Origin of the sequence: Salmonella sp. JXY0409-18 (assembly GCF_020268625.1) — a bacterium.
Lineage (GTDB): Bacteria > Pseudomonadota > Gammaproteobacteria > Enterobacterales > Enterobacteriaceae > Salmonella > Salmonella enterica.
Genome location: NZ_CP084216.1, coordinates 2,070,278 through 2,300,963, shown reverse-complemented (window position 1 = coordinate 2,300,963; position 230,686 = coordinate 2,070,278). Strand labels below are relative to the sequence as shown.

Genomic DNA, 230,686 nt, shown 5'->3' with positions numbered 1-230,686 from the left:
TAATTAAAATTGTTTTAGAGGGATTTTTACCAAATAATAGAGTAATTATTTCCGGACTTTTAAAAGAAAGACTTAACGCGAATGATGTTTTCTATTTGGTTGATAACCCTGGAATTTCCATTAAAATAGAGCAAAAGTTTAGCGAAGAGAGCCAGTACCGAGCCGTCGTGGAAAATCATGAGGCCTTAATTTGCTATTTAGCCAGTCATGGTGAGCGTCTTGATGAGTATGTGGACTCCAGCTTGTTTTATAAATATCCAGATGCTTACCGTTCCGTTTTTTCTAAAAAGTATGGCTCTTTGGAAATACCTTCTGCCGGCATTCATTTTACCTGGGATCTTATCCAAAGAATCAAAGATAAAGGTGGGTTAATATCTTTTATTACTTTACATGTTGCATCAACAGAAATGTTGTCCAACAGAAAAATACAAACAAAATGTGTAGAGGAAGTGACTATCAACGAAGAATATTACGAGGTTTCGCAAGCAACAGCGGATATCATTAATACTGCGAAGCAAAATGGCGGACGTATTTTTGCCGTAGGAACTACCGTTACACGATGCCTGGAATCCGCGTATTCGAGGGAGCACAATTGCCTCAAAGCAAGTTCTGGCTGGACTGCACTTTATATACATCCAGGCTATCAACTGAAAGTGGTTGACTGCCTGCTAACGAACTTACATCAGCCAAAAACGACGCATATGGTGTTAACCGGTCAGTTTGCTGGGGTTGATCTACTCATGAAGGCCTATGCCTCAGAAGATATCCAGTCATGTCAGTTCGATATGTTTGGTGATTGCATGTTAATCATACAGGATGAAGGGCAGGGATGAATAAAATAAAACCGGTACACATAATGCTACCGGTTTTACCGAGAATAAGCATCAGGGGATTCGGGCAATAACCTTTATTTCGAAATCAAAGCCGGCCAGCCAGGTAACGCCAACAGCGGTCCAGTTAGGATAAGGGGGATGGGCAAATATCTCCTGTTTCACCGCCATAACGTCGTTAAGTTGTTGCTCTGGATCGGTATGGAATGTGGTGACATCCACTATGTCATCGAATGTGCATCCTGCTGCAGTCAGTGTTGCTTTCAGGTTTTCAAAAGCAAGCCTCACTTGTTTTTGAAAATCAGGCTCCGGCGTGCCGTCTGTGTGACTGCCTACCATACACAACGTAGGCCATAGTTTCATATACGTGACATATGTCAAGGTGCCGTCACATAAAAGAACTGAGCCTGTTTGTCGTATCGCTTGACGGGGAAAGAGGGCATTTCCTGAGTGATTAGCTTCTGTGTTGTGTCACTTTGTAGACGGCATCATTTTCACGCTTTCCAACACCAATGACAGTTACCGTGATAATTTCATCTTCGACGCTGTACACCAGTCTGTATCCTGCACCACGCAGCTTAATTTTGTACTGATCCTTTCTTCCATGTAATTGAGAAGCCGGAACCCGAGGGTTTTCAAGCCGTTCCCTTAGCTTTTTTTTAAACTGTTCCTGTATGGTATGACCCAGTTTTTTCCACTCTTTTAGTGCTGATTCGTTAAATGCCAGCTTATAAGTCATCAATGTTGACCTCAATGACGCGTTCATTCGCACGCTCATCGATAATACGACCGAGTTCTTCATCCTCAAGAATATCCATAAGATGAGCATAAAGTGCCGGAGGCACACAGTAGAAAGCCGGTTCATTACGGTTAAGAATGGCAACTGGAGCGCCATCTCCGGCATTGAAAGTTCCCATTGGATCACGTTTCAGTTCTGTAATGCTTGCTGCAGTAGTCGTTAAAATTTGAAATGCCATAATTTACCTCCTGGTTGATGACTAAATATAGCACCTTTAATAGTACTAATAAAAGCATCCTTCACGAAGGGGATTCAGCTCCAGCCCGGTCAGTGATGCGGGCAGCTGACGGTTTTTTCAAGGCTAAGTTCAGATGTCCAGAACCTAACTGCTTGTATCGATTACCAGGAACGTTAACAGCGTGCGCACCAGCTTGCCATTGTCTAATTCAAGCACACGACAAACAAATGTGTTATAACAATCCTATAAAGTGGTTGCATTGCCAATGCATAAAGTTAATTTAATCAGGAAATTAGAGTATGGATACAGTTGAAGAGCTTAATAGCACTTATTTTTATGCCGGACGTTCAAATCTGACTGCTAGTCAGTTGCTGTTTATGATTTTCTGCGAAAACACTGCCAATCAGTTGGGTGTTCAGGATTTTGGGGCGATAGTGTCTATTGTGGCTGGATTGAATGTTTTGCCTACGCGGACAAAACCGCGTGGTGCTATTGAGGGTACATCGTTAGCTTCCCGTGGTTCTCGTAAAGTATTTGGTATTGCTAAATTTCCTTGGGGAATACAGTTGCCATCTGTGATAGGTGGATACCCGCCATCAACGTTAAAAATAAAAATGGTTGCGAAAATTAGCGCGTTTACCGGTCGTGCTATACCTGTTGTCGGATGGATTATTCTGGCCTCTGACGTGTCGCAGATTGCATATCGTACAGTCAGGGATTACAACCGTATTGCCAGAGGAAGCGATAAAATATGGTAAGTGATACTCTCGAACAGCGGATTTATGAACTGGTAAGAAGCCATGATGGAATTTACCCTTTTAAGAAAAAAGAACTGACACCGTCAACAGATGTGGATTCAGATTTACGGTTGGAAGATGATGAAGCACTGGCATTGATGGATGATTTTTTTACGACATTTAATGTAGATAGAGGGAATTTCTCGATCACAACATACTATCCGCCAGAACCACCGCTAAAGCATTTGCTTAATCCGTTTCGCAAAAACGATATTCCTCAGGTGCCGGAGTTCACGATAGGTATGCTCATTGAGTCTGCCAGGGCTGGTCGCTGGTTGTATGACTGATTCACGCTGGGGGGCTGCTTTTAGCCCTCTGCTATTCTTGTTATTGCAAGCTTAAAATGTCACCTGTTTTAGCCAGTTTAAAATGTCACTTTCTAAGCACTCACCCCCTTGTACCCACACTCATTTGGCGCGATTATCAGTATTATCTTGCCTGGAGGGCTCTATGCTTCAATCTCAACCAACACCAAAAGTATTCATATCATATTCTCATGATTCAACTGCTCATAAGGCCTGGGTTCTTACTCTCGCAACCAGATTAGAGGGAAATGGTGTTGCAGTTACTCTTGACCAATGGGACTTGAAAATCGGAGGTGATTTACCACATTTTATGGAATCAGGGCTTAGTGACTCGGACCGTGTAATTGTTGTTTGCACTGATGAATATGTCAGAAAAGCAAATGCAATGCAAAGTGGTGGAGTGGGCTATGAAAAAATGATTATTACTTCGCAAATTATGAGAGACTTAGGAAGCAATAGAGTCATACCTATAGTTATTAATAACGAGCAATCAAATGTGCCGACATTTGTAGCAACGCGTTTATGGTTAGATTTTTCATCAGAAAATTACGAACAAAGCTATAGACAACTTATCGCAGATTTGTGGGGAGAAAGTGTTCAACCACGGCCACCACGTGGTGAAAACCCTTTTAATCGGCAACCTGTGGCAGTTGAACCTATAGTGTTTGATATTCCAGAGAGCTTTGTTAGTCCTGCCTTAACGAATACTGTTACATTCAACCCTACGCTGAACAACGGAAAATTCTGGGTTGGTGCTGGAGATATGGCTTTCGAGCTATCTTGGTCCAGATGCAGCAAAGGAAGTATATGGATATACAATAGACAAGAAAGCATTCATTCTTTGCGTATTCCAACTGGAATTACTGAAATTGAACAAATTAATAATGCCGAATGTAACTCGTTTTACAATGAAGATAGTTCCACTTCGTTGAAGGAAGGGGAATTGGCTGTATTGCAAAATAAAAATGGATATTATTTAGCAGTAAAAATAGAACGAGTTCTCTATCGTGGTAGACATGCTGATGATAGAGATGAATTAATTTTTAGCTACGTAATTGCACCTGCCAAAAGTATATCGTTTAGTAGGCACGTATAAACTTCATTCATCGACGATAACCCCTAACTTCAGAGGAGTGCGGGGTTATGTCTTTGGAGTGGGGAGGGGGCTAACGTTTAAGGCTGGATCTGAACTCTTCAGGGTTAGCCAGCGGCTCTCAATTGCTCCTGAACCCTGGCCTGTGCGCGTCGTTTAGGCATCTTTTTGCTCCGATCACGCTTACCATCGCGTTCGAGTTCATCCATTTTTCTTTGCGCCAGCTTCAGAACAGCCCCAAGGCGTTTGTTATCAACGATTTGCCCTTGGTCGACACATTCCAGTTTGTCGAACACCTGATATTTGAGTGAACGTTGACCCTGAAAATACCATGCTTGTCACTGTAGAACGCCAGGGGTTTGCCGTGTTGCTCAAGATTTTCTGCGGCCAGTGTTGGTCCAAAGTCGCTGTAATGATCGTGAAGTAATGAAAGAACACGCAGCTTCAGTGACTCAGGAAGCCTGTGATTACCGGGGCGTCCACGCCGAAGGTTTGTCAGGCCAGCAGCACCAGACTCGCGAAAACGATTCATTGAACGCTGTGTCTGACGTTCCGACAGAGCAAGCTGCTGAACTGCATCACGCCGGCGCATGCGCTTTTCAACAACTGACTGAATGACGTTGATCCGACGAAGTTCTTTATCTGACATAGTCACAAGCATCCTGATGTCTCCATGGCCTGAGGATTGGACCCTTTATGCCAGAAAAAGTGACATCCTATGGGTTAAAAGTGACATCAGAATATTGCAGTTACAATTATGGTGCGCATAATGTATTGGATTGTGAAATGGCGTGGAACACGCTATTTCCCCTCAAGACTCATAACCAGATGGCTGCACCAATAAGCGACAAGCTGGAAGCTTGAGCGATAAAGAGCGGAGCGACTGGCGACAGAATTGCTTTGCAATTATGGTGACAGATGCGACAGCATCATGTGTCAATATGCGAAGCAAACAGACTTATCCCACAAGTTGTATTTTGAATCTTTATTATTAATCGTTTGTGATTCAATCAAGGACACTGCATAGCGGCATAGCCGCAGATTAACAATGCCCTTTGTTTAATCACATCACTTCATAGCAGTCAATGAACGGGTTTCTTTCTATCCATTGACGTTGCAACCACTGGACATACTGGATGAAGACATGAACGTCACCATCAATAATGGAACAATGACGCATTATCTTCTTTGTTAATGGGAAGAAGATTGTTGTTCCATAGGGTGTATCAGTGATAATAGTGTGAGTGTTTCCATTCATCACAATCTCATAATCAATTATCAAAGCCTCTTTGGCTTCATCAACAATGGATTCTCGATTCTTGTTTATGGAGTAATAGTCTGACTTGGCTATCTTCATTGCCTGATTTCTCAAACCAGCTTCTTTTGCATTATCACTGGTTGGAATGAAACACATTGTATCTGGTGAGTAATAACGACGATGGGAATAATCTTTATCAAACTCATACTTCACTGGATTATCTTTCCAGTTGCTATATCCGGGAATTGCTGGAAGGTCTGAATAGAAGTTCTGGAAGCAATGCCAGCGTTCACACACAACCACACCTTTGTATCCCTTGTGAACCTGCTTTCCATTTCTGGTGTAGTAGCAACGAGCAATCATATTTTGCCAGAGCACATACTCCTTTGTTCTCTGTCCATATGTCTCGGGAGTGTAGGGGACATAGGTACGATACTGTCCAATTCCGATATAGCCAACACCATGAATAACAGGACGCATTAACGCTTCTCGTCGTTCTTCTTCATTGCCGAAGTCATATGAACGGTCGGCAACTTTTCCAGATTTGATTGCTGAACAATAGGCTTTGGTTGTGTGTCCAGTTTCTTCAAACTGAATGACATAATAACCACGACGATTATGATTGAGCAACTTGCCAAGAATGCGATATCGACCGTAACGATTAGAGGTAAAGATATTGCCTGAATAATAATGAGGATGATTGTAATCTGTGGTGTAATTGTATTTCATCGGATACTCCATAGAATGAATGAGAATCAACAGAAGGAAGAATGAAGTTGGAATGGGTCCTACTTTCATCAACACCTTCAATTCAGGCATTCACTGCATGGAGCTAAAAAAAAATTCATAAATAAAAACGTGGCAATAATGATTAAAAAATAATCATCCATTATTAAGCGCGCTCTATGCCATTCTGAGAGGTTTTAATAATGGGCAATTGAATGACAGGGCTTAACGTCTCACGACGTGCTGTAGCCCTATATAGCGCATTATTTTTAACGCTTCACGCCCTCTAAACGGTCAGCCTCTGCATGACGGCCACAAGCCCGTAGAGATATAATCTGTAGCTTTAATGGGTCATTGAATACATCTTTATCAATAGCTGAATTTGCAGCAGTATGACGAACGCCTGTTACTACATCTGTTGAACGTGCAGAACGAGCTAATGCAGGAGCAACACGATTCCCATGACGGTCAATGTGATACGCACCATTAGCTTTGTTTGCTTCATGCTGCGCTCTGGATAATGGCCATTGTCAGCCTCCTTATATTCTGCTTCGCAGACATGGGATAGTTGTTTTGTTTTCAGGTTGGCTTTACGACTCACGACAGCCTGAGTTTTGGTCTTATTAACCATCTTTCTGAGTTTGCTTTTCATCGTGCAACCAATACTCCATTACTTGTATATTGCATATATGGGATATCACTCTGCGGAGTTGGTATCTGCTCTGGAAGTTTATTTGTAGCCATTGGCTGAACACATTTGCCTGTAGGCAATGGAACCGCGCAAGAGGTAGTTTTCGCATTAAACGTTGGTTTTGTCTGAGACATTGTATTTTTCCTTATGCGCACAAATTTGAATGAAAAACTTGTGCTGGAAGTGGTTGGGTGAAAGAGATGGATTTGTTTTCCTGCAAAGATAAAGAAAGCAATTGCCTTGCTCGTTTCATCCGTTTAGTTCCAACTTTGGATTGTAGTTTGTTGCCCTTTGATTCACGAATCCAGACAGGATGAACGCCTGCTTTTATCCATAGATAACGTGGTGCTGTGATATGCCAGCCACAATGGTTGTCCCCACTAAAGCTTTTGCTGATAACCAGACGGTCTTCATCTTTTAAAAGGCGGGCAATAATTTCATCATTCAGCGCTTTTGCTGAAAAGTAGTGAGGTGAGTTCATTGCATATAACCTCTGGACATATCCTGGTATTGTTCCAGTTGCATTTCTTTCCACGATTTGATTCGATGGTTACAACGAAACTTCCCATTCCCATCAACGATGGCGTAGTGAACTGAACGGTCTGACATTAAGCGTCTGCGTTGCATTTCATTAAGACGAAGAGAAATCTCTTTCGCATTCATCCAGAAAGAATAGTCATTAGTGATTACTTCAATCTGAAGCTTTCCATCTTTCTCCCGATGACATGGCATATATCCATTCTTACTCATAAATCCACCATCACTTGTCAGGTAGAATAATGAAACAAGAGTGCTATTGATTAGGTCATCAGGATATGAAGCCTGAGAAGTTGAACAGCTTGCATGAGAAGTAGGTGAAGAAATAGAATTCATTTATTTCAGTCCTTGTTTAAAAATAGTATTTTTGGTATTACCAAAGAAATGTGACATTATTAGTGGTTAGACCAGATAAGGAAGCCTCTCAATGTCACGGAGAGAGGTTCTGGAATGAGCTAAGGGATTATGAGGGTAGGGAAGAGAAAGCCCTGAGAACGCTGTAGAGTCGTGCCAGATGGGGCATTAGTTGGATGTGAAAGGGATTGTATTCTGTATTATCCACCGAACCCGACTTTGACTAAATACTGCGCGCACTATCTAACTAGTACAATGAGATCAATAAATGATCGCAATTAGGTATTTGTGCGCATTTATATAATTGTTCATAATGTGAGCTAAATTAGCACTTCCGGCTACTGACAGGATTTTTAGCCATTTGTATAATGCCTTTAGCCCTCTGCAAGAGAGCCATGCGGCTTGAGCTGATAACTAAAGATTAAGAGAATAGGAATAAAGAAAAGAAATCACTTCCAACTAATCTTCCAGAACTGCTCTAAAGTTAAGTATTTGCACTATCCCATTCTTACTTCCATTTCTTTTATATATTCCATAATTAATTCTAAGGAAAACAAATGAAACTTTCTAAATGGAAGTTAATGGCTTTGATTATTCCTGCTGCATGGACTTCAATTTCTTACGCTTATGACTGGAATGATGATGTCACCCAAAGAGTTCAGACTCTTATAGGAAATGCCGCTGATAAGTATGTGCAGGGTGATTACGATAGCTACAATTCAGATACTGAAACGGCTATTAATTTGCTATTAACAATAGAGCCTCAACCTCAGTCGCCAGAGCAGATAGATGCAAGAAAGATACAGGCAGCACAACTTGTTGATGAAACGGTAAAGAAAGAAATCATTTCTTTAGAGCAATCTCTTGAGGCAAATCAAGCTAAAGCTGACGCTGAATACCAGAAGATGCAAAGCATGAGCAAGGAAGAAAAAGAACAGGCCGCAGCGAAAGCAGCAGCAGAGAAAGCTTTAGCAGCGAAAGCAAAGGCAGCGCGAGAAAAAGCCGAGGCCACCTCAGATGTAGATGAAATGCTTGGTGAGCTTGGCTCAGGTAAGAGTGCACCTAAAACACACACCAGTACCAGTTCTGGCGGCGCCTCTATGGCAGAAATATCCGCATATACCGCCCAGGTGTCAGGTATGATTCGCAGTAAACTTCCGGCATGGGATACCTATAAAGGTAAGCGGTGTTCTGTAGTTATTCACATGAAACCCGATGGAAAATTAACAGGGACTGATTCATACAATGGCGATAATGATTTCTGTAATTACCTTAAGGAAGGTCTAAATTCAATAGACGAATTTCCAAAAGTGCCTAACCAATCCGTGTACAGTATTATTAAAGACGCGTCTATTAATTTTAAACCTTAACTCAAAAGTGAAAGTTGTTGAGTGTGTGTACAATGGAAGCTGGGAACACTCTCCGCTTTTTGGCAGTCATGAATCCACGATACACACACGCACTACTTTCGATACATTTCACAATACAGGCGCATAACAATTCCTCATAACAAAGAAATGTCATGATAATTGCTTTAGAGCCATGAAAGAGTAGGGTAGCTAGTCCTGAATCTTCCATCCCATTTGCTTTAAGCGAAGCAAGCCAACAGCTTGTATCCAGTGCACCGGAAAGCCGTTAACACTCATAGTCCATCAGCTTGCTTAAGGCTGAAAGATTCTGAATCAATGGGTACAGTTAAAACAACAGCTTCGTAGAAGCAATTACTAATGACATTTCACTATCCGTCTAAGTTGTCTTCTTAGTATTGCTACGCTACTGGTATGGGAGTCAGCCTAGAATGGAGTAGCCGTTGTCATTACAACAACACGGACAGATTTAGCGTCTGGTCTAAGACGTTTGCTACCGATGAAATAATCCATCGCTCTTCGGAGCATCCACTATGGGAGGTCGGACAGCAACAGCCAAAATTGTATAACAATTGTCAGTGTCTAGAATCTTCAAATTGTAAACAAGATTGGCGTGCGTACTGGAATCTCACCAGTGCTACGAAGTTTAACGTTGGGCAGTACAACGAATCTCTGCGCATATCGGCATAGCCGAATATCAGTCTTTAAATGTGAATCCATCACTTTCCCCAAGGTGACGAACTCGACTGACGCATCAGAAGAATTCCAAAATCAACTAATGCCGAAGTGGGCACATAGCCGAAACAAAGAAGAAGCGTTCCAGTTTGCAGTAACCAGAATCACATCCAGCTAATGTCGAGACTTGCACAAGCTAAAAGACGAAACAGGTTTTGATGATGTCGGTCAGGTGAATGAAGAAATCACAACGAGCACAATATCTCGAACGCAGTGAGAGCTTAGCCATAGGAAGTCCTCAATCTGAACCAGAGGGCGCAAGACAATCCAACTGTTATGCGAACTAAACTCTGCACCAATCTGGCTACAATCCTCGTTACCCGACATTAGTGCGCATAATGTATATTATGTTAAATGCACCAGAACATTTAAAAGACATGTTAAGGCGGCTGGATTCGTGCATGTCAAAAAACTTCTGGCCCATAAGTTTGATCCCTTCCCTGCCGTGACGCTGAGCGAATTCTGTTGATTTGCACCCGCTATCCTGCACACGATTTCACGCAGCACACGCCGCTCAGGCATAAAAAAACCGGCTATTGTGTTCGGTTCGTCATTGTCAGTGTGTCAGTCCAGGATGAAATCGTCGCGCAGCGCATCAGCGAGCGCCCACGGCATTTCAGACGTAAAACTCTTTTCATCAAGGCCTGTTTCACGCGCTGCAGATAACACGGCATCGCCGTAGGACTCAACAGCCATTTCCGACAGTTCCCGTTTTAATGACGGGCTTTTTTCCATGCGCTGACATGGGCTAAAAAATCAATGGGAACCTCATTTCATGAGGTTTGATTATTCACTGTCTGCCAATGTCTTGCATTCACACTCGCCACCTACACCGGCGGCGGTCAAACATAATCGGTTCGTATATTAACGTCGCGCCTGGCATGACCTGCACATGCGTAACCGTATCGCCTGGCCTGTTTGTTTTTGTATACGACGCCGCCGAACATCCAAAAAGGTTGCGAAGAATTGGTAGCGATTTTACAAATGACATGTCTTACCTCAACCACCCGGTAAAAGTCATATATCGATAGCAGTATGTTACTCCAGATGAAACAATCAGCTCAGAAAGGGATATGTTCCAGCAGACAGGAATGTTATAAGGAGCTTCCCCCTTCGACACAAATAATGGTTGAGGACTGAGAACAGATGCAGCTGAATATGCTGGAAGCCATGAATATTTATGTCAATGTGGTAGAGCAAGGGAGCTTTATCCGCGCGGCGGAGGTGCTTGAGCTGCACCGCCCTGCTGTTACCCGCGCCGTTCAGAATCTGGAACATGATCTGGGCGTTAAGCTCCTGCATCGCACAACACGACAGGTCAGTATGACGGATGAAGGGGAAGAGTTTTACCAGCGTTGCCTGTTGCTCTTAAGCGAGCTGGACGACGTCCGGCGATTATTTTCCAGCACGCAACCGCCGAAAGGCCGCCTGCGCCTTGACGTCCCTATTACGCTCGCCCGGGCAGTCATCATTCCGGCTCTTGGAGATTTTCAGAACCGATACCCGGATATTGAGATTGTACTTGGCACGTCCGATCGCAAGATTGATTTGATTGCCGAGCGTGTGGACTGCGTCATCCGACTTGGTGAGCTTAATGACTCCAGTTTTGTTGCCAGACGTCTGGGAACGGCAGCCATGGTGACTTGTGCTGCGCCATCTTATCTTGCGAAGCATGGCACGCCGCACTCTATCGATGAGCTGATGAAGTCCCACCGGGCTGTAAATTTTTTCAGTAATCACAGCCTGCAGATAATGGAGTGGAAATTCACGGTTGATGGCAGTATTGCGTCAATAAAAGTTCCCTCCAGCATCCTGGTAGACAATTCAGAAGCGTTTCTTTCATGTGGGCTGGCGGGGTTGGGGATTCTACACGGATTGCGTCCGTCGCTTGCACCCTTTATTGCCAGTGGAGAGCTGACAGAGATCCTCACTGATTTCCCGCCCCCGCCAAAACCGGTTTCACTGCTTTACCCGGATCGTCGGTATCTGGCACCTAAAGTTCGTGTATTCATCGACTGGCTGTGCGAGGTTTTTGGTCCGGATGCACATCTCTGATAACGCTCTTTCGTGCATATCCGACCTGGCTATTGTTACTTTATCAGTAATTCTGTTTTAAAGATTGGATGGTTTTTCGTAACAATAAAGAGGCTTAAGATCTTCTTCAGATTAATTAACTACCACAGTCGCCTAAAAGGCTGGCTGAAAATTTGTTCGAAGGAGATTACGTCATGAAGTACAACCGTATCTGCCAGATTCTGGGTATCGAAAAACCTGTTATACAAGGCCCATTGTCCTGGCTTACCGATGCAAGACTGGTTGCAGCCGTAAGCAACGCCGGTGGTTTGGGTGTGCTTGGCCCAAATGCGGGCTTAACAGCGGAAACTGCTGTATCAACGCCTGAAGAAACAGCAGAAAAAATGCGTGAAGAAATTCGTAAAACCAAAAAACTTACCGAAAAACCATTCGGGGTGAACCTTATTCCAACCCCTGAAAACGACATCTGGACTCCGCCTATCCTACAGGTAATAAAGGAAGAGGGAGTAAAAGCTGTTGTTTATACCGGTTACGGAGAAGGAGCTATTATCACTTCGCTGTTTAATGAACTAAAAGCGTCGGGTATTGCAATTATTTACCGCGATATTAATCCGACACCTGAAAATACACGTTTAGCGGAAAAAGTCGGCGCCGACATTATTGTTGCAACAGGTTTTGATGAAGGTGGCACATTGCCGGGCACCGCGCTTGGCACCTTTTCGATCGTGCCGCTGATTGCGGACTCGGTGAGGAGTGTTCCCGTCATGGCTGCAGGCGGGATTACCGATAGCCGTACCGCCCGTGCTGCCCATGCGCTGGGAGCAGAGGGTGTCTTTGCTGGTTCGGTGTTTATTGGGACAGAAGAAAGCCGTGTGCCGCAGTCAGTAAAGGATAAAATCATTAATGCTAACGGCCTGGATTTGCTGCTTTTCCGTACCCTGCCAGATTACTACCGCTCACTTCCTGGCAAGCTGGCTGACAAGCTCGTGTCGATGGATAAAGCTGGTGCAAGCAATGAAGAACTGGCCCAGACGATGGGAGGTTTACGAGGGTTGCGTATCGGCATGCTGGAAGGTAATACAGATGAAGGATACATTGCGCTGGGCACGGGCATTGGAAATATCCGCAGCATCAAGAGCGTAGCTGAGGTCGTGAACGAGCTGGCCATTTGTTAAGGGCAGTACTGACTGCAAAAATAATCGAACTTTGCGAAACGGCCTGGCGCGCAGCGGCCCTCTGACACAAGATGTGGTAGTGTTTTCAGACATTGAAACGCCATAGGCTGTATTCCTCCCCTACCCTGTGACTACCGGCTCACCACCGGACAAGCCGCTGTGCTTATCAGCAAAGCCGAATTTCTTCCGGCATGACACTGAGGGGAGTACGGCCCAGTGACACGGTCAGGCGGGTATAGTATTCGGTAATTCCCGTTGCTGCTGAAAGTAATGTCAGTTGCGGCATGGCAAGAGAAGCTATACCTAACGTGGCTGTTCCTGCAAAAATTAATCCGGATGAGATCTTTTTTTCTTTGAGTTCTTAATGGCTAATTCAGGCTGCGCCGCAGTGATTGCACTGATTTCCACGTAACATGATAATCAATGGCTTTGATACCCTTTAAACGAACAAATATGAGCTTAACATGGCGACAATAAAGGATGTTGCATCCATGGCCGGTGTATCAACCGCGACTGTATCACGCGTCATTAACCAGACCGCGTGGGTTGAACCCGTCACGCGCGAACGTGTAGAGAAAGCCATGCGCGATCTCAATTATCGCCGGAATGCCGCCGCTATCGCGCTGGCGAAACGCAGCGGCGATATGCTCGGATTGTTAACCGGCAATCTGGCCGATCCTTTTTTTGCCCGCCTTGCTCGCGGCGTAGAAGATGTTTCTCGTAAGCAGCAGTATCGCTTGATGGTATGTAGCGGCGGCCACGACGAAGAAATGGAAAAAGCGGGACTGGATTTTCTGGTTAATCAAGGCTGTGAGGCTATTGTTGTACACGCCAGCCGATTACCGGATAAAGAGCTGCTGCGCTACGCAGCCCACTTTCCAGCGCTGGTTGTTGTTAATCGTTATATCGCCGGTATGGCCAACCGGTGTATCTGGCTGGAAAATCGCAGCGCCGCCAGGGAAGCGACCCGATATCTCCTGGCGAACGGGCATCGGCGCATTGCCTGTGTGACATCTGACTTGCCAATTATCGATCGTCAGGAACGCCTTGATGGTTACCGTCAGGCGCTGGAAGAATATGGTATTTCTCCAGACCCTCGCTGGGTGATTAGCGTTCCGTTTAACGAAGAAGGCGGCGAGCGGGCCGCGCATCAACTTATCAATAGCGGGCTTCCCCTTACGGCTGCGGTCACGTTTAACGATGTGATGGCCGCTGGCATTATGCGTATTCTTCATCAACGCGGCGTTCAGCTTCCGCAACAGCTCTCTATTGTCGGCTTTGATGATGTGGTGCTGGCCCGGTATCTTTATCCGGCGTTAACAACAATGCATTATCCGGTCGAACAAATGGCGCGTTGTGCCGCGCAACTGGCGATACAGTTATACCGGGGCATTACGCCGCCGCCCAGCAGCAATCATTTCAATGCCGAACTGGTGATCCGCGATTCTGTCGCGCCCTATTTTTCACGATGAATGCGTCGTCAACAGTAAAAACTGTGATGACTATCAAATTAACCCTTCTCATGTAATCGGTTACATGGACGAAAGTAATGGATCACAGTAGTGAGAAGCGTATCCCCCTACCCTTGAGCTACCTTACTGACCGGAGCTCCATTATGAGTGCATCACAAAACAAGAAGAAAACGCTGTCATTGGGTTTAGCGCTAATCCCAGTCATCTCCATGTTGTTATTGTTGATTATCGGTTACGGCATCATGGGGCTACGTATCGAACCGCTCCTTCTGTGCTCTGCGGCGGTAGCGGCAGGCATTGCATGGTGGCAAGGATACTGTTGGGAAGACATCATCAACTCAGTGGTGGATAAGCTGGCTAAAGCAATGCCGGTTATCATGATCCTGATCTGCGTGGGCGGTTTGATTGGCACCTGGATGTTTAGTGGCACCATTCCCTACATGGTGTACTGGGGGCTAAAACTCATAAGCCCGGAATATATTTTGATTGCAGCCTTCTTTTTAACCAGCGTGGTCTCCGTCTGTACCGGTACATCGTGGGGATCCGCCGGGACGGTTGGCGTTGCGTTAATGGGGGTTGCCGCCGGGCTGGACGTGTCTCTTGCAGCAGCAGCTGGCGCCGTCGTTTCTGGCGCTTATTTCGGCGACAAAATCTCACCGTTGTCCGACTCGACTAACTTTGCCGCGATTGTCGCAGACACTACTCTGTTTGAGCATATTCAGCATTTACTTTGGACGACCCTGCCAAGTTTCCTGCTTGCCGCCGTGGTTTATCTTATCGCCGGACACAGTAATATGCTGGGCGAGGTGGCCACGCCGCAGCGCGTTACGGACATCATCCACTCGCTGGAGTCGCTATACCATTTTAATATTGTTCTTATTTTGCCGCCGGTGATCGTACTGTGGGGCGCAATTCGCAAGAAGCCTGTCATCCCATTAATGTTAAGCGCCTGCGTACTTGCCTTATTCCTCGGCGTCATCATGCAGGGACTGAGCATCAAACAGGGACTGGACGCTTTCATTGATGGATTTGATATCGCCATGTTCCCACAAGGCGCTGAAGGTGTCGTGGCCGATGTTCCGCGCCTGCTAAACCGGGGCGGAATGTTCTCGATGATGGGAACAATACTGTTAGTTTTCTGCGCTTTTTCATTTGCCGGAGCGCTAACGTTAACCGGCGCGTTAACGATCATCATTAACCGGCTGCTGACTATTATTCATAGCGTTGGTCAGCTCATTGCCGCCACTATCGGCACCACAATTTTGGTCACAGGAGCGACCAGCGACGGTAAACTGGCATTGTTAGTTCCCGCCGAACTGTTTAAAGATGCCTATCGTCGTATGGGGCTGGATACTAAAAACCTTTCACGGACGATAGAAGATGCCGGTACCGTTATCGAACCTCTCCTGCCGTGGACCTCGGCTGGTGTCTACATGGCGACCACGCTGGGCGTTAGCACGCTTGATCTTCTGCCCTGGGCTATCCAGTGCTATGCGGCGATCTTCTTCGCATTAATTTATGGTTTTAGCGGAATTGGTATTGCCAGAACTGCCTCCGCTTCAGAAAAGTCGCCGCAAGCGTCAGTGACGAAATAATAAGGAAACAAGATGGATTTTAACCAGATTATCAATCGCAACAATACTGGTTCGGTAAAGTGGGATTTTATTGAGCGTCACTTTGGCGACGGCGCTGGAAAACTGCTGCCGATGTGGGTTTCTGATTTCGATTTTGCCTGCCCGCCTGAGGTTCAGGCGGCATTGCATCAGCGAATCGAGCACGGCGTATTTGGCTATAGCGAACGCGATGAGGCCTATTTTAACGCCCTGCTTCACTGGTTTTCATCACGCCACCAGCTCACGTTAAAACAAGAATGGGTATGCAGCGTGGAAGGCGTCGTACCAGGGTTGGCGCTCTTAGTGCAAATGTTGACGCATCCAGGCGACGGCGTAGTGGTACAGGGGCCATACTATGGCTCCTTCGCCAAAATAATCACGCTTAATGGTAGAAAACTGCTGGAGAATCCCCTTAGCGAGTCGCCGGACGATGGCTACCAGATGGATTTTTGCCAACTGGAAAGGCTGTTTCGCCATGAGCGCCCTCCGCTGATGATTTTGTGTAATCCACATAATCCAACCGGGCGTTGCTGGTCGGCCAACGAGCTGGAGCAACTGCTTTTATTATGTGAAGCTTATGATGTCACTCTCATCTCGGATGAAATATGGGCCGATCTATTGCTGCCCGGCGAAACCTTTACCTCGGTACTGCATTTAGGGGAGCGCTGGCATAAACGGGTCATCTCCGCCACTGCGGCCAGCAAAACATTTGGCTTATCGTCGTTGCGAATTTCTAATTTTCTCATTCCCGATCCTACGCTTCGCCAGCGTTTTCTGTCTCGTCTGGACGCTCATGGGCTGGACGTCTTTAACGCCCTCTCCGTTCAGGCGGCGACTACCGCATGGAATGAAAGCAGACAGTGGCTGGATTCGCTACTGGATTACCTGGCGGAAAACCGCCGCTGGTTTGTTGAACAAGCGACAGAGCACCTTCCCTGGGCAAGAATTGTCCCGGCGCAGGGAACCTATTTATTATGGATGGATTGTAAAAAGCTGGGACTGGATGACGAACAGCTAAAATGGGTAATGGCGGATGTCGCGGGTATTGCTCCTTCAATGGGCAGCGGCTTTGGCCCGGCGGGCAGCGGATTTATCCGTTTAAATCTGGGATGTCCACGTACCTACCTTGAAATGGCAATAGACGGCCTGAAGCGAATATCGGTGAAGACAATTAAAGGAATACCAACAGGCGGATGAATTTTTCGGGCGATAAACTGACAACGGTGTTATTTCTGCGGCATGATATCGCCTGAGCGCCAGTAAAAAAACCGGCCATCAAGGCCGGTTGGGTCCGGAGCGCGGTTTCACTATCAGGGGCGACTGAATAACACGATGCTGCGCCCGGCCAGATCGAAATCCATTTCTTCGGTAATCCGCATTCCCTGCTGCGCGTTATCGGCAGTCGTCAGTTCAAGTACCCAGCCGCCTTCTCCCCACATCGGAATACGGAACGGTACGCTGCCTTCAAACGGATTGAAAAGCAGTAAGGCGTCGTGCCAGATCCCCGCTTCCGGCTGAAGATCGGGTCGACTAATACATACGCCTATCGTCGATCCCTCATCCCATTGTTCGGATTGCTGCGCCCCTCCGCCGGCGTTAAACCAGCGGATCTCCAGACCGTCACGCCAGCTCTCCCGGCGCAGCAACGGTTGCGTGGCGCGCAGTTGAATCAGATGACGGGTAAACTCCCGTAGCGCATTGGCGGTTTCCGGCAAATTATCCCAGTGGACCCACGATATTTCACTGTCCTGACAGTAGCCATTGTTATTGCCCATCTGACTGCGGCCAAACTCATCGCCCGCTAATAACATCGGCGTGCCGTGCGAGAAAAGCAAGGTGGTCAGGAAATTACGTTTCTGTTGCTCGCGTATCGCATTGATGCCCTCGTCGTCGGTTGGCCCTTCTGCGCCATAGTTACAGGAGCGGTTATCATTATGCCCGTCATTATTATCTTCGCCATTGGCTTCATTATGTTTGTCGTTATAAGACACCAGATCGTTCAGCGTGAAGCCGTCATGGGCAGTAATAAAGTTAACGCTTGACCAGGGGCGACGGCCGCGCAAATCATAGAGATCGCCGGAACCCAGCAGGCGTGCAGCGAAATCATTTGTGACGTTGTCACCTTTCCAGTATTCGCGCACCGTATCGCGGTATTTATCATTCCATTCGCCCCACCCTGGTGGAAAACCGCCAACCTGATAGCCGCCCGGTCCGATATCCCAGGGTTCGCCAATCAGTTTCAGTTTTGCCAGTACCGGGTCTTGCGTTACCGCATCAAAAAAGCCGCCTCTCTGATCAAAGCCTTCCGGCTCACGACCAAGAATGGTGCCCAAATCAAAACGAAAGCCGTCGACATGCATTGACTCCGCCCAATAGCGAAGCGAATCCATCACCATTTGCAGTACCCGTGGATGAGAGGTATTGACGGTATTACCTGTCCCTGTATCGTTAATGTAATAGCGATGCTGATCGGGCATGGTGCGATAGTAAGAGAAGTTATCGATACCTTTAAATGACAGCGTGGGACCAAGCTCATTCCCTTCTGCCGTATGGTTATAGACCACATCCAGTATCACTTCGATGCCGGCATCATGGAAAGCGCGCACCATATCGCGGAATCCCTGAATACCTTTTGGACCATAGTAGCGCGTCGCCGGCGCAAAAAAGCCCAGCGAGTTGTATCCCCAGAAATTTTTCAGTCCTTTATCGAGCAGATGCTGATCGTCCGGGAACCAGTGAACGGGTAAAAGCTCGACGGAGGTAATCCCCAGACTTTTAATGTAATCCACGCTGGCTTTATGCCCCATGCCCTCAAACGTACCGCGTATAGGCTCAGGGATCGCGGAATTAAGCTGGGTAAAGCCTTTTACATGCGTTTCATAAATAATGGCGTTCGACCACGGTATGGAAGGCCGTTGTCTATCCTCCCAATTCGCCTCAGCCGGATCAATCACCCGGCATTTAGGCGTAAATGGCGCGCTATCCTGGTCATCAAAGGTCAAATCTTTATCGTCATGAAGTAATTGATACGCGAAATGCGCATCGTTCCACTGAATATCGCCCACCAGCTCACGGGCATAAGGGTCAATAAGCAGCTTATTGGGGTTAAAACGATGACCATTTTCCGGGTCATAAGGACCGTAAACACGGTACCCATACAGCGCGCCGGGCTGCAACTTCGGGACATAGCCGTGCCATATTTCGTCGGTATACTCCGGTAACTCCAGACGAGCGATTTCATGCTCCCCGCTCGGATCGTAAAGACAAAGCTCGACGCGTTCCGCATGGGCGGAAAAAATAGCGAAATTCACGCCTTCGCCGTCATAATTCGCGCCAAGCGTATGGCTGTATCCTGATCTGATTTCAAAAGCCCTGTTTGTTGTCATTCTCTTTCTCCACCCACGGTAAACGTTGTCCTGTCACGGCACATCAACACATAAACTCAGTCGCTCATTAAAACCAGTACGCCGCCCTGATGTGAGGCCAACGACAGGCGTTCACCAGGCATTAACCTCTCCCGGGTAAGCACATTGCGATAACGATGCTGATTAAGCTGTCCGGGTATAATAATGTCGGTTCCTGCCCAGAAACCGCTATGCGATTGTGACAATAAGCCGTCACATTCGGCGAACACCAGTCGGGGCGCAACAACAATCAGCGCATCATCATGATTGGCTCTGGCGTAAGCGATGACTTTGTCGGCACGCTGACCAACAGCCCGCAGCGGTATATAGTCGCCAAAACGGAAGAGATCATGATTCTGCTGACGCAGACGCAGTAAGGCGGCGGTGGCATACTGATTCACCTGCCCGTTCAGCCAACTCTCTTCGCACGAGAAAACTCCCGGCGTTAGCTGGTCTAACTGCTGCGCCAGCGTGGCGAAATCCGGTTCGCGGCGGTTGTCGGGATCGACAAGGCTAAAATTCAACGCCTCGCTTCCCTGATAGATATCAGGTACTCCCGGCGCGGTTAATTTGATAACGGTCTGCGTCAGGCTGTTAACCAGCCCTGCGCGGATGAAGGGTTGCAAGGAACGATAAAAATCCTGCAAAAATGTCTGATTATCCGGCGCCAGTAAATAACGGGCGTAATCAAGCATTGCCGTTTCGTAAGCCTCATTACTGTCCACCCAATCGGTACGTAGCTTCGCTTCGCGTAGCGCTTTCTCCACAAAGGCTTCAAAGCGTATTTTCAGCGCGTTTAAACCTTTTTCGTCCTGTGGTTGTAGCATCGGGGGCCAGACGCCGGTCAGCGCCTGATATAACATCCACGTATCCGCCGATTTTGGCGCAGTGCCATCATTCAAAAATTTGACATGGGTCTGGTTCATCTGCCGCCAGCGGGCAAGGCATTCGCTCCACTGTTCCGGCGCTTCGGTAAGCGTATACAGCCGTGCTCGCGCATCCTCGCCTCGCTTGGTATCGTGGGTCGACGTACCGGATAACGCATCAGGCTGTCGCGCCTGTCGAGTTTTCATCTCATGGTGAAAGCGCTCAATGGAGAAGTGATGCGTGAAGGGCTCGGCGCCGACTTCATTTAACGCCAGTCCCATGTTTTGACGAAAGAAAAGCGTATCCTCTACCGATTTCGCCATCAGCGGACCGGTGAGTTGCTGGAACCGAACGCGAAACTGTGTCGCCTCCTCCTGGCTGGAGGCGGGAACATCGCCGGTAAGAAGGCGGCTCAGAAATGTAAGCGCTTCTGGCTGCGGAGGGTTTTCAAGCGTCTTTACCCGTTCCACAATACGATGTAACAGGCAAATATCGGTCGGCGGTAGCCCTTCTGCCGTGCCGTAAGTGCGATATACGGGAAAGGCAATTAATAACTCGCGTAACGCCTGCCGAACGACGCTCTCTTCCTGTGCGATCTGTAGCTCGCTGGCAATCGACAGCGCAAGCGCGAGCAGCCGGGTAAATTCCCCCTCGAAATTGCGATCGACCATCAGCAATTTAGCCGCCCGTAATTCCGCCCGCATATCCACTGGCGCGCCTTTAACGGTCTCGTAAGCCTGGCGCAGATTGTCTATCTGCTCATCGTCAACCAGCACCTCCGCCAGCGAGGCGATGAATTCATAGCCTGTGGTGCCGGAAACCGGCCAGTCATCAGGAAGTTGCTCGCCTTTAGCGAGAATTTTTTCCACGGTGATATAGCACGCCGGCCCCACTTCCTGACGTAAACGCGCAAGATAGGCTTTCGGATCGGCAAGGCCGTCGATATGATCGATACGTAAACCGTCAACCGCCCCCGTTCTGACCAGCTCCAGAATCAGCCGATGTGTATCGTCGAAGACGGTTTTATCTTCCACCCGCATTCCTACCAGCCCTGTGACCTCAAAGAAACGCCGATATGAAAGTGAGCGAGCGGCATCGCGCCAGGACATTAATTTCCACGGCTGGCGCTCATGCAAATCAGCAATAGCGGCTTTATCGGTAAGCGCCAGTATTTCGGCCTCGCGCCCCTGCCACGTCGCCGGCGCAAGCGGATAATAGTTATCATAATAGGCGAACGTGGGTTTACCCGTAGCGGGATCGGGCTTGATCGCAATTTCTCCGTTTTCCAGCACGGCGTCAAACGTGTCGCCTAAAAAAGGCAGCGTCAGTCGGCGCGACCAGTCAATATCGAAATGGCGCGCGTAACGGCTCTCCTTGCCATATTCAAGCACGTCGCGCCACCAGGCGTTTTCCAGCGAGCTGGCCATGTGATTAGGCACAATATCGATGATCAATCCCAGCCCTTGCGCTTTAAGTTCGGCCACCAGTCTTTCAAATCCTTCGCGCCCGCCAATAGAAGGCTCAATCTCATTCGCATCGGTGACATCATAACCATGCGTTGACGCTTTGGTGGCGGTAAAGATGGGTGAGGCATAAAGATGGCTGATACCCAGATTTTTAAGGTAAGGCACCAGCGCCGCAGCGCGATCGAAGGTCATGCCATTACGAAACTGAAGACGATACGTTGCAGTTGGGATCATGATGCAGACTCTCCCTGAGCTAAGCGGACAATAAGAGAATGTTGGGAAAGCGACCCGGTGGATTCATTCGGCCAGGCGAAGAGAGTCTTACCCGGTAAATCGGGCAGTAATACCGTCGTGGCGCTAATATTCAGCGCCAGTGACAGTGTTCCTCCCGGAAAACGCCAGCTAACGGCAATAAACCCGGGCGCGGTTTGCAATACCGTTCCTGAGCTCTCACGGGCAGCAGACAACAGCGGTACGATATGCTTCTGGCGCAAAAGCAGTAGTTCGCGGGTAAACGCCAGCCACGCTTTACCCTCTTCACTGTGCTGTTGCTTCCAGTTAAGTTTTGAGCGTTGAAAGGTCTCTGGCGCATTCGGGTCCGGAACATTTTCCCCTGCATGATCGGCAAACTCTTTTGCGCGACCTTCACGAACGGCGCGGGCTAAATCCCCATGGAAATCGGTAAAAAAAAGAAAAGGACGGCTTTCGCCATACTCTTCGCCCATAAAAAGCAGCGGAATATGCGGTGAAAGCAGCAACGTGGCGAGCAATACTTTTGTTCGTTCAGCACCCGCCAGGGTTATCAGTCTGTCGCCCTGGGCGCGGTTACCGACCTGATCGTGATTCTGAATAAAATCCACAAAAGCGACCGGGGGTTGTCCGGTACTTTTTACGCCGCGAGGTTCGCCGGTTTGTGGTGAAATTTCTCCCTGATAAGCGAATCCTTCGGCCAGCGCTCTTGCGAGGTGTTTTTCCGGGGCATCAGCAAAATCGTTGTAGTAGGCCTGGGTCTCTCCGGTCGCAAAAACGTGGACGGCATTATGAAAATCGTCATTCCATTCGGCGGTAAACAGCGGCGCATTGCCACCCTGATCACGGGGATGCAGAGAAATAATATTGCGGCTATCTTCGGTGGTCAGATGAATGGGTCTGTCGGTAATGTCTTCCCGAATACGTTGTGCGATTTCAACCAGCACATGCCTGGCGCTACTGTCCTCAATCTGATCGATAGCGTCAAAGCGTAAGCCGTCGAGATGGTATTCTGTCAGCCAGTATAACGGCGCCTCGATGATATAGCGCCGCACGGCGTCGACATCATAGGCGATACCATTTCCCCACGGCGTCATGCGCTCTTTGTGGAAAAACGCCGGCGCCAATAGCGGTAAATAATTTCCCTCCGGGCCGAAATGGTTCAGCACAATATCCAGGACGACGGAAAGACCATACCCATGCGCGGCGTCAATAAACGCTTTGAAATCATCCGGCGTCCCATAGGCTGAATGCGGCGCGTAAAGCAGTACGCCGTCATAGCCCCAGCCGCGTTCGCCGCCAAATTGCGCAACGGGCATCACTTCAATAACGGTAACGCCGAGTTCAGCGAGATAAGGCAGCTTCGCTATTGCGGCGCGGAAGGTGCCTTCCGGAGTGAACGTGCCTGTATGCATCTCGTACACCACGGCCTGCTCCCAACGGCTACCTTTCCACCCGGTGTTGCGCCACGCGTAGCTGCCTGGATCAACCACATATGACGGACCGTTGACGTCAGTTTTTTGGGCGCGGGAAGCCGGATCGGGGACCACCATGCCATCGCTGAGTACAAAATTATATTCCGTACCTGGCGTCACCCCGGAGACGTCCAGCGTAAACCAGCCGTCACCGCTCGCCTGCATTTCCTGGTCTTTACCCGCAAGCCTGAGCATAACCTTTTGCTGACCGGTGGCCCAAAGACGAAAGCGGACAACATCAGCGGCGATATATTCAGCCCCCCAGCTTTTGCAAAAAATTTTTGAACTCATTTATCGCTCCGTTTAACCCATAACCTCTACAGCATCCGAAGAACAAGCATAGACTATGGGGCTAATCTTTACGTGACACTGTCACTTAACAGGCGTTCTTTTTCGTATCTGCGTGTAAAAGCGTGGAATTATTGTCGGGATTGCTCAGATGTACCGAAGTGCGCGGTATCGCCTCGCCCGTGTTCGCCAGCGCCCTGAACACGCTGTAGCTGGATAACCTCTCCCTGCTCCCAGGCGTTAGCCCCCTTGATAACGGGATGTTCAGGCAGAGCCTGCCGCTCGCGTTTAATGGCCTGGGTATCAATTCCCAGACGGCGATCCCGATCGGCCAGCAGCGCGGGGTCAAGCTGCCCGTCGCCAGTAAAGCCCATCATCAGCGCAGGGATACCCATTGGCAGGGTTTTATCCCGGTCGGTATGCCAGGTGTGCCAGGTCTTGCCATAGGTATTAACAATCTTACTCATCAACGCCTTATCAGCGACCTGCGGTAAGCCAGGCGCCACCAGGCTACCGGATTTCACCTCGTACTGGTGGCTGTGCCACAGTTTTTTCTCCTCGGGAGGAAGCGTTTTAAATAAACGTTCGCTGATAATGTACTCCACCCCCATCAGGCGCGCGTTTTTCGTATTGCCGTCGTAAATCACCGCCTGCATGACATCTTCGTTCAGGACGGTAACGTAATGGTGCGCTTCCATCTGTCCGTTTTTATCACCGCTATAAAAATGGAACCCGTCAAGGTAGGTACTGATGGCATCGACAGGTGGTCTGGATTGAATAGCCGCCGCGCCTGTTTCCAGGGTACGTAATTTGGCAGATGTTTTTTCCCCGGGAATAGGCGTTTGCGGCGGCGTATTATTGGCGCCACATCCGGCCAGAAAAGGAATGATAAAGAGTGCCAGCGGTAAAATTTTCATTAGGTCTCCATATAGTGAAAGGGCTCTAATGAAAATAGTGCAATACCACGTGATTGGTAGAAGAAATGGAAGATGTTATTTGTGACGGTGTCACAAATAGTAAAACCCGACACACAGGCCGGGTTTTGATATCAGTTTACTCTTATTTTGAGAGTTCTTTCTTGATTTCGTCTTTTATTTTGCTTAATTCACTCTGCGGGTTTTTCTTACAAAGCTCAACGGCTAGCGGCACTGCTGTCGTCTCAGTTTCCTGGAAATCAACGTAGTCCCCGCCTTTAAAATCTTCATCTTCATTCAGCACCCAGAAAGCGACTGGCGCCATCGTCTGCGGATTGAGGTCAACAAACTCCTGGCAGCTCATACCTTTAGGCGTAACGTTTGTTTTAGTAGTATCTGTTGCCGCATTCACGCTAACACTGGTTACCAGCGCTGCCACGATAATACCTGCTGTAGCAAGGGAGAATTTATTCATTGTTGTTGCTCCAATAATTATATAAATAACCTCTACATCTGCGCGTTAACCCGTTAATGTAGAACGCAGAAAATAATACCCCTCCTCTCTCAGGAATAAAGATCACCCTCCGTGATATGGCTATTATTGATATTTACGTTGACTGATTTTGATGTTTGATGAATAAAGCAACATGGCGAGCAGATTTTAGGGCGAAAAAGTAGACCACGACAATAGCAAATGACGAGGTATGCGCTACGTTGAGCTGATGAAAGAGAACTTCGCTCTGACATGCTGTCGCAATCGCGCCAGCCAGACACAAACGGTGGGCAGAACAAACATCGTAAACAGATTGCCTGTCAGCATTCCGGAGGCAACCACCAGCCCTGGCCAAAACGGCTTGCGGCGTCTACGCCGCTGGCGAACCCTATCAGGGCTAAACCAACCACTATTGCCCCGGTAGTCATCAGCACCGGGCGCAATCGGATCTACAATACAATTTCATAGCATTTACAGATAGTCGGACAATTTCAGGTTTCCGTAATCATAAAAAACACCTTTCGTACACAAACTGTATACTTCCAGTAGATTTATTGTTATTTAGCACTATAACTGCAAACAGTTGAATCCAAAGGGTAATAATTCAGGCATTATTGGAAGGGTAATTTACATTATTAAGATAAATAAATGCTTATCGGTGAAGTGAGCGACGTTTAAGTTTTGTTGTAACCACGGCTTTATACTTTTTACGAGTGCTATTTTTTTTGGCTAATTAAAAGGTAAAGTTAATGAAACTATCCGTAACATTGGCGTTTTTCGGTTACATGATGGCATCCAGTTTAGCACAAGCTAGCGATATCAATATGTGGCGTGAACCCAAACCTGTTGTGAAAGAGGGTAAATATTACAGCTTAATCATGGATCGTGGCGAGTTGCAGAAAGCAGTAAAAAGCAACAATAACAACTATCTCTTTTCCGAAAAAGGTGCAGGAGTGAAACCGCTGGTATTGATCGGCTCTCCGGTAGAGATTAGCGAATTTATGTTGCAAAATAAAACTCGCAGTATTGAAAACCACATTAAAGGTCTACCTGACATTTATATTGGAGTGACAAAATATAAACCCAAACAACGTTTTACCGGTTTATTTCCGCTGCAGGATATATTGACTCAAACTGTTGATCAGGTATCGAAATTTGTGCCCGGTACCGATATCACCGATGCGGTGGGGATCCCCGCCGACCTAAAAGCATTACAGCAAGCTATTTTGGCTATGAAGCCAAAAGATAAAACCAGCAACAATATACTGTACGTCAAATTTAGCTACTTGCCGGAAGATGGGATGGTGAAAGTAGGAAGCAAAACAGTTTCTTTTGGTCGTATTCTGGAGAAAATGCAGCAGAGTAATCGTACCCTGCGTAGATAAGCAGGCAGTTGGCAGTATTTCCAGCTTCTGGAGTGTTAACTTAAGCTACAAAAGCTGCCTGGAGGTAATAGGTAGGAATAAGTTATAAAACAATAGCTTAATTGCAACTTATATATTTAAAGAGGCAAATGATTATGACTGGAATATTTGCAGAACAAACTGTAGAGGTAGTTAAAAGCGCGATCGAAACCGCAGATGGGGCATTAGATTTTTATAACAAATACCTCGACCAGGTCATCCCCTGGAAGACCTTTGATGAAACCATAAAAGAGTTAAGCCGTTTTAAACAGGAGTACTCGCAGGCAGCTTCTGTTTTAGTTGGTGATATTAAAGTTTTGCTTATGGACAGCCAGGACAAGTATTTTGAAGCGACACAAACTGTTTATGAATGGTGTGGTGTCGTGACGCAATTACTCTCAGCGTATATTTTACTATTTGATGAATATAATGAGAAAAAAGCATCAGCCCAGAAAGATATTCTCATCAGGATATTAGATGATGGCGTCAATAAACTGAATGAAGCGCAAAAATCTCTCCTGGCAAGTTCACAAAGTTTCAACAACGCTTCCGGAAAACTGCTGGCATTAGATAGCCAGTTAACCAATGATTTCTCGGAAAAAAGTAGTTATTTCCAGTCACAGGTGGATAGAATTCGTAAGGAAGCTTATGCCGGTGCTGCTGCAGGCATAGTCGCCGGTCCATTTGGATTAATTATTTCCTATTCTATTGCTGCGGGCGTGATTGAAGGGAAATTGATTCCAGAATTGAATAACAGGCTAAAAGCAGTGCAAAATTTCTTTACTAGCTTATCGGCTACAGTGAAACAAGCGAATAAAGATATCGATGCGGCAAAATTGAAATTAGCCACTGAAATAGCAGCAATTGGGGAGATAAAAACGGAAACCGAAACAACCAGATTCTACGTTGATTATGATGATTTAATGCTTTCTTTACTAAAAGGAGCTGCAAAGAAAATGATTAACACCTGTAATGAATACCAACAAAGACACGGTAAGAAGACGCTTCTCGAGGTTCCTGACGTCTGATACTTTTTCATTCGCTCCGTGTACTTTTAACGCCCGATAGCGTGAAGAAAATGAGAGAGGGAGAAAAAGCGATATTCAACAGCCCGATAAACAAGAGTCGTTACCGGGCTGGCGGAGTTATCAGGCGTTAAGCTGGTAGTCGAGGGTGATTTCCGCATTCAGAACCTGCGATACCGGGCACCCGGCTTTTGCTTTCTGGATGATTTGATCGAAAGTTGAAGCATCAATATCTGCTACCGCGACTTTGCTTTGTAGCGCAATTTTGGTAATGGCGAAGCCCGCCTCCACCTTATCAAGTGATACGTCAGCGGTGGTGTCAATGGATGTCGGCGTAAATCCAGCCTCTCCCAGCATGAGTGATAGTGCCATGGAGAAACAGGCCGCATGTGCGGCGCCAATTAACTCTTCCGGGTTGGTCCCCTGCGCGCCTTCGAACCGGGTATTGAATCCATACGGTTGTTGATTAAGCACGCCGCTTTCTGTTGATACGGTACCTTTACCCCGTTTGATGTCGCCTTCCCAGTGTGCCTGACCTTTCTTATGGATTGTCATTTTTGCTCTCCTGTTGGCTCAAAAAATAAAGTATAGACCATGCTGCTAATCTGCGTTGTCCATGCCGATGGATGTAGCATGTTGTCAATTACCCGCACTTCAGATATAGAAAATAGTTGTATGCTTTTTCAGTGATGGATATTAAATCAACAGGCCTCCCTTTCTTTAAAGAATATATCCCTCCTTTTATCCTTACGTTTTCTTCCGGAAGCGTATTCCACTATGTATATTTTTATTCAAATTAAGATTTGTCTTATCTCGTTGTAATAAAAGATAAAAATCGCAATAAGTAGCCTTTTAAATGTATATTAATTGACCACTATTTGTATGAGGATATGTAATTGGCAAACGTAATATATTTTCTTCTGGGGTAAACAATTAGAGTTCCGCCTTGCGTTAAAATAACTCCAGGACTAATCTTAACCACAGCCGCAAAAATATTTGCCATGCTGAATACGAATTAATTTTCTGCGAGCCGTACTAAATAAATACATGTTCACGGAGGCATTATATGTTTACTTATCACTCAGCAAATACCTCAGCAGCACAACCGGCCCTGGTCAACGCGATTGAACAAGGATTACGCGCGGAGTTAGGCGTTGTCACTGAAGATGATATTTTAATGGAGCTGACCAAATGGGTTGAGGCTTCCGACAATGACATCCTCAGTGACATCTACCAGCAGACCATCAACTATGTGGTAAGCGGGCAGCACCCTACTCTGTAAAACCTGCTATGCTGTATCGGCAACCTTAGGGGTTACGTTTCTTTCGCGTAAGCGAATTTGTCCTTAAAACTAGCAACAGGATTGAGGAGTTAACATGAAATCGAACCGTCAGGCTCGTCATATACTTGGACTGGATTACAGAATTTCCAACCAGCGTAAGGTTGTTACTGAAGGCGACACCAGCAGCGTGGTGAATAACCCAACCGGCAGAAAGCGCCGCGCCGATAGCCAAAAGTAATCGTACAGTCCTGAAATGACGTTAAACACCATTGCATCTGCAATGGTGTTTTTGTTTATAGGAATGACCTTAACGTCTCACAATGCTTTATACTCAGGGTCGGTTCCCTGGTGGAAGGCAATATATGATGATAAACGACGGTGCCAGGGACAGTTATTCGAAAAAGAGTGAGTAACATGGAAACTACAACCAAGAAAGCACGTTCCCTTTATATCCCTTACGCTGGCCCTGTATTGCTGGAATTCCCCCTGTTAAACAAAGGCAGCGCTTTTAGCGTAGAAGAGCGCCGCAACTTCAATTTGTCAGGGCTGCTGCCGGAGGTCGTCGAGTCGATTGAAGAACAGGCCGAACGCGCCTGGCTCCAGTATCAGGGGTTTAAAACAGAAATCGATAAGCATATTTACCTGCGTAACATCCAGGATACCAACGAAACGCTCTTTTATCGACTGGTGCAAAACCATCTTGAAGAGATGATGCCGGTTATCTATACCCCGACCGTGGGCGCGGCCTGTGAGCGCTTCTCTGAGATTTATCGCCGGGCGCGCGGCGTATTTATCTCTTATCCGAACCGTCACAATATGGACGACATTTTGCAGAATGTGCCTAACCACAACATTAAAGTTATTGTGGTGACGGATGGCGAGCGGATTCTGGGGCTCGGCGATCAGGGCATCGGCGGGATGGGGATCCCTATCGGTAAGCTGTCATTATACACCGCCTGCGGCGGCATTAGTCCGGCCTATACCCTTCCCGTTGTGCTGGATGTCGGCACCAACAATCAACAGTTACTCAACGATCCGCTTTACATGGGCTGGCGTCATCCGCGCATTACCGACGATGAGTATTATGCGTTTGTCGACGAGTTTATTCAGGCCGTTAAGCAGCGCTGGCCAGATATCCTGCTACAGTTCGAAGATTTCGCGCAGAAAAACGCAATGCCGCTGTTGACGCGCTATCGTGATGAGATTTGCTCCTTTAACGATGATATTCAGGGCACCGCAGCCGTGACCGTCGGTACGTTGATCGCCGCCAGCCGCGCTGCCGGCAGTCAGCTTAGCGAGCAGAAAATCGTTTTCCTCGGCGCGGGTTCCGCCGGATGTGGAATTGCTGAACAGATCATCGCGCAGACTCAGCGTGAAGGTTTAAGCGAAGATGCCGCTCGACAGAACGTTTTTATGGTCGATCGCTTCGGCCTGTTGACGGACCGGATGCCTAATTTATTGCCGTTCCAGGCAAAACTGGTGCAGAAATGCGACAATCTCCAGCACTGGGATACCGAAAATGACGTGCTGTCGCTGCTGGATGTGGTGCGTAACGTGAAGCCGGATATTCTGATCGGGGTTTCCGGCCAGACCGGGCTCTTTACTGAAGAGATCATCCGCGAGATGCATAAGCATTGCCCTCGCCCGATCGTCATGCCGCTCTCTAATCCCACCTCTCGCGTGGAGGCCACGCCACAGGACATTATCGCCTGGACGGAAGGCAACGCGCTGGTGGCGACCGGCAGTCCATTCTCGCCGGTCATCTGGAAAGATAAGGTTTATCCGATCGCACAATGTAATAACGCCTATATTTTCCCCGGCATCGGTCTGGGGGTTATCGCTTCCGGCGCATCGCGCATTACTGATGAAATGCTGATGTCAGCCAGTGAGACGCTGGCGAAACATTCTCCGCTGGTGAATAACGGCGAAGGATTAGTGTTGCCAGCGCTTAAAGACATCCAGGTCGTGTCGCGCGCTATCGCTTTTGCCGTAGGCAAAATGGCGCAGCAACAAGGCGTAGCGGTGAAAACCTCTGCGGAAGCGCTACAACAGGCGATTGACGATAACTTCTGGAAACCGGAATACCGCGACTACCGTCGGACTTCCATTTAATACGTACCCGGCGGTGAATGCCGCCGGATATCACTTTCTTCTTTAGTTTTGGTGAGTCTGTCGACACACCTGAATTCCTTTCCCTGCTTATTTGTCAAGCTACTAATATTAGCCACCTTTATGTATTGAACGGGGATTTATCAGGATAATCCTGGCTAAACTATTACATTGTATTTCTGCCGCCTTGCATAACTCATCAGAAATATTAATCCTAAAGAGGTAATAGCACCTTACCTGCTATTACCTGCTATGCAGTTCACTATTAATAAAAGGAGAAGGTTATGAAAGCTGCTGTTGTCACACAAGATCATCAGGTTGATGTTACTGAGAAAACGCTGCGTCCCCTTCGCCACGGTGAGGCTTTGCTAAAAATGGAGTGCTGCGGCGTATGCCATACCGATCTACACGTGAAAAACGGAGATTTCGGTGACAAAACCGGCGTCATTCTGGGACACGAAGGCATTGGCGTCGTGGCGGAAGTCGGTCCTGGTGTCACCTCGCTGAAACCCGGCGATCGCGCGAGTGTCGCGTGGTTTTATGAAGGATGCGGACACTGTGAGTATTGCAATACGGGCAATGAAACCTTATGCCGCAACGTGAAAAATGCCGGTTACACGGTAGATGGCGGCATGGCCGAAGAGTGTATTGTCGTCGCGGATTATGCGGTGAAAGTACCGGAAGGTCTGGACTCTGCGGCGGCAAGTAGTATTACCTGTGCGGGCGTTACCACCTATAAAGCGGTGAAGATTTCTCATATTAAACCTGGCCAGTGGATTGCCATCTACGGTCTGGGCGGTCTGGGTAATCTGGCCTTGCAGTACGCGAAAAACGTCTTCAATGCGAAAGTGATCGCCATTGATGTCAATGATGGACAACTGAAACTGGCCGAGGAAATGGGCGCAGATCTGACCATTAATTCACGCACGGAAGATGCGGCTAAAATTGTGCAGGAAAAAACCGGTGGCGCGCACGCAGCGGTGGTTACCGCGGTCGCTAAGGCGGCGTTTAATTCCGCAGTAGATGCCGTTCGCGCCGGAGGCCGCGTGGTGGCAGTCGGACTGCCGCCAGAAGCCATGAACCTTGATATCCCTCGCCTGGTGCTGGATGGCATTCAGGTTGTCGGTTCGTTGGTGGGGACACGCCAGGATCTGACCGAAGCTTTCCAGTTCGCGGCGGAAGGAAAAGTCGTACCAAAAGTCGCTCTACGTCCGCTTGAAGATATCAACGTTATTTTTAAAGAGATGGAACAGGGACAAATTCGTGGCCGTATGGTCATCGATTTCCGTCGTTAAACGATTTGCTGTGGTCGTCTGAGTATACAGACAGCAGATGAAAACAAGGCGCTACCAGGATAGCGCCTTGTTTATCAGATCGCGAAAGAATTACTGAATACCTTCTTCGCTCTCTTTTTTTGCTTCCGCCTTCTCGATTTCACGATACCAGCGTGGATGATGTTTCTTCGCCCAGCGACGGCTGACCTTCCCTTCGATCATGCCTTTAATCGAGCCTTTCACCCAAAATGCCATATACATATGGATGAGGATCGCGTGCATTAAAATAATGCCCGCCGCCGCATGAATTAACAGGCTATAACGCACCACCTGCATGGGGAAATACTGCGCGAAATACGGACGCCAGATAATCACGCCAGTCACCAGCAGCACAAAAATCATGCTCATAATGGACCAGAACATCATCTTCTGTCCGGCATTGTATTTGCCGACATCCGCCACCTTATGCTCATTGCCTTTCAATACTTCGACAATATTTTTCAGCCACGGAATATCTTTTTTATCCGGGATGTTGTGGTGGACGAAACGCACGAACATAAACATCAGCGCGATGAAAATGGCAATACCGAAGAACGGGTGCAAAATACGTCCCATCTGCGGCGTGCCGAAGGTTTGCGTCAGCCATTGTAGCGTCGGGAAGAAAAACGAAATCCCCGACAGCGCTACCAGGAAGAAGCAGATCACCACCGTCCAGTGACAGGCGCGGTCGACAAATTTCGTGCGCACAATCATTTTCGACTTACTCATGATGATCCTCCTCATCGTCGTCCGTTTCTTTATTCGGGCCAATACCGATGTAGTGGTAAATCAGACCGGCGAAAGTGGCGATAAAGCCCGCTGCGGCCAGCGGTTTTAGCGCCCCTTTCCACAGATTGATTGAGGTATCGATCTGCGGATCTTTCGGCAAGCCGTGGTACAACTCCGGCTGATTGGCATGGTGCAGCACATACATGACGTGCGTACCGCCGACGCCCTGCGGGTTGTAGATACCGGCATGTTCAAAGCCACGCGCTTTTAACTTCTCCACGCGTTGCTCACCCAGTTCCAGCATCTCTTTTTTGGTGCCGAAGTGAATAGCCCCGGTCGGACAAGTTTTGACGCAGGCCGGTTCCTGGCCCACGCTGACGCGATCGACGCAGAGCGTACATTTATAAACGCGGTTGTCCTCTTTGTTGAGGCGCGGAATATTAAACGGACACCCGGCGATACAGTAACCACAGCCGATACAGTGTTCAGATTGAAAATCAACAATCCCGTTCGCGTACTGGATGATAGCCCCGGCAGATGGACAGGCTTTAAGACAGCCTGGATCTTCACAGTGCATACAACCATCTTTACGAATCAGCCACTCCAGCTTGCCGTTCTGCTCGGTTTCGGTAAAGCGCATCACCGTCCAGGACTTGGCGCTGAGATCGGCAGGGTTATCGTACACCCCGACACAATGGCCAACGTTATCGCGAATATCGTTCCATTCAGAACAGGCTACCTGGCAGGCTTTACAGCCGACACAGGAGGAGACGTCGATCAGTTTCGCGACTTCGGCTTTGTAATCACGCGCCTGTGGAGGCGGCGTGATGGCGTTTGTTGCGGACCGTTTAATAATGTCCTGCGTTTCCATAGACATATGTTCGCCTCCCTTACGCCTTCTCGATGTTAACTAAAAACGCTTTGTATTCCGGCGTTTGCGAGTTGGCATCACCGACATTTGGCGTCAGAGTATTGGCGATATAGCCTTTGCGCGCGACACCCTCAAAGCCCCAGTGAATCGGGATCCCCACCGTTTCAACCTGCTGACCGTTGACATGCAGGGTGCGAAGACGACGAGTTACCACCGCGACCGCGCGAATAAACCCGCGTTTACTGCTCACCTTCACATAGTCGCCGTTAGCAATACCTTTCGCTGCCGCCAGCGTCTCACTGATCTCCACAAACTGTTCCGGCTGAGCGATAGCGTTAAGTAGCGCATGTTTGGTCCAGGTATGGAAATGCTCTGTGAGGCGGTAAGTCGTGCCCACGTACGGAAACTGCTCCTTCTTACCCATACGCAGCGCATCTTCTTCATACAGACGCGCCGCCGGGTTCGAGACCACATTCGGGTGCAGCGGGTTAGTGCCCAGCGGCGTTTCCATCGGCTCGTAGTGCTCAGGGAACGGTCCTTCCGCCATCTTATCAATAGCAAACAGACGTCCCAGCCCTTCCGGCTGCATGATAAACGGATTGGTCCCGCTCCCCGGCGCCGCGTTGTTAAAGTCCGGAATATCGTTCCCTGTCCACTTCGCGCCGTTCCACTGGATCAGCATCCGTTTTGGATCCCACGGTTTACCCTGCGGATCCGCCGAAGCGCGGTTATACAATACGCGACGGTTTAGCGGCCACGCCCACGCCCAACCCAGTGTATTGCCAAGCCCTGACGGGTCGGCGTTATCACGTCTGGACATCTGGTTGCCCTGCTCCGTCCAGCTACCGGTATAAATCCAGCAGGAGGAGGATGTCGTACCGTCATCGCGCAGTAATGCAAAACTGCTCAACAACTGGCCTTTCCTGGCAAGCAGTGTACCGTTGGCGTCATAGAGATCTTCCAGCGCATAGCCGTTGTTCTCTTTCGCCACTTCTTCCGAATGCGGTTCATCCGGCTGCTTGTAGTTCCAGCTCATCTTCAATAGTGGTTCGGCGCCTTTACCGCCTTCTGCGCGATACATTTCACGCAGACGATGGTAAATACCGGCCAGAATCTCGCCGTCGTTACGCGCTTCGCCCGGCGCGTCCTGACCCTTCCAGTGCCACTGTAGCCAGCGACCGGAGTTAGCGATAGAGCCATCCTCTTCCGCAAAACAGGTAGACGGCAGACGGAAGACTTCGGTCTGAATCGTTGTCGGATCGACATCGTTAGATTCGCCGTGGTTCTGCCAGAATGTTGACGTTTCAGTCACCAGCGGATCGATAACGACCAGATACTTCAATTTGCTTAAGCTTTGCACCACTTTGTTTTTGTCCGGGAAGGACGCCACCGGGTTAAAGCCCTGACAGAAATAGCCGGTGACTTTCCCGCTATCCATCATGTTGAAATATTTGATCACGTCATAGGACTGATCCCACTTAGGCAGCCAGGCAAAACCCCAGTCATTCTCTTTCTGCGCCGCATCGCCATAGAAAGATTTCATCAGGCTGACGAAGAACTTAGGATAATTACCCCAGTAGTTGACCTGATCGGCCAGCGTCGCTTTGGGGGTATTCGCGGCCAGATAAGTTTGCAGATCGGCCTGTTTTTCTGACGGTAGCGTCAGGTAACCCGGCAGGCTGGTGGAGAGCAGTCCTAAATCCGTTAAGCCCTGAATATTAGAGTGGCCGCGCAAGGCGTTCACACCGCCGCCAGCCATCCCCATATTGCCGAGCAGCAACTGGATCATCGCCATGGTACGGATGTTCTGCGCCCCGACGGTATGTTGCGTCCAGCCCAGCGCATACAGGAAGGTCGTAGTGCGATCCGGAGCGCTGGTAGAGGCCAACACCTCACACACCTTCAGGAAGTCCGCTTTCGGCGTACCGCAAATGTTTTCCACAACGTCCGGCGTATAGCGCGAAACGTGCTGCTTCAGCAGATTCCACACACAGCGTGGGTGCGTCAACGTTTCATCACGTTTGGCATAGCCGTTTTCATCGAACTGGTAGTTCCAGGAGGATTTATCGTACTGACGCTTTTGGGCGTCATAGCCGCTGAAAAGACCGTCATCAAAGGCAAAATCATCCCGCACCAGCAGGCTGGCGTTGGTGTAATGCTTAACGTACTCAGCGTTGATTTTGTTATTTTCGATCAGGTACAGCAACACGCCGGACAGAAAGGTAATGTCTGTACCGGAACGTATTGGCGCATAGATATCCGCCACCGACGCCGTACGCGTAAAGCGTGGATCAACGACAATCAGCGTCGCATCGTTATTGTTTTTCGCTTCCATCGCCCAGCGGAAACCCACCGGATGCGCTTCTGCGGCATTGCCGCCCATCACCATAACGACGTTGGCGTTTTTAATATCCACCCAGTGGTTGGTCATCGCACCGCGACCAAATGTTGGAGCAAGACTTGCTACCGTTGGTCCGTGTCAGACGCGCGCCTGGTTATCTACCGCCAGCATACCGAGAGAACGGGCAAACTTCTGCGTCAGCATACCCGTTTCATTGCTGGCCGCCGAGGCGCACAGCATCCCGGTAGAGAGCCAGCGGTTAACCGTGACGCCCTGCTCATTCTTTTCAATAAAGTTGGCGTCACGGTCGGCTTTCATTAATTTAGCAATACGAGTGAAAGCGTCATCCCAGCTAATGCGCTGCCACTTGTCGGAACCCGGCGCGCGGTATTCCGGATAGCGTAGGCGATCTTCACTGTGAACATAATCCAGCAAACCGGCCCCTTTCGGGCACAGCGCGCCACGGCTTACCGGATGATCCGGGTCGCCTTCAATATGGTAAATCGCTTCTTTCGCGTTTTTTGCCCCATCTCCCAGGCTATACATTAATAGCCCGCAACCTACGGAACAGTATGTGCAGGAGTTACGGATCTCTTTTGCGCGCAACAGCTTATAGTTTCGCGCCTGAGCCAGGGCCATTTTAGGTGTAAAACCCAGTGCGGCCACCGTTGTTCCCGCCATACCGCCCGCGCAGATTTTAAAAAATTGTCTGCGGCTGACGTCCATTGCTTTCCTCTTTTTTCCACGGATGCACGCCTCCTTCGAACTGCAGCAAAACCTCAGTCCTGGATGCGTGTATAACTTCGCGAGGAAACTAACAGCAAAATCGATAACTTTTTTGCGTCAAATCAATATTGAAACGGTTCCGCTATTAAATAGCCCTATTTTTAAACTGCAATAACTCCAGGGAGGTACTAAAAAATGACACTGCATGGCATCGCCCTCGGAAAAAGTGCTATAAGTGGCAGTTTACTTTGCGCGGTATTCAGGACAGTCACAAAGCATGACATCACAAAAAGCAACGCTAATAGGGCTTGTTGCCATCGTTCTGTGGAGCACGATGGTTGGGTTAATTCGCGGCGTCAGCGAAGGTCTCGGACCGGTAGGCGGCGCAGCCATGATCTATTCATTAAGCGGCCTGCTGCTGATTTTTACCGTCGGATTACCTGATATCCGTCGTTTCCCGGGGCGATACCTCATCGCAGGCAGCGTACTGTTTGTCAGTTATGAAATATGCCTGGCGCTTTCTCTCGGTTATGCCGCCACTCGCCATCAGGCTATCGAAGTCGGCATGGTTAACTATTTATGGCCCAGCCTGACTATTCTGTTTGCCATTCTTTTTAATGGGCAAAAAACTAACTGGCTTATTGTTCCTGGATTGCTTATTGCACTTACTGGCGTTTGCTGGGTTCTGGGGGGCGAGAATGGTCTTAATCCAGGAGAAATTATCAGCAATGTCGTCACCAGTCCGCTAAGCTATTTACTGGCATTTCTTGGGGCGTTTATATGGGCGACATACTGCACGGTCACCAATAAATATGCGCGTGGTTTTAACGGTATCACCGTCTTTGTGTTACTCACCGCCGTGGCGCTGTGGTTCCACTATTTTCTTACTCCGCAACCTGCCATGATATTTAGCCTACCGGTGATTGCTAAACTTTTTACCGCGGCATTAACGTTAGGGTTTGCCTACGCCGCATGGAATGTGGGCATACTTCATGGCAATGTGACTATCATGGCCGTAGGGTCCTATTTTACCCCCGTCATGTCCTCTGCTCTGGCCGCGCTGTTACTCAGCTCACCACTGTCATTCTCCTTCTGGCAAGGCGCAGTCATGGTTTGCGTAGGTTCGCTACTTTGTTGGCTGGCAACGCGGCGGCGCTAATAGCGACGGGCGGGCCGATGTTGATATTAAATCGACCCGCTGCACCTTGACACTCTTCATAACACAACTACGCTTTTATCTATCGCCTGTGTGTATTTGACGATTTTTCATTTTCACGTGCTCCCCCTGCGCCATACCAGGATGCGCTGGTAAAAAATACGGATTTTATAAAATCGTTAAATATGTTAATGTGATGATATAATTTTATTAACAAATATATAATTAACGCTAGCTGGCAACTGTATTAGTGCATATAATAATCAGCCGTTACTACCAAAAATAAAACCATAAACAGCCCAATAGTCCCCTCCGAAAATATATCTTATTAGACAGTCCCTATTTAAATTAATACTCTCAAATGTATTAAGGAGATCTCGATCACACAAATTAAAATAATTTGTAATCTTATGAAACTTATTATTGAACTTATGCCACTCCGTCATTTAAAAATAGTCTGCCATTGACAAACGCCTCGTTTAACAATGGTTGAGGAAACACGCTAAGAAAATTATAAGGATTATTAAAATGAAACTTAAGTTAGTGGCAGTGGCAGTGACTTCCCTGTTGGCAGCAGGCGTTGTAAATGCAGCCGAGGTATATAACAAAGACGGCAATAAACTGGATCTGTACGGTAAAGTTCACGCTCAGCATTATTTCTCTGATGATAACGGAAGTGATGGTGACAAAACTTACGCGCGTCTGGGCTTTAAAGGCGAAACGCAGATCAACGATCAGTTAACCGGTTTTGGCCAGTGGGAATATGAATTCAAAGGCAACCGTACTGAAAGCCAGGGCGCTGACAAAGACAAAACCCGTCTGGCGTTTGCTGGTCTGAAATTCGCTGACTACGGTTCTTTCGACTACGGTCGTAACTACGGCGTTGCTTACGACATCGGCGCATGGACCGACGTTCTGCCAGAGTTTGGTGGCGATACCTGGACTCAGACTGACGTCTTCATGACTGGCCGTACTACTGGTGTTGCCACCTACCGTAACACTGACTTCTTTGGCTTGGTTGAAGGTCTGAACTTTGCCGCGCAGTACCAGGGCAAAAATGACCGTGACGGCGCGTACGAGTCTAACGGCGACGGTTTCGGTCTGTCCGCAACGTATGAGTACGAAGGTTTTGGCGTAGGTGCGGCCTATGCGAAGTCTGACCGTACTAACAACCAGGTGAAAGCAGCGAGCAACCTGAATGCTGCGGGTAAAAACGCTGAAGTCTGGGCTGCTGGTCTGAAATATGATGCGAACAACATCTACCTGGCGACCACCTACTCCGAAACGCTGAACATGACCACCTTCGGTGAAGATGCAGCGGGTGATGCGTTTATCGCGAATAAAACCCAGAACTTCGAAGCGGTTGCTCAGTATCAGTTCGACTTCGGTCTGCGTCCGTCCATCGCTTACCTGAAATCCAAAGGTAAAAACCTGGGTACTTACGGCGACCAGGATCTGGTTGAGTACATCGATGTTGGCGCAACCTACTACTTCAACAAAAACATGTCCACCTTCGTTGATTACAAAATCAACCTGCTGGACGACAGCGACTTCACCAAAGCGGCTAAAGTGTCTACCGACAACATCGTTGCTGTTGGTCTGAACTACCAGTTCTAATTTTGTTGTAGTCTGAATACAAAGCCAGTCCTTTCAGGACTGGCTTTTTCTCTTGATGTAGACTCGGTCATAAGGAGTATGCCGTGCAGACGTTCACTGGTCGTTGTCTTTGCGGACAGAGCCATTTTACCGTTGACGTCGAAATGCTGGATGTCTATGCCTGCCATTGTACGCTGTGTCAAAAATGGTCGGGTGGAATAGCCATGTATCTGGAAGCCTGCGGGCAACCACAGCTAGCCCCCCTTTCCCCGGAACCGCCATACTTTTCATCCTCTTCGCGCGGCGAACGCTACTTCTGTTCCGGCTGCGGGTGTCCGCTGTGGTTTCGGCTTACCGATACCGATCGCTATTTTATTCCCTGGACCTTACTGGAACTGAACGAAGTTGATCGCCGTCGGCTGATTCTGGCTGCGGAAATTTATACCGAAACCCAGCCTGCCTTCTGGCGACTGACGGGGCAATACGCACGCCTCAGCGGTAAAGAGGTTGAGGAAATGGACTCCCCCTGCCAGCTAGCGCATTAAGCGCTTATCTCACCAGGCGTTATGTTATCGGCGTTGGGCTTTTGCCAGGCTGAACCACATCCCTACCGCCAGCAAAAGAAGCATACTTCCGGCGCTGCTTAACGCCACGCTATGCGACCAGATAAAGGCCTGTCTGGCGGCGTCCAGTATTGCCTGCCCCTGCGTGGGCGGTAGGCTATTCGCCAACTGCACGGCTTCTCCCATTGAAGATGACGCTCTGGCAATCTCTTGCGCCTCAAGCCCGGCAGGCAGACGGATAGACGCGGAGAAGCTACGGCTTAACAATAGACCGAAAATGGCAATGCCCAGTCCCGCGCCCAGTTCATAAGCCATCGTTTCTATCGCGCCGGCCGCCGCCGCTTTTTCTGCCGGCGCAGCGGCCATAATTGCCGACGTGGAAGCCAGCAATGCGCTGGCGGCGCTAAATCCCAGCAGCGCCATCAGCCCCCAGGCCTGCCATTGTTGGGTGCTGAAATCCGTCATCGCCAGGCCATAAAAACTCAGCGCGCTTAACGCCATGCCGCCCGTCGCGACCAGCCGTAGTCCCAGACGCGAGACCAGCACGCCCGCAATCGGCCCGCTGAATCCACTGGCGACCATCACCGGCAGCATAAATACCCCGGCCTCATAAGGCGATAGCCCGTGAACAAACTGCAGCTCTTGCGCCATCAGCAGCTCAAAACCCACCAGAGTGATCATCGCGGTCATCGCCATCACGACGCCGCTCAGGATAATGCGATGGGTAAATAGTCGCATATCAATCATCGGACGCGATGTCGCAAGCTGTGTGCGGATAAAGAGTCCCAGGAGCAGCGCGCCGGTAAGCAGGGTAAACGAGATGACCCACAGCGACAGATGCCCTTTCAGCGCGGTTTTAGCGCTATAGACCAACAGCAAAATGGCAATAATCAGCATCACCGCATGGCCAAGATTGAGCGGTTGATCGCGACGGCCCGCCTGGCGAGGAACATAGCGGGCGGTTAAGCCCATGACGACCAGCACAATCGGCACGTTGATCAGGAAAACCGATCCCCAGTAAAAATGCTCTAATAAGATGCCGCCGATGAGCGGCCCAAACGCCGCTCCGCCCGAACCTACCGCTGCCCAGACGCCCAGCGCCATGTTGCGATGCTTCTCTTCACAAAAGGTGGCGCGTATCCCGGCCAGCGTCGCCGGTACAATCATCGCCGCGCCAATAGCCAGTAATACCCTGGTGGCAATAAGCCAACTGGCGGTATGCGAAAACGCTGCCGCCAGTGACGCCAGGCCAAAGAGCGTCCCGCCCAGCATCAGCAGGCGTTTAAAACCGATACGATCGCCAAGCGCGCCCATCGGCAACACCATGCCAGCCATAACCAAAGAATAAATATCAATGATCCACAGCAGCTCGTTGCCGCTGGCCCCCAGTGTCATACTCAGTGTTGGGGCGGCGACATGCAAGACCGTGGCATCAATGGCGACAGGAATATAGACCAGCACAATAATGACTAACGTTAACCACTGACGAAACATAAATCTCCCTTCAAAAACTCAAATTTGGACACTTGTCCAGTTTCAGGATCCTACGGTAAGTTGAACGAATGTCCAGCTTTTTGTTACACTGCGCGCATTGGCTAATGTGGGGAAAATATGAGTTACCTTAACCGGGATGAACGCCGCGAAGTGATCCTGCAAGCGGCGATGCGCGTGGCGCTGGCAGAGGGGTTTGCCGCCATGACGGTGCGACGTATCGCATCAGAAGCCGATGTCGCCGCCGGACAGGTGCATCACCACTTTAGCTCAGCGGGCGAGCTCAAAGCGCTGGCCTTTGTCCATTTGATCCGTACCCTGCTTGATGCCGGGCAAGTTCCGCCGCCCGCCACCTGGCGTGCACGGCTTCACGCTATGTTGGGTAGCGAAGACGGCGGCTTCGAGCCTTACATAAAATTGTGGCGAGAGGCGCAAATTCTGGCTGACCGGGATCCGCACATCAGAGATGCTTATCTCCTCACGATGCAGATGTGGCATGAGGAAACGGTCACAATTATCGAGCAGGGCAAACAAGCTGGAGAATTTACGTTTACTGCTAACGCCACGGATATCGCCTGGCGGCTTATCGCACTGGTGTGCGGGCTGGACGGTATGTATGTGCTGGGTATTCCGGAAATGGCCGATCCCGCGTTTAAATACCATCTGGATCGGATGATTACGCTTGAACTCTTTGCGTAAAGTTACAAATAATTTAATAAAAATCACTTTTAGTTTACAAATAGTAACAATTAAGAAGCATCATATCTCCTCTTCGCGCCGCGCTGGCCTGGTTTTTTATCTATTCTTTCACTCAATATTCTAAAAAAACTTCAATAAGTTCTCAAAAGAGCGCGTGACGCCCTGTCTCTTTTTTATGTTTTTTTCAAATGATATGCGCATGTGAGGGGTAAAATGACACGACAAAACGAGAATTATAACCGTTATCTCTTGAGTGACTGGCGACCCGAAAATCCAGCCTTCTGGGAGAATAAAGGGAAAGGCATCGCCAGAAGAAACTTATGGATTTCAGTAAGTTGTTTGCTTCTGGCATTTTGCGTCTGGATGTTGTTTAGCGCTGTTGCCGTCAACCTCAATAAAATTGGATTTAATTTTACCACCGACCAACTCTTTTTATTAACCGCATTACCTTCTCTTTCCGGTGCAATATTACGCGTTCCCTACTCCTTTATGGTACCACTGTTTGGTGGCCGTAAATGGACCGTATTAAGTACCGTAATATTGATTATTCCCTGCGCCTGGCTGGGATTCGCCGTGCAAAATCCCGCCACCCCTTTCGGGGTATTTATGCTCATCGCTCTGTTGTGCGGTTTTGCGGGGGCAAACTTCGCGTCCAGTATGGGCAACATCAGTTTTTTCTTTCCAAAGGCCAGACAAGGTAGCGCGTTGGGTATTAACGGCGGACTGGGAAATCTTGGCGTCAGTGTGATGCAGTTGATTGCGCCGCTGGTTATTTTTCTGCCGATATTTACTTTTTTAGGCGTCCGGGGCGTGCCGCAACCTGATGGCTCCCTGCTCGCCCTCACTAACGCCGCCTGGATCTGGGTGCCGTTACTGGCTGTCGCGACGCTTGCCGCCTGGTTTGGTATGAACGATATCGGCAGTTCAAAAGCGTCTATCGCCTCGCAATTGCCGGTGCTAAAACGTCTGCACCTGTGGCTGCTTAGCCTGCTGTACCTGGCGACATTCGGGTCATTCATCGGCTTTTCCGCAGGTTTCGCCATGCTCGCCAAAACGCAATTTCCCGACGTAAACATTCTGCAACTGGCGTTCTTTGGCCCCTTTATCGGCGCGCTGGCGCGATCGGCAGGCGGCGTGATCTCCGATAAATTCGGCGGCGTTCGCGTAACGCTCATTAATTTTATCTTTATGGCGCTGTTTACCGCCCTGCTATTCCTCACGCTGCCAGGCTCCGGCGCAGGCAGCTTTAGCGCGTTCTATCTTGTTTTTATGGGCCTGTTTTTGACAGCGGGTCTCGGCAGCGGTTCTACCTTCCAGATGATTGCGGTGATCTTTCGTCAGATCACGCTCTACAACGTCAAACTGCGCGGCGGGAGCGATGAGCAGGCGCAGCGCGAAGCGGTGACGGATACCGCCGCCGCGCTCGGGTTTATCTCCGCTATTGGCGCTGTGGGCGGCTTCTTTATTCCAAAAGCGTTTGGCACCTCTTTGGCATTGACCGGCTCGCCGGTGGGCGCCATGAAAATCTTTTTGCTGTTTTACATCGCTTGCGTCCTGCTGACCTGGCTGGTCTACGGGCGTCGTAAGCCTAAACAACAATAACAACATACATACCTGTAGGACGGCCATCCGGCAATGGTTTAACGCCAAATCGACAGGATGGCGGAAAATTTATCGAAGCAGGAGAAATGTCATGAGTAAACTGTTGGATCGCTTTCGTTACTTTAAACAAAAAGGCGATACCTTTGCCGACGGCCATGGTCAGGTGATGTATACCAACCGCGACTGGGAAGACAGTTATCGCCAGCGCTGGCAGTTTGATAAGATCGTGCGTTCAACCCACGGCGTCAACTGCACGGGCTCCTGTAGCTGGAAAATTTATGTCAAAAACGGTCTGGTGACGTGGGAAACCCAGCAAACCGACTACCCGCGCACGCGTCCCGATTTACCGAACCATGAACCGCGCGGCTGCCCGCGCGGCGCCAGCTACTCCTGGTATCTCTATAGCGCCAATCGTCTGAAATACCCTCTGGTGCGTAAGCGGCTGATAGAACTGTGGCGCGAGGCTCTTTCCCGGCACAGCGATCCGGTGCTGGCATGGGAATCTATAATGAACGACCCGCAAAAATGCCAAAGTTACAAACAGGTGCGCGGACATGGCGGCTTTATTCGTTCGAACTGGAAAGAGCTGAATCAGCTCATTGCCGCCGCTAACGTCTGGACAATCAAAACCTATGGCCCGGATCGTGTGGCGGGGTTTTCACCTATTCCAGCAATGTCGATGGTTTCTTACGCCGCCGGAACACGTTATCTGTCATTGCTTGGCGGTACTTGTCTGAGCTTCTATGACTGGTATTGCGATCTTCCGCCCGCGTCTCCAATGACCTGGGGCGAGCAGACTGACGTGCCGGAGTCCGCCGACTGGTATAACTCAGCCTACATTATTGCCTGGGGCTCTAACGTGCCGCAGACGCGTACCCCGGACGCCCACTTCTTTACCGAAGTGCGCTACAAAGGCACCAAGACAATCGCCATCACCCCGGACTATTCCGAAGTCGCTAAACTGTGCGATCAGTGGCTGGCGCCAAAGCAAGGTACAGACAGTGCGCTGGCGATGGCCATGGGTCACGTCATTTTGAAAGAGTTTCATCTCGATAATCCCAGCGACTATTTCCTTAACTATTGCCGCCGTTATACCGACATGCCGATGCTGGTCCTGTTGGATGAGCACGCAGACGGCAGTTATGTACCGGGGCGTATGATGCGCGCGTCGGATCTGGTGGATGGACTGGGAGAAGCCAATAATCCGGAATGGAAAACCGTCGCGCTCAACAGTACGGGCGAACTGGTCGCGCCCAATGGTTCTATCGGTTTTCGCTGGGGAGAAAAGGGAAAATGGAACCTGGAAGCGGTGGCGGCGGGCGTCGAAACTGAACTGTCGCTCTCTTTACTCGGTCAGCATGATGATGTGGCGGGTGTCGCCTTCCCCTATTTTGGCGGTAACGAAAACCCACATTTTCGCAGCGTGCGGCAGGAACCGGTGCTGGTACGTAAGTTACCGGTGAAACGTCTGGCTCTGGCGGACGGTAGCGAGCGGATGGTCGTCAGCGTTTACGATCTGGTGCTGGCTAATTATGGGCTGGATCGTGGTCTGGATGACTGCCATAGCGCCAATAATTATAACGACGTAAAAGCCTACACGCCGGCCTGGGGCGAACAGATTACCGGCGTGCCGCGTCGACATATCGAAACTATTGCGCGTGAATTTGCCGAGACCGCCCATAAAACTCATGGTCGTTCGATGATCATCCTCGGCGCGGGAGTGAATCACTGGTATCACATGGATATGAATTACCGTGGGATGATTAACATGCTGGTGTTCTGTGGCTGTGTTGGACAAACCGGCGGCGGCTGGGCGCACTATGTCGGCCAGGAGAAGCTGCGGCCGCAAACCGGCTGGCTGCCGCTGGCCTTCGCGCTGGACTGGAATCGCCCGCCGCGTCAGATGAACAGTACCTCGTTTTTCTACAACCATGCCAGCCAGTGGCGCTATGAAAAACTGACTGCGCAAGAGTTGCTGTCGCCGTTGGCCGATCCGGCTAAATTTTCCGGACACCTGATCGATTTCAACGTGCGCGCGGAACGTATGGGCTGGCTACCCTCGGCGCCGCAGCTTAATCTTAACCCGCTCAGCGTGAAAGCGAGCGCCGATAAAGCCGGGCTGTCTGCGGCGGATTATACCGTGCAGGCGTTGAAATCAGGCGCTATCCGTTTTGCCTGCGAACAGCCTGACAGTGGTCATAATCACCCGCGAAATTTATTTGTCTGGCGCTCTAACCTGCTCGGCTCCTCCGGGAAAGGTCATGAGTACATGCTCAAATATCTGCTGGGCACCGACAGCGGTATCCAGGGCGAAGCGCTGGGTTCCTGCGAAGGAATTAAGCCTGAAGAGGTGGAATGGCAGTCCGCCGCGATTGAGGGCAAGCTCGATCTGTTAGTCACGCTTGATTTCCGTATGTCCAGTACCTGTCTGTTTTCCGATATCGTTTTGCCGACCGCCACCTGGTATGAAAAAGACGATATGAATACCTCGGATATGCATCCGTTTATCCACCCCCTTTCCGCCGCGGTCGATCCTGCCTGGGAATCCAAAAGCGACTGGGAAATCTACAAAGGTATCGCCAGCGTCTTTTCTGAGGTGTGTGTCGGACACCTCGGACAGGAAACCGATGTGGTGTTACACCCGCTCCAGCATGATTCCCCGGCGGAACTGGCGCAGCCATTTGATATTCTCGACTGGCGTAAAGGCGAGTGCGAACTTATTCCGGGAAAAACCGCCCCCAATATCGTCGTGGTTGAACGCGATTATCCGGCCACCTATGAACGTTTTACCTCGCTGGGTCCCCTGCTGGATAAATTAGGCAACGGCGGTAAGGGGATTGCCTGGAATACGCAAGATGAAGTCGATTTCCTCGGTAAGCTCAATTACACCAAACACGATGGTCCGGCGAAAGGACGTCCGCGGATCGACACCGCGCTGGATGCTTCGGAAGTGATTCTTGCCTTAGCGCCGGAAACTAACGGCCAGGTGGCGGTGAAAGCCTGGCAGGCGCTGGGCGAGATGACCGGGCGCGAGCACACCCATCTGGCCATCAATAAAGAAGATGAGAAAATTCGCTTTCGTGATATCCAGGCGCAACCACGCAAAATTATCTCCAGCCCGACCTGGTCAGGACTGGAAAGCGAGCATGTCTCTTATAACGCCGGATATACCAACGTACATGAACTGATCCCGTGGCGCACGTTGTCGGGGCGGCAACAACTCTATCAGGATCATGCGTGGATGCGCGCTTTTGGCGAAAGCCTGGTGGCATATCGTCCGCCGATTGATACCCGCAGCGTCAGCGAAATGCGAGAAATTCCGCCCAACGGTTTCCCGGAAAAAGCGCTTAACTTCCTGACACCGCACCAGAAATGGGGAATTCACTCCACCTACAGCGAAAACCTGCTGATGCTGACCTTGTCGCGCGGCGGGCCGATTGTCTGGATCAGCGAAGCCGATGCCCGTGAATTGGGTATTGAAGATAACGACTGGATTGAAGCCTTCAACGCTAATGGCGCTCTTACCGCTCGTGCGGTGGTCAGCCAGCGCGTTCCGCCGGGTATGACCATGATGTACCACGCCCAGGAGCGGATTATGAACATTCCGGGTTCGGAAGTGACCGGGATGCGCGGCGGGATCCATAACTCCGTGACCCGGGTCTGTCCAAAACCGACGCATATGATCGGCGGCTATGCGCAACTGGCTTACGGCTTCAACTATTACGGAACCGTGGGTTCGAATCGCGATGAATTCATCATGATCAGGAAGATGAAAAACATTAACTGGCTGGATGATGAGGGCCGGGATCAGGTACAGGAGGCGAAAAAATGAAAATACGCTCACAGGTTGGGATGGTACTGAATCTCGATAAATGTATTGGCTGTCACACCTGCTCCGTCACCTGTAAAAACGTCTGGACCGGACGTGAAGGGATGGAATACGCATGGTTCAATAACGTCGAAACTAAACCGGGTATCGGCTATCCCAAAAACTGGGAAGACCAGCAGGAGTGGCAAGGCGGTTGGGTTCGTGATGTTAATGGCAAGATAAGGCCCCGTCTGGGCGGCAAAATGGGGGTAATTAGCAAAATTTTCGCCAACCCGGTGATTCCGCAAATCGATGATTACTATGAACCCTTTACCTTCGATTATCAGCATTTACATAATGCGCCAGAGAGTAAGCATCAGCCCACTGCCCGCCCTCGTTCACTGATTGACGGAAAACGGATGGACAAGGTGATCTGGGGGCCAAACTGGGAAGAGCTGCTCGGCGGCGAGTTTGAAAAACGCGCCCGCGACCGTAACTTCGACAACATACAAAAGGAGATGTACGGTCAGTTCGAAAACACCTTCATGATGTACCTGCCGCGCCTGTGCGAACACTGCCTGAACCCCAGTTGTGTCGCCACCTGCCCAAGTGGCGCTATTTATAAGCGTGAAGAAGACGGCATCGTGCTAATCGACCAGGATAAATGCCGGGGCTGGCGTTTGTGTATCAGCGGCTGCCCGTACAAAAAAATCTACTTTAACTGGAAGAGCGGCAAGTCTGAGAAGTGCATATTTTGCTATCCGCGTATTGAATCCGGCCAGCCGACCGTTTGTTCGGAAACCTGCGTCGGGCGCATTCGTTATCTTGGCGTTCTGCTCTACGACGCCGACAGGATTGAAGAAGCGGCCAGTACCGAACACGAGACAGATTTGTATGAACGTCAGTGCGATGTGTTTCTCGATCCGCACGATCCGGCGGTCATCGAAGAGGCGCTTAAACAGGGCATCCCGCAAAACGTCATCGACGCCGCCCAACGGTCGCCGGTGTACAAAATGGCGATGGACTGGAAGCTTGCGCTTCCGCTGCACCCGGAATACCGTACCCTGCCGATGGTCTGGTACGTACCGCCGCTGTCGCCCATCCAGTCATACGCTGACGCGGGCGGGTTGCCACACAATGGCAATATTCTGCCGGCGGTGGAGACGCTGCGTATTCCGGTACAATACCTGGCCAATATGCTCAGCGCGGGCGATACCGGTCCGGTCATTCGGGCGCTAAAGCGGATGATGGCGATGCGCCACTACATGCGCTCGCAGACGGTTGAAGGCGTGACGGATACCCGCGCCATTGAGGAAGTCGGTCTGAGCGTACAACAGGTTGAAGAGATGTATCGCTACCTGGCGATTGCCAATTATGAAGATCGTTTTGTCATTCCCACCAGCCACCGGGAAATGGCGCGCGACGCCTTTCCGGAGCGCAACGGCTGCGGCTTTACTTTTGGCGACGGTTGTCACGGCTCGGATACCAAATTCAATCTGTTCAACAGTAGCCGTATTGATGCCATCAATATCACTGAAGTACGTGATAAAGCGGAGGGGGAATAATGCAAATCCTCAAAGCGATTGGCCTGTTGATGGAGTATCCGGACGACGAGTTGTGGGAATGTCGGGATGAAGCGCTTGCCCTTATCCAACACGATGCGCCAATGCTGACCGACTTCACTCGCGAGCTGCTTTATGCGCCGTTACTGGATAAACAAGCAGAATGGTGTGAAGTGTTTGACCGCGGGCGCGCCACTTCATTGCTGTTATTCGAGCATGTTCATGCGGAGTCCCGCGATCGCGGCCAGGCGATGGTCGATTTGTTAAGCCAGTATGAAACCGTGGGCCTGCAGCTCAACTGCCGCGAACTGCCGGATCACCTGCCGCTCTATCTGGAGTACTTAAGCGTGTTGCCGGAAGCGGAAGCGCGCGAGGGATTACAGAATATTGCCCCTATTCTGGCGCTGCTGGGCGGTCGTCTGAAACAGCGAGGAGCGCCGTGGTATCAACTGTTTGACGCCCTGCTGACGCTGGCGGGCAGTACGCTTACAAGTGACAGTGTCACCAAACAGATTGTTCAGGAATCGCGGGATGATACCCGTCAGGCACTGGATGCCGTCTGGGAAGAAGAACAGGTGAAGTTTATCGAAGATAACGCTACGACCTGTGACAGTTCACCGTTACACCATTATCAACGACGCTTTAGCCAGGACGCGCCGCCGCAGTACGTCGACGTCAGCGCGGGAGGCCCGAAATGATACAGTACCTGAACGTCTTTTTTTACGACATCTACCCCTATATTTGCGCCACGGTATTCTTCCTCGGCAGTTGGCTGCGCTATGACTACGGACAATATACTTGGCGCGCGTCGTCCAGCCAGATGCTGGATAAGCGCGGGATGGTGATATGGTCGAATTTGTTCCATATTGGCATTCTGGGGATCTTTTTTGGCCATCTGTTCGGGATGCTGACGCCACACTGGATGTATGCCTGGTTCCTGCCGATTGCGGTAAAACAGCAGATGGCGATGATCCTCGGCGGCGTGTGCGGCGTATTAACGTTGATCGGCGGCGCGGGATTACTGTGGCGTCGTCTGACCAATCAGCGTGTGCGGGCGACATCCACTACACCTGATATTATCATCATGAGCATTTTGCTGATTCAGTGCCTGCTTGGCCTGAGCACCATTCCGTTTTCGGCGCAATATCCGGATGGCAGCGAAATGATGAAGTTGGTGGGCTGGGCGCAAAGTATAGTCACCTTCCGCGGCGGGTCTTCGGAAATGCTGAGCGGTGTGGCGTTTGTTTTCCGCGTTCATCTGGTGCTGGGAATGACTATTTTCCTGCTCTTCCCGTTCACCCGTCTGGTTCATGTCTGGAGCGCGCCGTTTGAGTATTTCACCCGTCGCTACCAGATTGTTCGTACCCGCCGCTAATTCTCTTTGCCCGGGGCGTACGCTTACCGGGCAAAGAAAACACATGGGCGTCGTCATTCGGCAGCGCACAGGCTATGATGATTCTTCAGCCAAAGGAGAACATCAATGAAACCGCAGATTTACCATGTTGACGCCTTCACCAGCGAACCTTTTCGCGGCAACTCTGCTGGCGTTGTCTTACATGCGGATACGCTAAGCGACGCACAGATGCAGCTGATTGCCCGTGAACTTCGTCACTCGGAAACCGCCTTTTTGCTAAAAAGCGAAGAGAGTGATGTGCGCATACGCTACTTTACACCGACAGTAGAAGTCCCCATCTGTGGTCATGCCACCGTGGCCGCGCATTATGTTCGGGCAACGGTACTGGGGTTGGGAAACACCACCGTCTGGCAAACCTCGTTAGCGGGCCGTCATCGCGTTGAAATTCATGCCGAACACAACGACTATCGCATCACGCTGGAACAAGGTCAGCCCTCTTTTGAACCACCGCTAGTCGGAGAGATTCGGGCTGCCATCATCACCGCGTTGAACCTGACTGAAGATGATATCGTGCCGGGAGCGCCGATTCAGGTGGCTTCAACAGGACATGCAAAAGTGATGATCCTGCTCAAACCAGACGTTGATATTGATGCCCTTTCTCCGAATCTGGCAGCCCTGACGGCAATCAGCCAGCAAATTGGCTGTAACGGCTTTTTTCCTTTCCAGATTCGTCCGGGAAAAAACGAAACCGATGGGCGAATGTTTTCTCCGGCGATAGGGATTGTGGAAGATCCGGTAACGGGAAACGCCAATGGCCCGATGGGAGCATGGCTCGTCCATCATGGCCTGATGGCGCATGACGGTAAAACGCTGCAGATTCAAGGCCATCAGGGGCGCGCTTTAGGCAAAGAGGGTACTGTTGATGTTACCGTCACCATTCGCGATAACCAGCCGGACAACGTCACCATCTCCGGCCAGGCGGTCATTCTGTTTCATGCCGAATGGGCCATTACTTTTTAATCGTTGTCAGGCCCGCAAATCCTCGCGGCAAAAAACTATTTTCCCGCCTCCGGATGGGTATCAAATGCAGCCATTACCGCGGCCAGCTCCGCCTCGGTAAAACCGTGCTTTACATCATTTACGCCGAGACCAAACTGCTGCTGAAGTAACTGATACAACGACGGTACATCCGGTACATTGACCTGTTCAACGGCATGTCCCTGGTGGTAACGCGTGAAGTGGAAATTCGTTAATGTCAGCTTGCCGCCATCAGGCAAATGGCGGCACATCAACAAATGATGACGAAAATGGGATTGCGGCCAGTGAGCCGACCAGAAATTGCCCATCACATGATCGCTCTGCTGCTGCACCCCCAGATCAAAACAGTACATCGACTGCCAGTGCTCATGGTGGCGGAATTGTAAAATCCATGTGCTCCCCTCCTGCATCAGGCGATATTCACCATGCGGCGTCTGCTGGGCAATTTCGGCCTGCAGACGAAGCGGCGCGGTTAGCGTTTGGCCGCCAAACCCCACGTCAGCGATCCACTGCTCATCCTCAACATCAACCAGCAGTAAACGGTGCGTGCGCGGCGGTAAACTGGCGGGATGAGACAGAATGACCCGCCCCAATAAGCTTCGGACGTTAAAACCGATGTCGCGTAACGCACGTTCAAACAGGCCATTCAGTTCAAAACAGTATCCACCGCGTCGGGCATAAAGCAGTTTCTCCTCTAATGCCGTCTCATCGAGCTGTATTTCACGAGGCAGTAGCACATCCAGATTTTCAAAAGGAATCGCGCAGTTGTGCGCTAAGTGAAGCGTTCTGAGCGCTTCAACCGTAGGAACCCCCAACGGCTGACAATGTAATCGCGTAAAATAAGCATGTAAAAAAGAGGTCATCTGAGGCTTCCATTAACATTAATGCTTGCGTTCGGCACACAGGCTGAGGCGGATATCGCTGCGCAACAGGATACCCTATCCGTGGAATAGCGTTGGATACTTTTGAAAAAAATAAGACAGGCCGGCTACAGCGCCGGAGGTACGTGGGATTTTGGCCTACAAACGGAAATCGGTTCTGAGAATCTCTTTGCGACACGCCGCCAAAATAGCGGCGTGTTAAAATTTTTAACGCCAGCTCAGCGAGTCTGATTTCTAACAAAACTGGCTAAACATAAACGCTTTTTAATAATTGTCCAAATAGTTATGGTAACGATCTTTTATGTCGGCCGCCCGTTGCGCTTTCGCCTCCGGCATGTCGCTGGCCCGATCGGTATAATATTTTAAACTCGGAATGGCGCCTAATGCCTGAGGTAAGGCATTATATGCTGCTATTCGCTCTCTGACGGTTTTATATTTTTCATCAATATCATAATTATAGTACGCTGGCGCTTCTAAAAAGCCCTCTTCCAGTCTCATACAGATATCTTCAAAGGACCCCTTAACCTCAACGGTATGTTCGCCATCCGATATCCTGACGATTGGCTCACGTCCAGCCATCAGCGAGAGTTGTTCGAATGTTAACCTCCGACCATCAGAAAGGTCGACATCTATAGTATACAGCCCATCACACACAGCATCAGCAAGGTGATTATGGATATTCCCTGCATTGGCACAGAACTCCTCAACTTTAGGCGTAACATTGCAACAATGTTCAATTACTCTTGTAAATCCGTAGGCCAGTCCTGCGGTAAGCACCCACAAGATGCCTTTCATGATTTTTGTTGATAATTTATTTTCATAATCTCCTGCAGCAACATGAGGTAGCTTATTTCCTGATAAAGCTCTGGCATAGGTAGAAACTGATGTATATGGCATATCCTGCTCCTTCAAATTTTGCTCAATAGCTTTATATGTCCTACTCCTCTCTCATTATGACGATATGTCAATCAACAAAATTGCTCAAAGGCATATATTTTCAGGAGAAAATGAGAATAACAGGCGCAACGGCCTTATCTTATGCTGCTGCAATATCGTCAGGTAGTTTACCGTTCGAGGTTATATCTATGACCATAAATCCCACAAGTGATTAGCGCTGGTTAATTATTGCGCAACGCAAGCACTGCGGATTTGTGCTGGCGTCTTATCTGGCTGAATCGTGACCACACCGCACCACATCTGACCACACAAATAAACTCGACATTCTCATTTTGTTCTTTCCGTATGTTTTGCGTCATTTAACAATTGCAGGTAGGATGCTCCGCCGGCGGTTTTATCCCTGTCACAGAATCAGGGAAAAGCGGCATTCGCCATTGCAGGCAATCGATTGGTGAGCGCCCGTCGCGGCATAAGGAATTTTTCTGTCAGGACAGGCTATAACAGGTAACGTAATGAAAACACAGACTACGCACGCCGCAGAACAACATGCGGCGAAACGACGCTGGCTGAACGCCCATGAAGAGGGGTATCACAAAGCGATGGGGAATCGTCAGGTTCAGATGATTGCTATCGGCGGCGCGATTGGCACCGGTTTATTTTTAGGTGCAGGCGCCCGATTGCAAATGGCCGGACCGGCACTGGCGCTGGTCTATCTGATATGTGGCATTTTTTCTTTTTTCATTTTACGCGCGCTGGGCGAACTGGTATTGCATCGCCCTTCCAGCGGGAGTTTCGTCTCCTACGCCCGTGAATTTTTGGGTGAAAAAGCGGCCTACGTCGCAGGCTGGATGTACTTTATTAACTGGGCGATGACCGGGATCGTCGATATCACCGCAGTGGCGTTATACATGCACTACTGGGGCGCATTTGGCGACGTTCCGCAATGGGTGTTCGCGCTCGGCGCGTTAACCATTGTCGGTACCATGAACATGATCGGCGTAAAATGGTTTGCCGAAATGGAGTTCTGGTTCGCGCTGATAAAAGTACTCGCCATTGTTATCTTCCTGGTGGTAGGCACGATTTTTCTCGGTACCGGTCAACCGCTTGAGGGTAATGCCACCGGTTTTCACCTGATTACAGATAATGGCGGCTTTTTCCCGCACGGCCTGTTGCCCGCGCTGGTACTGATTCAGGGCGTAGTGTTCGCCTTTGCGTCGATTGAACTGGTCGGTACCGCCGCTGGGGAGTGCAAAGATCCACAGACGATGGTGCCAAAAGCCATCAATAGCGTGATCTGGCGTATTGGTCTTTTCTATGTAGGATCGGTCGTATTGCTGGTTTTGCTGCTGCCGTGGAACGCCTACCAGGCGGGGCAAAGTCCGTTTGTCACCTTCTTTTCTAAACTTGGCGTGCCTTATATCGGCAGTATTATGAATATCGTGGTGTTAACCGCCGCGCTTTCCAGCCTGAACTCCGGGCTTTACTGTACGGGGAGAATTTTACGTTCAATGTCGATGGGGGGTTCCGCGCCGAAATTCATGGCGAAAATGAGCCGTCAGCATGTGCCCTATGCGGGTATTCTGGCGACTCTGGTGGTTTACGTGGTCGGCGTATTCCTGAATTACCTGGTCCCCTCCCGCGTGTTTGAGATCGTTCTTAATTTTGCCTCGCTCGGCATTATCGCGTCGTGGGCGTTTATCATGGTGTGCCAGATGCGTTTACGCCAGGCGATAAAAGAAGGCAAAGCCGCAGACGTCAGTTTTAAACTGCCCGGCGCGCCTTTTACCTCCTGGCTAACACTGCTGTTTTTACTAAGCGTGCTGGTACTCATGGCGTTTGACTACCCGAATGGAACTTACACTATCGCCTCGTTGCCGCTGATCGCCATTCTGCTGGTCGCCGGCTGGTTTGGCGTGCGACGTCGTGTGGCGGAGATCCATCGCACTGCGCCAGTGACGGCGGATTCGACAGATAGTGTCGTATTGAAAGAAGAAGCAGCGACATAACATTACCCTTCCCCGGCAGCCCCAGGCCTGCCGGGTTTAATGCGCGTTACCGCCAACACCGCATCGCGCCCAATGCTTAGTCAGCCTTAATCAACTGCGCCACATCATTGCTGTTAATTTCCCGCTGGTTGCCTTCCTGATCGGTATAACTGGTCATCCCCGTCTCTTTATCTAACTGCGGCTTACCCTGAGTTACGATCGTTTGCCCATTCTTCGTCGTCATCACATAGTTGGTTGTGCAACCCGCAAGCATAAAAAACATCATGCCCAAACCAGAGCATATAAATAACCTTTTCATATTTTCCTCGTGAATATAATGAGTTAACTACAGCAAAAAGGCAGTGTAATTCTCACAGAATCATCAGGCTATCGGCGGGGTGTAACGAGGCGTATCGGTGCGTTTAAAGAGATGACTGGAGGGGTTTCCCCCTCCATACCCTATTTACAGAGCAATGCGAATAACATCATCCGGCTGCGTCGCTTCCTGTTCACGTGTCGATTTCTGCTTCACGCTGACGTAGAGCGTTTTACCGTCTGCCGATAGCGCCAGGCTATTCGGGTACGTTGGCGTATCGAACGTTTTAACAACGTTATAGGTCTTCGCATCGATCACGCTGACCTGCCCTGCCTGACGGTGCGTCACATACGCCTCGTTACGTGTCGGATTATACAGGACGGCCAAAGAGGCAGGCGCCCCGATTTTGGCAAGAATATTGCCATTACGGGTATCGACAACCAGAACCTCAGTCGCCTTCGAGTCGGTGATAAACGCACGATGACCTGCGGTATCGAGACTCAGGTTAATAAAGAAGTGTTCTTTACCGTCATCCAGCAACTTCTTACGACTGAGAATTTTATTGCTGGCGGTATCGATGGTGATAAATTCGCCATCCGCATTGGTGGTGTACAGGCGTTGCGCTTTACTGTCGAGCGCCAGACCCGTACTCATTTTGCCGGTATTTTCGATCGTCGTTTTCAGTTTGATGGTTTCGCCATCCACTACCCAAATAGCACTCTCTTTACCAACACCGCTAATGTAGATCGTGTTGGTCGCCGCATCGGCAACCAGCTCACGGGGCTGTAACGGACGAACCTCTTCAGTACGTTTGCGCGCATCAAGTACCAGACGACCTTTTACATCACCCGTTTTGGCATCAATCGCGGTAACAGCGCTGTTAATGGTATTGCCAAACCACAGCGTTTGGGTCGCGGCATTGATGGTGGCGCCGAACGGCTTGAGATCGTTATGAATCGCTTGCGTGATTTCCAGCGTCACCGGGTCGAGACGATAAACTACGCCGCCTTTATCCAGTTTACGGCTTTGCGATGTAGCCAGCCAGAGCGCGTTTTCTTGCTGACTCCAGGCCATCTCATAAGCGCCTTTGCCTACCGCTTTACGCAGCATGTCTTCCGCCGCCAGCGTGCTAAATGAGGATGCGACGAGGAGCGAACCTAACAATAAAGAACCACGCAGGCGCGGCGAAAAAAGATGACGTAAGTGCATGACGACTCCCTTTGATAAAAACGTGTATAGCTGCTTCACACTACTTCGCTGCGCGGGATCTTCGTTCCGCACTTATTATAAGTTGAGAATAATAATCATTATTTATCAGAAAGTGGAGCTTTTCCTCGCCTGCGAATGTCATGGCTCTTAAATACCGCACATTTTCTTAACTTAATGTGCGATTAAAATTTCAAAACTTTACATATTGACTACCCTTAATGTCACGTTTTCCATTGATACGCTTACATTTATCCGGCATTTTCATGAAAATTATTTCCGTTAGACAGCGACTTTATCCCGCCCTCTTATTGCCTCTGACCTTCTCCCCGGTCCTTCAGGCCGCCAGCGCGCCCAATGAACAAACCATGATAGTCACCGCAACGCCGCAAACCGTATCCGAACTGGATACACCTGCCGCCGTTAGCGTCATTGAGGGAGAAGACATGCGTCTGGCGACGCCGCGCGTCAATTTATCTGAGTCTTTAACCAGCGTCCCGGGATTGCAGGTGCAAAACCGGCAGAACTACGCGCAGGATCTGCAAATCTCTATCCGCGGATTTGGCTCGCGTTCCGCCTTTGGCGTGCGCGGCATTCGTCTGTATGTTGATGGCATTCCCGCCACCATGCCGGATGGGCAAGGCCAGATTTCGAATATTGATATTAACAGCATACAAGACGTTGAAGTGTTACGCGGCCCTTTCTCAGCGCTATACGGCAATGCTTCCGGCGGCGTGATAAATGTCACCACCGAAACCGGCAAACAGCCGCCTACCCTTGAGGCCAGCAGCTACTACGGCAGTTATGGAAGCTGGCGCTATGGGCTAAAAGCCACGGGCGCGATGGGTGACGGCACACAGCCAGGCGACGTGGATTACACGGTATCGACTACCCGTTTCACCACCCACGGCTACCGCGATCACAGCGGTGCGCGAAAAAATCTGGCTAATGCCAAACTGGGCGTTCGCCTTGACGATGTCAGTAAACTCTCGCTGATTTTTAATAGTGTGGACATTAAGGCGGACGATCCCGGCGGACTTACCGAATCTGAATGGAAAGCCGATCCGCAACAGGCGCCGCGCGCTGAACAGTACAATACGCGTAAAACCATCAAACAAACTCAGGCAGGATTGCGTTATGAACGTCAGCTCAGCGCGCAGGATGATATCAGCGTGATGGCCTACGCCGGAGAGCGGGAAACCACGCAATACCAGTCTATTCCCCTGGTGGCACAGCTAAAACCAGCTCAGGCTGGCGGCGTAATTACACTGCAACGCCACTATCAGGGCATTGATTCCCGCTGGACTCACCGGGGAGAATTAGGTGTGCCGGTCACCTTCACTGGCGGAGTAAACTATGAAAACATGAGCGAAAACCGCAAGGGTTACAATAACTTCCGTCTCAACAACGGCACCCCTGAGTTTGGGCATAAAGGCGATTTACGCCGGGATGAGCGTAACCTGATGTGGAATGTCGATCCTTATCTGCAAACCCAGTGGCAGCTTACGCAAAAACTCTCGCTGGATGCTGGCGTGCGCTACAGTTCCGTGTGGTTCGATTCTAACGATCACTATATCGCGCCCGGCAATGGCGATGACAGCGGCGACGCCAGCTATCACCACTGGCTACCCGCCGGATCGCTAAAATATGCGTTAACTGACGCCTGGAATCTCTATCTTGCTGCCGGTCGCGGATTTGAAACTCCCACAATCAATGAGCTTTCTTATCGCGCTGACGGCCAAAGTGGGTTCAACTTTGACCTCAAACCGTCGACCAATGATACGGTGGAAGTCGGCAGTAAAACGCGGATTGGCAATGGCTTGTTGACCGCCGCGTTATTTCAAACCGATACCGATGATGAAATTGTCGTCGCCAGCAGTATGGGAGGACGCACTACCTACAAAAACGCGGGCAAAACACGCCGCCAGGGCGCAGAACTCTCGTTGGACCAGCGCTTCGCCGGCGACTGGCGGGTGAAAGCATCATGGACCTGGCTGGATGCGACCTATCGCAGTAACGTTTGTCAGGGGCAAAACTGTGATGGAAACCGGATGCCCGGCATCGCCCGTAATATGGGATTCGCCTCATTAGGTTTTATCCCGGATGAGGGGTGGTACGCCGGAACAGACGTTCGCTATATGGGCGATATCATGGCCAATGATGAAAATACCGCCAAAGCGCCTTCGTATACCGTTGTTGGACTAAATACAGGGTATAAATTTAATTACAGTCAGCTTACCGTCGATATTTTTGGGCGGGTAGATAATCTATTTGATAAAGAATATATCGGTTCAGTGATCGTTAATGAATCTAATGGCCGATATTATGAGCCAGCGCCAGGGCGTAACTATGGCGTGGGGATTAATCTGGCATGGCAATTTGAATAAATATCCGGCAAATATCCGGCAATAGCGGGGAATCCCCGCTATTGATAAGTCATAGTTACATGAAGTACTGATTTTTAATCGTCGCTACGTTTTGTTGCAAAACGTTCTGTAGGCAGTGGCGACTGGCTTCTTTATCACCAGTCACTAACGCATTAAGCAATTTTCTGTACAGATTAACGCCGTTTTGATAATCATCAAGTTTAAAATTATCATATAAAAAATGCAGGCTTGGCCCCAGGCGTACCCATAATTGCTCGATCATGGCATACAGCGTTGGCATATCCGCGTAGTGGTAGATCTCAAAGCGGAATGCGCGGTTGGCCAAAAGAATTTTCTCCATAACGCCACTTTCCAGCGCCTGTTGAAATTCATCTAATAGCGCATTCAGCGTCTGCTCGCGATCCGGAGTAATCTTACCCGCAGCGGCGACCACCGCCATCTCCTCCAGGGCAGTACGAATCGTATTAATTTCCAGCAAACTTTCCAGCGAGATCTCCGGCACCATAAACGCCTGTGCTGGCGCCACCGCCAAAGCACTGGAAGAGACCAGCCTTAACAGAGCCTCACGCACCGGCGTAATACTGACGCCTAACTCTTGAGCGATATTTTTAGTGATAAGCCTTGCGCCTGGTTTTAATGCGCCAATAGACAATTGATGCTTTAACCGATTTTCAACCTGTGTGGTCAGGCTTATATGTTGTGTTTTTTCCGTACCCGGCATTTTCCTTCCTTCACCTCTTGGCAGAACAACATCGCAATCGAGTCCCGAAGAAGTTTCGGAACTTAATTGTAAAAAAGATAATCCAGGCCTGAACGGCCAAATAAATAAAAGTGATAATTTACTTGCGTGATATTCTCATCTTTTACAACAATACAGGTTTCTTTATGGCAACCGTTTTATCTCCGTCATTCCTTCATGTATCGAGATTTTTGACCGGTTCAGGCCGCTGAGGGAGATAAGCTGCCCCACCGCGATCTGAATGATGAATATAAGTAAAGCCGGAATTTTAAAATTTGCACATTTTTATGGCGACATAATGCCGCCATTTTTTCTTTACGCATCGTCCGCTAAACGTATCACGACTTTGCCAAAGTTCTTCCCCGCCAGCAGCCCCATAAACGCTTCTGGCGCATTTTCCAGCCCATCAGTAATCTGCTCCCGGTAATGTATTTTCCCTTCTTTTATCCAACGCCCCATTTCTTGCTGAAACTCATGTATCCGGTGACCATAGTCCTGGTTGATGATAAAACCTTGCAGGCGAATACGCTTTTTAAGTAATGTTGCCATCAGCAGAGGCAGTCTGTCTGGACCGTCCGGCAACGCTGTCGCATTGTAGCCGCTGACCAGACCGCAGAGCGGAATCCGCGCCGACGTATTCAGTAGCGGTAAGACGGCGTCAAAGACTTTACCACCGACATTCTCATAATAGATATCGATACCCTGCGGGCAGGCCTGCGCAAGCTGTTGTGGGAAATTATCAGCGTGATGATCGAGGCACAGATCAAATCCCAAAACGTCTGTCGCATGACGGCATTTTTCCGCGCCGCCAGCAATACCCACGACCCGGCAGCCCTTCAGCTTGCCAATTTGCCCAACCGTTGCGCCTACTGGGCCGGTGGCGGCGGCGACAACCAGCGTTTCGCCCTCTTTCGGCTGGCCGATATCCAGTAACCCCATATAGGCGGTAAACCCCGGCATTCCTAAAATACCCAGCGACCAGGAAGGATGTTGCGGATTATCACCCAGCTTTACCAACCCTTCGCCATCTGAAATGTCATAATCCTGCCAACCATTGTAACTCAACACCCATTCGTCTGGTCGGTAATCAGGATGGTTTGACGCGACAACGCGACTAACCGTACCGCCAACCATAACGCAGCCAGGTTCAACAGGCGGCGCATAAGAGGGTTCATCGCTCATGCGGCCACGCATATAAGGGTCGAGTGATAAAAAAACGGTACGCAATAGCACCTGCCCTTCACCGGGCGTCGCGACGTCATCTTCTTCGAGGCGGAAGTTATCCATCTGCGGCGCGCCGTGGGGACGCGAGGCCAAAACCCAACGACGATTTCGGTTGGTCTGTTGCTTCATTCTATTCTCCTCATGCCTGGCATAATCCATCAATAATAGTCGAACATTAGCTTTCTGAGGGAGTTAAACACTCTCAGATATCAGGCTGTGCGCTTTTATGAACGACTTTCCCCCCTCCTCGCTAAACATAAATTCTTGTGCTAATTCGTTGATTTATGCCGCCTTCAATAGTATTTCTAACACTATCGTAAACATTCCCTGGGGTTCCCTATGACGATTCGCTTTGCCGATAAAGCAGACTGCGCCGCGATTACCGAAATCTATAACCATGCGGTATTACATACTGCGGCCATCTGGAACGATCGGACGGTCGATACGGATAATCGCCTTGCCTGGTATGAGGCCCGTCAATTACTGGGCTATCCGGTGCTGGTAAGCGAAGAAAATGGCGTAGTGACTGGCTATGCATCATTTGGCGACTGGCGCAGTTTTGACGGTTTTCGCTATACCGTCGAGCACTCGGTTTATGTTCATCCGGCGCACCAGGGGAAAGGACTGGGGCGAAAACTGCTCAGCAGACTGATCGACGAAGCCCGACGCTGCGGCAAGCATGTGATGGTGGCCGGTATTGAGTCACAGAATGCCGCCTCAATACGCCTGCATCATTCGCTGGGATTTACCGTCACCGCGCAAATGCCGCAGGTCGGCGTAAAATTTGGCCGTTGGTTAGATCTTACGTTTATGCAGCTCCAGCTTGATGAACACGCCGCGCCGGACGCCTGCTGATGAACCAGTCGCTGACGCTTATCTTTTTGATCGCCGCCGGCGTCGGGCTGGTGGTACAAAACAGTATTATGGTGCGTATTACGCAGACATCATCGACGATTCTGATCGCTATGCTGTTGAACTCGCTGGTAGGGATCGTTTTATTTGTGACGATATTGTGGTTTAAGCAAGGCGCTGCGGGCTTCGGCGAGCTGGTCGCCAGCGTGCGCTGGTGGACATTGATCCCCGGTCTGCTGGGGTCATTTTTTGTATTTGCCAGCATTAGCGGGTATCAGAACGTTGGCGCCGCGACGACTATCGCGGTACTGGTCGCCAGCCAGTTAATCGGCGGACTGGCGCTGGATATCGCGCGTAGCCACGGCGTCACGTTACGCGCAATGGTCGGGCCGGCGTTCGGCGCGCTGTTGCTGGTCATTGGCGCATGGCTGATTGCGAAGCGCCAGTTTTAATGGGTTACAGGATCGTGCCGCCTTTGGTGAGCTGTTCGCGGCGCGCGTCCCGATCTTCTTGATATTGCCTGCCGTGATGCGCGATAGCCGTGCGCAAACGCTGCTGCTGCACATAACGATCTTCGCGACGTAATTCAGCGTCATCGCTCAAGGCAATCAGCAATTCATTCATATGGGCAATTACGCTCTCCGCGATAGCGGCATCCACGCGGGCGCTCACTTCCTCCAGGTGCGACATAAGCTCTCCTACTCTTTATTCTGTAACAGCATGATTCGCCTATTATACGCGTTATTGTCGCCCGATGCGGTAATTCGCCGCCGCCCTCCTGATTTAACTTACGTCAAGTGAAAACACGGGGCTTAATAGACCGAGAATTCGCGCCTTTTTGCCTTTCTTCCGCCGTTTGCTTGCGTATAGACCCCGTAAAGTAGACGCGTGAAGAAGTCTAAGGGATAACAACGTGGCAAAATCTCTCTTGCGCAGCGGCAATCTGGATGATTATCAGGCCGTGGGCGGCGGCGGTCAGGCCGTATTTGAATCAGCATTGCAAATTCGCGAAACGCTTCGTCTGCGTAAACAGCAGGCGATGGTTGACTGTCTGGCGATTCCGCAACTTAACGATAATGGCGATCGGGTTGACTGGTATTCGCCGATTGAAGGTCAGGCGATAGCGTGGAAAGCGGCTGACGAAGAGACACGTTCTCGGGCTTTACGTTATTTAGCCAGCACTTTTGAAAGCGCGGCTGCACTCAGTCGCAAAAGTCTGCAATCCGGTAAAACAGCGCTTCAGCTATTTGGATCGCTACTTGAGAAAGCGACGCAATTTCCCGGCGAAAATCATGTTTTCCTGGTTAACGGCAAACCGGTTATCACCTTCTGGGGATTCGTTAATCTCAACGAAAATACACGCGATGATGTGCTGGACTGCCTGCGGATAACCGAGGCAATCCCCGACATCCCTCTGGTCGAGCCGGAGCCGGAGCCCGAAGAAAAGCCGCTGGTAGAGGCGGCGTTTAGTCAGGCGGATGAACCCTTGTTAACGTCTGTCATTGAGCCGCCGAAAATGCCGGAGGAACCTGTTGCGCCGCCCGTTATCGTTAGCGAGCCGAAGCCGGCCACACCCATCCCGGTTGCTGAGGCGAAAAGAGCTCGCCGTCTACCGCTGTGGAGCTTACCTGTCGCTGCCGTGGTTATCGCCGCCGTCGCCACGCCTTTTTTCTGGCCATCTTCATCCGTTGACGGGGCCTCTCCTGTTCGCGCCGCGCCTGTCGCTACCGCGAAAACTGACGTTACCCCATTGCCTGAACTCACCGCGCATTTGCCGCTGCATCGCGCTGAGGTGACGCCCGCCCCCAAAGCGGCGCCGTTGCCGGAAGCGCCTGTTATTATTGCCGCTATCCCCAAAGACGCACTGGTGATGGACAGTACGCAGATGAAGCTTGGAACCACGCGCTTTTTAAACGGTAGCTGGCGGGTCAGCGTGGATGTCAAAGATCCGATTACCGGCAAGCCGCCCTCTCTGCGTTATCAGATCCAAAATAACAAAGGTATCGCGCGCGTAGTACATGGCGATAACGTGGTTTGTCGGGCGGAAATTTTCTCTGGTCTGCATCAAACGGGCGAGCTGATGATTAAAAGTCGCGGCAATGCGCGCTGCACCGACGGTTCACGTTATCCGATGCCGGAAATTACCTGTAAAGCAGGCGTCAATGACGTCGCAACCTGTACCGCCCGTTATGGCGACCACGCGGCAATTCCGTTGACGTTTAAAAAGATAGGTGCCTGATTTTATGTTGGTCAATCTGTGTGATTACAAACAGAGCGTCACGCTCATTGCAAACAGCGGCGTCCAGTTTCTTGATTTTGGCTTAACGCCGCAAGAGTCGGCCCACTACGGACGTTTTGTGCGCAAAACGGCAAACGGCCCGCTACTGCGCCTCGATTTTGATCTGACCAGCGGGCGCTACACGTTGCCAGGACGTGCTGGCGGCCAACCCGAAGTCGTGAAACCGGAAAGCACTCAGACGCTGCACTATTCTCTGGATGTACTCGACGGGATCTGGCTTCCCCTGCCGTTCCTGCGTTTTAATCCGCCGCGTACCTTTATTGACGGGCCGGATAACTGGGCGCGCATTCAGGTACGTAAACTCAGCGAGCCAGATAGCGCCGGAAACACACACCGCATCACCCTCGCCTTCGACAGTCAACTGGCCAAAAATATGCCTGCGGCGTTGGCGCCTTGCGAAAACGATCTGCTCAATGGCACACGTTTTGCGCTCGCCTGGCGCGATGAAGAAGTTGCCGATTTTCTTGACCAGACATGGATTGACGGCTGGCTGCGCGAGTCGTTTCTTCAGTATGCCTCACAGGTGGAAAACCGTTCGGAACAGGCCATACAACAAGCGCTGCGTAGCTTTGAGTATCAGGCGCACTGGTTGAATTTACTGACGCTGTTAGGCGAACAGCTTACGGTGCCGGAAGTAAAGTTTGTGACACATACGTTAAGCACGCCCGCAATCCCGGTCGATCTGATTCTGGATGTCGGCAATACGCATACCTGCGGCGTCTTGATCGAGGATCATGGCGATGCGAATGACGGGTTACGCCAGACGGCAGAGCTTCAGGTGCGTTCTTTAAGCGAGCCGCAGTATCTGAACGATCCTTTATTTACCAGCCGGGTGGAATTCTCGGAATCGCGCTTTGGCAAGCAACACTTTTCTGTCGAAAGCGGACGAGACGACGCCTTTGTCTGGCCTTCCATTGTGCGTGTGGGCGACGAGGCTCGCGCCCTTGCTATGCAGCGTGTGGGCACCGAAGGCAGCAGCGGCATCTCCAGCCCGCGCCGCTACCTGTGGGATGAAACCCCCGCCTTGCAGGACTGGCGTTTTAGTCAGATCCACGGTAAAACGCAGCGCGAACCGCTTGCCACCGCGTTTCCGCTGATGAATCTGATGAACGACGACGGACAGCCGTTATTCCGCCTGCCGCATGAAGAAAGGCTACCGGTTTTTTCGCCGCAATACAGCCGTAGCACCTTGATGACGCATATGTTGTGCGAAATTCTGGCTCAGGCGCTGGGGCAAATTAACAGCGTCGCCACCCGGCTGCGACTCGGCTTTCCCGCCTCGCCGCGCCAGCTACGCACCCTGATTTTAACGCTGCCTTCCGCTATGCCGAAACAGGAGCGAGAAATTTTCCGCCAGCGAATGTTTGAAGCGCTGGCGCTGGTCTGGAAAGCCATGGGCTGGCATCCGCAGGATGAGGATTTCACCACGCCTAAGCAGCGTGAAAAAAGCGTGGTGCCGGTACCAGAAATACAGATGGAATGGGACGAAGCAAGTTGTGGCCAACTGGTATGGCTTTATAACGAAGCCATTTCGCATTACGCCGGGCGTACCGAATCCTTTTTTAATGCACTCGCCAGACCGGATCGCCAGCCTGAACCCGGCGTCGTCCCCGGACGCGCGTTGCGCGTGGCATCGATTGATATCGGCGGTGGCACGACGGATATGGCGATTGTTCACTATCAGTTAGATGACGGCGTGGGGGCCAATGTAAAAATTACGCCTCATCTCCTGTTTCGCGAAGGTTTTAAAGTCGCCGGGGACGATCTGCTATTGGATATCATTCAGCGTTGCGTACTCCCTTCCCTGCAAACGGCGTTGCAACGAGCAGGCGTTACGGATGCCGCCGCCCTGCTGGCGACCTTATTTGGCGATTCGGGACGAATTGATACTCAGGCCATTTTGCGCCAGCAAACGGCGCTGCAATTATTTATGCCGCTGGGCCATGCGGTACTTTCCGCCTGGGAGCAAAGCGACATTAACGATCCGTTTGCCGGTTTACATGCGACATTTGGCGATCTGCTGATCCGCCGCCCAACGAGCAACGTGATGAACTATATCCAGCAGGCGATCGATCATGCCTTACCGTCTGGTTCGCCGACATTTGATATATTCAATGTGCCGTTGCAAATCCAGTTTAGCCAGCTTCAGGAGGCTCTGCTGGCCGGTCAGTTTACGCTGACAACGCCGCTTCATGCGGTCTGCGAAGCGATCTCCCACTATCACTGCGATATCTTGCTGGTGACGGGGAGACCGACCTGTTTACCCGGCGTACAGGCGCTCATCCGGCACTTACAACCGGTGCCGGTTAATCGCATTGTGTGGATGGATAAGTATCAGGTACATGAATGGTATCCCTTCAGTCAGCAAGGGCGTATCGGCAATCCAAAATCCACTGCCGCGGTAGGCGCGATGTTATGCAGCCTGGCGCTGGACTTACGTCTGCCGCGTTTCAATTTTAAAGCGGCTGATATCGGCGCGTATTCGACTGTGCGTTATCTCGGCGTACTGGATAATACCGTTAATACGCTTCGCGATGAAAATATCTGGTATCACGAGATCGATTTGGATAAACCCGGCGCAACGCTGGACGCTCGCCTGCATTTTCCGCTACGTGGCAACGTAACGTTGGGCTTTCGTCAACTGGCGAACAGTCGCTGGCCTGCGACCCCACTCTATTGCCTGAGCATTAATTCCGCCGAACTGGCGAAAACCATCGCAGGCGACGGCGTACTGAATGTGCGACTGAAATTACGCGGCAGTAGCAAAGATAGCGCCCCGGAATCGTTCATATTAAGTGATGCCTGGCTCCAGGACGGAACGCCGGTCGCCGCCGATGCGCTGACATTAAAATTGAATACGCTGGCTGACCGTCGCCACAGCGGCAGCCACTACTGGATAGATAGCGGGAGTGTATACCTGAAATGACAAAACCGTTAAACGCCACCCAGGCTGTTATCGAGTGGGTTAACAACACGCGCCGTTACGCAACGCGACTGGATGACGAAGCCGACGCTCTGCTGGCGCAACTTACGCTTGCCGCGGCGGATGAGTCAGCGCTCAACGCCGCCTGCGCATCACATGGCTGCGTTGGTCTGTACGGGTATGCGCAATCCGCAAAAGCGCATCTGTTAACGACGCTATGCGGTAACGAGAATGGCAAGCTGGAAATTATCACGCCGGACCGTGACTATGATTATTTCAGCCACATCAATCCGGGCCATGCGCCAGCGAATATGGCTATTCGCTTTACGCGCGACATTTTTTCAAACGAGAACAGCTGGCCGTTGCGCCTGCGCTTGATCAGTGAAGCCGAACTGGTGCAGATCTTTATTGCCTGGACCAGCTCGTCCCACATTTGTCGCCAGGTCGAAAAATCCATTATCACATCACGCCTGGAGAAATGGCAATCGCTTCGCCAACCGCAGCCCGTCCCCGGCGTTACCGCTGAAGAGGTCGCGACCATCGCGAGTTTCTGGCGCTCTTGTCTTCCGTCCGCCAGACAACATATTGATGATGCGACATGGCAACACTTTGCCTCGCTCTTGCCTGCGCTGGATCTCACGACACGGGCGCACGCCTGGGCATTACTGTGGGGAGAGCAACCGGAGATCACCCAGCAATGGCTGGCGCTGGCGCATATGTTGCAACAAACCAGCCATGCCGGGGAACTGGCGGCGCCGCTCAGCCTGCTGGTCGATCATTTTGGCTTACCGGCGGAAAACTTCCTGACGCAAATGGCGCTAACCGCCAGCGATACGCAAAGCGATGTGGTGGTGCATCCGGTTAAGGAAGGCCGACTGCTCAATGCGGTCAGCCTTTCGCTTGATTCTCTGGCGCTGCTTACCCGCGAACTGGTGCTAACCGTTGAAAACAGCGTACTGGATAATGTTGATTTACTGGATATTCCGGTCGCGCCAGACAGTCATCCTCATCCGTTATGGCGGGCGAAATTAGGCTGGATGCTGGCCCATTACCGTCAACAGGTACAGCCCGATGTTCTGGTAATTTGCAATGCTCTGGCATCTCGCTCGCAAACATCCGCCGCCGCCCGTCACTTACTGGAGTGGGTTAACGCCACGCAGCCGCAGCATGAATCAGCGTTACCCGGCGTCGTCTGGGCTATTACTCCACAGGATGCCCGTTTTGCCACCCAGCAAAATCTGGATGAAGCCGTCCAGCAGTTGATGGGTAAACCTGGCGTGCATTGGGGAACGCTGCAGGCGCTGGATAAACACAGTATGCAGCGTTTGGTGGAATGGTTATCGCAGGCGACATCGGCACCACAGCGACAGGCGCGCTTACAGGCGTTACGCGAACAACTGCGAGGCCGCGTGCGCGATCTGTTACCGATGTTTGATGACGCGCAGCTACCGGTTGAAACCGTGATCCGGCGTCTTCAGGCCCAGGCCGCCAGACATGGCGACCTGCTGGCCGGGCTGTTACCGCCGGTACAGAACTTCGAAGCGTTGCTGCGCACCCGACAGTCGCGAGAAGAACAGGTCAGCGGTTTATTTAATGACGCGATCGATCTCTTTGCCGACGAACCAACGCGCGCTTCAGCGTCAGAAGGTCATGAAACAGGCTACCAGGCGCACAAAATGTGGATCAATCATCTGCGCCAGTGGGCCCACTGCCGGGATAATGCGCAGCGTCTGGGTCTGGAACCGCAGATGCTCAACGCCGTGGCGGAGATTTTAATTACCGCCAGCTATCGCCTCGGTTTACCTCAGCAGTTACAGAAAACCATGCAGCGCGAGGAGGTGAGCGGCGCGCAGCTTCATGCCATCATTGGTAACTTCATCGCCTGGCTCGGCTACACAAATATCGAGGAGGCCCAACGCCCGGCCAGCCGCGTTCAGAAAGGCGCAGCCATTTTCGCCGCAACGTCGCGTTCGACAATGTTGCGTCTAACAAAGCTTGACGAACAGCCCGTTCACGCCGCCAGCCGCTATGTCTATGACTGGCTTGTTGCGCTGTATACCCTGGCCAATGAGAACGCAGGATATCGGCATCCGCAGGACGTTACCGACGTAGACAGAGAGCAATTAATTGCCCTGATAGCCTGACCTGGCGGAAAAACCATGCCCGGTAACCTGTATCGGGCTTGAGGTCAGAAAAGCGAAAACAGCAACGCGACGGGGAAACTTATCGGCCATGTCGCGCCAACCAAAAAGGCGCTCAGGAAACGAATTCGTTTTTTGTCATGAGTCAAAAACCAGGTGATCAGGAATGATATCACCGCCATGACGGCGTAAAAAATTAATATCTTTTGAAAGAGGGTCATATCAGGCATCCGCGCCAACCAGAGGAAAAAACGCGCGCAATATGCTCTTTTTATTTGACACACATCAAGGTTTGTCAGCCTTAACAGCAAAACGTTCTCAATGCACGGCTCCGCTCACAGAATATCCTGTTTACGTATTATTGCGGATCTCGCCAACCCGTACTATACCCATAGGGGTTATGATGAAAGGTGGCGAAAATGAATGTTTCCAGTAAAACCGTCGTGCTGATTAATGTCTTTGCTGCTGCAGGACTTTTGGGTCTGATCTCGTTGAGATTCGGCTGGTTTGCTTGAGGTGTTCAACCTTTGAGTACTTGCTGCGCATGTTGGCGGGGAGGTCCCCCTCTCCGCCAACACCCGCCTATTTTTTCATGATTTTTCTGAACAGTAAATGATCCTTAATGCTTAACCATGATGTGGCGGACAAGAGTGTAGTCTTCCAGACCATACAATGACATATCTTTGCCGTATCCCGACTGTTTTTGCCCTCCATGCGGCATCTCGCTAACCAACATGAAATGGGTATTAATCCAGGTACAGCCATACTGCAATCTGGCGCTAAGCCGGTGCGCCCGCCCGACGTCCTGAGTCCAGACGGAGGATGCCAGACCATAGCGAGAATCGTTGGCCCACCTCAGAACCTGATCTTCATCATCAAAGACGGTTATACTGACCACCGGGCCGAAGACCTCGCGTTGCACGATGGCATCTTCCTGTTTTGCGTCTGCCAGCAACGTCGGAGCGAAATAGTAACCTTTACCTTCCGTTTGACTTCCGCCAGTAATCACACGGATATGGCTGAGGGCCTTCGCCTCCTCTACAGCCGCTGTGACGCGCTTCAGGTGCGCCAGCGAACTTAACGGCCCCAGCTCTGTCGACTTATCCTCCGGCGCGCCCATTTTCAGGCTGCTCACCGCGTTCCCTAGCTTTTCGACCAGCGCATCATAGATACCGCGCTGCGCATATATACGGCACGCCGCAGTACAATCCTGTCCGGCATTATAGAAACCAAAAGTCCGGACGCCCTGCGCCACCGCATCCAGATCGGCGTCATCAAAAACAATCACCGGGGCTTTACCACCGAGTTCCATATGCGTACGTTTTATCGCTGGCGCAGTATGGCGCAGAATATGCTCCCCGGTCGCGATAGAACCGGTTAAAGAGACCATGCGTACTTTTTCATGGCCGGTCAATACATCGCCAACAGTCTGCCCTCGTCCGAACAGGACATTGAGCACCCCCGGCGGAAAGATATCCTTCGCCAGCGCGGCAAGTTTAAGCGCCGTCAGCGGCGTGATTTCAGAAGGCTTAATCACCACGCAGTTACCTGCCGCCAGCGCTGGCGCCAGCTTCCAGGCCGCCATCATGAGCGGATAATTCCACGGCGCGATAGAGGCAACCACGCCAATCGGATCCCGGCGGATCATCGACGTATGTCCTTCCAGATATTCGCCCGCCGCCAGCCCACTCAAACAACGGGCCGCGCCGGCAAAAAAGCGAAAAACATCCACGATTGCCGGAATTTCATCATTAATTACGCAGTGCAAAGGCTTACCGCAGTTTTGCGATTCAAGCCGGGCGAACTCAAGGGCGTTTTGCTCGATGCTGTCCGCCAGTTTTAACAGACATTCCGCCCGTGCTTTGGGTGTGGTCTGCCCCCATTCGGCAAACGCGCTATCGGCGGCCAGCACTGCGGCGTCAACCTGCGCGGGCGACGCTTCCGCAATCTCAAGTATGACCTCGCCTGTCGCCGGGTTATAAACAGACTGCCTTTCTCCCTCGCCGTCCACCAGCACGCCATTAATCAGTAATTGATATTGCATAGCATTTTCCCATATCGTCATTAATCGATTTCCGGCGAACGGGCCGCCGCTTTCCTAAAAATAGACGGCGCGCCAGATGCTCACCCGGCACACTCGGGAAATTTAGTCAGGTTGTGAGCTGACACGCATTCCACCTCACACAAGGCTTTTAGCGCGCAGCATCTCGCGAATCAGGCTGCCAAGCTGTTTTACGGCCTGTTCTTCCCGTTCTCCCCAATGCCATGCGGTGTTAAAACGAAAGAAACGCGTCCAGGCGCCGGACGTTGAAAACATTTTCCCCGGCGCGATACTGATAAGGTGTTCAAGCGCTTTGGCGCTAAGTTCACCGGCATCAAGCTGCTCAGGTAGCTCCAGCCAAAGAAAATAACCGCTATCGTTATGGTGAATTTTTACTTCCGCCGGGAGATGGCGCAAAAGGGTTTGCCAGGCTTGCTGTTTACGTTCGGCAAGCTGCCTTCGCAATCGGCGCAGATGCGCGTCATATCGACGTGTCGAGAGATAATCCACTAACGCCAATTGCATGGGGGAACTGGTGGATAATGTGCTCATTAACTGCAAACGCTGAATTTGTCTGGCATGGCTTCCTCCCGCAACCCAGCCAATGCGAAAACCGGGAACCAGACATTTGGAAAAAGACGAACAATGCAACACGGTATCGTCGCGATCCCATGCTTTGGCGGGCAGAGGTTTCTCGCGGCCAAAGTAGAGTTCGCTATAAACATCATCTTCAATTAGCATCACGTTATGGTGCGTGAGTAACGCAACCAGCCGCGCTTTTTTCTCAGCGCTCAGCGTGAACCCTAACGGATTCTGGCTGTTGGTCATTAACCAGCACGCTTTCACCGGATATTCCTGTAACGCTTGTTCCAGCGCCATAAGATCGATACCTTCTTTAACATCGGTGGGTATCGACAACGCTTTCAGGCGCAATCGCTCCAGGGCCTGTAGCGCACCGTAGAAACAGGGGTTCTCCACCACCACCCAGTCTCCCGGTGCCGTCACCGCCTGTAAACTAAGATTCAACGCTTCCAGCGCGCCGGCGGTAATGACAATCTCGTCAGGAGAAACGGTAATCCCCTGCTGCGCGTAACGGCGTGCTATTGCATAGCGCAATTCTGCATTACCTGGCGGCAAATTTTCGATGACGCTCATTGCCGTCGCGGTTTTACTGACCTGCGCCAGAGATCGGTTCAATTGCGGCAAGGGAAACAGACGCGGATCGGGAAACGCTGAAGCAAAAGGCACCACTGAGGTATCACGGCTGGCCTGCAGCATCTCAAAAATATAGGTATTGATATCTACGGCTTCATCCCGAATAACGTGCGCTGCCGTCGCGACTGACCGACAAACCGGATGCGGCGCGACATAATAACCGGATTGCGGACGGGCGATAATCCGTCCCTGACTTTCCAGCAACTGGTACGCATGACCGACAGTCATAAAACTCATGCCGCTACTGGCGACCTGCTCCCTCAGCGAGGGTAATCGATCGCCGGGCTGCCAAACGCCAGAGGCGATTTGTTCTCTAATTTGCTCCGCCAGACGTTGATATTTTTTCATTATTCGTTCTCATTGAGCGCTGCTTGCAGGTGGCAACCGCAGTGTATATCAGTTGTTAAAATTAACAACGATTTGCTAACTGTTATGGTGCTTTCCAACAGGCGTAATGATTAGATTTCGCAACAAAACGCCGTTTCAGGGTCTCTGCTTAACGGGAAAGTCAAACCAGGTGTTCGGGTATGGTTCATGAGTAAGGGAGAAGTGCCACCATTCAGTATCCAGTGGCGTAAAGCCCGCATCACGCATCAATGTTTGTAATAACAACCTATTTGCGCGTTGCTGAGCGGTAAGCATGGCATTATCGGGATGGGATAACGGACTAAAACAGTCAAAGCCGGTACCAAAATCCAGACTATTATCTGGCGAGCGTTGTGCCGCGGACGCAGTACAATTCACCAGTGGTCGTCCGGGATGGTATATCGGTATTTTACTGTCGAGTGGAACAATCGTTAGATCAAGCGTACTTCCCCGACTGTGGCCGGATCTGGCGGCAAGATAACCTTCCTCAAACAGACGCTTTTTCTCTACCAGCGGATAAAATTCGTTTTTCATTTGGTTTTGAGAAGGATCTTTGGCCCACGCGATAAAGTCATTCACTGCGCTTTGCGGACGATAGCAATCATATATTTTTAAGGTAAGTCCGAAGGGGCGTAAACGATCGGCGACCTGCTTCACTGCGTTCGCGGCTGGTCGTGTTAACAGGCAAACAGGCGCGTTATAGCCTTTAATGGGGCGACCAACAAAGTTATGGGAAGTGAAGTATCGCATGTCTACCTGTACGTCGGGGGCGACCGTAGTAATATCGACAAAGTCTTTTGGCTGGTGGAGATCAATATGGTTTTCAGCTGACATTGCCTGAACGGACAACAGGCTGAACAGGAGGAAAGAAGATACGCATTTTACCATATGTTACACCTCGCGAGAGTCACAGGGGTGATTATGTATTTGAGCAGGTAAAGATTAGCGGACAGCGCTTAAACAGATGGTTAAAATAAACATCATTCCCCCCTGTAATCTGTGCCTTATCACAAACGGAGAGGTTATATTTTGCTTATATGACCATTACGCCGCCTGTTCTATACCCAAAATAATTCGAGTTGCTTAAAGGCGGCAAGGGAATGAGTCCCAGGAGCACAGATAACGATGTGTTTTCACAAAGGCGAGTCTACCTGACCAGAAAGGTTATTTGATAATCAGTAGTACAGTTGTTGTCGCCTTCCATAACTAAATAACATTGTTTCGCCAAAGATAAGACCACTATATAGTCAGGAAGGCAATTAGTGAGGAACGCGTCGATTGTCGGCGATAATGCATCTGAAATTACGATTCACCGCAGTTGTTCAAACACATAGAATCCCCCTCGAACCGAGATAATTCGGTCTGCTGCTCATAGCCATTATTCAGTAAGAAAGCAGGTTGCAGCGGCGGATCACGGGCGTGAAGAAAAATCCTGAGCCCCAAACTTTTTGGACAAGCGCTGAACCTGCCGTATACTTTTACTTAACGTACACTCCGCCATAAAAATAAACCCTGCGATGATACCGTAATGCCACAGGCATAACTTAAGGATATGCCATAAATCAAGCGAAGCATGATTTAACTTCTCAGTGATTGCGATAGTCTGTACAAATATTATGGGATGAAATAATAAGACGCCTAACAAAAATATCCCTGCCACGATCATGGCAAGTAACTGAAAAAAAGCCCATCCGATAACGAAACGGTAAAGTAACAGCAATAATAGCCGTCCACATTTTCTTAGCCATTCTGACTGCAAAATGCCCCAGGATGCTGTCTTTTCGTGAATTTCACCATCTGATTTCTTCATTTTGAGCCTCCTCGCAGGTTTTTATAATTTTATCGCCCAACTGGAAATAAATCCGTCAGCTAATCGTTACAACAAATATAATTAAGACAGAAACTAAAGAGTAAGGCATTTATATCATAAGTGCTATCAGTATTGGCCTTCTGCCCTACCGCTAAATATCTCATTGTTGTTAGCCTAATAATACTTTCAGTTTAACTTCTTATAAGAAAATTTCTACACGGTTGAGCAACAATTTACTTTATCTAAAAATAATATAGCGTGTAATTAATCATTACTTATGGTACATGATGATGTGAAAATTAAGAAAACCGTTTTAGTTTCATTCGTTTTACCTGACATACTTCATGTCCAGGAGGCGTGGACATGACTAAAACTACGGGTCAATTTGAACGTTCAGGATAAAGCAAAAATCAGGTGTTTCACCGATAGGCAAACCGATGGGCAACATGGGATAATATTTTGAATACCACCTATTCCAGTAATGAAGTATTATATACTCACTTGTGGTCTAAATTATGCCAATTACTATCGGGAGAGGGTTTTTAAAGAGTGAGATGTTTTCTCAAAGTGCCATCTCTCAACGCTCCTTCTTTACGTTACTATGGGAAAAGATTAAAGATTTTTTCTGTAGCACGCGAAGATCCGCTGCCGATCAATATATAAAGGAATTATGTGATGTTGCCTCTCCGCCTGACGCACAACGTTTATTTGATTTATTTTGCAAGTTATATGAATTATCATCACCGTCATGCAAAGAAAAATTCCATTTTCAGCACTATAAAGATGGTGAGTATCAATATACAAATCTCTGCATTAAAGATGGCGAAGATATTCCGTTATGCATTGTGATACGTCAGGATCACTACTATTATGATATAATGAATAGAACAGTACTCTGTGTTGATACTCAGTCTGCCCACCTGAAAAGATATTCTGATATTAATATAAAAACTAGCACTTATGTTTGTGAAGAGCTATGTTGCTTGTTCCCTGAGCGGTTACTACTCTCGCTATCCGGTGGTATAACATTTTCCGTTGACCTAAAAAATATAAAAGAGACGCTTATCGCCATGGCAGAAAAGGGTAATTTATGTGACTGGAAGGAACAGGAAAGAAAAGCCGCCATTTCCTCCAGGATTAGTCTGGGCATCACCCAGGCAGATCTACCACCTATTGACGACGCTATCAAAAACAAAATAGCCGCAAAGGTTATTGAGGATACTAACTTAAAGAATGCAACATTTGAACCAAATTATGCACAAAGCTCAGTTACTCAACTAGTTTATTCATGTTTGTTTAAGAATGAGATATTAATGAATATGCTTGAGGAAAGTTCCTCTCATGGCCTGCTATGTTTAAACGACCTTGTTGAATATGTAGCGTTACAAGTTCATAACAGCCTTTTTTCTGAAGATTTATCTTCACTCGTTGAAACAACAAAAAATGAGGCTCATCACCAGAGTTGACCACACCATAAATAGTATGGCTTACAATCCCCTGGCAATACCAAAACCATCTAATACAATACCTTTAAAATATACTTCCAGGAAATAATGAATTTCGCATGGAACGAATTGGCTCGTTATTTTTATAATTGAGATACTGAGTATAAGTATATTTTCTCATACAACTTATCGCACTTATTGACAAACCGTTTTCGCTAATTTGAAGTGTTGAATAATAACTCAAAGAAATTATTGGCATCATAGCCTCACGACGTAACTGGAAGGTGGCATGATGCTTACAAAAACGTTATCAGTAGTTTTACTGACCTGTGCGCTGTTTTCAGGCCAGTTACTGGCGAAACAGCAAGACCACGCATTCGTATGGTTTGCGACGGGAGGGCACCAGCTTAGACACGAAGCCGACAGCGATGAATTACGGGCGGCAGCGGAAGAATCCGCGGAAGGCTTGCGCGAGCACCACAACTGGCAGAAATCGCGCAAACCAGAAAGCTATTTTCGTTAATTAAACGCCCCTGCGCTTCGGCAGCGTTTTCATCAGCGCTTCAGGGCTCACTGAAGCGACAACGCTGCCGGGCTGGGGCATTTTTAAGATGTGGTTTTTAATTTTGCCAATGACATGCATTTCGCAAGGGCGGCAGTCGAATTTTAGCGTCAGTACCTCATCGCCATGCACCAACTGCATCGGCGTGGCTTTCCAGCTCTTAATATTTCCTTTCGCCTGCTTTGGACAAAGGTTGAACGCAAAACGCAGGCAGTGTTTGGTGATCATGACCGGTACCTCGCCCTTCTCCTGATGCGCCTCATAGGCCGCATCAATCAATTGTACGCCGTAACGGTGATAAAATTCCCGCGCTTTGTGGTTGTAGACATTAGCGAGAAAGCTGAGATGCGTTTGCGGGTAGACCGGCGCAGGCTGCGCCACGGGTTTCCGACGACCTCGTTGATAATGGGCCAGCCGCGCCGCGTCAAGCATATCAATCGCCTCCCGACGGAACTGATTGAGCAGGCTATTTGGCACGAACAACGCCGCCGGTAATGTCACCTGCATATCACGCGCGTAGTAAGGCGTCTGTCCCAGCTTCGCCAGTCCGGCTTTTAGGTTATTCAACGCTTTTTCAGAGTTGTTGGCTTCCTCAAATACCCCGTCAAGCGTATGCGTGATGCAGACACCGTCTTCACTGGTCAGCGTCAGAATAAGCTGTTCCTGCCAGCCGCCCAGCATGATATCAACCGCCACACGGCGCTCACTGGAGGTTTTTGTCAGCGCTTGCTGCCAGTTATGCTCCAGATTACGATTCAACGGATGATGCGGACGGACTTTATGCAGGTCGGCAGGCATATCATTTGGCCAAACGCGGTAGCGGTTATGACCGGTTTTCTCCACCGTATTGGCGCGAAAACCTACCACTTCACGCTTAATCAACACGTTCAGACCATCGCCATTCGCCAACGGCTCCGTAGCTTCTACGTCGAGATAATCCTTCGCCACATTCAGCACCTCACCTACCGGCAAGCCAATAAATTTTGGTGAATCAAATGCGCCAATATCACCTTTACGCGCGTTAACAAAATAGTCGGTGCTGCCGCGATGGAAGGTTTTCTCCGTGGAGGGAACAAAAAAGTGTTCGGTCCGACCAACCGACGCACGCGCCAGATCGCCACGTTGCTCGATAATCGCGTCCAGCATCTGACGATAATGCGCGGTGATGTTTTTGACATAGCTCATGTCTTTATAGCGCCCTTCAATCTTGAAGGAACGTACGCCTGCATCGATCAACGCGCCGAGGTTAGCCGTTTGGTCGTTATCTTTCATCGATAGCAAATGTTTTTCGTAAGAGACCACCCGCCCCTGATCGTCTTTTAACGTATACGGTAAGCGACAGGCTTGCGAACAGTCGCCCCGATTGGCGCTGCGCCCGGTTTGCGCATGAGAGATATAACACTGCCCAGAATAAGCGACACACAGCGCGCCATGAATGAAGAACTCAATCGTGGCGTCAGTAGCCTGATGAATAGCCGCTATCTGACTCAAATTAAGCTCGCGCGCCAGTACAATCTGTGAAAAACCGACATCGGCAAGAAACTTCGCTTTTTCCACGCTGCGAATATCACACTGTGTACTGGCGTGAAGCTCAATCGGCGGGATATCCAGTTCCAGAATGCCCATATCCTGCACAATCAGCGCATCCACCCCGGTGTTGTACAAATCGGTGATTAACCGCTGCGCGGGCTCCAGCTCATCATCATGCAGGATAGTATTCAGCGTGACAAAAATCCTGGCGCCGTAACGGTGAGCAAACGGGACCAGATCGGCGATATCGCGCAGACTGTTACTGGCGTTATGACGTGCGCCAAAACCGGGTCCGCCGATGTAGACGGCATCTGCGCCATGCAAAATCGCTTCGCGAGCAATTGCGGCGTCACGGGCCGGACTTAACAATTCGAGATAGTGAGGTTGCTGGCGCATACAGTCTTTCTTATCCAATAGCAGCGAAATGGCGGCTATTGTAGTCAGAAGCGCAAACTAACGAAATAGTTTTCCCGCTTAATCACGCGGGTAATGGATCAGCGAGTGAAAATGAACCGTCTGGTCACTGCTGTTGCGATAGGTATGCGCCGTATCGCCGGCAAAACGCAAACCTTTACCGGCGTCTATGGTTTGCCATACCCCACCAGTACACATGTCCAGCCGACCCTGAATCACCACCACATGTTCGATAACGCCGGCTTTATGCGGCGCTGATTCGCTGACCGCGCCAGGCGCCAGCAATAGAGAAAAATAGTCAAAACAGAGTTCAGGGTCCCACGGAAACAGCGGTGTGATTACCATCGCTTGCTGCTGGGGATCGAAGGTTGGCGGAAATTCGGCCTGCGGAGGCGAAATAAACATTGAGAATGGAACGTTCAGGCCCGTCGCAATTTTCCACAGCGTTGCGACTGTCGGGCTGGATTCATTACGCTCTATCTGCCCTAACATGGCTTTTGAGACGCCGGAGATCTCCGCCAGACGCGATAAACTCCAGCCTCGCTGATGGCGTAACGTTCTTAACGTGGTCGCCAGATAGTGTGTCAGGTTATCCATTTTTCCCCCCAGTAAGACCATAGCGTATCACTTGTACGCTATAACGCACAATGCTACATTGACTGACCGTTATAACGCACAAGAGGCGATCATGCGTCTGTTATCACTGCCGTTACCTACTGTATTATCTGGTCTGGTCGCCGTTCTGGTCGGCTATGCAAGTTCCGCCGCCATTATCTGGCAGGCGGCGCTCGCCGCTGGCGCAACACCCGCAGAGATCGCCGGCTGGATGACCGCCCTCGGTATAGCCATGGGCATAAGCACACTAACGTTAACCTTGTGGTATCGTGCGCCGGTTTTAACCGCCTGGTCAACGCCTGGCGCCGCTCTGTTGGTAACAGGGCTTCAGGGATTATCGTTGCCAGACGCGGTGGGCATATTCATTGTCGCCAATGCCCTGATTGTGCTGTGCGGCGTCACGGGATTGTTTGCGCGTTTGATGCGGATAATCCCCCATTCTCTTGCCGCCGCAATGCTGGCGGGAATACTGCTACGCTTCGGCCTGCAGGCGTTCGGGACGCTCAACGGAGAGTTTGTCATGTGCGGCGGTATGCTATTGGCGTGGCTACTCTTTAAAGTATTCGCGCCCCGCTATGCCGTTATTGCTGCCATGGTGATGGGAATAACGGTGGCGCTCATCCAGGGTAAGGTGGCGATGAGCGGTATTCATTTCGCGCCGGTGTGGCCCACCTTCGTTCCCCCCCACTTTTCATTCGCGCAAAGCCTGAGCGTCGCGGTACCGCTCTTTCTGGTGACGATGGCATCGCAAAACGCCCCCGGCGTCGCCACAATGAAGGCGTCTGGCTATCAGCTTCCTGTCTCTCCGTTAATGATTTTTACCGGATTGCTGGCGCTGCTGCTTTCGCCATTTGGCGTTTATTCTATCTGCATTGCCGCCATTACAGCCGCCATTTGTCAAAGCCCGGACGCGCACCCCGATCCAACGCGTCGCTGGTTAGCGGCCGCCGCCGCAGGCGTTTTTTATTTACTTGCCGGGTGGTTTGGCGGTTCGATAACCGCGCTGATGGTCGCCCTGCCGGTTAGCTGGGTGCAAATGCTGGCTGGTCTGGCACTGTTAAGTACGATTAGCGGTAGCCTGTATCAGGCGCTTACTCACGAAAATGAGCGTGACGCGGCAGTTATCGCATTTCTCGTCACCGCCAGCGGGCTAACGCTGATGGGCATCGGATCGGCATTCTGGGGGTTGATCGCTGGCGGGATAGGCTACGCTGTATTAACGAGAACGCGCCGCCCATCGTTGTCTGGCTGATGGCGACCGCTAATCTGCCGGGGTTTGCGCCATCTTGCGATGGCGCCGCAGAACTATTTTTTGTTAACGTCAAACATAGAGGTATCCGTCGCCATATCATCCACGACCTGTTTCAACGTCTCAAACGCCATTGGCGTACTGGAATTACTCAGGTCTTGACCTTCACCCTGGCGCACTACCTTGACGACCGGCTTGTTGGTCGCGGCATCTATCAGCTCACCCTCAAAATAAAGGTGGGTATCCATGGTTCGGTGGCCCGTCGCCATTTGCGTGCCTGCCACAATCAGCGCTACAGGGATTACCTCATAGAATTGTAGCCCTTCTTTGCTGGTATCCACGCCCGTAATCGCCCCGCGGAAAATCAAACTGCGCGGCCCTGGCGTCGTGACCAGCGGTTTGCGCTGTTCAATTGCTGATTTTACTTTACTGTTCGTATAAGCCAGCAGTTTATCAAGAACTTGCTGCCCGACCTGGGTCGTTGGCTTGGGGACGGGATAGTACGTTATCGGATTGTAAACAATATTGTCATAGTTAGAGTCATTGAAATGTGGATCTACCCAGCGCAACACCGGTTTTCCCGTGGCGGAGGTAGTTTCCTGCAGGTCCGAATAATTTTTTAAGAATCCAGAATACTTATCCGGCTGTGTGACTTTGGACGCACAGCCGGATAACGCCAGCAAGCCAGTAAGCACTGCAACTTTAAATAAAGTATGAGTACGCATGAAACGATCCCTTTAGTCTTCGCAATGATGCAAAGGAAATAATAGCAAAACGAAATCATTCTGGATGCACTAAAAATGGTAACGACAGCACAATTTGAACGCGGCGCCCGACAAAAAAATGCCGAACGCAGCGAGACTTACAGAACTTGCATCGGTCAGGCCGGTTTTCTCGCCAGCATCGTAGCAAAGCGCAGTTTGATACGGTTGCCGTTTTCGTCCGTGCGGTGAAGCTCGCCGACATCTTCGTTGTATTTCAGCATGTCCCATCCTTCGTAATAGCGGCGTAATTCGCCTTCTTTAAAAGCGAACGGGAATCCCACCGTACAGGGAAAGTCCGGCGTATCCATTGCCGCAACAATCAAATTATACCCGCCGGGTTTTGTGCAGCGTTGCATATTGGCAATTAAACCGGGAATGGTTTGCGCCTCAAGAAACATCATAACCACCGTCGAGAGAATAAAATCGTACTCGCCGTCAAAGGTCAATGTATTCAGATCGACAATGTCGGTTTGCAGATTATCCAGCCCTTCTGCCGCTTTAATACGCTCAAGGTTAGCCATACTGGCCGGATTTTTATCCCATGCGGTAACGTCATAACCGTTCGCGGCCAGATACAGACTATTGCGGCCATTGCCGCATCCCAAATCCAGCGTTCGGCCCGGCGCGACAACCTTTGCCGCCGCCAGCACATCCGAATGCGTGCGGGTTAATCCATATTTCTCAGTAAAGTAATTTTCGTCACGAACGGTCATTTTTTTCCTCCGTTTTCAACAGTGCAGCGCGCTCAGTGCGAATAAGCAACGTCCCCTGCACCAGCAATAGAAATGTACGAACCAGCAATAAGGCGATAATAGCGTTAGTGAAAATAAACAGCGGGACGGCCAGAATATGGAAAAGCCCTGATTCACTACCGTGACCAAGATGTAACCCCGTGGTCGCCAGCGCGGAAACGCCGAACGAAAAACTCCAGAAAGAAGCATTAAACGGTTGTGATAAATACCAGGGCATTAATCGCAGCATAAATAAAAGCTGTAACAGACCGTAGCCGAATAGCATTTTCGCCAGCGTGTCGCCCTCCCCGCCATTGACGCTCAGCCAGGCGCTACAGGCGACCAGCGCGGGCGCCAGTTGGATACCCAACGACGTACGCAGCACCGCCGGTAATTCGCCGCAGCTACGCAGTCGCTGCAAAATAACCGGTTCCAGACTTAACCACGAAAAAACGCCTGCGCCTAAAAACACCAGTCCGGCATCATTGTAGCCGAGCGCTCCACAGGCCATGGCGCTGATAAAATTATTCGCTACCGTGGGCAGATAAAGCCCCGGGGTTGTCGCTTCTTCCGGATGCGCTCCGCGCCAAAGTCCCGCCGTCTGCCATGCGGCATACGCCAGTTGTATGACGACCCCCACGCTGAATAGCGCAACGGCCAACGGGCGATACCAGGGAACGAAACCGATCGCGACCAGCATCGTGGTGGCGGGAAACAGGCTGACAAAACTGCTCATTACCGGATGTCGCACTTCAGCCATCACGCTATGGGGAAAGCGCACAAGACGGCTAAGGAACGCCAGGGTCAAGAGTGCCCAAATAATCATCGCCAGGATCACCATGATGTCGCCGGGCCAGTGGCTTATTGCCCATATCTGGCTGGCATAACGCCAGGCGAATCCCATACCGATAGTGCCAAGGACGATGCCAAAATAGCCCGCAGGCAGATTGAGCACACGATCGCTCTGCTTGTGATTACGCATTTTGTTTAATTTATAAAGTATATTTTAAATGCATTTTATGGAATTTCTGGTTGTTTCGCCAGTACCTTTGCTACGGTTATCTTAATCGTTCACACGGAATTTCCCTATGACCAAATATCGACTGAGTGAAGAACCTCGTGCTTTTACTTATCAGGTAGACGGTGAGAAGAAAAGCGTCTTATTACGACAAGTTATTGCCGTAACGGATTTTAACGATGTTAAAGCCGGAACCTCCGGCGGCTGGGTTGATGCCGATAATGTGCTGTCACAACAGGGGGATTGCTGGATTTATGATGAAAACGCGATGGCCTTTGCGGGCACGGAAATTACGGGTAATGCGCGTATCACGCAGCCGTGCACGCTCTACAATAACGTGCGAATAGGCGATAACGTCTGGATTGATCGCGCTGATATCAGCGATGGCGCACGGATAGGTGACAACGTCACCATTCAGTCCTCTTCCGTGCGCGGAGAGTGTGCGATTTATGGCGATGCCCGCGTGTTAAACCAGTCAGAAATTCTCGCCGTTCAGGGACTAACGCATGAACATGCGCAGATTTTACAAATTTACGATCGCGCCACCCTGAGCCATTCGCGGATTGTCCATCAGGTACAGCTTTATGGCGACGCCACTATCACACACGCTTTTATTGAGCACCGGGCGGAGGTCTTTGATTTCGCGCTCATCGAAGGCAACAAAGACAATAATGTCTGGATCTGTGACTGCGCCAAAGTCTATGGCCATGCGCGGGTTATCGCCGGTACAGCGGAAGATGCTATCCCTACCCTTCGCTACAGCTCGCAGGTAGCGGAACATGCGTTAATCGAAGGCAACTGTGTGTTAAAACATCATGTGCTGGTAGGCGGACATGCAGAGGTACGCGGAGGCCCGATTTTACTGGACGACCGCGTGCTGATTGAAGGCCATGCCTGTATACAGGGCGAAATTCTGATTGAGCACCAGGTCGAGATTAGCGGACGGGCGGCGGTGATAGCGTTTGACGGCAATACTATTCACCTGCGCGGCCCAAAAGTGATCAATGGCGAGGATCGTATTACGCGTACCCCCTTAGTCGGTTCCCTTTAATCCGTATCAATAATGCGGGCATACATATTAACGTCGTGATAGACGCCGTTAAGATACTCTGCCTGTTTCATACAGCCTTCCAGCGTAAAATGGTTGCGCCGTGCGACCGCATTACTGGCCTGATTATCAACGCGGCATTTAATGACGAAGCGCCGAATATCGCCGCGCCGGGCATAATGTGTCATCAGCGCCTGTAATGATTGCGACATTATCCCTTGTCCCTGGAGGGACTCATCCAACCAGTAACCGATATAGGCGGCTTTGTTTATCGGTTCGATGGCATTAAATGAGAGTACGCCCGCCATCTCATTCTGGCAGAAAATCAGGTACATTTTGGCGTAACCACGCTGGTGCAACAGTATATTACCCTGCACATGCTTACGCGTTTCCTCCTGCGACGTGACATATTGCGGCCAGTCGAGCGACTGTTGTAGCCACGCTTTGTTTTTGAGTACCAGTTGGTGCAGCGCCGGAACATGACTTTCATCTGCCGCTTGCAGTTCCAGCGTCGTGCTAACAGGAATAATTTCCACCATCGCGTTGCCCTTCTTCGTTGTTGGTCGTGATCACATAAATAGCCTGGTTTACCGATAACCCGCAGGTGATATGAGCGTTTTTATTGTATCGCCATCACATTATTTTTTATTGGCCCTATTTAGCGTATTTCCGCGTGACACATTTCACACTTATCCAACCATTCTCCGCCTATAAAACGCTCAACGACTGATTGTTTTATCACCACGGAGACGCCAATGACCTTTTCTGTGCAGGAAACGCTTTTTTCTTTACTGCGGCTAAACGGGATTTCAGGACATGAAAGCAGTATTGCAAACGTTATGCAGCACGCGTTTGAACAGCAGGCCAAAGACGTCTGGCGGGATCGCCTGGGCAATGTCGTCGCCCGTTATGGCAGCGATAAATCCGACGCGCTTCGCCTGATGATTTTTGCGCATATGGATGAAGTGGGTTTTATGGTACGCAAGATCGAACCCTCCGGTTTTTTACGTTTTGAACGCGTGGGCGGCCCGGCGCAAATTACTATGCCCGGTTCGATTGTGACGCTTGCCGGACGTTCAGGCGATATCATGGGCTGTATCGGTATTAAAGCATATCACTTCGCGAAGGGTGACGAGCGCACCCAGCCTCCCGCTCTCGATAAACTCTGGATTGATATCGGCGCAAAAGATAAAGCGGATGCCGAACGAATGGGTATTCAGGTGGGGACGCCAGTAACCCTTTACAACCCGCCGCACTGTCTGGGCAACGACCTGGTATGCAGTAAGGCGCTGGATGACAGGCTGGGGTGTACGGCGCTACTGGGCGTCGCCGAGGCCCTCGCCTCCACACCGCTCGATATCGCGGTATTCCTGGTCGCGTCGGTGCAGGAAGAGTTCAATATTCGCGGCATTATTCCCGTTTTACGACGCGTGCGCCCCGACCTGGCGATTGGTATTGATATCACCCCATCCTGCGACACGCCTGACCTGCAGGATTACTCGGATGTGCGGGTCAACCACGGCGTCGGCATCACCTGTCTGAACTATCACGGACGCGGTACGTTGGCGGGACTGATTACGCCGCCGCGTTTGCTGCGGATGCTGGAGACCACCGCGCACGAAAATAATATTCCCGTACAGCGAGAAGTCGCGCCAGGCGTCATCACCGAAACCGGCTACATTCAGGTTGAACTGGACGGTATTCCCTGCGCCAGCCTTTCTATTCCTTGCCGCTATACCCACTCGCCAGCCGAAGTCGCCAGCCTGCGCGACCTGACTGATTGTATCCGTTTACTGACTGCGCTGGCCAATATGTCGCCAGAACAGTTTCCCATTGAGCCTGAAACAGGCGCTACACAAGAGGCACGACCATGATGAAAAAGATCCTTGTGGCATGTGGTACCGGCATGTCGACATCAACCATGATTGCACAAAAATTGCAGGACTTTCTTGCGGAGCAAGGCATTGCGGCAACCACGGCGCAATGTTGTCTGAATGAGATCCCGTTGAACTGTAACGGTATGGATCTCATCGTAACGTCCATGCGTACGCACAGTGACTATGGCATCCCGACGCTCAACGGCGCCGCCCTGCTGACAGGCATCAACGACGACGCATTAAAACAAGAAATCAAGGCGCTGTTAACACAATAAAGGGGGCATTATGTTTGATTACATCCTGTCTCTCGGCGGCACCGTCTTTGTGCCCATCATTATGATTATCATCGGCTTAATCTTTCGTATTCCCTGGCTGCAGGCGGTGAAAGCCGGGGTGACGGTCGGCATCGGTTTTGTCGGCATGGGGTTGGTGATCGTCATGGCGATCGACAGTCTCAGTCCGCCGATTAAAGTGATGATTGAGCGTTTTGGCCTGACGCTGCATGTGTTTGACGTCGGCGCCGGGCCCGCGTCCGGCGTCGGCTATGCGACGGCCATCGGCGCTATGATCATTCCCGTTATCTTTCTGCTCAACGTCGGTATGTTGGTGACTCGTCTGACCAAAACCATGAACGTTGATATTTATAACTACTGGCACTACGCCATTACCGGAACGGTCGTCCAGTTGATGACCGGCAGTCTGATTTATGGCGTACTGGGCGCGATTTGTCACGCCGCCTTGTCGTTGAAAATGGCCGACTGGACGGCGAAACGAGTACAGAACATTGTGGGTCTGGAAGGGATTTCTATTCCGCAAGGGTATGGCTCCAGTTCCGTGCCGTTGTTCGTATTGCTGGATGCGATATACGAAAAAATACCGTTTATGAAAGGACGCAATATTGACGCTCAGGAGATCCAAAAACGGTATGGGATGGTCGGCGACCCGGTGATCATTGGCGTTGTTCTCGGTCTGATCTTCGGACTTGCCGCAGGCGAAGGCTTTAAAGGGTGCGCAACCTTAATGATTACCGTGGCGGCGATTATGGTGCTGTTTCCGCGCATGATTCGCCTTATCGTTGAGGGGTTAATGCCCATTTCCGACGGCGCGCGTAAGTTCTTCCAGAAACACTTTAAAGGGCGCGAAGTCTTTATCGGTCTGGATACCGCAGTGACGTTAGGCCACCCGACCACCATCGCGGTTGGGCTGCTGTTAATTCCCATCATGTTAATTCTGGCGAGCATACTGCCGGGCAATAAAGTCCTGCCGCTGGCTGATTTACCGGTCGCGCCATTTTTTATCTGCATGGCCACGGTTATTCATCGCGGCGATCTGATTCGTACTCTGCTCAGCGGCATCATTGTCATGATTACCGTTTTGCTGATCGCCACCCAGTTCGCACCGTACTTTACCGATATGGCGCTCAAAGGCGGCTTTAGTTTCGCCACTGAAAACGCGCAAATTACCGCGCTGTCGGTGGGAAATATGTTTGGCTGGTCAATATCTGAATTGATGTCGCTGGGCATGATTGGCGTGGTTATTGTGGTCGGCATTGTCGCCAGCATCATACTTGTCTTACGTAAACGTGAACTACCGGAATAAGGAGCAACCCAGAATGAGTTGGCTAAAAGAGGTAATAGGAACAGAAAAAGCCGTTATCGCCATGTGCCATTTACGGGCGCTGCCGGGCGATCCCGGGTTCGATACCAGGAAAGGCATGAACTGGGTGATTGACCGCGCCCATGACGATTTAATGGCGCTACAAAATGGCGGCGTGGATGCAGTGATGTTCTCCAACGAATTTAGTCTGCCTTATTTAACGAAAGTCAGACCGGAAACGACCACCGCGATGGCAAGAATCATCGGTCAGTTAATGAGTGAAATCCGCGTACCGTTTGGGGTAAACGTGTTGTGGGACCCTGTGGCCTCGTTTGATTTGGCGATGGCGACCGACGCAAAATTTATTCGCGAAATTTTCACCGGCGCTTACGCCAGCGATTTTGGCGTCTGGGATACGAATGTCGGCGAAACCATTCGCCATCAGCATCGCATCGGCGCAGGCCACGTGAAAACGCTGTTTAACATCGTGCCGGAAGCGGCGGTGTATCTGGGAAACCGGGATGTCTGTTCAATTGCGAAATCGACCGTATTTAACAATAACCCCGATGCTCTGTGCGTCTCAGGGCTGACGGCGGGCGCTCGCACGGATAGCGCCATACTGAAGCGGGTAAAAGAGACCGTCCCCGACACGGTCGTGCTGGCGAATACCGGGGTGTGTCTGGAAAACGTCGAGGAGCAGCTCTGCATTGCCGACGGATGCGTAACGGCAACCACGTTTAAAAAAGACGGCGTCTTCGCCAACTTTGTCGACCAGGCGCGCGTGGCGAAGTTTATGGAGAAAGTACGCCATATCCGACAATAAAATGGGGATAAGCAAAATGCTTATCCCCTGCAGAGAGCGATAACTCTTCTGCCGATCTCCGTCGCCTTCGCCAAAAGACACGCCGGGGATCGGTTTCAGAGTAACCCGAACCGGCAAGGAGTCAACGATCGATGATTAATGATGTTAAGTGGGTTCAGGCGCAACGCCATGCCAGCGACTGGCGACACGCGCTGGATATCGCCGTTCGTCCGCTGATTACCTTCGGCGCGGCGGCCCCCTGCTACCTGGACGGTATTATTGAGAACACCCTTAAATGGGGGCCATATTATCTTATCGCGCCGGGGATTGCGCTGCCCCATGCCAGACCGGAGCAAGGCGCCAACCATAATCAAATCAGCGTCACTACGTTATCAACGCCGGTCGCTTTCGGCAATGCGGATTGCGATCCCATCTGGCTGTTGCTTTGCGCCAGCGCCACGGATGCCGAAGCACATATTCGCACCATTCAACGCATCAGCCAGTGGCTCGACTCGCCGGAAAGCGTCGCGATGCTGCAAGATGCGCCAAATGACGCCGCGCTTTTCGCGCAATTAACCGCATTGCGCTGATGGAGGTTTCGATGATCCTGCACCCTTCACTGGCCTCCGCCGATCCGCTGCGCTATGCCGAGGCGTTGACCGCTTTACACGATGCGCCTCTCGGCTCACTGCATCTGGATATCGAAGATACCAGTTTCATCAACAATATTACCTTCGGTATGAAAACCATTCAGGCAGTCGCACAACACACTCGCCATCCGCTCTCATTTCACCTGATGGTCTCATCACCGCAACGCTGGTTACCCTGGCTTGCAGCTATTCGCCCCGGCTGGATTTTCATTCATGCCGAAAGCGTGCAAAACCCCTCGGAGATTCTGGCGGATATTCGCGCTATCGGGGCGAAAGCAGGACTGGCGCTTAACCCGGCAACGCCGCTATTGCCTTATCGTTATCTGGCATTGCAACTGGATGCGCTGATGATCATGACCAGCGAACCCGACGGGCGCGGGCAGCAATTTATCGCCACGATGTGTGAAAAAGTGAGCCAAAGCAGAGAGCATTTCCCTGCTGCGGAATGCTGGGCGGACGGCGGTATTACACTTCGCGCCGCACGGCTGCTTGCCGCCGCAGGCGCACAGCATCTGGTGATTGGCCGGGCGTTATTCACGACGGCGAACTATGATGTGACGTTGTCACAATTCACCGCGCTATAAAGGAGTCATATGCTGATGAGCCAACAGCGCCCCGACCGTATCAAACAGATGTTGCATTACCTTTGGCAACACAGGCACCTCTCAACACAACAAGCTATTGAGCTTTTTGGCTATGCAGAGGCAACCGTGCGCCGGGATTTTCACTATATCGCCAGCCGTTATCCCGGAATGGTTCGCGGCCATGGTTGTATTGACTTCGACGACAGTACGGAAGATAAAGAATATGTTTTTGACGTTAAGCGAACGTTACAAAGCGAGGCGAAACGCGAAATCGCTGCCCTCGCCCGCACGTTCATCAAGGATGGAGACTGCTTTTTTCTCGACTCCGGCTCCACCTGTCTGGAACTGGCAAAATGTCTGGTTGACGCCAAAGTAAAAGTCATTTGCAATGACATCAAAATCGCTAATGAACTGGGTGGCTTCCCACACGTAGAGAGCTACATTATCGGCGGACTGATCCGCCCCGGCTACTTTTCGGTGGGCGAGAGTCTGGCGCTGGAGATGATTAACGCCTTTGCCGTTGAACGCGCCTTTATCTCCTGCGATGCGCTGTCGATTGAAACGGGCATCACCAACGCTACCATGTTTGAAGTGGGCGTTAAAACGCGCATTATTCAGCGCTCACGCGAGGTCATATTGATGGCCGATCACTCAAAGTTTGATACTGTAGAACCCCATGCGGTGGCGACGCTGTCCTGTATTACTACTATTCTTAGCGACAGTGCGCTCCCGTCTGCTATCGCCCGACGTTATCAGCAGGCGGGATGCCGTCTCATCATGTCAACCCCCTCATCAGGAGCGCGTTAATGGACATCAGGCACATGAACAAAACCCATCTGGAGCACTGGCGCGGATTGCGAAAACAGCTCTGGCCTGATCACCCGGACGACGCCCATCTGGCGGACGGCGAAGAAATTCTGCAAGCCGATCATCTGGCATCATTTATTGCGATGGCAGACGGGGTGGCGATTGGCTTTGCGGATGCCTCAATCCGCCACGATTATGTCAATGGTTGTGACAGTTCGCCCGTGGTTTTCCTTGAAGGTATTTTTGTTCTCCCCTCATTCCGTCAACGCGGCGTAGCGAAACAATTGATTGCAGCGGTGCAACGATGGGGGACGAATAAAGGGTGTCGGGAAATGGCCTCCGATACCTCGCCGGAAAATACAATTTCCCAGAAAGTTCACCAGGCGTTAGGATTTGAGGAAACAGAGCGCGTCATTTTCTACCGGAAGCGTTGTTGAGGGAAATCATACAGGAAAAGGTCGGGTATAGTACCCGACCTTTATATTACTGGGGCAGCTCTTTTTCAGTTAACAAGCGTGTCGTTTTCACTTGTTCAATATTCCTGGCGCCACCCAACATCATGTTAATTGTCAGCTCTTTGTTTAGCTGTTCAATCACTGATGCCACACCCTGAGCGCCGCCAAGATTAAGACCGTATAATACAGGCCGGCCAACCGCCACAATATCCGCCCCGCTGGCTAACGCTTTGAATACGTGCGAACCACGGCGTACTCCGCTGTCAAAAATAACAGGCACTTGCTTGTTGACAACTTTTGCAATCGCAGGAAGCATATCGAATGAGGACGGCCCGCTGTCTAATTGACGACCACCATGATTAGAAACCCATATTCCTGCGGCCCCGGCCTGGATAGCAATTTCAGCATCCTCCGGCGACTGAATGCCTTTTACGATAACCGGCAGACCGGAAATACGATGTACATAGGCAATATCCTCCGGCGTAAAGGCTTGTTTAGCCTGCGCGTAAATTTCACTTATCCCTGCCCCTTTGCCGGTTTTTGAACCATCGTCATTTTTTCTGGCGAACATTTCCAGGTTTGCAAAGCCCAACGGGAACTGGAAGTTATTTTTAATATCTTCTTCCCGATAGCCACCGACAGGCGAATCTACGGTCAGAATAATCGCTTTAGCGCCATGCTTTACCGCTTGTGCAAGAATAAATTCGTTAAATTGATTATTCTTACTCATATAAAGCTGGAAGAAGAACGGATTTTTCCCGGAAACGTTAGCCACCTCTTCGATGGTCTTGTTGCCATAAGTACTCAACGAGAAAATCGAACCGACCTGCGCCATGCCTTTCGCCGTCGCCAACTCTCCGGAGGCGTGGGCCAGGCCCTGCGCTGCCATCGGTGCCTGGATTATAGGCGTTTTAAGCGGAATACCCAGTAGCTGCGTTGATAAATCGATCTCTTTTAACTCAATGCCCTGTAATACGCGCGGCATAATATATTTTTTGTCAAAGCTTTCGGTGTTGCTGCGAAGGTTATTCTCATCTTCGGCTCCACCGCGAATATAACCAAATGCCCCTTTCTCCATTCTGGCTTGAACGCGCGCTTCCAGAGAGGCTACGTTCGTCATTTTTATTGCTTTTTCGTCCGTGCTGGCTTTGTACTCTTCAGCATAAGCCAGGCCTGACGTTGCCAACATCGCCAGCGAGGCCACTACCCGAATGAGGTGATTAGTTTTCATCATCATTCCCTTTATTGCTTAACCGCTTCTGCCTGGATTTTTATATCGACAACTTTCGTCATCCCCATATCGACCAGATAATCTACACCCCACTGGGTGCGATCTATTTGCGTGACAAAATCACCACCGCAAACCTGCGCCTTGAATATCGGGCTCATATAACAGCCAAACTTGGTGGAGGTTAAGGTGACGGGCTTAGTTACTCCCTTCATTGTTAGCAAACCGTCAATAGAAACCGGTTTATTATCTTCAAAATGCCATTTTGTCGATTTAAATACTATTTCTGGATATTTTTCCGCATCCAGAATATCGCTACTGCGAATATGGTTATCAAACGCATCCACCCCGGTATTTAAGGCGCTCACGGGAATCGTCACGCGCATCTCTGCGACTTGCTTTTCCGGCTGATATTTCAGTTCGCCGCTAATAGCATAAAACCCGCCATGATTGGTTGAGGTCTGGAAATGATCGATATTAAATACCGCATTGGTATGCGTATTATCAAATTTATATACATCTGCATGAGCAGCACTTAATAAACCCAGAGACAGGACAGCACCAAGAAAACTCTTTTTCATTATATTCACTTTATATCTTAAATAAGGTGAAGCTATCTTAATGTCCCCTGTCCGCAGGATCGAGAGGGATAAACAGGAAGGACTGTTGCAAAAATAGAACGATGGAAAGGCCGTGTCACAAAAACAGCGGCTCACGAATGAGTTTATGCCAGGGCAATTTCCGCAACCTGTACCGCCTTTGTGGCGGTACAGAAGGCAAACTGACTAACGCATGATACGATCGTCGACATAACGGCGCTTATCCGGCGCGGGCGGGAAATACTGATACAGCCAGGTTTCGCTGATAGCCTCCCCCTGGCAGCGCAGGAACATACGCATATCCACCGGTGCCGTAGAATCCGAGGTCGGATACCAGTCAAACTGGATACGATAACCGTCGAAAGGCTCTACGTAGAGGATCTCAATCTGCTTCGCCTCGCCACTGGAGAGCGTAATCACCGGCTCAATGCCTTTTGGCGCGGCCGCTTTCAGATCGCCGCCGACAAAATCAATAGCAAAACGGCGCGCCCATTTATCCGGGTAATGTTCGCCCGGCGCCCAACCTTCGGGAAATCCGCCCATCCCTGTACGGGTCGCCATGACCCGCGCAAGCGGCGATTGTACCGGCGGCTGCGCGCTCCAGTACAAACGATAATTGAACGCCAGCGCATCCCCGGCTTTGATCGCTTTTTCCGGCTGCCAGAAACAGACCACATTATCCAGAGTTTCACCAGTGGTTGGGATCTCCATCAGGCTAACCGCGCCTTTCCCCCACTTACTGCGCGGCTCCACCCACAGGCTCGGACGTTTATTGTACCAGCCCATCACATCCTGATAATGCGAGAAATCACGATCGAGTTGCAGCAGGCCGAACCCTTTTGGGTTATCGTCCATATATGCATTGAACTGCAATTTCTGCGGATTATTCAGCGGGCGGCAAATCCACTCGCCGTTACCCCGCCACATCGCCAGCCGATCGGAATCGTGAATTTGCGGATGAATGGTGTCGCATACCCGGCGTTCATTATTCCCACAGCTAAACATACTGGTCATCGGCGCAATGCCAAGTTGCTTAATATCTTTACGGGCGTAGAGATGGTTTTCTACATCCATGATCACCTGCGATTTTTCGCAATGAATCACAAATTTATACGCGCCCGTCACGCTGGCGCTGTCCAGCAGAGCGTAAACGGTAAATGTAGTATCGCCCGGCTTCGCGGTGTCAAACCAGAATGCGGTGAAGTCAGGGAACTCTTCCTGACCGTCAGTATAGGTATCTATCGCCAGCCCGCGAGCCGACAGGCCATACTGATAAGTATCATCTACCGCCCGGAAATAACTGGCGCCCAGGAAGGAGACGACATCGCGCCGCGCCAGTTCCGGCGCTTTAAAGACACGGAAACCGGCGAAACCGAGATCGCTCTGCCCTTCCAGTTGCGTCGTATCGACGCCGGCATCGTTGTATTTAAACAGTTCCGGGCGAAAATGAATCTCGCGAGCAAGATGCGTCGTCGTATCAACGGAAAACATGCGTACGCGACGACGAAAGCCCATCCCTACGTGGAAAAACTGAATATCGAGCTGCCGGTTGGCAACACCGTTCCAGAGTGAATGCGCCGCGTCATACTGAATGCTGTTATAGGCCTGCGGCGTCAGATTGGCGAGCGTATCCGGCAAGGGTCCCGGCGCGCCGCCCCAGGGCTTTTTCGCTAACGCCTGGGCCATTGATTGCAGACCAGCAAAATCAAAACGGACAATTTTACCATCCGCAATATCGGATTCCGCGGCAAACGCCGCCTGAGAAAAGAGTGAAGCAATACCGCTGGAACCGCACACGGCGGCCATTGCCATTGAACCTTTAATAAATCGTCTACGATTCATACCTGAAAATGAGTCCTTCTGGTCTTGTGAATGGTCCCGCGCTGGTTTTTTCAGCAGCAAGAATGTGCCCGTTTCTGACCGCTCACTCTAGACAAAATTCATTAATAATCCAATTGTTGGTCGCCTGGAAACTGTGCAAAAGCGTAAATATTTTATGTCGATAAGAACCGACCTAATCGGATGTAAACCTCACGCAGCATTCTTCAGGTTATGAAAAGTTTATTCCAGACTAACGTGATGTTTCATGACTCGTTTAAACAGCGCCAGACGCGCACGCATAAAGCGGTTTTCCACTTTAAAACCGGCAAGTTTGTTCAGCCCAATCCGCAACAGACGATCTCGCCCCCGAATGCTGGCGGGCCAGCGAACCGGGCCGTGCAGCACGTCGCGCGTGCGGCTGGCATGACGAGCGAAATTCACCCAGTAATCCGCCACCTGCGAGGCAAAGGCCAGGTCATTCTCATTCACATAATGGCATGTGGGCTCAGCCCGCGTTAACGTATCGAATACATACGGTATTTCATTGCCATGACAGGCACCATTCGCGTAGGTGTTATGCTCCGCTTCGGCGACATAATCAAACCAGTAACGCCAGCACGGTTCGCCGATCCGCTGCTGCGCTTGCATGACGACATAACCCAACGTGGTAAATACCATATCCCGACAGACCTGCCGCCCTAGTGCTTCGTCGCCTTTCACTCCAGGATAAAGCAGCCGGATTAACCCCAGGCCAACACGCCGCTCACGGCGCATTTTTTGAATTTGACCGGCAATATCGACGCCAAAAACTGCCAATACGCTGGCTTCATCGCTATTCGAGCCGATCATCACCGGTATGGGATGCTGTTTCGCCGCAAAGAAGGTTTCCAGCATCGGATGCGGCAGCACGACGTCGCCGGAAATCGGCGTCGGCGCAATTTTAAAAGGCTCGTCCAGCGGCCAAAACGTCTCTGCCGGTAAAGCGCGTAGCTGTTCGGCAGTGGCATTGGCTAAACCAAGATGTTCTGCCAGCGCAACGCCTTTTTTTAGCGCCACCTCGCGGGGCGTATCCGGCAGCGTATAACCACTCTGAATAATCGCTTTATGAAAAAGCCCCTTCGCCAACGGCGAAGCCATCAACGACAGCACGCTGCGGGCGCCGGCGGATTCGCCAAATAACGTCACATTCTGCGTATCGCCGCCAAATGCGGCAATATTGTCCTGCACCCAACGCAGCGCAGCGATTTGATCGAGTAAAGCGAAATTATGAATACACTCCGCCTCTCCGCCTTCCAGCGCCGGATGCGCGAAAAAGCCCAGATGGCCAAGCCGATAATTGACCGTCACCACGATCGCGCCGCGCTTCGCCAGCGCATGTCCGTCATAGGGCGGCAAACTCCCCGCGCCAATGGTGTAACCGCCGCCGTGTAGCCAGACCATGACCGGCAACGGTTCATGACGTACGGCGGGAGCCCAGACGTTCAGATAGAGACAGTCTTCGGAAAAATTTCCCGGATCGCCGCCGCCGAGTTCGCGACACCAGGTAATATCCTGCCAACTGGCGCAGGAGAAACAATCCGCCTGGCGCACATCCTGCCAGGCTGTAACAGGCTGCGGCGCACGCCAGCGTAGCTCCCCTGTTGGCGGCGCGGCATAAGGTATACCGCGCCAGATATGGATTTCTTCCTGTACGACGCCCACGATTTTACCGTGACGCGTCTCCACCAGTGGGATGGAGGGATTCAACATAACGCCTTCCTTTTACAGTATCCTCACAGCCTGTGAAGCTTACCGCTTTTAAAGCAGACCGCAACGGCGTTTACTGCGTTCTTCCGCTTCCTGATATAACGAAAATTCATCCCGTACTGCACATCCCAGCGCCTGTTCAAAGGCGTCGCGGCTGGCATTGCCGTGGCTTCTGGCCAGCGTTTCATTTCCCAAATTCGACTGAAAAATGCCGGCTGCGCTGACCGGAAGAAAATCTTCATAGGTAATCGGCTGCGCGATCACCCAACCGCGCTCAATAAGCGGCTGCGGATCGTCGCCAGGATGGATCGCCTGACGATGCGCCTCGCCGGAAGGCGTTAAGCGATAGCGGAACCAGGCAAGCCCCTGCTGGCGAAGCAGAAATTCGCTATCCGGAAAGGCGTTAAAGACCTCCCGCAAATGGAGTTGATGCGTGAAGTTATCCTTACCCGTTCCCGCCTTGTGCAACAGTTCGTCATATAATCGACGACCTTTTGGCGTCAGCGCGACGCCACGTTGCTCAATTTCGCCGAAGCGCGCCGTGTGCGTACCCTGCTTTTCATCAACGAAGAGCACCTGCTCTTCCAGGGCTTTGAAACTGGTTTGCCGCAACAGAATAGGCACTTCGCGGCGAGGCGGACCTTCGATAAGAATTTTAGGCGTAATGCCGCACTCCGGCATCATGGCCTGTACCCGGTCGATATCCAGAGTACGCGGCGTCAGATGGTTAATGTGACATCCCGGAAAACAGACCACGTCGGCAATTAAACGATGCTCACGATGCAGGCTGCGGTACGTTTCTTCATCAACGGTAGCCTGACGATGCCAGCGAAAAGTCTCCAGCGTTTCACGGACGAACTCTTCGGCCTGAGCAGCGCTAAAACCGCCCTGCTCGTCGTACTCATCCAGCAATTGTCGGCAGCGCGATGTAAAAATATCCCGCTGCGATAAGATTTCCGCCGCCCGCTGGCGTAATGCCGCGTTTTCAATGAGCTCCAGGCGTAATAGCGAAGTGAACATGCGAAAGGGATTACGCGAGAGCGAAGCCTCGTCAATGGGACGAAATGCCGTGGAGTGCACAGGCACGCCCGCCTGAGAGAGATCGTAATAACTTACTGGGTACATCCCCATGATGGCGAATATCCGACGCAAGGTAGAAAGTTCTTCTGCGGTGCCAACACGAATGGCGCCATGTCGTTCCACGTTCAATCGCGCCAGTTCATCGGCATTAGCCAACTGCTCATGCAGTTTGGGATTATTTTCCAGCACCGCCAGATTCACGTCAGCCACAAGTTCCAGTAACGTACCGTACTGCGGAACTTCCTGCTGGTACATTGCCGACATTGCCTGCGAAAAGTGTTCCCGAATCTCATCTGCCGTGATGGTGTTCGCCATAATGTCATGCCTCCAGTGAATGTTACCTGGAGTGTAGAAAACCTCATCCATTCCGGGGAGAAGAATTTATAAAGTGTGATCCGGTCTGAATTCATTATGCAGAACGGATTGACATGAGCTGGCGTATCCCCGACCAGATCGCGGCTTAACACGCTTAACGGCAGTTGAATCATCAGTAAAATAAAACAGTTGTAACTTGAAATGGTAAAATGTTAATAATATTTTGCTATCAGGTTATCAAAAACAAACAACTTTACTTGTCACCCGCACGGCTCTGTTTTTAACATCGCTTATGGAAAAAAATGGTCTGTTTAGTCAGCGCATTCGGTTGCGCCACCTTCATACATTTGTCGCCGTTGCGCAACAGGGAACGCTGGGGCGCGCGGCTGAAACCCTTAACCTGAGCCAGCCAGCGCTTTCTAAAACGCTGAACGAACTGGAACAACTCACCGGAACCCGTCTGTTCGAACGCGGGCGACTGGGCGCGCAATTAACGGTTCCTGGCGAACAATTTTTGACTCATGCGGTAAAAGTATTAGATGCATTGAATACCGCCGGGCAGGCGCTGAATCGCAAAGAGGACGCCAGCGCCGATGTGGTGCGTGTTGGCGCGCTCCCCACCGCTGCGCTGGGTATACTCCCGGCGGCTATTGGGCGGTTCCATCAACAGCAAAAATCGACCTCGTTACAGGTCGCGACCATGAACAATACGATGTTGCTTGCGGGTCTCAAGTCAGGCGAGATCGATCTGGGTATTGGCCGCATGTCAGACCCGGAATTAATGGGCGGTTTAAATTACGAACTGCTGTTTTTAGAATCGCTTAAATTAGTGGTACGCCCCGGTCATCCCCTGTTACAGGAGACGATCACGCTCAGTCGGGTTATGGAATGGCCGGTAGTCGTCTCGCCAAAAGGCACGGTACCGCGCCAGAATGCGGAAGCCCTGTTGCAAAGCCAGGGGTGTAAAATGCCTGCCGGATGTATCGAAACGCTATCCGCATCGTTATCACGACAACTTACCGTAGATTACGATTACGTCTGGTTCGTCCCCTCTGGCGCGGTTAAAGAAGATCTTCGCCAGGCAACGCTGGTCTCATTACCCGTGCCGACCCAGAGCGCAGGCGAACCGATAGGTATTCTTACGCGAGTTGATATCCCGCTCTCAACCGGGGCGCAAATGCTGATTGCGGCGATCCGTAAATCGATGCCGCTGTGATAGCGGCTGTCGGGCATTAAACGCGCCCGCGGCTAAAATAGCCCGCTGGCGCGACGCTCATTAAAGGAAGGATGATCGCATCGTCGCGCCAGTATCCTGTAAATGAAACGCATCAACGGCTTGCGTCAAGCGGGCGGCCTGTTCTTCAAGCGAAGCCGCCGCCGCGGACGCCTCTTCGACCAGCGACGCGTTTTGTTGCGTAACCTTGTCCATCTCAGAAATCGCCTGACTGACCTGAACAATACCGCGACTTTGCTCATCAGAGGCTGCCGCGATATCGAGCATAATATCGGTGACGCGTTTGACGGCATCCACAATCTCATTCATGGTGCTCCCCGCAGCGATAACCTCTTCAGATCCTTGTTCAATCAGGCTGACCGATGCGCCGATCAAGCCTTCAATCTCTTTTGCCGCCTGCGCGCTGCGACTGGCGAGGGTACGAACCTCACTGGCGACCACCGCAAAACCGCGTCCTTGTTCCCCGGCACGTGCCGCCTCGACCGCCGCGTTCAGCGCCAGTATGTTGGTCTGGAAAGCGATACTGTTAATGACGGCGGTAATTTCCGAGATTTTTTTCGAGCTGGTGGAAATATTCCCCATCGTTTGTACGACCCCGGAAACCATCTGGCCTCCGCGACTGGCTTTACCGGAAGCATCTTCCGCCAGTTTGCTGGCGTGATGAGCATTATCCGCATTCTGCTTAACGGTTGCCGTCAACTGTTCCATACTGGCCGCGGTTTGTTCAATGGCGGCAGCCTGCTGTTCAGTACGAGAAGATAAATCCGTATTACCGGCGGTAATTTCGCTGGTGCCTCGATAAATTTCCTCCGCCCCCTGACGCACCGCCCCTACCGTTTGTTGCAACGCATGCTGCATCTGCTGAAGATGATGACTCAGACGACCAATTTCACTGCGTCCTGTGGGCTCGTCAGCCATGGTCAGATCGCCCGCCGCAATGCGTTCGATACGTGACGCAGACTGCTGCAAGGGTTGTATCACCGTGCGACGCAGCACCATGAAGGTCATTAACGTCAATACCAGCGCCAACGTAAATGCGCCAATCATAAACATCATACCGAGCCGGGTACGTTGGTAAGCCTGCTCGCTAAGTAGTCTCGCCCGCTCGGTGCGCAGTTCAATCGCTTTCAACAGGACATGGTTATATGCGGCATCCAGTTGTTTTGCCTGCTCATTTTCATGATTAATGATCGCTTCGAACATGCCATTTTTGGCAAATTTCAGCATCGGTTGCAGGCCGTTGATATAGGCGGTGTAACGGGCGTTTAACTCGTTATCCAATGCATCATCGGCGGGTGTTTTCACCGTTCTGGACATATAAGCGTTAAAGCCGTCCTGAGACTGCTTGATCCGCGTTTCCGCAGCGGCAATATTGGCTTTCATTTCATCCATTTCAGCAATCCGGCTCGCCGCGCCAGCGTGGATCATATTGATACGTGCGGTACGTAAGTGGTTAGCGCTGTTGGATAATCCCATCCGTACCTGAATCTCGTCCGTGACATCACGCTGATCGCGATCGGCCTGTAACAGAAAATAGCCTGCCAGCCCGGCGCTCAAAGCAAAAAGAAGAAGGATGCCACCGAGAATGGAGGAAAACAGCGGAACCAGCCGAATATGATGCAGGAAGCCCAGTTTATGCGAGGCTTGCATCGAGAATGTGTTGCCCATGACCGTCGACTCTCTTGTAGGTTTTATGCGTAAAACACGCCCGTTAGATAGTCATCGGCACTTCATGACGTTTGCTTACCGCGAAAAGCATCGCCTTCGTCACATTTTCACAACATTCATTCCAGAAAATTCAGAAAAGCGCCAGCGGAAAATCCGCTGGCGGATGAATCAGTTATCGCTAAAGTGGATAACAGTACGGATGGATTTACCCTGATGCATCAGTTCAAAGGCATCGTTAATCTGCTCCAGCGGCAGGCGGTGAGTAATAAAAGGATCTAAACGGATTTTACCGTTCATCGCATCTTCGACCATCCCTGGCAGCTGCGTGCGCCCTTTCACGCCGCCAAAGGCGGAGCCACGCCAGACGCGACCGGTCACTAGCTGGAAGGGACGGGTTTTGATTTCCTGCCCTGCTCCCGCTACGCCAATAATAATGCTTTCGCCCCAGCCTTTATGACAACATTCCAGCGCCGCTCGCATCACGTTAACGTTGCCGATACATTCAAAACTGAAATCTACGCCGCCATCAGTAAGCTCAACAATAACGTCCTGGATCGGTTTGTCGTAATCATTCGGATTAATAAAGTCCGTAGCCCCCATTTCGCCCGCCAGCGTAAATTTTTCCGGATTCGTGTCGACAGCTAAAATACGCCCGGCTTTAGCCTGAACCGCGCCCTGAATAACCGCCAGCCCAATACCGCCTAAACCAAAAACGGCAACGGTGTCGCCCGCTTTCACTTTAGCGGTGTTATGGACGGCGCCAATACCCGTCGTCACGCCGCAGCCCAACAGACACACTTTATCCAGCGGCGCCTGCGGGTTCACTTTCGCCAGAGAAATTTCCGCGCAAACGGTATATTCGCTGAACGTGCTGGTTCCCATATAGTGATAAACGGGTTCGCCGTTATAAGAAAAGCGGGTAGTGCCATCCGGCATCAGCCCTTTTCCCTGAGTGGCGCGTACGGCCTGACAAAGGTTAGTTTTACCGGACTTACAGAACTTACACTCGCCGCATTCCGCCGTATACAGTGGAATAACATGGTCGCCGGGTTTCAGGCTGGTGACCCCCTCGCCGACCTCGACTACCACGCCGCCGCCTTCGTGACCCAGGACTGCCGGGAATACGCCTTCCGGATCATCGCCGGAAAGGGTAAAAGCATCGGTATGGCAAACGCCGGTATGGGTGATTTTGACCAGAACTTCGCCTTTTTTCGGCGGCGCAACGTCAATCTCGACAATTTTTAGCGGCTGACCGGGACCAAAAGCAACTGCTGCACGTGATTTCATATATCTCTTCCTGTTACGGTGAGGGAAATTGTTATTTTAGATAAGCGCGAAGAAGATGGCCGATTTCCGCCATCCGAACCGCGCGCTGATCTGGCGTAGTTTCCCCGCTGACCAGCTCATCTTTCAGATGGATTTCAACCATTTCACTCATCAGGCCATTAGACGCGCCGCGCACGGCGGCAATCTGTTGCAGAATAGCCAGACAAGGTTCGCCAGACTCAAGCGCTCGCTCCAGCGCTTCGACCTGCCCGCGAATGCGACGAACGCGGGTAAGGATACGTTTTTTATCTTCAGGTGAATGCGGCATTCGACCTCCATATACTATAGGGGGGTATACTATCAGAATTTAATGTTTATGTAATTGTAAAATTACACACAATATAAAAATCAATCGCTTATAGCTTTCCGGCATAGACAATCAAGAATCAGTTCACATTCAGCATATTCAGCTCACGGGAACTTTTTCAGGCTACAGACAATAAACGCCAAAGCTTCTTTTATATGCTGCAATGTTTTGCCCGACTGGAGTACAGAGGTAATGCCGGTGAATCCAGTCCCATTACCCAGAAGTAAATATTTGCTCAATAGTTTTTATTTACTCACCAGGTGGTAATGAATAAAGGTTATGATATGCAGATGTCAGTCTTGTAAGAACGTAACATCACAACTGCGATACACCGCCGACGGCTAGCGAAAATATCTCAACCCTGTGTCTTTCCAGACTTAGTTAATAGTGGACAAAAAATCAAATGAGCGTTATTTGAAAGATTTTTAATACCCAAAAGCGTCATCATTATTGTTAATTTGAAATCAATCTCAGGTAATAATCCATGCCTATTTCGATTTGTAAACATGGTGCTCCTTTTGTTGTTCAACATGAAAATCGGTACGGTTCCGGTGCAAGTCAGTCATCATCACTTTTCAAATCAATCCGCCATATTAGCAACTCTCATGAGGAAATAAAATTTATAAGTTGCTATAGTGCAAATGGAGCCTGTTTTTCCAATGCACAGATGCTAGCCAATGCCTCAGGGAGGCCTGTTATAGGTTACTATGGGAAAATAAATAAGTTAACAGCCAGTCTGGATAATAGCGGTCGTATATTCCGCCCACAGCATAAGCTTGCGGCCAGGATTTGTTATGTAGGTAATCGGCTTCTGAGCGGTCCAATTCAACTTGGGTTTGGCCTGAAACATCTGCTAAACTGCCACTCAGATGGTAATGTCAGATAAAGTGTCATGCCATGCCCTTCCCGGCATTGCTATTCCACAGCCTACAGATATAGGCGCTCAGTTCTTTCTCTAATCTCTGCCATGGGAAGCTCTGGCGTCATTTCACGCTCTTGCCAACCAGTATTTTATTAAAGTCTGACTTTTACCAGGGTAATTTCATAAGAGTGTCCATCTTCTGGTCTAAAAATAATAAATCTATTGTTATTTTTAGTAAAGGATTTCGACAAAATAAAACTATCATGATACCTGGCCAGGACGTAGTACCAGCCTCCATCATACAATATCATTTCGTATTCTTTCTTTAATTGTGGCTTATAGATCCCAACAAAAAAAGAAAATATAAAAAAATATATAATAAAACCAATCATAACTATAGTGAAACAATGTCTTCGCACCCAACTGAGTTGCGTAAAACAAATCACTGGCATCAATTTACTATAAAAACGCATCCCCACCGATAGGCATAAAGCCACCAGTAAAATGATAAAAAAAAGCTCCCACAAAAACGATTCTGTTAAGAGAGAAAACTCGATAACAATTGGAATAAAGAACAAAACCGCTGCCAAAAAAAGGCGTAAGAAGCTAAGGTCGTGAATACGTGCTTTTTGCTTTACTAAAAAAAATAATAGAATACCCACTCCCCACGCTATTATGAATATAGCCATCAGGCTAATCGCATGGAATAGACTTCGGGCAATGTTGTCAGGGCCGACGCCTACATACCACCACGGGAAACCATAGTACGCGGAGACGCCCCAGCCATAAAAATAGGCGCTCCCCCATCCCAGACCACCTAAATAGGCCAAAAGCATTGAAGAGTTTTTAATAATTGAATCATCACTCATTATAGTTAACTCACTTAAGAAATATTTAATATGAAAATAGAAATCAACACGTTATATAAAACACCACCCCCTTGGAAATAATAGCTTGATGATAAGCTTACCTAATTTTCCTGAGTATCAAGCCAGCTCATACCCACGCCAGCACACTAAAATCAGGAGTGGCTACTTTTTTTAGAGGTTTGCCTTAACCAGACGCACAGTCAATAATGATAGCAGTCAGATAATATGTACCCGGCATTAACCTCACGTTGTTGATGATATATTTACTTCGTTGAAAAATAATAAATATTGCATGTGTTTTTTTGGCGGCGACAAACTGTTAAAGAAGCGCAATTCTATATACACCATTTACCTGATTACTTTTCTTGCTAATATTTGTTAATTAATGTTTTGCTAAAGCGTGATTAATTAGTAAGGAGGACACTATGCCATTGAGTGTTGGACAGGGTTATTTCACATCATCTATCAGTGCTGAAAGATTTAATGTGATAAAAGAAAGCGCACGCCCTCCGGAATTAAGTTTATGGGAGAAAATCAAAGCATATTTCTTCACCACTTACCATGCCGAGGCGCTCGAATGTATCTTTAAACTTTACCACTATCAGGAACTGAATCTAACACCGGTACAGGTTCGCGGAGCCTACATCAAACTTCGAGCCTTAGCGTCTCAGGGATGTAAAGAACAGTTTATTATAGAATCACAGGAACACGCCGATAAGTTGATTATTAAAGATGATAATGGTGAAAATATTTTATCTATTGAGGTTGAATGTCATCCGGAAGCTTTTGGTCTTGCCAAAGAAATCAATAGATTACATCCCAAGCCAAAAAATATTTCTTTAGGTGATATTACCAGACTGGTATTTTTTGGCGACAGTTTATCTGACTCCATGGGGCGTATGTTTGAAAAAACACATCATATCTTACCCTCCTATGGTCAATACTTTGGCGGAAGGTTTACTAATGGATTTACCTGGACTGAGTTTTTATCATCTCCACACTTCTTAGGTAAAGAGATGCTTAATTTTGCTGAAGGGGGAAGTACATCGGCAAGGTATTCCTGCTTTAATTGCCTCGGTGACTTTGTATCAAATACGGACAGACAAGTCGCATCTTACACCCCTTCTCACCAGGACCTGGCGATATTTTTATTGGGGGCTAATGACTATATGACACTACACAAAGATAATGTAATGATGGTCGTTGAGCAACAAATTGATGATATTGAAAAAATAATTTCCGGTGGAGTTAATAATGTTTTAGTCATGGGGATTCCCGATTTGTCTTTGACGCCCTATGGCAAACATTCTGATGAAAAAAGAAAACTTAAGGATGAAAGCACCGCTCACAATGCCCTGCTAAAAACTAATGTTGAAGAATTAAAAGAAAAATACCCCCAGCACAAAATATGCTATTTCGAGACTGCCGATGCATTTAAGATGATAATGGAGGTGGCCAGTAATATTGGTTATGATACGGAAAACCCTTATACTCACCACGGCTATGTACATGTTCCCGGGGCTAAAGACCCTCAGCTGGATATATGTCCGCAATACGTCTTCAATGACTTTGTCCATCCAACCCAGGAAGTCCATCATTGTTTTGCCACAATGTTAGAAAGTTTTATAGCTCATCATTATTCCACTGAATAATGTTCCATCGGCTGCGGTACGCCTTGAGCAAAACACCGCTCAATATCATAGTGCCGGTGGCATGAAAATATGAGGTTGTCTTTGCTGCCGGTTGGTCAATAAGTGATCCATACTCTATGTTCAGTAGGACAAAAATGGATAGAGTCGATAGATCGCCACCGTAACTACAATACTCACTATCACACTGACGATAAAGTATGTTTTGAATGGCTGCTTTTGCGTTTTATGACGGAAGAGTTGTTGACCAACAATCGCACCAGGCCACCCACCGACAACCCCAAACACCAACAAAGTGGATTCCGGCACTCTGCGCCAGGTTTTACGTGCCGCCGTTTTGTCTATACCGTAGATCGCCAGCGTTAGCACGTTGGCGAGCAGGAACCACATCGCGACGGGATGCGATGTAAAAATGCTTCCGACCGCAGCGGAGATCAGGAGTAAATAACAAAAGCGGTTAAGATACATATTATTATGTCATAGCAATGATTAGGGACATCGGAGCCCATTATACGCGATACATGCGCCTATGTGATGTAGAATTTTCTTTTCATTCAGCCAACGAGTCATCGAGTCATCGAGTCATCGAGGATTCATTTTTAATTACCATGGTAATCATAAGGTAATTAACGTGTTGTGAACACGATTAAAATGGGTAAAGCCACCAAAAATGTTACCACCTTAACCATTGCCAGGATAACTTAATGGAGAGCCCTCTTTATTGCTGTTTGTTATCCGGTTGGCAGTCTCAGTTTTGGATTTATTTATCGTATTTATATTTATTACATAAGATGTACGATGTTAATTTGAGAATTTTATCTCGACAACCGCATATATTAAGATATTTCTGAATTAAGATTATTGTCGATTAAAACAAGTTAACGTTTTGATAAACATAACAACATCGTCAGAACTCCTGATTTGTTGTCGTTTGTTCATAGGATAAATAATTTATATGCTTGCAAATATAGATAGCACGCAAATCAACTTAGCTCAGAAAATGTATTTGACAAGCAAAGATAAGTCTTTATATTGGCCCTGGATAGAGTGGCAAGATGATACTTAGAGACATTAAACACACCGTCACTGAAGCATTTATCTGCTTATCATGTAAATATGTATGCGTAAATGGAGCATAAACTATGTCCAGTATACTAATGTCTATGGTATCTTTACATTTTCACCTTTCATGGGGTCGCTGCACTCATATCCAGTTGATATCTCATGGTATATTCAATCCATTCCCTTTGATGATTCCTGTCAAACCTCCTGATTAAATTAGTTAACAGCGATGGAATACATAATGTTAAGTACTTTACGCCTGCAAATGTCAGGTTCACGCCCTAATGCTTAATTTATAATACGCATTACCTTACTACAGGAAATAGATAGCATGTTATCCAAAAAATTTGGCTTATCGATGATAGTGTTGGGAATAATGTCGTCTTCAGCGTTTGCTGATAGCATCGTTGAAGGGAGAACACTCAATGTCGCAGTATCACCGGCCTCTCCCCCTATGTTATTTAAAAGTGCTGATGGCAAATTGCAGGGGATAGATCTGGAGCTTTTTTCGTCTTACTGTCAGTCACGGCATTGTAAGCTAAACATCACCGAATATGCCTGGGATGGAATGCTTGGCGCAGTGGCGAGTGGTCAGGCAGATGTCGCATTTTCGGGAATTTCAATCACAGATAAACGTAAGAAAGTTATTGATTTTTCTGAACCTTATTACATCAACTCTTTTTATCTGGTCAGTATGGCCAATCATGAAATAACGCTCAATAACCTCAATGAATTAAATCAATATTCTATTGGATACCCTCGAGGAATGGCTTACTCCGACCTTATCAAAAACGATCTGGAGCCCAAAGGATACTACTCGTTAAGTAAAGTAAAATTGTATCCAACATATAATGAGACGATGGCTGATCTAAAAAATGGCAATCTTGATCTGGCTTTTATAGAAGAGCCGGTTTATTTTACCTTCAAAAATAAGAAAAAGATGCCGATAGAAAGTCGTTATGTTTTCAAGAATGTTGATCAACTTGGCATTGCCTTTAAGAAAGGCTCTCCCGTGCGCGATGATTTCAACTTATGGCTTAAAGAGCAAGGGCCACAAAAAATATCTGACATCGTCGATAACTGGATGAAATAGTAAGCTATGTCATCAGGTAATATGCTGGCTATCTTTTATTTCCTATTGGAAGGGATTGGTAATACGCTGCTTGTAACCTTTACCTGTTTTCTCTCAGCGTTTTTTACCGGGCTTACAGTCGCCGTATTACGGCGACTATCCCCCCTTCCACTACAGAAGATACTCGACGTACTGGTCTTTATTCTTCGGGGAATTCCAATACTTATTGCTGTTTTTCTTGTTTATTTTGGATTGCCATCGATTGGCATATATGTTTCACCTCTGGTGGCCATGAACCTCAGCGTCGGCTTAATCAGCGGGAGTTATCTTGCCGAGGTGTTCAGAGGGGCGCTTAAATTAGTTGAGCCATTCGAAATCACGGTAGCGAAAGTAGCAGGAATGCGTCAATTACAGGTTATAGTAAATATTGAACTGCCACAGATGTTGCGATTTTCTGTGCCCGGTATTATCAATGAGTTTTCTTCTGTATTAAAAGCAACGCCCTTTGCTTATACTGTAGGCATCGCTGAAATAACGAAGCAGGCAATGTCACTGACAGCCATCACGCTGAACGGGTTACAGATTTATACTCTTGCCGGGTTATTATATTTCATTATTTATAAAATTTTTACTCTTCTGGCCGGAGTGTTTGAGAAAAAATATCGCATCAGTTGAAGCATAAAAATAGAGGTGATACTCATGGCTTTACTGGAACTAAAAGAGATAAGTAAGGAATATTCAGGAAAAAAGGTTCTTGATACGGTTAGTCTAAAAATTCAATCGGGAGACATGAAAGTAGTCATGGGGCCATCGGGTTGTGGAAAAACGACGCTTTTACGCTGTCTGCTTCGATTAGAAGAGCCTGATTATGGTGATATTTATTTTCACGGGAGAAATATTTATGACAAGGAATTTACTCTTCTTGAGTTCAGAAAAAAAGTTGGTTGCGTCTTCCAGAATTACGCTTTGTATCGCCATCTTAACGTCATGGATAATATTACCCTTGCCCTATGTAAAGTGTTTGGCATGCCGGGACAACTAGCCCGGGAGAAAGCCTTACATGAGCTACAAAAACTTGATATGGTCTCGCATAGCGCGAAATACCCTTCGCAATTATCGGGCGGGCAGCAACAGCGCGTCGCCCTGGCCCGTACAATGGTCACCGACCCAGAACTCATTATTTTTGATGAGCCGACGTCTGCGCTTGATCCGCTCATGACTCATGAAGTCGGAATGTTGATCAAGCAACTTCACGACAATGGCGTCACTATATTATGCGTCACTCATGATATTCGCCTCGCCAGATTACTAAGCGATAACGTAACGTTTCTTAATCATGGCAAAATTCGTGCAGAAGGCGCTTTTACCGATCTTGCTTTACGAGAAACGGATCCAGATATCCACTGTTTTTTTAGCGAGGCACAACGATGATCGCTGGCTGGTCTCTCTTCTTTAATGACCTGACTGAACAACTGCCACTTGTTGTGGACGGTATTAAAGAAACCTGTAAACTTGCGCTGATTGTTTCCATCACCGGTTTTTTGTGGGGAATTATTATTTTCTTTCTGAGCCTGAGCCATCGCCCCGTGGTAAAAGCCATAACTCGACTGTACATGGATTTCTTTATCGGTACGCCACTCATTCTTATTCTGTTTGTTATCTATTATGGTTTACCTCAATCTGGCATTCACCTGTCCTCTTTTACCGTGGCGGTTACAGGGTTTACTTTAAACGTCGGCGCATATAATGCCGCGTACATGACAACGGCCTATAACGCATTGAATAAATATGAAACGGAGGCCGCAGTCGTTCAGGGGTTGAACAAACGGCAGGTCTTTTTGTGGATTATACTGCCTCAGGTATTGCTGTCTTCCATTCCAGCCTTAACGAATCAGGTGATTAATAACCTTAAAGACAGCACCATCGTTTTTCTTATCCAATATACTGAGTTTTTCGCGCGAATTCAGGAGGTTGCTGCAACCAGCTTTAAATTCTTCCATGCTTACCTTTTTGCCGCCATAGTGTACCTTATTGGCGTTACCTTTATTGTCGGTTTGACCCGGTTTTTAGAGCATAGACTGCTTCGCCATTACGGTCAGGATTACTGAGTTGTACTGCACTATTCTGATTAATTCACCGCTGACATTATCAAAGTTATTTTTATTTAGTGTTGGTTAAGATTTTAACCTTCATTATTGCGTCAGGTGTCCATTCTGGTCTAAGTCTTACTCCATTGAGGATATTATGGCGCTACCACAACTATCAATATGGCAGCCCGGCGATGGGTTAAGAAAAATAAAGTATAAATATCATGTTTGTCTCATTGTCATATTCTCCGTCCTTATACGGTTGCTGTTTTTAACTGACCGCTACCTTTGGTGTGACGAAGCGTCCAGCGTGCTGATTAGTCGACATAGCGTAGATAATCTGCTATTCCATGCCGCTTTTGACGTGCATCCCCCGCTTTATTATCTGTTACTGCATGACTGGATCATATTATGGGGTGATAGCATTGCAGCGGTACGCTCTCTCAGTCTACTCTTTGGGATCCTGACAGTTGTGCTGGTTATCGCGCTTACGCGATGGCTGGCAAATGAGCGTACAGCCTTATTGGCTGGATGGTTTGCCGCCCTGATGCCGATGGCAGTTCATTACAGTCAAGAAACGCGCATGTACGCGTTAATGGGAATGCTAACGCTCGCTGCCGCGTTAGCATTGATGATGTGGATAAAAACACCCACCCATAATCGCTATCTTGTCGCGTATGCTTTGCTTATGACGTTCAGTTTTTACACCCATTATTTCACCCTATTTGCACTTATTGCCCACTGGATCGCAGTAACAATATTATCCTGCCAAAGCCATAAAACGGCCTGCTACCTTAAACTTCCTGGCTGGTGGTTTGCTAACCTGGCGATTGCTGTCGCTTATCTCCCCTGGTTGCCCGTATTGTTTAATTTACTGACTCATCTGGCGCAGTTGAGAGCCGGTAATGATATCGGTTGGATTCCCCCCGTAACATGGCGTGATCTGCCTGCAATGTACTGGCATTTCTTTACCGGAAACAACGGACAGGGTTTTCCGTCGATCATTCTGTGGCTGGCTGTGGGAAGTTTTATCGGTACTGTGGGGCGAATATCTTTATGCAACGGAGAATATGAAAGATATCAGCTGATATTATTTTGTAATCTGGTCATCCCTGTAATGCTGGTCTTCATCATCTCCTGGTGGATGCCGTTATTTATCGATCGTTATTTCTTCTTCTCATCGCTGAGCATTCCTCCCCTGCTCGCGGTATTACTTACCCGCGCAAAAAAAGCGGTTTGTGGCTTCGGTTTTATCTTATTCACCTTATTATTCGGCTATGGTTCATATCATAATAATCCTGAGCACATAGACGAGTTTAAACCATTGGTAAACTATATTAATACCCGTCACCAGCCTAATGATGCCGTGGTAGTCAGTAAAATGTTCGATTATTTAAGTTATGTGTATTATAATAAGCGAGATTATCGTGCGTTTCTTTATACACCACCTAACGCACACGGAACATCAGGCAGACCGAATGCCTATGGCTTTGGTTCACTGTTTTATGCGCAAGCCGACCAGACATATATTGATACTCTGACAACGCTTTCAAAAAGTCACCATCGTGTCTGGTTGATAAGCGGCGGTAACTTTAGTCAGGATTACCCCTTGCCGTCAGAATGGCAAAATATCGCAAACTTCAGAAGTGGTAGATTTCAGGTACAATTATTTGTAATACCGACTCAACAGGCGCATCAAATGCAATGATTACCGTTTTTTATCCAGTGCAGTGATAAACAGTACTGCCACTGCCAGACCGCCTAAAAGTAGGGTCCAGCCAAACGCTTCAAAAACCTCAATCATATCGCCTCCGGGTAGGTGATATTAAATCAAGATGGCTATCTCATCGTAACATTTAAAATATCAACTAAAGTGCAATAATCGCTTTATGTGTATGAATAAATATTGTTCCTCATGTATTTAATTGCATTGCTATTATCATAGGACTTAATATGTGTATATTAACGATTATTAATTATCAGCTTATAATAATATGAATGTCCAATTCATTTATCAGCTATTATTATCCTCTACCTTCTTTAAGATAGCCGCTTAATTCATAATATCGCCTTTATTCGTCGCATTAAATTACTCACTCACCTGATTAATGCTTGCCTAACGATTGCTTCGTTGTTTTAATTCCAGCGCGAAATTATTTAGTGAGAGAACAATGAAGCATACACAACAATCAGGCGCAAAAGTCTATAACCCATTCACGCTTAGCTTATATGACTGGTGGGTACTCAATATCTCAAACAAATATGCCTGGAAGTGTCCTACTGATACGCGACTACTTCCTTTCTTCCTGCATCACATGGGCGAGACTCACCTGGATATTGGCGTAGGTACAGGTTATTACCTGAAACATGCACCTGCGACTCATGCCATTTCGCTGATGGATTTAAATCCGGATAGCCTGAAAATAGCCGCCAGCCGAGTAGGTAATACGAAAATCCGCGCCACACTACAACACGATGTTTTCGACACGTTCCCGGCGGACTGGCACGGGCGCTTCGATTCCGTTTCGATGTACTATCTTCTGCACTGCTTACCTGGTGAGATGACAACAAAAGCGAAGGCAATTAAAAATGCCGGTATGGCGCTTAAACCCGGCGGCACACTTTTTGGTGCCACGATTCTGGGCAAAGAGGTTCCTCACAATGCTTTTGGCAAGAAATTAATGGCTGTTTATAACAAGAAAGGAATATTCAGTAATACCAATGATTCAGCCGATACGTTACGCAGCGTGTTGGACGAACATTTCGCTAAGGTGACTTTGGAGCAACATGGCGCCGTTGCGCTATTTTCCGCCACTATGCCACGTTCATTGTAAGTGTAGTCACTTCCGGGCGGTCGGCAGCGCGATCATGTGGGTTTAACCCGTTGATTAAACATTGGATTACGGAATAGTAATTGTTTATTTTATTTGTCATACAAATAAGTATAATACCCGCTTCCGATGTAGACCCGTCCTCCTTCGCCTGCGTCACGGGTCCTGGTTAGACGCAGGCGTTTTCTGTATGGAATACGCCATCCCCTCTGATAGATGCCTTGTTTGCCTGAAGCAGTTAACCCCACCTGCGACAAACGTCATACAGGACGGTCAGTCACGCTTACGCGGCATCATCCGTAACAGCGTATTGTCTTTCCAGAAATAGTGATGCATCAAAGCAGCGATGGCATGAAGTCCAATAACAAAATAGCCCAGATTCGCCAGCGTGACGTGCCAGGATTTCAGCATATCTACGCGTTCAAAGTTAGCTTCGGCGGCATGGGGCATAGTAATGCCAAATGCGACCCAGGGATTGCCGCGGTTATACATCATGACCAGACCAATAACAGGCAGCACGATAAATAACAGGTAAATCACCAGATGTCCTAAATGCGCCATTCCGGTCATCATCGGTTTTGGACGAGGAACAATGGGCGGCGTGGGATATTTCAGCCGAATAAACAAGCGTGCCACCATTAAAAGCAAAATAGTGATACCACATGAAACGTGCGTCATATTAAACCAGGGCCGATAACTACGCGGCGCAAAACCGCGTAGCTCCATCGCGGCGTAAGCCACAATAACCAGAAAAAAGACTAACCAGTGAATACCAATTTGCAGGCCGGAATACTTATTGCCCATAGCGCGTCCTGAATGAAAACCGTAAAGCGACAACATAACCAGCTTTTATAAATAATTCATCAAATTTATGAGATGGTGGTCGCACTTGCCCGTTCACCCTCGCAAACGGGCGATTTTTAGCGTAAAGCTCTCTGTTCTAACGCACTGCGCAGCGTAGTATCTGCCTGCAATACCTGCCATGCGTTTTCAATATCACGTGGGATATCAACGTGAATGATAAAATCTTTACCACGCGGTCCATACCCTGTTTCATCGTCACGCAAACGTGGCAGTTCGCCGGCAATCAGAGACAGATAACGCTCCACCGTCCAGATGCCCTCTTCAACATTGGCAAAACGTGTACCGTCATTAAGGTGGCGCAGTACCGGAACAAAGCCAGGAAAACTCAGCCAGCGTGGCGCATCGGTGTCGTCGTTTGTCACGCGCCGAAACGCCGCGATAGTGCGCCGCTGCATGGTGGGGTCTTGCACAACAATAGCCGTGTTAATGTTTTCTTTCGCCTGACGGATCAGTGCGCAGGAGAAACGGGCATTTTCGCCGCAATTAGTTGACCGATCTTCCAGCCAAATTTTCTCAGCCGGAATATGCCAGAACTGGTTCGCGATATCCGCGAGGATCGCGGCTTCAGCGCGTCCGGTTGTGCGAATAGTGTGGTAGCGCGGATGCCGGGCAATCACGGCGTACAAAAACGGCGTTGAATGACCTATACCGCCGCTAATCAGTAAAGGAACGCCTTGCGCTTTGGCGATGCGACAGGCCGCGTCGATAGTGGGGATCACCGCATTGCCCGCCAGGACGACGCAATCCGACGAATAAGGTTGTTCGCCGGAAAAATCATTTTGCGCCAGCCACTGTCCGACGGTATTCACCGCCAGCAATGTTTCCGCAGAGAGCGCCGGAAATGGCGTTGTATTCATAATTCCTCCTTTTTGTTCCGAACTTGTACCGGATCTCTTTGAAAGACGTCGTCGCCTGGCTTTTTAGGCCGTAATCTGATCCATGGCCTGTAAAATACGCTTATCGGAAATAGGATAAGGCGTACCGAGCTGTTGGGCGAAATAACTGACACGCAGTTCTTCAATCATCCAACGGATCTCTTTAACATCATCATCTTCGCGACGCGCTGGAGGCAATTTATTTATCCATTGTTGCCACGCCTGCTGGACGCTTTCGACTTTCAGCATTTGCGCCCGATCGCGGTGCGGATCGACAGCCAGTTTCTCCAGCCGCTTTTCAATTGCCTGCAGATAACGCAGCGTATCGCCGAGACGTTTAAAGCCGTTGCCAGTCACAAAACCACGGTATACCAGACCGCTCATCTGCGCCTTGATATCGGAAAGCCCCAACGCCATGCTCATATCCACCCGCCCTTTCAGACGCTTATTGATATTGAATACGGTCGTCAGGATGCGCTCAACCTGCTTCGCGATATCCACCACAGTATCATTCAGCTCGGCGCGAACCTTTTCGTGCAGCGCGGTGAAACCTGCTTCGCTCCACACCGGTCCGCCGTTGGCATCTATCAGCTTATCTACCCCGCAGGCGATACAGTCATCAATCAACTCCAGTACTTTGCCGTACGGGTTAAAGTACAGCCCCAGCTTGGCTTTATTCGGCAATTTCTCATGCAGATACTTAATCGGTGAAGGAATATTGAGCAACAGCAGACGGCGTAAACCGCACCACATCGCCTGTTGTTGTTCCAGCGGATTATCAAACAATTTGATAGCGACGCTGTCACGCTCATCCACTAACGCCGGCCACGCCTTCACTTTATAATTACCGCGTTTCTGTTCGTAGCTTTCCGGCAGCTCGCCGAAACTCCAGATATGCAGCCCGCTCTGCTCGATGCCGTCATCCGCCACCGCCGAGAGCGTCTCCTGCACTTTGCCTTTCAGCGCATTTTTAAGCTCGGCGAGCGAACGCCCTTCCTGCAGTTTCTTGTTTTTGTCATTCACCACGCGAAACGTGATTTTCAGATGCTCGGGCACCTGATCCCAATGCCAGTCTTCCCGGTCGACCGTGACGCCGGTCATCCGGCGCAGTTCACGCTCCAGAGCGTCCAGCAGCGGCAGCTCCAGCGGCGTTACGCGACCTAAAAACGCTTCAGCATAGTTTGGAGCCGGAACAAAGTTGCGACGTACCGGTTTTGGCAACGATTTAATCAGCGCAATCACTAATTCACGGCGCAACCCTGGGATCTGCCATTCAAAACCGCTCTCATCAACCTGGTTAAGTAGCGGCAACGGAATATGGACGGTCACGCCGTCAGCATCCGCGCCCGGTTCAAATTGATAGCTCAAACGCAGCTTGAGATTGCCCTGGTGCCAGAAATTCGGGTAATCCAGTTTGCTGATTTTTTCCGCGCCTTCTTTAATCAGCATACTTTTTTCAAAGTTGAGCAGATCCGGCGTCTCGCGGCTGATTTTTTTCCACCAACTATCAAAGTGGCGGGCGGAAATAACGTCATGGCTAATACGCTGGTCATAAAACTCAAACAGGGTATCGTCATCCACCAGGATATCGCGGCGGCGAGATTTGTGCTCAAGTTCCTCGACTTCCGCACGCAATTTTAGATTCTCACGGAAGAAGGCATGACGGGTTTGCCAGTCCCCCTCCACCAGCGCATGGCGGATGAACAACTCGCGACACAACGCCGGGTCAATCTGGCTGTAATTCACCTTGCGCGCGGCGACAATCGGCAGACCGTAGACAGTAACCTTTTCCGTCGCCATCACCGCGCCTTGCGCCCGCTCCCAGTGCGGTTCGCTATATGAACGTTTAATCAGGTGCTGGGCTACCGGTTCCACCCATTCTGGCTCAATGCGGGCAGCGATGCGCCCCCACAAACGGCTGGTCTCCACCAGTTCTGCGACCATTGTCCATTTCGGCGGTTTTTTGAATAAACCGGATCCGGGGAAAATAGAGAATCGGGCGTTACGCGCGCCGGTGTACTCTTGTTTATCGGCATCTTTCATCCCGATATGCGACAACAGCCCCGTTAACAACGCAACGTGAATTTCCCGGTACTCTGCGGGTTCGCTGTTTACCGGAATCCCCAGTTCTTTTACCACCTGACGCAGTTGGGTATAGATATCCTGCCACTCACGCACGCGTAAATAGTTCAGATAGTCGGTGCGACACAGACGGCGGAATTGATTCGACGACAGGGCCTTTTGTTGCTCGCCGAGGTAATTCCACAGGTTAACAAACGCCAGAAAATCGGACTCCTTATCATGGAAGCGCCGGTGTTTCTCATCGGAAGCCTGCTGCTTGTCCACTGGGCGCTCGCGCGGATCCTGAATAGAGAGTGCGGAAGTAATGATCATCGCTTCGCGCACACAGCCATGCTTTTGCGCTTCCAGAACCATACGCGCCAGGCGCGGGTCGACCGGCAGCTGGGATAATTGTCGGCCCAGCGGCGTCAGCTTATATGCCGTTTGCTGTTCGTCGGCGGTAATCGCCCCCAGCTCTTCCAACAAACGCACGCCATCCTGAATATTGCGCTTATCCGGCGCTTCGACAAACGGGAAGGCAGCGATGTCACCCAGCCCCAGGGCGGTCATCTGCAAAATAACCGACGCCAGGTTGGTACGTAGAATTTCCGGGTCGGTAAATTCCGGACGTGACAAAAAGTCATCTTCCGAATACAGACGAATGCAGATCCCTTCCGATACGCGTCCGCAACGCCCTTTACGCTGGTTGGCGGAAGCCTGTGAGATCGGTTCAATCGGCAGGCGCTGCACTTTAGTGCGGTAGCTGTAGCGGCTGATGCGCGCAGTGCCAGGATCGATCACATACTTGATACCCGGCACCGTCAGCGAGGTTTCCGCCACGTTAGTCGCCAGCACGATACGGCGTCCGCTGTGCGACTGGAAAACGCGGTTCTGTTCGCTGTTCGACAAGCGTGCATACAGCGGCAACACTTCGGTATGCCGTAAGTTCAGCTTGTTCAGGGCGTCGGCGGTATCGCGGATTTCCCGCTCTCCGCTCATAAAAATCAGAATATCGCCGGGACTTTCACGCCCCAGTTCATCAACAGCGTCGAAAATTGCCTGTAGCTGATCGCGTTCAGTGTCGTCAGCCTCTTCCACGATAGGGCGATAACGAACTTCTACGGGATACGTTCGGCCAGAGACTTCGATAATCGGCGCGTTATTAAAGTGGCGCGAGAAACGTTCCGGGTCGATGGTCGCAGAGGTAATAATCACTTTCAGATCGGGGCGACGCGGCAGAAGCTCTTTCAGATAGCCGAGCAAGAAGTCAATATTCAGGCTGCGTTCATGCGCTTCATCAATAATGATGGTGTCATACTGCATCAATAGCCTGTCCTGCTGGATTTCCGCCAGCAGGATACCGTCCGTCATCAGTTTGACCATGGTGTTGCTACTGACATGATCGCTGAAACGAACTTTATAGCCGATGCAGCCGCCTGGCTCCGTTTGCAACTCTTCGGCAATGCGGTTAGCGACGGTGCGCGCCGCCAGGCGACGCGGCTGAGTATGTCCAATAAGTCCTTTAATTCCGCGTCCCAGCTCCATACAAATTTTCGGCAACTGGGTGGTTTTACCGGAACCGGTTTCCCCTGCCACGATCACCACCTGATGATCGCGGATCGCTTCCAGAATGTCCTGTTTCTTCTGGCTAACAGGCAGATTTTGCGGATAAGTGATTGAGGGGCGCGCCGCTTCGCGGAGGGCGACCTGCGCCGCAGCCTGTTCAATTTCTTTCGCCATCGTCTGGAAAATGGCCTGTTGCGCATCAGGATTTTTTACTTTCTTTACGCCATGCAGGCGGCGCGCAAAGCGCTGTTTGTCGCGCAGCATCAGTGCATCCAGCCGCTGCTGTAACACCTGAAGCGTCAACGTAGATTGTTCAGTCATAAAGCTCTTGGGCAGCATTCTGCCTGTTTAAAATCGTTTTAAATGATAGGTATAGAGTACCACATTGGGGCTTTTTTTGTGTTGTTCAATAATTTCGAACAAAGGGTTCGATATATTGCGCTATCCCTGCGACATATTTGTGAATAAAGTGTCAACAAGCAACGGGGCCCGCCCCTTCAAACACATAAAAGGAAACACCTATGAGCAAGGTATTAGTTCTTAAATCCAGTATTCTGGCAGGGTACTCTCAGTCTGGTCAGTTGACTGACTATTTTATTGAACAATGGCGCGAAAAACACGTCGCAGATGAAATTACTGTCCGCGATCTGGCGGCCAACCCTGTTCCGGTGCTGGATGGCGAGCTGGTGGGCGCGATGCGTCCGGGCGATGCGCCTTTAACGCCACGTCAACAGGACGCTCTGGCGCTGTCTGATGAACTCATTGCTGAACTGAAAGCCCACGACGTCATCGTTATTGCGGCGCCGATGTACAATTTCAATATCCCGACGCAGCTGAAAAACTACTTTGATCTGATTGCCCGCGCCGGTATCACTTTCCGCTATACCGAAAAAGGCCCGGAAGGTCTGGTAACCGGTAAACGCGCGGTGGTTCTCTCCAGTCGCGGCGGTATCCATAAAGACACCCCGACGGATTTGATTGCACCTTACCTGAAAGTGTTCCTTGGTTTTATCGGTATTACCGACGTGAATTTTGTTTTTGCCGAAGGCATCGCCTACGGGCCGGAAGTGGCGGCTAAAGCTCAGGCCGATGCAAAAGCCGCGATTGACAGCGTAGTGGCCGCTTAAATATTTTTGCCTCCCGTTTCGACGGGAGGTGACTTCTTAGGTTCGTAGCGCAAATATCCTACCACGCCGCTACTGCCGCCATCGCTGGGATGCGTTACCCCATCATTGACTTCAACGCAGGCGAAATCAAAAGGCGACACATTTTCGATGCACGCCACATTGACCCCATATTGATCGGGATTGGATCGACGTTGATGAAAAGTATATATCCCGCATACCGAACAGAAAAAATGCACCGCCTTGCCCGTATTGAAGCGATATTCGGTAAGCTTATCCTGCCCTTTTAGCACTTTAATACCCGATAGCGGCGCAGACACTGCCACCGCTCCGCGCATCCGGCAAAACGAACAGTTGCAGCGCCTGGCGGTATGAAAGCCATCGCTAAGTTGAACGGTAAACACGACGCTGCCACAATGGCAGGCAGCAGATAATTTTTCAGACGTCATACCTGGTTACTCTCGCGAATAGTGATACCAGTCAACAGTATAGAAATGGCGTTTCCGGTTCGCCTAATATAAATACGACCTTCGTATTCAGAAATTACCCATATAAAAATGCATTTTGCGGTAAAAAAATTGTCGGAAAGCGGTTATTTACGCATCCATTTGCCATTAATTCCCTGGACATATTCTCCCGGCCTGGCGCGCTCAACCAGTTTTTGCCCTGCCATCTTCGCCACCTCGTCCACGGGAAGATGATTGCTATCCGCTAACTGCTGATAACTGGCGCGACGGGCATGATTAATATCAAGCACCAGTTTCTGGGTTTCGGCATCATTCTTTAAGGCCACCAGATAGCCATTCAGCGTTTCCCCGACCCGGCCCTGCGTGCGCGCTTCGTCCAGGGTTAAGGCCCACACAGAAGGTGTGAGCAAGCTCAACGTCAGCACCCATAGCATTAAATACTTTTTCATTATGGCCTCAGAATAGATCGCTGCGTGATTTCAGGAGTTCTTCAACATCTTTATCGACTTTGATATGTATTTCATGCTCGATCTTTACATTCATGTTGATGGTAATCGGCTGTTCCGGCGCGGCGACTTCAATACGTGGCGTGCACCCCACCACGATAAATGACGCAAGCGCTGACAGCATGGCAATACTCATTTTCATTATTTATCCTCACAGTCCTTGTCTTTCCGGCAAGGAGGTTGCGGCAACGCTGTATTTTGTTCAAGCCATGCCTGTAAATTGTCGCCAAAACGCAAACTGCGCCACAGCGTAAACACATTTTCTTCATGGGTATAGTTCAAGTTAACGATCGCGGTTTTACCATCTACCCGGCTTTTGCCGGTAATGGCCGCCTGCATCGTTAGTACGCCCAGGTTATCAACGTTAATTTTCGTCCACGAATGCGTAATCTCCATATAACGTAGCCAGTTGATCGCCGAGCCTGCCGTGACATTATCCTTCACCACCGCATCCGCAGTATCTTTATCGATACGCAACGTCATTGGCCCGGGATTCGTAAGCCAGCCATCTTTGATTATCCATTTTTCATTGTTCAGCCACAGCGGCAGCGCGCCGCTAACCGGACCAGACATGGCGAATTGCTTTGGATTTATGGCGCTAATCAATTCGCTGGATGAAATATTTTGCACCCGCAAAAGCGCCGGGTCGTGCTGCGGCATTCGCAACTGTTTCATAATGATTTGACCGCCCAGCACGTCTACGCTGACATCGCTTAGCAGTAATGGATTCGACTCGCTCCAGGGATAACCGCCCTGTAAATCAGCGGTGATATTTTTCGCCGTGACCTGGTTAACTATCCCGGCGATACGCAGCGAGACGGGCCCGCGCGTCCCCAATTGCCACGCGCCGTTGTGGAAGCGAAATGGCAGAATGAAATCGACGCCGTTGATTTTGTTATCCGGCATCCAGGCGCTGCCGCCTTTTAACACGCCGTGTCCACCTGCTTCAAACCCCTGCCCCTGTGCGGCGGAAAAAGCCACCTGCGCATACAGTGAGCCTTCGCGCAGCGTCATTTTCCAGTCTGGTGGAAGCAACGGCTGGAAAACGATAAGCGACTGCTTCGGCCACCAGGCCTGTCCGCGAAGGCGTTCGCCATCCCAGCGCCCATTCAGCCGTACCGGCCCTATCGCCCCCGCCCGAAGGTCGCCTTTAAACTGGAACAGGGTTGGCTCGCGCCCTTCAACGCTAAAATTAATGGTAGAAGGCGGCAGCACGCTCCCGCTGGTAAATACGGTTTTTCCCGCCTCCAGAGACAGCACGCCCTGTAGCGACGGCGTTGTGGCGTCGCGAACCCAGACAATAGGTTTATTCAGCGCCAGTCTTGGCGATGTGACGGTCATTGCGCCATAGTGCAACTGATCAAAGCCGGTGGACAAACTGGTCAACCTGATGGTGTTATCATGCCATTCGCCCTGTCCGGCAATATCCCAGCGGGCGCGCATTGGTGTAAAGCTTCCTTGCCCCCAATAGCGCCAACGCCAGCGACCAGCATCAGGGAGAAAATCATTCGCCAGGCCATCAAGATGAAGAACGAAATCGCCCATCTCATTTTCGTGCGCCCGTAAAATAGCCTGTAATCGACCATCAACGCCGCGCGGCGTCACCTTAACGCCCGCCAGCGGCCAACGAATTTCATCAATATCTAACGCATCAATCACCCGTCCGCGCGAGCGTAGCAATGCGCCAGGTGCAAAGGTGAGCTGCGGATCGGCCAGACTGCCGCGGAACATAGCGGGCAATACGGCATAAAAGATTAAATCCTTCTGTTTAGCCTCGCCGGTAAGCTGTAGAGGCATCTCACTGCTGTCCATGCTGAGTTTTCCCGGGCCGATAGTCAGTACAGCGTTCGCTTTACCGGCATCGCCCTGGGTCAGAATATTCAGGCGTCCGCTGACTCGTGCATTATCCGGCCCGGCTTGCCAGTTATCGATATTAAAAGCCAGACGTCCGCTCAAGGGGAATCCCTGATATGGCCAGTTCCAGCGGCCATCGCTGATGGTAAGCCGCTGACGCGTTACCGCCCAGGGGAGATCGAGAATCGGGTCAGGATTACCTCGCGCCATCACGATGAGCTGTCCGGCGTTATCACGCCACTCCAGTTCCGCATCCACCAGCGACGGCTCCTGCGGCAGACGCAAGGTCGCTGCCGCATGACCGCTGACCGGCAGGCCATCCGGTACCAGCGGCAACATAAACTCCCCCGCCAGGCTAACGGGAGGCTGGTTGGCCAGCGCGGCGATCTCCAGTTGGCTCACAGTCAATGCCTGACCGCGTAGCTGCCCTTGAAATTTTACTTTTTCGCCCTGATAACGTATCTGCTGAATGACCGGCGTCATGGAGATCGCCAGCTTGCCCTGCCATTCCGGCCAGGGCGCGAGAATGACATTATCGATGTTAATCCAGGTATTGGGCAGCATTGACTGCCACTGCACCAGCGTACGCGGCGCGGCGGGAGAAGCTTCCGTAGCGGGCAGTTTTGCCAGGCATGCGGCATCCAGTTTGAGGCTTTTAATATTCAGCAACCAACGGCTGGGATGCGTCAGTTCCGCCTGGGTAATATGCGCTAACGAACAATCATTGACCAGATAGCGAAGATCGGGAATCACTAACCCATGACGTGTCAAGCGTGGACTTTGTTCCAGAGCGATACGGGTACCGACGGGTAGCCAAATTCCCGCCAGAGTGGGAACCCACAGCCCGAGGGTCATCAGTAGCGTCAGAGGGACAAGAATCAGCAGTAACAGTAGCGCAAGGGCGGCTTTATATTTACCCTTCATGGGCCATTAATTTCCTGATTTAACGAAAAATTCAGTCGGCTATCTCTTTATTTTGGCATGATTGCCCGTACATAGCCTAATAGTTCATGTTGCAGGGGCGCCCTCCGGCTATTTGAGGCGTTGTGGAGAATGATAACCTAAAATTATTCATTATATGTATGACTATCAATTATTTTTGATTTTTTGTAAGATAATTTTAAGCATATTTGTGTGATTCAAACATCACTGGAGAAGGTCATATGAAACTCGCCGTCTATAGTACCAAACAGTATGACAAGAAATATCTACAGCAAGTGAACGAAGCGTTCGGTTTTGAACTGGAGTTTTTTGATTTTCTGCTGACCGAGAAAACGGCGAAAACCGCCAATGGATGTGAAGCAGTTTGTATCTTCGTGAATGACGACGGGAGCCGACCGGTACTGGAAGAGCTGAAAAAACACGGCGTGAAATACATCGCGCTGCGTTGCGCCGGATTTAATAATGTCGACCTGGATGCCGCTAAAGAGCTCGGTTTGCAGGTGGTCCGCGTGCCGGCTTATTCTCCGGAAGCCGTCGCTGAACATGCGATTGGCATGATGATGACATTGAACCGCCGTATTCACCGCGCTTATCAACGCACCCGCGACGCTAACTTTTCCCTTGAGGGACTGACCGGCTTTACCATGCACGGAAAAACCGCTGGCGTCATTGGTACCGGTAAAATCGGCGTCGCCGCGCTGCGTATCCTGAAAGGCTTCGGAATGCGTTTACTGGCGTTTGATCCCTATCCCAGCACCGCCGCGCTTGACCTCGGCGTCGAGTATGTGGATCTGCAAACGTTGTTTGCCGAATCGGATGTCATTTCCCTGCACTGCCCGCTCACGCCGGAAAACTACCATTTACTGAACCATGCGGCATTCGATCAAATGAAAAATGGCGTTATGGTCATTAATACCAGTCGTGGCGCGCTGATTGATTCCCAGGCGGCTATCGAAGCTCTGAAGAATCAGAAAATCGGCTCGCTGGGGATGGATGTGTATGAAAACGAACGCGACCTGTTCTTTGAAGATAAGTCAAACGATGTTATCCAGGATGATGTTTTCCGCCGTCTGTCGGCCTGCCATAACGTACTGTTTACGGGGCACCAGGCATTCCTGACCGCAGAAGCGCTGATCAGCATCTCTGAAACCACGCTACAAAACTTAAGCCAGCTTGAGAAGGGCGAAGCCTGCCCGAACGCGCTGTTCTAATCCTGTCGCTCCCCTGCGCTCAGGGGAGCATTTTCGGATAACCCCTGAAGATCTATCCGGTCATATTATTACTATAGTCAGTGTTAACTATCAGATTACAGAGAATATCAATGAAGAAAATCGTCACGCTGGTCGCCCTGAGCATCATAATCACAGGGTGCGTGAGCAGTGGAAAAGTGTCCGTCAAACGCGAGCAACTGGAGCACCACCGCTTTGTTCTGGAAAGCGTAAACGGTAAAACGGTCACCGGCCCGGAGCTCAGCTTTGGCGAGGACATGACGGTATCCGGCAAAATGTGCAATCAATTCACCGGCGAAGGAAAACTGTCGGACGGCGAATTAAAAGTGAAAAATTTAGCGATGACCCGAATGATGTGCGCCGATCCGCAGCTTAATGCGCTGGACGGTACCCTCAGCGAGCTCTTCAGCAAAGGCGCACAGGTCGATTTAACCGCGAACCAATTAACGCTGGCGACGGCAGAAACAACGCTAATGTATAAACTGGCGGATTTAGCGCACTAAGCCATTAAGTGAAAAGTTATACGCGTCAGGCGAAACGCCGCGCTTAATAACTCCCGCAGCTTCCGGCGGCAAGCGACTGTTCGCTACAACGTTTGCCGTTGGGTAGCGCGCACATACCAATTACTGAACCATCAAGCTGCCGGGCCGCTGAAAGCGAACCGCCAATCATAGCGCAATTCGCTTCGCCGGCGCTGGACATCGCCGCTTTCATCCCTGGCGAAACATGCGCCGCGGTTGCCTGCTGAACAGGTTCGCTACTGCAAGCCGACAATAATAACGCGGCACACCCCACCCAAAACGCTGCGCGCATTTCTCTCCCCTCTGTTTATTCATCCAAACGACACCGCCCTAAATAATAGGCAGCAGAAACTGACGCGTCGAGAGGCAAAGCGCGCATTTATGCGCTTCATTAACATTTACTGGCAATTTTTTACGCCTTTTCGGCAAGAAATCGTCATTCTCCTCCCGCCAGGGACACAAAAGCGAAAATGGGGCTTGAAGGGCTTTGCTAAAATAAAAGGATAACTACAGGATGCGCTCACGATTATGCGTGTCTCTCTTTTTTGCGCAATGTAAGGGTGTCATATGCAAACAATTGACGGTAATGGCGCAGTAGCGTCGGTGGCGTTCCGTACCAGCGAGGTTATCGCCATTTACCCGATTACGCCCAGTTCAACAATGGCTGAACAAGCGGATGCCTGGGCCGGTAATGGGCTTAAAAATGTCTGGGGCGATACGCCGCGTGTGGTAGAGATGCAGTCGGAAGGCGGCGCGATCGCCGCCGTTCACGGTGCGTTACAAACCGGTTCGCTTTCTACGTCATTTACATCATCGCAGGGGCTGCTGCTGATGATTCCAACGCTGTATAAACTGGCGGGGCAGCTCACGCCGTTTGTACTGCACGTTGCCGCACGTACCGTCGCCACACACGCGCTTTCTATTTTTGGCGACCATTCCGATGTGATGGCGGTCCGCCAGACAGGCTGCGCGATGTTATGCGCCGCCAGCGTTCAGGAAGCGCAGGATTTTGCGCTGATCGCGCACAGGGCTACGCTGAAAAGCCGCGTTCCGTTTATTCATTTTTTTGATGGCTTCCGTACATCGCATGAAATCAACAAAATTATACCGCTAACGGATGAAACCATTCTGAACCTGATGCCGCAGGCGGAGATCGACGCTCACCGCGCCCGCGCGCTGAATCCGGAACATCCGGTGATTCGTGGAACTTCAGCGAATCCGGACACCTACTTCCAGTCTCGCGAAGCGACCAATCCGTGGTACAACGCCGTTTATGATCATGTTGAAGAGGCGATGAAGGCATTTGGCGATGCTACAGGCCGTCAGTACCAGCCATTTGAATATTATGGCCATCCCCAGGCTGAACGGGTCATCATTATGATGGGCTCCGCCCTCGGCACCTGCGAAGAGGTCGTGGACGAGCTACTGATACGCGGAGAAAAGGTCGGCGTTCTGAAAGTCCGTCTGTTCCGCCCCTTCTCCGCCAAACACTTGTTACAGGCATTACCGGAAACCGTTCGCGCTATCGCCGTGCTCGATCGCACTAAAGAGCCAGGCGCGCAGGCCGAGCCACTTTATCTGGACGTGATGACCGCACTGGCGGAGGCCTTTAATAATGGCGAGCGCGAAACATTACCGCGCACCATTGGCGGCCGTTATGGGCTATCATCCAAAGAGTTCGGCCCGGCGTGCGTACTGGCGGTCTTTAATGAACTCAGCCGCGCGAAACCCAAACCACGGTTTACGGTGGGCATTTATGATGACGTCACTAATCTCTCGCTGCCATTACCGGAAAATACCCTGCCCGGCAGCGCTAAACTTGAAGCGTTATTTTACGGTCTGGGAAGCGACGGCAGCGTATCCGCCACGAAAAATAATATTAAAATTATCGGTAATTCTACGCCGTGGTATGCGCAAGGTTATTTCGTTTATGACTCTAAAAAAGCTGGCGGGCTCACGGTATCGCACCTGCGCGTCAGCGAAAAACCCATTCGTTCCGCTTACTTAATTGCTCAGGCGGATTTTGTCGGCTGCCATCAATTACAGTTTATCGATAAATATCAGATGGCGGAGCGTCTGAAGCCCGGCGGTATCTTTCTGCTTAATACGCCGTACAGCGCCGACGAGGTCTGGTCGCGTCTGCCGCAAGAAGTTCAGGCGGTGTTGAATCAGAAAAAGGCGCGTTTTTACGTGGTTAACGCGGCGAAAATCGCCCGCGAATGTGGACTTGGCGCCCGCATCAATACCGTCATGCAAATGGCTTTCTTCCACCTGACGCATATTCTTCCGGGCGATAGCGCCCTGGTTGAGCTGCAGGGCGCGATTGCCAAAAGCTATAGCAGCAAGGGTCAGGATCTGGTTGAGCGTAACTGGCAGGCATTGGCGCTGGCGCAGGCATCGCTGGCGGAAGTGCCGTTGCAGGCGGTTAATCCGCACAGCGCGCATCGCCCGCCGGTCGTCTCCGACGCCGCGCCGGATTTCGTGAAAACCGTTACCGCCGCCATGTTGGCGGGCCTTGGCGACGCACTGCCTGTTTCCGCGCTGCCGCCGGACGGAACATGGCCAATGGGCACCACCCGCTGGGAAAAACGCAATATCGCCGAAGAGATTCCTGTCTGGAAAGAGGAACTGTGTACACAATGTAATCACTGCGTCGCCGCCTGCCCTCACTCGGCGATTCGTGCGAAAGTCGTTTCCCCTCAGGCGATGGAGAACGCGCCAGCCAGTCTGCATTCGCTGGACGTGAAGTCCCGCGATATGCGCGGCCAGAAATATGTGCTGCAGGTCGCGCCGGAAGACTGTACTGGCTGTAATTTATGCGTAGAGGTCTGCCCGGCTAAAGATCGGCAAAATCCACAGATCAAGGCGATTAACATGATGTCGCGCCTTGAGCATGTGGAAGAAGAGAAAGTGAATTATGACTTCTTCCTCGACTTGCCGGAAATCGATCGCAGCAAACTGGAACGAATTGATATCCGCACATCGCAGCTTATTACGCCGCTGTTTGAGTATTCCGGCGCCTGTTCCGGCTGTGGTGAAACGCCGTATATTAAACTGCTGACTCAGTTATATGGCGACAGAATGTTAATCGCTAACGCCACGGGGTGTTCCTCTATTTACGGCGGTAACTTACCCTCTACGCCTTATACCACCGATGCCAACGGACGCGGCCCGGCGTGGGCGAATTCGCTATTTGAAGATAACGCGGAATTTGGCCTCGGTTTCCGTCTGAGTGTGGATCAGCACCGGGCGCGCGTCATGCGTTTACTGGCGCAATTCGCCGATCGCATTCCGGCGGAATTAAACGATGCGCTGCATGCCGAAGCAACGCCTGACGTTCGGCGTGAACAGGTCGCCGCATTACGCCAACATCTGAAATCGGTTGCGGGCGCAGAGGAACTGTTAAAGGATGCTGATGCGCTGGTAGAAAAATCAATCTGGCTGATTGGCGGCGATGGTTGGGCATACGACATCGGCTTTGGCGGTTTAGACCATGTGTTAAGCCTGACGGAGAATGTCAATATTCTGGTTCTGGATACGCAGTGTTATTCCAATACTGGCGGCCAGGCGTCGAAGGCGACGCCGCTTGGCGCCGTCACTAAGTTTGGCGAACATGGCAAGCGTAAAGCCCGTAAAGATCTTGGCGTCAGCATGATGATGTATGGTCATGTTTATGTCGCGCAAATTTCGCTGGGCGCGCAGTTAAACCAGACGGTGAAAGCCATCCAGGAGGCCGAAGCCTGGCCAGGACCGTCGCTGATCATTGCCTATAGCCCCTGTGAGGAACATGGTTACGATCTGGCGCTAAGCCATGACCAGATGCGCCAGTTAACGGCGACCGGTTTCTGGCCGTTATACCGCTTTGATCCCCGCCGTGCGGATGAAGGCAAGCCGCCGCTGGCTCTGGACTCTCGGCCACCGTCAGATGCGCTTGCGGAAACGTTGCTTAATGAACAGCGTTTCCGTCGCCTGAATGCGCAACAGCCTGAAGTAGCTGAACAGTTATGGCGAGATGCCGCATTGGATTTGCAAAAACGCTATGATTTTCTTGCCTTGCTGGCAGGAAAAGCGGAAAAACCCGGCGCAGATTAAAAAATATTCTAAGGATTAACCTGGAAACAAAAAAAGCCCGAACATCCGTTCGGGCTTGTCAATTTATACGCTGGAAAGCAAAGGTTAACGCAATGGCCCAGCGACAAAATGAATATGTGACAATAAAGGCATATAACAGGCGTAGAATATCGTAACCGAATGATATTGTATAATTTTTATTTCGTATAATACCCCCAAAAGCATTCGTATAAATTATATCTATTTCACTGCGAATTATTTCATTAATTATTGAATTAAACGGTAACATCTCTTTTTAGGTCTTTCCTGACAAGGCAGAAATAACGTTTTAACGTCAACTCGCTGATTATTTACGTGGAATACGCGTAATATTACGTCGCCCTCCCCTGTAGGTAGTCCCCGCAGAGTATCGTGGAGCAGCACCTAAAATGTGACGTATGTCATTGTACATAAAGTGCCTTTAGGGAGTAGAATTTCAGTGGATACTTAAACAGGAGGTTTTATGAACAGAACGATTCTTGTACCCATCGATATTTCAGATTCAGAATTAACTCAACGCGTGATTTCGCATGTTGAAGCTGAAGCAAAGATTGACGACGCTAAAGTGCACTTTTTGACTGTAATCCCGTCTTTGCCCTATTACGCTTCACTGGGACTGGCTTATTCAGCAGAGCTTCCCGCAATGGACGATTTGAAAGCCGAAGCCAAATCTCAACTGGAAGCGATTATCAAGAAATTCAACCTTCCTGCGGACCGCGTGCAGGCTCACGTTGCAGAAGGCTCTCCTAAAGATAAGATTCTGGAAATGGCAAAAAAATTACCGGCCGATATGGTGATTATCGCCTCGCATCGCCCGGATATTACTACCTATCTGTTGGGTTCCAACGCCGCAGCCGTTGTGCGTCATGCGGAATGCTCCGTACTGGTGGTACGCTAAATACCCGAGCCCGCATAAGAGAGTGCGGGCTCAAATCAATCATCATCGCCTAGTGACTGACGCTTTTTGAAAACAGATTGATTACGATTACACCGCAGATGATAAGCAACATGCCAATAATAGCCGGCACATCCAGTTTTTGGCCAAGAAACAACCATCCTATCAATCCAATAAGAACAATCCCTACCCCAGACCAAATGGCATAAATGATACCCGCAGGGATGGTTCGCATTGGGATGGTAAGGCACCAGAACGCGATACAATATCCGATGATGGTAACGAGGCTCGGTACCAGACGCGTAAAACTATCCGATAATTTTAATGAGATCGTGGCGATAACTTCTACCACGATGGCGATAAATAGAAAGATTACAGCTTCTTTAGTCATACATCTCTTCGTTCCGATATTTTTCTGGTCGTGATGACATCTTAATTAATACGGATGACAGAATAAAGACGCTTTTGACCCGTTGCGTATCTCGCCATAACATACTTCAGGTTGCATGTGCTGCGGCTGCGTTCCCTTACCCCAGTCTCTTACTTGAGTAAGCTCCTGGGGATTCGCTCGCTTGCCGCCTTCCTGCAAGTCGAATTATTTAAAGTATAAAAGCAATCTTTCATACACGAGAGATAAAAACAATAAACTTGTTCAGGATTTATGATTACTTAGAAGCGTTTGCCTGCCCCGTATTTTCTGCTTTACCATATGTCCTGTCAATTATACCAACAGGGTCCACTGGTGTGTTTTTTGGCATAACCCAGCCGCTTTCGCTGACACTACCTCGTGTAAGATATTTGACTTTTACCCTAACGATAATAAGATAATGCTCCCTGCTGAACCTGTCGGCAACACTAAGATCGGTGGTATATTCAGGTACGATTCTTCCACTTCGAACCTGCTCTTTGGCTATTTCAGCAGAGACAGGCAATACCTCTACATCGCCCCCCTCAATACCGCCTGCTGTTTTAAAACTAACAATATTTTCAGCCTGCGGACCTATTGTACCTCGGCATAATACAACTTCAGTCTCCCCTGCTGCAGCATCCCCACTCTGGTATTTCTTATAAATACTTTGTACATTTTCTTCTGATGTAGGGTATAAATCTTCTGACAGAGAGGCCAGTATATCTTCCAGTAAGGGGGAATCATCCGTAATATCCAGAAGCTCTTCATCATAACCCGTGTCTCCTTCTCTTAACTCTGAATAAGGCTTATCAATATGGCGAATAAGCCCCCCACCTTTCAGCCCTGACGCCTGATAAAATCTTCCATCAGAAGATCGGTAAAATGTCATGGCTGAATTTTTTCCGCTATCCGAATAGGTTGCCTGATACGTTTCTGAACCGGGTTCTTTAGTTAAAACGAGCTCTCTGTCGCCATATTTTATCGTATTAGGCGCTTCCGATGACAGCGGTGGATATGAGGCTTGTTTTCTGTAGCGTCCCCCTGCCATAGATGTAACGTGTTCAAATAGGCCATCTAACACCTTACCTGCCAGGTTAGGCTCCGTAGTTGGGGCAGGATGATCCTCCGGGAGAGCCCTTTCATATCTCTGTAATTCTTTAACGGGTAAAAAATCATTCTCACCCTCTGAATTACCATTTTTTATCCTATAATCACCAGATGTTACTGCTAATCTTGATGATAATAACAAACCAGTTACTGCAATGTTTTTAATACTCCTGTCCATTTTATGAATGGTTACTGGCTGAAGATGATTGCGGCTATGAGAAGATAAGAAAATTTGCTTTTGAATTTCCTTTCCCTCAAATATAATTTGCTCAGTGCTTTTAGGTGGAACAGTTACGCTATCTACATTAAATAGCTCATGTTCACCACTCATCGTTACCTGAGAAAAACACGACGATGTATGTGCAATTGCAGCGGGATCAATCTCTTTATAAATAACATTGGCGTAAACGTTTGCAACTTCACCGCTTGCATTTAAATGATCGTGCAAAATATGTTTTAGAAATAGATCTAACAACAATTTTTTTGATGTGATTCCATTTACACAGTTGTGAAAGTCAGGGGGAATTGGATAGCCGTTTTGATCAAATGGAAGCGATAAACATCCTCGCCCCCCATCAATATTTTCGTAACTGTAATTTAGAGATATCTTTACCTCGCATTTATTGGTATCTACATCGTCATTGATACTGCGCTCTACTTTATAATTAACCAGCCTACGGAAGGTTGCGCTATTTGAATAATAAAAACCCAATGTTGATTGGATTTCTTCACATATAATTTCATGTGTTGGCTCAAAGAAGAATTCATAAATATTTAAGCTGTTCTTTTCTTCATCTTTGGCCATCTCATCCAGCTTAATATATTCTTCTGGTAAATTAGATATTTGCTCATGAAAGATATCGTCCTGATAAAGTCCATCCAACATTGAAAGGTACGGTATGGTATCCCAACTTCTGATAGCTTGTATCTGTACCGTCTGCTGTGATTCTCTGGTTGATATATCACTTACTGTTATACGCATTACGTTCTCCAGCCAGAATTATGGTATACATCATAAGATGTAGATATCAGGTAGCAATTCTCATCGCAAATAATTTGTCTGAACTGTACATATGAAACAGGCTATTTTTAATTCAATACGACCACCAGAATAGGCAAGAAAATTTTAAATAGTATACGGTAAACTGATCTTACCCAACGATAATTAAACACTCTGCACTATCTTAGTAGATAATAAAATACTGATACCGTATTTTATATCACAAATAAAAGAGCAAAAAGGGTGTGCCGAATATCATTTTACACCTGTCCCGGTTCACCCCACGGAACCACTTGAAACGTACCATCATCAGGACGCAGCAGCGCCTGAATTTCAGTTGAGCCCGTCACTTCTTAACGGACCTGGCTGCATGATGTATACAGTTGACAATATCCGAAGGTACTATCTCTATTAAAACGTGCTGGCATTCGTCGCTGTAATCCGTACCATACGCGACATACTTTTGCCTGCTGGCTGTTGACGGCAGGAGCGAACCCGGCATTTATAGCCGGCCAAATGGGGCATGAAACTGCGCAGATGGTGTATGAAATTTACGGTATGTGGATTGATGACATGAACGACGAACAGGTAGCGATGTTGAATGCGCGGTTATCGTAGTTGCAAAGTTTGCCCCCAATTTGCCCCATTTAGTACCAGAGAACTGAAATAATGCAAGAAATTCAAAAGAATACAAAGAAAGAACAATACAACCTGAACAAGTTGCAAAAGCGCCTGCGCCGTAACGTTGGCGAAGCGATTGCCGATTTTAATATGATTGAAGAAGGCGATCGCATTATGGTTTGCCTTTCTGGCGGCAAAGATAGCTATACGATGCTGGAAATTTTACGTAATTTGCAGCAAAGCGCTCCGATCAATTTTTCACTGGTCGCCGTCAACCTCGATCAAAAGCAGCCAGGTTTTCCGGAGCATATCCTGCCAGCCTACCTTGAGCAGCTGGGCGTAGAATATAAAATCGTCGAAGAAAACACCTATGGCATTGTGAAAGAAAAGATTCCGGAAGGAAAAACCACCTGCTCGCTGTGCTCGCGTTTACGTCGGGGTATCCTGTATCGTACGGCGACTGAATTGGGCGCGACCAAAATCGCCCTGGGCCACCATCGCGACGATATTCTGCAAACCCTGTTTCTGAATATGTTCTATGGCGGAAAAATGAAAGGGATGCCGCCGAAGCTGATGAGCGATGATGGCAAACATATCGTGATCCGCCCGCTGGCTTACTGCCGCGAGAAAGATATTATCCGTTTTGCTGAGGCCAAAGCCTTTCCTATCATTCCTTGTAATCTGTGCGGTTCGCAACCCAACCTGCAACGCCAGGTGATTGCCGACATGCTACGCGACTGGGATAAGCGCTATCCTGGACGGATCGAGACGATGTTTAGCGCCATGCAGAATGTCGTGCCGTCTCACCTTTGTGACACTAACCTGTTCGATTTCAAAGGGATCACTCACGGTTCCGAGGTCGTCGACGGCGGCGATTTAGCGTTCGATCGTGAAGAGATTCCCTTGCAGCCCGCTGGCTGGCAGCCGGAAGAAGATGACACCTCCTTAGAGGCGTTGCGGCTTGATGTTATCGAAGTGAAATAATCTGCAGGCGTCTCAGCACTCCGCTGAGACGCCATACTATCGATCATTTTAATAGCCGTACCCGGCATGACTTGCCTTTGATCTTCCCGTTTTGCAACTGCTTCCAGGCTTTTTGCGCTACTGCTTGACGTACGGCGACGTAAACGTGCATGGGATGCACGTTAATTTTGCCGATATCCGCCCCGTCTAATCCAATATCGCCGGTCAGCGCGCCTAAAATATCTCCCGGACGCATTTTCGCTTTTTTGCCGCCGTCAATACATAGGGTAGCCATCTCTGCGGCCAGAGGGAGCAACGACTGCCGGGCGGGCGCATTCAGCCAGTTCAGTTTGAGTTGCAGCATTTCTGAAAGAATATTTGCCCGCTGCGCCTCTTCCGGCGCGCAGAAACTGATCGCCAGACCGCTACTTCCCGCGCGCGCCGTACGGCCAATACGATGGACATGCACCTCCGGGTCCCAGGCCAGCTCATAGTTAACCACCAGTTCGAGCGATTTAATGTCTAACCCTCGCGCGGCAACGTCGGTGGCAACCAGAATGCGCGCGCTGCCATTTGCAAAACGCACCAACGTCTGGTCGCGGTCGCGTTGTTCCAGATCGCCGTGGAGCGCCAACGCGCTTTGTCCTACCGCATTAAGCGCATCACAAACGGCCTGACAATCTTTTTTGGTATTGCAAAACACCACGCAGGACGCTGGCTGATGCTGGCTAAGCAACGTTTGTAGCAGCGAAATTTTTTCATGCGCAGACGTTTCGAAGAACTGTTGTTCGATAGCCGGTAGCGCATCTACCGTATCGATTTCAATACGTATTGGCTGCTGCTGTACACGACCGCTAATCGCCGCAATGGCGTCAGGCCAGGTTGCTGAAAACAATAACGTCTGGCGCGTCTCAGGCGCAAAGCGGATCACCTCATCAATGGCGTCACTGAATCCCATGTCCAGCATTCGGTCTGCTTCATCCATTACCAGAATGTGCAGCGCATCCAGCGATACGGTTTCTTTTTGTAAATGATCCAGCAGGCGCCCCGGCGTCGCGACAATGATATGCGGAGCGTGCTGAAGCGAGTCGCGCTGTGCGCCAAAGGGTTGCCCGCCACACAAGGTCAGAATTTTGGTATTTGGCAGAAAACGGGCCAGGCGACGTAACTCTCCGGCAACCTGATCCGCCAGCTCCCGCGTCGGACACAGCACTAATGCCTGTGTCTGGAACAGAGTGACATCAATTCGATGCAAGAGCCCAAGACCAAACGCCGCCGTTTTGCCGCTACCGGTCCTGGCCTGCACACGCACATCATTTCCCGCCAGAATGACGGGTAATGCTGCGGCCTGAACAGGCGTCATCTCAAGATAGCCCAGCTCAGTAAGGTTATTGAGCTGGGCGGCGGGCAAAACATTCAGGGTTGAAAAAGCGGTCACAATTTACTCTCGCGGTAACGACTCATAGTCAGCAGGCGCGTATCCTCGCAGATCCGGGCGTTTGATGCGACATTTTAATCGGTTCCTCGTCCGGCGGCGGGTCGGGCATCGGCTGAGGACGGGGAAGCGGCTCAGGAATGGGAACAGGGTCAGTGGGAATCGGGTCCGACAAGGACGAGTGTAGATATAATAAGGTCAAAAGACAGCTCATATTACCCTCCAGAATGTCATTCAGACTCTTAAAGGGTAGACGCAGATATTCTACAGGCAAAAAAAAGCCGACTAATCTAAGTCGGCGTCGTACGAATCAATTGTGCTATGCAGTAATTCAAAAAAGGAAGTAAGACAATATGGAGCGCAACGCCCATCGCTTGACGTTGCATTCACCTGCGAGAGAGATATTGCCCCGAATAGGTAGATGGTTTATTGACTTCGCTCAAATTTCTCGGCGTTTTTTCACCCGAAATGGTCTGAAAAGCGCTTTTGTTACAACCATTTACTGCGATGCAACCATAAAGTAACACCACCGATCAGGACAACTAACAGAATACAAAACAGAGAAAAGCCGAACCGCCATCCGCCGCCAGGAATACCGCCCAGGTTAACGCCAAATAACCCTGTTAAAAAGGTGCTGGGCAGAAAAACCATCGCCATAAGCGACATGGTATAAGTTCTGCGCGCCAGAGACTCCTGCATCACCTGGGCAATTTCATCCGCCATGATGCCAGTACGCGCGATACAAGCGTCAATTTCATCCAACCCCCTTCCCAGCCTGTCGGCGATATCCTGCATTCTGCGCCGGTGATCGTCGCTCATCCACGGCAGCCGTTCACTCGCAAGCCGGGCATAGACGTCGCGCTGCGGCGCCATATAGCGGCGCATAACAATTAGCTGTTTACGTAGCAATGCGAGGAAACCGCGCGGTGGGATTTGCTGGTCGAGAAGATTATCTTCCAGATCGATAATTTTATCGTGTAGCTCTTCAATAAATTCACTGGCGTGATCGGTTAACGCATCGCACACATCCACTAACCAGCCGCCGCAATCTACGGGCCCGGTGCCCTCCTGCAAATCACTGACCACATCGTCCAGCGCCAGAACCTTTCGCTGACGGGTAGACACAATGAATCGCTCGTCCATATATAAACGCATTGCTACTAATTGATCCGGGCGTTCGTCAGTACTGCCATTAATACAGCGCAGCGTAATGAGCGTCCCTTCCCCCATACGACTTACGCGCGGGCGCGAGCTTTCACCAGCCAGCGCATCACGCACGTTATTGGGGAGTAAAGGCGTTGAAGCCAACCAGCGGGCGCTGTCCGGGTGGGTATAATTAAGATGTAGCCAACAGGGATGCTGACTATCGATCACATCATTATCTTCGAGCGGTTTTACTCCACCACGACCATCCAGTAGCCATGCGAAAACGGCATCCGGCACGTTCACATCCGATCCCTTAATGGCTTCCACAGCGCCTCCACGTTACAACTCTCATGCCGTTAGTCTAGCTTTCGGGAAAGGTTAAGCAATCTCTCATTTTCTCATTGCGCAAAAAGAATGACGGGAACGTGCGGAAAAAGCGCCTTAGCAACAGGCGCTTACCAAACATGTATTATCAGGCCTGGCCGCGCCTGGTGATGGTCGAAAGAGATGATACATGAGAGCGCGTCAGCGCATGTTCACTGTAACCCGGCTGGCTTAAACGAAATTTGTCGGTTTTAGTCTGTAACTCGATCACCTGCGCCTTTAAAACATCCGAAGAAGCAGATAGCGCTTCAACCATTAAGACATTGCTATGGGTTGCGCTTTCCAGATCGCTCAACGCCAGGGTTATCTGGTTAATGCCCTTTTCCTGCTCCCGCGTGGTGGTGGAAATTTCATTCATCAGCACGTTTAATTGCCCGGAGCCGCCAACAATCTCCTGCATATTTTTTTCAGCCTCCTGCACTATGGCGGCCCCCTGCCGCACATTGTCATGCGTAACGTCGATCAGCGCCTTGATGCTTTTTGCCGCCTCGGCGCTACGATGCGCCAGATTACGCACTTCCCCGGCCACCACGGAGAAACCTTTTCCATGATCGCCCGCCCGCGCAGCCTCTACCGCCGCGTTAAGCGCCAGAATATTAGTCTGGAATGCGATACCGTCAATCAATGAAATAATCTCCGTCATCTGCGAGGCACAGTCGGTAATAGAACGCATATTTTCTGTAACCCGCACCATTAACTCCCCGCCTTTACGGGCGCATTGGGTGGCACAATCCGCCTGTATGCTCGCCATTCGGGTATTATCCGCATTGTTTTTGGTACTCGCCGCCATTTCATCCATACTGGCGGCAGTTTGAATTAGCGAGGCCGACTGCTGTTCCGTCTTTACGGATAGCGACATACTGCGCGCCGCCAGTTGTTCGGAAAGGGTCATTGCCGTTTGTGAAGAGGATCTGATTTCACGTACCAGCGCGGAAATATTCTCCGACAGGCTATTAATCCCGGGGATGAGTCGCCCGGCGCAATTATTGCCAAATTCGGAGATATGAATAGACAAGTTTCCTGCTGCGACCTCTTCAATACTTTTCTTCACGGTATTAATTGGCACTACCAGATAGCAGGTCATATACCACCAAAGCAGTAATGCCGAGATCAGATAAATGATATTACACGTAATTAAAATAGGGAGATCGTGCAGAAAAGCTATTTGTAAAGTATCCACCAAAAGAAACGTACATACCATGAATAGAATAATGCATGTCCTGACGCTGATATTTCTCAACATTTTTGACGGCCTACAACCAGGATAGGAGACAGGTTTTATTTTTATAGCATTTCAGATATCTATTGCCATTCGTTTCTTTGACATTCTCCATATTCAATACCAGACCATCGCCATTTCCCTTAGTGCAACAGATAAAATCATCTATATTCGCTATGCCAGGATATTCATCCATCCATATTGACAAGTGATGTACTTATCACCATTTTCTGCTTAATAGTTAAGTCGAAAGCCAGTATATTTTAATAGAGGCTTAAATAAGCGAATGACTGTTTCTCCGTGTTATTACTGTGGACAGCGTTATCGCCCGTTCTCTTGCAGAATCCTGAGCGTTTGGATGAGGTATTATATCAGGCATAAAATCGGGTTCGCGCGAGCTTGCGCTGGCGGACCTGTCCGCCAGCGGCAACGATTTACCGACTACGCTTCGCATGGCGCTCCCAGTTATCCTGCTTAGCCTGCACCGTTTTACGTAACGCGACATAACATGCCCCGCCGCCGCCATGATGCGGCAGCGCCGAACAATAAGCCTGTACATCTTCAAACTCTGTCAACCAGCGGGCCACATAGCTTCGGACGATATTGGCATGCGACTTCGCCTCTCGCCCTTTACCATGAATGATCAGGACATTACGCAACCCCTCTTTCTGCGCCTCCAGGATAAAACGAAACAGCATTTTTCGGCACGTTTCGACCGGCTGGCGTAACAAATTGAGGCTGGCTTGCTGAGGATATTTCCCACTGCGTAACTTATCGATGACACCCTGCTGCAATCCTTCCCGACGAAATTCCAGCGGTTCATTCAGCGGCAGAATATCCAGAAAGCCCGTCGTCAGGAAATTATCAAGCTGAAGCGTGTCGATACGCTGGGGCGTTTTAAGATTACGCGTTGGCTGCCAGTGTACATCAGTATGGCGTTTCAGCGGCTGGACATCCTCCATGGCGTCAAGAAACAGCGCTTTATCGTCAAGGTTCATGGTTCATCCTCCAGCGTTTTTGCGACTGCCGTTATCATAACCGTGCCCTGTTATACCGACAACGGTTTACAGTTATTTCCAATAACAGCGACAATGTCAGGCAATTAACCGCCTCGCCCGGCTCCCTTTTTCTCCGCCAACGATATTACTGTCGCTAAATGTGTTATCCCTGGCTATCTTTTAAGGAGTATGGTTGCGGGTATTCCTGGCATGATATCTTGTCTCTTACGTTAGGCTAAGACGATGTGAGAGAACGGATGCTGAGATTACTTGAAGAGAAGATAGCCACGCCATTAGGTCCGTTATGGGTGGTTTGCGATGAGCAGTTTCGACTGCGGGCCATTGAGTGGGAACAGTACCGCGATCGTATGGAGCAACTGCTAAATATCCACTACCGTCACGAAGGCTATGAACGCCTTTCTGCGACTAACCCCGGTGGACTCAGCGATAAGCTTGCAGATTATTTTGCAGGCAATCTCGCCGTAATTGATACCCTGGAAACCGCCACGGGGGGCACACCTTTTCAACGGGAAGTATGGCAGGCGTTGCGCGCTATCCCCTGCGGGCAGGTGATGCACTATGGTCAACTGGCGGCGCAACTGGGACGACCGGGCGCCGCACGCGCAGTCGGTGCTGCGAATAGCGCGAACCCCATCAGTATTGTTGTTCCCTGCCATCGCGTCATCGGGCGTAACGGCACTCTGACCGGATACGCCGGTGGCGTGCAGCGAAAAGAGTGGCTATTACGCCATGAAGGCTATCTTTTATTATGAATATACAGGCAAAAAGTGCCTTATCGGTCACACTTTTATGTAAAGCAACAACAAATAAATTTCGTATTTTCAAATAGATAAAAATATTCATCAAACTTATACTTGAATTATTCCTTCTCCGGGATAGCTCAGACTTACGCGCTCACCAAAAAGATGTTAAAATTGACAAATATCAATTACGGCTTGAGCAGACCTATGATCCCGGAAAAGCGAATTATACGGCGCATTCAGTCTGGCGGTTGTGCTATCCATTGCCAGGATTGCAGTATCAGCCAGCTTTGCATCCCGTTCACACTTAACGAGCATGAGCTTGATCAGCTTGATAATATCATCGAGCGCAAAAAGCCCATTCAGAAAGGGCAAACTCTGTTTAAAGCAGGTGATGAATTGAAATCGCTCTATGCTATCCGCTCCGGAACGATTAAGAGCTACACCATTACCGAGCAAGGCGATGAGCAGATTACTGGATTCCATTTAGCAGGCGACCTGGTGGGTTTTGACGCCATTGGCAGCGGTCATCATCCGAGCTTTGCACAGGCGCTGGAAACCTCAATGGTATGTGAAATACCCTTTGAGACACTGGATGACCTGTCCGGCAAAATGCCTAACCTGCGTCAGCAAATGATGCGTCTGATGAGCGGTGAAATTAAAGGCGATCAGGATATGATCCTGTTATTGTCGAAGAAAAACGCCGAAGAACGTCTGGCTGCGTTTATTTACAACCTGTCCCGCCGCTTTGCGCAGCGTGGTTTTTCACCGCGTGAATTCCGCCTGACGATGACCCGTGGCGATATCGGCAACTATCTGGGCTTAACAGTCGAAACCATTAGCCGTCTGCTGGGGCGTTTCCAGAAAAGCGGTATGCTGGCGGTGAAAGGTAAGTATATTACTATTGAAAACAGCGATGCGCTGGCGGCCCTCGCCGGTCATACCCGCAACGTCGCTTAAACGTCAGCTAAACCATTGATGTTATCTTCTGCCATATCGTTAAATTTTTCTCATTTATTGATCTGGCAGAAGCGCTTCCTCTGTTTCATTCACCATATTTGAGTTACTCTTTAGTTACAAACTGCGATGACAGTTGTAAGGAGACCCTGTATGGCTATGTATCAAAATATGCTGGTGGTCATCGATCCCAATCAGGACGACCAACCCGCATTACGGCGAGCAGTTTATTTGCATCAACGGATTGGCGGCAAAATTAAAGCTTTCCTGCCTATTTACGATTTCTCGTATGAGATGACCACCCTGCTTTCTCCTGACGAACGCACCGCAATGCGTCAGGGCGTAATAAGTCAACGCACAGCCTGGATACGTGAGCAGGCGAAATATTATCTTGAAGCCGGTGTCCCCATTGAAATTAAAGTGGTCTGGCACAATCGTCCCTTTGAGGCCATCATCCAGGAGGTTATCGCCGGCAGTCACGATCTGGTGTTGAAAATGGCGCATCAGCACGATCGACTGGAAGCGGTCATTTTTACCCCTACCGACTGGCATTTGCTGCGTAAATGCCCAAGCCCCGTGTGGATGGTCAAAGATCAGCCGTGGCCAGAAGGCGGCAAAGCCCTGGTCGCCGTGAACCTGGCAAGCGAAGAGCCCTATCACAATGCTCTCAACGAAAAGCTGGTAAAAGAGACCTTACAATTGGCGGAGCAGGTTAATCATACCGAAGTACACCTGGTCGGCGCCTACCCCGTTACGCCAATCAATATCGCCATTGAGCTGCCGGAATTTGATCCCAGCGTGTATAACGACGCCATCAGAGGCCAGCATTTACTGGCGATGAAAGCGCTGCGCCAGAAATTCAGCATTGATGAAAAAGTTACGCATGTAGAAAAAGGCTTGCCGGAAGAAGTTATCCCGGATCTTGCCGAACATCTCCAGGCGGGGATCGTTGTGCTTGGCACCGTTGGACGTACCGGACTCTCAGCCGCGTTTCTGGGGAACACGGCCGAACAGGTCATTGACCATCTGCGCTGCGACCTGTTAGTCATTAAGCCTGATGAGTATCAAACACCGGTTGAACTGGACGACGAGGACGATTAATCCCTCTTGCGTCCTGCCGGATGGCACTGCCATCCGGCCAATACCCTATTCCTGTTACTCATCTCCGCCGAGGAAATAGATCCCCAAAGGAATCGCCAGCAGAATAGTGAACACCAGACTGTAAACGAAAATCATTGCCGACTGAATGGCATACATAGAGCTTGTCCATTCGGACAGTGGAATATGATATTGCTCAATCACACCGCCGATAGTCGCGCGCGTTACCACCGATGCCGCAACGATAAACACTGCCAGCAGGCATAACAGAAATTTTTTCCCCTTCGCCGATTTCAGCTTCATCATGATCATAGTATTGTCCTTTACAGATGGCTTTGTTACCTGATAGCAACAATATCATGACAATCACGCGATGTCTGCCCTATAAAACGTGACATTGTATTTACATAAAAAGTAAACCACTGAGATTAAAGCTAATAGCACTATTTCTTCTTTTTACTTATCGATGATCTACGCGTTTATCCTGGGTAAAATACCTGTTAATCAGGTCATTCTGAGCTGTTATCGTAGGAAGGAGCGGAAAACAATAATGTTCACTGAATTTTTTCTCAAAAACGCATTTAATCTGGCGATACTTTTCAGTTGCGGCATGGCGTTGCTGGTCGTGAGATTTTGGCTCAGCCGTAACGTACAGTGGAAGAAAGGATTCACGTTCCATGCGGCACAGTTTTTTATTTACGCGATTATTATTGGGACCATCGGGAGCATCCTGAATAATGCTATTGAAGATTATAATTTGCGTTTTATCTCTTCCGGGGTCATTGATTTTATCTGCACCTCGCTCATTGCGCTTATTCTGACGATAAAACTTTTCCTGATTATTAACCAATTTGAAAAAGCACAGGTCAATAAAGGTAGAGATGTCACCAGTACCCGTATTCTGGCACGGGTCATAAAAATAACTATTATTGTCGCGATTGTCTTATTGTATGGCGAACATTTTGGCATGAGTCTGTCCGGTCTGCTGACCTTTGGCGGTATCGGCGGTATCGCTGTTGGTATGGCGGGCAAAGATGTCCTGAGCAATTTTTTCTCCGGTATTATGCTCTATTTCGATCGCCCCTTCAGTATCGGAGACTGGATTCGTTCTCCTGATAGAAATATCGAAGGTACGGTCGCCGAAATCGGCTGGCGAATTACGCGAATTAACACATTCGACCACCGCCCGTTGTACGTGCCTAATTCCGTCTTTTCATCCATTAGCGTTGAGAATCCGGGACGGATGACCAACCGTCGAATAAAAACGGTTATTGGATTACGTTACGAAGATGCCGACAAAATTGGCCTCATTGTTGACGCTATCAGAAACATGTTGCAGGCGCACAGAGATATCGATCAGAAACAGACGCTGTTGGTCTATTTTAATGAATTCGCCGACTCTTCGCTGAATATTATGGTGTATTGCTTTACCAAAACAACAGTATGGCAGGAATGGCTTGCCGTACAGCAGGATGTTTACCTGAAAATTATTGCGATTGTCCAGGAAAACGGCGCTGACTTCGCCTTCCCAAGCCAGACGCTCTATATCGATGACCCGGAGACCGCGCCTGCGACAAAATAAAAGATAGCCGGTGCCCGATAACGCTTATCGGGCACCGAGGCTTCTCTGTCCGGATGACGGGTTGTTAGCGCCTTCCTCACGGTGATCAACGGCTCTTTTCATTCACCGTCATGGTAAATTCAAGCACCTCATTAGTGTCGTTAACGTAGGCATGAGGCATGTCGGTTCTGGCTACAGCGGAGCAGCCCTCCCGAATAATAAAGCGTCTACCGTTGACTGTTAATGTCAGTGTTCCCTGATTAACAAACAGTAATTCACAGGTGTCTGCTGGATGCCCTGCCGATTCAAACTGTTCACCAGGATGCATTATCCATTGCCAGAGTTCCAGCATATCCGGCCCGCTGGTTCCCGCCATCAGTTTTGCGCTGCCGCCTTTCTCGCCGCGCCACAACACCGGAATAGCATCCCGGTCGATAAGATGGACCATCGGCTCGCTGGCGACGTTGACAAAATCCGCCACGGACACTCCCATTGCCGCCGCGATCTTACATAATAGCGCAATGCTTGGATTGGCTTTACAGCCTTCAATTTCCACCAGCATTCCTTTACTGACGCCGGAACGCCGCGCAAGCTCATCCAGCGACATCTTTTTTTGGCTACGAAATTGTTTGATACGTTGGGAAACAGCTTCATTTATCGTGCTGACGTCGGCGCCCGCCGTGGTCGATAAGTTGACTTTTTTGGTCATTGGTCGATATCATAGAAGAAAATAGTCATTACAGGATTATGCGATGTCTTCTATGTTACCGTCAATCAGCCCGGAACTGGCCCGTATCGCTCCCGGCTTTCGTGCATTAAGTATTAATGTTATTGCCGCTCCGGTTCGCGATGCGCAGGTCGGAGAAATCGCGTTAAAAGAGGCCTGTCAGGCCGTAATCAACGGACAACCGGCGTGGGCACAGGCGCATATAGACGCCTGGAATGCAGTGTTTAAAGCATTCGGCGCAAAACCAAAGCGCACCCCCTGCTCGGCTGAAGCGCTACGAAAACGCGTGTTGAAGGATGGAACAATGGCGTCGCTGGACCCGGTTGTTGACCTTTATAACGCCGTGAGCCTGCGCTATGCCGTACCGGTAGGCGGCGAAAATAGCGCGGCTTATTGTGGATCGCCGCGGCTGGTTTTCGCAGACGGAAGTGAAACATTTGATACCCTGAAAGAAGGACAACCCGTCACCGAGTCGCCAGAACCGGGCGAAGTTATCTGGCGCGATGACAGAGGCGTCACCTGTCGGCGCTGGAACTGGCGTCAGGGAGTACGTACCCGACTAAGCGCTTCAGATAAAGCGATGTGGTTTATCCTTGAAAGCTTGCCGGAAATGCCGGTTGATGAATTGTACGCGGCAGGAAACATGCTGACTGACGGCCTTGAAAAAATGATGCCAGGTTTACGTTTTGAATCCACGTTGATGGGTGTCTGATTGATATTGCGTAACAGGAGAAATACCATGTCGCTGTTTCTGACAAGTTTTATTTTCGAAAAAAAAGAGTACGACGAAGAGTTTTATCAACTGGATGGCTGGATTGAGCGCTATACGCAGTCTATTGATGGCTATATTGGGATGGAAAGCTATACCGATGCCGCCAGCGGAAGAATGGTTAATAATTATTACTGGCAGACCCGCGAATCAATGGAGCTATTGATAAATAATTTACAGCACCAGCAGGCCAAATCACAAAGTCATAAGTGGCTTTCCGGTTACCAGACGATTATTGCAGAAATTCAGGGGTGCCATAACGTTAACCTGCCCCATCCGCTGGCATCATTTTCAGTTCCTTATGCGTGATGCAATAGTATATGTATTAAATGTGGGGGCACACAAGAGAATGCCTGCGCCCCTGCATTGCCGGTTATTCGGTTCTCTGTGCAGGGGCGTGCTGATATAAGTGATTAGTAAACAGGAAGATGAGTGATATCTCGTGGTACACTAACACGCGTAACCACATTGTTTTCATCGCACTCTATCAACGCTCTGGCAAAAATACTGAGCTCATTAATTTTCAGCCCGGAATTATCCAAAAACTGGCGGCAAGCGTAGTCAGAAAAAAAGGTTATGCCGGGATGAATATCATGTTCCCGAATAAAACGGGCCTGAGCAAATGGCGTATCCATACTCAGCACATATACCGCCCGGTTTGAGTGGCTACCCGCTGATTTAAGGCGGTCACTATAGTCTTTTACCTGCCATTCACAAACCGGCGTATCCAGTGACGGGACGACAATAATCCGCTTTTTTATCCCCGGGATACAGTAACCCGGTAATAAATTATGGCTCACCAGCCCCTTTGTGCAGGGTAATGGTTTGCCTTCAGCCAGTATACCGGGTTTGAGGGTCAGCTGCGTTTTGCCAAAGGTGACAGCGTGTTCCTGACCCAATGAGATATAATCTTGTGTTGTTGCTGGTGTCATAAAAAGTTCTCCTTTTAACGTTTGTATTATTTTAGCCATAATAATTATTTAGCAATCTACTAAAGAACCAAGTCAACATCCATAATAAGAGCAGTGAAATAAAAGCCAACCCATTATTCATTGCTGTTTTTACTCTACTTTTTTATTGTCCCGGAGATAGTAAATTTATCTTTAATCAATTCCCCAAAATATTTATATGTCAATTTCAACTCTCCATTTGAACCTCCATTATAAGTTACCGTCTGAAGATACTCTCCGGGATTACCCCCGGCTTTGATATCGCATCGACTATTCCAACTTCCTGTTGAAAAATGCCCACACTGGAGATTGAGATTAGATATGGGGTTATTATTTATATCTTTAACAATAATTTTCACAACAGCACTCTCTCCTGGCATCAGTAAAGATTTATCTGCACTAATGACAGATAAATCTTTACTCAATTTAACTATACGTTTTGTTTCAATAGAATGGAGTTCAGAAACCATCGGCACAGGCGTATATCCTGGTGCTGAGACCATATCTGTTTCGTTATAATGCTCAATTCTTATCTTCGAACCTACATTATCCTCGCTGATAACAATTTCATATTTACACGGCTTTTCACGTAGAAGCTCATGCTGTGAGTCATCTTTCTCAACGCGATAATACGTACATACTGTGGTAGCCGTTTCATTAGCTTGATATTTTTCAGAATCAAGATCACTGACTCTCCCAACCATTCTTGCTTTTAAAAGCATGCCTGGTATAGGTATATATGATTCAAAATATCCATAATACCCATTCAATTCCAACCCATAATCACTCAACGGCGAACTAGGCCTGTGCCCAACGCTCGGCGCCGTAGGAGGAGAAAACATCCCGACGGTTGCCGCGGACGTTGTCGACGTATCCGCCAAGACGCTTATCGGCGCAGCCGCCAGAAGCAGGCTATAGATAATAAGATTATGTTTCGACATACGCACTGTTGATCCTTTTTAAAACATTAATTCGCATCAGATGCTGCGGTAGAACTCTTGGCATTTTCCTTATCAGAAATAATTCTGACCCGGATATATTTATTCTGAAGCGATTCCCCATTAAGACTATAAGGAAGAAGCCAGGTGGCTTTTGTCGCCCCCGGTACGGATTGCCAGGATTTCATTTCATCCGAGATTTCCCACTGATAATTAAACGCATCAGTACAGTCCGTGTTATTTACACAAAGCGTTCTGGCTCGCATTTCTGTTCCGACGACTGGCGCAGTAACGCTTCCGTTGGCTTCTTCAGTACCCGGCGTAAAAAGCACCTCCACAGAAGTGACCTTCTGCGCAATACTGTCTGACTGCGCTTGTAGTAGTACGGTACCCTTCACCGGATGTTTATCGTCTGGTCCGCTTGCTTCAATATGTAATTTGAGCGAGCGGGCATCATCGCCGATATGGGTCACCAGAACCCGTTCAACCCAATGGCCGTCACGCTCTGAACCACCGAGCGCTTTAAATGCCAGACCCGGCATATCTGATTGATACTTAATATGACGTGGTTTGAGCGATGCCCACTCCTCTTCAGAACGCTCGCGCACGTAGTGCCACTCAATAACCTTCCCCTCTTCTCCGGCAGGAAGCGGCGTACTGATAACAAAGTTGCCGTCCTCAACCTGAACATCGTCATTGATAACATTTATCCAGGAACGGAAACTGGTCTCATCCTGTGTCACCCTTACCGGGATACGCTCGGAGGTCACGCGAGTACCCCGGCTATCAGTCACCGTTAAATAAAGGCTATACTCCTGACCGTCGGTCGCCGTCAGCGGAAGTTGTGGAAGGATAAGGCCGCTGCCCAGACTCCCCTGAAGCTGGAGTCCGGCGAGAAGCTCCGCATCACCCGACCACTCAACCTTCTCAATCGGGTAACGGCTATCTACCGTCGCCATTAATGTCACCAGCGTCCCGGACAGGCCTGACACCGGCATTGCCGTAATGCGGATTTTACTGGCCTGCTCCCGATACGCCATGACGATATCGTAATTACGATCGACAAAGGCACGCCGATTAGTCGTATTTGACGGCGCCCCAACGTTGCGGTAATCAAGCTGTTCATGTAACGGCGTACCGAAGGAATAGTTGACTCTCAGACCGCCCTCTGCCTGCGAGCCGCCGTTACCGGCGTCCCGATATCCTGCTCTGACCTCAAGCAAGGGGACAGGATTCCAGACCAGAGCCGCACCTGCGGCGCGGGGATTCCGGCTTAATGTACCGTTACCCAATAGATCAACTTTATCCCCGTAATACTGTTCATATGTCAGCTCGCCACTGAACCAGGGAAAATCGGGAAGCGTGCCTTTTGTTCGCAGATCAAAGCCATATGCCGGACGCTCATCATGTAATTCATGAACTGCTGACGTTTTCCAGCCGGTGAGAGGGAAATAATAGTTGCCGGAAAAGGCCAGACTGTCTTTATAAACTTCCCCGCCAATGCCGCCACGTAAGTGGGAATAACGGATGTCGGCATCCAGAAATGTATTGACGCCGAGCAGCCATCCATTGACCTCCTGGCGATAACCCACACCAACGTTAACATAGGTGCGGCCATCGAAACTGCTGCTGTCGTGGTCGCGAAAGCCAAGCTGGCCAAAGAGTAAAGACGATGTTGTTTCCTCGACGGGAATAAACATATCGAACTCTGATGAGCGATATTTCGCGCCATCTTCAAGATTGACGCCACCACGGAAAATAATCTCCGGAAAAGCGCTCTTCATCCCCTCGTTCACCAAATGATTAGCGGCTTGCCCTGGTAATGCCTTTATTTTTCCTTTGGCATAATCCTCCAGCGTCCCCTCCTGCAGATGCGGAGAAATAGACGATGCCGTCCCCGCAATCCACGACTGAATTTCATTATCGCTATCAGCGATGACCGGGAGTGAAATCTGACTGGTAACAATGGCCCAGATTATATATTTAGTAATGGGTTTTTTAGAAAAAACCACTTTATTGTCTCCTGCTATATCCCCCTGCCTGGCAGAGGGAGTATTTAAATAAGAGGTTTATTTAGCGATAACCATCAGCGACGGATAGCGCGTTTATTCTCCGGCGTGGCTTTCGTCGTTTTAGGCGTAACGTGGACACGGAACAGTTTATTCTGCTCAGTTCCCTTAATAATATATTTATGTTTTTCAGCGTTAGTATTATTCAGATCGGTGAACTTATCTGGTGTCCCGGCATCCGCCATCTGCCAGGTAAAATTATAATTACTGACCTCACACTCAGCCGCCGCTGTGGCGGCACATTCCAGTACCGCTTCAAGGGTGCCGCCCACCACTGGAGTGTTGGCGTCATTGGTACCGTTGAGTTCATCAGTCGGTTTACCACTTTCATTCACCACATTGATAGTGACAGAACGTAGCTTATTAGAAATTGTACCGTCTGCGGCGGAGTCGCCGCCCACGCCAGAAGATGAAGAAGTTAATAAGACAGTGGCAGGCAAGAATGCACTATCCGGCGTCCCCGTTGCCGTCTTAATCCGGTAAACGATTTTAATTTTTTTACCGCCTGCATCAGCAGGAATGGTAAAAGCCGTCCCGGTTGCCGCCGGGGTTCCAGAAGGATCGGCGGCCTCATTATCCACCAGGTACCATTTAATATCGTCGGCATTATTCATTTTATCCAGCGATAAGAGATCCCCATCCTCATCCTCAATAAAAACATCCGCTATCTGGAGGGTTGAACCGGTCGTCAGTTCCCCAGACACTTCTATCTTTTTTGCATTAGTAGTTGCCACAGGACGGTGACCAACAGAAGCAGGTGTAGCAGAAGAAGCCATATCATTGGCTCTGGTATTCGCCACCGCCTCTACTGAGACCACGGATGCACAAATCGCTAACGCTAATAAAGATTTTTTGAAGTACAAAACAATTCCCTTTTATTAAATCATTAGAAATAATTACGAGATTTATAATCTCACGAGCTAAAAATTCAGGGTTATTCAATCATTTTAACCGCCTGTGAAATTATGCCCTTCGCCATGCTAATTACTTAGCTTTACTGGCAAAAACCGATCTCCAAGTGTAAAGTTTATTCAAAAACGTCAAGCAATTTAAATATTTCTTGTTTTGCCAGAAAAGCTAACAACCCCACTAGTTTAATAACTCAGTATGTCAAATACCTTAAATGTTTATATTTTCGGCTTCAATAAAGAGGAATGATGATGAAAAAAGCCATAATAATCTCAGTATTAGAGCAAATAGAAAAAAATCTTGAAGAGAGGATTGATATTGAAAAGCTGGTTGTTATAACAGGTTATTCGCGAAGGAGTTTGCAGGATTTTTTTAAAGAAAAGTGTGGAGTCTCTATCGGAAAATATATCAGACAACGCAAGTTGAGCAGAAGCGCCACTCTGCTAAAGCTGACCTCTCAGTCGGTCACAGATATCGCGTTCAGAATGGGGTTTGATTCAGTGCAGTCCTATAGTCGAGAGTTCAAAAAAACATTTGGTGTCAATCCCAATAACTATCGCAAGGCTGATTTCTGGGATCTCAGAAACCTACGGCCTCCCTACTGGCTTGACTGTGATGAGCATTATCAGTTCGAAATTTGTCAGCTTACGTCAAAAGAAATTTTCGGATTTCAAACATCTCATCAGATCGCAACAAATGACCTTCCTAAAAAAGCGTCGCCTATAAAATGGAAAATCATTCATGAGACGCTCAGAACGTGGGGCGAAAATGTGTATTGTCTCTCGTCTTTTAAGCCGGATCATACCAATGACCAGGTCATCGCCGTAAGCAGTTTTTTTGGTATGGAACATAATTCCGTCGATGGAGGCAAAATACCCATGTCGAGGGTAATAAAATGTGGTAAATATGCAAAATTCCATTTCGTTGGTCATAAGGAAAAATATCAACAATTTTCCAATACAATATATATGTGTATATTGCCAAAACTGAATCTTATCAGGAGAGAAGGAGAAGATATTGAATACTTCCATTTGGCATCCGTCCAAAAGCAACAGAATAATGAATCCATTGTCGATCTTTATTATTATATCCCTGTACTGTAATGACTTCGTACCATCCACGTATTTCATCTGAAAAGCCTTCTCTTTTCAGAGCGGTAATAAAACTCTCAGTATTGATTCTGATAAAATAAGTGACTATTAAATAAGTTAACATTTTGAAAGGATTGAGAAAATAACTTGTTGTCACGCAACACCGGAGCCAGGTTTCTGACAGTACTGTACGGTGTAGTGATCAGGTAATATTGGCTACAGTTTACGGTAAAAGCAAAGTCCATACTTTAACTATTAATGGGAGTATGCTGGCCGGGCGGCCTGCGGGGCCTTCATACTCCCACATCTATAATGTTGGTATGATTACATTCTCTCTATACTTTCCTGTGCTAACCTTTTATCTCGTTGAGATAACGTTTAATTAAAATGTTCTCTTTTTGATGTACATTATAAGAGGAGACATTATTCATATTTTCGAAATCAGGGCAGACGATATGTATACAACCATCAGAAACTCAGCGCTAGCAATGGTAGCTTGTTTTTCGTATATCGCACATGCCAGTACCCACCCTCCTCTTATTATCACCAGGGGAGCCGGAGGAGACGCCTCCGGAGCCACAGTCATTCATGATAATTGGCGGCATGGCACTCCTGACCTGGTCAATCTTACCGATATCCCCATAGATAAAATCAGACCAGAAAAATACAGTTGCGTACTGATTATTGGGCAAGGAGCTATAAAAGAAATGCTTCTTGCGAACAATGCCTCAGCAATACTTTCCGGAAAAACTGTTGGTCTGTATACTCATCTGATCGATCAGAACACGCTCAGATTACTTCGGCAATTGCAGAACAAAGTGAGATTCAATCTCTTTTTTACCCGTTCACAGATAACTCTACTAAAACTAAGGAACATTTCAGAATATAATTTTTTGAGTTCTAAAATAAATAATGTCTGGGGACAAGACTCACTAGCAATTGAAACGGTGGCACCTGACAGGGGTAATATACCGGAAAAAGCCCTTCCCCTCAAAACAACAGATTATGTGATCTGGCTGGGTGGAAACTATACTACCTCCTTTGGTACGCAGCGTATCTTCACAAACGATCAGATTGTTGTAGCCCTGAAACCACTACATAATGTTATTTCACCAAATGCATCGATTGCTATTATGCTTTCACCACGTTTTTTTGATAATAGCATGAGTAAAGAAGCAAAAGTTAAACGACTGAAGGAAGTGCTTAACACCTTTTCGCGAAACAGGGTCACATTTTATATGAGTAAGGAGATGCTTGCTAATCTGAAAGAATTTGATTTGCCTGTTCAACTATCCCCTTCTTACGCAGAGCTGATGCGAATGCCCTGGGCCAGCGCTACCCGGCATTTTGCCTCTGTGGATCAATATAACCTGTTTGCTGATCTCATACCTAAAGTCACGCCGTTTCTTCTTGAACCGAATGATGCCGATCAAGCTCTCTATGCGACGGATTATCTTAATACCCGGCGTGTAAGTCTGACCCAAAATATTCTTAACCACGGTTGTGACTAAATAAAACGCGCAGAATCCGGGATAGTTAGCAATCCAAAACAGACCGTTAGCCATGAGTACTGTTTACCTTCAATATACAGGGAACAACCAAATAACTGACGACACAAATCAAGCTGAGACCCGGAATTCGGCTATACAGGCACTCTATTCAATTCAGGCCCAGAAACTGTCCGGTACCCATACAGGACACGGCCTCCCAACTGCTTTAGCGCATTACCAGTCCAGTTTCGATGCGCCTTCTGTCGTCTGCACTATTTCACTGGTTTTAATGACGCGATGATAACCATAAGCATCAGCGTATTTCGTCATTCCGGTTGCGGTGTCAACCTCCGGCTTACCCTGCGTTTCAATAATATCTCCCGTCCGGGTCGTCATGGTATAGGTCGTTGTACATCCGGCTAGCATCAACACTGATAAGCTAAGTACCGTAATAAGACTACATTTTTGCATCTCTCGTTTCCCTGACACCTCTATTTTTGATGTACTTTACCGAATACCGCAACGGCAAGATGGATGATTAGGGCTATTGCTCCCTGTTTGCCCGTACTGATTGGCTCAGGTTTTTTGATGCGCTGCGTTAATCCGGTAGTAATCGCTCCAGCACATCTCCAGCCAGAAGTACGCTCTCCTGAAGACGCTCCAGGCTATACCCCGCTCGCGCCTTGGCGGAAAGCCCCGCCATTAGCGTCCCCATAAAGTCAGTCATCCGGTCAGCCTCTTGCGGATACCGCATGGCGACATAAGTGCGAATCAGGTTTTCAGCAGCGATGTAAAACTCGCAGGCGGCCTCTCGTGCCGGTTTATCGTTACAATGAGCGCCCTCCAGAACCAGACATCCAGTGGCATCAGGATCGGCAACGTAACGTCTTGCCGCTTCCATCAGCACATCAATAAGGCACTTCGCGGTCGGGCGATCGTGACGCAGAAGCGCCCCGAGCGGAATCGCGTCGGTCATCCTGTAACGCTTTAATACGCGGGTATACAGCCCCAGCTTGCTGCCAAACGCCGCATAGAAACTGGGAGGATTGATCCCGAACGCTTTTGTCAGATCCCCTACGCTCACCGCGTCGTAGCCGCGCGAATGAAATAAGTGTTGAGCGGTTTCAATGGCTTGCTCCGGATCGAACTGGCGAGGACGACCCGGCGTTCGACTATGTTTTGTAGTCATTACTACATAACTCCTTGACGGCATGATTTCATTACGCATATTGTAGTGGCTACTACAATATCATAAAGGACATCCTGATGATGCTATTTCGCAACAAATCTGTACTGGTTTTAGGGGGAAGTCGTGGTATCGGCGCGGCTATTGTACGACGCTTTAGCGCTGACGGCGCATCGGTCGTTTTCAGCTACGCCGGATCGCGCGAAGCCGCCGAAAAACTGGCAGCGGAAACCGGAAGCACCGCCATCCAGACGGATAGCGCCGATCGGGATGCCGTCATCAGCCTCGTGCGTGAGTACGGACCACTGGATATTCTGGTCGTCAATGCGGGCGTGGCTCTCTTCGGCGATGCGCTGGAACAAGATAGCGATGCGATAGATCGTTTGTTCCGTATTAATATCCATGCGCCTTACCATGCGTCAGTCGAAGCAACCCGCAACATGCCGGAAGGTGGACGCATTATTATTATCGGTTCCGTGAATGGCGATCGGATGCCCGTACCGGGAATGGCCGCGTACGCCGCCAGTAAATCAGCCCTGCAAGGGCTGGCGCGCGGCCTGGCTCGTGATTTTGGCCCCCGCGGGATTACGATAAATGTGGTGCAGCCAGGCCCCATTGATACCGACATCAATCCGGAAGATGGCCCCATGAAAGAGCTGATGCACAGTTTCATGGCGATCAAACGACACGGAAGACCTGAAGAAGTGGCTGGAATGGTGGCATGGCTTGCCGGCCCGGAAGCCTCTTTCGTCACCGGCGCGATGCACACCATCGATGGTGCCTTCGGCGCCTGACGGCCAGGCGAATATCATACGGTTGCCGTCTACGCTCCGGCAACCGTGTTAGAAGCTGTTCATGCGAGAAAACATCCGCAAGCGCCGGGATCAATCGTGGATTTTAACGCCAAGACAACCGCGAACAAATTCAGGATTAAAATGCTTCACCGCTTCGCCAACATAGCCTAAATCAAGTGTGTTGATTTGAGCCATTTCGTTATCCGTTAGTGAGAAATCCCAGATGGCAAAGTTCTCTTCAATACGTTCCTGTCGAGTGGATTTAGGAATAACCGTGACGCCACGCTGCACGTTCCAACGCAGGACAACCTGAGCGATGGTTTTTTGATGGGCATCGGCAATCCTTTGAAGCATTTCATTTTCATACGGTTTATGTCTCCCGCCGCCTAACGGCGCCCACGCTTCAGGCTGAACGTTATAATGCTTCATAGTTTCCAGCGCGGCGGGTTGTGCAAAGTATGGATGCAATTCGACCTGGTTTACCATTGGCGTAATTCTGACGGTTTCACAGAAGTTGGCTAACACATGCGCATAGAAGTTGGACACGCCAATGGCTTTTAGTTTACCGGCTTCATAAGCGTCTTCCAGCGCGCGCCACGCACTAAAATAATCGCCCATTGCCTGATGCAATAAATAGAGATCAAAATAATCTAACCCGGATTTTTTCAGCGACGCTTCAATACCTGCTTTGGCCAGATCGTAGTTAGCCATATCTTGCACCCACAGTTTAGAAGTAATAAATAACTCCTCACGGGTACACAGGCCTGTCGCGATGGCTTCACGAACAGCGTCACCAACGGCATCTTCATTGCCGTATACCGCAGCGGTATCGATAAGACGATAACCGCTGCGAATAGCGCTTAACACTGACTGCTGACATTCTTCTTTGTCGGTTACCTTAAAAACGCCAAAACCCACCATAGGCATTTTAAGGTTGTTACTTAATATTGAATATTCCACGCTAAAGCACCCTTTCGTTGTAAAGACGCCATGATAAGAGCAAAAGACAGGTACAATGAGTATTGTTAAATCCGATTATTTTTATACAAAAAGTTCATTAATAACAGTTGTACAGATTTTTTATTGCATCCAAACGTTCAGTGCTTGCTATATCCTCGCCGTGTAGCACCTGTTTGATAATGCCTTTTACTTATGCGTCAAAACCAGTACCGTCATTTTGACCGTCTGTGAAAAAGTTTTCTAAACAGGCAATGCGATATCCGGAATAATATTTTTTAGCGAAGAGACTCCGGCTGGCTCAGCGCCGTTTTGCACCAGTCATAAAAAGCGCGTACCGTAGGCGGCAGAAACCTGTTTTGCGGATAGACCAGCGCAAGCGGCAAATCATAAGAATGGTTGTCCATGCAGGTCACCAGCGCCCCACTGTGCAGATACGGCGCAACCAGATAGCTGGCGACGCGAATTAACCCCAGCCCCTGTATTCCGGCCTGAATATAAGCGTCCGTATCATCGACAACCAGCGTCTCCTGCACCCGCATCGCGTAATCCTTCCCCTCACGCGTAAAAAACCAGTCGGTGGTACGCCCAGTGCGGTGGTTCAGGTAGCCGACCGCATGGTGTTTTTGCAGATCATCTAAATTTTCAGGGCTACCGTAACGCTCAATGTAAGTGGGCGATGCTGCTATCACCCAGTTAAAGCTGGCAAGTGGACGGGCAACCAGCGTGGTGGAATCATCGATCCTGCCGGCCCGAATCACGCAGTCATACCCTTGCAGGATAATATCCTCCACGCTATCGCTGGAACAAAGTATCAGCTCCAGCTCCGGATACTGGCGCAAAAAGGCCGGGAGCGTGGGAATAATGCAATGCCGGGCGAGAGATTGCGGCATCCCTACTTTAAAACGCCCTTTGGGTTGTGCCGCCCGGCCGGGAAATGACGACTCCATGGCCGCGATATCTGCCAGTACTCTTTTGCACTCTTCGTAGTAACGCCGCCCCTCTGCGGTCACGCTAAGTTTGCGGGTTGTACGTTGCAAAAGCTGAATCTTAAGCCAGGATTCCAGTTCTTTAACCACCCGCGATACCGTTGAGCGCGGCACGCCCAGCACTTCGGCGGCTCTGATAAAACTATGGGTATCCACTACGCAAACATAGACCTGCATCGCTTCCAGCTTGTCCATTTTCCCCCCGCCAATTATCCCATTTATCAGAACAGTCTAACCCGTCTTCGGCGTCTTATCGAACGCAGAACCCTGACGTAATCTTTAATCTACAGGTGAACCAACACAGAGAGGTGCAAATGAAACAATCCAATAATCAGGTGGGTGAAAAAGTATTGGTGCTGGGCGCGGGACAACTGGGGGCGTCAGTGCTGGCGTCGTTGGTTCCGGCGGTCACACAGCGTAATGGTTCCGTTAGCGTTATTGTGTCAGGGCAATCCAGGGATAAACAGAGCAAACGACGTTCCAGCATTCATCAACAACTGGCGGATGCCGGTGCGCGGTTTATCCCGGTCGACATCGCGGGCAGTTCGGTTGCAGCGTTAAAAGATCAATTCCGCGGTTTTGATACGATCATCAATTGTATGGGGTTTGTCGCCGGTGCGGGTACCCAGATAAAAATCACCCGCGCGGTACTGGAGGCGGGCGTTAAGCGCTATTTCCCCTGGCAGTTTGGCGTGAATTACGATGTGGTCGGCAAAGGCAGCGGCCAGCCGGTGTGGGACGAACAGTATGACGTCAGGACGCTTTTGCGCGAGCAAAACGTCACAGAGTGGGTGATTGTTTCAACCGGTATATTTACCTCTTTTCTCTTCGAACCGGCCTTTGATGTGGTCAACTTAGCCCAAAAAACCATCAATGCCCTCGGCGGATGGGAAATGCAGGTCACCGTCACGTCGCCTGCGGATATTGGTCGCCTGACCACTGAAATTTATCTGCATCAGCCGCGTATCACTAACGAAGTCGTCTTTGTCGCGGGGGAAACGACCTCTTATGCAAAACTGGCGGAAACGGTCGAACGCGTGACGCAGCAAACTTTTACCCGAGGCGTATTGACGCTACCTGACTTACAGGAGCAGCTCCGTTTACATCCGCATGACCCAATGCTGCGCTATCGCGTCGCCTTTGCGCGTGGTGACGGTATGTGGTGGCCGATGAGTGACACCTGGAATGCACAACATCATCTGCCGACACAGGATATTGCCGCCTGGCTGAAAACACACCAATGAGAACGGCGGCATCAGGCGATCGCTTAATTCCCATGCCTTCTGCCAGCATCAGGCGGCGGGCGTGGCTACCTTGCGTTAACAAGAAACCAGTACGCATCAGTGCTTCACGATATACATCGTACGGCTATAGGCCACATCTTCCGGGTTAGTAATGGGGTAACCCTTTACCCACGGTTTAATTAACCGGCCATTGGTATACTGATAAATAGGCGCTATAGGCGCTTGTTCCGTTAAAATTTTCTCCGCTGCATTGTAATCCGCATTACGCGCTTCGGCGGTATTTTCCATCGTCGCTTGCGTCAGGATTTTGTCATAAGTCGGATTAGTAAAGCGTGAAATATTCCCCGTATGCGTGGACGTTAATAAGGATAAGAAAGTCGACGGTTCGTTGTAATCACCCATCCAGGAGGCGCGAATAACATCAAAATTACCGGTATTCCGACTGTCGATATACGTTTTCCACTCCTGGTTTTGCAATTTCACATCCACCCCCAGATTTTTCTTCCACATTGACGCCACCGCAATCGCGATTTTCTGATGGTTTTCTGAGGTATTGTAAAGCAGGGTTAATTTAAGCGGCTTCTGCGATCCGTAGCCTGCTGCACGCAGCAATGTTTTCGCCTGGGCATTAAGTTCTTCCTGGCTCATTTGTTCAAACGGTGAAGGATCGGGCTTAAATCCTGCCGTGACATCCGGTGTAAAATGCCAGGCCGGTTTTTCACCGGTACCTAAGACTTTTTCCGCCATCAAACGGCGATCAATAGTCATACTTAGCGCCAGACGAACGCGGGAATCCGCCGTCGGCCCTTTCTGCGTATTAAACGCATAATAATAAGTCCCTAATTGCGGCGGCGTATAAACTTGCCCTGGAATATCCTTCAATAATTTCTGGTACATATTTTTAGGGAAAGATTCGGTGATATCAATATCACCGGCAAGATAACGTTTCGTCGCAGCCGACTCCTGGTTAATGGGTAAAAATGTCACTTTTTGCAGTACCGTTTTCGCGTTATCCCAGTAATGCGTATTAGGCACGACCACCAGTTTTTCATTTACCACGCGCTCTTTAAGCACATACGCGCCATTGCCGATCAGTTTTCCCGGCTTCATCCAGTCTTTACCGCTTTCAACATTCGCTTTTTGGACCGGATAAAAGGCAAAACTGGCGGTCAGACTGGCAAACCAGGGCAACGGCTTGTCAAGCTGAATACGCAAAGTGTGCGCGTCCACGGCACTGACGCCAAGCTGATCCGGCGTGGCTTTACCGTCGATAATGGCTTGCGCATTAGTGATGCCAGCCAGAGCGGCAAACCAGGCGAAGGGGGAAAGCGTTTTGGGATCAACGAGACGTTGCCAGCTATAGACAAAATCCTGGGCGGTCACCGGCGTTCCATCGGCCCATTGCGCATTATCCCGCAACGTAAACGTCCAGATACGATTATCATTGCTCTTCCACTGGCTGGCGACGCCAGGGATAATTTCACCCTTTTCGTTCTGGTTAACCAGCCCTTCAAACAGATCGCGGATCACCTGAATTTCAGGCAGCCCAACGGCTTTCGCTGGATCTAACGAAGCGGGCTCATCTTTGATATGACGCACCAGTTCTTGTTTCTCTGCCAGTACCGTTCCGCCGGGAACATCCGCAGCATATGCCAGGGAAAAGCTGCTAACCAACAGCGCACAACAGGTTACTGAAACAGAATGCCTCATAGAAGTTCCTCAAAGATGAGTTAAATGACAACGTAATTATTTGTTTCAGCAGAAAGAAATGCAATTATCTTCCGCCAGAAAGTTGATATCGCGCCATACAAGAGGGTAAATAGAAACCATTTGATAATCGGCGGGTTTTACACAACACTACGATGATTACCCTACTGGTCTCAGCTTCGGGAAACATGTATGACTGTCACCCGCCCCCGTGCCGAGCGCGGCGCATTTCCGCCAGGCACTGAACATTATGGACGTTCGCTACTAGGCGCACCGCTAATCTGGTTTCCGGCGCCTGCCGCCGATCGCGAAAGCGGCCTGATACTGGCTGGCACCCACGGGGATGAAACCTCATCCGTGGTGACGCTCTCCTGTGCGTTACGCACCTTAAATCCTTCCCTTCGCCGTCATCATGTCGTACTTGCCGTTAATCCTGATGGCTGTCAACTGGGATTAAGGGCAAATGCAAATGGCATTGATTTAAACCGTAACTTTCCCGCCGCCAACTGGAAAGCGGGTGAAACAGTTTATCGCTGGAATAGCCGCGCGCAAGAGCGTGATGTCGTGCTGCTAACCGGCGACCATCCCGGCTCAGAACCGGAAACCCAGGCGCTTTGCCAGTTAATACATCGACTCCAACCCGCCTGGGTCGTCTCTTTTCACGATCCGCTAGCCTGCATTGAAGATCCACGTCGCAGCGAGCTAGGCGAGTGGCTGGCCGATGCGTTTGCGTTGCCGCTGGTGACCAGCGTTGGTTACGAAACGCCCGGTTCGTTTGGCAGCTGGTGCGCCGACCTCAACCTGCACTGCATTACCGCCGAGTTTCCCCCTGTTTCTGCCGATGAAGCCAGCGAAAAATACCTGCTGGCTATGTCGAATCTGCTCCGCTGGCATCCTAAAGATGGAGTTGACCCGTCGTAAAGCGTAGCGCGGGCTCAACATCAACCGCCAGCCATGTTGGGCCATCAAGATCGGCGAAGCTCACCTGCGGCATAAGCGGCAGCGCGGCGCTAATCGCTCTTGATGTACAGAGCATACAGCCCAGCATCAGGCCGAATCCTTGCTCCCGCGCCTCCGTTGCCAGCGCCAGCGCCTCGGTCAGACCGCCGGTTTTATCCAGCTTAATGTTGATCATATCGTAGCGCCCCGTCAGGGCTTTCAGACTACTGCGAGTATGGCAGCTCTCATCTGCACAGATAGGCAACGGATGAATAAAATTTTCCAGGGCGGCGTCATCCTGCGCGGGCAGCGGTTGCTCCAGCATCGCGACATTCAGATCCGCCAGTAACTGGCAACGCGCCGCCAGCCCCTCCGGACGCCACGATTCATTGGCGTCCACAATGAGCGTCGCCTCCGGCACCGCCGCGCGGATCGCCACCATACGTTCGCTAATCAGACGAGCATCGAGTTTGATTTTCAGCAACGTCGCCCCTTTTTCCCATAGTGCCGCCGCACTGGCTGCCATCTGTTCCGGCGTGCCTATCACTACCGTTTGCGCGGTAGTAAAAACCGGGGACAGCGTCACGCCGAGCAGCCCGGCAAGGCTTTGCTGCCGCTGGCGGGCCTGCAAATCCCATAAGGCGCTATCCACCGCGTTGCGCGCCGCGCCTGCCGGCAACAGTTTCTGCAATGCTTCGCGAGTCAGCCCGTTTTCCAACTGAGGCACAATACTCATGATTTGCGCCATGACCGAGGCATCACTTTCACCATAACGTGGATATGGCGTACATTCCCCGATGCCTTTTACGCCCTCTTCTTCCAGTTCGACAACGACAACATGCGCTTCGCTTCGGCTACCACGCGCAATAACGAAAGACGTATGCAACGGCCAGGTTTCCTCATATACCTTAACAGATCTCATCTCTTCCCCTCTGATAGCGCCGGACGCGGCTTGCTACAAATAGTATTTGCCGTGTTAATGAATAATGACTTAAACTGGATTTCGACGTTAACTATAAGTAAATAGGAACATAATTATGTCACAGACTGTACATTTCCAGGGTAACCCGGTCACCGTTGCCAACGTTATTCCGCAGGCTGGTAGCAAAGCACAGGCTTTTACTCTTGTCGCAAAAGATTTGTCTGACGTTTCCCTCAGCCAATATGCAGGCAAACGCAAAGTGCTGAATATTTTCCCAAGCATTGATACTGGCGTATGCGCCGCATCAGTTCGTAAGTTTAATCAACTGGCCACAGAAGTGGAGAATACCGTCGTATTGTGCGTTTCTGCTGACCTGCCTTTTGCACAGTCGCGTTTTTGCGGCGCGGAAGGCCTGAGCAACGTTATTACGCTTTCCACTCTGCGTAATAACGAGTTTCTGAAAAACTACGGCGTCGAAATCGTTGACGGCCCGCTGAAAGGTTTGGCGGCGCGCGCAGTCATCGTGCTTGACGAAAACGACAACGTTATTTTCAGCCAGTTGGTGGATGAAATCACCCACGAGCCGGATTACGACGCCGCGCTTAATGTCCTGAAGGCATAAGCCAGCGACTGCTGGCGCTACGTTTGTCAGTGCTACAGGCGGTGCTCTTTTGTCACAAGAAGGCCTCTATCCAGAGGCCTTCTTTTTTTCTACTCTTCACCCTTCTTCTGGCTCAGACCATATTCACGCAGCTTATTGGCAATCGCGGTGTGCGATACCCCCAACCGTTTCGCCAGTTTACGCGTACTCGGATAGCTACGATAAAGCTGGGTCAGGACAGAACGTTCAAAACGACTGGTAATGTCATCCAGCGAACCTTCCATCGCATCTTCGCCGACTGCCACCGTCGCGGCATCGTAGTCAGGCAGCAGGATATCCTGCGGACGCAGCTCATACCCTTCCAGTTGCGTCAGCGCCCGGTAAATCGCATTTTTAAGCTGGCGAACGTTACCCGGCCAGCCGTAACGAGTGAGGACCGTACTCAGATCGGCAGACAGTTTCGGTCGCGGAACGCCCTGTTCGTCGGCAAAACGCGCCACGAACAGTTCGGTCAACGGCATAATATCCTGCGGACAATCGCGCAACGGCGGCAAATTAAGCGTCAGAACGTTAAGTCGATAATAGAGATCTTCGCGGAACAGTCCTTTTTGCACCAGCTCCACCAGATTTTTCTGCGTGGCGCAGATAACGCGGACATCAACATGAATTTCGTGATCTTCGCCGACGCGACGGAACGTACCATCGTTGAGAAAACGTAGCAGCTTCGCCTGCATACGCGGCGACATTTCGCCAATTTCATCCAGCAGCACCGAACCGCCATTCGCCTGTTCAAAAAAGCCTTTTTTACCTTCCGGCGCATGGCCAAATAGTTCGCTTTCTACCGCATCTTCCGGGATTGAAGCGCAGTTGAGCGCCAGATACGGCTTCGCTGAACGAGGGCTTGCCTGATGACAGGCATAGGCGAAAAGATCTTTGCCGGTTCCCGTATCGCCGGTAATCAGCAGCGGCGCGCTGAGCATCGCCAGTTTGCGCGCCTGCTCAACGACGTGCTTCATCTTTGCGCTCACGGCAATAATCTGACTAAACGCGCTCAGATCCTGCGTGGACAAATTCTGTAGCTGCTGCCCCATACGAATAGTGGAACGCAACATCACGACCGCCCCGGTCAACACGTATTCGTCATTTTCGTTTTGTAAATGTACCGGCGTAATCTCCATCAGGAAGTTTTGCCCGTTGATCACGACATGTTCGTTATGGGAGCTTTGCGGATTACCGTCCAGCCAGCGCTGAAAATTGAAGCCATTGATTAATTGTGCGGCGGTATGGTGCCGCATTCGCTCCTGGCTCTGGGCAAAAAGCTGACAACTCGCCGGGTTCGCCATCTCCACTTTACTCTTCATATCCAATGAGAGCACCGGCTCCGGCAACGCCTCAAGCAGCGCGCTCAGGGCCAGATGTTCACGTTCGGACGGCATCCAGGGAACGGTACGGACATCCGTTACGCCGGAAATACGGCGGATTTCGGCCATCAGGCTGCTAAAGTCGGTGAATTCCAGCTCAGCAAAATTAAGATAAATTCGCCCAATGGGATCAATCTCGATTCCGCGTAAATCAATGCTACGTAACACCAGTAAATCAAGTAATTCGCGGGTCAGACCAAGTCGGTCTTCACAAAAGACTTCCAGACGCATGGGAACCTTCACCTGAATAATGAACCATTAAATAGATGATAAGCCACTATTCGGCTGGCAGGAAGGATTCTGTCAACAAATATTGACAGCATGACGGAAAAACGGGCGCTGCGGCGTAAAGCCAGGCAGTCAGCGCCCTGTGGAAGGTCATTTCTCAGGCGACGACTTACTCTTTTGTAACGTCTCTTTTAGCTGACCGATAAGCTGACGACGAAAATCACCGAGACGTGGTTTATCGTTATCGATCCACGGCAATGGTCGACATAGTTCCATCGCTTTTATTCCCAGTCGAGCGGTAAGGAGACCTGCGCCAATCCCCTGTGCCGCGCGCGTGGACAGGCGTGCGGCCAGATCCTGAGACATCCAGTCCATACCGACTTCACGCACCAGCTCACTGGCTCCCGCGAACGCGATATTCAGCAACACCAGACGGAACAGACGAAGGCGGCTGTAATAACCAAGTTCAATGCCATACAGCGTTGCGATACGGTTAATCAGGCGTAAATTACGCCAGGCAATAAACGCCATATCCACCAACGCTAACGGGCTGACGGCGATCATCAAAGTCGATTCCGCGGCGAAACGGCTAATCTCACGTCGCGCCTGCGCGTCAAGTACCGGCTGTACCAGATGCGCATACAACCCGACGATTTCCCTGTCGTTTTGCGTTTCGTGAATAGCGGCATACCAACGTTGTAATGCCGGATGTGATTGATCAATCCCCGCCTGCTGCGCCAGTTTTTCGCAAAATGCGCGACCTTTCCCGACGCTATGGCTATGTAACAGTTCACGCGCTTCATCCCGCTCATGCGCCCGCTGGCGCAAGCGCCATAATCGCCGCCACTCCGTGACCACCGATCCCACGCCAGCGCCAACGATCAGCGCGCCTGCGGCACAGCCGCCTAAAGCGACCCAGTCCTGAGTTTGCCAGGCATTCATTGTCCACTGTACGCCTTGCCCGACCACGCTCGCGCCAAACAGCGCCAGCCCTCCCATCACCATTTTACGCCACAGGCTGCGTTTGGGACGCAGCGCGGCATCGACCGCCGCTTCTGCCACGCCTTCGTCTTCCGGGCGCTCATCGATAGCTGCAGGCGCAAATGTACGCGACTCCGCTTCGCTGAAAGTTTGCTGCGCTTTGAAGACCGACGTAGGTTCCTCCTTTAGCGGTTCTGCAAAATCAATACGCGGTTTTAACGGTTCGCTCATCGCAGCTTATCTCCTATTAAAAACTCCAGCGCAGCGTCCAGACGAATATGCGGTAACGGTTTATCAACATCCATCACCTGCGGACGAAAGGCTTCGAACTGAAAACCCTGACTATCCCAAAACGCTTGCCCCGGCAAACGCGAAGGCACTTCGCCGGGGTACACGGTTAACGGCGCGCCGTCACTCAAACGGTTTCCACGTAAAGCCGGGATTTTTTCACCGTTGACCTCAATCACGCCGCTGGTGGTCGCCTGTACCGACGCCAGCCCCAGGCAATCCATACTAATGCCTTCAAACGCGGCATTTTGCCAGGCATCCTGAATAAGCTGCTGGAGCAAGGCCACCATATTGGCATGTTGGTCGAGGGTGACATGGTCGGCTTTCGTCGCGGCGAACAGCAATTTGTCAATCACCGGCGAAAACAGGCGGCGAAACAGAGTTCGCTGACCATAGTGAAAACTTTGCATCAGCTGCGTTAAAGCGAGACGCATATCATTAAACGCCTGCGGCCCGCTATTAAGCGGTTGCAGACAGTCGACCAGCACAATCTGGCGATCAAAGCGTAGAAAATGATTTTTGTAGAACCCCTTGACCACTTTTTCGCAATAGTAGTTAAAGCGTTCGCGCAGCATTCCAGCGTTGGTCTGCTTATCCGCCTGCGCCAGTTTTGACTCGCCGAAGGCGTCCACATCCGGCCACGGGAAAAACTGCAACGCTGGCGCACCCGCCATATCGCCCGGCAAAACAAACCGTCCAGGCTGAATAAAGTGCAATCCCTGCGATTTACACTGATGCAAATAATCCGTCCAGGCGGCGGCAATCTCCGCCAGCCGGTTTTCATCGGCGGGCGCCAGCGGATCGAGTCCGTCGCAAAGTTGCCGCCATTTTGCGGCCCACTCAGCGCGTTGTCCTTGTAACAAGCCGTTCATCTGACGGGACCAGCTTAAATAATCCTGAGCCAGCATGGGCAGATCGAGTAACCATTCCCCTGGATAGTCCACAATCTCCAGATACAATGTCGAGGTATCTTTAAAATGGCGCAGCAGCGAGTCGTTTGAGCGATAGCGCAACGCCAGCCGAATCTCACTGACGCCGCGCGTCGGTGTGGGCCATGCGGGAGGATTGCCATAAAGCTGAAGTATCCCCTCGTCGTAGGTAAAACGGGGAATACCAAAATCACGTTGAGGCACGCGCTTTACGCCAAGCAGGCGTTCTTCGCGTACCGCGCTGAGCAACGGTAAGCGCGCGCCCGCGTGGACATTAAGCAACTGGTTAACCATCGCCGTGATAAACGCTGTTTTACCGCTGCGGCTCAACCCGGTTACGGCAAGACGCAAATGCCTGTCTACCCCACGATTGACCAGCGCGTTGAGTTCAGTTTTAAGTCGCTTCATTGACATCCTGTTGAGCCTGAAGAGAAGAAAAAATAATAACGAGCCTGCGTTATAGATATGTGCAAAAACGTTATTATCAACTACCCGGAGAGATCAACAACGGCGCATTAAGCGCCGCGGTTAGTATGAGTATTGAGCAATAGATTATCTATTTTTTTACTTTCGGCATATCAAGACGACTGATGCCGCCCATATTCATCGCGTGCGTATACCCCATATCAAGCAACATTTGTTTTGCCATGCCCGACTGTCGCCCGGAGTTGCAATATAACTTTACCGTATCGTTCCTGTCTGGAACTACCGTTTCGATATGAGATTTAATCTCCTTCAATGGGATATTAATCGCGCCCTGAATATGCTCACGCTGATATTGTTCCGGAATGCGGACATCTATCCAGTATTCTGCGGCATAAAGCGGCATGGCTACGAATAGCGCTAACGCAAATATTCCTTTTTTCAACATACTTCCGTCCTGACACGTAATGTATTTCGCACACACTATACGCCAGAGCTTAACGAAATATTATGACCAGACTCGCTATTTGTAACGCTGCGAAATTTTATTCGCCACCTTACGAAGTACTGGCTCCAGCGCAAACGCCAGCAACATTTTTAGCGGACGACGGGCGACGGATTTTACCGCCCATCCCGCCACGCCGGCAGGCCCGTAGCGTAACGCGGTCAACAGAACCAGCTTACCTGCTATTTTGAAGCCGGGCTTCACCTTCTGCCCGGCGCGTTGCCAGCGAGTATTCATCTTCACCTTCCCGATATATCACTTACAGTTGACGGAAACGACTACGCAGTGTGAACGTATCTGACGTGACGTAGCGTTCCATTTCTCGCAAACGCTTTTCGCCTGCGGCAAGCTCTCTGTCTACGGTATCCAGCAGTTCGCCGCTGGTCGGCTGCGGTTTGCCTGCGGCCAGATTATCCGGCATAGGGTCCAGTACAAAAGACAGAACGATATAGGCCACTACGGTAAAAAACGCCAGCCCAAAGAAAATCGACAGCACGACCAGAATACGCACCAGTTTTACCGGTACATCAAGGTAGTCGGCGATCCCGGCGCAAACGCCACGTACCATGCCCTTTTGCGGCATACGCCATAGTTTTTTATTCAGATTGATTCCACCCATTAGCGCTCTCTCCAGTTCGGATGCTCTGCATCAAGAATGTCTTCCAGCGCCTGAATGCGCTCGCGCATACGTTGCGCATCGTCTGTGAGTTGCAGTAAGCGTTGCTGCTCGCTTTGCGACAGTTCTCCCCGACCGGCGCGGTTGCTGTAATGCAGCCACAGCCAAATCGGTAACACAAACAACACAAAAATGGTTAACGGGATGGCCAGAAATAGCGCGCTCATGCGTTCTCCTTACACCTAAAGCTGATGAGCGACGGCGCGTACCGGCGCCGCCATTGTCATTATTGATTATCTTGCTTCATTTTGGCTTTCAACTGCGCCAGCTGCTCGCTGATTTCATCATCGGCTTTCAGGTTGGCAAATTGTTGGTCCAGCGATTGCTGCTTACCAAAACGATGGCTTTCCGCTTCCGCTTCCATTTGATCGATACGACGTTCAAAGGATTCAAACCGCGCCATGGCTTCATCCAGTTTGCCGCTGTCAAGCTGACGACGGACATCACGGGAAGAACTCGCCGCCTGATGACGCAGCATCAGCGCCTGCTGGCGAGCGCGTGTTTCGCTGAGTTTGTTTTCCAGCTCGCCAATCTCTTTCTTCATGCGCGCCAGCGTGTCATCCACCAGCGTGACTTCCTGTTCAAGCGTAGCAATTAAATCGGTCAGCTTTTGTTTTTCAATCAATGCGGCGCGCGCCAGATCGTCTTTATCTTTGCGCAGAGCCAGTTCCGCTTTTTCCTGCCACTCGATCTGCTGAGCCGTAGCCTGTTCAATACGACGGGATAACTGTTTCATTTCCGCTAAAGCACGCGCGGAGTTCGAGCGAACCTCCACCAGCGTATCTTCCATCTCCTGAATCATCAGGCGCACCAGCTTCTGCGGATCTTCCGCTTTTTCCAACAACGCATTGATATTGGCGTTCACGATGTCGGCAAAACGAGAAAAAATACCCATAATTCAATCCTCACATAATGTTCTGATAACGGGCGATGCCCTGCTACATGATTAATACAATTTGCGTGCCAACTTTTCATGCGACTGATAATAAAGAAATTGTTTCGTTTTACCTCGCCAGCAAAAAAGGATAAAGTGGTGAAAAACACTAACAAGTGGCGATTTTCATCATGGCTGAATTTAAAGATAACCTGCTCGGCGAGGCAAACCGTTTTCTTGAAGTACTGGAACAAGTCTCCCGGCTCGCGCCGCTGGATAAGCCAGTGCTGATTATTGGCGAACGCGGTACGGGTAAAGAACTTATCGCCAATCGCCTGCACTATCTCTCTTCACGCTGGCAGGGGCCGCTTATCTCGCTTAACTGCGCGGCGCTTAACGAAAATCTGCTGGACTCCGAACTGTTTGGTCATGAAGCGGGCGCTTTTACCGGGGCGCAAAAACGTCATCCCGGTCGCTTTGAACGCGCCGATGGCGGCACGCTGTTTTTGGATGAACTGGCGACAGCGCCGATGCTGGTACAGGAAAAGCTGCTGCGGGTGATTGAATATGGCGAGCTAGAGCGCGTCGGCGGCAGCCAGCCGTTACAGGTTAATGTGCGATTAGTATGCGCCACCAATGCCGATTTACCCGCCATGGTAAAGGAAGGGACATTTCGTGCCGATCTGCTCGACAGGCTGGCTTTTGATGTTGTACAACTGCCGCCGCTGCGCGAACGCCAGAGCGATATCATGCTGATGGCCGAGCATTTTGCTATTCAGATGTGTCGTGAACTACGTCTGCCCTTATTTCCCGGTTTTACCGATCGGGCAAAAGAAACGTTGTTGCATTACGCCTGGCCGGGTAATGTCCGCGAGCTGAAAAACGTAGTCGAACGTTCAGTGTATCGCCACGGCAGTAGTGAACATCCTTTGGATGAAATTGTTATCGATCCTTTTCAACGCCATCCCGCCGAACCGCCCGCGCCCGCCCTGCCATCGGCAACCGCCACGCCCGACCTGCCGCTCAAGTTGCGGGAGTTTCAACTGCAACAGGAAAAAGCGCTGCTGCAACGTAGCTTACAGCAGGCGAAATTTAACCAGAAACGAGCCGCCGATTTGCTGGCGCTCACCTACCACCAGTTTCGCGCCTTGCTTAAAAAGCATCAGCTTTAGCTATTTCTCCGGCTAATTGACGACATTTACGCCAGTTATCCACCGACATTTTTACGTGGCGGGCCGAAGTGCGATACACTTTGCAAATTGAACTTCAAAAACTTAACTATTATGCGCCTGGTTTTATCGTCTCTGATCGTGATAGCGGGTCTACTGAGTAGTCAGGCTACGGCTGCGGCTGCGCCCGAACAAACTGCGAGTGCAGATATTCGCGATAGCGGCTTTGTGTATTGTGTTAGCGGGCAGGTCAACACCTTTAATCCGCAAAAAGCGAGCAGCGGCCTCATCGTCGATACCCTGGCCGCCCAGTTATATGATCGCCTGTTGGATGTCGATCCCTATACTTATCGTTTAGTCCCAGAGCTGGCAGAAAGCTGGGAAGTGCTGGATAACGGGGCAACGTACCGTTTTCACCTGCGCCGCGACGTTTCCTTTCAAAAAACCGCCTGGTTTACGCCGACCCGAAAACTCAATGCTGATGATGTTGTCTTTACCTTTCAGCGGATTTTTGATCGTCGGCATCCGTGGCATAACATCAACGGCAGTAGCTTCCCCTACTTTGATAGCCTACAGTTCGCCGACAATGTAAAAAGCGTGCGTAAGCTGGACAATAACACCGTTGAGTTTCGCCTGACGCAGCCAGACGCCTCCTTTTTATGGCATCTGGCTACACACTACGCTTCCGTCATGTCCGCTGAGTACGCCGCGCAGCTTAGCCGAAAAGATCGTCAGGAACTGCTAGACCGCCAACCGGTCGGCACCGGGCCTTTCCAGCTTTCGGAGTACCGTGCCGGGCAGTTTATTCGTCTCCAGCGCCACGATGGTTTTTGGCGCGGCAAACCGCTGATGCCGCAAGTAGTAGTGGATTTAGGCTCCGGCGGTACCGGGCGTTTATCAAAATTACTGACCGGTGAATGCGATGTTCTGGCCTGGCCCGCCGCCAGCCAGCTAACTATTTTACGCGACGATCCGCGTTTGCGCCTGACGTTGCGCCCGGGGATGAATATCGCCTATCTGGCCTTTAACACCGATAAGCCGCCGTTGAATAATCCCGCAGTGCGCCATGCGCTGGCCTTATCGATCAACAACCAGCGCCTGATGCAGTCGATTTATTACGGCACGGCAGAAACCGCAGCCTCCATTTTACCGAGAGCCTCATGGGCTTACGATAACGATGCCAAAATTACGGAGTACAATCCGGAAAAATCGCGCGAACAGCTAAAAGCGCTGGGCATTGAGAATCTTACGCTGCATCTCTGGGTGCCGACTAGTTCTCAGGCCTGGAACCCAAGTCCGCTAAAAACGGCGGAGCTTATTCAGGCGGATATGGCGCAGATTGGCGTAAAAGTGGTCATTGTGCCGGTTGAAGGTCGTTTCCAGGAGGCGCGCCTGATGGATATGAATCACGATCTGACCTTATCCGGCTGGGCCACGGACAGCAACGATCCGGATAGCTTTTTCAGACCGCTGTTAAGCTGTGCAGCCATCAATTCGCAAACCAATTTCGCCCACTGGTGTAACCCTGAATTTGACAGCGTGCTGCGTAAAGCACTGTCGTCGCAGCAGTTGGCTTCGCGCATAGAAGCGTATGAGGAAGCGCAGAATATCCTGGAGAAAGAGCTGCCGATACTGCCGCTGGCATCATCACTACGCCTGCAGGCTTACCGCTACGATATTAAAGGGCTGGTGTTAAGCCCGTTCGGCAATGCGTCTTTTGCCGGCGTCTCCCGCGAAAAACACGAAGAGGTGAAAAAACCATGATTATCTTCACCCTGCGTCGGTTATTGCTGTTGCTGGTGACGCTATTCTTCCTGACCTTTATCGGCTTTAGCCTGAGCTATTTTACGCCGCACGCGCCGCTACAAGGCGCATCATTATGGAATGCCTGGGTTTTCTGGTTCAATGGTCTGCTGCACTGGGACTTTGGCGTGTCCAGCATTAACGGCCAGCTGATCTCCGAACAGCTTAAAGAGGTGTTTCCCGCCACGATGGAGCTGTGCATTCTCGCCTTTGGTTTTGCGCTGATGGTCGGCATCCCGGTCGGGATGCTGGCTGGCGTGACGCGTAGCAAATGGCCGGATCGTTTTATCAGCGCGCTGGCGCTATTAGGTTTCTCAATTCCGGTTTTCTGGCTGGCGCTTCTGCTCACACTGTTCTTTTCGCTCACGCTGGGGTGGCTGCCGGTATCCGGGCGATTTGACCTGCTTTACGAAGTTAAACCGGTTACCGGTTTCGCCATCATTGACGCCTGGATTTCAGATTCGCCGTGGCGCGATGAAATGGTAATGAGCGCCATACGGCATATGGTTTTACCGGTGCTCACGCTTTCCGTCGCGCCGACCACAGAAGTGATCCGCCTGATGCGAATCAGCACTATTGAGGTCTACGATCAGAACTACGTTAAAGCGGCGGCCACGCGCGGCTTGTCGCGCTTTACGATTTTACGTCGTCACGTGTTGCATAATGCGCTGCCGCCGGTCATTCCCCGTCTTGGCCTGCAGTTTTCAACCATGTTAACGCTGGCGATGATTACCGAAATGGTTTTCAGCTGGCCTGGGCTGGGACGATGGTTAATTCACGCCATTCGTCAGCAGGACTATGCCGCTATTTCCGCTGGCGTGATGGTCATTGGGTCGCTGGTTATTGTGGTCAATGTGATTTCCGATATTTTGGGTGCTATGGCTAACCCTCTGAAACATAAGGAATGGTATGCCTTACGATAAGAAACAATAAAAATATCATTAAATCAAAAAGTTATGCTTTTATTTTTGTGATAAGTTCGTTTTTTAGTACACAAATATATACACTTTGTTTTCTACTTTCTCCGGCAGTCCATGCTTCGATGATGATTGCCGGAGATTTATCTTCTGTATCAGCGCCTCCGGGTTTCACTACGTATCGCTACCTGCTGTCGCGGTACGCCAGCCCCAATCAAACGCCCGGCCTGCGCCTATTGTTCCAATGTTAGTTTCGGTCGTCGGCCACCATTACACCCCCTCTCCCTTGTCGCTTCCAGTCCAGCGCGGGTTCTTTCCACAATCAATTCACGTTCCATTTCATCGAGTGTGCCCATGACATGAAAGAAGAATCGCCCCATTGGCGTCGACGTGTCTATGCTGCTGTCGGTCAGGCTGTGGAAATTAACGCCGCGTTCGCGCAATTCTTCTACCAGAACGACCAGATGACGCATACTGTGACCCAGGCGATCAAGCTTCCATACAACCAGTGTGTCCCCTTCTGATAACGTCCTGACTAAAAGGAGCAGGCTTCACGGGCTGGATTTATCCAACAAAGCGCGTAGTGAGTGTTTCCCGTGAGGCTGAATACGAAAAAGGCCACGTAAATGCGCAGCCTTTATGGTGAGAGTTCTAATCTTAAGAGGCACTCCATCAAACAAACCACCCACAATTGTCAGAAGCTTGAAGGAGTGCTTTGGGGTGACAGTATCTGCGGCATTGTTGCCACGAACAACGTTCCCGCAAATGCTCAAAATACAATCCCAAAATCCGCTCCAGTAAACAGTCTGAATATCGTTGCCCCACAGATCGCTACAGCCATACAGGAACCTGATAAAGGTTCAGACATAATCGTCTCACCAACAAGATTAAGCCTGTTCTTTAGAGCGTTTAATACCCAGCAACATTTAATTTGTCAACATAGGCCCCATACAATAATTTGATGAGCTACAAGTAGTTATCGCAATTAATTCCCTGGAAGAGAATGCACTTTTGAAATCGGGGTCGCGCCAAACATTCTCTTTATAATATATCCTTACATCCCCCCCTGTTGTATAATAATACTTTGCTATATTTAGCATGTTATCAAACCCCTGTTTATGATTCCCGTACACATCCACTTTACACATGGCATTGACACTAATAGCCTCACTCCCGCGCTTCAGTTCGATACAAAAAAACTGAGTTTCCTTATCCCCTGACGTATACACACCATAAGACAGGTTTTTAATCTGAACATTACTCACATACGTATCATAATCAGCCATAGCTGCATAACAAACACTGGATAATGACGCAAGAGCAAGAGTCAGAACCTTTAATTTCTTTTTCATAATCCACTCCAACAATATTTACCATACTTGCATTTCTCTCGTAAACAAGCTCAACTGCTTCATGGATATTTTCAATTGGGATAGAATTTACAGATACATACTCACTTTGTAACCGCATCATCACTCGCTCAAAATGACCAAACTGGATACCACATAACTCAATATAAGCAACAGACGGCGGAAGGCTGTAGAAACTATTGTCTGCACGGATTCTGTATCTGTACAACCTGCCGCTAAATGTTGCTCTGGAGTAATATAATCGTGCTATATTATAAGACTCATTAATATCTGAGATAGTCGCAATATAGTACTGTCTCGACTACCGGATGCACAGGAGTCATCTCTTATATGTTGCTGAAGATTCCTGTTATTACCGTGCGAAGCAAAACCATCCCGAAAAATCACATCTGAAGGTCTCGAGTCAACACGATATACAAAATCAACGGCACTTGCATAATCAGAAAAACACTAAAAATAATATTACTTTTTTATCATACCCCCTCCCACAGAAACTATCAGGCAAACCACCTAATGTGTTAAACCGAGTGCTAACCATGGCTCAGTCATACTTTACGTCTCGCTGGATAAAATTAGAAAAACAAACCTCCCTGGTTTACGGGCACGAAAATCCCCGTAATCACACAATGCCTATCCTTAAACTGCGGCGTTCGCCTGGCGTTCGGCTTTATCCGTCTGGTATTTATCCCTGATACGCCTGGCACGCAGTTCCAGCGCGTAGATAGCGCCATGTTCAGGACAGCACCAGACAACGTTGCTGTAAGCAGGAGAAAACCATTCCCGGCAAACTTTGCATTTACGGCGCGGTAATTTAGCCATGCTCACCTCAGACCCGGTTACGGATATAGCATCTAATAACGTTAGATTATGCATGCGTAATAATTCATAGCATATTTATATTAATGTAAATAAAATACAGTCAACAGATTTCTCCAATTTTATTATATATAAACAGAGGCTTACGTTGAGTAATAACAAGATCATACAATCCCGCACCAGTAAAATTAATGTAAAAATAGGCGTAATCATGTATTAATATTGACTGGACAGCAGGTAAGTGATAACAAATAAATATTAAAAAGTAAATATCACATAATAACCATTATCACTACATGAGAGGTGAATATGATGAAACCTATTTCTGCCGCGATTCTCAATATTAGAGGGACAGCCCCCGGCACTGCCACTTCGGAAATGGCGCAACTAACCTAGCCAAAGATATTATTAGGGTAGCTAATATTGCTTATAATATTTCACAGGTTGAGCAAAAAAGTGGTTTCTTGTTAGTAATGGGAGAGAAAGGCTTCAACAAATCGGCTTGCCTGCATATGCTGGGACAACAAATATCCAGAGTTTTTTCTGGGAAGCACTTATATCCTGGTGTTTTTATAAGTAAAGACGCAGCGTCCGAATTTGAAAAAACAATCAGCACTCATTATAAAACTCTTTCGAGTCACATTGATCTGCAACAATACACTAATGATGTAAATTGCGGAGCAGCTGTAGGTATTGTTGCACGGCAGCAAGAAAACCTCATACTAGATGAGATCACATTAAGTGCGTTTAAAAAGGTCTATATTACCGGTCATGGTGCAGCAGGCACTAATGTTCTAGCCAGTGGCGACTCTGTTTTTTCTGCAAAACAACTGGTTGATATTCTGGTTGCTAATAAAGTTTTAGAGGTTATAAAGGATATAAGGATTAGTAGTTGTTATTCCGCAGATAAAAGAGAGCCTAATAGTTTTAAAAAGGAGGACATAGATAAAGCGAATAGAAATGCTGGTTTCTTTGAACGAATGGTGTTTGGAGAACGTGATACTTTTATAGAGAGGGTTGCTAATGAGATCTGGAGTAGAGGCTACATAGATGTCAAAGTTTCTGGTTACCATGGTGCTGGTGTATTTTATGCTGGTGAAATCCCATTTACACATCTTAGAAGCACGACGATCCCGCCAACTATCACTGTAAAAAGAAAGTCCGTAAGAGTAACGCTGGAAAGTCCTATAGATTAAATCATAAACTCAGCTCTATTACTTTTGGGTAGATCAAGGGGTTATCATCAAAATTATATTTTTGTTAATGTTTTTGCGATATTGTAAACTGACAGTTACTGTATAAATAATCGGTAACTGTCAGCTCACATCTGAGCTAATAAATATAATTCCCCCTGCTGACCCGCTGCAGCGGTTTAAGACGCAACACCCCATGCCGGAGTATTCCGATCTGTCTTATTGTGAACCTCCCAGAGACTAATACCGCAACATCCTGATCGCGCCATACTCCGAACTGGCGCCAGCCGCCACTGTCGGTCTTAATGACCCTGGCCCAAATTCCGTACAGTGCTAAAACTTCTCCCAGTAGTCGTATGTTCTTTTACGGTTAACGCTTCTGTTTTTTTCTTCTTCTCCAGTACCATCTGGCGACGAGGATCGAGTCCCTCAGTTAACCATGATCTAAAGTACTGACGGCGTTCCCTGGCATGAGATAGTGATATGGTTGGATAATCGCCAATCGTCAGTTGAGCAGCGTTCCCGTTCCATCTGTATCGGTAAAAGAATGTTATACTGCCGGATGTAGAGAGCCTGACATTGAGACCATGAGCGTCTGAGATGACCTTGATTCGGTCTCTTTTTTTGCAGGAGCCTTTCTTAATTTTGTATCGGCAAGCAATGTGTACACTCCATGAGAGGATATGCACATTAGTTTACACATTTTGCATAATTGATAACCTCAAAGTGCACAAAATTAAAACCCCAATGCTCGATAACTAATTGATAATGTTTTAAAATTTCAAAAGACATAAAGCATGGTAAACAAAAATAAAACGAGTAAATATGCCTTACGATAGCGTCTACAGCGAAAAGCGCCCGCCAGGCACCCTGCGTACTGCCTGGCGCAAATTTTATAGCGACGCGCCTGCGATGGTGGGTCTGTATGGATGCGCCGGTCTGGCGTTGTTGTGTATTTTTGGCGGCTGGATCGCGCCCTATGGTATCGATCAGCAATTTTTGGGCTATCAGCTACTGCCGCCCTCCTGGTCACGCTATGGCGAAGTCTCCTTTTTTCTGGGGACTGACGATCTGGGGCGCGATGTGCTGAGCCGCCTGTTAAGCGGCGCGGCGCCCACGGTCGGCGGCGCGTTTATCGTAACGCTGGCGGCTACGCTATGTGGATTAGTCCTCGGCGTAGTGGCAGGCGCGACGCACGGTTTACGCTCTGCCGTACTGAACCATATTCTGGACACGCTGCTTTCCATCCCTTCGCTCTTGCTGGCGATTATCGTCGTGGCATTTGCCGGCCCACATCTGTCACACGCGATGTTTGCCGTCTGGCTGGCCCTGTTGCCGCGAATGGTACGTTCCGTCTATAGCATGGTGCATGATGAACTGGAAAAAGAGTACGTCATTGCCGCCCGTCTGGATGGCGCGACAACGCTGAATATTCTGTGGTTCGCCATTTTACCGAATATTACCGCCGGTCTGGTCACCGAAATTACCCGGGCGCTGTCGATGGCGATTCTGGACATCGCCGCGCTGGGATTTTTAGATCTCGGCGCGCAGCTTCCCTCTCCTGAATGGGGCGCCATGTTGGGAGATGCGCTGGAGCTAATCTATGTCGCGCCGTGGACCGTTATGCTACCCGGCGCGGCGATAACGCTCAGTGTTTTACTGGTAAACCTGCTCGGAGATGGGATTCGTCGTGCGATTATTGCGGGGGTGGAATAATGCCGTTACTGGATATCCGCAATCTCACCATTGAATTTAAAACCAGCGAAGGTTGGGTAAAAGCGGTCGATCGCGTCAGTATGACATTAAGCGAAGGCGAAATTCGCGGCCTGGTAGGTGAATCGGGTTCCGGAAAGAGCTTGATTGCTAAAGCTATTTGCGGCGTCGCGAAAGACAACTGGCGAGTCACTGCCGACCGTATGCGTTTTGATGATATCGATCTGCTGCGCCTCTCCTCTCGTGAACGGCGTAAGCTGGTCGGGCATAATGTGTCGATGATCTTCCAGGAGCCGCAGTCGTGCCTTGATCCTTCCGAACGCGTCGGCCGCCAGCTAATGCAAAATATTCCCGCCTGGACCTATAAAGGCCGCTGGTGGCAGCGTTTAGGCTGGCGTAAACGGCGTGCTATTGAATTACTGCACCGGGTGGGAATTAAAGATCATAAAGACGCGATGCGCAGTTTTCCCTATGAACTGACCGATGGCGAGTGTCAGAAAGTCATGATCGCTATCGCGCTGGCGAATCAACCGCGACTCCTGATCGCTGATGAACCCACCAACTCAATGGAACCGACGACGCAGGCGCAAATTTTTCGCCTGCTGACCCGACTGAATCAAAACAGTAATACCACCATTCTGTTGATTAGCCACGACCTGCAAATGCTGAGTCAGTGGGCTGACAAAATCAACGTTTTATACTGCGGCCAGACGGTAGAAACCGCGCCAAGTAAAGATCTGGTGACGACGCCACATCATCCTTATACGCAGGCGCTTATCCGCGCGATTCCGGATTTTGGCAGTGCGATGCCGCATAAAAGCCGTCTGAATACGCTGCCGGGCGCGATCCCGCTACTGGAGCAGTTACCGATAGGTTGTCGTCTGGGGCCGCGCTGCCCTTACGCGCAACGAGAATGCATTATCACGCCACGCTTAACCGGCGCGAAAAATCATCTCTATGCCTGTCATTTTCCGCTGAATATGGAGAGAGAGTGATATGGTGGAAACTCTGCTTGAAGTGCGCAACCTGAGTAAAACCTTTCGCTACCGGACAGGATGGTTTCGCCGCCAGACCGTCGACGCCGTGAAACCATTAAGCTTTACGCTTCGTGAGCGTCAGACTCTGGCCATTATCGGCGAAAACGGTTCCGGCAAATCCACGCTGGCAAAGATGCTGGCCGGCATGATTGAACCCACCAGCGGCGAGCTTCTTATTGACGATCATCCCCTGCATTACGGCGACTATTCGTTTCGAAGCCAACGTATTCGAATGATTTTTCAGGACCCCTCAACGTCACTGAATCCACGTCAACGTATTTCACAGATCCTTGACTTCCCCCTGCGCCTTAATACCGATCTGGAGCCGGAACAGCGGCGCAAACAGATTGTCGAGACGATGCGTATGGTGGGGCTATTGCCCGATCACGTGAGCTACTACCCGCATATGCTGGCACCGGGGCAGAAACAGCGTCTGGGCCTGGCCCGCGCGCTGATTTTACGCCCTAAAGTCATTATCGCGGACGAAGCGCTGGCTTCGCTTGATATGTCCATGCGCTCGCAGCTCATCAATCTGATGCTTGAATTGCAGGAAAAACAAGGCATCTCCTATATCTATGTCACGCAGCATATCGGCATGATGAAGCATATTAGCGATCAGGTATTAGTGATGCATCAGGGGGAAGTGGTTGAACGCGGCAGCACCGCCGATGTGCTCGCCTCTCCGCTACATGAGCTTACCCGCCGTTTAATCGCAGGCCATTTTGGCGAGGCGCTGACCGCTGACGCATGGCGAAAGGATCGCTAAGCGAAACAAATACCCTCAGTTCGATTCTCTGAGGGTGTTCATGCGACTGCCCAACAGCAATGTTTCAACCTCTTCTAACGCAACGGAAGGAAATAACGTGCCCTGGGTTGCCCAAATGCCTGCCGTTTTTAACGCCGGCAAATAGCGTGCGTTTTCCTGGCCACCCACCACAATCTTGTCACAATAATGCCGGATATGTTTGACGAGCAGCGGAAACGTCATTTTTTCAATTTGTGAGACAAAAAAGCTGCGATCAAGTTTTACACCGCTAAAACACCCGCAAACTAATGGCGCAGCGGTTGCGTTCCCTACGCCCAGGTCGCCCAGCCATAATGGATTAGGTTGTTTATGAAGCGCGTGTATTAAAGGATCGACTAAGACGTTATCTTGACATGAAAAATGTTCAGCGACCTGCAGCTCCACAAATAGCATGGCGTGTAGTAATGCGCGAATATCTTTGTCCTGAAGGACAAGCTGCGCCATACCCCGATCGATATTTACGATACAGAACAGGCCGTGGCGTAGAAACCAGCCATGTTTGGCCGCGATTGTCCGCAACAGATCAAGCAGAAAACGGCGCTTCTGCGAATTGTCCCATGACGAGATAACAAACTCAGGGTGTAGCGGACGAGCGGGCGACGATGCAAAATGGGTAGTGATTTCGACACCCAGTAAATCCCCCTCCATTGCCCTTATCGGCTCTGCCATAAAAAAATAGCGCATGTGACCACTCCACTTGATCTTAACTCCCTGATAATGCGCTTTTAACGCAAATCAATCAATAAAAACGATCAATATATAAAAAATGATCGAAAAAAACAATATATGTTAACTTCATGATAACTTGCTAATTTTATGTTTTGAGAATGTTCTTCTATTGCTATAAGGAAATTTACATACTACGCCAAACAACGCTAATACGACGGCAAGAGACCATCCGTAAAGCCGGGGTCTTCTTGCCAGGTAGAGGGGAAAAATCAAGGCGAGTTAATGTTGTTGCACCATCGCGAGGCATTTCATCCACTATGGCAGCGCGGCATCGCCAACCCTACTTGCGAGTTGCATCTCCGCTGCAGGCTGTCCAAATCCCCTGAACGACCTTTAAACGAATAGCAACTCTCAATAATTGATCGGCAAATCTGTAGCGAATGAGCCCCGGCGATTGGCAGAAAAGAACGGAACTAAATGCTATTTTTTTAATTCATCCTTTAATACTTTAGCCACAAGAGTCCCTTCCTCCGGCGCGGCTAGTTTAAAACGTCTTCCTGACGCAGGTGTCTGTTCTTCCTCTCCGATTAACTCATCAAGCTCTGTAATAAGTGACTTATAATATTCAATATCTTCAGTATTTCCTTCGGTCTCGGCCTGCTTTAATTTTATCAGGTAACGGGCCTTAATTTGCTCTTCCAGTTGCCTTGTTGCAAGAGAAACGCTTCGCTGTTGCCGGGATTCTTGTGACAGCACGATTTGATCGCCATCCACAAAGAAAAGTACCCCCTCTTTAACCAGAATATTACCTAAGTTATCTATATCATGCATATAAACCCCCCGGGATTCAAGAAGCGCCTCCGCCATTCGATAGTTATCTTCATCTTCAATATCGAACTCCTGACCTTGAATATATTTTGAAACTAAAACCGTAACGTCTTTACCATTAATATTCATGATGGCCGAACGAGAAAAATCCTTGTCGCCATTGGCCATGTTCAAATACTTACTGACACGATCAGGATGACAATTACGATGTTCCGGAGAGTTAACATCCACTTTTATTCCCCGCTCATTAATTGGAATCTTAACAACAAACTCATCATTTAACAGATAGACTGTCCCATAACTTCCGCTACCTATTTTATTTTTTTCAATATCATGCATGCGGATATTTTTTTTAAACTCCGACGAGTTAATAAACGCCTCTATTGCCGCTGGTTGTGATGCATCCGTCTGATCAGTATCGCCGCTCTCATCACCAGACGCCATGGCGGGCGTGGTCAGGAAGTCTATCAAACGTTGCTCAAAAGCCTCATAGATTCCATTACTACCTGCTTCGCTCGGCGGCTGGTTATCATTATCTAAAGCGGCAAGCGTAATTTCCCCATTATTATAATTAAACATCGTTTCTTTTAAAAAATCGACGCAATGTTCAGAACACTCCGTCTCGGTCACTAATACTCCATCGTAAAACATCTGTAGTAGTAACATATTTTCTTGATGTGCTAATACCTCTACAGTGTATTTATCCATTGTTTCAGGTCTGGAGGCATCAATAAGTTTAATATATCCAAGAAGGGGGCGCCATCGTGTACAGTCTTCATCTCGCCTCGAAAATGGTCGTAGCGAGAAAGGCTTCGTAATATCGGGACGCTCGTTTTTTTGGCACAGTAGATTATATATTTCTCTATAATCAGAGATTAAACTTCGACTGGTAAATATATTCCTGAAAAAATCTATGAATTTCTCATACGTTGAAAAAATATGCTCTTTTTTATTATCGATGATATCTCTTAAATACCTTTCTGATATCTGGCAACTATGATTTCCGATCTGAAATGTAAACGGCATATGCCTCATCCTCTGAAAATTTATTATAATACACATGCAAACATATAAAAACCCGATTTGTAACTACTGTAATCACCTGATTTCCAAAATTTTTCATATTAAGTATTACTCTGCATCAATAAATAGAGAAAACCTTCAGCACCTAAAAAAGAAATTATTTTTGTTAAGCATTTGATGGTTAAAATTACATGTCCATAACATCGCTAATAGGTGAGGTAAACCATTCGGATGAATATTCAGGCTTCCTACAGAACCTTTATTTGTCTGGTGGAAGGTGCATCGCTATGCGTACTTGCTATCCGTCCCGGTGTCTCTGGTTGGATGAGGCGAACCTTACACCAGCTGGTATACTGCAGCGTAGGGCCTGTCCCATTAGACTCTTTGATTTGCCAGTTTGGCCCTGGGGAGTGCTCAAAATCCTCAGGGACTTCGTTATCGTGTGGTTTTAGAACGTCACCTGCCGGAGATAGCGGCGGAAAAATAGCGTGACACACGGGGTCAGGAGTGAGATATAATTTCAGACTAATTTCGAATAATGTTGAAAAGTTGCTGTTAACCATTGTTCGTAAAAGCAAAAAATAAGCAATGACTATAAGGATTAAAGCTATGGGTTTTCTTTCCGGTAAGCGCATTCTGGTCACTGGCGTGGCCAGTAAACTGTCCATCGCCTACGGTATCGCACAGGCGATGCACCGCGAAGGAGCTGAACTGGCGTTCACCTACCAGAACGACAAACTGAAAGGCCGCGTAGAAGAATTTGCTGCCCAGCTGGGTTCCAGCATCGTTTTACCGTGTGATGTCGCTGAAGATGCCAGCATTGACGCTATGTTTGCGGAGCTGGGTAACGTTTGGCCGAAATTTGACGGTTTCGTACACTCAATTGGTTTCGCGCCTGGCGATCAGCTGGACGGCGATTATGTTAATGCGGTTACCCGCGAAGGCTTTAAAATCGCTCACGATATTAGCTCTTACAGCTTTGTTGCCATGGCGAAAGCCTGCCGCACCATGCTGAATCCGGGTTCTGCGCTGTTGACCTTGTCTTATCTGGGAGCGGAGCGCGCCATCCCGAACTACAATGTCATGGGTCTGGCGAAAGCCTCTCTGGAAGCCAACGTGCGTTATATGGCAAATGCAATGGGGCCGGAAGGCGTTCGCGTCAACGCCATCTCTGCGGGTCCAATCCGCACGCTGGCGGCGTCCGGTATTAAAGATTTCCGTAAAATGCTGGCGCATTGTGAAGCCGTTACGCCAATTCGTCGCACCGTGACCATTGAAGATGTGGGTAACTCAGCGGCGTTTCTGTGTTCCGATCTCTCGGCAGGCATTTCTGGCGAAGTCGTCCATGTTGACGGCGGGTTCAGCATTGCGGCAATGAATGAACTGGAACTGAAGTAAGCGCATTAAGTTTATTAGCGGGCGGCACGGCTGTGCTGCCCCATTCCCCTCACTCACCGCTCATCTCGTTATATAGCGTTCTGATATTTGTTATCACCTAACAATCTTTCATCCCTTTCCCGCATACGCCAGGATAATCTAGCATAAACGATCCGACGCAGAATCATTATCGATCGCCATTTCATCCTCGGGAAACCCTATGGAACAATGCCGAAAAGCGGGTAAAAGCCACTGGTATCATGAAACACAATCCACTATGTCGTCACAAGCCCCGCTTTCGCTAATGCCGGAAGCCGCGTATGTTAACGATCGATTTTTACTGGATTTAGCGGTAGCAGAAACCGCGTTGACGCCTTTTGAGTCATGGTTAAAGCCAGCTCGCCAGTTGGCGGATGTCTTATTTCCCCGCACGGTTCTCAACGACCGGCTTCATACATTTAGCGCCTATGAACGTATGAGCACCGCGCTGACCGCCGCTCAGGTATTTGGGGTTCAGCGTTTGTGCCGCTATTATGCCGCTCGTCTGGCGCCGCTACCCGGCCCTGATGCCTCAAGAGAGAGCAATCAACGGCTGGCGCAAATTACGCAATACGCTCGTCAGCTTGCCGGCTCCCCCTCCGTTATCAATACGCGGGCCCGCGAACAGCTTGCAGAGGTGGGATTAACCGCCCGGGATACCGTACTCATCAATCAGATCATTGGGTTTATCGGTTTTCAGGCGCGGGTAGCGGCGATATTTCAGGCGTTTTGTCGTCTGCCCGTGCGCGAACTGCCCGGCCAGGAGATGCAGCGCTTTGCCAGGGCCGCGCGGTTTCAAAACCCCCAGACGACATGGCAGCCCGCCGCCAGTCTGGTAGAATATCCTCCCGCCCATACCAAAGTTCAGCGGCAATATTCGTCTTCACAATGCCAAATGATGGCACCGGTACTCATGCGCGATCCGTCTTCATTCGCGTTACTCGAACGCATACTGACCAGCACATTACACACTGCGTCGCCCCCCTCTTTACTTCCACTTATCACGCTCCTCACATCACGTATCAACGGCAGCGCCGCCTGCTTTAACGAACAGGCAACCCAACCTGGCGCGTGGCGTCGCGCTGTTATCACGTTACGCCAGGAAGACGACGACATCGCTCGTTGGGAACTTGAGCCTGCGCTGACACAGGCGATACAATGGCTCACCAGAGCGCCCGATCGCTTTAGCGCCGCGCATTTTTTCCCGCTACTCACCAGGGGAGTTTCATCGGAGCAGGCCATTAATATGTTAGGCTGGTGCGGCGTGTGCGGATGGTTAAATCGTTTAAAAATCGCGTTGGGCGAAACCTATTAACTCATCCATTACAGAAAGAGCGCTTGCTGCGCCAGGCAGAATCGCGTAAAACTGTCAGCCGCTCTTTTGGCTACGAAAATAGACGAATATGTTTCAGGACAACCCGCTGCTAGCGCAGCTTAAACAGCAACTGCATTCCCAGACGCCGCGCGCTGAAGGGGTCGTAAAAGCCACGGAAAAAGGCTTTGGCTTCCTTGAGGTTGACGCGCAAAAAAGCTATTTCATTCCTCCGCCGCAGATGAAAAAAGTGATGCATGGCGATCGTATCGTCGCGGTCATCCACACGGAAAAAGAACGGGAGTCTGCCGAGCCGGAAGAACTGATCGAACCGTTCCTGACGCGCTTTGTGGGAAAAGTTCAGGGTAAAAATGACCGCCTGTCCATCGTGCCGGATCATCCGTTGCTGAAAGACGCGATTCCCTGCCGCGCCGCGCGCGGCGTTCAGCATGAGTTCAAAGAAGGTGACTGGGCGGTTGCCGAAATGCGCCGCCATCCGCTTAAAGGCGACCGTTCGTTTTACGCCGATTTAACGCAGTACATCACCTTTGCCGACGATCACTTTGTTCCCTGGTGGGTTACGCTTGCCCGCCACAACCTGGAAAAAGAAGCGCCGAACGGCGTAGCGACGGAGATGCTGGACGAAGGGCTGGAGCGCCAGGATCTTACCGCGCTGAATTTCGTCACTATCGATAGCGCCAGCACTGAAGATATGGATGACGCGCTTTATGCTGAGGAATTAGCGGACGGCAGACTCCAGCTTACGGTGGCTATCGCCGATCCTACCGCCTGGATTGCCGAAGGCAGTAAGCTGGATAACGCCGCGAAAATTCGCGCCTTCACCAACTACCTGCCGGGCTTCAATATTCCTATGCTGCCGCGTGAGCTGTCTGACGATCTGTGCTCGCTGCGCGCCAACGAAGTGCGTCCGGCGCTCGCCTGTCGCATGATAATCGCCGCAGACGGCACCATTGACGATGATATCGCCTTTTTTGCGGCCACGATCGAATCGAAGGCCAAGCTGGCGTACGACAATGTCTCCGACTGGCTGGAAAATAACGGCACCTGGCAGCCGGATAACGAAGGCATTGCCCAGCAGATTCGTCTGTTGCACCGTATTTGTCTAAGCCGCAGTGAGTGGCGTCATCATCATGCGTTAGTCTTTAAAGACCGCCCGGATTACCGCTTTGTGCTTGGCGAAAAAGGCGAAGTACTGGATATTGTGGCGGAACCGCGCCGTATCGCTAACCGTATCGTAGAAGAGTCGATGATCGCCGCTAACCTTTGCGCCGCGCGCGTACTGCGCGATAAGCTCGGTTTCGGTATTTACAACGTACATACGGGCTTCGATCCCGCGAATGCCGACGCGCTGGCCGCACTGCTGAAAACGCATGGTCTTCATGTCGATGCCGAAGAGGTGCTGACGCTGGAAGGCTTCTGTAAACTGCGTCGCGAACTGGATGCGCAGCCCTCCGGTTTCCTTGACAGCCGCATTCGTCGCTTCCAGTCTTTTGCGGAAATCAGCACCGAGCCGGGGCCGCATTTCGGTCTTGGTCTTGAGGCTTACGCCACCTGGACCTCTCCCATCCGTAAGTATGGCGATATGATTAACCATCGCCTGCTGAAAGCGGTCATCAAGGGGGAGGCTATTGCGCGTCCGCAGGAAGATATCACCCAGCAAATGGCGGAACGCCGTCGCCTGAACCGTATGGCGGAGCGCGATGTCGGCGACTGGTTATATGCACGCTTCCTTAACGATAAGGCGGGGACAAATACCCGTTTCGCGGCAGAAATTATTGACGTCAGCCGCGGTGGTATGCGTGTGCGACTGGTCGATAACGGCGCTATCGCCTTTATCCCTGCCCCGTTCCTGCACGCCGTTCGCGATGAACTGGTATGCAGCCAGGAAAACGGTACGGTACAGATTAAAGGTGAGACGGTTTATAAAGTGACGGATGTCATTGATGTCACTATTGCGGAAGTTCGCATGGAAACCCGCAGCATTATTGCCCGACCGGCAGCGTAACCACGCTTAGCTCGCTCAACGGCCTTTGCTGAGAAGGCAAAGGCCGTTTCTTTTCTTCTTCTCCCTTCCGTCATGCTCTGCGTTTAATCTTATTCAAGCGCCCCATTTCTTGTTATTTTTAGCTGGCGACTATGCTTTTTCCAGAATCTGGATTACATATGAATACATAGATAAAACAATACGTTCAGCCATAATTACCCTTATTTATAACATGGCTAACCTTTCTTTTCGGGCACCTGGCGCTTAAATGGGATGGTATGCATGATGAAACAGATTCAGGAACAAACGGCGCTAAGTCCCCTTCACTCTCACTGGCGTCTGGCTGATAACCGCAACGTGCTGTATCTCTCCCCGACAGGTGAAACGGATGCAGAAAAAACGGTTGAGCTATCGCCGGAACAAGCCGGGCGTATCCGGGAAATAACGGCGATTACGTCCAGTCTGCTGATAACGTTGTTGATAGAAAAACAGGTTACCGCTGTGCACCTGGTAGGCCGTAAGATTAATAACCGTGAATGGGCTGGCAGCCTGGCAACCTGGCCTGATACGCCTGCCGTCTCGCCAACGCAGGCGCAGGAGCTCTCTTTTGCCGAGCAAATCGTATCAGAAGCCAACTCAGTCATTGCGATACTGGATAGTCGGGGAAAAATCTGTCGATTTAATCGGTTATGCGAAGAGTACACGGGCTTAAAAGAGCAAGATGTAATTGGTCAAAGCGTCTTTAAATTATTTATGAGTCGCCGGGAGGCGGTTGCCTCCCGGCACTACATTGAGAATTTTTTTCGCAATGGCAATGCCTATGAAATCGAACGCTGGATAAAGACCCGTAAAGGCCAACGCCTGTTCTTATTTCGTAATAAATTCGTCCATAACGGCAGCGGAAAAAACGAAATTTTCCTGATCTGCGCAGGCACGGATATCACCGAAGAAAGGCGGGCTCAGGAGCGTTTACGCATACTGGCGAATACAGACACCGTCACCGGCCTGCCCAATCGCAATGCTATTCATGAATTTATTAATCATGCTATTGCCTCGGCTGGCGAGTCGCAAGTGGGTATCGTTTATCTCGATCTGGATAATTTCAAGAAAATTAATGACGCCTATGGGCATATGTTTGGCGATCAGCTCTTACAGGCCGTTTCGCTGGCGCTGTTGAGTTGTCTGGAGGAAGATCAATTGCTGGCCAGACTGGGGGGAGATGAATTCATTGTTCTCGCTGCCCATACGTCTCAGGCCGCGCTGGAAGCAGTAGCCTCACGAATCCTTACCCGTCTGCGGCAACCGTTTCGTATTGGACTCATTGAAGTTTACACGGGATGCGCCATTGGCATTTCGTTGGCCCCCCGGCACGGACAGGACAGCGAAAGTCTCATTCGCACTGCCGACACCGCAATGTATAACGCCAAAGAAGGCGGCCGCGGTCAGTTCTGCGTTTTTTCGCCGGAAATGAATCAGCGCGTATTTGACTATCACTGGCTGGATACAAACCTGCGAAAAGCGCTGGAAAACGACCAGTTACTTATTCACTATCAGCCCAAAATTACCTGGCGCGGCGAAGTACGTAGCCTGGAAGCGCTGGTACGCTGGCAATCGCCGGAACGCGGATTAATTCCGCCGCTGGAGTTCATCTCATACGCCGAAGAGTCAGGACTCATCGTCCCGCTGGGCCGCTGGGTGATTCTGGATGTGGTTCGCCAGATTGCGAAATGGCGCGATAAAGGGATTAACTTGCGCGTAGCCGTTAACTTTTCGGCGCGACAACTGGCCGACCAGACGCTTTTTACTGCGCTTAAACAGGCTTTGTACGATCTGAATTTTGAGTATTGCCCGATCGATGTCGAGCTAACGGAAAGCTGCCTGATCGAAAACGACACGCTGGCGCTATCGGTTATCCAGCAATTTAGTCAGCTCGGCGCCCAGATTCATCTGGATGATTTTGGCACCGGGTATTCTTCGCTTTCTCAACTCGCCCGGTTCCCTATTGATGCCGTTAAACTGGATCAGGCTTTCGTCAGAGATATCCATAAGCAACCGCTGTCGCAATCTCTGGTTAGGGCGATTGTCGCGGTGGCTCAGGCGCTAAATTTACAAGTGATTGCCGAAGGTGTAGAAAATGCTAAAGAAGATGCCTTCCTGACAAAAAACGGCGTCAATGAACGACAGGGCTTTTTATTCGCCAAACCTATGCCCGCCGTTTCTTTTGAACGCTGGTACAAACGTTATCAGACGAAAAAAATGCGTTAATGGCGACGATAATAGGGAGAACAGCCTGTGCAGACAGGCATAGCCCTATTTTTCCCTTCTCTTTTCAGATTAATTTCTGCATCATGAATTGAAACCTTTTCTGACATTAAGGATGACAAACATGTCTGATATCGAAGCACAACGAATTGCCGCACGCATTGATACCGTGCTGGATATCCTTGTTGCTGGCGATTACCACTCGGCCATCAATAACCTTGAAATATTGAGAGCAGAGCTGTTAGATCAGGTTAAAGACGGTATCTCGCCATCCCAGGCTCCCGGGTCGCCCTGGGAAATCTGATAGCGATTATTTGTCCGGGATGGCCGTTAGCCCTTCCCGGCTCTCTGACTGTCTGTTGACTCCTCTTAACGAATAAAATTAATACTATGAACTCCCGACAACAATCAATTTTGCAAATGGTGGTTGATAAAGGCCAGATGAGCGTTGCTGAACTGGCGAAAATTACCGGCGTATCTGAAGTCACGATTCGTCAGGATCTGAATACCCTGGAAAAGCAGAGCTATTTACGCCGTGCGCACGGTTTCGCCGTTTCGCTTGAGAGCGATGACGTAGAGACTCGCATGATGACGAACTACACGCTAAAACGCCGACTGGCGGAGTTCGCCGCCTCGCTGGTCAGTCCAGGGGAATCCGTTTTTATTGAAAATGGCAGCAGCAATGCGCTATTGGCCCGGACGCTGGCGGAACAAAAAGATGTCACGATCATCACCGTGAGCAGTTATATCGCGCACCTGCTCAAAGAGACCCCTTGCGAAGTCATTCTCCTTGGTGGAATCTATCAGAAAAAAAGTGAAAGCATGGTAGGGCCGTTGACGCGACAGTTTATCCATCAAGTGCATTTCAGCAAAGCATTTATCGGTATTGATGGCTGGCAGGCTGATACCGGTTTTACCGGACGCGACATGATGCGATCGGATGTGGTTAACGCTGTTCTGGAAAAAGGCTCAGAAGCGATTGTCCTCACCGACAGCTCCAAATTTGGCTGTGTGCATCCCTATCCCCTGGGCCCGCTCTCTCGCTTCCATCGTGTCATTACGGATTCCAAAATTTCCGCCAGCGATCAAATGCAGTTAGAACATGCGGGGCTGCTAGTCAATGTTATTGGCTCATCCGTTTAAAATATTTCCCGATGGTTTGCCCTATGGCAAATCATCCTCTCTCTAAGACTTTTCTGACATCCCAATTAAGACTATTTACCTGTTGTAACGAGCGTAACGTCGTAAAATTAATATTAGCGAAATAACAGGAAGTGACTATCACCTGCGTGATATATCCCTGCGCAATCAGGTTTCACGGAAAATCTCTTAACATGTTTTATTTTAACTATAGTTATAGTGAGCTTAATTCCGTGAATCGTTAATTCAGGAGAGAGTATTATGTTTATGACGAGCAAAAAAATGGCCGCTGCTGTGCTGGCAATCACCGTAGCAATGTCTCTGAGCGCCTGCTCAAACTGGTCCAAGCGCGATCGCAACACGGCTATTGGCGCAGGTGCGGGGGCGTTAGGCGGCGCAGTGTTAACGGACGGCAGTACATTAGGCACCCTGGGCGGCGCGGCGGTCGGCGGCGTGATTGGTCACCAGGTTGGAAAATAATCCAGACGTTTAAATATTGAACGGCTCAAAATAATACGTTTATTCTTTTCAGGTCTGGATTACAAAAATAGACAAAGTTGACTTTTACGCCACGGTAATTTACAACCGTGGCGTTTTCATTAGCCGCCAGCTAATTTTACTTTCATTCCTTTAGCTTCCAGCAATGATTTTATCAAGTCGCGTTTATCACCCTGAATTTCAATAATCCCTTCTTTTACTGCCCCGCCACAGCCGCATTTTTTCTTCAGTTCAGCCGCCAGTTTGGTTAATTCCGCATCATTCATCTCGATACCGGTAATCAAACATACGCCTTTACCCTTACGGCCACTGGTTTGACGCTGAATGCGAACGATACCATCCCCTTTGGGACGAACCGGCGCCGTTTTAGGTTCTTCAATGCGCCCCGTCTGTGTTGAATAAACCAGACGACTATTGGAATCGCTCATTATGCCTCCCGTTTCAGTGACGCGTTAATATCCTTCAGCGTTTGCGCCGGATCTACCGATTGCGTAACCGGGCGGCCAATCACCATATAGTCGACGCCGGCGGATAATGCCTGTTCGGGCGTCATAATGCGTCGCTGATCGCCTGCCTCGCTGCCTGCGGGCCGAATGCCCGGCGTCACCAGCTTAAATGCAGCGCCAAAGACCTGTTTAAATCTGACCGCTTCCTGAGCGGAACAGACCACGCCATCCAGCCCGCATTGCTGCGTCAGGCGCGCCAGCCGCTCCGCATGTTCCGCCGGTGACAACATCACGCCCAGATCGCGCAGATCGCTGGTTTCCATACTGGTCAACACGGTCACGGCAATGAGCAACGGCGCATCTTTACCGAATGGCGCCAGCGCGTCGCGCGCTGCGGCCATCATTCTCGCCCCGCCAGACGCGTGAACGTTTACCATCCAGACGCCCAGGTCTGCCGCTGCGGCGACTGCCCGGGCCGTGGTGTTGGGAATATCATGAAATTTTAGATCAAGAAAGACATCAAACCCACGTTGCTGGAGATCCCGGACGAGCTGTGGGCCAAATAACGTGAACATCTCTTTGCCCACTTTTAAGCGACAATCGCGAGGATCGATTTTATCGACAAACGCCAGGGCTTTATCGCGTTCATGGTAATCCAACGCCACAACGACAGGCGATTCAGTAATAGCGCAGGAAGAAGATGAAGCAGTAAACGTCATGACCAGACCTTCTTGATGATGGGCACCGGAAGTGGCGCAAATTGGATAAACGGCGTGCATTCTACCTGCGGCGCAGGGAAATTAACAGGTTCGATTGACAACCTGATAAGCCTTGGTCGCCGATGCCAGCGTTGTTTCTAGCTTTACGTCATTAAGTATGTTGTAACTAAAGTGAAGCTTTTTTTATATACTACTGCCCATCAAGTCCGCGAATAGGTTTAATGGTCGACCATGCCCGGCAGGACGGACAGTGCCAGTACAAGGTATAGGCGGTAAAACCGCATTTCTGACAACGATACCGCGGTTTACTGCGCACCTGCTCGCCAACCATATCACGCAGTACCATCAGGCTTTCTTTCGCTCGCCCTTCTTCCGCCTCATTGAGATGGTAATCCATCAGCTTATGGAACACCCGCATGGTAGGATGTCGCTGTAGCTGACGCGTGATATAGACTTGAGCTGCGTCACTACCTTCACGCGCTTCCAGAATATCGGCAAGCATTAACTCAGCGCCAGCACCGGTATTCTCCTCAACGGCGCGACGTAAAAACTCCGCCCACTCGGCATTTTTACCGAGCTGTTGATAACAGGTTTGCAGCATCTCCAGCGTTTCGCTGACCAGCTCTTTATCCTGAACGATCACACGTTGCAGGCTTTCGACCGCTTTGGCGTAATCCCCTCTCGCCATATAAACGCGACCCATCATGATAGACACCCGGGCGCTATTTTTATCTGCGGCGGCACCTTTTTTCAGCAACGCCATCGCGCGATCCATATCGTCGTTGCCCATCTGCTGTAACGCTAACTCACAGTAAAAATGGGCGATTTCGATACGCTGTTTATCTTTGCCCAGTTTCACCAGCCGTTCTGCTACTTCGATCGCCTTTTGCCAGTCGCTGGTTAGCTGATAGATTTGCAAGAGCTGCTGTAACGCGCCTACGCGAAATTCCGTTTCGTCGGTAAGTTGGTTAAACATATCTTCCGCGCGGTCATATAAACCGGCGGCCATATAGTCGCGCCCCAGTTGCTGAACAGCCAGTAAACGCTGTTCATAGGTCAATGAAGCGCTTTCCATGAGCGTTTGATGAATACGAATGGCGCGATCGACTTCGCCTCGTGAGCGAAACAGATTACCGAGAGTGAGATGAGCCTCAACGGTGCCGGTATCCTCTTTAAGCATATCGAGGAACAGATCCACCGCTTTATCTTGTTGGTTACTCAGCAGGAAGTTAACCCCTGCGACATAATCGCGCGACAGGCGGTTAGCTTCATCCTGTTTTGTTTGTTGCGCACTTCTGCGACCCATATACCACCCATAGGCAGCGGCTACAGGCAACAGCAGAAATAACAACTCCAACATAAATGATTATTCCTTTACAACCGACGAATCGGCAGGGACCGCAACGTCGGTTGCTGGCGAAAGCTTGTTTTCCAGTCGTTTAATTTTACGTTCAGCACGGGCAAGGGAAACGCGGACCCGCAGCCAGAACAGGCCGCAAATCAGCCAGCCAATCGCAAAACCGACGGCGAACAACACAGCAAGCAACGTGGAGATACGATACTCCCCTTGCGCCAGCAGGTAGTTAAACGTCACCTGTTGATCATTCTGCGCGCCCAGCGTCACCGAAATAACAAAAATTGCCAATACCAGTAAGAAAATGAGTAAATATTTCACATTACTTCCCGTTATGTGGTTTGCGCGAATAAATCGTGTCCAACTTACCGCATCCAGCCTTCTAAATTACCATTTTCCCGCCTCGCGCGAAATGGAAATGCGCCCGCCATCAGATGATTTAAGGGCAATAGTCAGAAAATCAACCGTTGTCAGCTTTCCTGCTCGCGTTCAGCAATTTCTTGCGCTTCTTCACGAGGCGGCATAAGCGGCCCGCAAATTCGCTGCGCCAGCCAGGTCGCCAGGGTAACTAATAGCCAGGAGATGAGCGTGGCGACCACTAAATCTCGCGGCCAGTGCATTCCCAGAAGTAAACGGCTGCCCATTACGCCGGTCGCCCAGACTAACAAAAACGCGATGGTGAAAGTCCGTCTGCGCGGCCATAACAGACCCACGGCCAAAAGCGCCCAGCTCGCTGCAAACATGGTATGTCCGGAGGGAAACGCAAAACCCGTCTCTTTTTGCCAGTGCTGACGCAGGAAAACGGGGATGTTCTGTTGCCCGGCCAACTGCTCTTTCACTAAATGTCCGCGTTCTGTACGCTTTAAAGTGTAGAACTCATCGACGGGAATATGGTGCGTTTTTTCAAGCCAGACCACAAATGGCCGCGGCTCCTGTACGCGCTCCTTTACCCATGACTTCACGCCCTGCCCGACGATAATCGCCCCACCGAGAATCGCAAACAGCATAATGGCGGCGCGCAGGCGAAATCGCAGGCACCATAAGAACCATCCACAAAGAATCACATGCGTGATAACGCCCCAGGGTTTGGTCACGGTTTCCGTTATCCAGAATAGCGTTTTTAGCCACCAGACCTGATGTCCTGGCTGCCACTGCCAGCCTGATACCCATACGGCAAGCGGCATGATAAGCAACAGGGCTGCGCCTGCCGCGGTGCGCCTCGCAATTGAAAGCATGGATGCTCCTTTTATAAGTAAGTATCACAATCATAACTGAAAATTCTCGCCGGACTGGAAAATTGACAAATTTGTGCCATTCCTGAGCAATTACGTGGTAGTGATTAGGTGATGACCGCCGCCTTATGGCAAAATAGCGGGATACAATCCAACAGGCGACGACACCGCAGGCGTCAGCATAATCTGGAGAAATACATGCAGCTTAAACGTGTGGCAGAAGCCAAACTGCCAACCCCATTGGGTGACTTTCTGATGGTGGGATTTGAAGAACTGGCAACCGGACACGACCATGCCGCGCTGGTTTTTGGCGATATTTCAGGTAAAACGCCGGTCTTGGCTCGCGTTCATTCCGAATGTCTTACCGGGGACGCGCTTTTTAGTCTGCGCTGTGATTGTGGTTTTCAACTGGAAGCCGCGCTGACGCATATTGCGGAAGAAGGACGCGGTATTCTGATTTACCACCGTCAGGAAGGCCGCAATATCGGCCTGCTTAATAAAATTCGCGCTTATGCGTTACAGGATCAAGGCTATGACACGGTGGAGGCCAATCATCAGCTCGGCTTTGCCGCCGATGAGCGTGATTTCACCCTGTGCGCGGATATGTTCAAATTACTGGGCGTGGATGAAGTTCGCCTGCTGACCAATAATCCGAAGAAAGTCGAAATACTGACCGAGGCGGGAATTAATATCGTGGAACGCGTTCCGCTCATTGTGGGTCGTAATCCAAATAATGAGCATTATCTCGATACTAAAGCGGCCAAAATGGGTCACCTGCTAAACAAGTAAGCCACCGGTATTAAAGCGCGGGCCTGCCTGTTTACGGCAGGCCCGATAAACGGCTTTAGTTCAGCATATTTCTAATGACATAGTGCAATATGCCGTCATTCTGGTAGTAAGTCAGCTCGGTGGCGGTATCAATGCGACAGCGACAAGGTACCGTTTCTTTGCTGCCGTCCGATCTCGTTAACGTCACCGGAATGGTCGCGCCAGGGCGCAGGTTTTGCAGATCCGCGACATCAATCACCTCTTCCCCGGTCAGTCCCAGCGTTTTACGCGTTACGCCCAGTGGAAACTCCAGCGGCAGGATCCCCATCCCAATCAGGTTTGAGCGGTGGATACGTTCGAACGACTCGGCGATCACCACGCGAATACCTAACAGCCGCGGACCTTTTGCCGCCCAGTCACGGCTCGATCCCGACCCATACTCTTTCCCGGCAATCACCGCCAGCGGCGTTTTTTCCTGCTGGTAGAGCATCGCGGCATCATAAATCGACATCGCTTCCGTACCCGGCAAATGCCGCGTCATCCCACCTTCGACGCCGGGCAGCATTTCGTTGCGAATACGAATATTGGCGAACGTACCGCGCATCATCACTTCATGGTTGCCGCGCCGTGATCCATAGGAGTTAAAATCCTTCCGCTCAACGCCGTGGTTTTGCAGATAGCGTCCGGCGGGACTGTCCGGCTTGATACTGCCGGCCGGGGAAATATGGTCGGTCGTCACCGAATCCCCCAGCATCGCCAGGATACGCGCGCCGTGGATATCTTTGACTGGCGCAGGCTGGGCCTGCATTTCATCAAAGAAAGGCGACAGGCGAATATAGGTTGAATCCGACTGCCAGCCGTAGGTATCGGACGATTCAACCTGAATCGATTTCCATTCTTCCGTGCCCTCAAACACTTCCGCATACTCTTTACGGAACATATCCGATGATACCAGTTCAACGGCGCGGGCAATTTCCTGCGCCGAAGGCCAGATATCCTTCAGGTATACCGGATCGCCTTTACGATCATACCCCAGCGGGTCTGTCGCGAGGTTAATATTCATGTTTCCGGCCAGCGCATACGCGACCACCAGCGGCGGCGACGCCAGCCAGTTCGTTTTCACCAGCGGATGGATACGCCCTTCAAAATTTCGGTTACCGGAAAGCACGGCCCCTACCGTCAGATCGCCTTTTTTAATCGCGGTCTCAATAGGCTCCGGCAACGGACCGGAGTTCCCGATACAGGTCGTACAGCCATAACCGACCAGGTTAAAACCGAGCTCATCCAGATAAGGCGTAAGTTTGGCCTGCGCCAGATAGTCAGATACCACTTTTGACCCCGGCGCCAGAGAAGCCTTGACCCACGGTTGACGCTTCAACCCCAGCGTTACTGCCTTTTTCGCCAGTAATCCCGCAGCCATCAGCACGCTGGGATTCGAGGTATTCGTACAGGAGGTGATGGCGGCAATGACGACAGCGCCATCAGGAAGCTGATATGGCTGTCCGTTCATCGTATAGTCAACCGGCTGGCGATCTCTTTGCGCGGTATTCAGCTCCAGCTCGGCGCTGGCGGCAAAGGCTTTCGGCACATCGCCTAACGCTACGCGATCCTGCGGCCGTTTCGGCCCGGCCAGGCTGGCCTCGACATCGCCCATATCCAGTTCCAGCGTACTGGTAAATACCGGTTCGTCTCCGGGATTACGCCACATTCCCTGCGCCTTCGCGTAGGCTTCAACCAGCTCGACCAGATCGTCGCTACGTCCGCTTAATCGCATATATTCCAGGGTGATGGCGTCAATAGGGAAGAAACCACAGGTTGCGCCATATTCCGGCGACATATTAGCGATGGTCGCGCGATCCGCCAACGGCAGCGAATCCAGACCATCACCATAAAATTCAACAAATTTACCCACGACGCCATGCTTACGCAGCATTTGCGTGACGGTTAGCACCAGGTCAGTGGCAGTGATCCCCTCCCGAAGTTTACCGGTTAACTTAAAGCCGACGACATCCGGGATAAGCATCGACACGGGCTGACCAAGCATCGCCGCTTCCGCTTCAATACCGCCCACGCCCCACCCCAATACGCCCAGACCATTAATCATGGTCGTATGGGAGTCAGTCCCCACCAGCGAGTCCGGGTAAGCAATCCACTCCCCGTCCTGTAATTCGCTCCAGACGGCTTTACCCAGGTATTCCAGGTTAACCTGATGGCAAATGCCGGTTCCGGGTGGCACCACGCTGAAACGACTGAATGCCTGCTTTCCCCATTTCAGGAACATATAACGCTCATGGTTACGCTCCATTTCCAGCCGCACGTTTTCTTCAAACGCATCGTCATCGCCGAAATGATCGACCGTCACAGAGTGGTCAATAACCAGATCAACCGGCGATAACGGGTTCACTTTCGACGTATCGCCGCCGAGGCGTTTAACGGCTTCACGCATCGCCGCCAGGTCGACAACGGCAGGCACGCCGGTAAAGTCCTGCATCAGGACACGGGCGGGCCGCCAGGCAATTTCACGATCGGCATGGGCATTTTTAAGCCAACCGGCCAGCGCCTGAATATCTTCATCAGTCACAGATTCGCCGTCCTGCCAGCGCAACAGGTTTTCCAGTAACACTTTAAGTGATTTGGGCAAACGGGCGATATCGCCCAGGGATTTGGCAGCCAGCGGCAGACTGTAGTAATGATACGTTTTATCTTTGGCCTGCAATGTATCCTTACTGGCTTCTCGTAGGGTTGACGACATAGCTCCTCCTTAAATGACAGGGTTGCGTTACCCTGATTCTCCACAGGGTTGTATTAAAGATAACACAAACAAAATGTAACGTTTTGATAACAACCCAAATTGCTAAAAGAGGAGAAACCTAACAGGCGAGGAGCGAAGATGAAAAAGCCCGATAAATAGCGCATTATCGGGCTTTGACGAGATTAGACGGCAATCCAGATTAACTCGGCCCAGAACAGTAGCGATAATATAAACGCGCCAGTCCATGACCAATACTTTATATTTGACGTTAACATAGGCGACACCAACTGTGTTTAATCAATACTGAGAGGCGCTCAGCACACGGTTGCTGCGGTGTAATAAGACAGCGTTAATAAAACAATAACGCCAATAAAAAGACGGATATTATTTTTGTGACACCTCATCAGCAAAAGCATCAATAAATGCCCGCTGCTGCGGTGTGAGCGTCCAGTGTTGCGGAACAGACCGAAAAACGGTCGTATCCGGGGTGTTATCATCGTCACAAGATTGAATCGGGGGCGCGACCACGCGCTCGCGTTCCGACGTAATGCTCACTTAACCCCACCAATGCCAGATAACAAGCGCTACCACTACCCAGAACAACGCAGAACCCACAAAAACCGCCAGCCATGCTTTACGTTTGAGCTCAGGGTCGCGGCGCGGTTCCTGGTTTTCAGAAGGCATTACTAACCTCATGCTATCGGTATCACTTATCATTTCAGCACCAAACAATCGGTACAATTAATCATCAGATGAGACAAATCCTAAATAAACTTTAGTCAAAAATCCAGTCAATTTACGAATCGTTGCCAGTGAATAAATCAATCTTTTGACTCAAGATAACTATTTGGAAAAAGAAACTGGCGGGACGGGTAATTCAACACTATTTTGCTGATCATTACCCGTAATACTTTGAGGGATATTGCAAAAAGCGGCTTTGTCTGCCATGCCACTACGACGCAAACCGACGGTGCTATTACTTTTCAGGCAGCTTTATATCCTGAAACATCGCTTCAATTTCTTCATTAGAACGCAACGCCACCGCCGTATCCACCACATCACGCGTCAGATGCGGCGCAAAACGCTGGATAAAATCGTACATATAGCTGCGTAAAAAAGTACTACGGCGAAAACCAATTTTTGTGGTGCTGTGGCTAAAAATATCGTGCGCGTCAATCCGCACTAAATCAGGATCGGCAAGCGGATCGACCGCCATGCTGGCAATGACGCCAACGCCCAGCCCCAACCTGACATACGTTTTAATCACATCCGCATCGGTTGCAGTAAAGACGATCCGCGGCGTTAACCCTGCGCGATTAAAAGCGGTATCCAGTTCGGAACGCCCGGTAAAGCCGAAGGTATACGTCACCAGCGGATACTTCGCCAGCGCTTCAATCGTTACGGAAGACGTTGCCGCCAATGGATGATCCGGCGTCACCACTATCGAACGGTTCCAGTGATAGCATGGCAACATCACCAGATCGTCATATAAATGCAGCGCTTCCGTGGCAATCGCGAAATCGGCGTTCCCTTTCGATACCGCTTCCGCAATCTGCGTTGGCGACCCCTGGTGCATATGCAGCGAAACGCGCGGATAACGCTCGATGAAGCCTTTAATCACGCCTGGCAATGCGTAACGCGCCTGAGTATGGGTAGTGGCAATATAGAGCGAGCCTTTATCCGGCCAGGTGTGCTCGCCGGCGACCGACTTAATGGCATCGACTTTGGAAAGCACCTCACGCGCAATACGAATAATCTCCTGTCCTGCGGGCGTCACCTGAGTCAGATGCTTACCGCTGCGGGCGAAAATCTGGATGCCAAGCTCATCTTCCAGCATCCTAACCTGCTTGCTGATCCCCGGCTGGGAAGTATACAACCCCTCAGCGGTAGAGGAGACGTTAAGGTTATGATTAACCACTTCAACAATGTAACGAAGCTGCTGCAATTTCATAATACATCATCCAGATTAGCGCCATCAGGCCATCGTTTATCTGCAGACTTAATCGGGCTGCTAATACGATTTAATAATAAAAAAGGTGTTAACTATAACCACTATATCATTTATATCTGAACTGTATAGCCAGCGCGATAAAATAATAAGGCCGCTATACCCAAAATAATTCGAGTGCTTAAAGGCGGCAAGAGAGTGAGTCCCCAGGAGCATAAGGTGACTGGGATGAGCGACAAATCTGCCGGGAGCAGATTTGAACGTCGCGTGCGACGGCCCGTCAGGACGAGGCCCATGGATGGGCCGAGTAATCCGTAGCCAACACATAAGCCACTTTAAATATGAAGGGTATATAAAAAAGGGCCGCTTACGCGGCCCGCTTGACTATAGTGACGACAGGCAGGGGTTATTTCTTGCCTTCAACCCACTTGCCGTCGACGAAGAACGCTGACCATCCCGTCGCCTTCCCGTCTTTTTCCGCCGCAACGTACTGCTGTTTTGTTTTGCGGCTAAAGCGAACAACGGTTTTATTACCTTCTGGATCCTGCTGCGGCGCATCCGCCAGATAACGCAGTTTTTCCGGCAGGCGATCGCGGAACCGGTAAAGCTCCTCGACTAATGGCGCGCGCGTTTCGCGTGATTTCGGGAACGTGTTGGCCGCCAGGAATATCCCTGCGGCGCCATCGCGCAGCACAAAGTACGCGTCCGATTTTTCACACGGCAGTTCCGGCAATGGAACAGGATCTTCCTTCGGCGGCGCAACTTCGCCGTTACGCAAGATCTTACGGGTGTTTTTACATTCGTCGTTAGTACAGGCCATGTACTTACCAAAACGCCCCATTTTCAGGTGCATTTCGGAACCACATTTCTCACACTCAACGATCGGACCGTCATACCCTTTGATGCGGAACTCGCCTTCTTCAATCTCGTAGCCGTCACAGGTCGGGTTATTACCACACACATGCAATTTACGCTTCGGATCGATCAGATAGCTGTCCATCGCCGTACCACACTTCTGACAGCGACGCTTGGCGCGCAGGGCGTTGGTTTCGGCGTCGTCGCCTTCCAGCACGTTCAGAACTTCATTTTCCGGCACCAGGTTAATGGTCGTTTTACAACGCTCTTTCGGCGAAAGCGCATAACCTGAACATCCAAGGAAAACCCCCGTACTGGCAGTACGAATTCCCATTTTACGGCCACAGGTTGGACAGTCGATGCTGGTCAGCACCATCTGGTTAGGGCGCATCCCCCCTTCTTCCGGATCTTTCTCGGCTTTATCGAGCTGCTGAGTAAAATCGCTGAAGAAGTTATCCAGTACCGCTTTCCACTCGGCCTGGTGATTTGCAACCTGATCCAGACTATCTTCCATCTGCGCGGTAAAATCGTAGTTCATCAATTCGCGGAAGTTTTCTTCCAGCCGATCGGTGACGATTTCACCCATTTTTTCCGCATAGAAACGACGGTTTTCAACGCGAACATAGCCGCGATCCTGAATGGTCGAGATAATCGACGCATAGGTAGACGGACGACCAATACCGCGCTTCTCAAGCTCTTTAACCAGAGAAGCCTCGCTAAACCGGGCTGGCGGTTTAGTAAAGTGCTGAGCAGGCGTCAATTCAAGTAGCGTCAGCGCATCGCCCTTATTCACGGCAGGCAATGTGCGATCTTCATCGCCTTTACGCAGCGCCGGCATCACTTTTGTCCAGCCGTCAAAGCGCAAAATACGCCCACGCGCTTTCAGGCGGAACTCGCCTGCGCCAACGGTAAGCGTAGTAGAGTCATATTGTGCTGGCGTCATCTGACAGGCGACAAACTGACGCCAAATTAGTTGATACAACTTCTGCGCGTCAGCCTCCATGTCTTTCAGCGACTCCGCCATGACAGCAACGTCGGAAGGACGGATCGCTTCGTGCGCTTCCTGAGAGTTTTCTTTGCTGGCGTACTGGTTCGGGTTATCCGGCAGGTATTTCTTGCCGAAATTATCGCCAATATAACCGCGCACCATGTTGACCGCATCCTGACTCAGGTTGGTGGAGTCTGTACGCATATAGGTGATGTAGCCCGCCTCATACAGACGCTGCGCCATCATCATGGTTTTCTTCACGCCAAAGCCCAGCCGGGTGCTGGCCGCCTGCTGTAGCGTGGAGGTGATAAACGGCGCGCCTGGCTTGCTGCTGGTCGGCTTGTCTTCTCGCTCCAGCACGCTATAGCTGGCTTTTTCCAGCAAGCTGACGGCGGCAAGCGTCTGCTCGCGATTTACCGGCCGGAATGGCTTGTCGTTCTGATGCGTGACCTGTAGCGGTAGCGCCTCGCCAGACGGCGTCGTCGTATTAGCGTCAATTTCCCAGAACTCTTCCGGAACAAACGCTTTAATCTCGCGCTCGCGCTCAACGACCAGACGGACCGCGACAGACTGAACGCGACCTGCCGACAAACCACGGGCGATCTTTTTCCACAGCAACGGCGAGACCATATAGCCTACCACGCGGTCCATAAAGCGGCGCGCTTGCTGGGCGTTGACCCTGTTAATGTTCAGCTCGCCCGGCTGTTCAAACGCCTGGCGAATGGCATTTTTGGTTATTTCGTTAAAGACTACGCGACTGTAGCGCGCGTCATCGCCGCCGATCACTTCCCGCAGGTGCCATGCAATGGCTTCCCCTTCGCGGTCAAGGTCGGTTGCGAGATAGATGTGGTCGGCTTTTTCCGCCAACTGTTTCAGTTCAGAGACGACCTTCTCTTTACCGGGCAGCACTTCATAGTGCGCATCCCAGTTGTGCCACGGATCAACCCCCATACGGTTGACGAGAGCGCCACGTTCATCCTTTTTGGGCTTTTTAGCCGTTTTGGTGGAGGTAGAGTCGGCGCTCTTTTTAGCTGCTGAGCCACTGGTCGGCAAATCACGGATATGACCCACGCTGGATTTCACCACGTAGTCATTACCCAGATACTTGTTGATCGTTTTGGCTTTTGCCGGGGACTCAACGATGACAAGAGCTTTACCCATATTCACCTTTACCTAAGTTGATTCTTCCAGGAATGCGTCGCACGTTGATTCACCTTCCACTGGCGACGAGACAACGATATATGGTCTCTGCGTCTGCGGATATCAACCCCTTGTACTGGCTTTGTGTACGAAATGTAACCCTCAGGTGACTGAGTTAACAGGCTTTTTTGCACACACGCGCTATAGCACGACGGAATTTTGGTCGAATGTCAAGCAATTCTGTTGCCAGATTGACGAAAGCGTCACACTGTACCTGATAAAATTCGATACGCAACTTTATTAGCATGCAAAAACAAATCTTGCCAGTGAACGCAACATGACAAATCCATCAATTTCCTGTGAGAATATTTGCCCATCAGAAGTGCTCAGCGTAGACTAATCTCCTTGTTTAAGGAGTAAAAAATGCATAAAGAGACGCAACCTATCGATCGCGAAACACTGTTGCTTGAAGCCAACAAAATTATTCGGGAACATGAAGACACGATGGCAGGTATTGTCGCCACCGGCGTAACGCAGAGAAATGGCGTGCTGGTTTTCAGCGGCGATTACTTTTTAGACGAGCAAGGGTTACCGACCCCTAAAAGCACCGCGGTGTTTAACATGTTTAAACACCTGGCGCATGTGCTGTCTGAGAAGTATCACCTGGTGGATTAATCCATGCCGGATGGCGCTGAATGCCATCCGGCAATAGCGGTTTACATCAACGGTTTTTGTCCACGCTGCCACCAGCGCAGCAGCAGCCGATCCGCGCTTTCCGCCGCGCTGCCGGTAACACGATCGATCAGTTTTTTACGCTGCATATAGCGCACATTCAGCACCTCACGCCCTTCCATCAGGCCGAGGATAACCTCATCGCTGGTGTTAATCTCATCAACCAGTCCTTTCTCCAGCGCCTGCTGACCGTACCAGTGTTCGCCCGTGGCGACCTGTTCAATGTCCAGAGCCGGACGCATCCGCTGCACAAACTCTTTGAACAGATGGTGCGTTTCGTTGAGATCTTCACGAAACTTCTGCCGCCCTTCTTCCGTATTCTCGCCTAACAATGTCAGGGTACGTTTGTACTGCCCTGCGGTATGCAGTTCAATATCAATGTCTTTACTTTTGAGAAAGCGGTTAAAGTTCGGAATTTGCGCGACAACACCAATTGACCCCACAATAGCGAACGGCGCCGCAATAATTTTTTCCGCCACGCAGGCCATCATGTAGCCTCCGCTTGCCGCGACTTTATCCACCGTCACGGTCAGCGGAATATTTTTATCGCGCAGGCGCTGCAATTGCGATGCCGCCAGGCCATAGCCATGCACAACGCCGCCGGGGCTTTCCAGACGCACAACCGCCCGATCGCCGGGTTTCGCCACTGCCAGCACCGCCGTGACCTCTTCGCGTAACGCATTAACTTCGTGAGCGTCCATACTGCCTTTGAAATCTATCACCCATACGCGCGGTTTGTCCGATGTCGCAATGTCCCCCAGCTTCGCTTTCGCTTTGGCGGCTTTCGCCTCCTGCTTATGCTTTTTTTTCTGCGCTTTATGCCACAGTTTTTGCTGATGGCCATCCATCAACGCCGCAGCAAGGTCATCCTTCATCTCCTGATACTGCTCGCTCAAATTGGTCACGCGCAGCTCGCCGCGCTGACGTTTGCGTTGCGTAGCATTCACGATCAGCAACACAATGACGGCAATGGCCACCACAACAGTGACGATTTTTGCCAAAAATAAGCCATATTCAGACAACAATTCCACGACTCCCACCTTGATTAAATAACGCGACTTGCGCTCAGTGTACAACAGGCATCGAAGCCAGTCTCTCTTCATCCGTATGCCTGTTGAGGAAGAAAAAGTATGACAAGACGTTCATTTTACGGCGTTATCGCCCCTGTCTGATTGAAAAAAAAGGCGCTTTCAGGCATAAACCCGAAAAGTTAACGCGAAGATAAGACAACCTGGCAGGACGGTGCACCACGCCGTTGAGGAGTAGCCATGCATTACCAACCGAAACAAGATCTATTGCAAAACCGCATTATTCTGGTCACTGGCGCCAGCGATGGCATTGGGCGGGAAGCCGCGCTTACGTATGCGCGTTACGGCGCAACGGTGATTCTGCTGGGACGCAACGAAGAGAAACTGCGTCGGGTCGCGCAGCACATTGCTGACGAGCAACATGTTCAACCACAGTGGTTTACGCTCGATCTGCTGACCTGCACCGCTGAAGAGTGCCGGCAAGTGGCCGACCGCATCGCCGCGCACTATCCCCGCCTGGATGGCGTCCTGCACAATGCCGGGTTACTGGGGGAAATCGGTCCAATGAGCGAACAAGATCCGCAGATCTGGCAGGATGTCATGCAGGTAAACGTTAACGCCACCTTTATGCTCACCCAGGCGCTGTTACCGTTATTATTGAAGTCCGATGCCGGCTCGCTGGTCTTTACGTCATCAAGCGTTGGCCGTCAGGGGCGCGCCAACTGGGGCGCCTATGCCACCTCGAAGTTTGCTACTGAAGGAATGATGCAGGTGCTGGCGGACGAATACCAGAACCGTTCTCTACGTGTTAACTGCATTAACCCGGGCGGCACGCGCACCGGTATGCGCGCCAGCGCCTTTCCGACGGAAGATCCACAGAAATTAAAAACGCCTGCCGATATTATGCCGCTTTACCTGTGGCTTATGGGCGACGACAGTCGTCGTAAAACCGGTATGACCTTTGACGCCCAACCGGGCCGTAAACCAGGAATCGCCCAATGAGTGATGAACGCTATCAGCGGCGCCAGCAGAAGGTAAAAGATCGGGTTGACGCCCGCGTCGCCCAGGCACAGGAAGAGCGCGGTATTATTATCGTGTTTACTGGCAATGGTAAGGGCAAAACCACGGCGGCTTTCGGGACTGCCGCCCGCGCCGTAGGACACGGTAAAAGCGTAGGCGTGGTGCAATTTATTAAGGGCACCTGGCCCAACGGCGAGCGTAATCTGCTGGAACCGCATGGCGTCGAATTTCAGGTGATGGCAACGGGATTTACCTGGGAGACGCAAAATCGCGAGGCAGACACCGCAGCATGTATGGCCGTTTGGCAGCATGGGAAAAGGATGCTGGCCGACCCGCTGCTTGATATGGTGGTACTGGATGAGCTGACCTATATGGTGGCGTATGACTATTTGCCGCTGGAAGAGGTCATAAGCGCGCTAAACGCGCGCCCTGGTCACCAGACGGTGATTATTACAGGTCGCGGCTGTCATCGGGATATTCTTGATCTTGCGGATACCGTCAGCGAACTGCGTCCGGTTAAACATGCTTTTGACGCGGGCGTAAAAGCCCAGATGGGAATTGATTATTAACCGTAGGCCGGATTAAGGCGTTTGCGCCGCCATCCGGCACAAACCCTCTTGTCTGATGATTCTCGGCCTATAGACCGCGGTAGAGATTACCCGTTGTTATTACGCCCACCGGAGCGGCGTCCGCCAGCTATCTGGCTGTGGCGTTTTACCGCCCGACGGATCTGGTTCGCTTTCATACGACGACGGTCTTTTTCGACGGCAACCTTCGACGAGGTTTCCGGCGGGAGCTCTACCAGACCACGCAGATAGTTCGTTTGCGCGAGGTCGAGCTCAGTCCAGCCGCCGCGCGGCAGGCCTTTCGGCAGCGGGATATCGCCGTAACGAACGCGGATCAGACGACTGACCTGAACGCCTACCGCTTCCCACAGTCGGCGAACTTCGCGGTTGCGCCCTTCCGTCAGCGTTACGTTATACCACTGGTTAATGCCTTCGCCGCCGCTGAATTTAATGGTCTTAAATGCCGCCGGACCATCTTCCAACTGTACGCCACGGCTTAAATCACGCAGTTTCGATTCATCCACCTGACCGAACACGCGCACGGCATATTCACGTTCAACTTCACGACTAGGGTGCATCAGGCGGTTCGCCAGTTCACCGTCGGTGGTAAACAACAATAGCCCGCAGGTGTTGACATCCAGACGTCCTACCGCAATCCACCGCGCGCCGCGCAGTTTCGGTAAGCGATCAAAAACGGTTGGCCGCCCTTCAGGGTCATTGCGGGTACACAGTTCACCTTCTGGTTTGTAATAGGCCAGAACGCGACAAATTTGTTCCGCCGACTCTTTCACCGAAATCAGGTGACCGTCGATACGGATTTTCAAACCGGGAGTGACTTCAACACGATCGCCAAGCGTGGCGATTTTACCGTCAACGCTGACACGTCCCGCTTCAATAATGGATTCGATTTCACGGCGAGAGCCGTGGCCAGCGCGCGCCAGCACTTTTTGTAACTTTTCGCTCATAGAGCTTCCTTCAGGTGTCGCCTTCACAGGCGTCGAACAGGAGAATGAACGGCGCGTTGCCGCGCCATTTTAAGGCCGCGTAGTATACAGGCTTACACCCTTATAAGAAAGGTGTAACGTCGCCGACGCCTTCGCGCAGCACCACCGGGGAGTCATTGGTCAAATCGATTACCGTGGTAGGCTGTTGACCGAGGTAACCGCCGTGGATGATCAGATCCACCTGCTTCTCCAGCCGATCTTTAATCTCCTCCGGGTCCGACTCGGTAAAGTCGCTGCCAGGCAGCATCAACGACGTCGAGAGCATCGGTTCGCCCAGCGTATCCAATAACGCCAGCGCAATCGGGTTTGACGGTACGCGCAGGCCGATGGTTTTACGCTTTTCCTGCAACAGACGGCGCGGCACCTCTTTTGTCCCCTTCAGGATAAACGTGTAATTACCCGGCGTATTGTTTTTCATCAGACGAAACGCCACGTTGTCGACGTAGGAGTAGGTCGACAACTCGGACAAATCGCGGCACATCAGCGTGAAGTTGTGGCCGTCCGGCAGATGACGGATGCGGCAAATGCGCTCCATTGCGCCTTTGTCTTCAATTTTACAACCCAGGGCATAGCCGGAATCGGTTGGATAAACAATAACACCGCCTTTACGCACAATGTCGACGGCCTGATTAATCAGCCGTTGCTGTGGGTTATCCGGATGGATATAAAAAAACTGGCTCATACTTCCCTCACTGTGATATTTGCGGCTGTTCCCATGTCTGCCATACGCCTTCAACGCCAGCGGGCAGCCAGAGTTTACGCCCCAACTCAATCCACGGGCAGGGCTGATGGAAATCAGATCCAAGCGATGCCCATAAATGATGCTGACGCGCAAGCGTCGCCAGTTGGGTGCGTTCATTGGGCGATTGTTGGCACTGCGCCACTTCCATCGCGTCGCCGTGATGGTCGGCAAAATGCGCCACTAATCTTTTCAGCCACTTAGCGCTAAGGTCGTAGCGTCCCGGATGGGCCAACACCGCCTTACCGCCAGAATGATGAATGACATCAATAGCTTGTTCTATTGTACACCACTGCGGCGGAACGTAACCGGTTTTCCCACGCGCGAGATATTTTTTAAAAACATCCGCCATGGTCGCGGCTTTGCCGCACTCCACCAGAAAGCGGGCGAAGTGGCCGCGCGTCACCGCGCCGCCATTGGCCAGTCTCAGTGCCCCTTCCCACGCGCCGGGAATATGGGCTTTTTCCAGACGCTCCGCAATGAGCCGACCACGCGCCTGACGCCGCTGTGTCTGCTGCGCCAGAAAATCGCGCATTGCCGGGTGCGCAATATCAATATTCAGACCCACAATGTGAATCTCATGATTCTCCCAGACCGTTGAAATCTCCACGCCGGGAATAAGATTCAGGGCCAGCCCGGAACGTGAAATTTCTTCTCTTGCCGCAGGAATCGCGGCTGTGGTGTCATGATCGGTAATCGCCAGCGTGCCGACTCGCATCTCTACCGCACGGTGTACTAATGTTTCTGGCGTCAACAGTCCATCGGACGCCGTGGTATGACTGTGCAGATCGTAAATCACTGCGTAATTCGTGTCGCTCAAGGCGGCTCCCATAGAGATAAAGGTATGTCATGTACATCATAACGGTTCCGGCAAATATACTGAAATAGGTGTTGACATTATTCCATCGAACTAGTTAACTAGTACGAAAGTTCACATGAAGAGGGTATCTAAAATGGCAGCGACATTTGCATTACACGGTTGGTGGCGCACTTCCTGATAGCGGGCGGTGTATGAACAGCTGTAATCAGCCAAACGATACCCGGCCCGCCTGTTAAGCGGGCTTTTTTTTGAACAAAATAATGAGAATAACCATGCAAACACTAAAACCCACGCTCGAACTGTTGACCTGCGATGCCGCCTACCGGGAAAACCCAACGGCGCTTTTTCACCAGGTCTGCGGCGATCGCCCGGCAACGCTGCTGCTGGAATCCGCGGATATCGACAGTAAAGATGATTTAAAAAGCCTGCTGCTGGTAGATAGCGCGCTGCGCATTACCGCTTTAGGTGACACTGTCACCATTCAGGCGTTATCTGATAATGGCGCCTCGTTATTGCCGCTACTGGATACCGCCCTGCCCGCTGGCGTGGAGAACGAAGTCCTGCCTGCCGGTCGCGTTCTACGCTTCCCGCCCGTCAGCCCATTATTAGATGAAGACGCCCGTTTATGCTCTCTGTCGGTATTTGATGCGTTCCGCCTATTACAGGGGGTGGTGAACATACCAACGCAAGAGCGGGAGGCTATGTTTTTCGGCGGTCTGTTTGCCTACGACCTGGTCGCTGGCTTTGAAGCGCTGCCACACCTTGAGGCTGGCAATAACTGCCCGGACTACTGCTTTTATTTAGCGGAAACGCTAATGGTGATAGATCATCAGAAAAAAAGCACCCGTATTCAGGCCAGTCTGTTCACCGCCAGTGACCGGGAAAAACAGCGCCTGAACGCCCGCCTGGCGTACCTTAGCCAACAGTTAACCCAGCCTGCGCCGCCGTTGCCGGTGACGCCGGTGCCGGACATGCGCTGTGAATGCAATCAGAGCGATGACGCGTTCGGCGCGGTGGTACGCCAGTTGCAAAAAGCCATCCGCGCGGGCGAGATATTTCAGGTGGTGCCGTCGCGCCGCTTTTCACTGCCCTGCCCGTCGCCGTTGGCTGCCTACTACGTGCTGAAAAAAAGCAATCCCAGCCCGTATATGTTCTTTATGCAGGATAATGATTTCACGCTTTTCGGCGCGTCGCCGGAAAGCTCGCTGAAATATGACGCCACCAGCCGTCAGATTGAGATTTATCCCATCGCGGGTACCCGTCCACGCGGTCGCCGCGCCGATGGTACGCTGGACAGAGATCTCGACAGCCGTATTGAGCTGGACATGCGTACCGACCATAAAGAGCTTTCCGAACATCTGATGCTGGTCGATCTGGCGCGCAATGACCTGGCGCGCATCTGTACGCCGGGCAGTCGCTACGTTGCCGATCTGACAAAAGTTGACCGCTATTCGTACGTGATGCATCTGGTTTCCCGGGTGGTGGGCGAACTGCGTCACGATCTCGACGCTCTGCACGCCTATCGCGCCTGCATGAACATGGGCACCCTGAGCGGCGCGCCGAAAGTACGCGCCATGCAGTTGATTGCCGATGCGGAAGGACAGCGCCGCGGCAGCTATGGCGGCGCTGTCGGTTACTTCACCGCCCACGGCGATCTGGACACCTGTATTGTTATCCGCTCCGCGCTGGTGGAGAACGGTATCGCCACCGTACAGGCGGGCGCCGGAATCGTGCTGGACTCTGTTCCGCAGTCTGAAGCCGATGAAACCCGTAATAAAGCGCGCGCCGTATTGCGTGCTATCGCCACCGCGCATCATGCACAGGAGACCTTCTGATGGCTGATATTCTGCTGCTCGATAACATCGACTCGTTTACCTGGAACCTGGCAGATCAGCTACGGACCAACGGTCATAACGTGGTGATTTACCGTAACCATATTCCGGCGCAGACCCTTATCGATCGCCTGGCGACAATGAAAAATCCGGTGCTAATGCTCTCCCCCGGTCCGGGCGTTCCCAGCGAGGCAGGCTGTATGCCGGAGCTGCTGACCCGACTACGCGGCAAGTTACCGATCATCGGCATTTGTCTGGGGCATCAGGCGATTGTCGAAGCTTACGGCGGTTATGTCGGTCAGGCGGGAGAAATCCTGCATGGCAAAGCCTCCAGCATTGAGCATGACGGTCAGGCGATGTTCGCCGGGCTGGCGAATCCGCTACCGGTCGCGCGTTATCATTCGCTGGTCGGCAGTAATGTTCCTGCCGGGCTGACCATTAACGCCCATTTCAACGGCATGGTGATGGCGGTACGTCATGATGCGGATCGCGTTTGCGGTTTTCAATTTCATCCTGAGTCCATACTGACGACACAGGGCGCGCGTCTGCTGGAGCAAACATTAGCCTGGGCGCAGCAAAAGCTGGAACCGACCAACACCCTACAGCCGATTCTGGAGAAACTCTATCAGGCGCAAACTCTGACGCAACAAGAGAGCCATCAGTTGTTTTCGGCGGTCGTCCGCGGCGAACTTAAGCCTGAACAGCTCGCCGCCGCGCTGGTGAGCATGAAAATTCGCGGCGAGCATCCCAATGAAATTGCCGGCGCCGCCACTGCGTTGCTGGAAAATGCCGCTCCGTTCCCGCGCCCGGAGTATCTGTTTGCGGATATCGTTGGTACCGGCGGCGATGGCAGTAACAGTATCAATATCTCTACCGCCAGCGCCTTTGTCGCGGCGGCCTGTGGACTGAAAGTGGCGAAACACGGCAACCGCAGCGTGTCCAGCAAATCGGGGTCATCCGATCTGCTGGCGGCGTTCGGTATTAATCTGGATATGAACGCCGATAAATCACGTCAGGCGTTAGATGAACTGGGCGTCTGTTTCCTGTTCGCGCCGAAATATCACACCGGATTCCGTCACGCGATGCCGGTTCGCCAACAGTTAAAAACGCGAACCCTGTTCAACGTACTCGGCCCGCTGATCAACCCGGCGCATCCGCCGCTGGCATTGATTGGCGTCTATAGTCCGGAACTGGTGCTGCCGATTGCGGAAACCTTACGGGTACTGGGCTATCAGCGCGCGGCGGTAGTACATAGCGGCGGCATGGATGAGGTTTCGCTCCATGCGCCGACGATTGTCGCGGAGCTGCATGACGGCGAAATTAAAAGCTATCAACTTACGGCGGAGGATTTTGGCCTGACGCCTTACCATCAGGATCAGTTGGCTGGCGGCACGCCGGAAGAAAACCGTGACATTCTGACGCGGTTATTACAAGGTAAAGGCGATGCCGCGCATGAGGCCGCCGTCGCCGCCAACGTGGCGATGCTGATGCGTCTGCATGGTCAGGAAGATCTCAAAGCCAACGCGCAAGCCGTGCTTGATGTTCTGCGCAACGGCACCGCATATGACAGAGTCACCGCACTGGCGGCAAGAGGGTAAATAATGCAAACCGTTTTAGCGAAAATCGTCGCAGACAAGGCGATTTGGGTAGAAGCCCGCAAACAGCAACAGCCGCTGGCCAGTTTTCAAAATGAGATCCAGCCAAGTACACGCCATTTTTATGATGCGCTCCAGGGCGCGCGTACCGCCTTTATTCTGGAGTGTAAGAAAGCATCGCCATCAAAAGGCGTGATTCGCGATGATTTCGATCCGGCGCGTATTGCCAGTATTTATCAACATTACGCTTCGGCAATCTCGGTGCTCACCGACGAAAAATATTTTCAGGGGAGCTTCGATTTTCTGCCGGTCGTTAGCCAAAGCGCGCCGCAGCCGATTCTGTGTAAGGATTTTATTATCGATCCCTATCAGATCTACCTTGCCCGTTACTATCAGGCCGATGCCTGTTTACTGATGCTCTCGGTTCTGGATGACGAACAGTATCGCCAACTCTCCGCCGTCGCGCACAGTCTGAAAATGGGCGTGCTCACGGAGGTCAGTAATGACGAAGAACGGGAGCGCGCGATAGCGTTAGGCGCAAAAGTGGTAGGTATCAACAATCGCGATCTGCGCGATCTGTCGATTGATTTGAATCGCACCCGCCAGCTGGCGCCAAAACTGGGCCACGGCGTGACTGTCATCAGCGAGTCCGGGATTAACACCTATGGTCAGGTACGCGAACTGAGCCACTTCGCCAACGGTTTTTTAATTGGCTCCGCGTTAATGGCGCATGACGATCTTAACGCCGCCGTCCGTCGCGTGCTGCTTGGCGAGAATAAAGTCTGCGGCCTGACCCGCGCCCAGGACGCTAAAGCTGCCTGTGACGCTGGCGCAATATATGGCGGGTTGATTTTTGTACCCTCATCTCCGCGCGCGGTGAGCGTTGAGCAGGCGCGAGAAGTGATAAGCGCCGCGCCATTGCAGTATGTCGGCGTTTTCCAGGACGCTGATATCGCCGATGTTTGCCAGAAAGCTGCCGTCCTGCCGCTTTCTGCCGTACAGCTACATGGCAGCGAAGACCAGGCGTATGTCAACGCGCTGCGCGAGGCGTTGCCCAAACAGGTGCAAATCTGGAAGGCGCTGAGCGTTAGCGATGCCCTTCCCGCACGCGATTACCACCATGTCGATAAATACATTTTCGACAATGGGCAAGGCGGCAGCGGGCAGCGCTTCGACTGGTCACTGCTACAGGGGCAACCGCTGGATAATGTGTTACTGGCGGGCGGGCTGGCGGCCGATAACTGCGTCCAGGCGGCGCAAGTCGGCTGTGCCGGTCTCGATTTTAATTCAGGTGTGGAGTCACAGCCGGGCATCAAAGATGCTCGTCTTCTGGCCTCGGTTTTTCAGACACTGCGCGCATATTAAGGAAAAAACATGACAACACTTCTCAACCCCTACTTTGGTGAATTCGGCGGCATGTATGTGCCGCAGATCCTGATGCCTGCGCTGAACCAGCTTGAAGAGGCCTTCGTCAGCGCGCAAAAAGATCCTGAATTTCAGGCGCAATTCGCCGATCTGCTAAAAAACTACGCGGGACGCCCCACTGCGCTGACGAAATGCCAGAACATTACCGCCGGTACGCGTACCACGTTGTATTTAAAGCGCGAAGATTTACTGCACGGCGGCGCGCACAAAACCAATCAGGTACTGGGTCAGGCGCTGCTGGCCAAACGGATGGGGAAAAGCGAGATTATCGCTGAAACCGGCGCCGGTCAGCACGGCGTCGCCTCTGCGCTCGCCAGCGCCCTGCTGGGTCTGAAATGCCGTATCTATATGGGCGCCAAAGACGTTGAGCGCCAGTCGCCGAACGTCTTCCGTATGCGTCTGATGGGCGCTGAGGTCATCCCGGTTCATAGCGGCTCCGCTACGCTAAAAGATGCCTGTAACGAGGCGCTGCGCGACTGGTCCGGTAGTTACGAAACCGCGCACTATATGCTCGGCACGGCGGCAGGACCGCATCCCTATCCCACCATCGTTCGCGAGTTCCAACGCATGATTGGCGAAGAGACGAAAGCGCAAATCCTCGACAAAGAGGGCCGTCTGCCAGATGCCGTTATCGCTTGCGTCGGTGGCGGCTCAAACGCTATCGGGATGTTTGCGGATTTTATTAATGATACCAGCGTCGGGCTAATAGGCGTTGAACCTGGCGGTCACGGTATTGAAACCGGCGAGCATGGCGCGCCGCTTAAACATGGTCGCGTTGGCATCTATTTCGGGATGAAAGCGCCGATGATGCAAACAGCGGACGGGCAAATTGAAGAGTCCTATTCCATTTCCGCCGGGCTCGATTTCCCATCCGTTGGGCCGCAACATGCGTACCTGAACAGCATCGGACGCGCGGATTATGTCTCCATTACCGATGATGAGGCGCTGGAAGCCTTCAAAACGTTGTGCCGCCATGAGGGAATTATCCCGGCGCTGGAATCCTCCCACGCGTTGGCGCACGCTCTGAAAATGATGCGCGAGCAGCCGGAAAAAGAGCAACTGCTGGTGGTTAATCTCTCTGGCCGCGGAGATAAAGACATCTTTACCGTACACGATATCCTGAAAGCGCGAGGGGAAATCTGATGGAACGCTACGAAAATTTATTTGCACAGCTCAACGATCGCCGGGAAGGCGCTTTTGTCCCCTTCGTGACTCTGGGCGACCCTGGCATTGAACAGTCACTGAAAATTATCGACACACTGATTGACGCTGGCGCCGACGCTCTGGAACTGGGGGTTCCCTTCTCCGATCCGCTGGCCGATGGCCCTACTATCCAGAATGCGAACTTACGCGCCTTCGCCGCTGGCGTCACGCCGGCTCAGTGTTTTGAAATGCTGGCGCTGATTCGTGAAAAACACCCGACCATTCCGATTGGCCTGCTAATGTACGCGAATCTGGTGTTCAATAACGGCATAGATGCGTTCTATGCCCGTTGTGAACAGGTTGGCGTAGATTCCGTGCTGGTCGCAGATGTCCCGGTTGAAGAATCGGCCCCCTTCCGCCAGGCGGCGTTACGGCATAATATCGCGCCGATCTTCATCTGCCCGCCAAATGCGGATGACGATCTTCTGCGCCAGGTCGCATCTTACGGCCGCGGTTACACCTACCTGCTTTCGCGTTCGGGCGTCACCGGCGCGGAAAACCGTGGCGCATTGCCGTTGCATCATCTCATTGAGAAGCTTAAAGAGTACCACGCCGCGCCTGCGTTACAGGGCTTCGGTATCTCCTCGCCGGAACAGGTGTCTGCGGCCGTGCGTGCCGGGGCGGCTGGCGCTATCTCCGGCTCAGCCATTGTCAACATTATCGAGAAAAACCACGCGTCTCCCGAACAGATGTTGGCGGAGCTCAGGTCCTTTGTCTCAGCGATGAAAGCCGCCAGCCGCGCATAACGGGTTAAGCCGTCAGCATAACGCTGGCGGCTTAATGAGAGGTTGGCGCCGAACCAGAATCACGATTCAGACGTACATCATCAATCTTTTTGGTGTTATTCCCTGTCCAGCTTTCAAAAAGTCTGAAGTCAATTTTTGTTAAGAAAACTCCTAATCACGCCGAAAAATTTAGCGTTTTCACGTCAATTTCCCCTGCCTTTATGTAAAGAAATGTCAACAAACAATGCATTAACGTTTCTATTGCCGCAGATAGTCACGCTTGTTATTAATAACAATGAAAAGCATTTTCTGTTAAATCGCTTATTCTAAAAGAAAATATAGAATATATTATCTCTAAACCATTTTTTGTGCGTTATTTACGCGGTAAATCACAACTATTTCCGTCAATTTGACTAATCGGTTTAACCAACTAATTTTAATAGGGTGTCGACACGGTTAAAACCGATTTTTTCAGCAAGCAACGAGACAGGAGAAATAATATGGCCGAACATCGTGGTGGTTCAGGAAATTTCGCCGAGAATCGTGAAAAAGCATCTGAAGCGGGCCGCAAAGGCGGTCAGCATAGCGGCGGGAATTTCAAAAACGATCCGCAACGAGCTTCTGAAGCCGGTAAAAAAGGTGGTCAGAATAGTCACGGCGGACGTAAATCCGATAATTCCTGATTTACTGTAATGTAAATATAACACATGCTTTTATCAAGCAATCTGCGAGTCTTCTGGCTCGCAGTATTTTGCCCAGGAGAATTAGATTTATGAATATTAAAACCGTTGAAGACCTTTTTATCCATCTACTTTCAGATACCTATAGTGCAGAAAAACAATTAACCAAGGCTCTTTCTAAACTAGCCAGAGCCACGTCCAATGAAAAATTAAGCCAGGCCTTTCAATCTCATCTTGAAGAAACCCAGGGTCAGATTGAACGTATTGATCAGATCGTCGAATCTGAATCTGGCATTAAACTGAAAAGAATGAAATGCGTCGCTATGGAAGGGCTGATTGAAGAAGCCAATGAAGTCATCGAAAGTACGGAGAAAAACGAAGTACGCGATGCAGCGCTTATCGCCGCGGCGCAAAAAGTCGAGCATTACGAAATCGCCAGCTACGGCACGCTTGCCACCCTGGCCGAGCAGCTTGGCTATAGCAAAGCATTAAAACTGCTCAAAGAAACCCTCGACGAGGAAAAACAAACTGATTTAAAACTTACCGATTTAGCAGTCAGCAATGTTAATAAAAGTGCTGAACGCAAATCGAAATAATATTTTTAATTATCAGCTTGCATGATTCCGATTTTATTATCGGAGCAGATTATCACGCATTGAGGAATGTAAAATGAATTATACTGAACATTATCATGACTGGCTTCGTGACGCCCATGCCATGGAAAAACAGGCAGAATCGATGCTTGAATCTATGGCCAGCCGTATTGAAAATTATCCTGATATAAAAGCCAGAATTGAACAACATATTAGTGAAACCAAACATCAAATTACCATGCTCGAAGAAGTATTGGACCGTAATGGCATTTCTCGTTCGGTGTTGAAAGACTCCATGAGTAAAATGGCAGCAATGGGGCAATCTATCGGTGGCATGTTCCCTTCCGATGAAATTGTCAAAGGCTCAATTAGCGGTTATGTTTTCGAGCAGTTCGAAATTGCTTGTTATACCTCCCTGCTGGCGGCGGCAAAAAAAGCTGGTGACACTGCCTCAATTCCGACGATTGAAGCCATTCTGAAAGAAGAAATGCAAATGGCTGACTGGCTTATCAAACATATTCCGCAGACAACGGAACAATTTTTACTGCGATCTGAAGCAGATGGCGTTGAAGCCAAAAAATAAATAATAAGCAGGAGGCAATATGTTTCGACACGTAAAACAACTTCAATATACTGTGCGAGTGAGCGAACCTAATCCTGGGTTAGCGAACCTGCTGCTGGAACAGTTTGGCGGCCCGCAGGGCGAACTGGCGGCCGCCTGCCGCTACTTCACGCAAGGTTTAAGCGATGATGATGCCGGTCGTAGAGAGATGTTAATGGACATCGCCACCGAGGAGCTGAGTCATCTGGAAATTATCGGCTCACTGGTAGGAATGCTTAATAAAGGCGCTAAAGGCGAGCTGGCGGAAGGCACCGAAAACGAAGCGGAACTTTATCGCTCGCTGACGCAGAATGGTAATGACAGCCATATCACCTCTCTGCTGTATGGCGGCGGCCCTGCGTTGACAAACTCCGGCGGCGTACCGTGGACCGCGGCTTATATTGATACTATCGGCGAAGTCACAGCCGATCTACGCTCAAACATCGCGGCAGAGGCGCGAGCGAAGATCATTTATGAACGCCTGATTAATCTGACCGACGATCCTGGCGTAAAAGACACGCTCAGTTTCTTAATGACCCGTGAAGTCGCGCATCAGCTCTCTTTTGAAAAGGCGCTGTATTCGATTCGTAACAACTTCCCGCCGGGTAAATTACCGCCGGTAGAACAGTATACCGACGTGTACTACAACATGTCGCAAGGCGACGATCCGCGAGGTAGCTGGAATAGCGATGAGAACTTCAACTATGTCGCAGAACCGATGCCTGCTGTTGATGGCGGCGATGGCCTGGCGACAGTGAAATTGCCGCGCGAGCAGCTGGCGCTGCTCAAAGCGATGGCAGAAAGAACGAAATCGGACCCCACCGTTGATCCTCTCACTGGCGCAGAACTAGGCTGCGGCGAACCGAAAGAAGACAAGTGAGTTCCGACAAGTAAAATCCGTGTGTCATGTCCTTTTTTGACCCCGCCTGGCGGGGTCTTTTTTCGTCACAACATCACGCGATTAGAAACGATAGCCTGCCGAGAACATAAATACCCATGGGTCCAGACGCACGCTGTCATGATGCTGAACGCCGCCCATTTTATAATTGGCGGTAGTATCAATATCCATGTACCAGACAGAGGCGCCAATTAACCAGTCGCGGTTAATCAGGTAATCTACCCCAACTTGCCCTGCCGCGCCCCAGGAATCCTTAAAGCTCAGATCGGACAGCCCGGCATTTTTACCATTATCGTTAAAGCCGTTATCGAAGAAGGTGGTGTAGTTCACCCCTACGCCGACATAAGGACGCACTTTGCTGCTGGAATCGCCGAAGTACCACTGCGCCATTAACGTTGGCGGTAACAGGTGGACCGTGGCGATATCGCCCGTCGCGCCTGTACCCACCTTATGGCGGAACGGCGTGGCCGCCAGCAATTCAACCCCGATATTGTCCGTCGCCATGTAAGTGAATGTCAGGCCGAGTTGCGTGTTATTACTCACATCAAACCCGTTTAAATGCCCCAGCGTACCACCCGCCCCTTCTGTAGGTCTGACGGTTGCCGGACCTGCACGCATAAAGAATTCTCCGGCTTCGTGCGCGAACGCGCTGCCTGAGAGAAGAGTTGTTAACGCCAGTGCCGCCACTGTAAATTTTTTCATACCCGCTCCATCGTTATGGTTATAAAAGCGTGATGAATATACCCACAATGAAGTAATAAGTGATCTAACACAGATCACATTTGTTCTTATAATTTAACATTTATTGATCCAGATTAATTTAGAACTTGTATTGAAAATCCTGGTTATAGGAATTCAGATCAATTTTGACATATTCACGCTATGCAAATATTTGTCTGCTCTGTTGCCCTGGCGATAAAGGCTGGCTAAGGTAATCAATGTCCCGCAATGGCGCGTGGCGTTAAGATTCGCGAACACTGCGGGACAGATTAATTTCCGTTGTAATCTATTGATACGTGAGTTTTTTGCAGGTGAATCATGAGCGTTCATAACCCATGCATGACATGCGGTGCCTGTTGTGCCTATTTTCGTGTCTCCTTTTATTGGGCTGAAGGCGACGATGCCAGCGGACGCGTTCCGGCATCATTAACCGAGCCTGTTACCCCTTTTTTACGTTGTATGGCCGGTACAAACCAAAAACAGCCGCACTGTAAAGCGCTAATTGGCACGCCGGGTGAAAACGTCAGTTGCGCTATTTATGAAAACCGCCCTTCAACCTGTCGCGAATTTTCGATATCGGGCGAAGGAGGCGAAGTGAATGAGGCGTGCAATCGCGCCCGCGCGCGATACGGATTACCGCCGCTTTACAAAGATATGCTTTTCCATACAACTGCTGATGCTGCCACTGTAGAGTTATCCAGGGTACAATTGCCCGCAAATTAACACCTGCAAAACTCAAGGAGAGTGCATGTCTATCACGGCGAAGTCCGTTTACCGTGACGCCGGAAATTTTTTCCGAAATCAATTTATTACTATCTTGCTGGTTTCGTTGCTGTGCGCATTTATCACGGTGGTCTTAGGTCATGCCTTTTCACCCAGCGATGCGCAAATCGCGCAACTCAGTGAAGGAGAACATCTGGCAGGCAGCGCTGGCCTGTTTGAGCTGGTACAAAATATGACGCCGGAGCAGCAGCAGATCCTGTTGCGCGCCTCTGCCGCCTCGACGTTTTCCGGGCTTATCGGCAATGCTATTCTGGCTGGCGGTACCATCCTGATGATTCAGTTAGTTTCAGCGGGACATCGGGTTAGCGCGCTGCGCGCTATCGGCGCCAGCGCCCCTGCATTGCCTAAACTGTTTATTCTCATTTTTCTGACTACCCTGTTAGTGCAAATCGGTATAATGCTGATTGTCGTTCCGGGGATTATTATGGCCATTGTGCTGGCGCTTGCGCCAGTGATGTTGGTTGAAGAGAAAATGGGCGTGTTTGCCGCAATGCGCAGCAGTATGCGTTTAGCCTGGGCTAACATGAGACTGGTCGCGCCTGCGGTGATAGGCTGGTTACTGGCTAAAACATTGCTATTGCTGTTCGCGCCCAGCTTCGCTGTACTGACCCCAAATGTAGGCGCTGTACTGGCGAATACGTTGAGCAATCTGATTTCCGCAGTATTGCTTATCTACTTATTCCGCCTGTATATGTTGATTCGCCAATAATCCGCAATGCGCCGTTACGCGGCGCATTCGACGCTCGTTGATGATGGAATCGAAGAATGAAGCAGTTTCTGGATTTTTTACCGCTGGTTGTCTTTTTTGCGTTTTATAAACTTTATGACATCTATGCGGCGACCTCCGCACTGATTGTCGCGACGGCAATCGTGCTGATTTATAGCTGGGTGCGCTATCGGAAAATAGAGAAGATGGCGCTGATTACCTTTGTTCTGGTTGCCGTCTTCGGCGGTCTGACGCTCTTCTTCCATAACGATGAATTTATTAAATGGAAGGTGACGGTTATTTATGCGCTGTTCGCCGGCGCGCTGTTAATAAGCCAGTGGGTGATGAAAAAACCGTTAATCCAACGTATGTTAGGTAAAGAACTGGCGTTGCCGCAGCAGGTCTGGTCAAAGCTGAACCTGGCGTGGGCGCTGTTTTTTATTGCGTGCGGTCTGGCTAACATTTATATCGCCTTCTGGTTGCCGCAAAATATCTGGGTCAACTTTAAGGTCTTTGGACTCACGGCGCTGACGCTCATTTTTACCCTGCTGAGCGGCGTCTATATCTACCGGCATCTGCCACAGGAAGATAAATCATAACCCTCCCGTGACTTATCATCGCCAGACTGCGAACGCCTGGCGATATTTTCTCCGCCTTTACGCCCTGCGCTTTCCCGTCAGTACCTTTATTCCCACTATTCTCCACACAAAATTCATAGTAGCATCGCGGCTGTAATTTTTTCTGATAGTCGGTTTTACAATGACAACAATGGATAATACTCCTCAGGGCGAGCTGGTTTTACGTACATTGGCCATGCCTGCCGATACCAATGCGAACGGCGATATTTTTGGCGGCTGGCTGATGTCGCAAATGGATATTGGCGGCGCGATACTGGCCAAAGAGATCGCGCACGGTCGGGTTGTAACCGTACGCGTGGAAGGAATGACATTTCTGCGCCCCGTCGCGGTTGGCGATGTCGTATGCTGCTACGCGCGCTGCGTTAAACGCGGCACGACGTCTATTAGCATCAATATTGAAGTCTGGGTGAAAAAAGTCGCGTCAGAACCGATTGGACAGCGCTACAAGGCCACCGAGGCGCTGTTTATTTATGTTGCCGTCGATCCGGACGGTAAACCCCGCCCGCTCCCGGTTCAGGGTTAAGTATGCCCGTCAGGTAACATACTTACGCCGCCAGCAGGTGATGGTATATTCCTACTGGCGGCGCCAGAGTTACTCAATCTGCGCCGTACCGTTCAGACGGAAAATAATATTGACCACCAGCCCGGAACCCGGCTTGCCTGCTTCATAGCGCCATTTTCGCATCGCATTCTTAACTTCACGCTCAAACATATTGGCTGGCTGCGCGGATAGAATCTGTACATTTTCCACTCGCCCAGCAGAGGTCACGTCAAACTTCACCTTTACGCGGCCTTCAATACGTAACGCCTGTGCTCGCGCCGGATACTGCGGCTGGTTACGGCTCAGAGCGCGAGGCCCAGTGGGCACGCTCACCGCCGGCTTGCTGGTCGCCGACGCGGTGCTGCTTGTTGGCCGCGCCGGGGCGCTATTTTCAAACGGTGAGGCAGGACGCGGCTCGGCCGGTTTGACTTCGCGCTTCGGCTGCTCTTCAACCTTTTTCACCGGTTCCGGTTTCGGTTTTGGCTTGGGTTTTGGCTTAGGTTTGGGTTTCTCAATCACCACGGGCGCTTCTTTAGGCGGTTCAGGGATCGGCTCTGGCTCCGGTTCGGGTTCAACCACTGGCTCCGGCGGCGGCTGAACCGCCTGGGGCGGCTCCAGGTCAGCGGGTGAAACCATTGTCACCGTGATAGGCTGCGCTGGCGCAGGCAATTCAATAACCTGATGTACCGAGGTATAGAGCAAACCTGCCACTACAGCACCATGAATGCCTACGGAAAGGAGTGTCGGCCAGGGAAAGCGACGAGGTAAATCAAGGGTCATTGAAGTCATAATCGTTTCAGTTGAAAAACCAGAGCTGAATTTTAAATGCAAATAGCAATCATATTCAATAAGGCATTGCCGATAGCGGCATTTAAAAGATGATATCGCACAAAACACCACACAAAATGTGCATGTTTAACAAAGTCGGTATCTTTACATTGCAGTTAAATGCCCTTTCCAATAACGTAATCAGCAACTTTTACCGATTAAGGAGCTCTACCCGTGCTGTATGTTATTTACGCTCAGGATAATGCCAACTCGCTTGAAAAACGCCTCTCGGTACGGCCCGCGCATCTGGCGCGCCTGCAACTTCTGCATGATGAAGGGCGATTATTAACTGCCGGGCCGATGCCCGCAGTGGACAGTAACGATCCTGGGGTAGCCGGATTTACCGGGTCAACGGTGATTGCTGAATTTGAATCTTTAGAAGCGGCGCAATCCTGGGCTGATGCGGACCCCTACGTCGCAGCGGGCGTCTATGCGCAGGTTTCGGTCAAACCATATAAGAAGATCTTTTGAAAAGGATGGCCTGTTGGGCACCGCATACGGTGCCCTTTCTGGCTCACACACCGTGAATCGCAAAGAGTAATGAATTACGCTGACGATTAAAGATGCATTTCCTGATGGTATGGATACGCATATTACGGCGTGATTGCCCTTCAAGCCAACGCGCTTTACGGCGGCTCGCCTGACGTAGCATTCGCCAGCGCCCCACTTCCGTTCTACTACGCTTCATGTTTACGACTCTCACTGTAACAGAAGCGCCATTATACCCCCTCGCCGGATGCAGACCAGCGCTTTTCCCGTGTTTTTATTTGCCATGTGAATCCTGACGCGTAAACTCTTAACAACACGCTTTCTAAAGGATTTTTAAAGTTATGACAACCTTCTACACCGTGGTGAGTTGGCTGGTCATTTTGGGATACTGGGTTCTCATTGCCGGCGTCACATTACGTATTCTAATGAAACGGCGCGCAGTTCCCTCCGCAATGGCCTGGTTATTAATCATCTATATCCTTCCGCTGGTCGGGATCATCGCCTATTTGTCCGTGGGCGAATTGCATTTAGGCAAACGTCGCGCCGAGCGTGCCCGTGCCATGTGGCCGTCTACCGCCAAATGGTTGAATGACCTCAAAGCCTGCAAACACATTTTCGCGCAAGAAAACAGTAGCGTCGCATCGTCCTTGTTTAAGCTGTGCGAACGACGTCAGGGGATTGCGGGCGTCAAAGGCAACCAGTTGCAATTGCTTACCGACTCCGATGATGTCATGCAGGCGCTTATTCGCGATATCCAACTGGCGCGGCATAATATCGAAATGGTATTTTACATCTGGCAGCCAGGCGGCATGGCGGATCAGGTCGCTGAATCGTTAATGGCCGCCGCCCGCCGCGGCATCCACTGCCGGCTTATGCTGGATTCCGCGGGTAGCGTCGCTTTCTTCCGCAGCCCCTGGGCGGCCATGATGCGTAACGCTGGCATTGAAGTCGTAGAGGCGCTGAAGGTGAATCTGATGCGCGTCTTTTTACGCCGTATGGATCTTCGCCAGCACCGTAAAATGGTGATGATTGACAATTACATCGCCTATACCGGCAGTATGAATATGGTGGACCCGCGTTTTTTCAAACAGGATGCCGGCGTTGGGCAATGGGTCGATTTAATGGCGCGGATGGAGGGCCCCGTGGCGACAGCAATGGGGATTGTTTACTCCTGCGATTGGGAAATTGAGACGGGTAAACGCATTCTGCCTCCCCCGCCGGATGTGAATATTATGCCGTTTGAGCAGGCCAGCGGGCATACCATTCATACCATTGCTTCCGGTCCTGGTTTTCCGGAGGATCTCATTCACCAGGCACTATTAACCGCCACCTATGCTGCGCGCGAATATTTAATTATGACCACGCCATATTTCGTCCCCAGCGACGATCTGCTGCACGCCATTTGTACCGCTGCGCAGCGCGGCGTGGATGTCAGTATTATCCTGCCGCGTAAAAATGATTCACTGCTCGTCGGCTGGGCCAGTCGCGCCTTTTTCAGCGAGTTACTGGCGGCGGGCGTGAAAATCTATCAGTTCGAAGGCGGGCTGTTGCATACCAAAAGCGTGCTGGTCGATGGCGAACTGAGCCTGGTCGGTACCGTGAATCTCGACATGCGTAGCCTGTGGCTTAATTTCGAGATTACGCTGGTCATTGATGATACGGGTTTCGGCGCCGATCTGGCTGCGGTACAGGACGATTATATTTCGCGCTCCCGCCTGTTAGATGCGCGTTTGTGGGTAAAACGTCCGTTATGGCAGCGTATTACCGAGCGATTGTTTTACTTCTTTAGTCCATTGCTGTAAAACGTGACCAACATGAGTAAACAGGTAGTCACTATGGAAATGGATCTGAACAATCGCCTGACTGAAGACGAAACGCTTGAGCAGGCTTACGATATTTTTCTTGAGCTGGCGGCGGATAATCTTGATCCGGCTGATATCATTCTGTTCAATTTGCAATTCGAGGAGCGCGGTGGCGCGGAGTTGTTTGATCCCGCTGAAGACTGGCAAGAGCACGTCGATTTTGACCTGAATCCAGACTTTTTTGCCGAGGTGGTGATTGGCCTGGCGGATACCGAAGACGGCGAAATTAACGACATTTTCGCCCGCGTTCTGCTGTGCCGGGAAAAGGACCACAAGCTGTGCCATATTCTCTGGCGCGAATAAGCGGTTCAGGCCGGATGGCGTTTGATTGCGCCCTCCGGCAAGCCTGTTTAATCCGGTAGCTTACTGCCGCATCGGTTACAATATTGCGCGCTATGTTCATGCTGGCTTTGCTGGCACTGCGGACATTTTCGCTGCCAGTGACGTTTTTGAAACGCGCTGCTCATGTGCGTGGTAATCAGTCCTGTAGGAATCGCAATCACCGAATAACCAATCAAAATAAGCACCGACGCGACAATACGTCCCAGCGGCGTATGCGGCGTAATATCACCGTACCCCACGGTTGTGACTGTCACTATCGCCCAATACACCGAGGCATTAAGCGTCGTGAAGCCATATTTCGGTCCTTCAATAAGATACATCAGGGCACCGAAAATAATCATCACGATCGCAATAAATGAATAGAACAGAATAAGCTGATGACGCGCGCTAATAATGGCGCTCCAGAATACGCGCAGAGATGGCATAAAGCGTAGCAGTTTAAGAATACGCAGCACGCGAATCGCTCGCATAGCACGCCAGGCAAACATATAGTTCAGGCTAATTTCCGGCCACAGCCACATGACGTACAGCGGCAAAATCGTCACCAGATCAATAAATCCCCAAAAACTAAAAACGTATTTTGTCGGGTCGGGCCAGCTAAACAGTCTGAGCAAGTATTCACCGGTAAATATCAGGGTAACGCAGAGCTCCAGCCAGACAAAAATATGCCATTCATCAAATGTCAGGTGATATTCCGTTCCTACGCCTGATTCAACAAAAATGACCAGTACGCTAAGCAGCGCAAACAGCGCGCATAACCCTTCAAAACGGCGACCTGAGCGCGTAGTCAAATCGAACAGATTATGATAAAGACGACGGCGAACCGACGACAAAGAAAGTGACACGGTAACCTCACCTAAAAGAAGGGCTGACGAATTGTCAGCCCTTGCGATTATAACGGGTCTACTTTAAGGCAGGAAACGGCATGGCGAAAACTCCCTTCCAGCACCGGTCGCGTTAGCGCGCATTCTGGCCCGGCTAGCGGACAGCGTGTACGGAACACGCAGCCGGAAGGTGGGTTAATGGGCGAAGGTAATTCGCCCTCCAGCAATTGTATCTTCTTATTTCGCTCCAGATCGGGATCGGGAATCGGTACCGCCGACATCAGCGCTTTGGTATAAGGATGCAGTGGGTTATGGTACACCTCATCATAGGTGCCCAATTCTACCGCATGACCGAGATACATCACCAGGACACGATCGGATATGTGCTTTACGACCGCCAGATCGTGCGCAATAAAAATCAACGACAGCCCCATCTCTCGCTGTAACTGCTGGAGCAAATTCACCACCTGCGCCTGAATAGAAACGTCCAGCGCCGACACCGGCTCATCGCAAATAATAAGCTTAGGTTCCAGGATCAACGCCCGGGCGATACCGATGCGCTGGCACTGCCCCCCGGAAAATTCATGGGGATAACGGTTAATGAGATTCGGCAGCAGCCCCACTTTCAGCATCATGGCTTTCACGCGGTCACGCACGTCCTGGCGCGAAAGTTTAGGATGATAAGTGCGCAGCGGTTCAGCGATAATTTCGCCAATCGTCATTCGCGGGTTGAGTGACGCCAGCGGGTCCTGGAAAATCATCTGGATATCGCTGCGCACCTCGCGCCACTCATCCGCTTTCATGCCCAGCAGATCTTTTCCCAGCCAGGCGACTTTACCGTCTGTCGCCTTCACCAGACCAATAATGGCGCGCGCAAACGTCGACTTGCCGCAGCCGGATTCCCCCACCACGCCCAGCGTTTCGCCTTCATACAGGCGTAGCGTAACGCCGTCCACCGCTTTCAGGGTTTTCGGCGGTTGCCAGAACCACTGCTTCCCTTCTTTGATATCAAAATGTACTTTCAGATCGGCGATTTCGAGGAGAACTTTACGTTGTTCAATCACAGCATTCATAGCAGTTCCTCCACCGGTTTAAAACAGGCGCGCAAGCGACCAGGACTGAACGCTTCAAGTGGCGGCGCATTATTGCAGATCTCCATCGCATGAGGACAACGCGGCTGGAACGGACACCCTTTAGGCAAACGCAATAAATTGGGAGGATTGCCCGGAATCGTCAGCATTTCCGCCCCCTCGCTATCCAGACGCGGCACCGCATTAAGCAGGCCTATCGAATACGGATGAACGGGCTGATAAAAGACATCGCGCGCCTTACCGTATTCCATGGTACGCCCGGCATACATTACCAGGACCTTATCGCAAATACCCGCGACCACACCCAGATCGTGGGTAATCATGATAATGGCGGTATTAAATTCGCGCTTTAGCTCATTAAGCAAGGTCATAATCTGCGCCTGCACGGTAACATCAAGCGCGGTGGTAGGCTCATCGGCAATAAGCAGTTTCGGCCTGCACAACAGCGCCATCGCAATCATCACACGTTGACGCATTCCGCCGGAAAATTCGTGCGGGTACATTTTCATCCGTTTGCGCGCTTCCGGCATTTTTACGGCATCCAGCATTCTGACGGACTCTTCAAAAGCTTCCGCTTTGCTCATCCCTTTATGCAGCATCAGGACTTCCATTAACTGCTCCCCAACGCGCATATAAGGATTTAGCGAGGTCATCGGGTCCTGAAAAATCATCGAAATCTGTTCTGCGCGCAGCGTATTCAGTTCGCGCTCAGGTAGATTAAGAATTTCACGTCCGTTAAAGGTCGCGGAACCGCCGATTCGACCATTCGTCGCCAGCAGTCCCATTAATGCGAACGCCGTTTGCGATTTCCCCGATCCAGACTCGCCAACAATGCCTAACGTTTCTCCAGCGCGAAGCGTAAAGTTCAGATCGTTGACCGCCGTCACATCGCCATCAGGCGTAGCGAACGTAACACGAAGATCATTTACCTCCAGCAGTACATTCGCCGGTTGCGGCGCCTGAGTTGCGGTTTCTGATAAGCTCATGGCTGTACTCCTTAACGATCTTTCGGGTCGAGGGCATCACGCAGGCCATCGCCAATAAAGTTAAAACAGAATAACGTCACCACGAGAAAGCCAGCCGGAAACAGCAGCAGCCACGGTGAGACTTCCATTGAATTTGCGCCATCGCTCAACAACGCTCCCCAACTGCTTAACGGTTCCTGCGTCCCAAGCCCCAGGAAACTGAGGAAAGACTCAAACAGAATCATGCTGGGCACCAGCAACGATGCATACACTACCACTACGCCCAGGACGTTAGGCACAATATGGCGGATCACAATGCTGGCGGTCGACACACCACCCACCTGCGCGGCTTCGATGAACTCTTTACGTTTAAGACTTAGGGTTTGGCCACGCACGATACGCGCCATATCAAGCCAGGAGACCATGCCGATGGCGACGAAAATCAACAGAATGTTCTGCCCAAAAAACGTCACCAGCAAAATCACAAAGAACATAAACGGGAACGAGTTGAGGATCTCCAACAACCGCATCATCACAGAATCAATTTTGCCGCCCAGATAGCCGGACAGCGAGCCATACAGCGTTCCGACAATGACCGCCACCAGCGCGGCGGCAATCCCGACCATCAATGAGATACGCCCGCCGATGGCAACGCGCACCAACAGATCGCGCCCGGAAGAGTCAGTACCGAAATAGTGGCCGGACGCCATATCCGGCGCGCTGGACATCATGCCCCAGTCGGTATCGAAATAGGTAAATTGCGACAGCATAGGCGCCACTGTCACGAATAGGGCTATCAGAAACAGGACAATAAGACTGGCCACCGCCGCACGGTTATGCATAAAGCGCCGACGGGCATCTTGCCAAAGGCTGCGGCCTTCCACCTCCAGCTTTTCACTGAAATTTTCCAGCGTCTCGCTGTTTTTCTTACTTAACATCATCGCGAGCTCCAGTATCAATAGCGAATTTTCGGGTCGATAACGGCATAGAGCACATCGACAATGGCGTTAAACAATATGGTCAGAGCCCCGACTAAAATGGTCAAACTTAACACCAGCGAGTAATCGCGGTTGAGCGCGCCATTAACGAAAAGCTGCCCAATGCCCGGTAAGCCATAAATCGTTTCAATCACCATTGAGCCGGTAATAATGCCGACAAAGGCTGGCCCCATATAGGATAAAACCGGCAGCAGCGCAGGTTTTAACGCATGGCGGAAGATGATTCTGCGCATCGGTAATCCTTTTGCCCGCGCGGTACGAATAAAGTTCGAATGCAGAACTTCAATCATTGAGCCGCGCGTAATACGAGCGATGCTGGCAATATAGGCCAGTGAAAGCGCGACCATCGGCAGGATCATAAATTTTAACGCCCCGCCGTTCCAGCCGCCGCCAGGCAGCCATTGCAAGGTTATCGCAAAGACCATCACCAGTAGCGGCGCTACCACAAAACTGGGGATAACGACGCCGGTCATGGCAAATCCCATCACCGTATAATCCCATCGCGTATTTTGCTTTAGCGCGGCAATCACGCCAGCGCTGACACCAATAATGACCGCCAGTAAAAAAGCGGCGGCGCCAAGTTTCGCCGAAACGGGGAAGCTGGCGGCAACCAGATCGTTGACCGTGTAATCTTTGTATTTAAACGATGGTCCAAAATCGCCATGCGCCAGCTGCCTCAGGTAGCTGAAGTACTGCGTCATGATAGGATCGTTCAGATGATATTTTGCTTCAATATTGGCCAGCACTTCCGGCGGCAATGCGCGCTCGCCGGTAAAAGGACTCCCCGGCGCGAGGCGCATCATAAAGAAAGAGATGGTAATAAGAATAAACAGCGTCGGAATCGCTTCCAGACAGCGGCGTAAAATAAATTTCAACATTGCCCGTACCTTCTGGCCTGTGCCTTTACTTCCCGGACGTGACAAACAGATCCGCCAGGGAACGTTATAGTGCGATGAAAAAAGACACCATGGGACAACCGCAGTTGTCCCATGTCTTGCCATTAATGTTTGATAATATATAAGTTTTTCACATAAATATTATCCAGCGGGTCTTTACCGGTATACCCGCCCACCCAGGGTTTCACCAGGCGCGCGTTAACGTAGTAATACACCGGCACAATAGCCGAGTCTTTATCTAACTGCTGCTCCGCTTTAGCGTAGAGTTCGCTGCGCTGCGTATCGTCCGCCACTTTCAGCGTGTCGGCAATCAGCTTATCAAACGCCGGGCTCTTATAATGCGCGGTGTTATTTGAACTGTCGGACAACATGGTATTCAGGAACGAGGTCGGTTCATTATAATCTGCGCACCACCCGGCTCTGGCGACATCAAAGGTGCCCTGATGACGGGTATCCAGGAAGGTTTTCCATTCCTGATTCTCCAGATTCACATTGACACCCAGATTTTTCTTCCAGATAGACGCCACGGCAATGGCCAGTTTTTTATGCAGATCGGAGGTGTTATACAGCAGGTCGAATGTTAAGGGCTTATCCGCCGTAAAGCCGGCTTCAGCCAACAATTTCTTCGCTTCTTCATTACGCTTTTGCTGGGACCATTTGAACCACTCAGGCTCTACCAGTTTTGCGCCATCGGTATACGGCGGCGTGTAGCTATAAGCGGGTAAATCGCCCTGATTTTTAACCTTATTAACAATAATGTCGCGATCTAACGCCAGTTTCAGCGCGGTACGCACGCGGACATCGTTAAACGGCGCTTTTTGATTATTAATTTCGTAATAATAGGTACACAAATAAGGGTCTACGCGGACTTCATTCGGGATCTCTTTCTTCAGTTTCTGGAATAATTCGATCGGCATATTGTTATAAGTCATATCGATCTCGCCGCTGCGGTAGCGGTTCACATCCGTCACCTCCGAAGAGATAGGCAAATAAGTTACCTGATTGATGACGGTTTTGGCGTTATCCCAGTATTGCGGGTTACGCTCCAGCACGATACGTTCGTTCACCACCCAGTTTTTTAACTTATAAGCGCCGTTAGTGACAATATTGG

Annotated in this window: 216 protein-coding genes, 12 pseudogenes and 1 other annotated feature (2 of these 229 cut by a window edge); of the genes and pseudogenes, 112 read left to right on the top strand and 116 right to left on the bottom strand. The window is 50.2% G+C overall.

The genetic code is table 11. The features are described from left to right. A protein-coding gene (locus LDB27_RS11055) for an S-adenosylmethionine:tRNA ribosyltransferase-isomerase (protein WP_000954705.1) crosses the window boundary here: on the top strand, positions 1-833 show its 3' portion. It extends 247 nt beyond the left edge of the window; 833 of the gene's 1,080 nt are visible here — the last part of the coding sequence; its start codon lies off the left edge, out of view; the stop codon is at positions 831-833. 51 nt (positions 834-884) lie between these two features. On the opposite strand, the pseudogene LDB27_RS11050 reads toward LDB27_RS11055, so the two are convergent. From LDB27_RS11050 to LDB27_RS11040, 3 genes and pseudogenes are all read right to left on the bottom strand, one after another. Next, positions 885-1,166, bottom strand: a pseudogene (locus LDB27_RS11050) (RidA family protein); the annotation flags it as partial. Positions 1,167-1,284: 118 nt separating this feature from the next. Beyond that, the gene (locus LDB27_RS11045; RefSeq protein WP_000221344.1) at positions 1,285-1,569 is read right to left on the bottom strand and encodes a type II toxin-antitoxin system RelE family toxin; all 285 of its coding nucleotides are present in this window, start codon (positions 1,567-1,569) and stop codon (positions 1,285-1,287) included. Further along, positions 1,559-1,807, bottom strand: coding sequence for a type II toxin-antitoxin system Phd/YefM family antitoxin (locus LDB27_RS11040; RefSeq protein WP_000885424.1), 249 nt, complete (start codon positions 1,805-1,807; stop codon positions 1,559-1,561). The genes LDB27_RS11045 and LDB27_RS11040 overlap by 11 nt, the downstream gene beginning before the upstream one ends. Before the next feature lie 299 nt (positions 1,808-2,106). Between LDB27_RS11040 and LDB27_RS11035 the strand changes: the two genes are divergently transcribed. The 3 genes from LDB27_RS11035 (at position 2,107) to LDB27_RS11025 (ending at position 4,005) form a co-directional block, all read left to right on the top strand. After that, positions 2,107-2,565: an STM2901 family protein gene (locus LDB27_RS11035; RefSeq protein ID WP_000381836.1), complete on the top strand. Its 459-nt coding sequence runs from the start codon at positions 2,107-2,109 to the stop codon at positions 2,563-2,565. After that, positions 2,559-2,891 carry a DUF1493 family protein gene (locus LDB27_RS11030; RefSeq protein WP_000253166.1) on the top strand — a complete coding sequence of 111 codons (333 nt, stop codon included), beginning with the start codon at positions 2,559-2,561 and terminating at the stop codon, positions 2,889-2,891. The genes LDB27_RS11035 and LDB27_RS11030 overlap by 7 nt, the downstream gene beginning before the upstream one ends. A 163-nt stretch (positions 2,892-3,054) precedes the next feature. After that, a complete protein-coding gene (locus LDB27_RS11025; protein ID WP_000941990.1) occupies positions 3,055-4,005 on the top strand; it encodes a toll/interleukin-1 receptor domain-containing protein in 951 nt (316 codons plus the stop codon). Between the two features lie 70 nt (positions 4,006-4,075). Here LDB27_RS11025 and LDB27_RS11020 read toward each other — a convergent pair. The 5 genes and pseudogenes from LDB27_RS11020 to LDB27_RS11000 form a co-directional block, all read right to left on the bottom strand. After that, positions 4,076-4,651, bottom strand: a pseudogene (locus LDB27_RS11020) (helix-turn-helix domain-containing protein). A gap of 414 nt (positions 4,652-5,065) precedes the next feature. Next, positions 5,066-5,989 carry a hypothetical protein gene (locus tag LDB27_RS11015; RefSeq protein ID WP_023230780.1) on the bottom strand — a complete coding sequence of 308 codons (924 nt, stop codon included), beginning with the start codon at positions 5,987-5,989 and terminating at the stop codon, positions 5,066-5,068. Positions 5,990-6,422: 433 nt separating this feature from the next. Beyond that, a complete protein-coding gene (locus LDB27_RS11010) occupies positions 6,423-6,638 on the bottom strand; it encodes a hypothetical protein (RefSeq protein ID WP_001530185.1) in 216 nt (71 codons plus the stop codon). A gap of 184 nt (positions 6,639-6,822) precedes the next feature. Further along, positions 6,823-7,158 (bottom strand): hypothetical protein, encoded by a 336-nt coding sequence (locus tag LDB27_RS11005; protein ID WP_001530147.1) that lies wholly within the window; start codon positions 7,156-7,158, stop codon positions 6,823-6,825. Then, on the bottom strand, positions 7,155-7,550 hold the full coding sequence (locus LDB27_RS11000) for a hypothetical protein (RefSeq protein WP_223173008.1): 396 nt from the start codon (positions 7,548-7,550) through the stop codon (positions 7,155-7,157). Before LDB27_RS11000 ends, LDB27_RS11005 begins: the two co-directional genes overlap by 4 nt. A 575-nt stretch (positions 7,551-8,125) precedes the next feature. Here LDB27_RS11000 and tolA point away from each other — a divergent pair. Next, positions 8,126-8,938, top strand: coding sequence for a cell envelope integrity protein TolA (tolA, locus tag LDB27_RS10995; protein ID WP_001530186.1), 813 nt, complete (start codon positions 8,126-8,128; stop codon positions 8,936-8,938). Between the two features lie 1,296 nt (positions 8,939-10,234). On the opposite strand, the gene LDB27_RS10990 is transcribed toward tolA, so the two are convergent. Continuing rightward, the gene (locus tag LDB27_RS10990; protein WP_000415761.1) at positions 10,235-10,405 is read right to left on the bottom strand and encodes a DUF29 family protein; all 171 of its coding nucleotides are present in this window, start codon (positions 10,403-10,405) and stop codon (positions 10,235-10,237) included. A gap of 411 nt (positions 10,406-10,816) precedes the next feature. Between LDB27_RS10990 and LDB27_RS10985 the strand changes: the two genes are divergently transcribed. After that, a complete protein-coding gene (locus LDB27_RS10985; protein WP_001176636.1) occupies positions 10,817-11,725 on the top strand; it encodes a LysR family transcriptional regulator in 909 nt (302 codons plus the stop codon). 173 nt (positions 11,726-11,898) lie between these two features. Beyond that, positions 11,899-12,879: an NAD(P)H-dependent flavin oxidoreductase gene (locus tag LDB27_RS10980; protein ID WP_000876808.1), complete on the top strand. Its 981-nt coding sequence runs from the start codon at positions 11,899-11,901 to the stop codon at positions 12,877-12,879. Positions 12,880-13,126: 247 nt separating this feature from the next. On the opposite strand, the pseudogene LDB27_RS10975 reads toward LDB27_RS10980, so the two are convergent. Then, positions 13,127-13,254: pseudogene (locus LDB27_RS10975) on the bottom strand (hypothetical protein); the annotation flags it as partial. Between the two features lie 89 nt (positions 13,255-13,343). Here LDB27_RS10975 and LDB27_RS10970 point away from each other — a divergent pair. The 3 genes from LDB27_RS10970 to LDB27_RS10960 all read left to right on the top strand — a co-directional run bounded on the left by LDB27_RS10970 (position 13,344) and on the right by LDB27_RS10960 (position 17,161). Next, positions 13,344-14,351, top strand: a complete 1,008-nt coding sequence (locus LDB27_RS10970; protein ID WP_000201083.1) for a LacI family DNA-binding transcriptional regulator — start codon at positions 13,344-13,346, stop codon at positions 14,349-14,351. Between the two features lie 143 nt (positions 14,352-14,494). Further along, on the top strand, positions 14,495-15,946 hold the full coding sequence (gene nhaC, locus LDB27_RS10965; RefSeq protein WP_001276630.1) for a Na+/H+ antiporter NhaC: 1,452 nt from the start codon (positions 14,495-14,497) through the stop codon (positions 15,944-15,946). 12 nt (positions 15,947-15,958) lie between these two features. Next, positions 15,959-17,161: a MalY/PatB family protein gene (locus LDB27_RS10960; RefSeq protein WP_000347156.1), complete on the top strand. Its 1,203-nt coding sequence runs from the start codon at positions 15,959-15,961 to the stop codon at positions 17,159-17,161. 113 nt (positions 17,162-17,274) lie between these two features. Here LDB27_RS10960 and glgX read toward each other — a convergent pair whose 3' ends face one another. The 6 genes and pseudogenes from glgX to LDB27_RS10930 form a co-directional block, all read right to left on the bottom strand. Further along, on the bottom strand, positions 17,275-19,350 hold the full coding sequence (gene glgX / locus LDB27_RS10955; RefSeq protein WP_225519948.1) for a glycogen debranching protein GlgX: 2,076 nt from the start codon (positions 19,348-19,350) through the stop codon (positions 17,275-17,277). Between the two features lie 56 nt (positions 19,351-19,406). Beyond that, positions 19,407-21,935, bottom strand: coding sequence for a malto-oligosyltrehalose synthase (treY, locus tag LDB27_RS10950; protein WP_000613153.1), 2,529 nt, complete (start codon positions 21,933-21,935; stop codon positions 19,407-19,409). After that, the gene (treZ, locus tag LDB27_RS10945; RefSeq protein WP_000095563.1) at positions 21,932-23,716 is read right to left on the bottom strand and encodes a malto-oligosyltrehalose trehalohydrolase; all 1,785 of its coding nucleotides are present in this window, start codon (positions 23,714-23,716) and stop codon (positions 21,932-21,934) included. The genes treY and treZ overlap by 4 nt, the downstream gene beginning before the upstream one ends. A gap of 128 nt (positions 23,717-23,844) precedes the next feature. Continuing rightward, positions 23,845-24,630 carry an OBAP family protein gene (locus LDB27_RS10940; protein ID WP_023230784.1) on the bottom strand — a complete coding sequence of 262 codons (786 nt, stop codon included), beginning with the start codon at positions 24,628-24,630 and terminating at the stop codon, positions 23,845-23,847. Between the two features lie 142 nt (positions 24,631-24,772). Continuing rightward, entirely contained in the window at positions 24,773-25,102 is a 330-nt protein-coding gene (gene hdeB, locus LDB27_RS10935; protein ID WP_001032161.1) for an acid-activated periplasmic chaperone HdeB, read from the bottom strand. A 234-nt stretch (positions 25,103-25,336) separates the two neighbouring features. Then, positions 25,337-25,569: pseudogene (locus LDB27_RS10930) on the bottom strand (efflux RND transporter permease subunit); the annotation flags it as partial. Positions 25,570-25,869: 300 nt separating this feature from the next. On the opposite strand from LDB27_RS10930, the gene LDB27_RS10925 reads away from it, so the two are divergent. Both LDB27_RS10925 and hlyE read left to right on the top strand, forming a co-directional pair. Beyond that, positions 25,870-26,505: a hypothetical protein gene (locus LDB27_RS10925; RefSeq protein ID WP_000778344.1), complete on the top strand. Its 636-nt coding sequence runs from the start codon at positions 25,870-25,872 to the stop codon at positions 26,503-26,505. 134 nt (positions 26,506-26,639) lie between these two features. Then, positions 26,640-27,551, top strand: coding sequence for a hemolysin HlyE (hlyE, locus tag LDB27_RS10920; RefSeq protein ID WP_001530116.1), 912 nt, complete (start codon positions 26,640-26,642; stop codon positions 27,549-27,551). A gap of 120 nt (positions 27,552-27,671) precedes the next feature. Here the strand turns inward: hlyE and LDB27_RS10915 are convergent, their stop codons facing one another. Further along, a complete protein-coding gene (locus tag LDB27_RS10915) occupies positions 27,672-28,103 on the bottom strand; it encodes an OsmC family protein (protein WP_000152297.1) in 432 nt (143 codons plus the stop codon). Positions 28,104-28,614: 511 nt separating this feature from the next. Between LDB27_RS10915 and bdm the strand changes: the two genes are divergently transcribed. The 4 genes from bdm (at position 28,615) to adhP (ending at position 32,234) form a co-directional block, all read left to right on the top strand. Next, a complete protein-coding gene (gene bdm / locus LDB27_RS10910) occupies positions 28,615-28,830 on the top strand; it encodes a biofilm-dependent modulation protein (protein WP_000495700.1) in 216 nt (71 codons plus the stop codon). 94 nt (positions 28,831-28,924) lie between these two features. Further along, a complete protein-coding gene (gene sra, locus LDB27_RS10905) occupies positions 28,925-29,068 on the top strand; it encodes a stationary-phase-induced ribosome-associated protein (protein ID WP_000841559.1) in 144 nt (47 codons plus the stop codon). 176 nt (positions 29,069-29,244) lie between these two features. After that, positions 29,245-30,942, top strand: coding sequence for an NAD-dependent malic enzyme (locus LDB27_RS10900; RefSeq protein ID WP_000450511.1), 1,698 nt, complete (start codon positions 29,245-29,247; stop codon positions 30,940-30,942). Positions 30,943-31,223: 281 nt separating this feature from the next. Then, positions 31,224-32,234 carry an alcohol dehydrogenase AdhP gene (gene adhP, locus LDB27_RS10895; protein WP_000642447.1) on the top strand — a complete coding sequence of 337 codons (1,011 nt, stop codon included), beginning with the start codon at positions 31,224-31,226 and terminating at the stop codon, positions 32,232-32,234. Between the two features lie 90 nt (positions 32,235-32,324). On the opposite strand, the gene fdnI is transcribed toward adhP, so the two are convergent. The 3 genes from fdnI to fdnG are packed head-to-tail and all read right to left on the bottom strand — an operon-like array spanning position 32,325 to position 36,919. After that, entirely contained in the window at positions 32,325-32,981 is a 657-nt protein-coding gene (gene fdnI / locus LDB27_RS10890) for a formate dehydrogenase-N subunit gamma (protein WP_000045657.1), read from the bottom strand. Continuing rightward, a complete protein-coding gene (fdxH, locus tag LDB27_RS10885) occupies positions 32,974-33,858 on the bottom strand; it encodes a formate dehydrogenase subunit beta (RefSeq protein WP_000061599.1) in 885 nt (294 codons plus the stop codon). The genes fdnI and fdxH overlap by 8 nt, the downstream gene beginning before the upstream one ends. A 13-nt stretch (positions 33,859-33,871) precedes the next feature. Further along, complete coding sequence (gene fdnG / locus LDB27_RS10880; protein ID WP_001574320.1) at positions 33,872-36,919, bottom strand: formate dehydrogenase-N subunit alpha; 3,048 nt, start codon at positions 36,917-36,919, stop codon at positions 33,872-33,874. Between the two features lie 277 nt (positions 36,920-37,196). Here fdnG and yddG point away from each other — a divergent pair, with 277 nt between their 5' ends. From yddG to LDB27_RS10865, 3 genes are all read left to right on the top strand, one after another. Beyond that, positions 37,197-38,078: an aromatic amino acid efflux DMT transporter YddG gene (yddG, locus tag LDB27_RS10875; RefSeq protein ID WP_000203801.1), complete on the top strand. Its 882-nt coding sequence runs from the start codon at positions 37,197-37,199 to the stop codon at positions 38,076-38,078. Between the two features lie 525 nt (positions 38,079-38,603). Then, a complete protein-coding gene (gene ompD, locus LDB27_RS10870; RefSeq protein ID WP_000769035.1) occupies positions 38,604-39,692 on the top strand; it encodes a porin OmpD in 1,089 nt (362 codons plus the stop codon). Between the two features lie 143 nt (positions 39,693-39,835). Continuing rightward, positions 39,836-40,216, top strand: coding sequence for a GFA family protein (locus tag LDB27_RS10865; protein ID WP_014343841.1), 381 nt, complete (start codon positions 39,836-39,838; stop codon positions 40,214-40,216). 24 nt (positions 40,217-40,240) lie between these two features. Here the strand turns inward: LDB27_RS10865 and smvA are convergent, their stop codons facing one another. Continuing rightward, complete coding sequence (gene smvA, locus LDB27_RS10860) at positions 40,241-41,728, bottom strand: methyl viologen efflux MFS transporter SmvA (protein WP_000489732.1); 1,488 nt, start codon at positions 41,726-41,728, stop codon at positions 40,241-40,243. 117 nt (positions 41,729-41,845) lie between these two features. Here smvA and LDB27_RS10855 point away from each other — a divergent pair, with 117 nt between their 5' ends. The 7 genes from LDB27_RS10855 (at position 41,846) to LDB27_RS10825 (ending at position 51,770) form a co-directional block, all read left to right on the top strand. Continuing rightward, the gene (locus LDB27_RS10855) at positions 41,846-42,424 is read left to right on the top strand and encodes a TetR family transcriptional regulator (RefSeq protein ID WP_000121044.1); all 579 of its coding nucleotides are present in this window, start codon (positions 41,846-41,848) and stop codon (positions 42,422-42,424) included. Between the two features lie 213 nt (positions 42,425-42,637). Further along, positions 42,638-44,026, top strand: a complete 1,389-nt coding sequence (locus LDB27_RS10850; RefSeq protein ID WP_000198254.1) for a NarK family nitrate/nitrite MFS transporter — start codon at positions 42,638-42,640, stop codon at positions 44,024-44,026. A 91-nt stretch (positions 44,027-44,117) separates the two neighbouring features. Further along, a complete protein-coding gene (locus LDB27_RS10845) occupies positions 44,118-47,858 on the top strand; it encodes a nitrate reductase subunit alpha (protein ID WP_225519947.1) in 3,741 nt (1,246 codons plus the stop codon). Then, the gene (gene narH / locus LDB27_RS10840; RefSeq protein WP_000702592.1) at positions 47,855-49,399 is read left to right on the top strand and encodes a nitrate reductase subunit beta; all 1,545 of its coding nucleotides are present in this window, start codon (positions 47,855-47,857) and stop codon (positions 49,397-49,399) included. Before LDB27_RS10845 ends, narH begins: the two co-directional genes overlap by 4 nt. Beyond that, positions 49,399-50,094: a nitrate reductase molybdenum cofactor assembly chaperone gene (narW, locus tag LDB27_RS10835; protein WP_023230786.1), complete on the top strand. Its 696-nt coding sequence runs from the start codon at positions 49,399-49,401 to the stop codon at positions 50,092-50,094. Before narH ends, narW begins: the two co-directional genes overlap by 1 nt. Then, entirely contained in the window at positions 50,091-50,771 is a 681-nt protein-coding gene (gene narI / locus LDB27_RS10830; RefSeq protein ID WP_000617106.1) for a respiratory nitrate reductase subunit gamma, read from the top strand. The genes narW and narI overlap by 4 nt, the downstream gene beginning before the upstream one ends. A 105-nt stretch (positions 50,772-50,876) precedes the next feature. Then, positions 50,877-51,770, top strand: coding sequence for a PhzF family isomerase (locus LDB27_RS10825; protein ID WP_000804297.1), 894 nt, complete (start codon positions 50,877-50,879; stop codon positions 51,768-51,770). Positions 51,771-51,805: 35 nt separating this feature from the next. On the opposite strand, the gene nhoA is transcribed toward LDB27_RS10825, so the two are convergent. Together nhoA and steA are read right to left on the bottom strand one after the other, a co-directional pair. Beyond that, positions 51,806-52,651 carry an N-hydroxyarylamine O-acetyltransferase gene (nhoA, locus tag LDB27_RS10820; protein WP_000200329.1) on the bottom strand — a complete coding sequence of 282 codons (846 nt, stop codon included), beginning with the start codon at positions 52,649-52,651 and terminating at the stop codon, positions 51,806-51,808. A gap of 282 nt (positions 52,652-52,933) precedes the next feature. Beyond that, positions 52,934-53,566: a type III secretion system effector SteA gene (gene steA, locus LDB27_RS10815; RefSeq protein WP_001147132.1), complete on the bottom strand. Its 633-nt coding sequence runs from the start codon at positions 53,564-53,566 to the stop codon at positions 52,934-52,936. 512 nt (positions 53,567-54,078) lie between these two features. Between steA and ansP the strand changes: the two genes are divergently transcribed. Beyond that, positions 54,079-55,572, top strand: a complete 1,494-nt coding sequence (gene ansP / locus LDB27_RS10810) for an L-asparagine permease (RefSeq protein WP_000857108.1) — start codon at positions 54,079-54,081, stop codon at positions 55,570-55,572. Between the two features lie 76 nt (positions 55,573-55,648). Here ansP and LDB27_RS10805 read toward each other — a convergent pair whose 3' ends face one another. Continuing rightward, on the bottom strand, positions 55,649-55,870 hold the full coding sequence (locus LDB27_RS10805) for a YgdI/YgdR family lipoprotein (protein ID WP_000825228.1): 222 nt from the start codon (positions 55,868-55,870) through the stop codon (positions 55,649-55,651). A gap of 144 nt (positions 55,871-56,014) precedes the next feature. Beyond that, complete coding sequence (locus tag LDB27_RS10800; protein WP_000550639.1) at positions 56,015-57,076, bottom strand: YncE family protein; 1,062 nt, start codon at positions 57,074-57,076, stop codon at positions 56,015-56,017. A gap of 263 nt (positions 57,077-57,339) precedes the next feature. On the opposite strand from LDB27_RS10800, the gene pqqU reads away from it, so the two are divergent. Continuing rightward, entirely contained in the window at positions 57,340-59,460 is a 2,121-nt protein-coding gene (gene pqqU, locus LDB27_RS10795; RefSeq protein WP_000692031.1) for a TonB-dependent receptor PqqU, read from the top strand. A gap of 55 nt (positions 59,461-59,515) precedes the next feature. On the opposite strand, the gene mcbR is transcribed toward pqqU, so the two are convergent. Both mcbR and LDB27_RS10785 read right to left on the bottom strand, forming a co-directional pair. Then, positions 59,516-60,181, bottom strand: a complete 666-nt coding sequence (gene mcbR, locus LDB27_RS10790; protein WP_001119592.1) for a colanic acid/biofilm transcriptional regulator McbR — start codon at positions 60,179-60,181, stop codon at positions 59,516-59,518. Between the two features lie 333 nt (positions 60,182-60,514). Continuing rightward, positions 60,515-61,552: an NADP-dependent oxidoreductase gene (locus tag LDB27_RS10785; RefSeq protein ID WP_001517827.1), complete on the bottom strand. Its 1,038-nt coding sequence runs from the start codon at positions 61,550-61,552 to the stop codon at positions 60,515-60,517. 210 nt (positions 61,553-61,762) lie between these two features. Between LDB27_RS10785 and mddA the strand changes: the two genes are divergently transcribed. Both mddA and LDB27_RS10775 read left to right on the top strand, forming a co-directional pair. After that, positions 61,763-62,278, top strand: a complete 516-nt coding sequence (gene mddA / locus LDB27_RS10780) for an L-methionine sulfoximine/L-methionine sulfone acetyltransferase (protein ID WP_000155373.1) — start codon at positions 61,763-61,765, stop codon at positions 62,276-62,278. Continuing rightward, entirely contained in the window at positions 62,278-62,727 is a 450-nt protein-coding gene (locus tag LDB27_RS10775; RefSeq protein WP_001076565.1) for a DMT family transporter, read from the top strand. The genes mddA and LDB27_RS10775 overlap by 1 nt, the downstream gene beginning before the upstream one ends. Positions 62,728-62,731: 4 nt before the next feature. Here the strand turns inward: LDB27_RS10775 and LDB27_RS10770 are convergent, their stop codons facing one another. Further along, the gene (locus LDB27_RS10770) at positions 62,732-62,965 is read right to left on the bottom strand and encodes a YdcY family protein (protein WP_000018720.1); all 234 of its coding nucleotides are present in this window, start codon (positions 62,963-62,965) and stop codon (positions 62,732-62,734) included. Between the two features lie 223 nt (positions 62,966-63,188). Between LDB27_RS10770 and srfA the strand changes: the two genes are divergently transcribed. From srfA to srfC, 3 genes are read left to right on the top strand one after another with little or no spacing between them, the layout of a single operon-like run. Continuing rightward, positions 63,189-64,514, top strand: coding sequence for a virulence-associated effector SrfA (srfA, locus tag LDB27_RS10765; RefSeq protein ID WP_001129947.1), 1,326 nt, complete (start codon positions 63,189-63,191; stop codon positions 64,512-64,514). Between the two features lie 4 nt (positions 64,515-64,518). Further along, on the top strand, positions 64,519-67,500 hold the full coding sequence (locus LDB27_RS10760) for a virulence factor SrfB (RefSeq protein ID WP_000960835.1): 2,982 nt from the start codon (positions 64,519-64,521) through the stop codon (positions 67,498-67,500). Then, the gene (srfC, locus tag LDB27_RS10755) at positions 67,497-69,641 is read left to right on the top strand and encodes a virulence-associated effector SrfC (RefSeq protein WP_000165622.1); all 2,145 of its coding nucleotides are present in this window, start codon (positions 67,497-67,499) and stop codon (positions 69,639-69,641) included. The genes LDB27_RS10760 and srfC overlap by 4 nt, the downstream gene beginning before the upstream one ends. 44 nt (positions 69,642-69,685) lie before the next feature. Here the strand turns inward: srfC and LDB27_RS10750 are convergent, their stop codons facing one another. After that, on the bottom strand, positions 69,686-69,859 hold the full coding sequence (locus LDB27_RS10750; protein WP_001522647.1) for a GhoT/OrtT family toxin: 174 nt from the start codon (positions 69,857-69,859) through the stop codon (positions 69,686-69,688). Positions 69,860-70,057: 198 nt separating this feature from the next. Between LDB27_RS10750 and yncL the strand changes: the two genes are divergently transcribed. Continuing rightward, a complete protein-coding gene (gene yncL, locus LDB27_RS10745; protein WP_001103198.1) occupies positions 70,058-70,153 on the top strand; it encodes a stress response membrane protein YncL in 96 nt (31 codons plus the stop codon). A 104-nt stretch (positions 70,154-70,257) separates the two neighbouring features. Here yncL and patD read toward each other — a convergent pair whose 3' ends face one another. The 5 genes and pseudogenes from patD to LDB27_RS10720 form a co-directional block, all read right to left on the bottom strand. Further along, positions 70,258-71,703, bottom strand: a complete 1,446-nt coding sequence (gene patD / locus LDB27_RS10740; protein ID WP_000158095.1) for an aminobutyraldehyde dehydrogenase — start codon at positions 71,701-71,703, stop codon at positions 70,258-70,260. Positions 71,704-71,817: 114 nt separating this feature from the next. Beyond that, a complete protein-coding gene (ycdR, locus tag LDB27_RS10735; RefSeq protein ID WP_000760687.1) occupies positions 71,818-73,242 on the bottom strand; it encodes a GntR family transcriptional regulator YdcR in 1,425 nt (474 codons plus the stop codon). A 135-nt stretch (positions 73,243-73,377) separates the two neighbouring features. Further along, complete coding sequence (locus tag LDB27_RS10730; RefSeq protein WP_000237721.1) at positions 73,378-74,148, bottom strand: M15 family metallopeptidase; 771 nt, start codon at positions 74,146-74,148, stop codon at positions 73,378-73,380. Positions 74,149-74,407: 259 nt separating this feature from the next. Beyond that, a pseudogene (locus LDB27_RS10725) lies at positions 74,408-74,639 on the bottom strand (hypothetical protein). 32 nt (positions 74,640-74,671) lie between these two features. Then, on the bottom strand, positions 74,672-75,070 hold the full coding sequence (locus LDB27_RS10720) for a hypothetical protein (RefSeq protein WP_000747901.1): 399 nt from the start codon (positions 75,068-75,070) through the stop codon (positions 74,672-74,674). A 515-nt stretch (positions 75,071-75,585) separates the two neighbouring features. Between LDB27_RS10720 and sifB the strand changes: the two genes are divergently transcribed. Beyond that, the gene (sifB, locus tag LDB27_RS10715; RefSeq protein ID WP_001122936.1) at positions 75,586-76,536 is read left to right on the top strand and encodes an SPI-2 type III secretion system effector SifB; all 951 of its coding nucleotides are present in this window, start codon (positions 75,586-75,588) and stop codon (positions 76,534-76,536) included. Between the two features lie 271 nt (positions 76,537-76,807). Continuing rightward, positions 76,808-77,038 (top strand): DUF2554 family protein, encoded by a 231-nt coding sequence (locus LDB27_RS10710; RefSeq protein ID WP_000956438.1) that lies wholly within the window; start codon positions 76,808-76,810, stop codon positions 77,036-77,038. Here the strand turns inward: LDB27_RS10710 and LDB27_RS10705 are convergent, their stop codons facing one another. Continuing rightward, entirely contained in the window at positions 77,039-79,003 is a 1,965-nt protein-coding gene (locus LDB27_RS10705; protein ID WP_001249763.1) for a peptidase U32 family protein, read from the bottom strand. Between the two features lie 78 nt (positions 79,004-79,081). Further along, on the bottom strand, positions 79,082-79,618 hold the full coding sequence (locus LDB27_RS10700) for a helix-turn-helix domain-containing protein (protein ID WP_000369544.1): 537 nt from the start codon (positions 79,616-79,618) through the stop codon (positions 79,082-79,084). A 91-nt stretch (positions 79,619-79,709) separates the two neighbouring features. Between LDB27_RS10700 and LDB27_RS10695 the strand changes: the two genes are divergently transcribed. Continuing rightward, positions 79,710-80,888 (top strand): benzoate/H(+) symporter BenE family transporter, encoded by a 1,179-nt coding sequence (locus LDB27_RS10695; protein ID WP_001238500.1) that lies wholly within the window; start codon positions 79,710-79,712, stop codon positions 80,886-80,888. Between the two features lie 53 nt (positions 80,889-80,941). Here LDB27_RS10695 and LDB27_RS10690 read toward each other — a convergent pair whose 3' ends face one another. The 3 genes from LDB27_RS10690 to tehA all read right to left on the bottom strand — a co-directional run bounded on the left by LDB27_RS10690 (position 80,942) and on the right by tehA (position 83,362). Next, positions 80,942-81,610, bottom strand: coding sequence for a DUF3313 domain-containing protein (locus LDB27_RS10690; RefSeq protein WP_001259021.1), 669 nt, complete (start codon positions 81,608-81,610; stop codon positions 80,942-80,944). A 155-nt stretch (positions 81,611-81,765) separates the two neighbouring features. Next, positions 81,766-82,362, bottom strand: a complete 597-nt coding sequence (tehB, locus tag LDB27_RS10685) for a tellurite resistance methyltransferase TehB (RefSeq protein ID WP_000218275.1) — start codon at positions 82,360-82,362, stop codon at positions 81,766-81,768. After that, entirely contained in the window at positions 82,349-83,362 is a 1,014-nt protein-coding gene (gene tehA / locus LDB27_RS10680) for a dicarboxylate transporter/tellurite-resistance protein TehA (RefSeq protein WP_001243996.1), read from the bottom strand. The genes tehB and tehA overlap by 14 nt, the downstream gene beginning before the upstream one ends. A 106-nt stretch (positions 83,363-83,468) precedes the next feature. Here tehA and ydcK point away from each other — a divergent pair, with 106 nt between their 5' ends. Then, complete coding sequence (gene ydcK / locus LDB27_RS10675; RefSeq protein WP_000170582.1) at positions 83,469-84,449, top strand: YdcK family protein; 981 nt, start codon at positions 83,469-83,471, stop codon at positions 84,447-84,449. On the opposite strand, the gene rimL is transcribed toward ydcK, so the two are convergent. Next, positions 84,446-84,985 carry a 50S ribosomal protein L7/L12-serine acetyltransferase gene (rimL, locus tag LDB27_RS10670; RefSeq protein WP_000229294.1) on the bottom strand — a complete coding sequence of 180 codons (540 nt, stop codon included), beginning with the start codon at positions 84,983-84,985 and terminating at the stop codon, positions 84,446-84,448. The two genes, ydcK and rimL, sit on opposite strands and share 4 nt — an antisense overlap. A gap of 216 nt (positions 84,986-85,201) precedes the next feature. Between rimL and LDB27_RS10665 the strand changes: the two genes are divergently transcribed. The 8 genes from LDB27_RS10665 (at position 85,202) to aac(6') (ending at position 91,199) form a co-directional block, all read left to right on the top strand. Beyond that, positions 85,202-86,320: a M42 family metallopeptidase gene (locus LDB27_RS10665; RefSeq protein WP_000144624.1), complete on the top strand. Its 1,119-nt coding sequence runs from the start codon at positions 85,202-85,204 to the stop codon at positions 86,318-86,320. Further along, complete coding sequence (gene sgcB, locus LDB27_RS10660; protein ID WP_000976132.1) at positions 86,317-86,598, top strand: PTS sugar transporter subunit IIB SgcB; 282 nt, start codon at positions 86,317-86,319, stop codon at positions 86,596-86,598. Before LDB27_RS10665 ends, sgcB begins: the two co-directional genes overlap by 4 nt. A gap of 10 nt (positions 86,599-86,608) precedes the next feature. Next, the gene (gene sgcC, locus LDB27_RS10655; RefSeq protein ID WP_000460836.1) at positions 86,609-87,922 is read left to right on the top strand and encodes a PTS sugar transporter subunit IIC SgcC; all 1,314 of its coding nucleotides are present in this window, start codon (positions 86,609-86,611) and stop codon (positions 87,920-87,922) included. Positions 87,923-87,935: 13 nt separating this feature from the next. Further along, a complete protein-coding gene (sgcQ, locus tag LDB27_RS10650) occupies positions 87,936-88,742 on the top strand; it encodes a BtpA family protein SgcQ (protein WP_000118619.1) in 807 nt (268 codons plus the stop codon). Between the two features lie 131 nt (positions 88,743-88,873). Further along, on the top strand, positions 88,874-89,311 hold the full coding sequence (gene sgcA, locus LDB27_RS10645) for an SgcA family PTS sugar transporter subunit IIA (protein WP_000606458.1): 438 nt from the start codon (positions 88,874-88,876) through the stop codon (positions 89,309-89,311). Between the two features lie 11 nt (positions 89,312-89,322). Next, the gene (locus tag LDB27_RS10640; RefSeq protein WP_000600604.1) at positions 89,323-89,955 is read left to right on the top strand and encodes a ribulose-phosphate 3 epimerase family protein; all 633 of its coding nucleotides are present in this window, start codon (positions 89,323-89,325) and stop codon (positions 89,953-89,955) included. A gap of 15 nt (positions 89,956-89,970) precedes the next feature. Then, positions 89,971-90,762: a DeoR/GlpR family DNA-binding transcription regulator gene (locus LDB27_RS10635; protein WP_023197658.1), complete on the top strand. Its 792-nt coding sequence runs from the start codon at positions 89,971-89,973 to the stop codon at positions 90,760-90,762. Further along, entirely contained in the window at positions 90,762-91,199 is a 438-nt protein-coding gene (gene aac(6') / locus LDB27_RS10630) for a cryptic aminoglycoside N-acetyltransferase AAC(6')-Iy/Iaa (RefSeq protein WP_000354598.1), read from the top strand. The genes LDB27_RS10635 and aac(6') overlap by 1 nt, the downstream gene beginning before the upstream one ends. A gap of 46 nt (positions 91,200-91,245) precedes the next feature. On the opposite strand, the gene LDB27_RS10625 is transcribed toward aac(6'), so the two are convergent. The 5 genes from LDB27_RS10625 to LDB27_RS10605 form a co-directional block, all read right to left on the bottom strand. Next, positions 91,246-92,448 carry a lactate oxidase gene (locus LDB27_RS10625; protein ID WP_000856050.1) on the bottom strand — a complete coding sequence of 401 codons (1,203 nt, stop codon included), beginning with the start codon at positions 92,446-92,448 and terminating at the stop codon, positions 91,246-91,248. 11 nt (positions 92,449-92,459) lie between these two features. Beyond that, positions 92,460-93,035, bottom strand: a complete 576-nt coding sequence (locus LDB27_RS10620; protein ID WP_225519946.1) for a YceI family protein — start codon at positions 93,033-93,035, stop codon at positions 92,460-92,462. Between the two features lie 195 nt (positions 93,036-93,230). Next, positions 93,231-94,886, bottom strand: a complete 1,656-nt coding sequence (locus LDB27_RS10615; RefSeq protein WP_001081945.1) for a glucan biosynthesis protein D — start codon at positions 94,884-94,886, stop codon at positions 93,231-93,233. A 219-nt stretch (positions 94,887-95,105) separates the two neighbouring features. Further along, positions 95,106-96,614, bottom strand: coding sequence for a carboxylesterase/lipase family protein (locus tag LDB27_RS10610; RefSeq protein ID WP_000933994.1), 1,509 nt, complete (start codon positions 96,612-96,614; stop codon positions 95,106-95,108). Between the two features lie 48 nt (positions 96,615-96,662). Then, positions 96,663-98,006: a VOC family protein gene (locus LDB27_RS10605; protein ID WP_000024092.1), complete on the bottom strand. Its 1,344-nt coding sequence runs from the start codon at positions 98,004-98,006 to the stop codon at positions 96,663-96,665. A gap of 292 nt (positions 98,007-98,298) precedes the next feature. Here LDB27_RS10605 and LDB27_RS10600 point away from each other — a divergent pair, with 292 nt between their 5' ends. Next, positions 98,299-99,222: a LysR substrate-binding domain-containing protein gene (locus LDB27_RS10600; RefSeq protein ID WP_000414259.1), complete on the top strand. Its 924-nt coding sequence runs from the start codon at positions 98,299-98,301 to the stop codon at positions 99,220-99,222. A gap of 60 nt (positions 99,223-99,282) precedes the next feature. Here the strand turns inward: LDB27_RS10600 and LDB27_RS10595 are convergent, their stop codons facing one another. From LDB27_RS10595 to LDB27_RS10585, 3 genes are all read right to left on the bottom strand, one after another. Beyond that, positions 99,283-100,908, bottom strand: a complete 1,626-nt coding sequence (locus LDB27_RS10595) for a methyl-accepting chemotaxis protein (RefSeq protein WP_000528501.1) — start codon at positions 100,906-100,908, stop codon at positions 99,283-99,285. Positions 100,909-101,076: 168 nt separating this feature from the next. Then, a complete protein-coding gene (locus tag LDB27_RS10590) occupies positions 101,077-102,195 on the bottom strand; it encodes an S-(hydroxymethyl)glutathione dehydrogenase/class III alcohol dehydrogenase (protein ID WP_000842142.1) in 1,119 nt (372 codons plus the stop codon). A 31-nt stretch (positions 102,196-102,226) separates the two neighbouring features. Further along, positions 102,227-102,502: a metal/formaldehyde-sensitive transcriptional repressor gene (locus tag LDB27_RS10585; protein WP_001120770.1), complete on the bottom strand. Its 276-nt coding sequence runs from the start codon at positions 102,500-102,502 to the stop codon at positions 102,227-102,229. A 523-nt stretch (positions 102,503-103,025) separates the two neighbouring features. Between LDB27_RS10585 and steB the strand changes: the two genes are divergently transcribed. Then, positions 103,026-103,427, top strand: coding sequence for a type III secretion system effector SteB (steB, locus tag LDB27_RS10580; protein WP_077906400.1), 402 nt, complete (start codon positions 103,026-103,028; stop codon positions 103,425-103,427). Between the two features lie 128 nt (positions 103,428-103,555). Here steB and LDB27_RS10575 read toward each other — a convergent pair whose 3' ends face one another. Continuing rightward, on the bottom strand, positions 103,556-104,272 hold the full coding sequence (locus LDB27_RS10575) for a hypothetical protein (protein ID WP_001527697.1): 717 nt from the start codon (positions 104,270-104,272) through the stop codon (positions 103,556-103,558). Between the two features lie 425 nt (positions 104,273-104,697). Here LDB27_RS10575 and sseJ point away from each other — a divergent pair, with 425 nt between their 5' ends. Further along, positions 104,698-105,924 carry an SPI-2 type III secretion system effector SseJ gene (gene sseJ / locus LDB27_RS10570; protein ID WP_001131418.1) on the top strand — a complete coding sequence of 409 codons (1,227 nt, stop codon included), beginning with the start codon at positions 104,698-104,700 and terminating at the stop codon, positions 105,922-105,924. Between the two features lie 120 nt (positions 105,925-106,044). Here sseJ and LDB27_RS10565 read toward each other — a convergent pair whose 3' ends face one another. Further along, positions 106,045-106,389, bottom strand: coding sequence for a DUF1294 domain-containing protein (locus tag LDB27_RS10565; RefSeq protein ID WP_000281190.1), 345 nt, complete (start codon positions 106,387-106,389; stop codon positions 106,045-106,047). A 925-nt stretch (positions 106,390-107,314) separates the two neighbouring features. Here LDB27_RS10565 and LDB27_RS10560 point away from each other — a divergent pair. The 6 genes from LDB27_RS10560 to LDB27_RS10535 all read left to right on the top strand — a co-directional run bounded on the left by LDB27_RS10560 (position 107,315) and on the right by LDB27_RS10535 (position 112,976). Continuing rightward, on the top strand, positions 107,315-108,076 hold the full coding sequence (locus LDB27_RS10560) for a transporter substrate-binding domain-containing protein (protein WP_000949368.1): 762 nt from the start codon (positions 107,315-107,317) through the stop codon (positions 108,074-108,076). Between the two features lie 6 nt (positions 108,077-108,082). Beyond that, a complete protein-coding gene (locus tag LDB27_RS10555; protein ID WP_000094443.1) occupies positions 108,083-108,730 on the top strand; it encodes an amino acid ABC transporter permease in 648 nt (215 codons plus the stop codon). Positions 108,731-108,754: 24 nt separating this feature from the next. Next, a complete protein-coding gene (locus LDB27_RS10550; RefSeq protein WP_001185904.1) occupies positions 108,755-109,486 on the top strand; it encodes an amino acid ABC transporter ATP-binding protein in 732 nt (243 codons plus the stop codon). Continuing rightward, positions 109,483-110,163, top strand: coding sequence for an amino acid ABC transporter permease (locus tag LDB27_RS10545; RefSeq protein WP_000560165.1), 681 nt, complete (start codon positions 109,483-109,485; stop codon positions 110,161-110,163). Before LDB27_RS10550 ends, LDB27_RS10545 begins: the two co-directional genes overlap by 4 nt. A gap of 136 nt (positions 110,164-110,299) precedes the next feature. After that, on the top strand, positions 110,300-111,850 hold the full coding sequence (locus tag LDB27_RS10540; protein ID WP_001530166.1) for a glycosyltransferase family 39 protein: 1,551 nt from the start codon (positions 110,300-110,302) through the stop codon (positions 111,848-111,850). A 463-nt stretch (positions 111,851-112,313) separates the two neighbouring features. Then, positions 112,314-112,976, top strand: a complete 663-nt coding sequence (locus tag LDB27_RS10535) for a class I SAM-dependent methyltransferase (RefSeq protein WP_000683309.1) — start codon at positions 112,314-112,316, stop codon at positions 112,974-112,976. Between the two features lie 270 nt (positions 112,977-113,246). Here LDB27_RS10535 and cybB read toward each other — a convergent pair whose 3' ends face one another. The 3 genes from cybB to hrpA form a co-directional block, all read right to left on the bottom strand. Continuing rightward, positions 113,247-113,777, bottom strand: coding sequence for a cytochrome b561 (gene cybB / locus LDB27_RS10530; protein ID WP_000527275.1), 531 nt, complete (start codon positions 113,775-113,777; stop codon positions 113,247-113,249). A 116-nt stretch (positions 113,778-113,893) separates the two neighbouring features. Continuing rightward, a complete protein-coding gene (locus LDB27_RS10525) occupies positions 113,894-114,694 on the bottom strand; it encodes a YdcF family protein (RefSeq protein ID WP_001098503.1) in 801 nt (266 codons plus the stop codon). Positions 114,695-114,757: 63 nt separating this feature from the next. Then, a complete protein-coding gene (gene hrpA / locus LDB27_RS10520) occupies positions 114,758-118,660 on the bottom strand; it encodes an ATP-dependent RNA helicase HrpA (RefSeq protein WP_001550139.1) in 3,903 nt (1,300 codons plus the stop codon). A 200-nt stretch (positions 118,661-118,860) separates the two neighbouring features. Between hrpA and azoR the strand changes: the two genes are divergently transcribed. Next, the gene (gene azoR / locus LDB27_RS10515) at positions 118,861-119,466 is read left to right on the top strand and encodes an FMN-dependent NADH-azoreductase (RefSeq protein WP_000048924.1); all 606 of its coding nucleotides are present in this window, start codon (positions 118,861-118,863) and stop codon (positions 119,464-119,466) included. Here the strand turns inward: azoR and LDB27_RS10510 are convergent. The 4 genes from LDB27_RS10510 to LDB27_RS10495 form a co-directional block, all read right to left on the bottom strand. Continuing rightward, entirely contained in the window at positions 119,463-119,912 is a 450-nt protein-coding gene (locus tag LDB27_RS10510) for a GFA family protein (protein WP_001518898.1), read from the bottom strand. The genes azoR and LDB27_RS10510 overlap by 4 nt on opposite strands. 143 nt (positions 119,913-120,055) lie before the next feature. Next, complete coding sequence (locus LDB27_RS10505; protein WP_000760414.1) at positions 120,056-120,379, bottom strand: YdbL family protein; 324 nt, start codon at positions 120,377-120,379, stop codon at positions 120,056-120,058. 7 nt (positions 120,380-120,386) lie between these two features. Then, positions 120,387-120,578 (bottom strand): YnbE family lipoprotein, encoded by a 192-nt coding sequence (locus tag LDB27_RS10500; RefSeq protein ID WP_000784063.1) that lies wholly within the window; start codon positions 120,576-120,578, stop codon positions 120,387-120,389. Further along, the gene (locus LDB27_RS10495; protein ID WP_000677039.1) at positions 120,578-123,214 is read right to left on the bottom strand and encodes a YdbH family protein; all 2,637 of its coding nucleotides are present in this window, start codon (positions 123,212-123,214) and stop codon (positions 120,578-120,580) included. The genes LDB27_RS10500 and LDB27_RS10495 overlap by 1 nt, the downstream gene beginning before the upstream one ends. Before the next feature lie 239 nt (positions 123,215-123,453). Between LDB27_RS10495 and ldhA the strand changes: the two genes are divergently transcribed. Together ldhA and hslJ are read left to right on the top strand one after the other, a co-directional pair. After that, on the top strand, positions 123,454-124,443 hold the full coding sequence (ldhA, locus tag LDB27_RS10490) for a D-lactate dehydrogenase (protein ID WP_000762206.1): 990 nt from the start codon (positions 123,454-123,456) through the stop codon (positions 124,441-124,443). A 110-nt stretch (positions 124,444-124,553) separates the two neighbouring features. After that, positions 124,554-124,964 (top strand): heat shock protein HslJ, encoded by a 411-nt coding sequence (gene hslJ / locus LDB27_RS10485; RefSeq protein WP_000725238.1) that lies wholly within the window; start codon positions 124,554-124,556, stop codon positions 124,962-124,964. Between the two features lie 43 nt (positions 124,965-125,007). Here the strand turns inward: hslJ and LDB27_RS10480 are convergent, their stop codons facing one another. After that, the gene (locus tag LDB27_RS10480) at positions 125,008-125,274 is read right to left on the bottom strand and encodes a DUF333 domain-containing protein (protein WP_001200680.1); all 267 of its coding nucleotides are present in this window, start codon (positions 125,272-125,274) and stop codon (positions 125,008-125,010) included. Between LDB27_RS10480 and LDB27_RS10475 the strand changes: the two genes are divergently transcribed. The 3 genes from LDB27_RS10475 to uspF all read left to right on the top strand — a co-directional run bounded on the left by LDB27_RS10475 (position 125,178) and on the right by uspF (position 129,990). After that, complete coding sequence (locus tag LDB27_RS10475) at positions 125,178-125,489, top strand: hypothetical protein (protein ID WP_031615600.1); 312 nt, start codon at positions 125,178-125,180, stop codon at positions 125,487-125,489. The two genes, LDB27_RS10480 and LDB27_RS10475, sit on opposite strands and share 97 nt — an antisense overlap. A gap of 60 nt (positions 125,490-125,549) precedes the next feature. Then, entirely contained in the window at positions 125,550-129,074 is a 3,525-nt protein-coding gene (gene nifJ, locus LDB27_RS10470) for a pyruvate:ferredoxin (flavodoxin) oxidoreductase (protein ID WP_001193243.1), read from the top strand. A gap of 481 nt (positions 129,075-129,555) precedes the next feature. Continuing rightward, positions 129,556-129,990, top strand: coding sequence for a universal stress protein UspF (uspF, locus tag LDB27_RS10465; RefSeq protein WP_001082296.1), 435 nt, complete (start codon positions 129,556-129,558; stop codon positions 129,988-129,990). 49 nt (positions 129,991-130,039) lie between these two features. Here the strand turns inward: uspF and LDB27_RS10460 are convergent, their stop codons facing one another. Together LDB27_RS10460 and LDB27_RS10455 are read right to left on the bottom strand one after the other, a co-directional pair. Continuing rightward, positions 130,040-130,378, bottom strand: a complete 339-nt coding sequence (locus LDB27_RS10460; RefSeq protein ID WP_000159242.1) for an SMR family transporter — start codon at positions 130,376-130,378, stop codon at positions 130,040-130,042. Between the two features lie 274 nt (positions 130,379-130,652). Beyond that, a complete protein-coding gene (locus tag LDB27_RS10455) occupies positions 130,653-132,485 on the bottom strand; it encodes a DUF4765 family protein (protein ID WP_001223397.1) in 1,833 nt (610 codons plus the stop codon). A 429-nt stretch (positions 132,486-132,914) separates the two neighbouring features. Here LDB27_RS10455 and LDB27_RS10450 point away from each other — a divergent pair. Next, positions 132,915-133,121: pseudogene (locus LDB27_RS10450) on the top strand (tyrosine-type recombinase/integrase); the annotation flags it as partial. A gap of 51 nt (positions 133,122-133,172) precedes the next feature. Beyond that, positions 133,173-134,108, top strand: a complete 936-nt coding sequence (ttcA, locus tag LDB27_RS10445) for a tRNA 2-thiocytidine(32) synthetase TtcA (RefSeq protein ID WP_001156210.1) — start codon at positions 133,173-133,175, stop codon at positions 134,106-134,108. Positions 134,109-134,151: 43 nt separating this feature from the next. Here the strand turns inward: ttcA and dbpA are convergent, their stop codons facing one another. The 4 genes from dbpA to smrA form a co-directional block, all read right to left on the bottom strand. Further along, positions 134,152-135,525, bottom strand: a complete 1,374-nt coding sequence (gene dbpA, locus LDB27_RS10440; protein WP_000123694.1) for an ATP-dependent RNA helicase DbpA — start codon at positions 135,523-135,525, stop codon at positions 134,152-134,154. Positions 135,526-136,011: 486 nt separating this feature from the next. Further along, positions 136,012-136,995, bottom strand: coding sequence for a zinc transporter ZntB (zntB, locus tag LDB27_RS10435; protein ID WP_000387373.1), 984 nt, complete (start codon positions 136,993-136,995; stop codon positions 136,012-136,014). 145 nt (positions 136,996-137,140) lie between these two features. Then, positions 137,141-138,295, bottom strand: coding sequence for a methyl-accepting chemotaxis protein (locus LDB27_RS10430; RefSeq protein WP_000945618.1), 1,155 nt, complete (start codon positions 138,293-138,295; stop codon positions 137,141-137,143). Positions 138,296-138,705: 410 nt separating this feature from the next. Further along, positions 138,706-139,269 (bottom strand): DNA endonuclease SmrA, encoded by a 564-nt coding sequence (gene smrA, locus LDB27_RS10425; protein ID WP_001046799.1) that lies wholly within the window; start codon positions 139,267-139,269, stop codon positions 138,706-138,708. 257 nt (positions 139,270-139,526) lie between these two features. On the opposite strand from smrA, the gene ogt reads away from it, so the two are divergent. The 3 genes from ogt (at position 139,527) to uspE (ending at position 142,088) form a co-directional block, all read left to right on the top strand. Then, a complete protein-coding gene (gene ogt, locus LDB27_RS10420) occupies positions 139,527-140,042 on the top strand; it encodes a methylated-DNA--[protein]-cysteine S-methyltransferase (protein ID WP_000945035.1) in 516 nt (171 codons plus the stop codon). Between the two features lie 195 nt (positions 140,043-140,237). After that, on the top strand, positions 140,238-140,990 hold the full coding sequence (gene fnr, locus LDB27_RS10415) for a fumarate/nitrate reduction transcriptional regulator Fnr (RefSeq protein WP_000611914.1): 753 nt from the start codon (positions 140,238-140,240) through the stop codon (positions 140,988-140,990). 150 nt (positions 140,991-141,140) lie between these two features. Next, the gene (uspE, locus tag LDB27_RS10410; RefSeq protein ID WP_001262138.1) at positions 141,141-142,088 is read left to right on the top strand and encodes a universal stress protein UspE; all 948 of its coding nucleotides are present in this window, start codon (positions 141,141-141,143) and stop codon (positions 142,086-142,088) included. 54 nt (positions 142,089-142,142) lie between these two features. On the opposite strand, the gene LDB27_RS10405 is transcribed toward uspE, so the two are convergent. Continuing rightward, complete coding sequence (locus LDB27_RS10405; protein ID WP_000605645.1) at positions 142,143-142,397, bottom strand: DUF2534 family protein; 255 nt, start codon at positions 142,395-142,397, stop codon at positions 142,143-142,145. Between the two features lie 238 nt (positions 142,398-142,635). On the opposite strand from LDB27_RS10405, the gene LDB27_RS10400 reads away from it, so the two are divergent. Next, entirely contained in the window at positions 142,636-143,667 is a 1,032-nt protein-coding gene (locus LDB27_RS10400) for a mechanosensitive ion channel family protein (RefSeq protein WP_000493666.1), read from the top strand. A gap of 85 nt (positions 143,668-143,752) precedes the next feature. Here LDB27_RS10400 and LDB27_RS10395 read toward each other — a convergent pair whose 3' ends face one another. Beyond that, the gene (locus tag LDB27_RS10395) at positions 143,753-144,355 is read right to left on the bottom strand and encodes a helix-turn-helix domain-containing protein (RefSeq protein ID WP_000163368.1); all 603 of its coding nucleotides are present in this window, start codon (positions 144,353-144,355) and stop codon (positions 143,753-143,755) included. A 43-nt stretch (positions 144,356-144,398) separates the two neighbouring features. Here LDB27_RS10395 and LDB27_RS10390 point away from each other — a divergent pair, with 43 nt between their 5' ends. Both LDB27_RS10390 and LDB27_RS10385 read left to right on the top strand, forming a co-directional pair. Next, positions 144,399-145,085 (top strand): B3/4 domain-containing protein, encoded by a 687-nt coding sequence (locus LDB27_RS10390; protein ID WP_000097265.1) that lies wholly within the window; start codon positions 144,399-144,401, stop codon positions 145,083-145,085. Positions 145,086-145,112: 27 nt separating this feature from the next. Then, positions 145,113-145,451 (top strand): antibiotic biosynthesis monooxygenase family protein, encoded by a 339-nt coding sequence (locus LDB27_RS10385; RefSeq protein ID WP_000051812.1) that lies wholly within the window; start codon positions 145,113-145,115, stop codon positions 145,449-145,451. Between the two features lie 104 nt (positions 145,452-145,555). Here the strand turns inward: LDB27_RS10385 and LDB27_RS10380 are convergent, their stop codons facing one another. The 4 genes from LDB27_RS10380 to zirU form a co-directional block, all read right to left on the bottom strand. Then, a complete protein-coding gene (locus LDB27_RS10380; RefSeq protein ID WP_001062618.1) occupies positions 145,556-146,113 on the bottom strand; it encodes a redoxin family protein in 558 nt (185 codons plus the stop codon). A 95-nt stretch (positions 146,114-146,208) separates the two neighbouring features. Then, positions 146,209-147,033 carry a ZirS family two-partner secretion-like system exoprotein gene (locus LDB27_RS10375; RefSeq protein ID WP_001530194.1) on the bottom strand — a complete coding sequence of 275 codons (825 nt, stop codon included), beginning with the start codon at positions 147,031-147,033 and terminating at the stop codon, positions 146,209-146,211. 26 nt (positions 147,034-147,059) lie between these two features. Further along, positions 147,060-149,042, bottom strand: a complete 1,983-nt coding sequence (zirT, locus tag LDB27_RS10370) for a two-partner secretion translocator ZirT (RefSeq protein ID WP_000232022.1) — start codon at positions 149,040-149,042, stop codon at positions 147,060-147,062. Positions 149,043-149,116: 74 nt separating this feature from the next. Then, the gene (gene zirU, locus LDB27_RS10365; protein ID WP_000273674.1) at positions 149,117-149,962 is read right to left on the bottom strand and encodes a two-partner-like secretion system exoprotein ZirU; all 846 of its coding nucleotides are present in this window, start codon (positions 149,960-149,962) and stop codon (positions 149,117-149,119) included. A 291-nt stretch (positions 149,963-150,253) separates the two neighbouring features. Here zirU and LDB27_RS10360 point away from each other — a divergent pair, with 291 nt between their 5' ends. Together LDB27_RS10360 and LDB27_RS10355 are read left to right on the top strand one after the other, a co-directional pair. Further along, the gene (locus LDB27_RS10360) at positions 150,254-151,111 is read left to right on the top strand and encodes a GyrI-like domain-containing protein (protein WP_077906401.1); all 858 of its coding nucleotides are present in this window, start codon (positions 150,254-150,256) and stop codon (positions 151,109-151,111) included. Positions 151,112-151,500: 389 nt separating this feature from the next. Then, the gene (locus LDB27_RS10355; RefSeq protein WP_000275488.1) at positions 151,501-152,610 is read left to right on the top strand and encodes a hypothetical protein; all 1,110 of its coding nucleotides are present in this window, start codon (positions 151,501-151,503) and stop codon (positions 152,608-152,610) included. Between the two features lie 213 nt (positions 152,611-152,823). On the opposite strand, the gene LDB27_RS10350 is transcribed toward LDB27_RS10355, so the two are convergent. Beyond that, positions 152,824-153,060: a YgdI/YgdR family lipoprotein gene (locus LDB27_RS10350; protein WP_001168013.1), complete on the bottom strand. Its 237-nt coding sequence runs from the start codon at positions 153,058-153,060 to the stop codon at positions 152,824-152,826. Positions 153,061-153,187: 127 nt separating this feature from the next. Continuing rightward, entirely contained in the window at positions 153,188-153,778 is a 591-nt protein-coding gene (locus LDB27_RS10345) for a TetR/AcrR family transcriptional regulator (RefSeq protein WP_225519945.1), read from the bottom strand. A 77-nt stretch (positions 153,779-153,855) separates the two neighbouring features. On the opposite strand from LDB27_RS10345, the gene bdcA reads away from it, so the two are divergent. Further along, positions 153,856-154,569 carry an SDR family oxidoreductase gene (bdcA, locus tag LDB27_RS10340; RefSeq protein ID WP_000979086.1) on the top strand — a complete coding sequence of 238 codons (714 nt, stop codon included), beginning with the start codon at positions 153,856-153,858 and terminating at the stop codon, positions 154,567-154,569. A 90-nt stretch (positions 154,570-154,659) separates the two neighbouring features. On the opposite strand, the gene LDB27_RS10335 is transcribed toward bdcA, so the two are convergent. Beyond that, positions 154,660-155,529 (bottom strand): aldo/keto reductase, encoded by an 870-nt coding sequence (locus tag LDB27_RS10335; protein WP_000456772.1) that lies wholly within the window; start codon positions 155,527-155,529, stop codon positions 154,660-154,662. A 275-nt stretch (positions 155,530-155,804) separates the two neighbouring features. Further along, positions 155,805-156,710, bottom strand: coding sequence for a LysR family transcriptional regulator (locus tag LDB27_RS10330; protein WP_000359206.1), 906 nt, complete (start codon positions 156,708-156,710; stop codon positions 155,805-155,807). A 119-nt stretch (positions 156,711-156,829) separates the two neighbouring features. On the opposite strand from LDB27_RS10330, the gene LDB27_RS10325 reads away from it, so the two are divergent. Then, positions 156,830-157,759 carry an aromatic alcohol reductase gene (locus LDB27_RS10325; RefSeq protein ID WP_023230792.1) on the top strand — a complete coding sequence of 310 codons (930 nt, stop codon included), beginning with the start codon at positions 156,830-156,832 and terminating at the stop codon, positions 157,757-157,759. 96 nt (positions 157,760-157,855) lie between these two features. Here the strand turns inward: LDB27_RS10325 and LDB27_RS10320 are convergent, their stop codons facing one another. Further along, a complete protein-coding gene (locus LDB27_RS10320) occupies positions 157,856-159,469 on the bottom strand; it encodes a peptide ABC transporter substrate-binding protein (RefSeq protein WP_001216559.1) in 1,614 nt (537 codons plus the stop codon). Positions 159,470-159,658: 189 nt separating this feature from the next. Between LDB27_RS10320 and mpaA the strand changes: the two genes are divergently transcribed. After that, positions 159,659-160,387: a murein tripeptide amidase MpaA gene (gene mpaA / locus LDB27_RS10315; protein ID WP_000219104.1), complete on the top strand. Its 729-nt coding sequence runs from the start codon at positions 159,659-159,661 to the stop codon at positions 160,385-160,387. Here the strand turns inward: mpaA and ycjG are convergent. Further along, complete coding sequence (gene ycjG, locus LDB27_RS10310; protein WP_001258079.1) at positions 160,362-161,327, bottom strand: L-Ala-D/L-Glu epimerase; 966 nt, start codon at positions 161,325-161,327, stop codon at positions 160,362-160,364. The genes mpaA and ycjG overlap by 26 nt on opposite strands. A 115-nt stretch (positions 161,328-161,442) precedes the next feature. On the opposite strand from ycjG, the gene tpx reads away from it, so the two are divergent. Next, positions 161,443-161,949: a thiol peroxidase gene (gene tpx, locus LDB27_RS10305; protein WP_000084401.1), complete on the top strand. Its 507-nt coding sequence runs from the start codon at positions 161,443-161,445 to the stop codon at positions 161,947-161,949. Between the two features lie 89 nt (positions 161,950-162,038). On the opposite strand, the gene tyrR is transcribed toward tpx, so the two are convergent. From tyrR to pspA, 8 genes are all read right to left on the bottom strand, one after another. After that, positions 162,039-163,580, bottom strand: a complete 1,542-nt coding sequence (gene tyrR / locus LDB27_RS10300; protein WP_001235493.1) for a transcriptional regulator TyrR — start codon at positions 163,578-163,580, stop codon at positions 162,039-162,041. Between the two features lie 147 nt (positions 163,581-163,727). Continuing rightward, positions 163,728-164,789: a YcjF family protein gene (locus tag LDB27_RS10295; protein WP_001294478.1), complete on the bottom strand. Its 1,062-nt coding sequence runs from the start codon at positions 164,787-164,789 to the stop codon at positions 163,728-163,730. Then, complete coding sequence (locus LDB27_RS10290) at positions 164,786-166,183, bottom strand: YcjX family protein (protein WP_000825860.1); 1,398 nt, start codon at positions 166,181-166,183, stop codon at positions 164,786-164,788. The genes LDB27_RS10295 and LDB27_RS10290 overlap by 4 nt, the downstream gene beginning before the upstream one ends. 148 nt (positions 166,184-166,331) lie before the next feature. Next, positions 166,332-166,646 carry a thiosulfate sulfurtransferase PspE gene (pspE, locus tag LDB27_RS10285; RefSeq protein ID WP_000913432.1) on the bottom strand — a complete coding sequence of 105 codons (315 nt, stop codon included), beginning with the start codon at positions 166,644-166,646 and terminating at the stop codon, positions 166,332-166,334. A 75-nt stretch (positions 166,647-166,721) separates the two neighbouring features. Next, positions 166,722-166,940, bottom strand: coding sequence for a phage shock protein PspD (gene pspD, locus LDB27_RS10280; RefSeq protein ID WP_001097608.1), 219 nt, complete (start codon positions 166,938-166,940; stop codon positions 166,722-166,724). Positions 166,941-166,962: 22 nt separating this feature from the next. Beyond that, entirely contained in the window at positions 166,963-167,322 is a 360-nt protein-coding gene (pspC, locus tag LDB27_RS10275; RefSeq protein WP_000508938.1) for an envelope stress response membrane protein PspC, read from the bottom strand. Further along, positions 167,322-167,546, bottom strand: coding sequence for an envelope stress response membrane protein PspB (gene pspB, locus LDB27_RS10270; protein WP_001274953.1), 225 nt, complete (start codon positions 167,544-167,546; stop codon positions 167,322-167,324). The genes pspC and pspB overlap by 1 nt, the downstream gene beginning before the upstream one ends. A 59-nt stretch (positions 167,547-167,605) precedes the next feature. Continuing rightward, on the bottom strand, positions 167,606-168,274 hold the full coding sequence (pspA, locus tag LDB27_RS10265; protein ID WP_000511012.1) for a phage shock protein PspA: 669 nt from the start codon (positions 168,272-168,274) through the stop codon (positions 167,606-167,608). 170 nt (positions 168,275-168,444) lie between these two features. Here pspA and pspF point away from each other — a divergent pair, with 170 nt between their 5' ends. The 3 genes from pspF to sapB all read left to right on the top strand — a co-directional run bounded on the left by pspF (position 168,445) and on the right by sapB (position 172,148). Then, a complete protein-coding gene (gene pspF / locus LDB27_RS10260; RefSeq protein WP_001543112.1) occupies positions 168,445-169,425 on the top strand; it encodes a phage shock protein operon transcriptional activator in 981 nt (326 codons plus the stop codon). Positions 169,426-169,536: 111 nt separating this feature from the next. After that, complete coding sequence (gene sapA, locus LDB27_RS10255; protein ID WP_001241619.1) at positions 169,537-171,186, top strand: peptide ABC transporter substrate-binding protein SapA; 1,650 nt, start codon at positions 169,537-169,539, stop codon at positions 171,184-171,186. Then, a complete protein-coding gene (sapB, locus tag LDB27_RS10250; RefSeq protein ID WP_000583298.1) occupies positions 171,183-172,148 on the top strand; it encodes a peptide ABC transporter permease SapB in 966 nt (321 codons plus the stop codon). Before sapA ends, sapB begins: the two co-directional genes overlap by 4 nt. 230 nt (positions 172,149-172,378) lie before the next feature. Here sapB and LDB27_RS10245 read toward each other — a convergent pair. From LDB27_RS10245 to LDB27_RS10225, 5 genes and pseudogenes are all read right to left on the bottom strand, one after another. Continuing rightward, positions 172,379-172,681, bottom strand: a pseudogene (locus tag LDB27_RS10245) (recombinase family protein); the annotation flags it as partial. A 158-nt stretch (positions 172,682-172,839) separates the two neighbouring features. Beyond that, positions 172,840-173,010 (bottom strand): annotated as a pseudogene (locus LDB27_RS23945) (putative holin); the annotation flags it as partial. 58 nt (positions 173,011-173,068) lie between these two features. After that, a complete protein-coding gene (locus tag LDB27_RS10235; protein WP_000727927.1) occupies positions 173,069-173,494 on the bottom strand; it encodes a subtilase family AB5 toxin binding subunit in 426 nt (141 codons plus the stop codon). A gap of 19 nt (positions 173,495-173,513) precedes the next feature. Continuing rightward, positions 173,514-174,017: pseudogene (locus tag LDB27_RS10230) on the bottom strand (pertussis toxin-like subunit ArtA); the annotation flags it as partial. Positions 174,018-174,148: 131 nt separating this feature from the next. Beyond that, the gene (locus LDB27_RS10225; protein ID WP_001096568.1) at positions 174,149-174,331 is read right to left on the bottom strand and encodes a recombination protein NinG; all 183 of its coding nucleotides are present in this window, start codon (positions 174,329-174,331) and stop codon (positions 174,149-174,151) included. 470 nt (positions 174,332-174,801) lie between these two features. On the opposite strand from LDB27_RS10225, the gene LDB27_RS10220 reads away from it, so the two are divergent. Then, positions 174,802-175,524: a hypothetical protein gene (locus tag LDB27_RS10220; protein ID WP_001605114.1), complete on the top strand. Its 723-nt coding sequence runs from the start codon at positions 174,802-174,804 to the stop codon at positions 175,522-175,524. 333 nt (positions 175,525-175,857) lie between these two features. Here the strand turns inward: LDB27_RS10220 and LDB27_RS10215 are convergent. Beyond that, positions 175,858-176,212 (bottom strand): annotated as a pseudogene (locus LDB27_RS10215) (Arm DNA-binding domain-containing protein); the annotation flags it as partial. A gap of 134 nt (positions 176,213-176,346) precedes the next feature. Between LDB27_RS10215 and sapC the strand changes: the two are divergent. Genes sapC through sapF form a run of 3 tightly spaced genes read left to right on the top strand, consistent with a single transcriptional unit; the run spans position 176,347 to position 179,037 of the window. Continuing rightward, positions 176,347-177,237, top strand: a complete 891-nt coding sequence (sapC, locus tag LDB27_RS10210) for a peptide ABC transporter permease SapC (protein ID WP_001146150.1) — start codon at positions 176,347-176,349, stop codon at positions 177,235-177,237. Further along, positions 177,237-178,229, top strand: coding sequence for a peptide ABC transporter ATP-binding protein SapD (gene sapD, locus LDB27_RS10205; RefSeq protein ID WP_001128869.1), 993 nt, complete (start codon positions 177,237-177,239; stop codon positions 178,227-178,229). The genes sapC and sapD overlap by 1 nt, the downstream gene beginning before the upstream one ends. Position 178,230: 1 nt before the next feature. Next, the gene (gene sapF, locus LDB27_RS10200; RefSeq protein ID WP_000230462.1) at positions 178,231-179,037 is read left to right on the top strand and encodes a peptide ABC transporter ATP-binding protein SapF; all 807 of its coding nucleotides are present in this window, start codon (positions 178,231-178,233) and stop codon (positions 179,035-179,037) included. Between the two features lie 15 nt (positions 179,038-179,052). On the opposite strand, the gene LDB27_RS10195 is transcribed toward sapF, so the two are convergent. Both LDB27_RS10195 and steC read right to left on the bottom strand, forming a co-directional pair. After that, positions 179,053-179,760, bottom strand: coding sequence for an EAL domain-containing protein (locus LDB27_RS10195; RefSeq protein WP_001268408.1), 708 nt, complete (start codon positions 179,758-179,760; stop codon positions 179,053-179,055). 465 nt (positions 179,761-180,225) lie between these two features. Beyond that, positions 180,226-181,599: an SPI-2 type III secretion system effector kinase SteC gene (gene steC / locus LDB27_RS10190; RefSeq protein ID WP_001116918.1), complete on the bottom strand. Its 1,374-nt coding sequence runs from the start codon at positions 181,597-181,599 to the stop codon at positions 180,226-180,228. A 34-nt stretch (positions 181,600-181,633) separates the two neighbouring features. Here steC and LDB27_RS10185 point away from each other — a divergent pair, with 34 nt between their 5' ends. The 9 genes and pseudogenes from LDB27_RS10185 (at position 181,634) to osmB (ending at position 190,211) form a co-directional block, all read left to right on the top strand. Then, entirely contained in the window at positions 181,634-181,774 is a 141-nt protein-coding gene (locus LDB27_RS10185; RefSeq protein ID WP_043942882.1) for a hypothetical protein, read from the top strand. 13 nt (positions 181,775-181,787) lie between these two features. Continuing rightward, positions 181,788-182,088: pseudogene (locus tag LDB27_RS10180) on the top strand (hypothetical protein). Between the two features lie 117 nt (positions 182,089-182,205). Then, a complete protein-coding gene (fabI, locus tag LDB27_RS10175) occupies positions 182,206-182,994 on the top strand; it encodes an enoyl-ACP reductase FabI (RefSeq protein WP_000506501.1) in 789 nt (262 codons plus the stop codon). A gap of 199 nt (positions 182,995-183,193) precedes the next feature. After that, positions 183,194-184,171, top strand: a pseudogene (locus tag LDB27_RS10170) (CMD domain-containing protein); the annotation flags it as partial. Positions 184,172-184,415: 244 nt separating this feature from the next. Beyond that, a complete protein-coding gene (locus tag LDB27_RS10165) occupies positions 184,416-186,350 on the top strand; it encodes an exoribonuclease II (protein ID WP_000485041.1) in 1,935 nt (644 codons plus the stop codon). A gap of 261 nt (positions 186,351-186,611) precedes the next feature. Continuing rightward, entirely contained in the window at positions 186,612-188,594 is a 1,983-nt protein-coding gene (pdeR, locus tag LDB27_RS10160; protein ID WP_000977605.1) for a cyclic di-GMP phosphodiesterase, read from the top strand. 121 nt (positions 188,595-188,715) lie between these two features. After that, on the top strand, positions 188,716-188,895 hold the full coding sequence (locus tag LDB27_RS10155; protein WP_001279854.1) for a hypothetical protein: 180 nt from the start codon (positions 188,716-188,718) through the stop codon (positions 188,893-188,895). A gap of 86 nt (positions 188,896-188,981) precedes the next feature. Then, the gene (locus tag LDB27_RS10150) at positions 188,982-189,734 is read left to right on the top strand and encodes a DNA-binding transcriptional regulator YciT (protein WP_001088593.1); all 753 of its coding nucleotides are present in this window, start codon (positions 188,982-188,984) and stop codon (positions 189,732-189,734) included. A gap of 258 nt (positions 189,735-189,992) precedes the next feature. Next, positions 189,993-190,211, top strand: coding sequence for an osmotically-inducible lipoprotein OsmB (gene osmB / locus LDB27_RS10145; RefSeq protein WP_000481166.1), 219 nt, complete (start codon positions 189,993-189,995; stop codon positions 190,209-190,211). A 119-nt stretch (positions 190,212-190,330) separates the two neighbouring features. On the opposite strand, the gene yciH is transcribed toward osmB, so the two are convergent. The 5 genes from yciH to pgpB form a co-directional block, all read right to left on the bottom strand. Continuing rightward, a complete protein-coding gene (gene yciH / locus LDB27_RS10140; RefSeq protein ID WP_001285199.1) occupies positions 190,331-190,657 on the bottom strand; it encodes a stress response translation initiation inhibitor YciH in 327 nt (108 codons plus the stop codon). Then, positions 190,657-191,394 (bottom strand): orotidine-5'-phosphate decarboxylase, encoded by a 738-nt coding sequence (gene pyrF / locus LDB27_RS10135; RefSeq protein WP_023230981.1) that lies wholly within the window; start codon positions 191,392-191,394, stop codon positions 190,657-190,659. Before pyrF ends, yciH begins: the two co-directional genes overlap by 1 nt. Positions 191,395-191,584: 190 nt before the next feature. Beyond that, positions 191,585-192,754: a lipopolysaccharide assembly protein LapB gene (gene lapB, locus LDB27_RS10130; protein ID WP_000891378.1), complete on the bottom strand. Its 1,170-nt coding sequence runs from the start codon at positions 192,752-192,754 to the stop codon at positions 191,585-191,587. A gap of 6 nt (positions 192,755-192,760) precedes the next feature. Beyond that, positions 192,761-193,069 (bottom strand): LapA family protein, encoded by a 309-nt coding sequence (locus LDB27_RS10125; protein ID WP_000876301.1) that lies wholly within the window; start codon positions 193,067-193,069, stop codon positions 192,761-192,763. Between the two features lie 149 nt (positions 193,070-193,218). Next, a complete protein-coding gene (gene pgpB / locus LDB27_RS10120; RefSeq protein WP_000948651.1) occupies positions 193,219-193,983 on the bottom strand; it encodes a phosphatidylglycerophosphatase B in 765 nt (254 codons plus the stop codon). 195 nt (positions 193,984-194,178) lie between these two features. Between pgpB and ribA the strand changes: the two genes are divergently transcribed. Then, positions 194,179-194,769 carry a GTP cyclohydrolase II gene (gene ribA / locus LDB27_RS10115; RefSeq protein WP_001176283.1) on the top strand — a complete coding sequence of 197 codons (591 nt, stop codon included), beginning with the start codon at positions 194,179-194,181 and terminating at the stop codon, positions 194,767-194,769. A gap of 55 nt (positions 194,770-194,824) precedes the next feature. Here ribA and acnA read toward each other — a convergent pair whose 3' ends face one another. The 6 genes from acnA to topA all read right to left on the bottom strand — a co-directional run bounded on the left by acnA (position 194,825) and on the right by topA (position 202,452). Continuing rightward, positions 194,825-197,500, bottom strand: a complete 2,676-nt coding sequence (gene acnA / locus LDB27_RS10110) for an aconitate hydratase AcnA (RefSeq protein WP_000099468.1) — start codon at positions 197,498-197,500, stop codon at positions 194,825-194,827. 182 nt (positions 197,501-197,682) lie between these two features. Continuing rightward, positions 197,683-197,775, bottom strand: a complete 93-nt coding sequence (gene ymiC, locus LDB27_RS10105; protein WP_223148964.1) for a small membrane protein YmiC — start codon at positions 197,773-197,775, stop codon at positions 197,683-197,685. Positions 197,776-197,884: 109 nt separating this feature from the next. After that, the gene (locus LDB27_RS10100) at positions 197,885-198,055 is read right to left on the bottom strand and encodes a hypothetical protein (RefSeq protein WP_000029025.1); all 171 of its coding nucleotides are present in this window, start codon (positions 198,053-198,055) and stop codon (positions 197,885-197,887) included. Next, on the bottom strand, positions 198,056-198,196 hold the full coding sequence (locus LDB27_RS10095) for a YmiA family putative membrane protein (protein WP_213083417.1): 141 nt from the start codon (positions 198,194-198,196) through the stop codon (positions 198,056-198,058). Positions 198,197-198,476: 280 nt separating this feature from the next. Further along, complete coding sequence (gene cysB, locus LDB27_RS10090) at positions 198,477-199,451, bottom strand: HTH-type transcriptional regulator CysB (RefSeq protein WP_000776232.1); 975 nt, start codon at positions 199,449-199,451, stop codon at positions 198,477-198,479. A 403-nt stretch (positions 199,452-199,854) separates the two neighbouring features. Beyond that, positions 199,855-202,452, bottom strand: coding sequence for a type I DNA topoisomerase (gene topA, locus LDB27_RS10085; protein ID WP_000513597.1), 2,598 nt, complete (start codon positions 202,450-202,452; stop codon positions 199,855-199,857). A 402-nt stretch (positions 202,453-202,854) separates the two neighbouring features. Here topA and LDB27_RS10080 point away from each other — a divergent pair, with 402 nt between their 5' ends. Beyond that, on the top strand, positions 202,855-203,106 hold the full coding sequence (locus LDB27_RS10080; RefSeq protein WP_000548616.1) for a YciN family protein: 252 nt from the start codon (positions 202,855-202,857) through the stop codon (positions 203,104-203,106). A 41-nt stretch (positions 203,107-203,147) separates the two neighbouring features. Here LDB27_RS10080 and sohB read toward each other — a convergent pair whose 3' ends face one another. Then, entirely contained in the window at positions 203,148-204,194 is a 1,047-nt protein-coding gene (gene sohB / locus LDB27_RS10075) for a protease SohB (RefSeq protein WP_000422082.1), read from the bottom strand. A 237-nt stretch (positions 204,195-204,431) separates the two neighbouring features. Between sohB and LDB27_RS10070 the strand changes: the two genes are divergently transcribed. Both LDB27_RS10070 and cobO read left to right on the top strand, forming a co-directional pair. Further along, entirely contained in the window at positions 204,432-205,193 is a 762-nt protein-coding gene (locus LDB27_RS10070; RefSeq protein ID WP_000559309.1) for a YciK family oxidoreductase, read from the top strand. Beyond that, positions 205,190-205,780: a cob(I)yrinic acid a,c-diamide adenosyltransferase gene (gene cobO / locus LDB27_RS10065; RefSeq protein WP_001278910.1), complete on the top strand. Its 591-nt coding sequence runs from the start codon at positions 205,190-205,192 to the stop codon at positions 205,778-205,780. Before LDB27_RS10070 ends, cobO begins: the two co-directional genes overlap by 4 nt. An 86-nt stretch (positions 205,781-205,866) precedes the next feature. On the opposite strand, the gene rluB is transcribed toward cobO, so the two are convergent. The 3 genes from rluB to rnm form a co-directional block, all read right to left on the bottom strand. Beyond that, positions 205,867-206,742 (bottom strand): 23S rRNA pseudouridine(2605) synthase RluB, encoded by an 876-nt coding sequence (gene rluB / locus LDB27_RS10060; RefSeq protein ID WP_001291233.1) that lies wholly within the window; start codon positions 206,740-206,742, stop codon positions 205,867-205,869. 100 nt (positions 206,743-206,842) lie between these two features. Continuing rightward, positions 206,843-207,463 carry an L-threonylcarbamoyladenylate synthase gene (locus LDB27_RS10055; protein ID WP_000077250.1) on the bottom strand — a complete coding sequence of 207 codons (621 nt, stop codon included), beginning with the start codon at positions 207,461-207,463 and terminating at the stop codon, positions 206,843-206,845. Between the two features lie 7 nt (positions 207,464-207,470). After that, positions 207,471-208,352, bottom strand: a complete 882-nt coding sequence (gene rnm, locus LDB27_RS10050; protein ID WP_000500448.1) for an RNase RNM — start codon at positions 208,350-208,352, stop codon at positions 207,471-207,473. Between the two features lie 121 nt (positions 208,353-208,473). Here rnm and trpL point away from each other — a divergent pair, with 121 nt between their 5' ends. The 10 genes from trpL to LDB27_RS10000 all read left to right on the top strand — a co-directional run bounded on the left by trpL (position 208,474) and on the right by LDB27_RS10000 (position 217,874). Continuing rightward, on the top strand, positions 208,474-208,518 hold the full coding sequence (gene trpL / locus LDB27_RS10045) for a trp operon leader peptide (protein WP_010989026.1): 45 nt from the start codon (positions 208,474-208,476) through the stop codon (positions 208,516-208,518). Next, positions 208,495-208,590: a sequence feature (Trp leader region), on the top strand. (Overlaps the previous gene by 24 nt.) A gap of 22 nt (positions 208,591-208,612) precedes the next feature. Further along, positions 208,613-210,175, top strand: a complete 1,563-nt coding sequence (gene trpE / locus LDB27_RS10040) for an anthranilate synthase component I (protein WP_001194071.1) — start codon at positions 208,613-208,615, stop codon at positions 210,173-210,175. Next, complete coding sequence (gene trpD / locus LDB27_RS10035) at positions 210,175-211,770, top strand: bifunctional anthranilate synthase glutamate amidotransferase component TrpG/anthranilate phosphoribosyltransferase TrpD (RefSeq protein ID WP_000763491.1); 1,596 nt, start codon at positions 210,175-210,177, stop codon at positions 211,768-211,770. The genes trpE and trpD overlap by 1 nt, the downstream gene beginning before the upstream one ends. Positions 211,771-211,773: 3 nt before the next feature. Then, a complete protein-coding gene (gene trpCF / locus LDB27_RS10030; RefSeq protein ID WP_001195293.1) occupies positions 211,774-213,132 on the top strand; it encodes a bifunctional indole-3-glycerol-phosphate synthase TrpC/phosphoribosylanthranilate isomerase TrpF in 1,359 nt (452 codons plus the stop codon). Positions 213,133-213,141: 9 nt separating this feature from the next. Further along, on the top strand, positions 213,142-214,335 hold the full coding sequence (trpB, locus tag LDB27_RS10025) for a tryptophan synthase subunit beta (protein WP_000209485.1): 1,194 nt from the start codon (positions 213,142-213,144) through the stop codon (positions 214,333-214,335). After that, positions 214,335-215,141 (top strand): tryptophan synthase subunit alpha, encoded by an 807-nt coding sequence (gene trpA / locus LDB27_RS10020; protein WP_000443031.1) that lies wholly within the window; start codon positions 214,335-214,337, stop codon positions 215,139-215,141. The genes trpB and trpA overlap by 1 nt, the downstream gene beginning before the upstream one ends. 479 nt (positions 215,142-215,620) lie before the next feature. Further along, on the top strand, positions 215,621-215,803 hold the full coding sequence (locus tag LDB27_RS10015) for a general stress protein (RefSeq protein ID WP_000807657.1): 183 nt from the start codon (positions 215,621-215,623) through the stop codon (positions 215,801-215,803). Positions 215,804-215,892: 89 nt separating this feature from the next. After that, positions 215,893-216,396 carry a ferritin-like domain-containing protein gene (locus LDB27_RS10010; RefSeq protein WP_001022826.1) on the top strand — a complete coding sequence of 168 codons (504 nt, stop codon included), beginning with the start codon at positions 215,893-215,895 and terminating at the stop codon, positions 216,394-216,396. A 73-nt stretch (positions 216,397-216,469) separates the two neighbouring features. After that, complete coding sequence (locus tag LDB27_RS10005) at positions 216,470-216,976, top strand: ferritin-like domain-containing protein (protein WP_001109977.1); 507 nt, start codon at positions 216,470-216,472, stop codon at positions 216,974-216,976. Positions 216,977-216,995: 19 nt separating this feature from the next. After that, positions 216,996-217,874: a manganese catalase family protein gene (locus LDB27_RS10000; RefSeq protein ID WP_000488348.1), complete on the top strand. Its 879-nt coding sequence runs from the start codon at positions 216,996-216,998 to the stop codon at positions 217,872-217,874. 81 nt (positions 217,875-217,955) lie between these two features. On the opposite strand, the gene ompW is transcribed toward LDB27_RS10000, so the two are convergent. Further along, a complete protein-coding gene (gene ompW, locus LDB27_RS09995) occupies positions 217,956-218,594 on the bottom strand; it encodes an outer membrane protein OmpW (RefSeq protein ID WP_000714801.1) in 639 nt (212 codons plus the stop codon). Between the two features lie 336 nt (positions 218,595-218,930). Here ompW and LDB27_RS09990 point away from each other — a divergent pair, with 336 nt between their 5' ends. The 4 genes from LDB27_RS09990 (at position 218,931) to yciA (ending at position 221,262) form a co-directional block, all read left to right on the top strand. After that, positions 218,931-219,335: a YkgJ family cysteine cluster protein gene (locus LDB27_RS09990; RefSeq protein ID WP_000110725.1), complete on the top strand. Its 405-nt coding sequence runs from the start codon at positions 218,931-218,933 to the stop codon at positions 219,333-219,335. A gap of 25 nt (positions 219,336-219,360) precedes the next feature. Next, the gene (locus LDB27_RS09985) at positions 219,361-220,104 is read left to right on the top strand and encodes a YciC family protein (protein ID WP_000028512.1); all 744 of its coding nucleotides are present in this window, start codon (positions 219,361-219,363) and stop codon (positions 220,102-220,104) included. Between the two features lie 56 nt (positions 220,105-220,160). Beyond that, positions 220,161-220,700 carry a septation protein A gene (locus tag LDB27_RS09980; RefSeq protein WP_000808682.1) on the top strand — a complete coding sequence of 180 codons (540 nt, stop codon included), beginning with the start codon at positions 220,161-220,163 and terminating at the stop codon, positions 220,698-220,700. A gap of 160 nt (positions 220,701-220,860) precedes the next feature. Continuing rightward, positions 220,861-221,262 (top strand): acyl-CoA thioester hydrolase YciA, encoded by a 402-nt coding sequence (gene yciA / locus LDB27_RS09975; RefSeq protein WP_000210317.1) that lies wholly within the window; start codon positions 220,861-220,863, stop codon positions 221,260-221,262. A 69-nt stretch (positions 221,263-221,331) separates the two neighbouring features. Here yciA and tonB read toward each other — a convergent pair whose 3' ends face one another. Further along, positions 221,332-222,060, bottom strand: coding sequence for a TonB system transport protein TonB (gene tonB / locus LDB27_RS09970; protein WP_001530767.1), 729 nt, complete (start codon positions 222,058-222,060; stop codon positions 221,332-221,334). Positions 222,061-222,282: 222 nt separating this feature from the next. Here tonB and LDB27_RS09965 point away from each other — a divergent pair, with 222 nt between their 5' ends. Continuing rightward, positions 222,283-222,579 carry a YciI family protein gene (locus LDB27_RS09965; protein ID WP_000967605.1) on the top strand — a complete coding sequence of 99 codons (297 nt, stop codon included), beginning with the start codon at positions 222,283-222,285 and terminating at the stop codon, positions 222,577-222,579. Positions 222,580-222,622: 43 nt separating this feature from the next. On the opposite strand, the gene LDB27_RS09960 is transcribed toward LDB27_RS09965, so the two are convergent. After that, entirely contained in the window at positions 222,623-222,796 is a 174-nt protein-coding gene (locus LDB27_RS09960; protein ID WP_001531561.1) for a YciY family protein, read from the bottom strand. Positions 222,797-222,938: 142 nt separating this feature from the next. On the opposite strand from LDB27_RS09960, the gene cls reads away from it, so the two are divergent. Continuing rightward, on the top strand, positions 222,939-224,399 hold the full coding sequence (gene cls, locus LDB27_RS09955) for a cardiolipin synthase (RefSeq protein WP_000206886.1): 1,461 nt from the start codon (positions 222,939-222,941) through the stop codon (positions 224,397-224,399). Positions 224,400-224,432: 33 nt separating this feature from the next. Beyond that, entirely contained in the window at positions 224,433-224,762 is a 330-nt protein-coding gene (locus LDB27_RS09950) for an HI1450 family dsDNA-mimic protein (RefSeq protein ID WP_000425070.1), read from the top strand. A gap of 47 nt (positions 224,763-224,809) precedes the next feature. Here LDB27_RS09950 and LDB27_RS09945 read toward each other — a convergent pair whose 3' ends face one another. The 6 genes from LDB27_RS09945 to oppA form a co-directional block, all read right to left on the bottom strand. Continuing rightward, complete coding sequence (locus LDB27_RS09945; protein WP_000059073.1) at positions 224,810-225,646, bottom strand: ion transporter; 837 nt, start codon at positions 225,644-225,646, stop codon at positions 224,810-224,812. Positions 225,647-225,693: 47 nt separating this feature from the next. Continuing rightward, a complete protein-coding gene (oppF, locus tag LDB27_RS09940) occupies positions 225,694-226,698 on the bottom strand; it encodes a murein tripeptide/oligopeptide ABC transporter ATP-binding protein OppF (RefSeq protein ID WP_000994697.1) in 1,005 nt (334 codons plus the stop codon). After that, a complete protein-coding gene (locus tag LDB27_RS09935) occupies positions 226,695-227,702 on the bottom strand; it encodes an ABC transporter ATP-binding protein (RefSeq protein ID WP_000058857.1) in 1,008 nt (335 codons plus the stop codon). The genes oppF and LDB27_RS09935 overlap by 4 nt, the downstream gene beginning before the upstream one ends. Before the next feature lie 11 nt (positions 227,703-227,713). After that, on the bottom strand, positions 227,714-228,622 hold the full coding sequence (gene oppC, locus LDB27_RS09930; RefSeq protein ID WP_000979653.1) for an oligopeptide ABC transporter permease OppC: 909 nt from the start codon (positions 228,620-228,622) through the stop codon (positions 227,714-227,716). Positions 228,623-228,636: 14 nt separating this feature from the next. Then, positions 228,637-229,557 (bottom strand): oligopeptide ABC transporter permease OppB, encoded by a 921-nt coding sequence (gene oppB, locus LDB27_RS09925; RefSeq protein WP_000911101.1) that lies wholly within the window; start codon positions 229,555-229,557, stop codon positions 228,637-228,639. A 122-nt stretch (positions 229,558-229,679) separates the two neighbouring features. Beyond that, positions 229,680-230,686, bottom strand: partial view of an oligopeptide ABC transporter substrate-binding protein OppA gene (gene oppA, locus LDB27_RS09920; RefSeq protein ID WP_001530765.1) — the 3' portion only. Its footprint extends 625 nt past the window's final position; only the last 1,007 of its 1,632 coding nucleotides appear in the window; its start codon lies beyond the right edge, outside the window — the gene reads right to left on this strand; the stop codon is at positions 229,680-229,682.

Excerpts from the sequence above, each read along its gene's own strand:
- sgcA (WP_000606458.1), top strand. The coding sequence starts at position 88,874 with ATGATTAATGATGTTAAGTGGGTTCAGGCGCAACGCCATGCCAGCGAC.
- LDB27_RS10850 (WP_000198254.1), top strand. The coding sequence starts at position 42,638 with ATGACACGACAAAACGAGAATTATAACCGTTATCTCTTGAGTGACTGG.
- LDB27_RS10295 (WP_001294478.1), bottom strand. The coding sequence starts at position 164,789 with ATGAGCGAACCGTTAAAACCGCGTATTGATTTTGCAGAACCGCTAAAG.
- LDB27_RS09985 (WP_000028512.1), top strand. The coding sequence starts at position 219,361 with ATGTCTATCACGGCGAAGTCCGTTTACCGTGACGCCGGAAATTTTTTC.
- ymiC (WP_223148964.1), bottom strand. The coding sequence starts at position 197,775 with ATGTTAACGTCAAATATAAAGTATTGGTCATGGACTGGCGCGTTTATA.
- fabI (WP_000506501.1), top strand. The coding sequence starts at position 182,206 with ATGGGTTTTCTTTCCGGTAAGCGCATTCTGGTCACTGGCGTGGCCAGT.
- yciA (WP_000210317.1), top strand. The coding sequence starts at position 220,861 with ATGACAACAATGGATAATACTCCTCAGGGCGAGCTGGTTTTACGTACA.
- LDB27_RS10610 (WP_000933994.1), bottom strand. The coding sequence starts at position 96,614 with ATGTTGAATCCCTCCATCCCACTGGTGGAGACGCGTCACGGTAAAATC.
- tpx (WP_000084401.1), top strand. The coding sequence starts at position 161,443 with ATGTCACAGACTGTACATTTCCAGGGTAACCCGGTCACCGTTGCCAAC.
- sapD (WP_001128869.1), top strand. The coding sequence starts at position 177,237 with ATGCCGTTACTGGATATCCGCAATCTCACCATTGAATTTAAAACCAGC.
- LDB27_RS10800 (WP_000550639.1), bottom strand. The coding sequence starts at position 57,076 with ATGCACTTACGTCATCTTTTTTCGCCGCGCCTGCGTGGTTCTTTATTG.
- LDB27_RS10940 (WP_023230784.1), bottom strand. The coding sequence starts at position 24,630 with ATGAAAATTTTACCGCTGGCACTCTTTATCATTCCTTTTCTGGCCGGA.
- LDB27_RS10925 (WP_000778344.1), top strand. The coding sequence starts at position 25,870 with ATGAAACTATCCGTAACATTGGCGTTTTTCGGTTACATGATGGCATCC.
- trpA (WP_000443031.1), top strand. The coding sequence starts at position 214,335 with ATGGAACGCTACGAAAATTTATTTGCACAGCTCAACGATCGCCGGGAA.
- osmB (WP_000481166.1), top strand. The coding sequence starts at position 189,993 with ATGTTTATGACGAGCAAAAAAATGGCCGCTGCTGTGCTGGCAATCACC.
- tehB (WP_000218275.1), bottom strand. The coding sequence starts at position 82,362 with ATGACCGTTCGTGACGAAAATTACTTTACTGAGAAATATGGATTAACC.
- smrA (WP_001046799.1), bottom strand. The coding sequence starts at position 139,269 with ATGAACCTTGACGATAAAGCGCTGTTTCTTGACGCCATGGAGGATGTC.
- smvA (WP_000489732.1), bottom strand. The coding sequence starts at position 41,728 with ATGTTTCGTCAGTGGTTAACGTTAGTCATTATTGTGCTGGTCTATATT.
- ydcK (WP_000170582.1), top strand. The coding sequence starts at position 83,469 with ATGACCAAATATCGACTGAGTGAAGAACCTCGTGCTTTTACTTATCAG.
- LDB27_RS10960 (WP_000347156.1), top strand. The coding sequence starts at position 15,959 with ATGGATTTTAACCAGATTATCAATCGCAACAATACTGGTTCGGTAAAG.
- nifJ (WP_001193243.1), top strand. The coding sequence starts at position 125,550 with ATGCAAACAATTGACGGTAATGGCGCAGTAGCGTCGGTGGCGTTCCGT.
- ycjG (WP_001258079.1), bottom strand. The coding sequence starts at position 161,327 with ATGAGATCTGTTAAGGTATATGAGGAAACCTGGCCGTTGCATACGTCT.
- LDB27_RS10535 (WP_000683309.1), top strand. The coding sequence starts at position 112,314 with ATGAAGCATACACAACAATCAGGCGCAAAAGTCTATAACCCATTCACG.
- LDB27_RS10080 (WP_000548616.1), top strand. The coding sequence starts at position 202,855 with ATGCATAAAGAGACGCAACCTATCGATCGCGAAACACTGTTGCTTGAA.
- LDB27_RS10900 (WP_000450511.1), top strand. The coding sequence starts at position 29,245 with ATGGAAACTACAACCAAGAAAGCACGTTCCCTTTATATCCCTTACGCT.
- ansP (WP_000857108.1), top strand. The coding sequence starts at position 54,079 with ATGAAAACACAGACTACGCACGCCGCAGAACAACATGCGGCGAAACGA.
- nhoA (WP_000200329.1), bottom strand. The coding sequence starts at position 52,651 with ATGACCTCTTTTTTACATGCTTATTTTACGCGATTACATTGTCAGCCG.
- LDB27_RS10690 (WP_001259021.1), bottom strand. The coding sequence starts at position 81,610 with ATGCGTACTCATACTTTATTTAAAGTTGCAGTGCTTACTGGCTTGCTG.
- yncL (WP_001103198.1), top strand. The coding sequence starts at position 70,058 with ATGAATGTTTCCAGTAAAACCGTCGTGCTGATTAATGTCTTTGCTGCT.
- LDB27_RS10575 (WP_001527697.1), bottom strand. The coding sequence starts at position 104,272 with ATGAGTGATGATTCAATTATTAAAAACTCTTCAATGCTTTTGGCCTAT.
- LDB27_RS10710 (WP_000956438.1), top strand. The coding sequence starts at position 76,808 with ATGCTTACAAAAACGTTATCAGTAGTTTTACTGACCTGTGCGCTGTTT.
- LDB27_RS11005 (WP_001530147.1), bottom strand. The coding sequence starts at position 7,158 with ATGAACTCACCTCACTACTTTTCAGCAAAAGCGCTGAATGATGAAATT.
- LDB27_RS10595 (WP_000528501.1), bottom strand. The coding sequence starts at position 100,908 with ATGGGCAACACATTCTCGATGCAAGCCTCGCATAAACTGGGCTTCCTG.
- rimL (WP_000229294.1), bottom strand. The coding sequence starts at position 84,985 with ATGGTGGAAATTATTCCTGTTAGCACGACGCTGGAACTGCAAGCGGCA.
- sapB (WP_000583298.1), top strand. The coding sequence starts at position 171,183 with ATGATTATCTTCACCCTGCGTCGGTTATTGCTGTTGCTGGTGACGCTA.
- fdxH (WP_000061599.1), bottom strand. The coding sequence starts at position 33,858 with ATGTCTATGGAAACGCAGGACATTATTAAACGGTCCGCAACAAACGCC.
- LDB27_RS11025 (WP_000941990.1), top strand. The coding sequence starts at position 3,055 with ATGCTTCAATCTCAACCAACACCAAAAGTATTCATATCATATTCTCAT.
- ycdR (WP_000760687.1), bottom strand. The coding sequence starts at position 73,242 with ATGAAAAAATATCAACGTCTGGCGGAGCAAATTAGAGAACAAATCGCC.
- ribA (WP_001176283.1), top strand. The coding sequence starts at position 194,179 with ATGCAGCTTAAACGTGTGGCAGAAGCCAAACTGCCAACCCCATTGGGT.
- LDB27_RS10460 (WP_000159242.1), bottom strand. The coding sequence starts at position 130,378 with ATGACTAAAGAAGCTGTAATCTTTCTATTTATCGCCATCGTGGTAGAA.
- LDB27_RS10330 (WP_000359206.1), bottom strand. The coding sequence starts at position 156,710 with ATGGACAAGCTGGAAGCGATGCAGGTCTATGTTTGCGTAGTGGATACC.
- LDB27_RS10355 (WP_000275488.1), top strand. The coding sequence starts at position 151,501 with ATGTACATTATAAGAGGAGACATTATTCATATTTTCGAAATCAGGGCA.
- LDB27_RS10510 (WP_001518898.1), bottom strand. The coding sequence starts at position 119,912 with ATGACGTCTGAAAAATTATCTGCTGCCTGCCATTGTGGCAGCGTCGTG.
- ogt (WP_000945035.1), top strand. The coding sequence starts at position 139,527 with ATGCTGAGATTACTTGAAGAGAAGATAGCCACGCCATTAGGTCCGTTA.
- yciH (WP_001285199.1), bottom strand. The coding sequence starts at position 190,657 with ATGAGCGATTCCAATAGTCGTCTGGTTTATTCAACACAGACGGGGCGC.
- LDB27_RS10605 (WP_000024092.1), bottom strand. The coding sequence starts at position 98,006 with ATGGCGAACACCATCACGGCAGATGAGATTCGGGAACACTTTTCGCAG.
- trpE (WP_001194071.1), top strand. The coding sequence starts at position 208,613 with ATGCAAACACTAAAACCCACGCTCGAACTGTTGACCTGCGATGCCGCC.
- pspD (WP_001097608.1), bottom strand. The coding sequence starts at position 166,940 with ATGAATACTCGCTGGCAACGCGCCGGGCAGAAGGTGAAGCCCGGCTTC.
- LDB27_RS10585 (WP_001120770.1), bottom strand. The coding sequence starts at position 102,502 with ATGCCGCATTCACCTGAAGATAAAAAACGTATCCTTACCCGCGTTCGT.
- oppC (WP_000979653.1), bottom strand. The coding sequence starts at position 228,622 with ATGATGTTAAGTAAGAAAAACAGCGAGACGCTGGAAAATTTCAGTGAA.
- LDB27_RS10760 (WP_000960835.1), top strand. The coding sequence starts at position 64,519 with ATGTTGGTCAATCTGTGTGATTACAAACAGAGCGTCACGCTCATTGCA.
- narH (WP_000702592.1), top strand. The coding sequence starts at position 47,855 with ATGAAAATACGCTCACAGGTTGGGATGGTACTGAATCTCGATAAATGT.
- LDB27_RS10700 (WP_000369544.1), bottom strand. The coding sequence starts at position 79,618 with ATGGATAACCTGACACACTATCTGGCGACCACGTTAAGAACGTTACGC.
- LDB27_RS10590 (WP_000842142.1), bottom strand. The coding sequence starts at position 102,195 with ATGAAATCACGTGCAGCAGTTGCTTTTGGTCCCGGTCAGCCGCTAAAA.
- LDB27_RS10865 (WP_014343841.1), top strand. The coding sequence starts at position 39,836 with ATGCTGGATGTCTATGCCTGCCATTGTACGCTGTGTCAAAAATGGTCG.
- LDB27_RS10495 (WP_000677039.1), bottom strand. The coding sequence starts at position 123,214 with ATGAAGGGTAAATATAAAGCCGCCCTTGCGCTACTGTTACTGCTGATT.
- LDB27_RS10775 (WP_001076565.1), top strand. The coding sequence starts at position 62,278 with ATGAACCAGTCGCTGACGCTTATCTTTTTGATCGCCGCCGGCGTCGGG.
- mddA (WP_000155373.1), top strand. The coding sequence starts at position 61,763 with ATGACGATTCGCTTTGCCGATAAAGCAGACTGCGCCGCGATTACCGAA.
- LDB27_RS10220 (WP_001605114.1), top strand. The coding sequence starts at position 174,802 with ATGGGAGAGAAAGGCTTCAACAAATCGGCTTGCCTGCATATGCTGGGA.
- ompD (WP_000769035.1), top strand. The coding sequence starts at position 38,604 with ATGAAACTTAAGTTAGTGGCAGTGGCAGTGACTTCCCTGTTGGCAGCA.
- fdnI (WP_000045657.1), bottom strand. The coding sequence starts at position 32,981 with ATGAGTAAGTCGAAAATGATTGTGCGCACGAAATTTGTCGACCGCGCC.
- sifB (WP_001122936.1), top strand. The coding sequence starts at position 75,586 with ATGCCAATTACTATCGGGAGAGGGTTTTTAAAGAGTGAGATGTTTTCT.
- pdeR (WP_000977605.1), top strand. The coding sequence starts at position 186,612 with ATGATGAAACAGATTCAGGAACAAACGGCGCTAAGTCCCCTTCACTCT.
- narI (WP_000617106.1), top strand. The coding sequence starts at position 50,091 with ATGATACAGTACCTGAACGTCTTTTTTTACGACATCTACCCCTATATT.
- LDB27_RS10720 (WP_000747901.1), bottom strand. The coding sequence starts at position 75,070 with ATGAAGAAATCAGATGGTGAAATTCACGAAAAGACAGCATCCTGGGGC.
- steB (WP_077906400.1), top strand. The coding sequence starts at position 103,026 with ATGCCTATTTCGATTTGTAAACATGGTGCTCCTTTTGTTGTTCAACAT.
- LDB27_RS10565 (WP_000281190.1), bottom strand. The coding sequence starts at position 106,389 with ATGTATCTTAACCGCTTTTGTTATTTACTCCTGATCTCCGCTGCGGTC.
- acnA (WP_000099468.1), bottom strand. The coding sequence starts at position 197,500 with ATGTCGTCAACCCTACGAGAAGCCAGTAAGGATACATTGCAGGCCAAA.
- nhaC (WP_001276630.1), top strand. The coding sequence starts at position 14,495 with ATGAGTGCATCACAAAACAAGAAGAAAACGCTGTCATTGGGTTTAGCG.
- sgcQ (WP_000118619.1), top strand. The coding sequence starts at position 87,936 with ATGAGTTGGCTAAAAGAGGTAATAGGAACAGAAAAAGCCGTTATCGCC.
- pspE (WP_000913432.1), bottom strand. The coding sequence starts at position 166,646 with ATGTTGAAAAAAGGAATATTTGCGTTAGCGCTATTCGTAGCCATGCCG.
- LDB27_RS10540 (WP_001530166.1), top strand. The coding sequence starts at position 110,300 with ATGGCGCTACCACAACTATCAATATGGCAGCCCGGCGATGGGTTAAGA.
- tehA (WP_001243996.1), bottom strand. The coding sequence starts at position 83,362 with ATGCGTAATCACAAGCAGAGCGATCGTGTGCTCAATCTGCCTGCGGGC.
- LDB27_RS10480 (WP_001200680.1), bottom strand. The coding sequence starts at position 125,274 with ATGCGCGCAGCGTTTTGGGTGGGGTGTGCCGCGTTATTATTGTCGGCT.
- tolA (WP_001530186.1), top strand. The coding sequence starts at position 8,126 with ATGAAACTTTCTAAATGGAAGTTAATGGCTTTGATTATTCCTGCTGCA.
- azoR (WP_000048924.1), top strand. The coding sequence starts at position 118,861 with ATGAGCAAGGTATTAGTTCTTAAATCCAGTATTCTGGCAGGGTACTCT.
- cobO (WP_001278910.1), top strand. The coding sequence starts at position 205,190 with ATGAGTGATGAACGCTATCAGCGGCGCCAGCAGAAGGTAAAAGATCGG.
- LDB27_RS10165 (WP_000485041.1), top strand. The coding sequence starts at position 184,416 with ATGTTTCAGGACAACCCGCTGCTAGCGCAGCTTAAACAGCAACTGCAT.
- LDB27_RS10640 (WP_000600604.1), top strand. The coding sequence starts at position 89,323 with ATGATCCTGCACCCTTCACTGGCCTCCGCCGATCCGCTGCGCTATGCC.
- trpCF (WP_001195293.1), top strand. The coding sequence starts at position 211,774 with ATGCAAACCGTTTTAGCGAAAATCGTCGCAGACAAGGCGATTTGGGTA.
- rnm (WP_000500448.1), bottom strand. The coding sequence starts at position 208,352 with ATGGGAGCCGCCTTGAGCGACACGAATTACGCAGTGATTTACGATCTG.
- sapA (WP_001241619.1), top strand. The coding sequence starts at position 169,537 with ATGCGCCTGGTTTTATCGTCTCTGATCGTGATAGCGGGTCTACTGAGT.
- LDB27_RS10395 (WP_000163368.1), bottom strand. The coding sequence starts at position 144,355 with ATGACCAAAAAAGTCAACTTATCGACCACGGCGGGCGCCGACGTCAGC.
- LDB27_RS10320 (WP_001216559.1), bottom strand. The coding sequence starts at position 159,469 with ATGAGGCATTCTGTTTCAGTAACCTGTTGTGCGCTGTTGGTTAGCAGC.
- LDB27_RS10625 (WP_000856050.1), bottom strand. The coding sequence starts at position 92,448 with ATGAAAACTAATCACCTCATTCGGGTAGTGGCCTCGCTGGCGATGTTG.
- LDB27_RS10155 (WP_001279854.1), top strand. The coding sequence starts at position 188,716 with ATGTCTGATATCGAAGCACAACGAATTGCCGCACGCATTGATACCGTG.
- glgX (WP_225519948.1), bottom strand. The coding sequence starts at position 19,350 with ATGACAACAAACAGGGCTTTTGAAATCAGATCAGGATACAGCCATACG.
- sseJ (WP_001131418.1), top strand. The coding sequence starts at position 104,698 with ATGCCATTGAGTGTTGGACAGGGTTATTTCACATCATCTATCAGTGCT.
- LDB27_RS10070 (WP_000559309.1), top strand. The coding sequence starts at position 204,432 with ATGCATTACCAACCGAAACAAGATCTATTGCAAAACCGCATTATTCTG.
- fnr (WP_000611914.1), top strand. The coding sequence starts at position 140,238 with ATGATCCCGGAAAAGCGAATTATACGGCGCATTCAGTCTGGCGGTTGT.
- sgcC (WP_000460836.1), top strand. The coding sequence starts at position 86,609 with ATGTTTGATTACATCCTGTCTCTCGGCGGCACCGTCTTTGTGCCCATC.
- LDB27_RS11040 (WP_000885424.1), bottom strand. The coding sequence starts at position 1,807 with ATGGCATTTCAAATTTTAACGACTACTGCAGCAAGCATTACAGAACTG.
- srfC (WP_000165622.1), top strand. The coding sequence starts at position 67,497 with ATGACAAAACCGTTAAACGCCACCCAGGCTGTTATCGAGTGGGTTAAC.
- LDB27_RS10455 (WP_001223397.1), bottom strand. The coding sequence starts at position 132,485 with ATGCGTATAACAGTAAGTGATATATCAACCAGAGAATCACAGCAGACG.
- LDB27_RS10985 (WP_001176636.1), top strand. The coding sequence starts at position 10,817 with ATGCAGCTGAATATGCTGGAAGCCATGAATATTTATGTCAATGTGGTA.
- sapF (WP_000230462.1), top strand. The coding sequence starts at position 178,231 with ATGGTGGAAACTCTGCTTGAAGTGCGCAACCTGAGTAAAACCTTTCGC.
- LDB27_RS10225 (WP_001096568.1), bottom strand. The coding sequence starts at position 174,331 with ATGGCTAAATTACCGCGCCGTAAATGCAAAGTTTGCCGGGAATGGTTT.
- LDB27_RS10325 (WP_023230792.1), top strand. The coding sequence starts at position 156,830 with ATGAAACAATCCAATAATCAGGTGGGTGAAAAAGTATTGGTGCTGGGC.
- LDB27_RS10730 (WP_000237721.1), bottom strand. The coding sequence starts at position 74,148 with ATGGTAAAATGCGTATCTTCTTTCCTCCTGTTCAGCCTGTTGTCCGTT.
- LDB27_RS10915 (WP_000152297.1), bottom strand. The coding sequence starts at position 28,103 with ATGACAATCCATAAGAAAGGTCAGGCACACTGGGAAGGCGACATCAAA.
- cls (WP_000206886.1), top strand. The coding sequence starts at position 222,939 with ATGACAACCTTCTACACCGTGGTGAGTTGGCTGGTCATTTTGGGATAC.
- LDB27_RS10195 (WP_001268408.1), bottom strand. The coding sequence starts at position 179,760 with ATGCGCTATTTTTTTATGGCAGAGCCGATAAGGGCAATGGAGGGGGAT.
- mpaA (WP_000219104.1), top strand. The coding sequence starts at position 159,659 with ATGACTGTCACCCGCCCCCGTGCCGAGCGCGGCGCATTTCCGCCAGGC.
- LDB27_RS10805 (WP_000825228.1), bottom strand. The coding sequence starts at position 55,870 with ATGAAAAGGTTATTTATATGCTCTGGTTTGGGCATGATGTTTTTTATG.
- hslJ (WP_000725238.1), top strand. The coding sequence starts at position 124,554 with ATGAAGAAAATCGTCACGCTGGTCGCCCTGAGCATCATAATCACAGGG.
- LDB27_RS10350 (WP_001168013.1), bottom strand. The coding sequence starts at position 153,060 with ATGCAAAAATGTAGTCTTATTACGGTACTTAGCTTATCAGTGTTGATG.
- cybB (WP_000527275.1), bottom strand. The coding sequence starts at position 113,777 with ATGGGCAATAAGTATTCCGGCCTGCAAATTGGTATTCACTGGTTAGTC.
- LDB27_RS10390 (WP_000097265.1), top strand. The coding sequence starts at position 144,399 with ATGTCTTCTATGTTACCGTCAATCAGCCCGGAACTGGCCCGTATCGCT.
- LDB27_RS10980 (WP_000876808.1), top strand. The coding sequence starts at position 11,899 with ATGAAGTACAACCGTATCTGCCAGATTCTGGGTATCGAAAAACCTGTT.
- LDB27_RS10990 (WP_000415761.1), bottom strand. The coding sequence starts at position 10,405 with ATGGAAAAAAGCCCGTCATTAAAACGGGAACTGTCGGAAATGGCTGTT.
- LDB27_RS10380 (WP_001062618.1), bottom strand. The coding sequence starts at position 146,113 with ATGGCTAAAATAATACAAACGTTAAAAGGAGAACTTTTTATGACACCA.
- LDB27_RS10400 (WP_000493666.1), top strand. The coding sequence starts at position 142,636 with ATGTTCACTGAATTTTTTCTCAAAAACGCATTTAATCTGGCGATACTT.
- hdeB (WP_001032161.1), bottom strand. The coding sequence starts at position 25,102 with ATGAATAAATTCTCCCTTGCTACAGCAGGTATTATCGTGGCAGCGCTG.
- LDB27_RS10825 (WP_000804297.1), top strand. The coding sequence starts at position 50,877 with ATGAAACCGCAGATTTACCATGTTGACGCCTTCACCAGCGAACCTTTT.
- LDB27_RS10375 (WP_001530194.1), bottom strand. The coding sequence starts at position 147,033 with ATGTCGAAACATAATCTTATTATCTATAGCCTGCTTCTGGCGGCTGCG.
- LDB27_RS10185 (WP_043942882.1), top strand. The coding sequence starts at position 181,634 with ATGCAAACATATAAAAACCCGATTTGTAACTACTGTAATCACCTGATT.
- LDB27_RS10005 (WP_001109977.1), top strand. The coding sequence starts at position 216,470 with ATGAATTATACTGAACATTATCATGACTGGCTTCGTGACGCCCATGCC.
- LDB27_RS10010 (WP_001022826.1), top strand. The coding sequence starts at position 215,893 with ATGAATATTAAAACCGTTGAAGACCTTTTTATCCATCTACTTTCAGAT.
- LDB27_RS10545 (WP_000560165.1), top strand. The coding sequence starts at position 109,483 with ATGATCGCTGGCTGGTCTCTCTTCTTTAATGACCTGACTGAACAACTG.
- LDB27_RS10150 (WP_001088593.1), top strand. The coding sequence starts at position 188,982 with ATGAACTCCCGACAACAATCAATTTTGCAAATGGTGGTTGATAAAGGC.
- bdm (WP_000495700.1), top strand. The coding sequence starts at position 28,615 with ATGTTTACTTATCACTCAGCAAATACCTCAGCAGCACAACCGGCCCTG.
- LDB27_RS10360 (WP_077906401.1), top strand. The coding sequence starts at position 150,254 with ATGATGATGAAAAAAGCCATAATAATCTCAGTATTAGAGCAAATAGAA.
- LDB27_RS11015 (WP_023230780.1), bottom strand. The coding sequence starts at position 5,989 with ATGAAATACAATTACACCACAGATTACAATCATCCTCATTATTATTCA.
- steA (WP_001147132.1), bottom strand. The coding sequence starts at position 53,566 with ATGCCATATACATCAGTTTCTACCTATGCCAGAGCTTTATCAGGAAAT.
- LDB27_RS10560 (WP_000949368.1), top strand. The coding sequence starts at position 107,315 with ATGTTATCCAAAAAATTTGGCTTATCGATGATAGTGTTGGGAATAATG.
- pgpB (WP_000948651.1), bottom strand. The coding sequence starts at position 193,983 with ATGCTTTCAATTGCGAGGCGCACCGCGGCAGGCGCAGCCCTGTTGCTT.
- pqqU (WP_000692031.1), top strand. The coding sequence starts at position 57,340 with ATGAAAATTATTTCCGTTAGACAGCGACTTTATCCCGCCCTCTTATTG.
- LDB27_RS10770 (WP_000018720.1), bottom strand. The coding sequence starts at position 62,965 with ATGTCGCACCTGGAGGAAGTGAGCGCCCGCGTGGATGCCGCTATCGCG.
- LDB27_RS10525 (WP_001098503.1), bottom strand. The coding sequence starts at position 114,694 with ATGAATACAACGCCATTTCCGGCGCTCTCTGCGGAAACATTGCTGGCG.
- treZ (WP_000095563.1), bottom strand. The coding sequence starts at position 23,716 with ATGAGTTCAAAAATTTTTTGCAAAAGCTGGGGGGCTGAATATATCGCC.
- mcbR (WP_001119592.1), bottom strand. The coding sequence starts at position 60,181 with ATGCCGGGTACGGAAAAAACACAACATATAAGCCTGACCACACAGGTT.
- LDB27_RS10500 (WP_000784063.1), bottom strand. The coding sequence starts at position 120,578 with ATGAAAATGAGTATTGCCATGCTGTCAGCGCTTGCGTCATTTATCGTG.
- sgcB (WP_000976132.1), top strand. The coding sequence starts at position 86,317 with ATGATGAAAAAGATCCTTGTGGCATGTGGTACCGGCATGTCGACATCA.
- treY (WP_000613153.1), bottom strand. The coding sequence starts at position 21,935 with ATGATCCCAACTGCAACGTATCGTCTTCAGTTTCGTAATGGCATGACC.
- LDB27_RS09960 (WP_001531561.1), bottom strand. The coding sequence starts at position 222,796 with ATGAAGCGTAGTAGAACGGAAGTGGGGCGCTGGCGAATGCTACGTCAG.
- LDB27_RS10405 (WP_000605645.1), bottom strand. The coding sequence starts at position 142,397 with ATGATCATGATGAAGCTGAAATCGGCGAAGGGGAAAAAATTTCTGTTA.
- tonB (WP_001530767.1), bottom strand. The coding sequence starts at position 222,060 with ATGACCCTTGATTTACCTCGTCGCTTTCCCTGGCCGACACTCCTTTCC.
- LDB27_RS11030 (WP_000253166.1), top strand. The coding sequence starts at position 2,559 with ATGGTAAGTGATACTCTCGAACAGCGGATTTATGAACTGGTAAGAAGC.
- LDB27_RS11035 (WP_000381836.1), top strand. The coding sequence starts at position 2,107 with ATGGATACAGTTGAAGAGCTTAATAGCACTTATTTTTATGCCGGACGT.
- LDB27_RS10550 (WP_001185904.1), top strand. The coding sequence starts at position 108,755 with ATGGCTTTACTGGAACTAAAAGAGATAAGTAAGGAATATTCAGGAAAA.
- LDB27_RS10345 (WP_225519945.1), bottom strand. The coding sequence starts at position 153,778 with ATGACTACAAAACATAGTCGAACGCCGGGTCGTCCTCGCCAGTTCGAT.
- LDB27_RS10970 (WP_000201083.1), top strand. The coding sequence starts at position 13,344 with ATGGCGACAATAAAGGATGTTGCATCCATGGCCGGTGTATCAACCGCG.
- pyrF (WP_023230981.1), bottom strand. The coding sequence starts at position 191,394 with ATGACGTTTACTGCTTCATCTTCTTCCTGCGCTATTACTGAATCGCCT.
- LDB27_RS11045 (WP_000221344.1), bottom strand. The coding sequence starts at position 1,569 with ATGACTTATAAGCTGGCATTTAACGAATCAGCACTAAAAGAGTGGAAA.
- LDB27_RS09935 (WP_000058857.1), bottom strand. The coding sequence starts at position 227,702 with ATGAGCTTATCAGAAACCGCAACTCAGGCGCCGCAACCGGCGAATGTA.
- uspE (WP_001262138.1), top strand. The coding sequence starts at position 141,141 with ATGGCTATGTATCAAAATATGCTGGTGGTCATCGATCCCAATCAGGAC.
- oppB (WP_000911101.1), bottom strand. The coding sequence starts at position 229,557 with ATGTTGAAATTTATTTTACGCCGCTGTCTGGAAGCGATTCCGACGCTG.
- LDB27_RS10695 (WP_001238500.1), top strand. The coding sequence starts at position 79,710 with ATGCGTCTGTTATCACTGCCGTTACCTACTGTATTATCTGGTCTGGTC.
- ompW (WP_000714801.1), bottom strand. The coding sequence starts at position 218,594 with ATGAAAAAATTTACAGTGGCGGCACTGGCGTTAACAACTCTTCTCTCA.
- adhP (WP_000642447.1), top strand. The coding sequence starts at position 31,224 with ATGAAAGCTGCTGTTGTCACACAAGATCATCAGGTTGATGTTACTGAG.
- tyrR (WP_001235493.1), bottom strand. The coding sequence starts at position 163,580 with ATGCGTCTGGAAGTCTTTTGTGAAGACCGACTTGGTCTGACCCGCGAA.
- LDB27_RS10000 (WP_000488348.1), top strand. The coding sequence starts at position 216,996 with ATGTTTCGACACGTAAAACAACTTCAATATACTGTGCGAGTGAGCGAA.
- LDB27_RS10430 (WP_000945618.1), bottom strand. The coding sequence starts at position 138,295 with ATGTTGAGAAATATCAGCGTCAGGACATGCATTATTCTATTCATGGTA.
- sra (WP_000841559.1), top strand. The coding sequence starts at position 28,925 with ATGAAATCGAACCGTCAGGCTCGTCATATACTTGGACTGGATTACAGA.
- LDB27_RS10750 (WP_001522647.1), bottom strand. The coding sequence starts at position 69,859 with ATGACCCTCTTTCAAAAGATATTAATTTTTTACGCCGTCATGGCGGTG.
- ldhA (WP_000762206.1), top strand. The coding sequence starts at position 123,454 with ATGAAACTCGCCGTCTATAGTACCAAACAGTATGACAAGAAATATCTA.
- LDB27_RS11010 (WP_001530185.1), bottom strand. The coding sequence starts at position 6,638 with ATGAAAAGCAAACTCAGAAAGATGGTTAATAAGACCAAAACTCAGGCT.
- LDB27_RS10555 (WP_000094443.1), top strand. The coding sequence starts at position 108,083 with ATGTCATCAGGTAATATGCTGGCTATCTTTTATTTCCTATTGGAAGGG.
- pspB (WP_001274953.1), bottom strand. The coding sequence starts at position 167,546 with ATGAGCGCGCTATTTCTGGCCATCCCGTTAACCATTTTTGTGTTGTTT.
- narW (WP_023230786.1), top strand. The coding sequence starts at position 49,399 with ATGCAAATCCTCAAAGCGATTGGCCTGTTGATGGAGTATCCGGACGAC.
- LDB27_RS10015 (WP_000807657.1), top strand. The coding sequence starts at position 215,621 with ATGGCCGAACATCGTGGTGGTTCAGGAAATTTCGCCGAGAATCGTGAA.
- sapC (WP_001146150.1), top strand. The coding sequence starts at position 176,347 with ATGCCTTACGATAGCGTCTACAGCGAAAAGCGCCCGCCAGGCACCCTG.
- oppF (WP_000994697.1), bottom strand. The coding sequence starts at position 226,698 with ATGAATGCTGTGATTGAACAACGTAAAGTTCTCCTCGAAATCGCCGAT.
- LDB27_RS10600 (WP_000414259.1), top strand. The coding sequence starts at position 98,299 with ATGGAAAAAAATGGTCTGTTTAGTCAGCGCATTCGGTTGCGCCACCTT.
- LDB27_RS10785 (WP_001517827.1), bottom strand. The coding sequence starts at position 61,552 with ATGAAGCAACAGACCAACCGAAATCGTCGTTGGGTTTTGGCCTCGCGT.
- LDB27_RS09950 (WP_000425070.1), top strand. The coding sequence starts at position 224,433 with ATGGAAATGGATCTGAACAATCGCCTGACTGAAGACGAAACGCTTGAG.
- trpB (WP_000209485.1), top strand. The coding sequence starts at position 213,142 with ATGACAACACTTCTCAACCCCTACTTTGGTGAATTCGGCGGCATGTAT.
- LDB27_RS10705 (WP_001249763.1), bottom strand. The coding sequence starts at position 79,003 with ATGCGCCAGCAACCTCACTATCTCGAATTGTTAAGTCCGGCCCGTGAC.
- LDB27_RS10845 (WP_225519947.1), top strand. The coding sequence starts at position 44,118 with ATGAGTAAACTGTTGGATCGCTTTCGTTACTTTAAACAAAAAGGCGAT.
- pspA (WP_000511012.1), bottom strand. The coding sequence starts at position 168,274 with ATGGGTATTTTTTCTCGTTTTGCCGACATCGTGAACGCCAATATCAAT.
- topA (WP_000513597.1), bottom strand. The coding sequence starts at position 202,452 with ATGGGTAAAGCTCTTGTCATCGTTGAGTCCCCGGCAAAAGCCAAAACG.
- LDB27_RS10505 (WP_000760414.1), bottom strand. The coding sequence starts at position 120,379 with ATGAAAAAGTATTTAATGCTATGGGTGCTGACGTTGAGCTTGCTCACA.
- hrpA (WP_001550139.1), bottom strand. The coding sequence starts at position 118,660 with ATGACTGAACAATCTACGTTGACGCTTCAGGTGTTACAGCAGCGGCTG.
- patD (WP_000158095.1), bottom strand. The coding sequence starts at position 71,703 with ATGACGATATGGGAAAATGCTATGCAATATCAATTACTGATTAATGGC.
- hlyE (WP_001530116.1), top strand. The coding sequence starts at position 26,640 with ATGACTGGAATATTTGCAGAACAAACTGTAGAGGTAGTTAAAAGCGCG.
- LDB27_RS10095 (WP_213083417.1), bottom strand. The coding sequence starts at position 198,196 with ATGAGGTTAGTAATGCCTTCTGAAAACCAGGAACCGCGCCGCGACCCT.
- LDB27_RS10055 (WP_000077250.1), bottom strand. The coding sequence starts at position 207,463 with ATGAGCCAGTTTTTTTATATCCATCCGGATAACCCACAGCAACGGCTG.
- pspC (WP_000508938.1), bottom strand. The coding sequence starts at position 167,322 with ATGGGTGGAATCAATCTGAATAAAAAACTATGGCGTATGCCGCAAAAG.
- LDB27_RS10290 (WP_000825860.1), bottom strand. The coding sequence starts at position 166,183 with ATGAAGCGACTTAAAACTGAACTCAACGCGCTGGTCAATCGTGGGGTA.
- LDB27_RS11000 (WP_223173008.1), bottom strand. The coding sequence starts at position 7,550 with ATGAATTCTATTTCTTCACCTACTTCTCATGCAAGCTGTTCAACTTCT.
- cysB (WP_000776232.1), bottom strand. The coding sequence starts at position 199,451 with ATGAAATTGCAGCAGCTTCGTTACATTGTTGAAGTGGTTAATCATAAC.
- lapB (WP_000891378.1), bottom strand. The coding sequence starts at position 192,754 with ATGTTGGAGTTGTTATTTCTGCTGTTGCCTGTAGCCGCTGCCTATGGG.
- LDB27_RS10385 (WP_000051812.1), top strand. The coding sequence starts at position 145,113 with ATGTCGCTGTTTCTGACAAGTTTTATTTTCGAAAAAAAAGAGTACGAC.
- LDB27_RS09980 (WP_000808682.1), top strand. The coding sequence starts at position 220,161 with ATGAAGCAGTTTCTGGATTTTTTACCGCTGGTTGTCTTTTTTGCGTTT.
- yddG (WP_000203801.1), top strand. The coding sequence starts at position 37,197 with ATGACATCACAAAAAGCAACGCTAATAGGGCTTGTTGCCATCGTTCTG.
- LDB27_RS10665 (WP_000144624.1), top strand. The coding sequence starts at position 85,202 with ATGACCTTTTCTGTGCAGGAAACGCTTTTTTCTTTACTGCGGCTAAAC.
- uspF (WP_001082296.1), top strand. The coding sequence starts at position 129,556 with ATGAACAGAACGATTCTTGTACCCATCGATATTTCAGATTCAGAATTA.
- bdcA (WP_000979086.1), top strand. The coding sequence starts at position 153,856 with ATGATGCTATTTCGCAACAAATCTGTACTGGTTTTAGGGGGAAGTCGT.
- trpD (WP_000763491.1), top strand. The coding sequence starts at position 210,175 with ATGGCTGATATTCTGCTGCTCGATAACATCGACTCGTTTACCTGGAAC.
- pspF (WP_001543112.1), top strand. The coding sequence starts at position 168,445 with ATGGCTGAATTTAAAGATAACCTGCTCGGCGAGGCAAACCGTTTTCTT.
- LDB27_RS10855 (WP_000121044.1), top strand. The coding sequence starts at position 41,846 with ATGAGTTACCTTAACCGGGATGAACGCCGCGAAGTGATCCTGCAAGCG.
- rluB (WP_001291233.1), bottom strand. The coding sequence starts at position 206,742 with ATGAGCGAAAAGTTACAAAAAGTGCTGGCGCGCGCTGGCCACGGCTCT.
- LDB27_RS09990 (WP_000110725.1), top strand. The coding sequence starts at position 218,931 with ATGAGCGTTCATAACCCATGCATGACATGCGGTGCCTGTTGTGCCTAT.
- LDB27_RS10235 (WP_000727927.1), bottom strand. The coding sequence starts at position 173,494 with ATGAAAAAGAAATTAAAGGTTCTGACTCTTGCTCTTGCGTCATTATCC.
- LDB27_RS10615 (WP_001081945.1), bottom strand. The coding sequence starts at position 94,886 with ATGAATCGTAGACGATTTATTAAAGGTTCAATGGCAATGGCCGCCGTG.
- LDB27_RS10635 (WP_023197658.1), top strand. The coding sequence starts at position 89,971 with ATGAGCCAACAGCGCCCCGACCGTATCAAACAGATGTTGCATTACCTT.
- steC (WP_001116918.1), bottom strand. The coding sequence starts at position 181,599 with ATGCCGTTTACATTTCAGATCGGAAATCATAGTTGCCAGATATCAGAA.
- ttcA (WP_001156210.1), top strand. The coding sequence starts at position 133,173 with ATGCAAGAAATTCAAAAGAATACAAAGAAAGAACAATACAACCTGAAC.